General features: G+C 35.7%; 248 protein-coding genes, 4 pseudogenes, 4 riboswitches and 2 other annotated features (2 of these 258 only partly in view). Of the genes and pseudogenes, 71 read left to right on the plus strand and 181 right to left on the minus strand.

Annotation, left to right across the window (positions count from 1 at the left end; genetic code table 11):
* Window positions 1-121 carry the 3' end of a YbeF family protein gene (locus tag G9F74_RS01155; RefSeq protein WP_016109029.1) on the plus strand. Its footprint begins 134 nt before the window's first position, so the window shows 121 of its 255 coding nt (coding positions 135-255); the start codon falls outside the window, past its left edge; it ends in the stop codon at window positions 119-121.
* Between the two features lie 90 nt (window positions 122-211).
* Here the strand turns inward: G9F74_RS01155 and pyrE are convergent, their stop codons facing one another.
* The 39 genes from pyrE to panE all read right to left on the minus strand — a co-directional run bounded on the left by pyrE (window position 212) and on the right by panE (window position 43,910).
* The gene (pyrE, locus tag G9F74_RS01160) at window positions 212-844 is read right to left on the minus strand and encodes an orotate phosphoribosyltransferase (protein WP_000711460.1); all 633 of its coding nucleotides are present in this window, start codon (window positions 842-844) and stop codon (window positions 212-214) included.
* Window positions 841-1,557, minus strand: coding sequence for an orotidine-5'-phosphate decarboxylase (gene pyrF / locus G9F74_RS01165; RefSeq protein WP_000083496.1), 717 nt, complete (start codon window positions 1,555-1,557; stop codon window positions 841-843). Before pyrF ends, pyrE begins: the two co-directional genes overlap by 4 nt.
* Window positions 1,542-2,471 (minus strand): dihydroorotate oxidase B catalytic subunit, encoded by a 930-nt coding sequence (gene pyrD / locus G9F74_RS01170; protein WP_001081058.1) that lies wholly within the window; start codon window positions 2,469-2,471, stop codon window positions 1,542-1,544. Before pyrD ends, pyrF begins: the two co-directional genes overlap by 16 nt.
* Window positions 2,468-3,247, minus strand: coding sequence for a dihydroorotate oxidase B electron transfer subunit (pyrK, locus tag G9F74_RS01175; protein WP_000983363.1), 780 nt, complete (start codon window positions 3,245-3,247; stop codon window positions 2,468-2,470). The genes pyrD and pyrK overlap by 4 nt, the downstream gene beginning before the upstream one ends.
* Window positions 3,244-6,462: a carbamoyl-phosphate synthase large subunit gene (gene carB, locus G9F74_RS01180; RefSeq protein ID WP_001126140.1), complete on the minus strand. Its 3,219-nt coding sequence runs from the start codon at window positions 6,460-6,462 to the stop codon at window positions 3,244-3,246. The genes pyrK and carB overlap by 4 nt, the downstream gene beginning before the upstream one ends.
* Window positions 6,447-7,544, minus strand: a complete 1,098-nt coding sequence (locus G9F74_RS01185) for a carbamoyl phosphate synthase small subunit (RefSeq protein WP_000828672.1) — start codon at window positions 7,542-7,544, stop codon at window positions 6,447-6,449. Before G9F74_RS01185 ends, carB begins: the two co-directional genes overlap by 16 nt.
* On the minus strand, window positions 7,541-8,827 hold the full coding sequence (gene pyrC, locus G9F74_RS01190) for a dihydroorotase (RefSeq protein WP_016109030.1): 1,287 nt from the start codon (window positions 8,825-8,827) through the stop codon (window positions 7,541-7,543). The genes G9F74_RS01185 and pyrC overlap by 4 nt, the downstream gene beginning before the upstream one ends.
* On the minus strand, window positions 8,811-9,725 hold the full coding sequence (gene pyrB / locus G9F74_RS01195; protein ID WP_000018838.1) for an aspartate carbamoyltransferase: 915 nt from the start codon (window positions 9,723-9,725) through the stop codon (window positions 8,811-8,813). The genes pyrC and pyrB overlap by 17 nt, the downstream gene beginning before the upstream one ends.
* Before the next feature lie 148 nt (window positions 9,726-9,873).
* Window positions 9,874-11,157, minus strand: a complete 1,284-nt coding sequence (gene uraA, locus G9F74_RS01200) for a uracil permease (RefSeq protein ID WP_000435916.1) — start codon at window positions 11,155-11,157, stop codon at window positions 9,874-9,876.
* A 146-nt stretch (window positions 11,158-11,303) separates the two neighbouring features.
* Complete coding sequence (gene pyrR, locus G9F74_RS01205) at window positions 11,304-11,846, minus strand: bifunctional pyrimidine operon transcriptional regulator/uracil phosphoribosyltransferase (RefSeq protein ID WP_001156491.1); 543 nt, start codon at window positions 11,844-11,846, stop codon at window positions 11,304-11,306.
* A 204-nt stretch (window positions 11,847-12,050) separates the two neighbouring features.
* On the minus strand, window positions 12,051-12,959 hold the full coding sequence (locus G9F74_RS01210) for an RluA family pseudouridine synthase (RefSeq protein ID WP_000005848.1): 909 nt from the start codon (window positions 12,957-12,959) through the stop codon (window positions 12,051-12,053).
* A 4-nt stretch (window positions 12,960-12,963) separates the two neighbouring features.
* Complete coding sequence (gene lspA / locus G9F74_RS01215; protein WP_000642175.1) at window positions 12,964-13,422, minus strand: lipoprotein signal peptidase LspA; 459 nt, start codon at window positions 13,420-13,422, stop codon at window positions 12,964-12,966.
* 124 nt (window positions 13,423-13,546) lie between these two features.
* The gene (locus G9F74_RS01220; protein ID WP_001002952.1) at window positions 13,547-13,876 is read right to left on the minus strand and encodes a TraR/DksA C4-type zinc finger protein; all 330 of its coding nucleotides are present in this window, start codon (window positions 13,874-13,876) and stop codon (window positions 13,547-13,549) included.
* Between the two features lie 156 nt (window positions 13,877-14,032).
* Window positions 14,033-16,798, minus strand: a complete 2,766-nt coding sequence (gene ileS2 / locus G9F74_RS01225; protein WP_016109031.1) for an isoleucine--tRNA ligase — start codon at window positions 16,796-16,798, stop codon at window positions 14,033-14,035.
* A gap of 71 nt (window positions 16,799-16,869) precedes the next feature.
* Window positions 16,870-17,094 (minus strand) — a binding site (T-box leader).
* Window positions 17,095-17,145: 51 nt separating this feature from the next.
* Window positions 17,146-17,652, minus strand: a complete 507-nt coding sequence (gene divIVA, locus G9F74_RS01230; RefSeq protein WP_001131611.1) for a septum site-determining protein DivIVA — start codon at window positions 17,650-17,652, stop codon at window positions 17,146-17,148.
* Between the two features lie 89 nt (window positions 17,653-17,741).
* On the minus strand, window positions 17,742-18,509 hold the full coding sequence (locus G9F74_RS01235) for a YlmH family RNA-binding protein (RefSeq protein WP_000029703.1): 768 nt from the start codon (window positions 18,507-18,509) through the stop codon (window positions 17,742-17,744).
* 15 nt (window positions 18,510-18,524) lie between these two features.
* Entirely contained in the window at window positions 18,525-18,788 is a 264-nt protein-coding gene (locus G9F74_RS01240; protein ID WP_000214326.1) for a YggT family protein, read from the minus strand.
* A gap of 6 nt (window positions 18,789-18,794) precedes the next feature.
* A complete protein-coding gene (locus tag G9F74_RS01245; RefSeq protein WP_000119137.1) occupies window positions 18,795-19,265 on the minus strand; it encodes a cell division protein SepF in 471 nt (156 codons plus the stop codon).
* Window positions 19,266-19,284: 19 nt separating this feature from the next.
* A complete protein-coding gene (locus G9F74_RS01250; RefSeq protein ID WP_000218001.1) occupies window positions 19,285-19,959 on the minus strand; it encodes a YggS family pyridoxal phosphate-dependent enzyme in 675 nt (224 codons plus the stop codon).
* On the minus strand, window positions 19,956-20,774 hold the full coding sequence (pgeF, locus tag G9F74_RS01255) for a peptidoglycan editing factor PgeF (protein ID WP_001209014.1): 819 nt from the start codon (window positions 20,772-20,774) through the stop codon (window positions 19,956-19,958). The genes G9F74_RS01250 and pgeF overlap by 4 nt, the downstream gene beginning before the upstream one ends.
* Window positions 20,775-20,892: 118 nt before the next feature.
* Complete coding sequence (locus G9F74_RS01260) at window positions 20,893-21,177, minus strand: YlmC/YmxH family sporulation protein (RefSeq protein WP_033657297.1); 285 nt, start codon at window positions 21,175-21,177, stop codon at window positions 20,893-20,895.
* A 171-nt stretch (window positions 21,178-21,348) separates the two neighbouring features.
* Window positions 21,349-22,128 (minus strand): RNA polymerase sporulation sigma factor SigG, encoded by a 780-nt coding sequence (sigG, locus tag G9F74_RS01265; RefSeq protein WP_000197755.1) that lies wholly within the window; start codon window positions 22,126-22,128, stop codon window positions 21,349-21,351.
* A 157-nt stretch (window positions 22,129-22,285) separates the two neighbouring features.
* On the minus strand, window positions 22,286-23,005 hold the full coding sequence (sigE, locus tag G9F74_RS01270) for an RNA polymerase sporulation sigma factor SigE (protein ID WP_000976947.1): 720 nt from the start codon (window positions 23,003-23,005) through the stop codon (window positions 22,286-22,288).
* A 19-nt stretch (window positions 23,006-23,024) separates the two neighbouring features.
* On the minus strand, window positions 23,025-23,942 hold the full coding sequence (gene spoIIGA, locus G9F74_RS01275) for a sigma-E processing peptidase SpoIIGA (RefSeq protein WP_000261990.1): 918 nt from the start codon (window positions 23,940-23,942) through the stop codon (window positions 23,025-23,027).
* 385 nt (window positions 23,943-24,327) lie between these two features.
* Window positions 24,328-25,482, minus strand: a complete 1,155-nt coding sequence (ftsZ, locus tag G9F74_RS01280) for a cell division protein FtsZ (protein WP_000888976.1) — start codon at window positions 25,480-25,482, stop codon at window positions 24,328-24,330.
* Between the two features lie 39 nt (window positions 25,483-25,521).
* Window positions 25,522-26,829: a cell division protein FtsA gene (gene ftsA, locus G9F74_RS01285; RefSeq protein ID WP_001087556.1), complete on the minus strand. Its 1,308-nt coding sequence runs from the start codon at window positions 26,827-26,829 to the stop codon at window positions 25,522-25,524.
* Window positions 26,830-27,230: 401 nt separating this feature from the next.
* Window positions 27,231-28,001, minus strand: a complete 771-nt coding sequence (gene divIB, locus G9F74_RS01290) for a cell division protein DivIB (RefSeq protein WP_000798216.1) — start codon at window positions 27,999-28,001, stop codon at window positions 27,231-27,233.
* Between the two features lie 98 nt (window positions 28,002-28,099).
* Window positions 28,100-29,005: a UDP-N-acetylmuramate dehydrogenase gene (gene murB, locus G9F74_RS01295; protein ID WP_000437054.1), complete on the minus strand. Its 906-nt coding sequence runs from the start codon at window positions 29,003-29,005 to the stop codon at window positions 28,100-28,102.
* Window positions 29,006-29,067: 62 nt separating this feature from the next.
* Window positions 29,068-30,162, minus strand: coding sequence for an undecaprenyldiphospho-muramoylpentapeptide beta-N-acetylglucosaminyltransferase (murG, locus tag G9F74_RS01300; RefSeq protein ID WP_001265419.1), 1,095 nt, complete (start codon window positions 30,160-30,162; stop codon window positions 29,068-29,070).
* Window positions 30,163-30,263: 101 nt separating this feature from the next.
* Window positions 30,264-31,355: a stage V sporulation protein E gene (spoVE, locus tag G9F74_RS01305; RefSeq protein WP_000753526.1), complete on the minus strand. Its 1,092-nt coding sequence runs from the start codon at window positions 31,353-31,355 to the stop codon at window positions 30,264-30,266.
* 90 nt (window positions 31,356-31,445) lie between these two features.
* Complete coding sequence (gene murD / locus G9F74_RS01310) at window positions 31,446-32,798, minus strand: UDP-N-acetylmuramoyl-L-alanine--D-glutamate ligase (protein ID WP_000860109.1); 1,353 nt, start codon at window positions 32,796-32,798, stop codon at window positions 31,446-31,448.
* Entirely contained in the window at window positions 32,799-33,773 is a 975-nt protein-coding gene (gene mraY / locus G9F74_RS01315) for a phospho-N-acetylmuramoyl-pentapeptide-transferase (protein ID WP_000893065.1), read from the minus strand.
* A 22-nt stretch (window positions 33,774-33,795) separates the two neighbouring features.
* Window positions 33,796-35,271 (minus strand): UDP-N-acetylmuramoyl-L-alanyl-D-glutamate--2,6-diaminopimelate ligase, encoded by a 1,476-nt coding sequence (locus G9F74_RS01320; protein WP_000766323.1) that lies wholly within the window; start codon window positions 35,269-35,271, stop codon window positions 33,796-33,798.
* Window positions 35,272-35,479: 208 nt separating this feature from the next.
* Window positions 35,480-37,396: a stage V sporulation protein D gene (locus G9F74_RS01325; RefSeq protein WP_001266240.1), complete on the minus strand. Its 1,917-nt coding sequence runs from the start codon at window positions 37,394-37,396 to the stop codon at window positions 35,480-35,482.
* A gap of 81 nt (window positions 37,397-37,477) precedes the next feature.
* A complete protein-coding gene (locus G9F74_RS01330) occupies window positions 37,478-39,628 on the minus strand; it encodes a penicillin-binding protein (protein WP_080119737.1) in 2,151 nt (716 codons plus the stop codon).
* A gap of 21 nt (window positions 39,629-39,649) precedes the next feature.
* A complete protein-coding gene (gene ftsL, locus G9F74_RS01335; protein WP_000182809.1) occupies window positions 39,650-40,012 on the minus strand; it encodes a cell division protein FtsL in 363 nt (120 codons plus the stop codon).
* A 15-nt stretch (window positions 40,013-40,027) separates the two neighbouring features.
* Window positions 40,028-40,960 (minus strand): 16S rRNA (cytosine(1402)-N(4))-methyltransferase RsmH, encoded by a 933-nt coding sequence (gene rsmH / locus G9F74_RS01340; RefSeq protein WP_000472506.1) that lies wholly within the window; start codon window positions 40,958-40,960, stop codon window positions 40,028-40,030.
* Between the two features lie 369 nt (window positions 40,961-41,329).
* The gene (gene bshC, locus G9F74_RS01345) at window positions 41,330-42,946 is read right to left on the minus strand and encodes a bacillithiol biosynthesis cysteine-adding enzyme BshC (protein ID WP_016109033.1); all 1,617 of its coding nucleotides are present in this window, start codon (window positions 42,944-42,946) and stop codon (window positions 41,330-41,332) included.
* Between the two features lie 79 nt (window positions 42,947-43,025).
* Window positions 43,026-43,910: a 2-dehydropantoate 2-reductase gene (gene panE / locus G9F74_RS01350; protein WP_016109034.1), complete on the minus strand. Its 885-nt coding sequence runs from the start codon at window positions 43,908-43,910 to the stop codon at window positions 43,026-43,028.
* Between the two features lie 294 nt (window positions 43,911-44,204).
* Here panE and G9F74_RS01355 point away from each other — a divergent pair, with 294 nt between their 5' ends.
* Window positions 44,205-44,678, plus strand: coding sequence for an N-acetyltransferase (locus tag G9F74_RS01355; protein ID WP_000506686.1), 474 nt, complete (start codon window positions 44,205-44,207; stop codon window positions 44,676-44,678).
* Window positions 44,679-44,710: 32 nt separating this feature from the next.
* On the opposite strand, the gene G9F74_RS01360 is transcribed toward G9F74_RS01355, so the two are convergent.
* The 3 genes from G9F74_RS01360 to G9F74_RS01370 form a co-directional block, all read right to left on the minus strand.
* Window positions 44,711-45,217 (minus strand): RsfA family transcriptional regulator, encoded by a 507-nt coding sequence (locus G9F74_RS01360; protein WP_000246458.1) that lies wholly within the window; start codon window positions 45,215-45,217, stop codon window positions 44,711-44,713.
* Between the two features lie 129 nt (window positions 45,218-45,346).
* Window positions 45,347-45,520, minus strand: coding sequence for a 50S ribosomal protein L32 (rpmF, locus tag G9F74_RS01365; protein WP_001984764.1), 174 nt, complete (start codon window positions 45,518-45,520; stop codon window positions 45,347-45,349).
* Window positions 45,521-45,581: 61 nt separating this feature from the next.
* Window positions 45,582-46,082 (minus strand): YceD family protein, encoded by a 501-nt coding sequence (locus G9F74_RS01370; protein ID WP_000872142.1) that lies wholly within the window; start codon window positions 46,080-46,082, stop codon window positions 45,582-45,584.
* Between the two features lie 153 nt (window positions 46,083-46,235).
* Between G9F74_RS01370 and G9F74_RS01375 the strand changes: the two genes are divergently transcribed.
* Entirely contained in the window at window positions 46,236-47,477 is a 1,242-nt protein-coding gene (locus tag G9F74_RS01375; protein WP_165406209.1) for a nucleotidyltransferase, read from the plus strand.
* Window positions 47,478-47,493: 16 nt separating this feature from the next.
* On the opposite strand, the gene G9F74_RS01380 is transcribed toward G9F74_RS01375, so the two are convergent.
* Both G9F74_RS01380 and G9F74_RS01385 read right to left on the minus strand, forming a co-directional pair.
* Window positions 47,494-48,528, minus strand: a complete 1,035-nt coding sequence (locus G9F74_RS01380) for a SepM family pheromone-processing serine protease (RefSeq protein ID WP_000476316.1) — start codon at window positions 48,526-48,528, stop codon at window positions 47,494-47,496.
* A complete protein-coding gene (locus G9F74_RS01385; RefSeq protein ID WP_000662585.1) occupies window positions 48,521-49,312 on the minus strand; it encodes a patatin-like phospholipase family protein in 792 nt (263 codons plus the stop codon). Before G9F74_RS01385 ends, G9F74_RS01380 begins: the two co-directional genes overlap by 8 nt.
* Before the next feature lie 113 nt (window positions 49,313-49,425).
* Here G9F74_RS01385 and ylbJ point away from each other — a divergent pair, with 113 nt between their 5' ends.
* Window positions 49,426-50,655: a sporulation integral membrane protein YlbJ gene (ylbJ, locus tag G9F74_RS01390; protein WP_016109036.1), complete on the plus strand. Its 1,230-nt coding sequence runs from the start codon at window positions 49,426-49,428 to the stop codon at window positions 50,653-50,655.
* On the opposite strand, the gene coaD is transcribed toward ylbJ, so the two are convergent.
* A complete protein-coding gene (gene coaD, locus G9F74_RS01395; protein WP_000200597.1) occupies window positions 50,647-51,138 on the minus strand; it encodes a pantetheine-phosphate adenylyltransferase in 492 nt (163 codons plus the stop codon). The two genes, ylbJ and coaD, sit on opposite strands and share 9 nt — an antisense overlap.
* On the minus strand, window positions 51,135-51,701 hold the full coding sequence (gene rsmD / locus G9F74_RS01400) for a 16S rRNA (guanine(966)-N(2))-methyltransferase RsmD (RefSeq protein ID WP_001266984.1): 567 nt from the start codon (window positions 51,699-51,701) through the stop codon (window positions 51,135-51,137). The genes coaD and rsmD overlap by 4 nt, the downstream gene beginning before the upstream one ends.
* A 651-nt stretch (window positions 51,702-52,352) precedes the next feature.
* On the opposite strand from rsmD, the gene G9F74_RS01405 reads away from it, so the two are divergent.
* The gene (locus G9F74_RS01405) at window positions 52,353-52,742 is read left to right on the plus strand and encodes a DUF7147 family protein (protein WP_000616007.1); all 390 of its coding nucleotides are present in this window, start codon (window positions 52,353-52,355) and stop codon (window positions 52,740-52,742) included.
* A 56-nt stretch (window positions 52,743-52,798) separates the two neighbouring features.
* Here the strand turns inward: G9F74_RS01405 and G9F74_RS01410 are convergent, their stop codons facing one another.
* The 6 genes from G9F74_RS01410 to G9F74_RS01435 form a co-directional block, all read right to left on the minus strand.
* A complete protein-coding gene (locus G9F74_RS01410) occupies window positions 52,799-53,065 on the minus strand; it encodes a YlbG family protein (RefSeq protein ID WP_002093356.1) in 267 nt (88 codons plus the stop codon).
* Between the two features lie 126 nt (window positions 53,066-53,191).
* Window positions 53,192-53,644, minus strand: coding sequence for a YlbF/YmcA family competence regulator (locus tag G9F74_RS01415; RefSeq protein ID WP_000634357.1), 453 nt, complete (start codon window positions 53,642-53,644; stop codon window positions 53,192-53,194).
* A 114-nt stretch (window positions 53,645-53,758) separates the two neighbouring features.
* A complete protein-coding gene (locus tag G9F74_RS01420; RefSeq protein WP_000134951.1) occupies window positions 53,759-54,331 on the minus strand; it encodes a histidine phosphatase family protein in 573 nt (190 codons plus the stop codon).
* 77 nt (window positions 54,332-54,408) lie between these two features.
* The gene (locus tag G9F74_RS01425; RefSeq protein ID WP_001206442.1) at window positions 54,409-54,654 is read right to left on the minus strand and encodes a YlbE-like family protein; all 246 of its coding nucleotides are present in this window, start codon (window positions 54,652-54,654) and stop codon (window positions 54,409-54,411) included.
* 11 nt (window positions 54,655-54,665) lie between these two features.
* Window positions 54,666-55,112, minus strand: a complete 447-nt coding sequence (gene ylbD, locus G9F74_RS01430) for a YlbD family protein (protein ID WP_001143329.1) — start codon at window positions 55,110-55,112, stop codon at window positions 54,666-54,668.
* Window positions 55,113-55,224: 112 nt separating this feature from the next.
* On the minus strand, window positions 55,225-56,259 hold the full coding sequence (locus tag G9F74_RS01435) for a CAP domain-containing protein (RefSeq protein ID WP_000735382.1): 1,035 nt from the start codon (window positions 56,257-56,259) through the stop codon (window positions 55,225-55,227).
* A 206-nt stretch (window positions 56,260-56,465) separates the two neighbouring features.
* Between G9F74_RS01435 and G9F74_RS01440 the strand changes: the two genes are divergently transcribed.
* The gene (locus G9F74_RS01440; RefSeq protein WP_001160935.1) at window positions 56,466-56,831 is read left to right on the plus strand and encodes a YugN family protein; all 366 of its coding nucleotides are present in this window, start codon (window positions 56,466-56,468) and stop codon (window positions 56,829-56,831) included.
* Between the two features lie 46 nt (window positions 56,832-56,877).
* Here the strand turns inward: G9F74_RS01440 and G9F74_RS01445 are convergent, their stop codons facing one another.
* From G9F74_RS01445 to ctaB, 7 genes are all read right to left on the minus strand, one after another.
* The gene (locus tag G9F74_RS01445; protein ID WP_000535796.1) at window positions 56,878-57,876 is read right to left on the minus strand and encodes a formamidase; all 999 of its coding nucleotides are present in this window, start codon (window positions 57,874-57,876) and stop codon (window positions 56,878-56,880) included.
* A 248-nt stretch (window positions 57,877-58,124) separates the two neighbouring features.
* The gene (gene ctaG / locus G9F74_RS01450) at window positions 58,125-59,030 is read right to left on the minus strand and encodes a cytochrome c oxidase assembly factor CtaG (protein WP_000069007.1); all 906 of its coding nucleotides are present in this window, start codon (window positions 59,028-59,030) and stop codon (window positions 58,125-58,127) included.
* 86 nt (window positions 59,031-59,116) lie between these two features.
* Window positions 59,117-59,449, minus strand: a complete 333-nt coding sequence (ctaF, locus tag G9F74_RS01455) for a cytochrome c oxidase subunit IVB (protein ID WP_001007827.1) — start codon at window positions 59,447-59,449, stop codon at window positions 59,117-59,119.
* Between the two features lie 3 nt (window positions 59,450-59,452).
* Window positions 59,453-60,076 (minus strand): cytochrome c oxidase subunit III, encoded by a 624-nt coding sequence (gene ctaE / locus G9F74_RS01460; protein ID WP_000557861.1) that lies wholly within the window; start codon window positions 60,074-60,076, stop codon window positions 59,453-59,455.
* Complete coding sequence (gene ctaD, locus G9F74_RS01465) at window positions 60,076-61,911, minus strand: cytochrome c oxidase subunit I (RefSeq protein ID WP_170957719.1); 1,836 nt, start codon at window positions 61,909-61,911, stop codon at window positions 60,076-60,078. Before ctaD ends, ctaE begins: the two co-directional genes overlap by 1 nt.
* A 60-nt stretch (window positions 61,912-61,971) precedes the next feature.
* Window positions 61,972-63,021, minus strand: coding sequence for a cytochrome c oxidase subunit II (coxB, locus tag G9F74_RS01470; RefSeq protein WP_000745270.1), 1,050 nt, complete (start codon window positions 63,019-63,021; stop codon window positions 61,972-61,974).
* 93 nt (window positions 63,022-63,114) lie between these two features.
* Window positions 63,115-64,038: a protoheme IX farnesyltransferase gene (gene ctaB / locus G9F74_RS01475; RefSeq protein WP_001015063.1), complete on the minus strand. Its 924-nt coding sequence runs from the start codon at window positions 64,036-64,038 to the stop codon at window positions 63,115-63,117.
* A gap of 498 nt (window positions 64,039-64,536) precedes the next feature.
* On the opposite strand from ctaB, the gene ctaA reads away from it, so the two are divergent.
* Window positions 64,537-65,472, plus strand: a complete 936-nt coding sequence (ctaA, locus tag G9F74_RS01480; protein ID WP_001188753.1) for a heme A synthase — start codon at window positions 64,537-64,539, stop codon at window positions 65,470-65,472.
* A gap of 84 nt (window positions 65,473-65,556) precedes the next feature.
* On the opposite strand, the gene pyc is transcribed toward ctaA, so the two are convergent.
* From pyc to G9F74_RS01495, 3 genes are all read right to left on the minus strand, one after another.
* Window positions 65,557-69,003: a pyruvate carboxylase gene (gene pyc, locus G9F74_RS01485; protein ID WP_000164046.1), complete on the minus strand. Its 3,447-nt coding sequence runs from the start codon at window positions 69,001-69,003 to the stop codon at window positions 65,557-65,559.
* 332 nt (window positions 69,004-69,335) lie between these two features.
* Window positions 69,336-70,514 (minus strand): FtsW/RodA/SpoVE family cell cycle protein, encoded by a 1,179-nt coding sequence (locus tag G9F74_RS01490; RefSeq protein WP_000822961.1) that lies wholly within the window; start codon window positions 70,512-70,514, stop codon window positions 69,336-69,338.
* A 125-nt stretch (window positions 70,515-70,639) separates the two neighbouring features.
* Window positions 70,640-70,927, minus strand: a complete 288-nt coding sequence (locus tag G9F74_RS01495; protein WP_000135695.1) for an Fpa/YlaN family protein — start codon at window positions 70,925-70,927, stop codon at window positions 70,640-70,642.
* A gap of 150 nt (window positions 70,928-71,077) precedes the next feature.
* Between G9F74_RS01495 and G9F74_RS01500 the strand changes: the two genes are divergently transcribed.
* The gene (locus G9F74_RS01500; protein WP_001289791.1) at window positions 71,078-71,575 is read left to right on the plus strand and encodes a hypothetical protein; all 498 of its coding nucleotides are present in this window, start codon (window positions 71,078-71,080) and stop codon (window positions 71,573-71,575) included.
* A 42-nt stretch (window positions 71,576-71,617) separates the two neighbouring features.
* On the opposite strand, the gene G9F74_RS01505 is transcribed toward G9F74_RS01500, so the two are convergent.
* Window positions 71,618-72,946 (minus strand): PhoH family protein, encoded by a 1,329-nt coding sequence (locus G9F74_RS01505; RefSeq protein ID WP_000358079.1) that lies wholly within the window; start codon window positions 72,944-72,946, stop codon window positions 71,618-71,620.
* A gap of 246 nt (window positions 72,947-73,192) precedes the next feature.
* Window positions 73,193-73,648 (minus strand): pyridoxamine 5'-phosphate oxidase family protein, encoded by a 456-nt coding sequence (locus tag G9F74_RS01510; protein WP_000024575.1) that lies wholly within the window; start codon window positions 73,646-73,648, stop codon window positions 73,193-73,195.
* A gap of 145 nt (window positions 73,649-73,793) precedes the next feature.
* Here G9F74_RS01510 and G9F74_RS01515 point away from each other — a divergent pair, with 145 nt between their 5' ends.
* Window positions 73,794-73,994, plus strand: coding sequence for a YlaI family protein (locus G9F74_RS01515; protein ID WP_002093346.1), 201 nt, complete (start codon window positions 73,794-73,796; stop codon window positions 73,992-73,994).
* 35 nt (window positions 73,995-74,029) lie between these two features.
* On the opposite strand, the gene G9F74_RS01520 is transcribed toward G9F74_RS01515, so the two are convergent.
* From G9F74_RS01520 to typA, 3 genes are all read right to left on the minus strand, one after another.
* Window positions 74,030-74,305: a hypothetical protein gene (locus tag G9F74_RS01520; protein ID WP_016109037.1), complete on the minus strand. Its 276-nt coding sequence runs from the start codon at window positions 74,303-74,305 to the stop codon at window positions 74,030-74,032.
* Window positions 74,306-74,320: 15 nt separating this feature from the next.
* Entirely contained in the window at window positions 74,321-74,623 is a 303-nt protein-coding gene (locus G9F74_RS01525) for a YlaH-like family protein (protein WP_000893661.1), read from the minus strand.
* A gap of 158 nt (window positions 74,624-74,781) precedes the next feature.
* On the minus strand, window positions 74,782-76,626 hold the full coding sequence (gene typA, locus G9F74_RS01530) for a translational GTPase TypA (RefSeq protein ID WP_000914753.1): 1,845 nt from the start codon (window positions 76,624-76,626) through the stop codon (window positions 74,782-74,784).
* Window positions 76,627-76,766: 140 nt separating this feature from the next.
* On the opposite strand from typA, the gene G9F74_RS01535 reads away from it, so the two are divergent.
* A complete protein-coding gene (locus G9F74_RS01535) occupies window positions 76,767-76,946 on the plus strand; it encodes a DUF5325 family protein (protein ID WP_000400129.1) in 180 nt (59 codons plus the stop codon).
* A gap of 44 nt (window positions 76,947-76,990) precedes the next feature.
* Here G9F74_RS01535 and G9F74_RS01540 read toward each other — a convergent pair whose 3' ends face one another.
* Window positions 76,991-77,782, minus strand: coding sequence for an inositol monophosphatase family protein (locus G9F74_RS01540; protein WP_001158712.1), 792 nt, complete (start codon window positions 77,780-77,782; stop codon window positions 76,991-76,993).
* An 88-nt stretch (window positions 77,783-77,870) separates the two neighbouring features.
* Window positions 77,871-78,059 (minus strand): hypothetical protein, encoded by a 189-nt coding sequence (locus G9F74_RS01545; protein ID WP_001250164.1) that lies wholly within the window; start codon window positions 78,057-78,059, stop codon window positions 77,871-77,873.
* A 206-nt stretch (window positions 78,060-78,265) separates the two neighbouring features.
* On the opposite strand from G9F74_RS01545, the gene G9F74_RS01550 reads away from it, so the two are divergent.
* On the plus strand, window positions 78,266-78,892 hold the full coding sequence (locus tag G9F74_RS01550; protein ID WP_000175079.1) for a YktB family protein: 627 nt from the start codon (window positions 78,266-78,268) through the stop codon (window positions 78,890-78,892).
* A gap of 81 nt (window positions 78,893-78,973) precedes the next feature.
* On the opposite strand, the gene G9F74_RS01555 is transcribed toward G9F74_RS01550, so the two are convergent.
* On the minus strand, window positions 78,974-79,243 hold the full coding sequence (locus G9F74_RS01555; RefSeq protein ID WP_000456544.1) for a UPF0223 family protein: 270 nt from the start codon (window positions 79,241-79,243) through the stop codon (window positions 78,974-78,976).
* A gap of 378 nt (window positions 79,244-79,621) precedes the next feature.
* Here G9F74_RS01555 and speA point away from each other — a divergent pair, with 378 nt between their 5' ends.
* Both speA and G9F74_RS01565 read left to right on the plus strand, forming a co-directional pair.
* Complete coding sequence (speA, locus tag G9F74_RS01560; RefSeq protein WP_000084886.1) at window positions 79,622-81,094, plus strand: arginine decarboxylase; 1,473 nt, start codon at window positions 79,622-79,624, stop codon at window positions 81,092-81,094.
* A 75-nt stretch (window positions 81,095-81,169) separates the two neighbouring features.
* Window positions 81,170-82,000 carry a protein-glutamine gamma-glutamyltransferase gene (locus G9F74_RS01565; protein ID WP_000635336.1) on the plus strand — a complete coding sequence of 277 codons (831 nt, stop codon included), beginning with the start codon at window positions 81,170-81,172 and terminating at the stop codon, window positions 81,998-82,000.
* 37 nt (window positions 82,001-82,037) lie between these two features.
* On the opposite strand, the gene G9F74_RS01570 is transcribed toward G9F74_RS01565, so the two are convergent.
* The 4 genes from G9F74_RS01570 to G9F74_RS01585 form a co-directional block, all read right to left on the minus strand.
* A complete protein-coding gene (locus G9F74_RS01570; RefSeq protein ID WP_000536785.1) occupies window positions 82,038-82,166 on the minus strand; it encodes a GapA-binding peptide SR1P in 129 nt (42 codons plus the stop codon).
* A gap of 45 nt (window positions 82,167-82,211) precedes the next feature.
* A complete protein-coding gene (locus G9F74_RS01575; RefSeq protein ID WP_000536788.1) occupies window positions 82,212-82,340 on the minus strand; it encodes a GapA-binding peptide SR1P in 129 nt (42 codons plus the stop codon).
* A gap of 59 nt (window positions 82,341-82,399) precedes the next feature.
* Window positions 82,400-82,528, minus strand: a complete 129-nt coding sequence (locus tag G9F74_RS01580; RefSeq protein ID WP_000536778.1) for a GapA-binding peptide SR1P — start codon at window positions 82,526-82,528, stop codon at window positions 82,400-82,402.
* Between the two features lie 194 nt (window positions 82,529-82,722).
* Window positions 82,723-83,019, minus strand: a complete 297-nt coding sequence (locus tag G9F74_RS01585) for a DUF3055 domain-containing protein (protein WP_000462039.1) — start codon at window positions 83,017-83,019, stop codon at window positions 82,723-82,725.
* A 126-nt stretch (window positions 83,020-83,145) separates the two neighbouring features.
* On the opposite strand from G9F74_RS01585, the gene G9F74_RS01590 reads away from it, so the two are divergent.
* Entirely contained in the window at window positions 83,146-83,538 is a 393-nt protein-coding gene (locus G9F74_RS01590) for a DUF1885 family protein (protein WP_001163290.1), read from the plus strand.
* Between the two features lies 1 nt (window position 83,539).
* Here G9F74_RS01590 and G9F74_RS01595 read toward each other — a convergent pair whose 3' ends face one another.
* Entirely contained in the window at window positions 83,540-83,767 is a 228-nt protein-coding gene (locus G9F74_RS01595) for a hypothetical protein (RefSeq protein ID WP_000705227.1), read from the minus strand.
* 268 nt (window positions 83,768-84,035) lie between these two features.
* Between G9F74_RS01595 and G9F74_RS01600 the strand changes: the two are divergent.
* Both G9F74_RS01600 and G9F74_RS01605 read left to right on the plus strand, forming a co-directional pair.
* A pseudogene (locus G9F74_RS01600) lies at window positions 84,036-85,429 on the plus strand (MBOAT family O-acyltransferase).
* 13 nt (window positions 85,430-85,442) lie between these two features.
* Window positions 85,443-86,659: pseudogene (locus G9F74_RS01605) on the plus strand (DHHW family protein).
* Window positions 86,660-86,757: 98 nt separating this feature from the next.
* On the opposite strand, the gene lpdA reads toward G9F74_RS01605, so the two are convergent.
* The 4 genes from lpdA to pdhA all read right to left on the minus strand — a co-directional run bounded on the left by lpdA (window position 86,758) and on the right by pdhA (window position 91,655).
* A complete protein-coding gene (gene lpdA, locus G9F74_RS01610; RefSeq protein ID WP_000260104.1) occupies window positions 86,758-88,170 on the minus strand; it encodes a dihydrolipoyl dehydrogenase in 1,413 nt (470 codons plus the stop codon).
* 5 nt (window positions 88,171-88,175) lie between these two features.
* The gene (gene pdhC, locus G9F74_RS01615) at window positions 88,176-89,465 is read right to left on the minus strand and encodes a pyruvate dehydrogenase complex dihydrolipoyllysine-residue acetyltransferase (protein WP_000863414.1); all 1,290 of its coding nucleotides are present in this window, start codon (window positions 89,463-89,465) and stop codon (window positions 88,176-88,178) included.
* Window positions 89,466-89,558: 93 nt separating this feature from the next.
* Window positions 89,559-90,536, minus strand: coding sequence for a pyruvate dehydrogenase complex E1 component subunit beta (gene pdhB, locus G9F74_RS01620; protein WP_000068166.1), 978 nt, complete (start codon window positions 90,534-90,536; stop codon window positions 89,559-89,561).
* A 3-nt stretch (window positions 90,537-90,539) separates the two neighbouring features.
* Window positions 90,540-91,655: a pyruvate dehydrogenase E1 component subunit alpha gene (gene pdhA, locus G9F74_RS01625; protein ID WP_016109040.1), complete on the minus strand. Its 1,116-nt coding sequence runs from the start codon at window positions 91,653-91,655 to the stop codon at window positions 90,540-90,542.
* 514 nt (window positions 91,656-92,169) lie between these two features.
* Between pdhA and G9F74_RS01630 the strand changes: the two genes are divergently transcribed.
* On the plus strand, window positions 92,170-92,316 hold the full coding sequence (locus tag G9F74_RS01630) for a YjcZ family sporulation protein (RefSeq protein ID WP_000274562.1): 147 nt from the start codon (window positions 92,170-92,172) through the stop codon (window positions 92,314-92,316).
* A 166-nt stretch (window positions 92,317-92,482) separates the two neighbouring features.
* Complete coding sequence (gene def / locus G9F74_RS01635; protein ID WP_000957068.1) at window positions 92,483-93,037, plus strand: peptide deformylase; 555 nt, start codon at window positions 92,483-92,485, stop codon at window positions 93,035-93,037.
* Between the two features lie 62 nt (window positions 93,038-93,099).
* On the opposite strand, the gene G9F74_RS01640 is transcribed toward def, so the two are convergent.
* Window positions 93,100-93,873 carry a Cof-type HAD-IIB family hydrolase gene (locus tag G9F74_RS01640; RefSeq protein WP_016109041.1) on the minus strand — a complete coding sequence of 258 codons (774 nt, stop codon included), beginning with the start codon at window positions 93,871-93,873 and terminating at the stop codon, window positions 93,100-93,102.
* Window positions 93,874-94,419: 546 nt separating this feature from the next.
* Here G9F74_RS01640 and G9F74_RS01645 point away from each other — a divergent pair.
* On the plus strand, window positions 94,420-94,632 hold the full coding sequence (locus G9F74_RS01645; RefSeq protein WP_000576438.1) for a DNA-dependent RNA polymerase subunit epsilon: 213 nt from the start codon (window positions 94,420-94,422) through the stop codon (window positions 94,630-94,632).
* Window positions 94,633-94,636: 4 nt separating this feature from the next.
* Window positions 94,637-96,304: a ribonuclease J1 gene (gene rnjA, locus G9F74_RS01650; protein ID WP_000670378.1), complete on the plus strand. Its 1,668-nt coding sequence runs from the start codon at window positions 94,637-94,639 to the stop codon at window positions 96,302-96,304.
* Window positions 96,305-96,342: 38 nt separating this feature from the next.
* Here the strand turns inward: rnjA and G9F74_RS01655 are convergent, their stop codons facing one another.
* From G9F74_RS01655 to G9F74_RS01700, 10 genes are all read right to left on the minus strand, one after another.
* Window positions 96,343-97,008 (minus strand): potassium channel family protein, encoded by a 666-nt coding sequence (locus tag G9F74_RS01655; protein WP_001290442.1) that lies wholly within the window; start codon window positions 97,006-97,008, stop codon window positions 96,343-96,345.
* An 83-nt stretch (window positions 97,009-97,091) separates the two neighbouring features.
* Window positions 97,092-97,958: a hypothetical protein gene (locus tag G9F74_RS01660; RefSeq protein WP_001167326.1), complete on the minus strand. Its 867-nt coding sequence runs from the start codon at window positions 97,956-97,958 to the stop codon at window positions 97,092-97,094.
* Window positions 97,959-98,205: 247 nt separating this feature from the next.
* Window positions 98,206-99,336 carry an N-acetyldiaminopimelate deacetylase gene (locus G9F74_RS01665; protein WP_016109042.1) on the minus strand — a complete coding sequence of 377 codons (1,131 nt, stop codon included), beginning with the start codon at window positions 99,334-99,336 and terminating at the stop codon, window positions 98,206-98,208.
* A gap of 61 nt (window positions 99,337-99,397) precedes the next feature.
* Window positions 99,398-100,120: a 2,3,4,5-tetrahydropyridine-2,6-dicarboxylate N-acetyltransferase gene (gene dapD / locus G9F74_RS01670; RefSeq protein WP_000783253.1), complete on the minus strand. Its 723-nt coding sequence runs from the start codon at window positions 100,118-100,120 to the stop codon at window positions 99,398-99,400.
* A gap of 71 nt (window positions 100,121-100,191) precedes the next feature.
* Window positions 100,192-101,076 carry a transcriptional regulator CcpC gene (locus tag G9F74_RS01675; RefSeq protein ID WP_002039481.1) on the minus strand — a complete coding sequence of 295 codons (885 nt, stop codon included), beginning with the start codon at window positions 101,074-101,076 and terminating at the stop codon, window positions 100,192-100,194.
* Between the two features lie 182 nt (window positions 101,077-101,258).
* Window positions 101,259-101,702: a cyclic-di-AMP-binding protein CbpB gene (gene cbpB / locus G9F74_RS01680; RefSeq protein ID WP_000623575.1), complete on the minus strand. Its 444-nt coding sequence runs from the start codon at window positions 101,700-101,702 to the stop codon at window positions 101,259-101,261.
* Between the two features lie 169 nt (window positions 101,703-101,871).
* Entirely contained in the window at window positions 101,872-102,063 is a 192-nt protein-coding gene (gene abbA / locus G9F74_RS01685; protein ID WP_001188532.1) for an antirepressor AbbA, read from the minus strand.
* A 117-nt stretch (window positions 102,064-102,180) separates the two neighbouring features.
* Complete coding sequence (locus G9F74_RS01690; RefSeq protein WP_000348650.1) at window positions 102,181-102,699, minus strand: ribonuclease H-like YkuK family protein; 519 nt, start codon at window positions 102,697-102,699, stop codon at window positions 102,181-102,183.
* Between the two features lie 74 nt (window positions 102,700-102,773).
* A complete protein-coding gene (locus G9F74_RS01695) occupies window positions 102,774-102,923 on the minus strand; it encodes a hypothetical protein (protein WP_000440536.1) in 150 nt (49 codons plus the stop codon).
* Between the two features lie 215 nt (window positions 102,924-103,138).
* Window positions 103,139-103,375: a YkuJ family protein gene (locus G9F74_RS01700; RefSeq protein WP_000055152.1), complete on the minus strand. Its 237-nt coding sequence runs from the start codon at window positions 103,373-103,375 to the stop codon at window positions 103,139-103,141.
* A 233-nt stretch (window positions 103,376-103,608) separates the two neighbouring features.
* Here G9F74_RS01700 and G9F74_RS01705 point away from each other — a divergent pair, with 233 nt between their 5' ends.
* Window positions 103,609-103,845: a glutaredoxin family protein gene (locus tag G9F74_RS01705; RefSeq protein WP_000717871.1), complete on the plus strand. Its 237-nt coding sequence runs from the start codon at window positions 103,609-103,611 to the stop codon at window positions 103,843-103,845.
* 116 nt (window positions 103,846-103,961) lie between these two features.
* Here G9F74_RS01705 and G9F74_RS01710 read toward each other — a convergent pair whose 3' ends face one another.
* The 4 genes from G9F74_RS01710 to fadH form a co-directional block, all read right to left on the minus strand.
* The gene (locus tag G9F74_RS01710) at window positions 103,962-104,450 is read right to left on the minus strand and encodes a DUF3993 domain-containing protein (protein WP_001233803.1); all 489 of its coding nucleotides are present in this window, start codon (window positions 104,448-104,450) and stop codon (window positions 103,962-103,964) included.
* 55 nt (window positions 104,451-104,505) lie between these two features.
* Window positions 104,506-104,634, minus strand: a complete 129-nt coding sequence (locus tag G9F74_RS01715) for a hypothetical protein (RefSeq protein ID WP_000544074.1) — start codon at window positions 104,632-104,634, stop codon at window positions 104,506-104,508.
* Window positions 104,634-105,851 (minus strand): EAL domain-containing protein, encoded by a 1,218-nt coding sequence (locus G9F74_RS01720; RefSeq protein ID WP_000564311.1) that lies wholly within the window; start codon window positions 105,849-105,851, stop codon window positions 104,634-104,636. The genes G9F74_RS01715 and G9F74_RS01720 overlap by 1 nt, the downstream gene beginning before the upstream one ends.
* A gap of 255 nt (window positions 105,852-106,106) precedes the next feature.
* Window positions 106,107-106,871 carry a 2,4-dienoyl-CoA reductase gene (gene fadH, locus G9F74_RS01725; protein ID WP_000660910.1) on the minus strand — a complete coding sequence of 255 codons (765 nt, stop codon included), beginning with the start codon at window positions 106,869-106,871 and terminating at the stop codon, window positions 106,107-106,109.
* A 241-nt stretch (window positions 106,872-107,112) separates the two neighbouring features.
* Here fadH and G9F74_RS01730 point away from each other — a divergent pair, with 241 nt between their 5' ends.
* Both G9F74_RS01730 and G9F74_RS01735 read left to right on the plus strand, forming a co-directional pair.
* Complete coding sequence (locus G9F74_RS01730) at window positions 107,113-107,970, plus strand: metallophosphoesterase (protein ID WP_033668555.1); 858 nt, start codon at window positions 107,113-107,115, stop codon at window positions 107,968-107,970.
* Window positions 107,971-108,067: 97 nt separating this feature from the next.
* Complete coding sequence (locus tag G9F74_RS01735; RefSeq protein ID WP_000283739.1) at window positions 108,068-108,304, plus strand: hypothetical protein; 237 nt, start codon at window positions 108,068-108,070, stop codon at window positions 108,302-108,304.
* 168 nt (window positions 108,305-108,472) lie between these two features.
* Here G9F74_RS01735 and G9F74_RS01740 read toward each other — a convergent pair whose 3' ends face one another.
* Together G9F74_RS01740 and G9F74_RS01745 are read right to left on the minus strand one after the other, a co-directional pair.
* Window positions 108,473-110,581 (minus strand): polyphosphate kinase, encoded by a 2,109-nt coding sequence (locus G9F74_RS01740; protein WP_016109045.1) that lies wholly within the window; start codon window positions 110,579-110,581, stop codon window positions 108,473-108,475.
* 117 nt (window positions 110,582-110,698) lie between these two features.
* Window positions 110,699-112,228 carry a Ppx/GppA family phosphatase gene (locus tag G9F74_RS01745; RefSeq protein WP_000661381.1) on the minus strand — a complete coding sequence of 510 codons (1,530 nt, stop codon included), beginning with the start codon at window positions 112,226-112,228 and terminating at the stop codon, window positions 110,699-110,701.
* A gap of 176 nt (window positions 112,229-112,404) precedes the next feature.
* On the opposite strand from G9F74_RS01745, the gene G9F74_RS01750 reads away from it, so the two are divergent.
* A complete protein-coding gene (locus tag G9F74_RS01750; protein ID WP_000804859.1) occupies window positions 112,405-112,863 on the plus strand; it encodes a YkyB family protein in 459 nt (152 codons plus the stop codon).
* A 31-nt stretch (window positions 112,864-112,894) separates the two neighbouring features.
* Here the strand turns inward: G9F74_RS01750 and G9F74_RS01755 are convergent, their stop codons facing one another.
* Both G9F74_RS01755 and G9F74_RS01760 read right to left on the minus strand, forming a co-directional pair.
* Window positions 112,895-113,557: a YkyA family protein gene (locus G9F74_RS01755; protein ID WP_000922477.1), complete on the minus strand. Its 663-nt coding sequence runs from the start codon at window positions 113,555-113,557 to the stop codon at window positions 112,895-112,897.
* A gap of 645 nt (window positions 113,558-114,202) precedes the next feature.
* Window positions 114,203-114,856: a diguanylate cyclase domain-containing protein gene (locus G9F74_RS01760; RefSeq protein WP_000680808.1), complete on the minus strand. Its 654-nt coding sequence runs from the start codon at window positions 114,854-114,856 to the stop codon at window positions 114,203-114,205.
* Window positions 114,857-115,020: 164 nt separating this feature from the next.
* On the opposite strand from G9F74_RS01760, the gene G9F74_RS01765 reads away from it, so the two are divergent.
* Window positions 115,021-115,254 carry an SPP1 phage holin family protein gene (locus G9F74_RS01765; protein WP_000939445.1) on the plus strand — a complete coding sequence of 78 codons (234 nt, stop codon included), beginning with the start codon at window positions 115,021-115,023 and terminating at the stop codon, window positions 115,252-115,254.
* 31 nt (window positions 115,255-115,285) lie between these two features.
* On the opposite strand, the gene G9F74_RS01770 is transcribed toward G9F74_RS01765, so the two are convergent.
* On the minus strand, window positions 115,286-115,786 hold the full coding sequence (locus G9F74_RS01770) for a hypothetical protein (protein ID WP_000708174.1): 501 nt from the start codon (window positions 115,784-115,786) through the stop codon (window positions 115,286-115,288).
* 434 nt (window positions 115,787-116,220) lie between these two features.
* Between G9F74_RS01770 and G9F74_RS01775 the strand changes: the two genes are divergently transcribed.
* The 3 genes from G9F74_RS01775 to metE all read left to right on the plus strand — a co-directional run bounded on the left by G9F74_RS01775 (window position 116,221) and on the right by metE (window position 121,248).
* Window positions 116,221-117,762 (plus strand): MDR family MFS transporter, encoded by a 1,542-nt coding sequence (locus G9F74_RS01775; protein WP_000449889.1) that lies wholly within the window; start codon window positions 116,221-116,223, stop codon window positions 117,760-117,762.
* Between the two features lie 116 nt (window positions 117,763-117,878).
* The gene (locus G9F74_RS01780; RefSeq protein ID WP_016109046.1) at window positions 117,879-118,436 is read left to right on the plus strand and encodes a PadR family transcriptional regulator; all 558 of its coding nucleotides are present in this window, start codon (window positions 117,879-117,881) and stop codon (window positions 118,434-118,436) included.
* A 206-nt stretch (window positions 118,437-118,642) separates the two neighbouring features.
* Window positions 118,643-118,831: riboswitch (cobalamin riboswitch) on the plus strand.
* Between the two features lie 128 nt (window positions 118,832-118,959).
* Window positions 118,960-121,248 carry a 5-methyltetrahydropteroyltriglutamate--homocysteine S-methyltransferase gene (gene metE / locus G9F74_RS01785; RefSeq protein WP_001007623.1) on the plus strand — a complete coding sequence of 763 codons (2,289 nt, stop codon included), beginning with the start codon at window positions 118,960-118,962 and terminating at the stop codon, window positions 121,246-121,248.
* A 37-nt stretch (window positions 121,249-121,285) separates the two neighbouring features.
* Here the strand turns inward: metE and G9F74_RS01790 are convergent, their stop codons facing one another.
* A complete protein-coding gene (locus G9F74_RS01790) occupies window positions 121,286-121,675 on the minus strand; it encodes a competence protein ComJ (RefSeq protein ID WP_000424018.1) in 390 nt (129 codons plus the stop codon).
* 35 nt (window positions 121,676-121,710) lie between these two features.
* The gene (gene nucA, locus G9F74_RS01795) at window positions 121,711-122,145 is read right to left on the minus strand and encodes a DNA-entry nuclease (protein ID WP_000811503.1); all 435 of its coding nucleotides are present in this window, start codon (window positions 122,143-122,145) and stop codon (window positions 121,711-121,713) included.
* Between the two features lie 238 nt (window positions 122,146-122,383).
* Between nucA and G9F74_RS01800 the strand changes: the two genes are divergently transcribed.
* Window positions 122,384-123,133 carry a DUF3967 domain-containing protein gene (locus G9F74_RS01800; RefSeq protein WP_000387496.1) on the plus strand — a complete coding sequence of 250 codons (750 nt, stop codon included), beginning with the start codon at window positions 122,384-122,386 and terminating at the stop codon, window positions 123,131-123,133.
* Between the two features lie 38 nt (window positions 123,134-123,171).
* Here G9F74_RS01800 and G9F74_RS01805 read toward each other — a convergent pair whose 3' ends face one another.
* Window positions 123,172-124,446, minus strand: a complete 1,275-nt coding sequence (locus G9F74_RS01805) for a sensor histidine kinase (protein WP_000420365.1) — start codon at window positions 124,444-124,446, stop codon at window positions 123,172-123,174.
* 311 nt (window positions 124,447-124,757) lie between these two features.
* On the opposite strand from G9F74_RS01805, the gene G9F74_RS01810 reads away from it, so the two are divergent.
* Both G9F74_RS01810 and G9F74_RS01815 read left to right on the plus strand, forming a co-directional pair.
* The gene (locus tag G9F74_RS01810; protein ID WP_000929282.1) at window positions 124,758-124,958 is read left to right on the plus strand and encodes a hypothetical protein; all 201 of its coding nucleotides are present in this window, start codon (window positions 124,758-124,760) and stop codon (window positions 124,956-124,958) included.
* A 118-nt stretch (window positions 124,959-125,076) separates the two neighbouring features.
* On the plus strand, window positions 125,077-126,240 hold the full coding sequence (locus G9F74_RS01815) for an aminotransferase A (RefSeq protein ID WP_000434560.1): 1,164 nt from the start codon (window positions 125,077-125,079) through the stop codon (window positions 126,238-126,240).
* 14 nt (window positions 126,241-126,254) lie between these two features.
* Here the strand turns inward: G9F74_RS01815 and malR are convergent, their stop codons facing one another.
* The 4 genes from malR to G9F74_RS01835 form a co-directional block, all read right to left on the minus strand.
* Window positions 126,255-127,277 carry a maltose operon transcriptional repressor MalR gene (gene malR / locus G9F74_RS01820; RefSeq protein ID WP_000219032.1) on the minus strand — a complete coding sequence of 341 codons (1,023 nt, stop codon included), beginning with the start codon at window positions 127,275-127,277 and terminating at the stop codon, window positions 126,255-126,257.
* A gap of 289 nt (window positions 127,278-127,566) precedes the next feature.
* Window positions 127,567-128,409, minus strand: coding sequence for a maltosaccharide ABC transporter permease MalD (gene malD / locus G9F74_RS01825; RefSeq protein WP_001022595.1), 843 nt, complete (start codon window positions 128,407-128,409; stop codon window positions 127,567-127,569).
* Window positions 128,410-129,711, minus strand: a complete 1,302-nt coding sequence (gene malC / locus G9F74_RS01830; protein ID WP_001195001.1) for a maltosaccharide ABC transporter permease MalC — start codon at window positions 129,709-129,711, stop codon at window positions 128,410-128,412. It lies immediately after the preceding gene.
* A 76-nt stretch (window positions 129,712-129,787) separates the two neighbouring features.
* Window positions 129,788-131,047 carry an extracellular solute-binding protein gene (locus tag G9F74_RS01835; protein WP_000709915.1) on the minus strand — a complete coding sequence of 420 codons (1,260 nt, stop codon included), beginning with the start codon at window positions 131,045-131,047 and terminating at the stop codon, window positions 129,788-129,790.
* 326 nt (window positions 131,048-131,373) lie between these two features.
* Between G9F74_RS01835 and G9F74_RS01840 the strand changes: the two genes are divergently transcribed.
* Window positions 131,374-133,134: an alpha-glycosidase gene (locus G9F74_RS01840; RefSeq protein ID WP_000910469.1), complete on the plus strand. Its 1,761-nt coding sequence runs from the start codon at window positions 131,374-131,376 to the stop codon at window positions 133,132-133,134.
* A 39-nt stretch (window positions 133,135-133,173) separates the two neighbouring features.
* On the opposite strand, the gene malL is transcribed toward G9F74_RS01840, so the two are convergent.
* Complete coding sequence (malL, locus tag G9F74_RS01845; protein ID WP_000415210.1) at window positions 133,174-134,850, minus strand: oligo-1,6-glucosidase; 1,677 nt, start codon at window positions 134,848-134,850, stop codon at window positions 133,174-133,176.
* A 265-nt stretch (window positions 134,851-135,115) separates the two neighbouring features.
* Between malL and G9F74_RS01850 the strand changes: the two genes are divergently transcribed.
* A complete protein-coding gene (locus tag G9F74_RS01850; RefSeq protein WP_000818938.1) occupies window positions 135,116-136,216 on the plus strand; it encodes an ABC transporter ATP-binding protein in 1,101 nt (366 codons plus the stop codon).
* A 64-nt stretch (window positions 136,217-136,280) separates the two neighbouring features.
* Here G9F74_RS01850 and G9F74_RS01855 read toward each other — a convergent pair whose 3' ends face one another.
* The 3 genes from G9F74_RS01855 to G9F74_RS01865 all read right to left on the minus strand — a co-directional run bounded on the left by G9F74_RS01855 (window position 136,281) and on the right by G9F74_RS01865 (window position 137,561).
* On the minus strand, window positions 136,281-136,790 hold the full coding sequence (locus tag G9F74_RS01855; protein ID WP_000218407.1) for an SDR family NAD(P)-dependent oxidoreductase: 510 nt from the start codon (window positions 136,788-136,790) through the stop codon (window positions 136,281-136,283).
* A gap of 64 nt (window positions 136,791-136,854) precedes the next feature.
* Window positions 136,855-136,953: a hypothetical protein gene (locus G9F74_RS01860; protein ID WP_000145635.1), complete on the minus strand. Its 99-nt coding sequence runs from the start codon at window positions 136,951-136,953 to the stop codon at window positions 136,855-136,857.
* Window positions 136,954-137,105: 152 nt separating this feature from the next.
* Window positions 137,106-137,561, minus strand: a complete 456-nt coding sequence (locus G9F74_RS01865) for an RDD family protein (RefSeq protein WP_000769093.1) — start codon at window positions 137,559-137,561, stop codon at window positions 137,106-137,108.
* A gap of 131 nt (window positions 137,562-137,692) precedes the next feature.
* Here G9F74_RS01865 and G9F74_RS01870 point away from each other — a divergent pair, with 131 nt between their 5' ends.
* Window positions 137,693-138,124: a DUF3997 domain-containing protein gene (locus G9F74_RS01870; RefSeq protein WP_000758796.1), complete on the plus strand. Its 432-nt coding sequence runs from the start codon at window positions 137,693-137,695 to the stop codon at window positions 138,122-138,124.
* Between the two features lie 46 nt (window positions 138,125-138,170).
* On the opposite strand, the gene G9F74_RS01875 is transcribed toward G9F74_RS01870, so the two are convergent.
* Both G9F74_RS01875 and G9F74_RS01880 read right to left on the minus strand, forming a co-directional pair.
* Window positions 138,171-138,935 (minus strand): hypothetical protein, encoded by a 765-nt coding sequence (locus G9F74_RS01875; RefSeq protein ID WP_000973887.1) that lies wholly within the window; start codon window positions 138,933-138,935, stop codon window positions 138,171-138,173.
* Between the two features lie 36 nt (window positions 138,936-138,971).
* Entirely contained in the window at window positions 138,972-139,700 is a 729-nt protein-coding gene (locus G9F74_RS01880) for a DUF4184 family protein (protein WP_001116887.1), read from the minus strand.
* 116 nt (window positions 139,701-139,816) lie between these two features.
* Between G9F74_RS01880 and G9F74_RS30370 the strand changes: the two are divergent.
* Together G9F74_RS30370 and G9F74_RS01890 are read left to right on the plus strand one after the other, a co-directional pair.
* Window positions 139,817-140,061, plus strand: a pseudogene (locus G9F74_RS30370) (hypothetical protein).
* 10 nt (window positions 140,062-140,071) lie between these two features.
* Entirely contained in the window at window positions 140,072-140,824 is a 753-nt protein-coding gene (locus tag G9F74_RS01890) for an AAA family ATPase (RefSeq protein WP_000567990.1), read from the plus strand.
* A 28-nt stretch (window positions 140,825-140,852) separates the two neighbouring features.
* Here G9F74_RS01890 and G9F74_RS01895 read toward each other — a convergent pair whose 3' ends face one another.
* From G9F74_RS01895 to G9F74_RS01905, 3 genes are all read right to left on the minus strand, one after another.
* Window positions 140,853-142,028 (minus strand): acetyl-CoA C-acetyltransferase, encoded by a 1,176-nt coding sequence (locus tag G9F74_RS01895; RefSeq protein WP_000552062.1) that lies wholly within the window; start codon window positions 142,026-142,028, stop codon window positions 140,853-140,855.
* Between the two features lie 139 nt (window positions 142,029-142,167).
* On the minus strand, window positions 142,168-142,617 hold the full coding sequence (locus G9F74_RS01900; protein ID WP_000540531.1) for an NUDIX hydrolase: 450 nt from the start codon (window positions 142,615-142,617) through the stop codon (window positions 142,168-142,170).
* Between the two features lie 107 nt (window positions 142,618-142,724).
* A complete protein-coding gene (locus G9F74_RS01905) occupies window positions 142,725-143,018 on the minus strand; it encodes a DUF3928 family protein (protein ID WP_000288323.1) in 294 nt (97 codons plus the stop codon).
* 177 nt (window positions 143,019-143,195) lie between these two features.
* Here G9F74_RS01905 and G9F74_RS01910 point away from each other — a divergent pair, with 177 nt between their 5' ends.
* The gene (locus G9F74_RS01910; RefSeq protein WP_000371630.1) at window positions 143,196-143,813 is read left to right on the plus strand and encodes an ImmA/IrrE family metallo-endopeptidase; all 618 of its coding nucleotides are present in this window, start codon (window positions 143,196-143,198) and stop codon (window positions 143,811-143,813) included.
* Between the two features lie 29 nt (window positions 143,814-143,842).
* Here G9F74_RS01910 and G9F74_RS01915 read toward each other — a convergent pair.
* The 4 genes and pseudogenes from G9F74_RS01915 to G9F74_RS01930 all read right to left on the minus strand — a co-directional run bounded on the left by G9F74_RS01915 (window position 143,843) and on the right by G9F74_RS01930 (window position 146,051).
* A pseudogene (locus G9F74_RS01915) lies at window positions 143,843-144,128 on the minus strand (DNA-binding protein).
* Between the two features lie 51 nt (window positions 144,129-144,179).
* A complete protein-coding gene (locus G9F74_RS01920) occupies window positions 144,180-144,941 on the minus strand; it encodes a DUF1129 domain-containing protein (RefSeq protein ID WP_016109048.1) in 762 nt (253 codons plus the stop codon).
* Between the two features lie 13 nt (window positions 144,942-144,954).
* Complete coding sequence (locus G9F74_RS01925) at window positions 144,955-145,722, minus strand: DUF1129 domain-containing protein (protein WP_016109049.1); 768 nt, start codon at window positions 145,720-145,722, stop codon at window positions 144,955-144,957.
* The gene (locus tag G9F74_RS01930; RefSeq protein WP_000107973.1) at window positions 145,722-146,051 is read right to left on the minus strand and encodes a PadR family transcriptional regulator; all 330 of its coding nucleotides are present in this window, start codon (window positions 146,049-146,051) and stop codon (window positions 145,722-145,724) included. The genes G9F74_RS01925 and G9F74_RS01930 overlap by 1 nt, the downstream gene beginning before the upstream one ends.
* 196 nt (window positions 146,052-146,247) lie before the next feature.
* Here G9F74_RS01930 and G9F74_RS01935 point away from each other — a divergent pair, with 196 nt between their 5' ends.
* On the plus strand, window positions 146,248-147,024 hold the full coding sequence (locus G9F74_RS01935; RefSeq protein ID WP_016109050.1) for a 3-hydroxybutyrate dehydrogenase: 777 nt from the start codon (window positions 146,248-146,250) through the stop codon (window positions 147,022-147,024).
* 118 nt (window positions 147,025-147,142) lie between these two features.
* On the opposite strand, the gene G9F74_RS01940 is transcribed toward G9F74_RS01935, so the two are convergent.
* From G9F74_RS01940 to G9F74_RS01955, 4 genes are all read right to left on the minus strand, one after another.
* On the minus strand, window positions 147,143-147,304 hold the full coding sequence (locus G9F74_RS01940; protein ID WP_000393323.1) for a YvrJ family protein: 162 nt from the start codon (window positions 147,302-147,304) through the stop codon (window positions 147,143-147,145).
* A gap of 66 nt (window positions 147,305-147,370) precedes the next feature.
* Window positions 147,371-148,432: an S-methyl-5-thioribose-1-phosphate isomerase gene (gene mtnA, locus G9F74_RS01945; protein ID WP_000103030.1), complete on the minus strand. Its 1,062-nt coding sequence runs from the start codon at window positions 148,430-148,432 to the stop codon at window positions 147,371-147,373.
* Window positions 148,429-149,610, minus strand: coding sequence for an S-methyl-5-thioribose kinase (gene mtnK, locus G9F74_RS01950; RefSeq protein WP_016109051.1), 1,182 nt, complete (start codon window positions 149,608-149,610; stop codon window positions 148,429-148,431). The genes mtnA and mtnK overlap by 4 nt, the downstream gene beginning before the upstream one ends.
* Before the next feature lie 90 nt (window positions 149,611-149,700).
* Window positions 149,701-149,841, minus strand: a riboswitch (SAM riboswitch).
* A gap of 72 nt (window positions 149,842-149,913) precedes the next feature.
* Entirely contained in the window at window positions 149,914-150,777 is an 864-nt protein-coding gene (locus G9F74_RS01955; protein WP_016109052.1) for a carbon-nitrogen family hydrolase, read from the minus strand.
* Between the two features lie 14 nt (window positions 150,778-150,791).
* Between G9F74_RS01955 and G9F74_RS01960 the strand changes: the two genes are divergently transcribed.
* From G9F74_RS01960 to G9F74_RS01985, 6 genes are all read left to right on the plus strand, one after another.
* Window positions 150,792-151,982, plus strand: coding sequence for a pyridoxal phosphate-dependent aminotransferase (locus G9F74_RS01960; RefSeq protein ID WP_016109053.1), 1,191 nt, complete (start codon window positions 150,792-150,794; stop codon window positions 151,980-151,982).
* A 52-nt stretch (window positions 151,983-152,034) separates the two neighbouring features.
* Window positions 152,035-152,140: riboswitch (SAM riboswitch) on the plus strand.
* 64 nt (window positions 152,141-152,204) lie between these two features.
* Window positions 152,205-153,449: a 2,3-diketo-5-methylthiopentyl-1-phosphate enolase gene (gene mtnW / locus G9F74_RS01965; protein WP_000014210.1), complete on the plus strand. Its 1,245-nt coding sequence runs from the start codon at window positions 152,205-152,207 to the stop codon at window positions 153,447-153,449.
* On the plus strand, window positions 153,446-154,105 hold the full coding sequence (locus G9F74_RS01970; protein ID WP_000027454.1) for a 2-hydroxy-3-keto-5-methylthiopentenyl-1-phosphate phosphatase: 660 nt from the start codon (window positions 153,446-153,448) through the stop codon (window positions 154,103-154,105). Before mtnW ends, G9F74_RS01970 begins: the two co-directional genes overlap by 4 nt.
* On the plus strand, window positions 154,102-154,740 hold the full coding sequence (locus G9F74_RS01975; protein WP_000811318.1) for a methylthioribulose 1-phosphate dehydratase: 639 nt from the start codon (window positions 154,102-154,104) through the stop codon (window positions 154,738-154,740). The genes G9F74_RS01970 and G9F74_RS01975 overlap by 4 nt, the downstream gene beginning before the upstream one ends.
* Window positions 154,718-155,230 carry a 1,2-dihydroxy-3-keto-5-methylthiopentene dioxygenase gene (locus G9F74_RS01980; protein WP_000057312.1) on the plus strand — a complete coding sequence of 171 codons (513 nt, stop codon included), beginning with the start codon at window positions 154,718-154,720 and terminating at the stop codon, window positions 155,228-155,230. The genes G9F74_RS01975 and G9F74_RS01980 overlap by 23 nt, the downstream gene beginning before the upstream one ends.
* Window positions 155,231-155,526: 296 nt before the next feature.
* Window positions 155,527-155,802, plus strand: coding sequence for a hypothetical protein (locus tag G9F74_RS01985; protein ID WP_000054649.1), 276 nt, complete (start codon window positions 155,527-155,529; stop codon window positions 155,800-155,802).
* A 55-nt stretch (window positions 155,803-155,857) separates the two neighbouring features.
* On the opposite strand, the gene G9F74_RS01990 is transcribed toward G9F74_RS01985, so the two are convergent.
* From G9F74_RS01990 to G9F74_RS02005, 4 genes are all read right to left on the minus strand, one after another.
* A complete protein-coding gene (locus tag G9F74_RS01990) occupies window positions 155,858-156,190 on the minus strand; it encodes a DUF3909 family protein (protein WP_000365606.1) in 333 nt (110 codons plus the stop codon).
* Window positions 156,191-156,195: 5 nt separating this feature from the next.
* Window positions 156,196-157,074 (minus strand): NAD(P)-dependent oxidoreductase, encoded by an 879-nt coding sequence (locus G9F74_RS01995; protein ID WP_000428222.1) that lies wholly within the window; start codon window positions 157,072-157,074, stop codon window positions 156,196-156,198.
* 4 nt (window positions 157,075-157,078) lie between these two features.
* Complete coding sequence (locus tag G9F74_RS02000) at window positions 157,079-158,215, minus strand: serine hydrolase domain-containing protein (RefSeq protein WP_000591854.1); 1,137 nt, start codon at window positions 158,213-158,215, stop codon at window positions 157,079-157,081.
* Window positions 158,216-158,305: 90 nt separating this feature from the next.
* Window positions 158,306-159,598 carry a GGDEF domain-containing protein gene (locus G9F74_RS02005; RefSeq protein ID WP_001023176.1) on the minus strand — a complete coding sequence of 431 codons (1,293 nt, stop codon included), beginning with the start codon at window positions 159,596-159,598 and terminating at the stop codon, window positions 158,306-158,308.
* A gap of 330 nt (window positions 159,599-159,928) precedes the next feature.
* On the opposite strand from G9F74_RS02005, the gene G9F74_RS02010 reads away from it, so the two are divergent.
* From G9F74_RS02010 to G9F74_RS02020, 3 genes are all read left to right on the plus strand, one after another.
* The gene (locus G9F74_RS02010; protein WP_000180374.1) at window positions 159,929-160,546 is read left to right on the plus strand and encodes a nitroreductase family protein; all 618 of its coding nucleotides are present in this window, start codon (window positions 159,929-159,931) and stop codon (window positions 160,544-160,546) included.
* 234 nt (window positions 160,547-160,780) lie between these two features.
* Entirely contained in the window at window positions 160,781-160,999 is a 219-nt protein-coding gene (locus tag G9F74_RS02015; protein WP_000100489.1) for a hypothetical protein, read from the plus strand.
* Window positions 161,000-161,195: 196 nt separating this feature from the next.
* Window positions 161,196-161,561 (plus strand): DUF3915 domain-containing protein, encoded by a 366-nt coding sequence (locus tag G9F74_RS02020; protein ID WP_000468033.1) that lies wholly within the window; start codon window positions 161,196-161,198, stop codon window positions 161,559-161,561.
* Between the two features lie 97 nt (window positions 161,562-161,658).
* On the opposite strand, the gene ptsP is transcribed toward G9F74_RS02020, so the two are convergent.
* The 4 genes from ptsP to glcT all read right to left on the minus strand — a co-directional run bounded on the left by ptsP (window position 161,659) and on the right by glcT (window position 167,021).
* On the minus strand, window positions 161,659-163,371 hold the full coding sequence (ptsP, locus tag G9F74_RS02025) for a phosphoenolpyruvate--protein phosphotransferase (RefSeq protein ID WP_000174209.1): 1,713 nt from the start codon (window positions 163,369-163,371) through the stop codon (window positions 161,659-161,661).
* A complete protein-coding gene (gene ptsH, locus G9F74_RS02030) occupies window positions 163,371-163,634 on the minus strand; it encodes a phosphocarrier protein HPr (RefSeq protein WP_000411080.1) in 264 nt (87 codons plus the stop codon). Before ptsH ends, ptsP begins: the two co-directional genes overlap by 1 nt.
* A 135-nt stretch (window positions 163,635-163,769) precedes the next feature.
* A complete protein-coding gene (gene ptsG, locus G9F74_RS02035; protein WP_000473188.1) occupies window positions 163,770-165,833 on the minus strand; it encodes a PTS glucose transporter subunit IIABC in 2,064 nt (687 codons plus the stop codon).
* A gap of 339 nt (window positions 165,834-166,172) precedes the next feature.
* Window positions 166,173-167,021, minus strand: coding sequence for a glucose PTS transporter transcription antiterminator GlcT (gene glcT, locus G9F74_RS02040; protein WP_000073870.1), 849 nt, complete (start codon window positions 167,019-167,021; stop codon window positions 166,173-166,175).
* A 165-nt stretch (window positions 167,022-167,186) separates the two neighbouring features.
* Between glcT and G9F74_RS02045 the strand changes: the two genes are divergently transcribed.
* A complete protein-coding gene (locus G9F74_RS02045) occupies window positions 167,187-167,993 on the plus strand; it encodes a Cof-type HAD-IIB family hydrolase (protein WP_016109054.1) in 807 nt (268 codons plus the stop codon).
* Window positions 167,994-168,066: 73 nt separating this feature from the next.
* Here G9F74_RS02045 and phnF read toward each other — a convergent pair whose 3' ends face one another.
* The 6 genes from phnF to scpA all read right to left on the minus strand — a co-directional run bounded on the left by phnF (window position 168,067) and on the right by scpA (window position 173,336).
* Window positions 168,067-168,798, minus strand: a complete 732-nt coding sequence (gene phnF, locus G9F74_RS02050) for a phosphonate metabolism transcriptional regulator PhnF (RefSeq protein ID WP_073990542.1) — start codon at window positions 168,796-168,798, stop codon at window positions 168,067-168,069.
* Window positions 168,728-169,516, minus strand: a complete 789-nt coding sequence (gene nagB, locus G9F74_RS02055) for a glucosamine-6-phosphate deaminase (RefSeq protein ID WP_001024199.1) — start codon at window positions 169,514-169,516, stop codon at window positions 168,728-168,730. Before nagB ends, phnF begins: the two co-directional genes overlap by 71 nt.
* Window positions 169,517-169,520: 4 nt before the next feature.
* A complete protein-coding gene (gene nagA / locus G9F74_RS02060) occupies window positions 169,521-170,663 on the minus strand; it encodes an N-acetylglucosamine-6-phosphate deacetylase (RefSeq protein WP_000856952.1) in 1,143 nt (380 codons plus the stop codon).
* Between the two features lie 214 nt (window positions 170,664-170,877).
* Window positions 170,878-171,780: a ComEC/Rec2 family competence protein gene (locus G9F74_RS02065; protein ID WP_000676376.1), complete on the minus strand. Its 903-nt coding sequence runs from the start codon at window positions 171,778-171,780 to the stop codon at window positions 170,878-170,880.
* Between the two features lie 79 nt (window positions 171,781-171,859).
* A complete protein-coding gene (gene scpB / locus G9F74_RS02070; RefSeq protein WP_016109055.1) occupies window positions 171,860-172,432 on the minus strand; it encodes a segregation/condensation protein ScpB in 573 nt (190 codons plus the stop codon).
* A gap of 160 nt (window positions 172,433-172,592) precedes the next feature.
* Window positions 172,593-173,336, minus strand: coding sequence for a segregation/condensation protein A (scpA, locus tag G9F74_RS02075; protein ID WP_016109056.1), 744 nt, complete (start codon window positions 173,334-173,336; stop codon window positions 172,593-172,595).
* Window positions 173,337-173,505: 169 nt separating this feature from the next.
* Here scpA and G9F74_RS02080 point away from each other — a divergent pair, with 169 nt between their 5' ends.
* Together G9F74_RS02080 and G9F74_RS02085 are read left to right on the plus strand one after the other, a co-directional pair.
* A complete protein-coding gene (locus G9F74_RS02080; protein WP_000510194.1) occupies window positions 173,506-173,601 on the plus strand; it encodes a YjcZ family sporulation protein in 96 nt (31 codons plus the stop codon).
* Window positions 173,602-173,699: 98 nt separating this feature from the next.
* On the plus strand, window positions 173,700-174,218 hold the full coding sequence (locus G9F74_RS02085) for a DUF309 domain-containing protein (RefSeq protein ID WP_016109057.1): 519 nt from the start codon (window positions 173,700-173,702) through the stop codon (window positions 174,216-174,218).
* 20 nt (window positions 174,219-174,238) lie between these two features.
* Here G9F74_RS02085 and ribT read toward each other — a convergent pair whose 3' ends face one another.
* A complete protein-coding gene (gene ribT / locus G9F74_RS02090; protein ID WP_000908405.1) occupies window positions 174,239-174,607 on the minus strand; it encodes a GNAT family N-acetyltransferase RibT in 369 nt (122 codons plus the stop codon).
* A 471-nt stretch (window positions 174,608-175,078) separates the two neighbouring features.
* The gene (locus tag G9F74_RS02095) at window positions 175,079-175,516 is read right to left on the minus strand and encodes a peptidylprolyl isomerase (protein ID WP_000853789.1); all 438 of its coding nucleotides are present in this window, start codon (window positions 175,514-175,516) and stop codon (window positions 175,079-175,081) included.
* Window positions 175,517-175,704: 188 nt separating this feature from the next.
* Between G9F74_RS02095 and G9F74_RS02100 the strand changes: the two genes are divergently transcribed.
* Window positions 175,705-176,571 carry a DUF1002 domain-containing protein gene (locus G9F74_RS02100; protein ID WP_000850510.1) on the plus strand — a complete coding sequence of 289 codons (867 nt, stop codon included), beginning with the start codon at window positions 175,705-175,707 and terminating at the stop codon, window positions 176,569-176,571.
* Between the two features lie 30 nt (window positions 176,572-176,601).
* Here the strand turns inward: G9F74_RS02100 and G9F74_RS02105 are convergent, their stop codons facing one another.
* The 14 genes from G9F74_RS02105 to dacF form a co-directional block, all read right to left on the minus strand.
* Window positions 176,602-177,405, minus strand: coding sequence for a Cof-type HAD-IIB family hydrolase (locus G9F74_RS02105; protein ID WP_016109058.1), 804 nt, complete (start codon window positions 177,403-177,405; stop codon window positions 176,602-176,604).
* A 97-nt stretch (window positions 177,406-177,502) separates the two neighbouring features.
* Window positions 177,503-178,975 (minus strand): spore germination protein SpoVAF, encoded by a 1,473-nt coding sequence (gene spoVAF / locus G9F74_RS02110; RefSeq protein ID WP_000165603.1) that lies wholly within the window; start codon window positions 178,973-178,975, stop codon window positions 177,503-177,505.
* Window positions 178,962-179,531, minus strand: a complete 570-nt coding sequence (gene spoVAEA / locus G9F74_RS02115) for a stage V sporulation protein SpoVABEA (RefSeq protein ID WP_001254416.1) — start codon at window positions 179,529-179,531, stop codon at window positions 178,962-178,964. Before spoVAEA ends, spoVAF begins: the two co-directional genes overlap by 14 nt.
* Before the next feature lie 5 nt (window positions 179,532-179,536).
* On the minus strand, window positions 179,537-179,887 hold the full coding sequence (gene spoVAE, locus G9F74_RS02120) for a stage V sporulation protein AE (protein WP_000348322.1): 351 nt from the start codon (window positions 179,885-179,887) through the stop codon (window positions 179,537-179,539).
* A 3-nt stretch (window positions 179,888-179,890) separates the two neighbouring features.
* Window positions 179,891-180,907: a stage V sporulation protein AD gene (gene spoVAD, locus G9F74_RS02125; protein WP_001241169.1), complete on the minus strand. Its 1,017-nt coding sequence runs from the start codon at window positions 180,905-180,907 to the stop codon at window positions 179,891-179,893.
* Between the two features lie 13 nt (window positions 180,908-180,920).
* Window positions 180,921-181,379, minus strand: a complete 459-nt coding sequence (gene spoVAC / locus G9F74_RS02130; RefSeq protein WP_000184907.1) for a stage V sporulation protein AC — start codon at window positions 181,377-181,379, stop codon at window positions 180,921-180,923.
* Window positions 181,380-181,393: 14 nt separating this feature from the next.
* Window positions 181,394-181,810 carry a stage V sporulation protein SpoVAB gene (gene spoVAB, locus G9F74_RS02135; RefSeq protein ID WP_000568664.1) on the minus strand — a complete coding sequence of 139 codons (417 nt, stop codon included), beginning with the start codon at window positions 181,808-181,810 and terminating at the stop codon, window positions 181,394-181,396.
* Window positions 181,803-182,423: a stage V sporulation protein AA gene (locus G9F74_RS02140; RefSeq protein ID WP_000399262.1), complete on the minus strand. Its 621-nt coding sequence runs from the start codon at window positions 182,421-182,423 to the stop codon at window positions 181,803-181,805. Before G9F74_RS02140 ends, spoVAB begins: the two co-directional genes overlap by 8 nt.
* Window positions 182,424-182,538: 115 nt before the next feature.
* The gene (locus G9F74_RS02145; protein ID WP_002093318.1) at window positions 182,539-182,640 is read right to left on the minus strand and encodes a methionine/alanine import family NSS transporter small subunit; all 102 of its coding nucleotides are present in this window, start codon (window positions 182,638-182,640) and stop codon (window positions 182,539-182,541) included.
* Complete coding sequence (locus G9F74_RS02150) at window positions 182,637-184,163, minus strand: sodium-dependent transporter (protein WP_000450075.1); 1,527 nt, start codon at window positions 184,161-184,163, stop codon at window positions 182,637-182,639. The genes G9F74_RS02145 and G9F74_RS02150 overlap by 4 nt, the downstream gene beginning before the upstream one ends.
* Window positions 184,164-184,298: 135 nt before the next feature.
* Entirely contained in the window at window positions 184,299-185,057 is a 759-nt protein-coding gene (sigF, locus tag G9F74_RS02155) for an RNA polymerase sporulation sigma factor SigF (RefSeq protein ID WP_000350732.1), read from the minus strand.
* Between the two features lie 12 nt (window positions 185,058-185,069).
* Window positions 185,070-185,510 carry an anti-sigma F factor gene (gene spoIIAB / locus G9F74_RS02160; protein WP_001243394.1) on the minus strand — a complete coding sequence of 147 codons (441 nt, stop codon included), beginning with the start codon at window positions 185,508-185,510 and terminating at the stop codon, window positions 185,070-185,072.
* On the minus strand, window positions 185,511-185,861 hold the full coding sequence (gene spoIIAA, locus G9F74_RS02165; RefSeq protein ID WP_000059133.1) for an anti-sigma F factor antagonist: 351 nt from the start codon (window positions 185,859-185,861) through the stop codon (window positions 185,511-185,513). It abuts the gene before it with no gap.
* Window positions 185,862-186,031: 170 nt separating this feature from the next.
* Window positions 186,032-187,222 (minus strand): serine-type D-Ala-D-Ala carboxypeptidase DacF, encoded by a 1,191-nt coding sequence (gene dacF / locus G9F74_RS02170; RefSeq protein ID WP_000831987.1) that lies wholly within the window; start codon window positions 187,220-187,222, stop codon window positions 186,032-186,034.
* Window positions 187,223-187,388: 166 nt separating this feature from the next.
* Here dacF and G9F74_RS02175 point away from each other — a divergent pair, with 166 nt between their 5' ends.
* From G9F74_RS02175 to G9F74_RS02190, 4 genes are read left to right on the plus strand one after another with little or no spacing between them, the layout of a single operon-like run.
* Window positions 187,389-187,808 (plus strand): GntR family transcriptional regulator, encoded by a 420-nt coding sequence (locus G9F74_RS02175; protein ID WP_000548026.1) that lies wholly within the window; start codon window positions 187,389-187,391, stop codon window positions 187,806-187,808.
* Window positions 187,774-188,655, plus strand: coding sequence for an ABC transporter ATP-binding protein (locus G9F74_RS02180; protein ID WP_016109059.1), 882 nt, complete (start codon window positions 187,774-187,776; stop codon window positions 188,653-188,655). Before G9F74_RS02175 ends, G9F74_RS02180 begins: the two co-directional genes overlap by 35 nt.
* On the plus strand, window positions 188,645-189,706 hold the full coding sequence (locus G9F74_RS02185) for an ABC-2 transporter permease (protein ID WP_000468555.1): 1,062 nt from the start codon (window positions 188,645-188,647) through the stop codon (window positions 189,704-189,706). The genes G9F74_RS02180 and G9F74_RS02185 overlap by 11 nt, the downstream gene beginning before the upstream one ends.
* Before the next feature lie 12 nt (window positions 189,707-189,718).
* A complete protein-coding gene (locus G9F74_RS02190; RefSeq protein ID WP_016109060.1) occupies window positions 189,719-190,783 on the plus strand; it encodes an ABC transporter permease subunit in 1,065 nt (354 codons plus the stop codon).
* Between the two features lie 24 nt (window positions 190,784-190,807).
* Here G9F74_RS02190 and G9F74_RS02195 read toward each other — a convergent pair whose 3' ends face one another.
* Both G9F74_RS02195 and G9F74_RS02200 read right to left on the minus strand, forming a co-directional pair.
* Window positions 190,808-191,353, minus strand: a complete 546-nt coding sequence (locus tag G9F74_RS02195) for a hypothetical protein (RefSeq protein ID WP_000821091.1) — start codon at window positions 191,351-191,353, stop codon at window positions 190,808-190,810.
* A gap of 102 nt (window positions 191,354-191,455) precedes the next feature.
* Window positions 191,456-191,875 carry a MarR family winged helix-turn-helix transcriptional regulator gene (locus tag G9F74_RS02200; RefSeq protein WP_001003306.1) on the minus strand — a complete coding sequence of 140 codons (420 nt, stop codon included), beginning with the start codon at window positions 191,873-191,875 and terminating at the stop codon, window positions 191,456-191,458.
* Between the two features lie 159 nt (window positions 191,876-192,034).
* Here G9F74_RS02200 and G9F74_RS02205 point away from each other — a divergent pair, with 159 nt between their 5' ends.
* Together G9F74_RS02205 and G9F74_RS02210 are read left to right on the plus strand one after the other, a co-directional pair.
* Window positions 192,035-192,706 carry an SIMPL domain-containing protein gene (locus G9F74_RS02205; RefSeq protein WP_016109061.1) on the plus strand — a complete coding sequence of 224 codons (672 nt, stop codon included), beginning with the start codon at window positions 192,035-192,037 and terminating at the stop codon, window positions 192,704-192,706.
* A 134-nt stretch (window positions 192,707-192,840) separates the two neighbouring features.
* On the plus strand, window positions 192,841-194,130 hold the full coding sequence (locus tag G9F74_RS02210; RefSeq protein WP_000676245.1) for an NCS2 family permease: 1,290 nt from the start codon (window positions 192,841-192,843) through the stop codon (window positions 194,128-194,130).
* Window positions 194,131-194,165: 35 nt separating this feature from the next.
* On the opposite strand, the gene corA is transcribed toward G9F74_RS02210, so the two are convergent.
* The 9 genes from corA to spoIIM all read right to left on the minus strand — a co-directional run bounded on the left by corA (window position 194,166) and on the right by spoIIM (window position 202,345).
* Window positions 194,166-195,128: a magnesium/cobalt transporter CorA gene (corA, locus tag G9F74_RS02215; RefSeq protein ID WP_002039517.1), complete on the minus strand. Its 963-nt coding sequence runs from the start codon at window positions 195,126-195,128 to the stop codon at window positions 194,166-194,168.
* Window positions 195,129-195,337: 209 nt separating this feature from the next.
* Complete coding sequence (locus G9F74_RS02220) at window positions 195,338-196,642, minus strand: pyrimidine-nucleoside phosphorylase (protein WP_001243091.1); 1,305 nt, start codon at window positions 196,640-196,642, stop codon at window positions 195,338-195,340.
* 7 nt (window positions 196,643-196,649) lie between these two features.
* The gene (locus G9F74_RS02225) at window positions 196,650-197,471 is read right to left on the minus strand and encodes a purine-nucleoside phosphorylase (RefSeq protein ID WP_001078444.1); all 822 of its coding nucleotides are present in this window, start codon (window positions 197,469-197,471) and stop codon (window positions 196,650-196,652) included.
* Between the two features lie 12 nt (window positions 197,472-197,483).
* A complete protein-coding gene (deoB, locus tag G9F74_RS02230) occupies window positions 197,484-198,668 on the minus strand; it encodes a phosphopentomutase (protein WP_001046072.1) in 1,185 nt (394 codons plus the stop codon).
* A 364-nt stretch (window positions 198,669-199,032) separates the two neighbouring features.
* Complete coding sequence (locus tag G9F74_RS02235; RefSeq protein ID WP_016109062.1) at window positions 199,033-199,761, minus strand: FixH family protein; 729 nt, start codon at window positions 199,759-199,761, stop codon at window positions 199,033-199,035.
* A 143-nt stretch (window positions 199,762-199,904) separates the two neighbouring features.
* Window positions 199,905-200,795 (minus strand): site-specific tyrosine recombinase XerD, encoded by an 891-nt coding sequence (gene xerD / locus G9F74_RS02240; protein ID WP_000390076.1) that lies wholly within the window; start codon window positions 200,793-200,795, stop codon window positions 199,905-199,907.
* 6 nt (window positions 200,796-200,801) lie between these two features.
* Entirely contained in the window at window positions 200,802-201,032 is a 231-nt protein-coding gene (locus G9F74_RS02245) for a YqzK family protein (protein ID WP_001250432.1), read from the minus strand.
* A 103-nt stretch (window positions 201,033-201,135) separates the two neighbouring features.
* The gene (fur, locus tag G9F74_RS02250; protein WP_000392657.1) at window positions 201,136-201,591 is read right to left on the minus strand and encodes a ferric iron uptake transcriptional regulator; all 456 of its coding nucleotides are present in this window, start codon (window positions 201,589-201,591) and stop codon (window positions 201,136-201,138) included.
* A 106-nt stretch (window positions 201,592-201,697) separates the two neighbouring features.
* The gene (gene spoIIM, locus G9F74_RS02255) at window positions 201,698-202,345 is read right to left on the minus strand and encodes a stage II sporulation protein M (RefSeq protein WP_000269108.1); all 648 of its coding nucleotides are present in this window, start codon (window positions 202,343-202,345) and stop codon (window positions 201,698-201,700) included.
* A 126-nt stretch (window positions 202,346-202,471) separates the two neighbouring features.
* On the opposite strand from spoIIM, the gene G9F74_RS02260 reads away from it, so the two are divergent.
* A complete protein-coding gene (locus G9F74_RS02260) occupies window positions 202,472-203,023 on the plus strand; it encodes a GNAT family N-acetyltransferase (protein ID WP_000803486.1) in 552 nt (183 codons plus the stop codon).
* A gap of 25 nt (window positions 203,024-203,048) precedes the next feature.
* Here G9F74_RS02260 and G9F74_RS02265 read toward each other — a convergent pair whose 3' ends face one another.
* Window positions 203,049-203,588, minus strand: a complete 540-nt coding sequence (locus tag G9F74_RS02265; RefSeq protein WP_000067046.1) for an NUDIX domain-containing protein — start codon at window positions 203,586-203,588, stop codon at window positions 203,049-203,051.
* A 74-nt stretch (window positions 203,589-203,662) separates the two neighbouring features.
* On the opposite strand from G9F74_RS02265, the gene mciZ reads away from it, so the two are divergent.
* Window positions 203,663-203,791, plus strand: a complete 129-nt coding sequence (gene mciZ, locus G9F74_RS02270; RefSeq protein WP_000870289.1) for a Z-ring formation inhibitor MciZ — start codon at window positions 203,663-203,665, stop codon at window positions 203,789-203,791.
* A gap of 53 nt (window positions 203,792-203,844) precedes the next feature.
* Entirely contained in the window at window positions 203,845-204,759 is a 915-nt protein-coding gene (locus G9F74_RS02275; RefSeq protein WP_000747220.1) for an aldo/keto reductase, read from the plus strand.
* Between the two features lie 65 nt (window positions 204,760-204,824).
* On the opposite strand, the gene G9F74_RS02280 is transcribed toward G9F74_RS02275, so the two are convergent.
* From G9F74_RS02280 to G9F74_RS02290, 3 genes are all read right to left on the minus strand, one after another.
* The gene (locus tag G9F74_RS02280) at window positions 204,825-205,652 is read right to left on the minus strand and encodes an aldo/keto reductase (RefSeq protein WP_000547983.1); all 828 of its coding nucleotides are present in this window, start codon (window positions 205,650-205,652) and stop codon (window positions 204,825-204,827) included.
* Between the two features lie 121 nt (window positions 205,653-205,773).
* On the minus strand, window positions 205,774-206,298 hold the full coding sequence (locus G9F74_RS02285; RefSeq protein WP_016109063.1) for a GrpB family protein: 525 nt from the start codon (window positions 206,296-206,298) through the stop codon (window positions 205,774-205,776).
* A 68-nt stretch (window positions 206,299-206,366) separates the two neighbouring features.
* Window positions 206,367-206,630 (minus strand): YqkE family protein, encoded by a 264-nt coding sequence (locus G9F74_RS02290; RefSeq protein ID WP_000727568.1) that lies wholly within the window; start codon window positions 206,628-206,630, stop codon window positions 206,367-206,369.
* Between the two features lie 201 nt (window positions 206,631-206,831).
* Here G9F74_RS02290 and G9F74_RS02295 point away from each other — a divergent pair, with 201 nt between their 5' ends.
* A complete protein-coding gene (locus G9F74_RS02295; RefSeq protein WP_016109064.1) occupies window positions 206,832-208,421 on the plus strand; it encodes a bifunctional metallophosphatase/5'-nucleotidase in 1,590 nt (529 codons plus the stop codon).
* Window positions 208,422-208,550: 129 nt separating this feature from the next.
* Here the strand turns inward: G9F74_RS02295 and G9F74_RS02300 are convergent, their stop codons facing one another.
* Window positions 208,551-209,027, minus strand: coding sequence for a ribbon-helix-helix domain-containing protein (locus G9F74_RS02300; RefSeq protein WP_000151924.1), 477 nt, complete (start codon window positions 209,025-209,027; stop codon window positions 208,551-208,553).
* 122 nt (window positions 209,028-209,149) lie between these two features.
* Here G9F74_RS02300 and G9F74_RS02305 point away from each other — a divergent pair, with 122 nt between their 5' ends.
* Together G9F74_RS02305 and G9F74_RS02310 are read left to right on the plus strand one after the other, a co-directional pair.
* Window positions 209,150-210,148, plus strand: a complete 999-nt coding sequence (locus tag G9F74_RS02305) for an alpha/beta fold hydrolase (protein WP_016109065.1) — start codon at window positions 209,150-209,152, stop codon at window positions 210,146-210,148.
* 133 nt (window positions 210,149-210,281) lie between these two features.
* Window positions 210,282-211,601: a Na+/H+ antiporter family protein gene (locus G9F74_RS02310; RefSeq protein WP_000994821.1), complete on the plus strand. Its 1,320-nt coding sequence runs from the start codon at window positions 210,282-210,284 to the stop codon at window positions 211,599-211,601.
* A 23-nt stretch (window positions 211,602-211,624) separates the two neighbouring features.
* Here the strand turns inward: G9F74_RS02310 and G9F74_RS02315 are convergent, their stop codons facing one another.
* Both G9F74_RS02315 and G9F74_RS02320 read right to left on the minus strand, forming a co-directional pair.
* A complete protein-coding gene (locus G9F74_RS02315; protein ID WP_000201332.1) occupies window positions 211,625-212,488 on the minus strand; it encodes a LacI family DNA-binding transcriptional regulator in 864 nt (287 codons plus the stop codon).
* Window positions 212,489-212,587: 99 nt separating this feature from the next.
* Window positions 212,588-213,070 (minus strand): GNAT family N-acetyltransferase, encoded by a 483-nt coding sequence (locus G9F74_RS02320; protein WP_000233394.1) that lies wholly within the window; start codon window positions 213,068-213,070, stop codon window positions 212,588-212,590.
* A gap of 81 nt (window positions 213,071-213,151) precedes the next feature.
* On the opposite strand from G9F74_RS02320, the gene G9F74_RS02325 reads away from it, so the two are divergent.
* The gene (locus G9F74_RS02325) at window positions 213,152-214,075 is read left to right on the plus strand and encodes an alpha/beta hydrolase (protein WP_000819220.1); all 924 of its coding nucleotides are present in this window, start codon (window positions 213,152-213,154) and stop codon (window positions 214,073-214,075) included.
* An 11-nt stretch (window positions 214,076-214,086) separates the two neighbouring features.
* Here G9F74_RS02325 and G9F74_RS02330 read toward each other — a convergent pair whose 3' ends face one another.
* A complete protein-coding gene (locus G9F74_RS02330; RefSeq protein WP_000360799.1) occupies window positions 214,087-214,332 on the minus strand; it encodes a DUF2552 family protein in 246 nt (81 codons plus the stop codon).
* A gap of 252 nt (window positions 214,333-214,584) precedes the next feature.
* Between G9F74_RS02330 and G9F74_RS02335 the strand changes: the two genes are divergently transcribed.
* The 5 genes from G9F74_RS02335 to ribH all read left to right on the plus strand — a co-directional run bounded on the left by G9F74_RS02335 (window position 214,585) and on the right by ribH (window position 218,892).
* Window positions 214,585-214,827 carry a CDGSH iron-sulfur domain-containing protein gene (locus G9F74_RS02335; RefSeq protein ID WP_002039507.1) on the plus strand — a complete coding sequence of 81 codons (243 nt, stop codon included), beginning with the start codon at window positions 214,585-214,587 and terminating at the stop codon, window positions 214,825-214,827.
* Window positions 214,828-215,016: 189 nt separating this feature from the next.
* Window positions 215,017-215,160: riboswitch (FMN riboswitch) on the plus strand.
* Window positions 215,161-215,467: 307 nt separating this feature from the next.
* Window positions 215,468-216,580 carry a bifunctional diaminohydroxyphosphoribosylaminopyrimidine deaminase/5-amino-6-(5-phosphoribosylamino)uracil reductase RibD gene (gene ribD / locus G9F74_RS02340; protein ID WP_016109066.1) on the plus strand — a complete coding sequence of 371 codons (1,113 nt, stop codon included), beginning with the start codon at window positions 215,468-215,470 and terminating at the stop codon, window positions 216,578-216,580.
* On the plus strand, window positions 216,562-217,206 hold the full coding sequence (gene ribE, locus G9F74_RS02345; protein WP_000493931.1) for a riboflavin synthase subunit alpha: 645 nt from the start codon (window positions 216,562-216,564) through the stop codon (window positions 217,204-217,206). The genes ribD and ribE overlap by 19 nt, the downstream gene beginning before the upstream one ends.
* A gap of 12 nt (window positions 217,207-217,218) precedes the next feature.
* The gene (gene ribBA, locus G9F74_RS02350; RefSeq protein ID WP_000469004.1) at window positions 217,219-218,412 is read left to right on the plus strand and encodes a bifunctional 3,4-dihydroxy-2-butanone 4-phosphate synthase/GTP cyclohydrolase II; all 1,194 of its coding nucleotides are present in this window, start codon (window positions 217,219-217,221) and stop codon (window positions 218,410-218,412) included.
* Between the two features lie 18 nt (window positions 218,413-218,430).
* Window positions 218,431-218,892 carry a 6,7-dimethyl-8-ribityllumazine synthase gene (gene ribH, locus G9F74_RS02355; RefSeq protein WP_000230897.1) on the plus strand — a complete coding sequence of 154 codons (462 nt, stop codon included), beginning with the start codon at window positions 218,431-218,433 and terminating at the stop codon, window positions 218,890-218,892.
* Window positions 218,893-218,914: 22 nt separating this feature from the next.
* On the opposite strand, the gene G9F74_RS02360 is transcribed toward ribH, so the two are convergent.
* The 8 genes from G9F74_RS02360 to G9F74_RS02395 form a co-directional block, all read right to left on the minus strand.
* A complete protein-coding gene (locus G9F74_RS02360) occupies window positions 218,915-219,235 on the minus strand; it encodes a hypothetical protein (protein ID WP_016109067.1) in 321 nt (106 codons plus the stop codon).
* A 182-nt stretch (window positions 219,236-219,417) separates the two neighbouring features.
* A complete protein-coding gene (gene bioB, locus G9F74_RS02365) occupies window positions 219,418-220,416 on the minus strand; it encodes a biotin synthase (protein ID WP_000815851.1) in 999 nt (332 codons plus the stop codon).
* Window position 220,417: 1 nt separating this feature from the next.
* Window positions 220,418-221,227, minus strand: coding sequence for a malonyl-ACP O-methyltransferase BioC (bioC, locus tag G9F74_RS02370; protein ID WP_016109068.1), 810 nt, complete (start codon window positions 221,225-221,227; stop codon window positions 220,418-220,420).
* A complete protein-coding gene (locus G9F74_RS02375) occupies window positions 221,193-221,933 on the minus strand; it encodes an alpha/beta fold hydrolase (protein ID WP_000661287.1) in 741 nt (246 codons plus the stop codon). The genes bioC and G9F74_RS02375 overlap by 35 nt, the downstream gene beginning before the upstream one ends.
* A complete protein-coding gene (gene bioF / locus G9F74_RS02380) occupies window positions 221,930-223,117 on the minus strand; it encodes an 8-amino-7-oxononanoate synthase (protein WP_001077303.1) in 1,188 nt (395 codons plus the stop codon). The genes G9F74_RS02375 and bioF overlap by 4 nt, the downstream gene beginning before the upstream one ends.
* Entirely contained in the window at window positions 223,083-223,811 is a 729-nt protein-coding gene (gene bioD, locus G9F74_RS02385; RefSeq protein WP_000012507.1) for a dethiobiotin synthase, read from the minus strand. Before bioD ends, bioF begins: the two co-directional genes overlap by 35 nt.
* Window positions 223,808-225,199, minus strand: a complete 1,392-nt coding sequence (gene bioA / locus G9F74_RS02390) for an adenosylmethionine--8-amino-7-oxononanoate transaminase (protein WP_016109069.1) — start codon at window positions 225,197-225,199, stop codon at window positions 223,808-223,810. The genes bioD and bioA overlap by 4 nt, the downstream gene beginning before the upstream one ends.
* A gap of 121 nt (window positions 225,200-225,320) precedes the next feature.
* Window positions 225,321-225,677 carry a hypothetical protein gene (locus G9F74_RS02395; RefSeq protein WP_000727842.1) on the minus strand — a complete coding sequence of 119 codons (357 nt, stop codon included), beginning with the start codon at window positions 225,675-225,677 and terminating at the stop codon, window positions 225,321-225,323.
* 140 nt (window positions 225,678-225,817) lie between these two features.
* Window positions 225,818-226,038, plus strand: a binding site (T-box leader).
* A gap of 278 nt (window positions 226,039-226,316) precedes the next feature.
* Between G9F74_RS02395 and nhaC the strand changes: the two genes are divergently transcribed.
* Complete coding sequence (gene nhaC / locus G9F74_RS02400) at window positions 226,317-227,690, plus strand: Na+/H+ antiporter NhaC (RefSeq protein WP_000253727.1); 1,374 nt, start codon at window positions 226,317-226,319, stop codon at window positions 227,688-227,690.
* Between the two features lie 57 nt (window positions 227,691-227,747).
* On the opposite strand, the gene cpdB is transcribed toward nhaC, so the two are convergent.
* Window positions 227,748-230,099 (minus strand): bifunctional 2',3'-cyclic-nucleotide 2'-phosphodiesterase/3'-nucleotidase, encoded by a 2,352-nt coding sequence (gene cpdB, locus G9F74_RS02405; protein ID WP_016109070.1) that lies wholly within the window; start codon window positions 230,097-230,099, stop codon window positions 227,748-227,750.
* 365 nt (window positions 230,100-230,464) lie between these two features.
* On the opposite strand from cpdB, the gene G9F74_RS02410 reads away from it, so the two are divergent.
* On the plus strand, window positions 230,465-230,686 hold the 5' end (the start) of the coding sequence (locus G9F74_RS02410; RefSeq protein WP_000755809.1) for a GDSL-type esterase/lipase family protein. 558 nt of this gene lie beyond the right edge of the window; only the first 222 of its 780 coding nucleotides appear in the window; its start codon is at window positions 230,465-230,467; the stop codon falls past the right edge of the window.

Consider the following 230,686-nt stretch of genomic DNA (forward strand, 5'->3'; position numbering starts at 1 on the left):
CATCGCTTTTACTCCAAAATTTTTCTTTTGGATTGGCATGTATAGCATTTTCTCATTTATTGTTTCTTATATGACTCTCTTGTTTGTGAAAGGATATGAATTTGTAGAAAGCACTAAGTAGTTAGTAGTAAGGGGCTTTGATATTGATGGGAATTTGCTTGAATTTATATAAAAAGACGACCGCGTTCCCCCACAGTCGTCTTTTTTCATATTACGCTGTGATCCAAGCTTCGTTAGCTGGATTTTTACGCCACTCTTGTAATTTTTTCGTTTCAGCTTGTCCGATCATACCTTTTTCTGCTGCTACTTCAGTTAATGCACTGTAGTCGCTTAAAGAGTATGATGCTACGTTAGCTGCTTCTAGTTTTTCTTTTCCTGCTTCTAACTCGTATGTGAAGATTGATACGATTCCTAATACTTCACAGCCTGCTTCGCGAAGTGCTTCTACACATGTAATTGCACTACCACCAGTTGAAATTAAGTCTTCTACTACTACAACTTTTTGACCTTTTTCAGCTTTTCCTTCAATTTGATTCCCTTTACCGTGGCCTTTTGCTTTACTACGTACGTAGCACATTGGTAAATTCATACGATCGCTTACCCATGCAGCGTGCGCAATACCAGCAGTTGCTGTTCCTGCAATAACTTCTACAGTTGGGAAGTGCTCTTTAATTAACTCTTCTAATCCAGCTGCAATCGCTTGACGTACTTTTGGATAAGATAAAGTTAAACGGTTATCACAATAAATTGGTGATTTCATACCTGAAGACCAAGTGAATGGATCATTCGGTTGTAAAAATACTGCTCCAATTTCTAATAAATGCGATGCGATTTCTTTTTTCATACTGTTACACCTTCCCACTGTTGTTTTACTGTTTTATACGCTTCAAGCGGATTTTCTGCTTTTGTAATACTACGTCCAACTACGATGTAGCTTGAGCCAAGTTCCCTCGCACGTTTCGGTGTTGCTACGCGCACCTGATCATTCACATCATCGCTTGCAAGACGGATCCCCGGTGTTACTGTTACAAATTCATTCCCGCATACTTCACGTAATTTTGGAACTTCAAGCGTTGAGCAAACAACGCCATCAAGTCCACTTTCTTTCGTTAATTTTGCATAATGAGCAACCGCTTCTTCTAACGTTTTCTCAATGCCGATCTCTTTTTTCATCATAGCTTCCGAAGTGCTTGTTAGTTGTGTAACTGCAATACAAATCGGTCTCTCTTTTCCTTCTTGCTTACCTTCCTCTAATCCCTCAATCGCAGCTTTCATCATACTGCTTCCCCCAGCAGCATGAACATTTACCATATCAACATCTAGACTAGCTAGGCTACGCATAGCGCTTTTTACTGTATTCGGAATATCATGAAGTTTTAAATCTAGAAAGATTTTATGTCCTTTTTCTTTTAAGTACGTAATAATCGCAGGGCCTTCTTTGTAAAATAACTCCATACCAACTTTGACAAATAACTCTTCCCCTTCAAAGTGGCGCAAGAATTGTTCTACATCTTGTTTCCCCGGAAAATCTAGTGCAACGATTAACGACTGTGACATGTTTGCTTCCAGCTCCTTCCTTGACATTCCGAAATGTGATCAAATCCTAATTCATCTAGTAATGCTGGTAACTCTTCAATAATTGTCGGACATACGAACGGATCTATGAAGTTTGCTGTACCTACTGCAACTGCGCTTGCACCAGCGTAGAAGAACTCAATTACATCTTCTGCTGACTCAATACCACCCATTCCGATAATTGGAATGTTAACCGCTTGGCTTACTTCATGTACCATACGAATTGCTACTGGCTTAATCGCAGGACCTGATAGTCCGCCCGTACGGTTTGCTAAAATTGGTTGAGCTGTTTTTAAATCTAGACGCATACCAAGCAATGTATTAATCATCGTTAAACCATCTGCACCTGCATTTTCAATCGCTTTTGCAATTTCCACAATGTTTGCCACGTTCGGTGACAATTTCACGTATACAGGTACTTCAGAAACCTCTTTTACTCGCTTCGTTAAATCAGCAGCAATTTCAGGATTTGTACCAAAAGCGATACCACCTGTTTTTACGTTCGGACAAGAAATATTTAATTCTAGTGCATGGACATTAGGCGCTTTAGAAATTTCCTTTGCAACTGCTACGTAATCCTCAGCTTGTGAGCCCGCAACATTCGCAATGATTGGAAGATCAAATTGTTCTAACCATGGTAATTCAGAATTCATTACTTTTTCTAAACCTGGGTTTTGAAGTCCGATTGCATTTAACATGCCGCCTGGTGTTTCAGCAACACGAGGCGTCGGATTTCCATAACGTGGTTGTTCTGTCGTCGCTTTAATCATGATTGATCCTAGTACACTTAAATCGTAAAACTGTGCATATTCACGACCAAATCCAAAGCATCCAGATGCCGGTATAATTGGATTTTTTAATGACAATCCTGGTAATTCAACTTGCAATCTGTTCATAGTACAACCTCCCCAATTGGAAATACCGGTCCGTCGCTACACACCTTCTTGTAAGAATGTCCACTTGGATCTTCTTGTAAGTGGCATACACATGCGAAACAAGCTCCAATACCACAACCCATACGTTCTTCTAATGAAATATAGGCTTTTTTCTCTTTGTAACGTCCCTCTAATGCACGAAGCATCGCTAACGGGCCACATGAATAAAGAATGTCAAAGTCGATTCCGTAATTATCAATTACATCTGTAACAAATCCCTTTGTACCGTGTGTGCCGTCTACTGTTGCAACGTACGTATCACCAAGTTCTGCAAATTTTTCTTCATAGAAAACAACATCTTTCGTTTGAAAACCTAAGATGTGAATCACACGTACCCCTTTTGCAACGAGGCGCTGTGATAATTCATAAAGTGGTGGTACCCCAATTCCCCCGCCTACTAATAAAGCCGTTTGTCCTGTTTCTGCTTCTTCTACAGGAAAACCGTGTCCTAGTGGTCCTAGTACATCTACCATTTCACCTTGTTTTCTAGTTGCTAATGTTTTTGTCCCTTGTCCTTCCGCACGATATAGCATTGTAAACTCGTTCTTCTCTTGATCTACATTACAAATACTAATCGGGCGGCGCAGAAGGGGCGCAATGCCCTCTGCTACCTTAATGTGTACAAACTGCCCTGGTTCGTTCATTTGCTGTACTAATGTTCCTTGAAGCACTAATTCGTAAATGTTTTTTGCGATTTCTTTTTGGTTAACGACGATCATATTTTGCTTTTGCATCATGCATGTACCACCTCGTGACGCTTTGTTTGCGTAATTTCTTTCATTGAATGAGCTGAGAATGTCATAGATTCTAATACTCGTAAGATTGCTCTCGTTGTATCAAGTGATGTTAAGCAAGCCACACCGTTTTCTACTGATTCACGGCGAATGCGGAAACCATCACGCGCTGGTTGTTTTCCTTTTGTTAATGTATTGATTACAAACTGTGCTTTTCCTTGGCGGATAATATCTAGTAAGTTGTAGTCTTCAGAATCAATTTTGTTTACAACTTGTACTGGGATATTTTGCTCTGCTAATGTTTGTGCCGTTCCAGCTGTTGCTAATAAGTTATAGCCGATTTCATGGAAACGTTTTGCAATTTCCATCGCCTCTTCTTTATCTTTATCCGCTACAGTGATGATTACGGATCCGTGCGTTGGGATGTTAATTCCTGAGGCAACTAACCCTTTGTATAATGCTTTTTCAAGCGTTAAGTCTTTCCCCATTACTTCCCCTGTTGATTTCATTTCAGGTCCTAATGTTGTATCAACTGAGCGTAGTTTCGCAAATGAGAATACTGGTGCTTTTACATACACTTCTTTCTCTTCTGGGTGATAGCCCGTTCCGTATCCTTGCTCTATTAGGTTTTGACCTAAAATAACTTTCGTTGCAACATTCGCCATCGGTACGCCTGTAATTTTACTTAAGAATGGTACTGTACGGCTCGCACGTGGGTTTACTTCAATTACATACACTTGATCTTTGAATACTACAAACTGGATATTTAGTAACCCAACAATGTTTAATCCTTTTCCAAGTGCAATTGTATGTTCAATAATTTGTTCTTTTAGTTCGTCAGATAAGCTTTGTGGTGGATATACTCCAATTGAATCCCCAGAGTGAACTCCAGCGCGTTCAATATGTTCCATAATACCTGGAATGAACACATTCTCACCGTCTGAAATTGCATCTACTTCAATTTCTTTACCAACCATGTAACGGTCGATTAATACCGGATGCTCTGCATGAACTTTAACTGCATTTTTCATGTAGTGCAGTAGTTCTTCTTGACGATATACGATTTCCATCGCACGTCCACCTAGTACGTAAGATGGTCTTACTAATACTGGGTAACCAATTTCTTCAGCGATTGCTACCGCTTGTTCTACAGTTGTTGCTGTTTTACCAACTGGTTGCGGGATTCCTAATTTTGTTAATGCAGCTTCGAATTTATCTCGATCTTCTGCGCGGTCTAAATCTTCAAGTGATGTTCCTAAAATTTTCACACCGTGTTCTTCTAATTTCGCCGCTAAGTTAATTGCCGTTTGTCCACCGAATTGTACGATAACACCTTCTGGCTTTTCTAAATCGATAATGTGCATTACATCTTCAATTGTTAATGGTTCAAAGTATAATTTGTCAGAAATACTGAAGTCTGTTGAAACTGTTTCTGGGTTGTTATTTACAATGATTGCCTCATATCCAGCTTCTTTAATTGCCCATACAGAGTGAACTGTTGCGTAGTCAAACTCAACACCTTGACCGATACGGATTGGACCAGACCCTAGTACAACCACACTCTTACGATCTGTTATAACCGATTCATTCTCGTCACCGTATGTGCTGTAGTAGTAAGGTGTTGCAGATTCAAACTCTGCCGCACAAGTATCTACCATTTTATAAACAGGAGTCATATTACTTTCTTTACGCATATCGTAAATTTCACGCTCTGTTTTGTTCCAAGCATTGGCGATGTAATGATCACTGAATCCCATTTCTTTTGCAGATTGTAACACTTCCATATTTCCTGCATTTTCTTTTACTTCGTGTTCCATGTTTACGATGTTTTCAATTTTTTGTAAGAAGAAGAAGTCCATTTCACACCATGAATTAATTTCTTCTTTCGTTACACCTTGACGGATTGCTTCTGCTACAACGAACAGACGCTCATCGTCAGCTTTTATAATACGTTTTTTCATTGTTTCTTTATCAAGTTCTTTTAAATGGTCTAATTCTAAGTGATAAATCCCTAGCTCTAAAGAACGAACCGCTTTTAATAATGATTGCTCTAAGTTACGTCCAATTGACATAACTTCACCAGTTGCCTTCATTTGTGTACCAAGCGTTCTGTTTGCTGATTCGAACTTATCAAATGGCCAACGTGGAATTTTTGAAACGACATAGTCTAATGCTGGCTCGAAGCAAGCGTATGTTTTTTGTGTTACTGGATTTACAATTTCATCTAATGTTAAACCGACTGCAATTTTCGCTGCTAACTTCGCAATTGGATATCCAGTTGCTTTAGATGCTAGTGCAGATGAACGACTCACACGCGGATTTACTTCGATTACATAGTATTGGAAGCTATGCGGATCTAGTGCAAGCTGTACGTTACAGCCACCTTCGATTCCTAATGCACGAATAATTCGTAATGAAGTGTTTCGTAACATTTGATACTCACGGTCACTTAATGTTTGACTCGGTGCTACAACGATTGAATCACCTGTGTGAACCCCAACTGGATCGATATTTTCCATGTTACATACTACAATCGCGTTATCATTCGAATCACGCATTACTTCATATTCAATTTCCTTACAACCAGCAATGCTCTTTTCTAATAAACATTGTGTTACTGGACTATGTTTTAATCCACCTGATACGATTTCAATTAGTTCTTCTTCATTACTACAGATTCCGCCACCTGTTCCCCCCATTGTAAATGCTGGGCGAACAATAACTGGATAACCAATTTCTTTTACAAATTCATGTGCTTCTTCTAGCGTATGAATAATGGTACTAGATGGAATTGGTTCATTTAATTCCTGCATTAATGTACGGAATAAATCACGATCTTCCGCTTGCTCAATTGCTGATAATTTTGTTCCTAAAATTTCAACTCCGCATTCTTCAAGTATGCCTGATTTCGCAAGTTCAACAGCCATATTTAGGCCTGTTTGACCACCTAATGTTGGTAGGATTGCATCTGGACGTTCTTTACGAATGATACGGCTTACGAATTCTAATGTTAATGGTTCTATATATACTTTATCTGCTGTTGCAGTATCTGTCATAATTGTTGCTGGGTTAGAGTTAACAAGGATTACTTTGTAACCTTCTTCTCTAAGAGATTGACAAGCTTGTGTACCAGAGTAATCAAACTCTGCTGCTTGCCCAATTACAATTGGTCCTGATCCGATTACTAAAATTGTGTTAATGTCTAGGCGTTTTGGCATAACTCTTCCCCTTCTTTCTTGAAGTTTTCAATCATTTCTAAGAAATCTTCGAATAAATCATTTGCATCTTCTGGTCCCGCTGAAGCTTCTGGATGGTATTGTACTGTAAATGCTGGAAACTTCGTATGACGAAGACCTTCTACTGTTCCATCATTTAAAGCAACATGTGTAATTTCAAGATTTGTATTTTCAACTGACTCTTCTTCTACTGCGTATCCATGGTTTTGAGAAGTAATTGCTACTTTTCCAGTTGCAAGATTTTTTACTGGATGATTTAAACCACGATGACCGAACTTCAACTTACTTGTATTTGCACCAGATGCTAATGCGAATAACTGATGTCCTAAGCAAATCCCGAATAAAGGAACTTTACCGATAATGTCTTTTAACATTTCAATTGCTTCTGGTACATCTTTTGGATCCCCAGGTCCATTACTTAACATAATTCCATCTGGGCTAAGGCGTAAAATCTCTTCTGCTGTTGTATTGTAAGGTACTACAATTACATCACAGTCACGCTTATTTAATTCTCTTAAAATACCATGTTTCATTCCGAAGTCTACAAGTACAACTCGATGACCACGGCCTGGGCTTGGGTATGGGTCTTTCGTTGATACGCGTTTTACATGATCTGTAAATACTGTCGCTTTTAATTGGCTCACAATGTACTCTACATCTGCATCCATGTTACAAAGTCGTCCGCGTAATGTACCGTATTGACGAATTTTTCTCGTTAATTTTCTCGTATCAATTCCTGCTAATCCTGGAATGTTTCTTTCTTTTAAGTAATCATTTAACGAAATTTCATTACGGAAGTTTGATGGATGATCACAAATTTCATTTACGATTAAACCATTTACAGATGGGTGAATGGATTCAAAATCGTCACGGTTAATGCCGTAGTTTCCGATTAATGGGTACGTAAATGTTACGATTTGACCGCAATATGATGGATCAGATAATGTTTCTTGATATCCAGTCATTCCTGTTGTAAATACAACCTCACCTGACTTTTCGATTTCGCCTCCGAAACCTTTTCCAATTAATACTGTTCCATCTTCTAAGATAAGTTGTCTTTTCATACTAATGCACTCTCCTTTTGCCATGCGATCTTACCGCCAACGATTGTCATTACCGGCCATCCTTGGCATTTCCAACCTGCGAATGGTGTATTTTTTCCTTTTGATAAGAATGTTGTTGGATCAATCTCTTCTTCTTGTTCTAAATCAATGATTGTAATATCAGCTACTCTACCTTCTTTCAGGCGACCTGCTTCTAAACCGAATGTATCAGCTGGTTTTTCTGTTAAGAATTGAATTAACTGTTCTAATGTAATAATTTCTTTTTTCACAAGGTTTGTGTATAGAAGTGGGAATGCTGTTTCAAAACCAGTAATTCCGAATGGTGCTCTTTCAATTCCTTGTGCTTTCTCTTCCGCTGTATGCGGTGCATGGTCAGTTGCGATCATATCGATCGTTCCATCTAATAGCCCTTCAATTAACGCTGCGTGGTCTTCTTTTCCACGAAGCGGTGGGTTCATTTTAAAGTTAGGATCAGCTGATGGGATATCATCTTCACATAACACTAAGTGATGCGGTGTTACTTCTGCTGTTACTTTAATTCCAGCACGTTTTGCATCACGGATTACACGTACAGACCCTTTCGTACTTACGTGACATACGTGATAGTGACAATCTGCCGCTTCAGCAAGCAGTATATCCCTTGCAATATGTACAGATTCACATACTGATGGGATACCGTTTAATCCGTGTTTCTCAGAAAACTTCCCTTCATGTACACAACCTTTATTAATAAGTGTATTTTCTTCACAGTGTGCAACTACTGCCATATTCAACTTCGCTGCACGCTTCATAGCAGCTAGCATCATGCTCGCATCTTGTACGCCTACTCCATCATCAGTGAAAGCGAATGCTCCAAGCTCTTTTAACGTTTCGAAATCTGTCATTTCAGAACCTGCTTGACGTACTGTAATTGCTCCATATGGTAATACATTTACGTGTGCTTTTTCTTTAATACGTTTTTGTAAGTCTTCCATATGTTCCCTGCAATCTGGTACTGGACGTGTATTTGGCATTGCGCAAATTGTAGTGAATCCACCTTTTGCCGCTGCTAGTGTGCCTGTTGCAATTGTTTCTTTATGTTCACCACCTGGCTCACGAAGATGTACATGTACATCTACTAATCCAGGTGCGATTAACTTTCCGTTCACATCGATTACTTCAGCATTATCTGCCGTAATATTTTCTGCTACTTTCGCAATTTTACCGTCTTGTACGAGAAGATCTGTTGCTACGATTATTCCTTCTTCATTCATATAACGACCATTTTTAAACAAATAATTCATGTTTCATTCCTCCTAATACATTTGGTAAGGCGCGTTTTAGTACAGCCATTCTTACGTAAACTCCATTTTCCATTTGTTTAAATATGCGTGAACGCTCACACTCAACAAGTTCACTTGCAATTTCCACATCCCGGTTGAAAGGAGCTGGATGCATAATAATGCTTCCTTCTTTCATACGTTTTTCTCTTTCAAGCGTTAATCCGTGTTTTTCATGATACTCTTTCATAATGTCTGTTTCATAATGATCATGACGCTCATGCTGTACACGAAGTAACATCATTACATCAACTTCTGGAACTAGCTCATCTAAGTTTTTGTACGTTCCAAATGTGTTTTTTTCATCTTTCCACTCTTCTGGGCTTGCAAAATAAATCGTTGCCCCAAGCTTCGTTAATGTTTCAGCATTGGATCGTGCTACTCGGCTATGGCGAATATCTCCAACAATTGCAATCTTTAAACCTTCAAAACTTCCAAACTCTTGTTTAATTGTCAGAAGGTCGAGCAGACATTGCGTTGGATGATTTCCGCATCCATCTCCAGCATTTAAGATTGGAATGTTTACTTGATCTTTTAGCTCATCGAAGTAACGATCTTGCTCGTGGCGGATGACTACCGCTTTTGTTCCGATTGATTCCAGTGTTTTTATCGTGTCGTATAACGTTTCTCCTTTTTGTACGCTAGATGAATCTGCTGAAAAGTTTAATACGTCAAGTCCTAATCTCTTCTCAGCAACTTCGAAGCTAAATCTCGTTCTCGTACTATTCTCAAAGAACAAGTTCGCAACAAAAGTTTGCTCTGTTGTTTTGCTCTCTTTCCCATTCGCGAAATCTTCTGCGTCTTTTAGGATTTCTGAAATTTCTAGTTCCGATAATTCACTCATCGTTAACAAATGGCTCATCGTCATCCCTCATCTTTCTGATTTTTATGATAGCACTTATGGATATTTATAACAACATTTGTATAAAAATACCCTAGTCATGTGAGACTAGGGTGCAAGGAAGAAGCCACCCTTTTCTGTCTCACAGGACTGAATTAAAAGGTTGTTTTTATGAAGCAATCTGCTTAGATTGTTTTATTTGTTTCGTTTCTGGTAGTAGTAGATTTAACAGTACACCTACAATTGCTGCTAGTGCCATTCCTTCTACTTGGAACGATTCTCCTACGTGAAGTACCGCTCCGCCAATACCAATTACTAGTATAACTGATGCAATCATTAAGTTTCGTTTGTCACTTAAATCTGTTCTATCATCTACCATCATGCGTAAACCACTTGATGCGATTACACCGAATAGTAAGATTGATACACCACCCATAACTGGTGTTGGAATCGAGTGGATCAGTGCTGAAATCTTCCCGATAAATCCAAACATGATTGCGAATACTGCTGAACCGATGAATAAGTATACACTGTACGCTCTCGTAATTGCTAGCACACCGATGTTTTCACCGTATGTTGTATTCGGTGGTCCACCGATTAGTGATGCGATTAATGTTGCTACCCCATCCCCAAAGATTGAACGGTGTAAACCTGGTTTTTCAATTAAATCTCTTTTAATAACATTTCCAAGTACAATTTGATGTCCGATATGTTCTGAAATTGTTACTAGTGCTACCGGCACCATTAAGAGTACAATCTTCCACGAAAACTCTGGTGTGTATGTTACAAACGGTACTGTGAAATCAGGTACGACAAACCATTTCGCCTCAGCTACCGGTTTTAAATCTACTAGCCCTTGGAAGTAAGCGAAGATATATCCGCCGATGATTCCAAGTAACACCGGTATGATGCTGAAAAATCCTCTTCCAAATATGGAGCAAATGATTGTAATTGCTAATGTTACTAGTGCTACTGAAAAGTGTGTAATGCTATACTTACCATCCGCACCGTTCATCGCCATGTTCACTGCTGTATGTGCTAAAGCTAAACCGATTACCATTACTACCGGACCAACTACGATTGGCGGAAGTAATTTCATAATCCACGCTGATCCAGATTTCTTAATTCCGATTGAAATTAAGATGTACACCAGTCCTGCAAGTAAACCACCAAGCATCGCTGCTCCGGGGCCACCTGCTGTTTTTGCTGCAATAATCGGTGCGATAAAGGCGAATGATGATCCTAAATACGCAGGTACTTGACCTTTCGTTATAAGAAGAAACGCTAGCGTTCCTAATCCACTTGATATTAACGCTACTGACGGATTCAAGCCTGTTAAAAATGGAACAAGCACTGTTGATCCAAACATCGCGAACAAATGTTGTATACTTAAAAATAACCATTTTCCCGGTTTCGGTACTTCATTAACGTCTAACACTGGCTTTTGTTCCATTGTTACATCCTCCTTCAGTTTAAATCTTTGCAATAAAAAAACTCTTTGTGCCTGTGCACAAAGAGTCCTATACTTTCGTATGCCAAATTCGACATATGAAAGCCAAGACCCTTTGGCAGCCTCACAGGACTACATTTAAAAGGGCTTTACTTATCGTATATACTTACTCGATCTTGTTGATCTGTCTCTTGCAAATCAACTTCGATACGCTCTTCACTTGATGTTGGAATGTTCTTTCCTACATAATCAGCGCGAATTGGTAATTCACGATGTCCTCTATCTACAAGAACAGCTAATTGAATTTGTGATGGTCTTCCTAAATCCATAAGAGCATCCATCGCAGCTCGAACTGTTCTTCCTGTATACAATACATCATCTACAAGGATTACTTTTTTCTTCGTAATATCTACTGGAATATCTGAACCTTTTACTAGTGGTTCTTTATTCTTTGATTGAAGTGTTAAGTCATCACGATATAAAGTTATATCTAACTCTCCTACTTCCATCTCTTTTCCTTCAATTTGACCAATTCGTTCTGCCAAACGTTGTGCAATAAAAATTCCACGTGTTTTAATTCCGACAAGAACACAATTATCCACACCTTTATTTCGTTCCACGATTTCATGACTAATTCGTGTTAAAGCGCGGCGAATCATTTGGTCATCTAAAACGACAGCTTTTTCCTGCATGCTCTACACCTCCAAGCTATTTTTCTTGCGTGAGAGTAATGGTATAAAAAAAGTCCTCTCAGCGTGTGCGAGAGGATTTTTGAAAAAAGGGTACAACATACCCTAAGTATTTCAAACCGTTACCTTCTCAACCTCACGGGGCTGTGTTAAAGGATCATTATTTAACTGTTGTCAGTATCTCAGTTTTCTCATGATTTGTCAATACTATTTCCGTAAAATATTTAAAGTCTCTTCAAACACTTCTGGAATCGGTGCCTCAAACTGAATATATTCACCAGTACGAGGGTGGTCAAATCCTAAAATACCTGCATGAAGTGCCTGTCCATTCATGTCTAATGTTTTCTTTGGTCCATACTTTGGATCTCCTGCAAGTGGATAGCCAATATATTTCATATGAACACGAATTTGGTGTGTACGTCCTGTTTCTAAGCGACATTCTACAAGTGTGAAATCTTTGAAACGCTCTAACACTTGGAAATGCGTAACAGCATGCTTACCATTTTCATCAACTGTCATACTTTGACGTTCTTTCTTATCACGAGCAATCGGAGCATCAATCGTTCCCTTATCATGCGGAATAACACCGTGTACAATCGCTTTGTAACGTCTTGTTACTGTTTTTGCTACAAGTTGATTTACAAGTGATTCGTGTGCCATATCATTTTTAGCAACCATTAATAGGCCAGATGTATCTTTATCAATACGATGCACGATACCAGGACGCATTACACCGTTAATGCCTGATAAATCTGTACAATGATGCATAAGACCATTCACAAGTGTGCCACTTGTATGGCCTGGTGCTGGATGTACAACCATACCACGTGGCTTATTTACAACAAGTACATCTGCATCTTCATAATAAATTTCTAAGTTCATATCTTCCGCTTGAATATCTAACTCTTCCGGATCAGGAATCGTTACTGTAATTTCATCATTTTCTTTAACTTTATAATTTACTTTTACCGATTTCCCATTCACTGTTACAACATCATCTTTAATCCATTGCTGTACTTGTGAACGTGACCATTCACTGTTAATTTCTGCAACGAATTTATCGATTCGCTCACTTTTTTGTTCTTCTGCAACTGTTACCTGTACTACTTCACTCATTCAATTACTCCTTCGTTTTCTTGCCTTCTAATAATGTTTGAATAATAATTAATACAACACCAATACATAACGCTGAATCAGCTACATTGAATACTGGATAGTTGTACGAGAAAATATACACGTGAATAAAATCCACTACTTCTTGTCTAAATACACGATCAATAAAGTTACCAATTGCTCCACCTAAAATTAGACCTAATGAAATTCCTAGAAGCTTGTCTGTTTTTGCATATTTTTTCATATACATTACGATAAATACTACAAAGACAACCGTAATAATGTAGAAAAACCACATTTTATTTTCTAAAATCCCCCAGGCAGCTCCTCTATTTCGATGTGATGTTATGTATAATACATTATCGATTATCGGAATGCTCATACCCAATTCCATGTTCTTTACAATTAGCCACTTCGATATTTGATCGATGGCAATGACAAATAACGCTATTACATAATATATCATTTTCATTTCCCCCACAAAGACAGTGTACCTCAAAATTTTAGCATAGCTGCTACCTTTTCACAATGAACCTTTATAGAAGAATAAAATAAATTAAAAAAAGGTAATATAATATCGTTGTGCGTATTCATACATTTACCTTTTCATAGAAAAATTCATGAATCGTACGGGCAGTCGGCATTGTTTTCATTTGCTTTGTCGAAATTACTCTCCCCGTCTCTTCACAAATACCGTACATATCTATTTCCATTTTAAATAATGCGCGTTCTACATCCTTTAAGTCCTCTTTTATATCATGTAATAGCAATTTTTTCTTTATCTCTTCCTTAATTTCATATCCAAGCTCTTGGCTGAACTCAGCATCATATTTGTGCATTACTTCTTTAGCTAGTCTCTCTTGCAACTCTTTTCTCATCAATTGCAATTCTTCTTTTATTTCCATGTAAATTTCATTCACGTGTACATTCCTCCTAGCTGTAATGTACAGTTAGTGTGTCCGAAATTTATTTGCTTACCTCACACACATTTTTCCTTCACAGGAAAGAGCCTGAAAGTTATTTCGATATACCATCAATAAAAAAACTGACTGCATCAATAGCAGTCAGTTTTTTTATTATTTTACATAGTTTTCTTTAACAACTGATGCACAACGCTCACATAATGTTTCATGTTCAGCATCTTTACCAATTGTTTCTGAAACTACCCAACAACGTTCGCATGTTTCACCAGTTGCTTGAGAAACGACAACCGCTGTATGCTCATACTTAGGCGCATCTGCTGGAGCTTCTTCCATCATACCACCAAGTTTATATTCAGAAACGATGAATAATTGCTTCAAGTCTTCGCTAATAGACTCTAACATTACTTTCATTTCTGCAGTTGGATAAAGGGTAATGCTCGCATTTAATGACTTACCAATTACTTTCTCATTACGAGCTACTTCTAACGCTTTTAATACGTCATCACGTAATGTCATAAATGCATCCCATTTCGCTTTTAACGCTTCCGAACCCTCTACTTCTGTAGCTTCCGGCATGTTAGTTAACTGTACGCTTTCTTCTGTTACACCTGGAACATATGGCCATACTTCATCAGCTGTATGAGGTAAGATTGGTGTTACAAGTTTCGTTAATGCAACAAGAACGTCATATAATACAGTTTGAATTGCACGACGATCCGCGTGATTTGCACCTTCAATGTATAAAATGTCTTTTGCAAAGTCTAAGTAGAATGAACTTAGATCAATTGTACAGAAGTTGTGAATAGCATGATATACAGCAGCAAAGTCATATGTTTCATATGCTTCTTTTACTTTTGTAATTAAGTCATTTAACTTCACTAACATGTAACGATCTACTTCACGAAGTTCAGCTACCGCTACTGTGTTTTCACTTGGCTTAAAGTCATCTAAGTTGCCTAATAAGAAACGGAATGTGTTACGGATTTTACGATACACTTCTGCTACTTGTTTTAAAATATCATCTGAAATACGTACGTCAGATTGATAGTCAACAGATGATACCCATAAACGTAAAATATCTCCGCCTAATTGATCCATAATTTTCTTCGGTACGACGATGTTTCCAATCGACTTACTCATTTTACGTCCTTCACCATCTAGTACGAAACCATGGCTTAGTACGCCTTTATATGGAGCTTTACCTGTTACAGCAACCGCTGTTGATAATGAAGAGTTAAACCAACCACGATATTGGTCAGATCCTTCTAAATATAAATCAGCTGGACGTTGTAAGTCATCGCGCTCTTCTAATACCGCTTGGTGAGATGAACCTGAGTCGAACCATACATCCATGATATCTGTTTCTTTACGGAATTCACCATTTGGGCTACCTGGATGTGTAAATCCTTCTGGTAATAAATCTTTCGCTTCACGCTCAAACCATACGTTAGAACCGTGTTCACGGAATAAATCTGCTACATGGTTAATTGTTTCATCTGTAATAATTGGATCACCATTCTCAGCATAGAATACAGGAATTGGCACACCCCATGCACGCTGACGAGAAATACACCAGTCACCACGGTCACGAACCATGTTATGAAGACGAGTTTCGCCCCATGCTGGTACCCATTTCGTTTCCGCAACAGCTTCTAATAACTCTTTACGGAATGCTTCAATAGATGCAAACCACTGTGCTGTCGCACGGAAAATAATTGGTTTTTTCGTTCTCCAATCATGTGGGTATGAATGCGTAATGAATGTTAGTTTCAGTAACGCGCCTACTTCTTCTAATTTTTCTGTAATTGGCTTGTTAGCTTTATCATAGAATAAGCCTTCAAATCCAGGTGCTTCATTTGTTAATACACCTTTATCATCAACTGGGCAAAGTACTTCTAATCCATACTTTTTACCAACAACGAAGTCATCTTCCCCATGTCCTGGTGCTGTATGAACACAACCTGTACCTGCATCTGTTGTTACGTGATCTCCTAGCATAACTAATGAATCACGCTCGTAGAATGGGTGTTTTGCAACTGTATACTCAAGTTCGCTACCTTTTACCGTTTTCACAACTTCAGCATTTTCCCACTCTAACGTTTTTGCAACTGTCTCAAATAATTCAGAAGCGATAATATATTTCTCATCATTTACTTTTACAATGCTATATTCAAGCTCTGGATGAACAGAAATACCTAAGTTCGCAGGTAATGTCCAAGGAGTTGTTGTCCAAATGATAAATTTCTCATCACCTTCTAATACGTTCTTTCCGTCTTTTACAGGGAACGCTACATAAATAGATGCTGATTTTTTATCTTGGTATTCAATTTCAGCTTCTGCTAAAGCAGACTCACTTGTTGGAGACCAGTAAACTGGTTTTTGCCCTTTATAGATGTAACCTTTTTTCGCCATATCACCAAACACTTTAATTTGTTGTGCTTCATAAGCTGGCTCTAAAGTAATATATGGATTATCCCAATCTGCACGTACACCTAGGCGCTTAAATTGTTCACGTTGACGTTCTACTTGTTCATATGCATACTCTGCACATAACTTACGGAACTCAGCAACTGTCATTTCTTTACGTTTTACACCTTTATTCGTTAACGCTTGTTCGATTGGTAAACCGTGCGTATCCCAACCTGGAACATATGGTGCACTGAAACCAGTCATTGACTTATAGCGAACAATAAAGTCTTTTAACACTTTATTTAATGCATGTCCCATATGAATGTCACCATTCGCATATGGAGGTCCATCATGCAACACAAATAAAGGACGGCCTTTTGTATGTTCTTGTACTTTTTCATAAATATTCATTTCAGCCCATTTTTCTTGCATTGCAGGCTCACGTTTTGGTAAATTCCCACGCATTGGGAACTCTGTTTTTGGCATCAGTAATGTATTTTTGTACTCCATGCTCAATTCCTCCTTACATGTATAAAAGAAATACTTAAAAAACGGAATAAAAAAGAGACCTTCTCATCCCAAAAAGGGACGAGAAAGTCTCCCGCGGTACCACCCTAGTAGATTCTATACATATGTATAAAACCCTCTTTATATTCTTAACGCGAATACACGCCTACGCTTACTCTATTTGTTCAGCGCGGAACTCCAGGGTGATATTCCCACTAATCTCCTTATCCTGAGCTTACACCGTCCTCAGTTCGCTATATAAGGTTTGAAAAGGTACTTATCCCTATCTTCGTTTTTCTTAATAAATATGCTGTTTAAAATTATATGTAATAATGAGAAAAACGTCAAGCTTACACTGTTTCTTCTTTTTTCAACAGCTCATCTACTTCGTCTTCTAACTCAATTAGTTTATCCCAATCATCGTTGTTTAGCATTTCAAGCTGTGTCTCTAATAACATACGGAAACGAGTTCGGAATACTTTCGCTTGTTTCTTTAGCTCTTCAATATCAAAAGCAACTTTTCTTGATTTTACTAAAGCTTCGTTAATGATACGATCTGCATTTTTTTCAGCTTCACGTACGATTAATTTCGCTTCTTTTTGTGCATTACGTTTTACTTCTTCCGCTGCTTCTTGTGCAACAACGATAGATTTGTTTAACGTATCTTCAATGTTAGAAAAATGATCTAACTTTCCTTCTAATTGCGCAACTTTTTCTTCTAAAGCTTTTTTCTCACGAATGACTAATTCATAATCTTTGATAATTTGATCAAGAAACTCATTTACTTGATCTTCATCATAGCCACGGAATCCGCGACCAAATTCTTTGTTATGAATATCTAATGGTGTTAACGGCACAACGCCACCTCCAAGTAGTTATCTAAATTTCCTCTTTCAATTATATCTTTTCTTCGACAAAATAGGAGGATTTCCTTCTAAAAAACCAATCATTTTAGTATACCATACAAAATTCTCCATTTGTCGCGTTTTGTTCTACCTTCTACAGAAAACAATTTACTTCGCCCATATCCTCTCACCGAAAACACATCTCCTGGATAACATTCATAAGAAGTTTGCTCTACTGTTTTCCAATTGACTTTTACTAAACCATTTTTTATGAAAGGTTGCACTTTCTGTCTGGATATATGTAACATTTCAGCCAACATAACATCTAAGCGAAGTGAAGAAACCGTTCCAGATTTCTCTCCCCACGTTTCATGAGTCTGTAGAATTTGTTCTCCTTGTACTGCTGATAAGGAGACTTTTACTTTCCCTATTGCTTGTAAGTTCATCTCAATGTAAGATACGATTTCTTTCGCAACTACAATTTGGGCACGATTTTCTTGAAGCAAAATATCACCACATTTTTCTCTCGTTAAACCAAGTGACATAAATGTACCTAATATTTGCCTATGTTCTAGCGTATAAAACTTGGAAGGATAGTCAATTTCTAATACTTCTACTTGAAATTCTTCTTCATTTAATTCTAGATAGTCTGGATAAATAAGTGCTCTTCTACGCTCTGCGTAAGGCGTTGCACCATCAAATTGCACAGCAACATCTCCTTGTCCAATTACCATAGAAACAATTTGTTGCTGTCTTGGATCAAGGAAATCTGTTAGTTTCACTTGATGGTACTCTGCTGCTCGCTTCCACTCTAGCACTTTATCTACAAAGACCTCTTCATCAGGTCTGAAATGTTCGTAAATGCTCATGTATTTAGCCTCTTATTACAAGAAATAGCTGAACAAACTGAACAAACCACTTTTAGCAAGTTTTAACGCAAAAATCGCAACGAGTGGAGAGATATCAATCATACCAAACGGCGGAATAAATCTGCGAAATGGTTCTAAATACGGTTCACAAATACGTGCAAGAAAATCTCCAAAAGTTGATTCCTTTGCACCAGGAAACCATGATAGGAGGATGTAAATGATAAGTGCCCACGAGTAAATCTCGATAGCAGTAAGTAAAACATTTAAAACGGTTGTCATGGCGTATTACCACCTCTTTATATTTGTTTCTTCTTCTTCGCCGAATAATTCTGAAATTGCACCAACAATATCTACATTTTCAGGTGTACACATAAATGTTTTCGGACCTATTTTTTGAATGTCCCCGCCTATAGCGTATACAGTACCACTTAAAAAGTCAACGATACGTACTGCTTGATCAGTAGACATTCTTTGCAAATTAATTACAACAGCTCGTCTACCTTTCAAATGGTCCGCAATACCTTGCGCTTCCGAATACGTGCGTGGTTCTAATAAAACAACTTTTGAAGATTGCTTTGCCGTTTCAATGCTCACAACATTTTGTTTCGGTTGTGCTTTCGGAAACGTAACATCTTGTTGTTCCGGCGGATCTTGCTGCTTCTTCATATCCGTTTGCTCCTTTTCATAGCTATATTGAGCTGCTTCTTTTTCTTCTGGTGTATCAAAAAAGAAGTATTTTACTTTTGACCAACTCATAATAAGATTCTCCTTCCTTTTACGCTTTTCCTACTAAAATCGTTCCCAAACGAATATATGTAGCACCTTCTTCAATTGCAATCGTGTAATCATTGGACATTCCCATTGATAATTCTTTACATGGCGCATGTAATAGATTTAGCTCCTGCACCTCTATTTGTAGCTTGCGCAAGTCCTTAAAGCAGCGACGAACTTCTTCCTCTTCTTCTGTAAATGGCGCCATCGTCATTAGTCCAACCACTTCAATCTTATCCAATTCTTGCAAACTTTGAATAAAAGAAACTGTTTCTTCTATTGCCAATCCTTGCTTTGATTCTTCAGATGAGGTTTTCACTTGAATAAAGCATTTCACTTTCTTATCAGCACGTTTCTGAATTTCTTTGGCCAGAGAAAGACGATCTAACGAATGTAAATAATCAATTTCATTAATGATTTCTTTTACTTTTCTCGTTTGTAATGAGCCAATAAAGTGCCAATTAACTTTTGAGCCAAAATGCTCGTATTTCTGTAAGAAACCTTCATTTCTATTTTCACCTAAATCGATAATTCCAGCTTCCATTACTTCGTTTGTTTTTTCAATCCCTACAGTTTTTGTAACTGCAACAAGTTTAATATCTTGCAACGAACGTCCAGCTCGTGTGCAAGATTCTTTAATAGCTTCGTTTACAATTATTAAATTTTCTTGTACTGTCACTTGTTTTCTTCCTCCTTAAAACCTATGAAACTCAACATTCTCCCTGTCTTCCCTTGATCACGACGATGAGAGAAAAATAGTTGTTCTTCACAGCTTGTACAAAGAGATGACATTACAATATGCTCTTCTTTTATGCCTGCTTGTACACATAATATACGATTAATTTCTTTTAAATTAATTGCGTACTGTCCATCAGAAATTTTTTTATATGGGACAGAACCGTTTACTACTTGCTGTGCCGCTGTTAACACTCTATCATCAACAACATAACAACAAGATCCGATTGCCGGTCCAATTGCAACATGAATTTCATCACTTGAAATCCCTTCTGCACTCCATTTTTGAATCATTTCATTTGCAATCTCTTTTACAGTCCCTTTCCACCCAGCATGCGCAAGTCCTATCATACCATGTGATGGTGCATAAAAATAGAGTGGGACACAATCCGCGTAACAAGACGTTAAAAGAACATCGTTATTAGTCGTATAAATGCCATCTGTTTTTGAAATGCCATCCTCATATGAATAGACGCCACTTCCTTTTTCTTGTTGTCCTACTTTTTCAACCTGGTGATCATGAACTTGTTCAGAGCAAATCCAGTTTTCCAATGGTTTTTGTAACTTATTTGCTAAAATGCGTCTGTTTTCATGAACGTTCTCCACGATATCATTCACATGTAATCCTAAATTCATCGCATGAAAGGAGCCCGTACTTATCCCACCATCTTTTGTCGTAAATCCAGCAGTAATGTTTCCAAGTTCTTTCCACGCTTGTAAATACAGTATACCGTCCACATATTTAAATGGTTCTCTCATAAAGCGGCTCCTTTTTAATTAAAATAACAGAAAAAAGCATGGTACTTCCTGTCTATTTTACCATACTTTTATTTTTTCATAATACCAACAGAAAAAAAAGAGGAATTTGTAATATTCTTTATGAAATTGTCGTTGTTTGTATTGATTCTGTTACAGAATTAACAGGATTTACTCTTACAAGTATGACATCTTCCCCGATTTTCATAACTTCCTCCCAAGGAACTATAATTTCTACGTCTTTCCCAAAAATCCCAAGCATACGTGCCTGTTTGGAAATAATAATAGAGCAAATCTTCCCTGTATCGATATCAATCTCAATATCTCCAATATTTCCAAGCCTTTTCCCATCTGAAATATTTATAACATCCTTCATCTGTAACTCTGAAATCCGTATCACTCTCATCCTCTCCCTTATATGGCGAATTGGAAGTACACAGACTACTGTATTTCATATTAACAGGAAGTAACCGCTACTAAGGTTCATATTATTTTCATTATATGAACACGACCTCATTGCTATGAACGCAAACTATAATAGTACATATAAAAAGGCCTCACCATAAATGGTGAGACCTTATCCTTGAATCGTTTTATTCATTTGTTTAATAGCCGATTTCTCTAAGCGTGATACTTGAGCTTGAGAAATCCCGATTTCTTCTGCAACTTCCATTTGTGTTTTTCCTTGAAAGAACCGTTTTCGAATAATCATCTTTTCACGATCATTTAAACGCTTCATGCCTTCTTTCAGCGCTAACTCTTCAACCCACTGCTCGTCCTTTTGTTTTTCATCACTTAATTGATCCATAACAAAGATAGGATCTCCCCCATCGTTATAAATCGGCTCAAATAATGACACTGGATCTTGAATCGCATCTAAAGCAAATACAATCTCTTCGTGAGTCACTTCTAGCACTTTTGCAATATCCATTGCTGTTGGTTCTTTTGAATTTTCTGCGATCAATTTTTCTCTTACTTGCAACGCTTTATACGCAATATCTCGTAACGAGCGAGATACGCGAATCGGATTGTTGTCACGCAAATATCTGCGTATTTCTCCAATAATCATCGGCACAGCATACGTTGAAAATTTTACATTTTGGCCTAAATCAAAGTTATCAATGGATTTCATAAGTCCGATGCAACCAACTTGAAATAAATCGTCAACATATTCTCCTCTGTTATTAAATCTTTGGATGACGCTCAATACAAGACGTAAGTTTCCATTCACTAATTTCTCTCTTGCGCTTATCTCTCCACTTTGCATTTCACGAAATAATTTACGCATTTCTTCATTTTTTAGTACTGGAAGTTTTGCTGTATCAACACCGCAAATTTCTACTTTGTTTCTCGTCAAAGTGTTCCCTCCTATCGGGAGTTGCTGTACAGTGTAAAGTATTTCCTTTGAAGGGGATTTTATGCATGTGGTTTTCTCTTCATTTTTCATTTTAATTCCCCCTTCTTCTACAACTAAACAGAATAAGACCAGCCTACATAAAGGCTGGTCTTATTCTTTACACCATTTTATTAAATTCTTTTCGTAACCTTTTTATGATTCTTTTTTCTAAACGTGAAATGTATGACTGTGAAATCCCAAGCATATCCGCCACATCTTTTTGCGTCTTTTCCTCTTCTCCAGCAAGCCCAAATCGAAGCTCCATAATTTGTTTTTCCCGATCATTTAATTGGTGCAATGCTTTCATTAGAAGATGACGATCTACAGTAGCCTCTAAATCTTTTGTAATAATATCATCATCTGTACCTAATACATCTGATAACAACAGTTCATTCCCATCCCAATCAATGTTAAGCGGTTCATCAAAAGACACTTCCGAACGATTTTTATTATTTCGGCGCAAATGCATTAAAATCTCATTTTCTATACAACGAGATGCATATGTTGCTAATTTTATTTTCTTTTCTGGATTAAATGTATTTACCGCTTTAATAAGGCCAATTGTTCCTATACTGATTAAATCTTCAATATTTATCCCTGTATTTTCAAATTTCCTTGCTATATATACAACTAGCCGTAAGTTGCGTTCAATAAGTAATGACCTTGCCGCTTGATCGCCTTTTGGCAATTTATTCAAAAGAACTTCTTCTTCTTCTTTCGTTAACGGCGGTGGCAACGCTTCACTTCCACCAATATAATAAATTTCATCGGTCTTAATTCCTAGTTTCAGCAATACTTTATACCAAAGGTATACTAAATAAAATTTTAATTTCATCATATTATCCCGCCTCTCATAATTAAGCAATTACCATTTTTTGCGAAATCAACATTTTTGGATGTACAATGCATTGATACTCTCCGTTGGTAGACAGTTGTTGTGTATTTAACCCAATCAATACTTTGTTTACAACGATTGAACTACCTTCATGATCAACTTGCACACTATCAGGCTTAATTGCCCACAAAAATTGACTCTCTACTCCTACTGCTCGGAAAGGAATTAAGCGTAATTTTGTCGCCCATCCAGAATCTTTTTCTGGTATTTGAGGAATTTCTGTTTTGGAATAAATTTGTTCTGTTAACCAAGATGGCAAACAATGTTCTAATGATGAAATATGCATAATCATTACGGGTGTTTTTGTTAACGGGTCGTAAAGTTGATTCCCACTGTCAATTAAACCTGCTAGTTCCAATTCTTCTTCAGCTAATTGAATTTTCACTTTCACGATTTGGTCATAGTGTATTTTCGTGATTTCTACGCTTTCAATACGCTTTTTAGAAAAATAATAAATTACTGGAAAACCTAAAATAACAAACAACCAACTAATTGGATCACCGTAAGAAATCGATTGAGATTGAACCAATCCATTTACCATCTCATTCGTTTGCAAAAAGAAATGAGTTCCCATTAATCCTCCACCAACCATAAAAGTGACAAAGTAAAAAGTAAAAACAGTTTGTGTATAATTTCTAAACGTTGTAAACCCAAAGGCTGTATACACAATAAGTAACGAGTACAGTAGTTTCATAATCGGATGTGTCATCATAGAAGCAAAAGGAGTAAAGGCAAAAATAACAATGGTGGAACCTATAAATGCCCCTAACACAAGCCTCCATCTTTTGATCTTCTTTTTTAACACGGTAGCTGTTAATAAAAGTAAAAGAAAATCAATGCAGGCGTTTAACAACCAAACAACGTCGGCGTAAACAACCAAACAATTCACCTCTTTTTTTAAGTTGAGACTAGTATAATGCATATCCAATGGGAAAGTGTGTCAATTTGCGGAGGTGTTTTTTTGTTATTTTGTGATTTCTAGACATAATCTGTCGGTAAAAAATAAAAGTATAGTTTCATAGAATGATATGTTTTTATTTTTTACCGACAGATGGGCTGAACTATATGTAACGAAAATTAAAAATCCTGTACTACAACTTTAACGCGCAATTTTAATCAGTAGAATCGGTTCCTTTTAACCCACATAAACCGAGCTTTTACGGGCCGTTAATGCGAGATAAATTTAAATATACAAAATAAAAAAAGACCTGCTTAGCAGGTCTTTTCCATTCAGAAACAAAAAAGGAGCATGAATGCCCCTTTTTTTATCGTCTACGACGGTTACGTAAAAATGCTGGAATATCGATATCATCTGAATCTGAATGACGCTCATGTACAACCGGCTCTTCACGCTTCATTTCACGTTTTACTTCACGTTGTTTTGAAGGCTGAGCTACTGGTTGTTGCTGTTGTTGCGCGTGATTCGCATTCGGACGAATCATTGGTTTTGGTGGTTGAGTTGCAATACTATCATCAAAACCAGTTGCAATTACAGTTACAATGATATCATCTTTTAATCCTTCATTAATAACAGAACCGAAGATCATATTTACTTCTGGATCCGAAGCTGAAGCTACAATGTCTGCTGCTTCTTGTACTTCGTATAAGCTTAAGTTAGCTCCACCCGTAATATTCATAATAACACCTTGAGCTCCATCAATAGATGTTTCTAGTAATGGACTAGAAATCGCTTTTTTCGCAGCTTCAGCAGCACGATTTTCCCCATTACCAGAACCGATACCCATTAAAGCAGAACCTCTATTAGACATAATTGTTTTTACGTCTGCGAAGTCTAAGTTAATTAGACCTGGTGTAGCAATTAAATCAGAAATACCTTGTACACCTTGACGTAATACGTTATCTGCTTCACGGAACGCTTCTAACATTGGCGTATTTTTATCAACAATCTCTAATAAGCGATCGTTTGGAATTACAATAAGTGTATCTACATTTTCTTTAAATGCCGCAATACCAGACGCAGCTTGTGTTGCACGCTTACGTCCTTCAAACGTAAATGGACGTGTTACAACACCAACTGTTAATGCACCTAGTTCTTTTGCAACTTGAGCAACAACTGGAGCTGCACCAGTTCCAGTTCCGCCGCCCATACCAGCAGTTACGAATACCATATCTGCACCACGAAGTGCTTCTTGGATCTGTTCTTTACTTTCTTCTGCCGCTTTTTTCCCTACTTCAGGGTTTGCGCCTGCACCAAGTCCACGCGTTAATTTTCCACCAATTTGCATTTTTGTTTCAGCTTTTGATAGATTTAACGCTTGTGCATCAGTATTCACAGCGATAAAGTCAACACCTTGTACACCGTGCTCAATCATACGGTTTACAGCATTGTTTCCGCCACCGCCGACACCGATAACTTTTATATTCGCTAATTGATCTTGAGTAGTATCAAACTCTAACATGTCGAAATCCCCCTAGAACCTCATTTTTCGTGTCCAATTTTAATCCCATAAATAACGGAATACACGTTTTACTTTTGACATCATACGGTCATCATTTTGATTATTATTGTTTTGATTACGGGTTTTTTGTTTCGCAGGTTGTTGTTGTACCGGCATTGGTGCTGGTGCTGGTACTGGTTCAAAATGTTCTTGCTTTTCCTGCACATTTTTCCCACGTAATTTAGCTTTTTGATATGAATGTTTAATTAATCCAACTCCACTTGTATATTGGGGCTCACGCACACCAATATAGTCAGGAGTTGCTACACGAACATTTTCATGTAAAATATCATATGCAAGATCAAGAACACCTGGCATAGAAGCTATTCCACCAGTTAGTACATACCCAGAAGCTACTTGCTTTACTCCTAACTTACGTACTTCATCTTGAACAAACATTAAAATTTCCTCTACACGAGCCTCGATAATATCCGATAACTCCAACTGAGAATATTGTTCTGTTTGATCGCTTCCCATAATAGGAACCGTAAACATTTCTTCTTCCGATGCTGTATCATAAAAAGCATGTCCATATTTCAACTTAATTTGATCTGCATTTTCTGTTGAAGTTTTCAACCCAATCGCAATATCCTTCGTTATATGGTCTCCACCTAATGGTAATACGCTTGTCGCTTGTAACTCTCCATCTTTAAAAATAGATAAAGTCGTAGATCCTCCCCCCATATCAACAAGGGCTACTCCTCTATTTTTTTCATCCGAAGATATAGCAACTGTTGCAGCCGCTAAAGGTTGAAGACAAATATCAACAATTTCAAGACCTGCTTTTTCTACACAACGAAGTAAGTTATGTAGTAAGGTTCTCGATCCTGTAATAAGTGTACCTTCCATTTCTAATCTTACACCGATCATTCCACGTGGATCGTTAATCTCGTCAAGACCGTCTACGATGAACTGTCGAGGTACCACATCAATAAACTCACGTTCTGGAGCAATTGACACAACTTGTGCTGCATCTAGAACGCGTAAGACATCTTCATTCCCGATTTCACGATCTTCATTTGAAACAGCGACTACTCCATGACAAGGAAGTAGCTGTACCTGGTTTGCATTGACACCTACTACAACTTGCTCAATGTGGATTCCCACCATGCGCTCAGCTTGTTCAATTGCTTTTTTAATTGATCGAACAGTCTCATCTATATCGACTATCGATCCCTTCTTTAAACCATTCGATTTTACATTTCCAACACCAATAATGTTTAAGCTGTCATTAACCATTTCACCAATGATGACTTTAACATTGGATGTACCGATGTCAAGACTAACATATATTTCATTGCTGTTCATTCTTTGGCACCTCCTTCTTTATTTATACCATACAACTCAATATATGGAACAACAATCGCAACTTTACTATTTATAAGAAAAATATTCAACGTCTTTATACGTTTCCCTTTTTTAACCCTATATTTTTCTTATTTTTATTTAACATTCATTTAAGAATATCGCAGTAACCTGTGAAGAACTGCTTATCTTGAAATAATTTTATTTCAAGTGTAAAAATTACCGCCAAGTATAAGTCTACACTAAGATGTACTCATAGAAAAGTGAAACTTGTACCAATCCTAGTATGAATCTAAGAATTTTTACATATTTTTCATCAAATGAACCATTCTAGTAAATTCGTATGCATATGATAGAACATTCGTTTCTCTTTTTTCTATATTAATGCAGTGAATACTACCGTTCTATTCTTTTTTTTCTTCTACACCTAACTCTTTCGTATATGCACCTACTTCTAAGTCAATTAACACCTTCTTACCTGGCTCAATTGTTTTTAAAATAAGTGGATAAGTTTCCATACGCTTTGCGAAATTTTGAATCGTAGTGCTCACTTCATATCCTTCATTCATATATAAAGTAAGATGGTCTTCATTCGCATTCGTCGGTGAATAACGAATTTCAGAAATAGACCTTAAAATAGTCGGAGTTAACTTTTCTAGTTCAGCAATTAGTCCCTTCATTTTCTCCTCTTTAAAAGGTTCAAAAATTGGTGCTGCAACAGGAAGTTTTCCATTCGGGAGTACATCAAGTGTTTTCCCATTTTCTAATAACGGTTGTAATTTTCCATCTTTGTTTATATAACCAATCGTTACATATTCTTTAATATGAACATCAATTTTGTTTGGAAAACGTTTTTTTACATTTACTGCTTTAATTTCTTTTCGTTTCGTTAAATTTTCTTCCGCTTTATGTGCTGTCACTCGGAAATAACTTGTATCATATGTCACACCTGATTCCTTCATTACTTGGTCATCTGTCATATAATGATTTCCATACACACTTATCTTTTTTATATTACTAAGCGGAGACCGAAAATAAATTAAAAAGAGTACTAATAAAAATAAAATTGATATGTATAAAATCAACCGATGATTAACATTTTTTTTGTTTTTTTTCTTTTGATTTTTTAATTTTGGTACACGATCTTGTAGTTTAATCACTTTACTATTTTTCATGTACGATCCCCCTATGTAACATAAAGAACGGCATGTTCCTCATGCCGTTCTTATCTTCTTATTATAACATAAATGATAATGAGCGGAATGAATAACCGTTATCTTCCAATGATTTCTACTTCTGTGTGCATTTCTACACCAAATTTATCCTTAATTGTATGCTTTATTAATGAAATCAAATCTAATACATCTTGCGCTGAGGCTCCCCCAGTATTAATAATAAAATTCCCATGCATTTCAGAAATTTGAGCTCCACCTATTTGATAGCCACGAAGCCCAGCTTTCTCTACTAAATCTCCTGCAAAATACGGGATTGGATTCCGAAACACACTTCCAGCACAAGGATGATTCCACGGTTGTGTTTCACGGCGGTAATCTTTATTCTTTTGCATGTTTCTTACGATTTTCTCACGCTCTCCTACCTGTAATTGAAACTCCGCCTCCAAAACAATACCAGGACGTTTCGTTTGCAATACAGATGTACGATATGAAAACTCCATTCCTCTATTCGTTAACCATTCAATTGTTCCGTTTTCAAATAGAATTAGAGCCTTTGACAATATGTTTGATATGTCTGATTTATGTGCTCCAGCATTCATATACACTGCACCACCGACACTCCCTGGAATACCACTTGCAAATTCCAATCCAGCCAACCCTTGGCGACTAAGTAATGTTGACAATTTAATAAGGGGATATCCGCCACCAACTCTTACCCTATGTTTTTCGACCTCTAAGTGGTCTAATCCTTCTCCTAAACGAATAACAACGCCTTCTATCCCTTTATCAGATACAAGAAGGTTTGAACCTCGACCAATTACAGTCCACTTTATTTTATATTTCTTTACTAACTGCAATATTTTCTCAATACCGGCAACATGCTTTGGCACAATTAAAATATCAGCTGGTCCACCTATCTTCATAGTTGTATAACGTGCTAACGGCTCGTTAACTAACACGCGACCAACATTTGCTTCTATAAGCTCATTTACTAATTGTTCCATAGACGCTCTCCCCCAATATTAAGTTTCCTTATTACAGTAATATGCAGGGCGTTCACCTAACGTTATTTTTTCACAAGCTTATTCATTACTCCATACAACTTATTTGCTGCATCAGGAATACCTAGTTGCTTAGCAGCTAGCTTCATATTTTGTAATGTTTGTGTATCTAATAAAATCTCATCAATATCACGAATAAGCGTTTCAGCTGTTAATTCTTTTTCAAGTAACATTTTCGCCGCTCCTTTATCAACAACTGAAAGTGCATTCTTCTCCTGATGGTTATTTGTTACGTACGGACTCGGAATTAACACACTCGGCTTACCTAATGCTGTTAATTCTGCAAGTGTTGTTGCTCCGGCTCTTGAAACAACAAGATCAACGCCAGTTAGTACCTCTGGCATATTATGAATGAAAGGTTTAATAATAACATTATTCGGATTGCCTTTTTCCTTCACAGCATCCATCACTTTGTCATAATGCACTTCACCTGTTACGTACAATACTTCGTAACTTTTATTTCCAAACTGTTCAATTGCTTCTACGAAAGCATCGTTAATCGGTCTAGCTCCGCGACTTCCCCCAAAAATAAGTACGGACTTTTTAGGAAGAGATAGACCAACTGAACGTTTCCCTTTCATTCCGTTTTGATCCATTACCTCTGATGCTCGCGGATTACCTGTCATTACCACTTTTGACTGTGGAAAATGTTCTGTAGCTGCTTCAAAACAAACCGCAACTTTATCAACGTAACGACTTAAAAATTTATTCGTTACACCTGGTACACTATTTTGTTCATGTACAATAGTTGGAATACCTAGTTTTGCTGCCGCATATACAACAGGTCCACATACGTATCCACCCGTTCCAATCACTATATCCGGATTAAAACGACGAATATATCGTTTACTATCTTGTACACCCTTTAGAAAACGCATAACCGTTTTCACATTATCTAACGATATTTTTCGTTTAAATCCACTTATAACAATAGATTGGAACGGAATACCAGCTTTTGGAACGATGGTACTCTCTAATCCATTTTCTGTACCAATGTATAAAAATCTTGCTTCCGGATTTAATTTTTTTATTTCTCTAATTAAAGCAAGAGCTGGATAAATATGGCCTCCAGTACCCCCACCACTTACTAATACTCGCACTACTAATTCCTCCACTTCCCTGTTCTTATTCAATTGTATTTATTTCCATATACATATTGTATTTTCCACACATACGAAAAACCCTGTCTTTTAAACAGGGTTTAATAGCGAGAATGGCGACTTATATTCAATAATACACCTACTGCCATTAACATTAAGGTCAAACTTGATCCACCATAACTTAAAAATGGCAAAGTAATACCCGTAACAGGCATTAGTCCCGTTACAACACCAACATTAATCATTACTTGAATCGCAATCATCGCCACAATACCTACTGCTAAAAACGTACCATATAAATCTGGCGCTCCTAATGCTATACGAATCCCGCGCCATAGTAATAGACTAAATAATAATAACACAAATGAACCGCCAATAAAACCTAATTCCTCGGATAAAATTGCAAATATAAAGTCTGTTTGTGGTTCAGGTAAATAAAGAAATTTTTGTCTACTTTGCCCAAGTCCAAGCCCAAATAAACCACCAGGTCCAATTGCGAGTAACGATTGAATAATTTGAAATCCACTTCCGAGCGGATCTGACCACGGATCTAAATATGATGTGATGCGTTTCATTCGATATGGTGCTGATGCAATTAACCCTACAAATCCTGCTACACCAAGCAAACCAAACATTGCAAAATGAAAGACCCTTGCTCCCGAGATAAATATCATAATAATACATGTCCCAACCATTACCGTTCCCGTACCAAGATCTGGCTGTAACATAATCATCCCAAAAGCAAGAAATACAAAACTAAGAGCAGGTAGTAATCCACGTTTAAACGATGTAATTAACTTTTGTCGTTCCGCTAAAAATTTCGCTAAAAAAATAATCATCGCGAATTTCATAAACTCTGACGGTTGAATGGAAAATGCACCGATTCCAATCCAACTTCGTGCTCCCCCACGGACAAGACCTACTCCTGGAATTAGAACGAGAATGAGAAGAACGAAACAAACTAGCAAAATTACTTTTGAATATGTCCGCCACACCCAATAATCAATTTTCATGATAAAAAACATAGCCACTACACCAATACTCGCAAACAACAATTGTCTTTTTGCAAAAAAGAATGAATCACCCATTTTATAAGAGGCCCAAACCGCACTCGCACTATAAACCATAATCATTCCGATTGTTAACAACGCAAGTGTAACGATAATAAGAATATAATCAGGCGTCTTCTTCATTAGCCATGAACACCACCTCTTTAGGCAGAATCTTTTGCCCTATGTAACAAAACATCAGCAGGTGTTAGCCTACTGATGTTTTGATTTACTTTATATAAGTTTATGCACAGCTTGTATAAAAATGTCTCCTCTTTCTTCAAATGTTTTAAATTGATCCCAGCTTGCACATGCTGGGGAAAGAAGAATTACATCGCCCTCCGTAGAATGAGCGTAAGCTTTCACTACTGCTTCATCTAAAGTGTCGACACTTTCAATTATATCTAATCCCACTTTTTCTGCTGCTCTTACTAATTTTGGTGCTGTTTGTCCAAATGTTACAAGCGCTTTTACATTTTTGAAATATGGAATTAAATCATCGAATTCATTTCCACGATCAAGCCCACCTGCTAATAACACAATTGGTTGTGTAAACGCAGATAAAGCTTTCTCAGTCGCTAACATATTCGTCGCTTTTGAGTCATTATAAAACTTACGGTTGTTAATAGTTGTTACATATTCTAATCGATGTTTTACACCTGTAAAACGTTTTAACACAACCGTAATAGCTTCATTAGAAACACCTAATAGTTTCGCAATACTCATCGCAGCTAAAATATTCTCTAAATTATGCTGACCAGGTAAAACAATATCGCTTACTTCAACAACTTTTTCACCTTTGAAATAAAGAGCGTTATCCTTTATACACGCACCATCTTCATTTTCTTTCGCTGTCGAGAATAGTATTTTTTGACCTTTACTATAAGCAGATAAAGCCATCACATCTGCATCATCTGCATTTATTACACTATAATCGTTTTCTGTTTGGTTTTTAAAAATATTAGCTTTTGCTAAACCATATTCTTTTTTCGTCCCATGATAATCTAAGTGGGCCTCAAATAAGTTTAAAAACACAGCGATTTTAGGCTGGAAAGATTCTACTCCCATCAGTTGGAACGATGAAAGTTCTGTAACTACAACTTCATTCTCTTTTGCATCCTGTGCTACTTCACAAGCTACAGTGCCTATGTTCCCTGCAATAATAGGATGCTTTCGTCCTTCTTTTAGCATTTCAAACGTAAGCATTGTCGTCGTCGTTTTACCGTTAGACCCCGTAATGCCAACAAATGGCGCTTCTGAAATACGGTATGCTAATTCAACTTCCGTAACGATTGGAATCTGCTTTTCTTTCGCAGCAACTAATATTGGGTTAGAATACGGAATCCCTGGATTTTTTACTACAAGAGAAATATTTCTCTCTAATAATTCCAAAGGATGCCCCCCGCATACAACGTCCATTCCTTTTGCTTGTAATTCTGCAGCAAGCGTATTTTCTGCTAAAGGCTTTCCGTCATTTACAATAACATTTGCCCCTAATTTTTGTAACAAGGTAGCTGCTGCATAACCACTTTTTGCAATGCCTAATACAAGAATATTTTTATTTTGAAATTCAGTTACAGTTTTCAATTACATCCACACCCCGATATAAATTCCTAACATAGCTAATAAAAATCCTACAGACCAAAACGTCACAACGACGCGCCATTCTGACCAACCACATAATTCATAATGATGGTGTAATGGACTCATTTTAAAGACACGCTTTCCGGTTGTTTTAAACGAAATGACTTGAATAATAACAGATAAAGTTTCCATTACGAATACTCCACCAATAATTACAAGTAACAATTCTTGTTTTAGTAAAATTGCTACAGCTGCGATCGCTCCACCTAAAGCTAAGGAACCCGTATCTCCCATAAATACTTTCGCTGGATTCGCATTGAATACTAAAAATCCAAGTACAGCTCCTACAACTGCCATACAGAATATTGCTACTCCGAATTGCTCTTGTGCCACAGCAATAATACTAAACGCTCCAAATGCAATAGCGGCTGTTCCCGATAATAAACCATCTAAACCATCAGTTAAGTTAACTGCATTCGACCCACCAATAAGCATAAATAATACAAGAACAAAATACGCCCAGCTTAGTTCAAACTTAACATCCGTCCCTGGAATCATAATGTATGTGTGAAATGCTTGCCCTTTTCCAATTAAAAAGAACGCAATTGCAATAATAAGCTGTCCTAGTAATTTTTGTTTCGATGTTAAACCAAGATTTCTTTTCTTAACTACCTTTATGTAGTCATCTAAAAAACCAATTAATCCATAACCAAATGTCACCAATAATAGTAACGAAACCTCTGCACCTAAATGATTAAACTTAATTGCCATAATTAAGGTCGTTACCATCATAGATACATATATGACAATACCGCCCATCGTTGGTGTCCCTGATTTTTTTTGATGTGACTTCGGTCCCTCATCACGAATACTCTGTCCGAACTTTAATTTTCTTAAAAATGGAATAAACAGTGGCGAAAGGGCAACAGAAATTAAGAATGCTACCCCTGCCGTTACTAATAAACCTTGCTCAAGCACATGTAGTCCTCCTCTCACGTTGTTACTCTTCGTTGTTTAGACGCCCTGTAATTGCTTCTTTAGCAACTTCACGATCGTCAAAATGATGAACTTCTTTACCAATAATTTGATACGTTTCATGCCCTTTACCAGCAATAATAATAATATCTTCTGCTTTGGCTTTCGAAATAGCATAACGTATCGCTTCTTTTCGATCAACAATTACTTCATAATTATTCCCTTTTGCATCTTTTATCATATCATCTAGAATAGCCACTGGATCTTCGCTTCTTGGATTGTCTGATGTATAAATCGCTTGAGTTGCATATTCTACCGCGACACTTGCCATCACTGGCCTTTTCGTGCGATCTCTATCACCACCACAACCAACGATACAATACACATCACCGTTCGCAAACTGTTTCGCTGTTTTTAGAACGTTCTCTAAGCTATCAGGTGTATGTGCATAATCCACAATAACTGTGTAATTTTGTCCTCCATCAACAACTTCAAAACGTCCAGGCACACCAGCAAGCTCTTTAATTACATCAATAATTGTTTGTAAGCTTACGCCCGAAACAAGCCCTGCTGCTGTAGCAGCCAACACATTGTATACATTAAACTTACCAATTAATTTCATCGTAACATCTACACTTTCATACGGTGTTACAAGTGTAAATGTCGTACCACCGCTCGTCATAACGATATCTTTAGCCATAATGTCACTTGAAACATCTATACCGTAAGTTACAACAGTTGCCGCTGTGCTTCTCATATACTCTTCCGTAACTGGATCATCGCTGTTCAATACAGCGTATTTTTTACGATTATGATTATAACTATTGCCAAGCTGTGCAAAAAGCAAGCCCTTCGCATGTTTATATTCTTCCATCGTTTTATGATAGTCTAAATGATCTTGTGTTAAATTCGTAAATACTGCAACATCATAATCGCATCCGTGTACACGCCCAAGATCTAAAGCATGAGACGAAACTTCCATTACTGTGCTATCTACACCTTGTTCAACCATTTTTGAAAACGTCTGTTGAAGTGTTAGTGCATCTGGTGTTGTATTTTTCACCTCAAATGTTTCATCACCGATTTTCATATTAATCGTTCCAATTAGCCCTGTTTTGTGACCATGTGCGCGCATAATTTCATCCATAATATGCGATGTTGTTGTCTTTCCATTTGTACCTGTAATACCGATTAAATGTAACTTGTGTGTTGGTTGACCATAAAAATAATCAGCTAAAACCGCTAACGAACGAAAAGTATTTTTCACAAGTACAACTGGAACGTCAACATCAATTGGTCTTTCCGCAACAATAGCAGCCGCTCCTTGTGCCGCTGCTTGCTTAGCAAAATTATGGCTATCAACCGTATACCCTTTCATACATACAAATAAGCTTCCTTCTTTCACTTTACGTGAATCAGCTTCAATAGATGTGATTTCTGGATTTTCTTTTGGAACAACTGGAAAATCATGCAAACATGATACAAGTGTATGCAACTTCATTTCACTAAACCCTCTCTACATTGTTTATTTATCTCTTTTTTAGTAAGCAACACATTACCTCCTAGTTAATTTAAATAGGAGGTACGTGCTACTATCGTCTAATACATAGACCTATTTATTAATGAGACACTTCCTGTCTCAAATTAAGTAACTCTTCTATAAAGAACTCACTTCCACCAATTGTACCATAAAACACATTATGTTACCTTTAATTCCCGAAGTAAATTCTAATTTTTGAGCCTTCTTTTACCTTGGCCCCAGCTTCTGGTGATTGTTTAATTACTTTCTCTCCATCTCCGCTTATATCTAGCTTCAAATCAACAAGTTGAGTTTGTAAATCTTTCTTTTTCATGCCAATTAAATTCGGAACTTCAACAGTTGGTGTGTCGCCCCATTTATATTCTTTCTCAACTTGTTCTTTTCTAGGTTTCACTCCCATAACAGGAAGTGCATCCCGAAGAATATTCCCAACAATTGGAGCCGCTACTACTCCACCAAATTGAGTGACTCCTTTTGGATTATCGACAGCTACATAAACAACAATTTGCGGATCATCCGCTGGAGCAAAACCAATAAAAGATACGATATAGTTATTCTCTAAATATTTACCATCTTTCACCTTTTGAGCAGTACCTGTTTTTCCACCTACACGATATCCGTCAATAAACGCACCTTTACCAGATCCCTTCGCTACAACATTCTCTAATGCATAACGAACTTTTTCTGAAGTTTCCTCGGAAATAACTTTCCTTTTATCAACAGGTGTTTTTTTACTAACAACTTGATTATTTTTTGGATCAATAAATTCCTTAGCTATATATGGTTGGTATAACGTTCCACCATTTACAGCCGCTGCTACAGCTGCTACTTGTTGAATTGGTGTAACAGAAACACCCTGCCCAAATGAAGTTGTTGCTTGCTCAACTGGACCAACTTTATCTAAATTAAATAAAATCCCACTACCTTCACCTTGCAAGTCGATTCCAGTCTTCTGTCCAAAGCCGAAGTTGCGAATGTATTTAAACAATCTGTCTTTACCAAGACGATCACCAAGTTCAATAAACCCTGGGTTACACGAGTTTTGAACGACTTCTAAAAACGTCTGGCTACCATGACCTCCAGCTTTCCAACATTTTAATCTGGCCCCACCAACTTCAGCTGCTCCATCATCATAAAACGTATCTTTCTCTAAGTCTACTAAATTTTCATTCAAAGCGGCCGCTAACGTAATGATCTTAAATGTTGAACCAGGCTCATACGTACTCCATACAGGTAAATTTCTATTATACACTTCTGGAGAAACACTTTGAAAATCTGCTGGATCAAAACTCGGTCGACTCGACATGCCTAAAATCTCACCATTTTTTGGATTCATTGCAATTGCAATCATACCGTCGGGATTATATGTTGACTCTGCGATATTCATTTCTCTTTCCATAATTCTCGTAATACGCGCATCAATTGTTAAGCCTAAGTTCAATCCAGCTTCTGGTTTTTTGAAATCATCACCAATATTAGGCATTCTTTGTCCTTTCGCATCTGCAAAAAAACGGACATGACCTTTATCACCATTCAGCTCTTTATCATAATATTTTTCTAACCCCATAAGACCTTGATTATCACTACCTGCAAACCCTAATACGTGTGATAAAAAATTCCCAAATGGATAGTACCGGATAGAATCCTCTGCAATATAAACTCCCTTTAAACTTAATCCTCGTACCTCTTTCGCTTTGTCATGCGATATTTTCCTGCCACCCTTATCTAATCTTACAATTGATTCCTTTTTTGTAACCCTCTTATAAATCTCGTCTTTTTCCACACCTAATACTGCAGCTAACTTCTCTGCAGTCTCTGCTGGTTTTTCAATTTGCCTCGGTACTACAAATACCGTTGGGGCACTTTTATTTGTGGCAAGTTCCACACCGTTTCGGTCTAAAATTTTCCCTCTTTCAGGCTCAAAAGTAATATTACGACTCCACGAATCTTTCGCGCGATCCGTTAACATATTCCCAAGAAAAAACTGTACATATCCAAGACGAATATCGATGATAGTGAAAATAAGTATACCTGATATAAGTATAAAAATAAGTCTTTTTCTAACCGTTACATTTGATACACGCATATTGGAACAAGCCTCCCTTACGCCTAGCTTGTTCCAATATATGCTTGTACTTATTTAATTAGAACTCCTTGCTTCTTACCATTATGGTTTTTCTGCTTCTTGTTGCGGTTCAAGTGGTGGCACTAGTGTTACACCTAATTCTGTACCCGGTTGCAGTAACGTTCCTTCTGCTACACTTTGTTCAGTTACGTATCCGGTACCAGAAGGTTTTAAGTTAAGCTGTAATGTTTTCGCCAAATTCATAACATCACGCAGTGCCCACCCTTGTATATTTGGCATTGTTGGCTTATCTCCCACTAAGAAGACTCGATCGCCTTTTAATGTTTGTTCAGTTGCTTTCGGTACTTGTTGCTGCACTTTTCCTTCACCTAGTATGATTGGACGGAGTTTTGCTTTTTCAATCGCTTTCCCCGCTTCAGCCATCGTTTTACCAGTTACATCCGGAACAGCAGTTTGTTGCTCTTTTAAATGTTTCTTCGGATCTTTCACTTCATTTGGCTTTATCTTTAAATACTCTAAACTATTTTTTGTTACATATTTAAAAATATCAGCTAACGGCTGTGCACCGTTCTCATCATCTTTCAATTTCGGCTGTTTAACAGCTACATACACAACAAGTTGCGGATCGTCCATCGGCGCCATCCCTAAGAATGAGAATATATAATTCTCTCTCCCTGTCATATAGCCACCTTTTCCATCCGGAATTTGCGCTGTCCCTGTTTTACCACCGACTGAATATCCATCGACTTTATAAGCAGTTCCTGTTCCTTTCGGAGATGTAACAACACGTTCTAACAACTGTCTTACTTGCGCTGCTGTTTCTTTTGTAACAGGCTTTCCTACTTCTTCTGGTTTATGCTCTAATTTTACTTCCCCTGTTATCGGATCTACAATTTTGTCAATCGCATATGGTTTCATCATTTTCCCATCATTTGCAATTGACGTTGCAGCTTGTACAAGCTGAATTGGCGTTACAGTAGAACCTTGTCCAAAAGTCGTTGTTACTTGCTGTATTTGCTGATCAAATAAAATTGTATTAGAACCTTCACCAGGTAAATCAATATTTGTTTTCTCATCTAGCCCAAAAGCATTAATATATTTACGGAAACGTTCTGGACCAAGTTTTTGATCACCTAAAATAGCAAACGCTACGTTTGAAGATCGCTCTACCCCTTCATCGAAGGTAATAGAGCCCCAGCCAGCACCGCCATTATGATCTTTTATTTTCCGGTTTCCAACTTGATATGTACCAGACTGATAATAATCTTGTCCTTTGTACACACCTTCATTAATAGCTGCCGCTAATGTGAAAATTTTCATTGTTGACCCCGGTTCAAATGCATTTGAAATCGCATCATTGAAGAAATATTTAATTTGACGATCATTAGGATCATAACTAGGTTTAGTAGACATCGCTAATATTTTTCCAGTTTTCGGATCCGCAACAATCCCTATTAAACTTTCTGGATCATATTGTTTACTCGCCGCTTTCATCGCATCTTCTAAATAACTTTGAACCCGTTGATCCATTGTTAAATACACGTTATCTCCATTTTTTGGTGCCTCTACGTTCACTTTGCCACCATCAAGAGATACACCTTTACGATCGCCTGTATATGCTACCTTTCCGTTAGAAGCGCTTAAATATTTATCCAAACTTTTTTCTAAGCCAAATTGTCCTACCGAAGTTCCCTTTTCATTTGGTTTCGCATGACCTATGACGTAAGACGCAAAATCACCGTTTGGATACACTCTTGCATTTTCTGTAATAAAAGATATTCCCGGCAAATTCAATGCCTCTATTTGTTTCTTCTGTTCTCTCGTCAAATCCTTGCCTAGTGTTCCAAATTCGACTTGACTTCTGCCTTCCTTATTTAATGCAGCTAAAATATCCTCTTCGCCTTTTCCTAGTACTCCCGCAATTTTCTTTGCAGTATCCTCTTTATTCTCAACAGGTTTCGCACCTTTTAATTCAGCTACAAGTTTATAAGAGTTTGCATCTTGCGCTAACACATGACCATTTTGGTCATAAATCGTTCCTCGATTCGCTTCGAGAACTCCTGTTTTACTATGTTTTTGCCTAGCAAGTTCATCCAAATCCTGATTATGCACTGTTCCTGTCGCTTGTATGTAAAAAAATCGGGCTAATAACAGCAAAAAGAGCAGGAGGAAAAATATCATAAAATAACCTGCTCCTTTATTGGTATGAAATTTAGTCATATTTTTCTTCATCTTTCCTTCACACCTATTGCCTTACTTGAGGCCTTTCACATTATTCGCATTAATTTCTAGCCCATGTTTTTTTGCAACTTCAGCGATTCGTTCATAGCGACTTAGCTTCTCTACTTCAGCCTGCAATTCTTGATTTTCTTTTTGCTGCTGTACAATTTTTTCTTCGATCGTCGCTGCTTCTACATTAACTTGATAAAGCCCTGCTTTATTCCCAATAAACGCTACACAGGCATACAATAAAAAGCCAATAAACGCTACATACATCAGTTTTTCGACCCTTGTAATCTTTGCTTTAACCTTTGGCTTAACCATCTGCTGTGGGGGCGTTTGAATTTGTACCTCTTCTTGCGCTTGTTGTTTGTACTTTACAGCTAAATTAGTCATACCTCTCTCTCCTTTTTATCGTTTTTCAGCGATTCTCAACTTCGCAGAACGCGCTCGATTATTTTCTTCCAGCTCTATATCAGAAGGTAAAATCGGTTTTCTTGTAATAAGCTTTAATTTCGGTTTAAATTCATCTGGGATAATTGGTAACCCTGGCGGCAATTGCGGCGTTGTACTATTTCGCTTAAATGTTGTTTTACAAATACGGTCTTCTAATGAATGGAATGTTATAACACTAACTCTTCCACCAGGCTTGACCATCTCAATAGCAGATTCCAACGCTTCTTCAAATACTTTCAATTCATCATTTACAGCAATACGGATTGCCTGGAAAACTCGCTTCGCAGGATGTCCACCAGTTCTACGCGCAGGAGCCGGAATACCTTCTTTTATTAATTCCACTAATTCTCCTGTCGTTTCAATAGCTTTGTTTTCACGATACGCTTCAATTTTTCTTGCTATTTGCTTTGAAAATTTCTCTTCACCATACTGGAAGAAAATTCTTACGAGTTGTTCATATGACCAGCTATTTATAACATCATATGCTGTTAATGGGGCATCTTGATCCATCCGCATATCTAACGGTGCATCATGATGATAACTAAAGCCTCGCTCTGGTGTATCTAATTGTGGGGATGAAACACCTAAATCGAATAAAATACCGTCTACCTCTGTTATGCCTAATTCCTGTAGTTTTTCAGATAAGTAACGGAAATTGCTCTTTACCGTTATAAACTGCTCACCGTATGAAGAAAATTTTTCTTTTGCATTTTGAATCGCTATCTCATCTTGATCAAAAGCAATTAATTTTCCCCCATCAGTCAATTGGGATAATAAATAAGAACTATGTCCTCCTCCCCCCAGTGTACAATCTACATATGTACCATCTGGCTTTATATCTAAGCCGTCTACTGTTTCTTTCAAAAGTACTGTTACGTGTTTAAACATTGTTGCACCTACTCTTTTTCCAATTAATTTATGTTAAATGTATTTCTTCCTCTAAACGTATTTCTCACGATCAGAGAACGAAATACTACTAAAGAACGACTCAGTTAACTTACCAACAAAGGCAGCATACTATACAAATCGCTATTTTCTTTTATTATATACTAAATTTTATCATTTTTTGCGGGAATTTAAATAAAAAACTGTCGAAAAAGAGAATAATACGTTTACATTTTGTGTGATTTTGTCATATATTTAAGTATCCTACATATATACAATCTCTACCAGTTATAAAACGATAATTCAGAAAAATTTCACTTCACAGTAAATTCAACAGAATAAAAATAAAATCCTGCTCCAAAGAGCAAGATTCTATAGTTTTATAACATGATGTTTTCCATCCCAAGAAAATGAATTCTCCATCACTCGATCAACGAAATCCAAACCGAACTGATTTAAATAATAACATACATTCCACACGCGCTCTTGCGGAGCTCCTAATGGACGAATTGCACATTGTATACGGCGGAATTTATTTAGTTGAACTTCATGTTTTTTCTCAACATTTCTTTTCAACATTCTTTCTAACAGTTCAATTTGTTCATTAATTTTCAACTCATTCTTCCCTGCGAACTCACTTAATCCTGGATCTATTTTTTTCACAAACTGTTGTAATGATGTATGAATATCAATAATTTCTTTTTTCGCCTCTACAAATCGATCATCGATTGGTTCCTCTATTTGATCAGACAACCAGTTTTCACGTAATTTATCTACATCATGTAAAAACGGATCATTTTCTTGCAACTGTAAATCATTTAAATCTGTCGCTATATCTCTCTCTATATAAGTCATTGTAAGACGAGGAACGACAGGCGGCATTTGGAAACCAACAGTATGGAATACTTGTTGCAGTTCACTCCAATAAGCTATCTCCCCTGGACCTCCAATAAACGCTAGCGTAGGAAATACATACTCTTGCATAAGAGGACGTGTTACAACATTATTACTAAAACGCTCTGGACTTCTCTCCAACTCTTCAATCAATTCTTCATATGAAAAAGAATGTGTCCCATCTTTTCCGACAAACTTTCCTTGATTGTCTTCAAGCAGCACTCGCTCATTATCGATTTCCATGAATATATGCACTGCATTAGACTTTGTTTCAATAATTGGTTTATACCCTAATTCTTTAATTACTTCCTGCTGATTGTGAAGCCCCTCTTGCACTTCTTTATACTTGCTTATAATACGTTTGAAGAATGGAACCTCTAACTTCCTTAATTCAGGATGATGCGAATCAACAAGAATTAAACCAGAATTAGCAAACATTTTTGTAATAAGGTAAGCAAAGAAATCTACATACGTATTCGATTTATTCAAAGCATCATCTACAAATCGTAATACATCCTTTGTAAAATTCGTTTCTGGGTATGTTTTAAAAATCTCTTCCATCCATTTTCTACAATCTTCAACAGACAGTTCAGACTCAGAAGCACTCGCCTTTTTCGGATTACGGTCATGAAAAATAGTCTTTTTTATTTTTTTATTTTTCGTTACAAAAGTATGATTAATCTCATCCATATCATGATCTTCACCAGCAATCCAGAATACAGGAACGACTTTAACGCCTAAACTTTCTTCCTTTTCCTTTGCAAGCTGTAAAATTGAAATAACTTTATGAATTGTATAAAGCGGTCCAGTTAATAACCCCGCTTGTTGTCCAGCTATAACAACATATGTATTTTCATCTCCAAGCGCTTTTACATTTTGAATTGTAGATTCTCCCGCTTGCAATTTTGTATTATATTCTAATAAATGCGCTACTAACTCTTGGCGGAAAAACTTCCTTTCACGCAAATCATGTAAACGTTGTTTAAAAGCAACTTCTGTTAACATATAATCAAAACACGACTGTATCTCTTTTTTACCGTTCATATAGTCCGCTACAATACCTTGTTGCGGAACAGAGATTTCGTTTATCTCCATATAATTCTTCCTTTCGTATCCAGTTCTCTCACCAATCCACATTGTAGTCAATGTTTCACGTAAAAGCAAAGAATAACACTTATTCTTTTACTTCTAATCCTTTTATTGCATCGAACAAAAATTGAAGTGTCGGAACTGGTCGTTGCTGTTTCTTAGCTTCCTCTAACACATATCCAACAATCGCATCGATTTCCGTTTGTCTATTCGCCCTTACATCTGCTAGCATAGATGATGTATTATGAGACGTTCTTTCACATATACCTCGTACCATTTCCCATACCATTTCTTGTTCTTCACTAACAAGAAATGCAACTTCCCTAAATACTTGCTCCATCATTTGATAAAAAAAAGGATTCGTAATTAACTCACCGTTCTGAACCCGCAATAACGCTGTCAATGGATTAATACATACATTTACTACTAATTTTTTGTACATAATACCTTTCCAATCAGCCTCTATTTGAATTGGAAAATGAGCAAAAGGAAAATAATTGAATACTTTTTCAAAATATAAAGATGGACCGCGCACTACCCCAAACTTCGTTATACCTATTCCAGTATGATGGACCGTATACCTTTCTTCTTTTTTCGCACCGTGTTCTACAATACCAACAGCTATATTCTCATTCCTTATTTTCTGTATAGCATGAAGATGCGACATTCCGTTTTGCAAAAAGATTAATGATGATTCTCCTTGCACAAACGGTAATATGTCATTTATATGGTATTGCTTCACAGCAATAAATGTATAATCTAACTTCTGATCTAACATATATTCTATCGGTAAAATGGATGGAAATACCGTTTCACGTTTCCCATCTCTAATACAAGTTACACCTGTTTTATTCAATTCTTCAGCCTGCTTAGCCGTCCTTGTAAACAACGTGACATCTTGATTACTTTTTTGTAAATAAAATGTATATAATAGACCAATAGCACCTGATCCTACAATTCCAATTTTCATTTTCACCCAAGGAATTCATATTAAATTTCCTTGCCTTCCCTCCCTTTGTATCTTTCTAATTCACATGCACACATCCTACGCTTGCACTGACTCCTAACAGATAAATGCAACCTCTTCTTTCACTATGTATATACTACTTATTAACGTGCTTCTATTCTTAGTTTAGCAAATCCTCAAAAAAATAATAAAAGAAATATACTATCTTCTTCATAAAAATAAAAAAATAAGTTATAATATTATTATAAATATTTTTACTTTTCTGGATTCAACAAGATAAGAAAAGGATGTGATGTAATGGGATTCCCAAAAGTTGAGCGCTTGCTCATCAATTATAAAACATTAGATGAATTTAAAAAATTTAAAGGTTGCGGAGCTCTAGAACTATCTATGTTGGAAGAGTTACAAGCAAACATTATTGAAAACAATAGCGAATCACCATTTTATGGTATTTATTATGGCGGATCACTAATCGCACGTATGAGTCTATATATGAAAAGGGATGGTGGCGAACCATTTGAAATTACTGGCCCTTACCTAGAACTTTATAAACTTGAAGTGTTACCAACTTTTCAAAAACAAGGATTTGGACAAATGCTTGTGAATTATGCAAAACAACTACAGTTCCCAGTTAAAACGATAGCACGTATCCATTCGGCTGGTTTTTGGGATAAATTAAATTTCCAACCTGTATCAGTAACTAATGGTGATTTTTATATTTGGCATCCAGAAACAAATATGAATGCGATTACAAACGAGGAATCTGCATAAGAAATAAAAAAACAGCTGCGTAACAGCTGTTTTTATTTCTTTAACTTCTCTAACTTTCCATTCGAACGAACACTATTTCTTTCCGCTACCATTACACTTCTTTTTTGATCGATATAATCAAGTAATGTTCTATACTCTTCCTCATATACTGATAATCGCTCTAGAAGTCGTTCTCTCTCTGTTTGTAGCGATTCAACTTGTTTTTGCAACACCATTAAAGAGTTTTCATCTTTATAATTTTGCAAGAAATCAATAACATCATTCAGTGTAATTGACGTAGGCTCTAATACCTCCGTCTCTTTCACTTCATAATTTTCTACTTTACGAAGTTGTTTCGCTTCTTCAATACGTTCTTTATATTGCTTTCTCACGTAAGAATTCCATCTAAATCCACATGCTGCTGGTGTACGAGACAAATGTCTTCCCACTTCTTTAAAGGCAGAAAGTTGCGTTCCACCTTCTTGAATATGCCGGAGTACTACTTCTGCCAGAAGCAAATCTTCATCATCAGTCCAAGCATCTTGTCTTGTTGTCGCCATCTCTCTAGTCCTCCCTATGCATTTTTTATTAAGCATATGCAGTTACTAGAAAAGATAGAATACAACAACTAAAGAATAAAACAAAAAAAATAAACGCAGAAGATATCTTCTACGTTTATTTTCCCGCAATTACTTGCTGATTACTTCTTTACCTTTGTAAGTACCGCATGCTTTACATACACGGTGAGCTAATTTCGCTTCACCACAGCTTGGGCACTCTACCATACCAGGTACTGATAATTTGAAATGCGTACGACGCTTTCTTTTTACTGTTTTAGAAGTTCTTCTAAAAGGTACAGCCATTCTTCCCACCTCCTTAAAAGAAATAATTATTTTCATATGAAGGCCTAAACCAGTCTTCCGATTATTTGTCAAAAAACTTTGCAAGTCCTGCCAATCTTGGATCAACAGCCTTTTCTTTGTTTTCTTCCGAAATCACTTGCCAGTCTTGACCTTGCATCGGTGCTCCACCAGAAACATCATCACTGAAAATTTGCATTGGAATCTCCAAAAGTATATTTTCCTTGATTACGGGCAGTAAGTCAAGTACTTCTCCTTCTAAACAATGAATTTCAGCTTCTGTTTCAAACTCTTCTTCTGAAGTTTGGAACACCTCAGTTGTTTTAATGTCAAATGGTAATGTCACATCTACTAAAGAGCGAGAACATGGTAAAACCATGCTTCCAGTTATATGTAGATGGAACGTAAACTTCCCGGAGCCAAAATCAACTCTTCCTGTTACATGAACAGGATTAATTTCACGAATATCTTTCTCGACCTCTTTTAGCTCACTTACATCTACCATCTCATCCAATGTCAATCCTTTATTTCTCAATTTATTCAATTGATGGATGGACCATTTCATATCATATCACCTCAAGGCAACAAACAAAATTATAGCTAGCCATTTTATATTTGTCAATGTTTTTTCTTTACACTATAATGAAGTCATCATAGTAAATAATATATAGAGTATCATGTTTTCCAAAAAGATGCTACATCGAAAGGAGAGATTATCATAAAAGCCAGTGGTATTGTCGTTGAATATAACCCTTTTCATAACGGTCATGATTATCATGTGCAACAAACAAAAAAGTTAACACACTCTGATATTATAATTGCCGTTATGAGTGGCCCTTTTTTGCAGCGTGGTGAGCCCGCACTCATTTCCAAATGGTATCGCACTAAAATGGCCTTAGCAAGCGGTGTAGACCTTATTGTAGAGCTTCCATACGCATTTGCAACACAAAAAGCTGAAACTTTTGCAAATGGTGCTATTTCCATCTTAAATGCCTTACGCGTTTCTGAAATTTGTTTTGGCAGTGAAGATGGACAAATCGAAAATTTTTATAATACCATCTCTGTACAAAAAAACGAAGAAGCGACTTTTAATCGTCTCGTAAAGCAATTTATGAGCGCAGGTAATAGTTACGCCAAAGCTACATCTGAAGCCTTTCTACACATTTTACCATCCAAAAAAAACATCGATATGTCACAACCAAATAACATTTTAGGCTTTCAATACATAAAAGCAATTCTGGCGCAAAATAGTTCTATACAAGCACAAACTATAAAAAGATACGCATCTCATTATCACGATGAAACATTTAGCAACCAACATATCGCAAGTGCAACGAGTATTCGTAAACAACTCTTTAGCGAAAATGGTTCATTTACAGAAATTGAGCCTTTTATCCCGAAAGCAACCGCTTCTCTTTTAGCAACTTATAAACAAAACTTCGGGATATTACATAATTGGGAACAATACTTTTCATTTTTTAAATACAAACTTATGACGATGTCTCCAGGGGACTTACGACATATATATGAAATCGAAGAAGGTTTAGAGCATCGTATTTTATCAAAAATACAAAACAGCTCTTCCTTCCACTCATTCATGGAAGCATTAAAAACAAAACGTTATACATGGACTAGATTACAAAGAGCCTGTACACATATTTTAACAAACACGACAAAAGAAGAGATGCATACGGCAAATATAGAACAACATGCACCGTATATTCGTCTACTCGGCATGTCACAAAAAGGACAAACTTATATTTCAAAAAACAAGAAAAAAATAGAACTTCCAATCCTTACTCATACAAAAAGTTTTGACCATCCTACTTTACATATAGAGCGAAAAGCCAATTCTGTATATTTCTCTATCATGCAAGAACCATTACGGACACAACTACTAAAACAAGACGTAACACACCGTCCAATTCGTTACGATGAAACAACTACAACGTTTCTATAAGAAAAACCTCTCTATTTCAGAGAGGTTTATTTTTCTCACCCATTTTTTCCAAATACTTCAACGCATCATCCAGCGTATCCACTGGTACAACCTTCATTTTTGTTTTAATATCTTTCGCAGCCTCAAGTGCATCTTTATAGTTGGATTTCTCCGCACCTTTTTCATTTGGCGCAAAAAACACCTCAGCACCCGCATCACTAGCAGCTACCACTTTTTGCTGTATACCACCAATTGGGCCAATTTCTCCCTTTTCATTAATTGTACCTGTTCCAGCAATTTCATGTCCTTTTGTTAAATCTTCTTCCACAAGTTGATTATATATTTCTAATGTAAACATTAAGCCTGCTGATGGCCCACCTATTTCATGGGAATCAATTTTCACTTTCGGATCTACTACTAACTCTCTTTCCGTCACGATAGAGACACCTATACCTACGCGGCCATTTCCATTAGGAATTGTCTTTACATTTAAATTTTCTTTTAACTGTTTTCCGCCTCGCATGTACTCAATATTTACTGTATCTCCTTCTTTTTTCCCTGTCATATACTCAATAAATTGATCCGTCTTTTCGAATGTTTTTCCGTCGACAGCTATGATGATATCTCCAAGCTTAAGCTTCCCCTCTGACGGCATACCCTTCGCTACACCAGCAACTAATACACCTTTATTTTCAAAAGAAACAGTACGATTCGCTTGTTTATACGCATTATAAATTGCTGCATTTTGCGAGTCTTTCATTGCATAATTTTGGCGGAATTGATATTCTTCATCACTCTCGCCCCTTTGCAATATTTCTTCCGCTTTCGAAACATGTGTATATTTATTAAATTGTGCCGCTATTAAATTCACCACATTTGCCGGCCCCATCGAAACCGTTACAAGCATAAAATCACCAGATTCTTTTGTTCCACCCTCAACTTGGACATACGGCTCTAATTTCGCAGCCATTCCTGGTTTTGTTACATAGTACGGTAAACGCACATAAACAAGTAACATCGCCAATATCACACCTATTAAGATTGCATATATAAACCGAAAACGCTTAAACATTATGTTTCTCCTTCCACTGCTCAATTAATAAATAAATATTTGAAACATGTTTTTCTGCTTCTACTTCTCCGACTCGAATAATGTCTTCAATGTTTGTAAAAGCACGTGAACTAAATTGTTCCACAGCTGGTCGCATCATTAAATCTGATGCAATTTGCCGATTCATTACAAGCTCATGCTGCATAATTTCAATACTTTGCATAATTACATCATAAATAGATGTAACCTCACCATTCACCTTAATCGGAGATACATCAACAGCAATAACAATATCGGCACCTAACTCTTTTACAACCGAAACTGGGATGCGATCAATCACTCCACCATCTACTAATAATCGTCCATTTACCTTTTCTGGCACAAACACTCCAGGGACAGATATACTAGCCCTCACCGCATCTGCAACAGGACCACTTGTAAAAACCACTTTCTCCCCCTTCAATATGTCAGTAGCCACAACAGCTGTCGGGATATCTAACTCTTCTAAATTTTTATTATATGTAAACATTTTAATCATATCTTTGACACGTTTACCAGCAATAAACCCCATTTTTGGTACCGTGAAATCTAAATAGTATTTCCTCTTAAAAACAGTCGCCAATTTATACAATCGTTCAACGTTACAGCCAGCTGCATAAAATGTACCTATTAAGGCCCCCATACTACTCCCTGCAATCATATGAATCGGGATACCCGCTTCCCTTAAAACTTTTATAACGCCAATATGAGCAAATCCTTTCGCTCCCCCAGATCCAAGCGCTAAACCAATCTTCGGTTCTTTCATTTTTCTCACCCTTTAATTTTTTTCATCCCTTTTTCATACTTATGGTCTAAATTCACCACGTATCCACGTATACTGAAATGAACGTTTTTTGGGACAAAGGGGGATTTACTTACATGTATGAAAAATGGAAAACCGCTTTCCTTACCATATCAACACTATTTTTAACCTTTTCTCTTGTACTCCACCCCCAAGCTGCTTTGCAAGCTTCCATTCGAGGGTTAAATATATGGTGGGAAGTTGTATTCCCTTCACTATTACCGTTTTTCATCATTGCGGAACTTCTAATTAGTATCGGTGTTGTAAAATTTATAGGCGTTATATTAGAACCACTCATGCGACCACTTTTTCGCGTTCCAGGAATAGGTGGATTTGTTTGGGCAATGGGCATGGCCTCAGGGTTCCCTGCTGGCGCCAAATTAAGCGCTAGACTGCGAAAAAGCGATCAAATAACACAAATTGAAGCCGAGCGCCTCGTATCTTTCACAAACTCTTCTAATCCACTTTTTATTTTTGGAGCTGTTTCTATCGGTTTTTTCAATAATCCGAAATTAGGAATCGTACTAGCTGCTGCACATTATTTAAGCAACTTTGCCGTCGGATTAATAATGCGTTTTTACGGGCATAACACATCTTACACAAATGATAAACAAACTACTAAAAAACGTCCTTTTCAAAACCCTTTTTCAATCCTTCACCAAACACGCTTGCAAGAAAAAAGACCAATAGGAAAATTACTTGGGGACGCTATCGTTTCTTCCATTCAAACATTACTTATGATTGGCGGATTTATTATTTTATTTTCTGTGTTAAACAAAATGATTACTGTATTCCATATTACAGCAACTCTTTCTTTTATTATGCAACATATTTTATCATTCTTCCAACTAAGTACTGATTTTAGTATTCCGATATTATCAGGTATTTTTGAAATGACACTCGGAAGCCAAATGATTAGTCAAATAAATGAAACACCCCTTCTGCAACAAGCGATGGTAACAAGCTTCATTTTAGCATTTAGCGGCCTTTCAATTCAGGCACAAGTTGCTAGCATACTAGCTGAAACGGATATCCGATTTAAGCCATATTTTTTCGCACGAATTATCCAAAGTATTCTTGCTCCTATTTTTACGTTTATATTTTGGAAACCTTTTTATGAGAAAGTAAGTTCTTTCTCACCTATGGAAAAAGATATTCCCGTATTTTTATCCAATCATTCTTCTACACTACTTGAAATTTGGACATCTTTTGTACACTACGGACCGATTTTCACATTATTTTGTTTATACTTATATGTTATCTTATTGTTTTTACGCATGAATAAAGAAAAACCCCGTTCACTTTAACGGGGTTTGAAACTTTTCTTTTAAAGCACGCTCTACAATAGGAGGCACAAGATCTACTACACTTCCTCCATACCTCGCAACTTCTTTCACAATACTCGAACTTAAAAATGAATATTGGTTGTTTGTCATTATAAAAAAGGTTTCAATATTTTCATCTAATTTTCGATTCATAGAAGTAATTTGCATCTCATATTCAAAGTCAGAAACCGCTCGTAAACCACGTAAAATTGCATTTGCATTACGCATTTTTGCATACTCCACTAATAGCCCACTATGCGAATCCACTTTTACATTTGGGATATCCTTTGTTGCTTCTCGAATTAAATCTAGACGTTCTTCAACTGAAAAGAATGGTTTTTTTGATGAATTGTTTAAAACAACTACGTACACTTCATCAAACACTTTTGCTCCCCTTTTAATAATATCAAGATGCCCAAGGGTAATTGGATCAAAACTCCCTGAAGAAATAGCTATACTTGTCATTCCGTCTCCTCACCTTCATACTTATAAATCGATATTGCTGTAATCCCATAATTTTCAGCTCTTACTTTTACAAGATTCCCTATAGAATCAGGTAAAACAACATCATTACCATGCTCTGACATAATTAATCCATCTCTATGTAGCAATCCATGTTGATCCATCACACTAATCAAAGATACAATTTTTTGATCTTTATATGGAGGATCTATTAGTATAAGATCGAATGACATTTCACGCTTTATGAGCGCTTTCACCGCACGCTCTGCATCATTTCGATACACTTCAGCTTGTTCATGTATTCTACAACTTTCTAAATTTTGATGAATGACTTTTATTGCTTTACTATCTCGATCAACAAAAATCGCTTTTTCAATCCCTCTACTTATAGCCTCAATTCCAAGGCCACCACTACCGCCAAATAAGTCAAGAGCGGTACCACCATCAAAATAAGGGCCTATCATATTAAAAATAGATTCTTTTACTTTATCCGTCGTTGGACGTGTTGTATTGCCGGGAACCGCTTTAAGTGGGTGCCCTTTACATTTTCCTGAAACTACTCTCATCTGTTGTCACTACCTTTATTTCAATCTATCGAGCGCTTATAAAATAATTTCCCACTTCAGTAACCGCTGCAAAACTATATGTAACTTTCACCTATCCATAAGAAACTTTCTCTAAAAATAACCGCTCGTCATTTTTTATGTATTTATCTCGCCATTCGCTAACACAAACCCATTATGTACATTAATTCCACTTTCCCCCGCATTAACGGGCAGTAAAACTCCCAACTCAAAATTCGGTTAGAACAAAAAGTGAGGTGGGAAATTAACTGCCCGTAAACGCCCGATTGGTGAAGGCTAATAATCAGCGGGGATGCCCCCCACTGATTAAAGTTTCACTTTATCTTTTTTTATCCTATCATAAAATAAAAAAAAGAAAAATAAAAAGCCAAACATAAAATTTAAATTCATTATGTATATCTTCATTTAGATTGGACATAAATAATTATAACAACATCACCTTCGATGTTGTTGCCAACCGCGGAGAAGACTTACGTTTCCCCATAAGTTCTTCCTCCGGTTTCTCCTCTCCCTTTGCCTTCTTACTAGTACATACTAGTATAAGAAGGGCCCTGCTTTGCAGGGTTTTTTTTCTTTGTCTACTTTTCATTTAAAAAGTGAGATGGTACAGTAAAAGAAAGAGGAGGAAAAGATATGATTCAACGCTTTATAGAACTTGGAGAAGGCTACTCTGATTTATATGAATTACTTGAAATTGCCAAAGCAAACCAAGAACGTATAACACATATGTTACAATTTGAAACAATTAAAAACGAAAAGAAAGTATGCTCGCTTGTTGTAATATTAAAACCGACCACTACTGGTGATTTCCAGCCATTATACATATGTCGTGAAGGTATTCCTATGCCTGAAAATAAAAAAAGTAAACGTGTCATTTTATTTGAAGAAATGGCAGAAAAACTAGGAAAAAAAGTGACCACATTTACTGTAAAACCGTCCACAACTTTCCCAGAAAAAGAACTATTTTTCAATCATCTAATTGGTATTTTACGAATGAATAATTTCATTCCTCCAATGAAATAACACTTTATTTAAAGTAAAAAAATCCCACGCTAAACGTAGCAGGGGATTTTTTTACTTTAACTATAATCGTATTCTTTTGCCCGATCAGGACGGGAATTTTCAAATTCCGTTTTTAAAAACGGACGGTACGACTGTTCTATCTTTTTCACAAAAGGAAGTTTATTCAACTTATGCATCATATGCTCAATTTGTTCCATATCACAATATACAACGGCATATTTTAATCGTTTTGATATGTAATGTATGTTACCATATTTTCTTAAAATCTTGGCATGTTTCAATGAATGTAAATAAACAATCATACTTTGTCGTTGCCCGAACATAATCTTCTCCATCTTCTCCTTTTAAAAACTTATATTTTATATTTTTTGAAAACTAACCAGAAATTTATGACATAATGAAACAAACTCTGTATACGTTTTCTTACATCTTCTAAAAAACGGGGTATATCACCCCGTTTTTTTACAACCGCAACCTCCGCCAGTACCGCAACCTCCGCCACAGCCACCAGCATCGAAAAATGGATTTCCTGTTGGAACTTTAATAGAAGAGGATACCTCAGAACCAATTGCTACACTAACTTCATCTAATAACTTTTGTAAAGCAGTTTCTGCTCGTTTAAAGGTTGCAATCTTATCATGCAAGTCTACAGAACGCTTTAATTCCCTCATTTTTGTTGACACGATAGTATAGTCAGGATGGTATTTCCCAAAACGCTGCACTTCCTCATATCGTTCCTTCATCGCTGTAAATTGCTGAATTAATGTCTGAACTTCCACATCCTCATGCAATTCTTTATAACACTTACGATAATCTTCTGCTATATCTGAACAGATGATCGCTTTTGCAAGCTGCTCTGCCTTATCTAATATTAATACGCTTTCTAGCGTCGCTACAATCATGAGAGACACCTCCGAGTATTCATCATACCACATTTAGAATAGAACTACTAATTGAAGTGACTCACTTAAAAGAAAGATATGACTCTAACTATTTTCAAACAATCTCAGATACGCTTATACATTAATATGTCCCGCAATATTATATTTAAGAACATCCCATTCTCCGCCGTTTTCTTTCACATAACTAATACATGCATTTTTTAACGGGGTCTTAAACGTAATTTCATCTGGTGCAATTGCATGTAAAATAGCTTTTATCGCATGTGAATGAGCAACAATAATAATACGTTTACCAGAATGAGTTACTGCAACATCTTCTAAAGCAGCAAAGCAACGAGCTACAATTTCTTTATCTAACTCCATACCTTCTACTTTACCCTCCGCAATTAACTCTCTAACAGTCGCAACCGGCTTCCCTGAAGCTTCTCCAAAATTCCGTTCAACAAATCGTTCATCTAATAAAATGGATTGTAATCCAGCTGCCTCTGCGATTGCCTTAGCCGTTTCTTGTGCTCTAATTAACGGACTACTTATAATAATATCCCACGATTCTACTTGCAAAGCAGCCGCACTTTGACTCGCTTGCTTTTTCCCAACTTCATTAAGTGGAATATCTTCACGCCCCTGAATAATCTCTTGAAAATTCCAATCAGTTTGTCCATGTCGTACTAAACAAATTTCTGTCATGCTGCAACTCCTTTTTTAAATAATCCGCTTCTATTGTAACAAAAGTTCTGCATGACGGACATAGTTTTCCCTTCCAATTATGTCGTATTTTGCTGCTTCATATACTGAAACATATCAATCATGATCGAAGCAACCGCCAATTGATTTTGAAATTTTTCTACTTTATCTGGTATCGTTTTTTTGAAATGTTGCATAGCAGCCAGCTCAAAAGCTTCTTTTTCTTCAGGATTTCGGGTTAACTTCCTATACCAGTATGGCTGCTCCCTAATATAACGCGATAAGTCCTCATCAGCCTTTATAAACTCCATAAGTTCTTCTCTCATCATCTTTCCCCCTAATCCTTTTGAAAGAAAAATGGATTATTTTCTTTGGAAGTACTTTGTTCTTGTTGCGTGCGACTTCCTTGAAACTGTTGAATAACTTGTTGCACACTCCCGATAGCACTCGTCACATTAGCTAAATGATGCTGCATTTGTTCCACATCTAGCTTTTTAAAAAAAGAAAGCATTTGTCCCATCACATCAGCAGTTTTTTCCTCTTCAGTTCGATTGTCTTTTTCCTTCTCTTTTTTATTTTCTTTTACTGAAGAAAAGGCAGGCGCTCCATCAGGTCTATAAGTTGCCCATATTGGATCTTCCTCACCAAGTAAGTACCATTCTTCATAAAATTGCTGCCAAGTTTTTTGACCACTTCTAACGTCATGAACCATTTTAGGGTGATGGTTTACAAATTCTTTAAACTGTTGAACCGATGGATGTAACGGTCCTTTTGTTGTTGGCATAATCCTCACCTCTTCATGTATATCTACTTATATTGTAAGAAAAAAAAGGCGCATGGTTCGCCTATTTTTAGACGATTCATGCACCTTTTTTTACACTACTTAAAGTTTCACTTTATTTTCGAATAAAGTTTTGCGTATAAAATTTATCATATACCCCAACACCTAATCCGGTAAATTGTTCATTAAATAAATTTTTTCTATGCCCCTCACTATTTAACCAACCTTGTACCGCCGCAATTCCATCACTATGTTGTGCCGCTATATTCTCACCAGCAAGCTGAAACCCTACTCGTCCTCGTTGTAAACGATCTCCTAACGTACCTAATGTAGGTGAATCATGTGAAAAGTAATTATTGTCTTTCATATCTTTGCTATGTCCAATAGCAACATCTGCTGTTTGTTGATCCCACGTTAACAATGGTAGTTCATGACGACTTCGAATAATATTTGTTAAATCAAAAATTTGTTGCATATTCCCATTCTCTACTTGTTTCATCTTTTCTGGTGTTAATGGTTGTTCTGCTATTAATTCACCTGAATAAACAAGCTGATACGGTCTTTGGCGCAATAACGTTTCATCATCCATATAACGAACACCAACGAGTTCATGTGTGAAATGATCAAAATATAATTGTGCCCATCCATCTTCTACAGGTACTAACGGCTGTTCCATTACTTCTGTATCAGATAACTCAAATTGATAACTATTCTTCCCTCTTTTTAATGAAATCTCATGCGAGAGCGGATTCTTTTTGTATACATCTTCATATTTTTCATTTATATAATAAGGCGGTACCTTAACTTGTTCACCAGCAACATACGCTGTTACAATTTTACGTTCAGCAACTCCAAATTGAACGTACTGATTTAAATCTTGATTGTACACCCACCATTCATAACCGTAAGCAGATGGCTCTATTCGAGCTGGTTCTCCCCACTTTGCCAATAGATTTTCAGAATCTCCACCAATCATATTTAAAACAGTGTCTGAGGAGTCCTCATCGACTTGTTTTTTCTTTTTCACAATTTTATTTTCTTGTTTTGATTGAGATGGGGTTAATATATATTGTGAAACGAGTAATTTCCCGTATAAATCAACAGCTAAAATTAAAAATGTAATCATTACGATACGCAATAATTTCTTCAAACGATATACCTCCTGCACAAAACATAAAATTGAGATATACACAAATCCTTTTATTTCCTTTTTTGTGTGTACCGTACTCTTTTCACTATATCATATTTTCACAAAAAAAGTCTGGATTATCCCTTTTCTCTCAATATGAATTGCACTTTCTTATTATTCATACTATTATAAAAATAATGATGTAACATTAAAAAAGGAGGTATTATATGCAATTTACAAATACGAAATTTAATGGGGCCGTCGTTGATTTATCCCTTTTAACTGAGATTATGGAAAAGAACCATTTTGTACTAGCTGGACAGTGGGATTACGAAAGAGTTACATACGATTATAAATTTGAAATATTAAAGGATATTTATTACTTACGAGTGCGCGGAGTTGCTGTTGAAGGCGACATTGGCAGCAGACACGCTGAAGTAAAACTACTCCCTCCCTTATTAGGAAAACATTATTATCCTCACGGTGTTGAATATGGTGATGATGAGACTTTCCCAACAAATGTACTCCAAAAAAGCGAACAACTCCTACAAAATGTCGAAAAAGAGTTAAAAGAATTTCAAATTATTGAGTAAACCGAACAAGCGCATCAATATGATGCGCTTGTTCTATTTATCTTCCTTAAGAATGAATCGTCTTTTTAACTGGATACCCATAAATGGATCCATCTTTCACTTTAATCTCATCTTCCCAGGGAACCTTATACTTACCTTCAGCTAAATCTTTTACAAACGTATACGGGTTCTCTTTCACTCCACCAGGAGTCGCTACATATCCCCTTGAGCCTAAATTATATATATTATTTTCGAGCCCCCATCCTAATCTAGCCTGATCTGCTAGCTCTGGATATACTTCGGCAGTAACAATCTCCCAAGGGTTTCGGTGCCCCTGCACTAAAGTAGTCCCATCAAAATTACATACTTGTCCTTCACCAAAGTAATAAAATACACCATCATAACCCGCTAAGTTCACTGACAATGTATACATTAAATTTTGCCATGCATTTGAACGATTGGTTAACATCCATTGTTCACTAACTTGTGTGCTATATCCGGAAATACGGATCAAGACATTCGCACCTTTATAGGCTGCTTCACGGGCTACTTCAGGGAACATGCCATCATGACAAATACAAACAGCTAATTTACTCCCTCCAGGTCCATCACAAACAGGTAAGCCTAAATCTCCAGCTTTCCAAGGCTCGACCGGCACCCAAGGATTTAACTTACGATACTTCAAAATCATTTCACCCTGTGGATCAATAATAATCGCTGTATTATAAGGTTCTCCACCATCAGGATTTCTTTCCATTATAGAAAAAACACCATACACTTCAGATTCTTTACATGCCTCAGCAAATAAGTCTGTTTCTGGCCCAGGCACTGTACATAAAAACTCTTCTGTAGTCCATTTTTTTGTATTGAGCCCTTGTGTACTATATTCGGGAAATACTATTAATTCTAATCCAGGATAACCTGATTTAGTTGAATGAATTGTTTTTATGATTTGTTTAATTTGTTTATCAATGTCTGCACGTGACTCTACTACCGGTACTGGATATTGAATTAACGCTGTTAAAAAACCACTAATCGGCTTTACCATACTTCCGCTACTACCCATTTAAATTCCCCCTTAAAATAGTTCGTGTTTATTAAAGATAACAATATAAATTTGTAACTCTCTAAAAAACTTGCACTACATATGGAATTATTACACATGAAAGCTAGTAGTAAATTTTATATCCACTTTTAGTACAAGCCAACACTAACTTAACACTAAAAGATTGAAAATTCAATCTTTTATAAATACCTAAAGCTAAAACTAAAAAAAAAGAAAAAGAAAAAGCGTATGGAATCCCATACACTTTTTTACTTAGTCTGTAAATATGGCGGCAATTGTTGCAACTGTTCCTTATCCTTTTCGCGTTCTCTACGCGCCCATTTAAAGAATACATAACCAATAATCGTACCGTACACTATTTCCTGGACAATTTTCATAATGATACCGCCCGTTTGTTGGTCTTGTACTACTGGCATCCAGTGCAAAAATTCTGGTCCAGTTATATTTAATTCTGATAAAGTTCCCGCAGGTACGCATAGTTCCATCGCTTTCATCCAAGCAGCTGAATCCGTATACGTTGCAAATAACGGTGCAGTTGCAAAAATTATTAATGCACAAGCTGGCGTTAATAATATACCGTTAGCAAACATATAACCAAGTTTCTTTATATCACTTAACGTTTGATATTCTGGTAACGGATTTAACATCGGCCACCACATCATGATTGCCGAAAAAAATAATATAGCGAGGCAAATCGGATGGGCAATTTGGCTTTGTTTTACTGCATCAAAAACAACTGGCAAATGATAAAAAGAAAACAGTCCATTAAATACAAACAATGCAATAAGCGGTTTAGCAAAAATTTTCAACACAATTTGAACTAGCTTAAAAGAAGTAATATAACGATATAACCAAACTGGTATACCAAGTAATAATAAAGGCGGAACTGCAATATACATGACTGCCATTTCAAACATATGTGCACTAAATATAATATGGCCAATTAAATCAATAGGTCCACCCTTTACAAAATACAAAAGAACAATTCCAGACGTAAAATAAAAAATTTGCTTTTTACTTACCTTCGTCGCATTTTCAAATCGAGTTCTATATGGTCCAATAATTAAGAAGTATCCAATAAGAATCGAAAGCATAAATAATAAAAAGAATGGACTCCATAAAGCTTGAAAGCCAAATATCCATAAGTTACTCATTGTCACCCCCACCTTCCTAATGGTTATCCTTCCACATAATGTGAAGAGGGGGCTGTGACAACACAAGCCCCCTTATTCTTCACTTTTCAAATCCACACGATTGTCATAAAAGCTAAAATTGTAATTAATCCTATTAACAGGCCAGAATACAGAAAGAAACTTGCAGCCTCATGCCCTTTATGGCTCATATGCATAAAATAATACAATTGAAAAATTACTTGCACCACTGCTAATAGTAAAATAAACGGAACAGAGAAGGTTGGACTAAAAGTTTTTGGATATGCTACCGCTACAAATGCAACTAATGTCAGGAAAATCATTAGCGCAAACGTAATAACTTGGTGCTTCATCTCCTCTGCACTTTTTCTCTTCCGATAAACAAGATCCACCTTAGGATTATTTGTTTGTCTTATCGCCATTGTTTATCCCACCATTCCCATTAAATATACTACAGTGAAAATAAACACCCAAACTACGTCAATAAAGTGCCAATAAATTGATGCAACATAAAACTTTGGTGCGTTGTATAAATTTAAACCACGCTTCGCATTTCTAAAGATTAATGTTAAAATCCAACACAATCCAAACAATACGTGAAGTCCATGTGTACCAACAAGAGCATAAAATGCAGAGCCAAATGCACTACTTCTCATAGTATGCTTAAATTCATGTGTATAATGATAAAACTCATATATTTCAAATCCCAAAAACCCTAAGCCAAGCAACACTGTTACAAGTAGCCAAAGTTGCATTTTCTTAAAATTAAAGTTTTTCATATGGTACATCGCATATACACTCGTTAAACTACTCGTTAATAAAAGCATCGTCATAATGAAAACGAGCGGCATTTGAAACATCTCTTGAGATGTTGGTCCACCATTTGTAGAGTTTTTTAATGCCAAATATGTGCCAAACAAGGAAGCGAACAATACTGTTTCGCCTCCAAGAAATAACCAAAAACCGACAAACTTATTTTTCCCCTCAAGGGTTGCTTTTTCAGGCTCTGCTGGAAATGTTTCATTCGTTAATTTTTCATCTACATGCATTATGCCTTGCCCCCCTTATCCTCTAAATCTTCCTTATGAATATGATATCCATGATCATCGACTACTGAACGAAGGAACATTGCGCCAAATGTAATGATTAAACCAATAATTGCTACTAATAACCAGAACTTATCTTTTCCACCTTGCATATACATTGCACCGAATGCCGCTATGAATAAGCCTAGAGAAATGATAAATGGTGAAAATGAAGCATTTGGCATATGAATATCACCAACTGGTTCCGCCGCCGTCATCTCTTTATTACCTTCACGTTTTTCAATCCAAAACGGATCTAACCCGCGAACAAATGGTAATTGTTTGAAATTATATTCCGGTGTAGGTGCTGGCATTGTCCATTCTAGTGTACGTCCATCCCATGGATCACGACCAGCCTTCTCTTTTGATACAGTTGTTTTTATTACATTGAATAGAAGAACAATCGTTCCAAGAGCCATAAACACAGCTCCAATAGAACTAATCATATTCCCCATTTCCAATCCTTGCCCCTCAAGATATGTGTAGTAACGACGTGGCATACCAATCAATCCAAGGAAATGCTGAATAAAGAATGTTAAATGGAAACCGATAAAGAATAACCAAAATGTTATCTTACCTAATGTTTCATTTAATATTTTATTAAACATCAGTGGCCAATAATAATGAGCCCCTGCAAGTAAACCAAATACAACACCACCGACGATTACATAATGAAAGTGCGCTACTACGAAATAGTTATCATGAAATTGATAATCAGCTGGTGCAGATGCAAGCATAACGCCTGTAACTCCACCCATTACGAATGATGGAATAAAAGCTACCGCCCACATCATCGGTGTTGTAAAACGAATACTTCCGCCCCACATTGTAAAGAGCCAGTTAAATATTTTAATACCTGTCGGAACCGCAATTGCCATTGTCGCAACTGAGAAAATAGCATTTGCAACTGGACCAAGGCCAACAGTAAACATGTGATGCGCCCATACCATGAATCCTAAAAATCCAATTAATACTGTCGCAAACACCATCGATGAATAACCAAATAATCGTTTTTTCGAAAATGTCGCGAAGATTTCTGAGAATATTCCGAAAGCTGGGAGTATAAGAATGTATACTTCCGGATGACCGAAAATCCAGAATAAATGCTCCCATATAATTGTGTTCCCACCTAATGCTGGATTAAAGAAACTTGTTCCAAATAAACGATCTAACATTAAAAGTCCTAATCCTACAGTTAACGGCGGAAAAGCAAATAATATAAGTGAAGATGTTACAAACGTTGTCCATGTAAACATCGGCATACGCATATACGTCATTCCTGGCGCACGCATATTAATGATTGTAACAAGGAAGTTAATACCTCCAATTAATGTACCAATACCTGAAATTTGCAAGCCGAGTACATAAAAATCAACACCATGGCCTTTAGAAGCTAAAGCTAATGATGCATAAGATGTCCATCCTGCATCAGGTGCTCCACCTAAAAACCAACTTAAATTTAAAAATACTCCACCAAAGAAAAATAACCAAAATCCGAGTGAATTCAAAAACGGGAACGCTACATCACGCGCACCAATTTGAAGTGGCACGGCGGCGTTCATAAATGCAAACACGAGTGGCATAGCTGCGAGGAAAATCATTGTTGTACCGTGCATCGTTAATACTTGATTATAAGCATCCCCAACAAGAAAAGCGTTGTTAGGAATCGCTAATTGAAGGCGAATAAATAGTGCTTCTATTCCGCCTATTATAAAAAACAATCCACCTGCAATTAAATAGAGAATGGCAATCTTTTTATGGTCTACTGTCGTTAAATAATCCCATATGACAGCACCCATCCCCTGTTTTTTTGCTACAGAGCTCACGTTTTCAACCTCCCCTTCGCGAATAATCCCTCTTTACTTTTCAATCTTTAACGTTTGTAAGTATGCATTTAATGCATCAATTTGATCATCCGTTAAGTTGCCATATTTACCAGTCATTTTATTTCCTGGCTTCATATTTTCAGGATCTTTCAGCCATTTTTTTAAGTTTTCTTCATTATTTTCGGCAATACCAGCAACCGTATCACGATCAGCAAAGTTCGCTAAGTTTGGTGCGATACGAGCGGAAGGTGGTCTACTATCATTAGATCCAACTGCATGACAACCAATACAGCTTTTATTAAATATTTCTTGGCCCTCTTGCGCCTTTGTTGAAGCTACTTCTTTTTTCCCATCAATCTTCTTCATATCAGCAAGCCATTTTTTGTACTCGCTTTCATCTAAAGCTTTCACTTTAAATTGCATTAAAGAATGTGACGGGCCGCAAAACTCTGTACAAAAACCATTATAAGTGCCCGATTTATCTGCCTTTAACCACATTTTGTTTACATTGTCTGTATTTGTATCCATTTTACCAGCTAAAGATGGAACCCAGAATGAATGTTTAATATCGGCACCCTTCAAATTCAAATACACTTTCTTACCTGTGGGGATAACTAAATCTTGAGAAGTTACTATTTTTTCTGATTTATAAGAAAATTCCCACCAATAAAGATTCGCTGTTACATCAACAACGATCGTATCTTTATCAATATTCTTTTTCTCCATCGCACTTACATCAGCAAGTTTGAATGTATATGTAACCGTCGGAACAGCTAAGATTAGTAAAAGAATAATCGGAATAACTGTCCATATAATTTCTAGTTTGTGATTCCCTTCAACTTGTTCTGGAATATAATCTTCCTGACCTTTCTTTTGTCGGAAACGCACAATTACATACAAGAAAATAATAGTAACTACTAGTACTACTCCTACCATGATCGCACTCGCTAGTAAGAGCAGATCATATTGCATTTTTGCTACTTCTCCTTGCGGAATTAAAGTAGATTGAAAGGCTTTACCGCATCCCCCTAACAGTAAAGCCAGCAGTGAAACGAACGAAAGCAGTCGCCACTGTTTCTTCATACAAACAACCCCCACTTTCCTTGTGAATTAGATTGTACTTTATAGTTAAGTAAAGTAAATCTCAACGTAAAGAAATCCAATTATGTCGTTGTCTTAGAAGAATGTAACTACAATCATTGATACAAATAAGATTGTTAAATAATTTAGGGAATAAACAAACATTTGTACGGACCATTTGATGTCATCCTTCTTACGGAAGCCATAAAATCCTAAAACGATCCATCCGATGTTAAGCAATGTTGCAAGTACCATAAATGTTATCCCAAGTCCACTCATATAAAATGGTAGTGGTAATAAACATACTGTCCAAATCATAATTTGGCGTTTCGTAATTTCAAATCCATGAACTACAGGAAGCATTGGAATTCCTGCATTTCGATATTCATCAACACGTTTCATCGCTAACGCAAGGAAATGTGGGATTTGCCAAATAAACATAATTAAAAATAACATCCAAGCAATTGGATGGCCTAAAGATGGATCAATTGCTGCCCATCCAATTAAAGGTGGAACTGCTCCAGAAATACTACCTACAACAGTATTTAGCGTATACTTTCTCTTTGTCCATAAAGTATATAAGACAACATATGTGAAGGCACCAATAAATCCCATTAATACTGCCATCGGTGTTGTTAATAATAAGAATACAAATCCAAGTAGTAATATAACTAGTCCAAATGTAAGTGCAAAACCTGGTTTATACTTTCCTGTAACCGTTGGACGGGTTTTTGTTCTTTCCATTAACGGATCGATGTCTCGATCAATGTAGTTATTTAAACAACATACCCCTGCCATAATTAATCCGGAACCAACGATTGTAAAAAATAGCTTATCCAGATTGTCCATCACACTTAATCCATTAAAGTGTAACGCCAACCAAAATCCTGTAAATACAGTAAGTGTATTTGAGTTTACAATCCCCATTTTAACGAGCGCTGATAAATCTTGTAACCGAGTTGTTTCGGGTACACTTGTTACAGCTGACTCATCATGCAGCTCACTTGTTGCATGGTTCATCACTTTAACCCCCTCTTAAAACTTTCATCTTTCTTTTTGCGCCTATTTCGAATGAAATAATTCGCTTCTATATAGCAATATTATTACAGTAGAAATATTGTTAACCCATTCTACTACTAATCTACGCCCATACTCCAATATATTAAATCATATTTCCCGAACATTTTGTGAAGAAAACATGAACTTTTTGTGTCGAATATAAAAAAGCTTACTTCTTACTTATCCTTATCATAACATGATGTTACTTTCTATAATAAACTATTTTGTCATATTTAACACGTATTCTCCCCATTTCTTTTCAAAATAGCCTATTTTCCTCCTAAAAATCCCCTTATAAATTCTATTTTCACACCCTTTTTCTCCCCTTTGTCTTCCCCCTCCATTTCTTTGCTATTTTATTATTTTTTATATATCATAGGAACTAGCGCGTTTTATTCTATACATAATGGAATGAAAATATTTCGCAATAACTTCATAGCAGAAAGATGGTGAAAGAGATTGCAACGCTTTATTAAATGGTTAGCAGTCATTACAAGTCTTGATTTATTAGTAGTATTATTAGGAGGCGCTTTAGTTACAAAAACAGGTTCTGGCCAAGGCTGCGGTAAATCATGGCCGCTTTGTAATGGTGAGTTAGTTCCATCTAATTTATCGATGGAAACTATTATTGAACTAAGTCACCGCCTTACATCAGGATCAGCAGGAATACTTGTCACTCTCCTTTGTATTTTATCCTGGAAGTATTATAAACATGTGCGCGAAACAAAAACGTTAGCAATTTTATCCTTCGTATTTTTAGTTGCACAAGCATTAATGGGAGCGGCAGCCGTTGTTTGGGGTCAAATGCCAGCTGTACTTGCTATCCATTTTGGTATTTCCTTAATTTCATTCGCTTCTGTTATTTTGTTAACGTGTCTTATTTTTGAAATTGATCAGAAATTTGATGCACGTTCACTTATTATGGATAAAAAAATGAAATTTCACATTTATGGTGTAACAATTTACAGTTATATCGTCGTCTACACAGGGGCTTTAGTACGTCACGAACGAGCTAGCTTAGCCTGTCCAGACTTTCCTTTATGTAGTAAAAATAGACCATGGCCGACTCAATTACATGAGTGGGTTCAAATGGGGCATAGAGCTGCAGCGATATTAATATTCCTTTGGATACTATACGCAATGATTATTGCTATTCGTCAATATAAGCAACAAAGCGTAGTATACTGGGGATGGATTATTTCCTTTATTCTTGTAACACTTCAAGCTATTGTTGGGATTTTAGTTGTATATACAAATGCTAGTTTAGCAATGGCATTATTACATTCCCTATTCATTTCTTGCTTGTTTGCTGTATTATGCTATTTAGTTATGTTAGGAACAAGAAGTAAAGTGAACGCAAAAGAATCCGAATCAACTTCTAAACAAACAAAATAATTTAAAACTGAAATCCCTTGCCGAATCGGCAAGGGATTTTTTGCAATAAGAAAAGAGCTGTATTTACACAGCTCTTTTCTTATTTTAGTGATCTAATTCAATAAGTAAATCACCCGTTTGAATTGCATCACCATCGTTAACATATACTTTCTTCACTTTACCATTGAACGGCGCTTGAACTGTCGTTTCCATTTTCATCGCTTCTGTAATTGCCATAGAATCGCCTTTTTTCACTTCATCGCCTTCTTTTACAACTACTTTAATAACCGTTCCTGGCATCGTTGCGCTAATATGGTTTGGATTTTCACGGTTTCCTTTCACACGTTGTGCAACTGTTGCTTTCACACTTTCGTCTTTCACAACAATCTCACGTGGTTGTCCGTTAAATTCTAAGTAAAGAATACGATTTCCATCCGGCTGAGGTTCTCCAATTGATACTAGTTTAACCATCAATGTTTTACCTTGCTCAATTTCCACATCAATTTCTTCACCAAGTCTCATACCATAGAAGAATGTCGGTGTATCAAGCACAGATACATTACCATACATCTCAGCAACTTTTTCGTAGTCCATAAATACTTTCGGATATAACGCGTACGCAACTACATCGAAAATCGTTACTTCGCGTCCAAGTTTATGGAATAACTCTTCTTTTAAAGCATCAAAATCTACTGGCTCTAACAATTCACCCGGTCTTACTGTTAACGGCTCTTTCCCTTTTAAAATAATCTTTTGTAATTCTTTCGGAAAACCACCGTACGGTTGACCTAAATCACCAGAGAACATTTCAACAACAGATCCTGGGAAATCCAAAGCATGTCCACGCTCTAAAATATCTTGTTCTGTCAAATGGTTTTGAACCATAAATAATGCCATATCACCAACAACTTTTGAAGATGGCGTTACTTTTACAATGTCTCCAAACATGTCATTCACACGACGGTACATTACTTTCACTTCATCGAAGCGATCTCCTAACCCAACCGCCTTTGCTTGTTGCTGAAGATTACTATACTGCCCACCCGGCATTTCGTGCATATATACCTCTGTGTGAGGTGCATTCATACCACTTTCAAACGGTGCATAGTATTTGCGTACATCTTCCCAGTAATGAGATAGTTTTTCTAATGAATCTATATTAACATCTGGTTGTCTTTCATTTCCGCCTAATGCGTAGTATAGTGTGTTCGCACTTGGTTGTGACGTTTGACCTGCCATTGAACTCACCGCTACATCGACAATATCAACACCCGCTTCAATTGCCTTCGTATACGTTAATATACCGTTTCCGCTCGTATCATGTGTGTGCAAGTGAATCGGAATCGATACTGTCTCTTTTAATGCAGAAACTAAATCGTATGCAGCATTAGGTTTTAATAAACCTGCCATATCTTTAATACCTAATATATGAGCACCTGATGCTTCTAATTCTTTCGCCAAGTTTTTATAATAATTCAAATCATATTTACTACGTAACGGATCATGAATATCTCCTGTATAACACATTGTCGCTTCTGCAATTTTGCCAGTATCTCGTACAGCATCAATCGCAACTCTCATACCTTCTACCCAGTTTAAGCTATCAAAAATTCGGAATACATCAATGCCAGCTTGAGCAGAACATTCCACAAATTTTTGAATTAAATTATCTGGATAGTTTTTGTAACCAACTGCGTTTGAAGAGCGAAGTAACATTTGGAATAAAACATTCGGCATTTTTTCACGAAGATCTAGTAATCGTTCCCATGGATCTTCTTTTAAGAAACGATACGCAACATCGAACGTTGCACCGCCCCACATTTCCGCTGAGAATAAGTTCGGTAACATTCTCGCTGTCGGCTCTGCAATTTGATGTAAATCTTTTGTACGAATACGAGTTGCAAGTAGTGACTGATGCGCATCACGGAATGTTGTATCAGTTAAAAGTACACGTTTTTGATCTTGAACCCACTTTACTAATCCATCCGCTCCACGCTCATCCAAAATTTGTTTTGTTCCATTTTGTATCGGCTCTGAGTGTACTACATTTGGTATACGAGCATCTGGGAAAATTGGTTTCTCTTTTTTCCCTACTCCCGGGAAACCATTTACTGTTACTGAACCAATGTAATTTAACATTTTCGTTCCGCGGTCTTTACGTTTCGGGAATAAGAACAGTTCAGGTGACGCGTCAATAAACGACGTATCATATTCTCCTGATAAGAAGTTTTTATGTTTTACTACATTCTCTAGGAATGGAATATTTGTTTTAATACCACGAATACGGAATTCTTTTAAGTTACGTTCCATTTTTGCAGCAGCTTGTTCAAAAGTAAGAGCCCAAGTCGTAACTTTTACAAGTAAAGAATCGTAGTACGGTGTAATAACTGCACCTTGGAAACTATTACCTGTATCAAGACGAACACCAAAGCCACCGCCTGATCGGTACGCCATAATTTTTCCTGTATCCGGCATAAAATTATTTAGTGGGTCTTCAGTCGTTACACGAGATTGGATTGCAAATCCGTGCACAACCACTTCTTCTTGCTTCGGAACACCTACCATTTTACTATGTAATGCATGTCCATCAGCTATTAAAATTTGCGATTGAACGATATCCACTCCTGTAATCATCTCTGTAATCGTATGTTCAACTTGAACACGTGGGTTTACTTCTATGAAGTAAAACTCATCACCTTTTACAAGAAATTCTACCGTTCCTGCGTTTAAATAGTTTACATTTTTCGTTAACTTCACAGCAGCTTCACAAATACGTTGACGCAAATCATCTGAAAGCGAAACGCTTGGTGCGATTTCGACAACTTTTTGATGGCGACGTTGCACAGAACAGTCACGCTCGAATAAGTGAACAACATTGCCTTCTTCATCTGCTAAAATTTGTACTTCTATATGTTTAGGTTTTTCAACGAATTTTTCAACGTATACTTCATCATTACCAAAGGCTGCTTTTGCTTCTGATTTCGCGCGATTATACGATTCTCTTAACTCTTCACTAGCTCGTACTATACGCATACCTCGACCGCCACCACCAAGGGACGCTTTAATAATAATCGGGTAATCATACTTTTCAGCAAACTCTTCGACTTCTTCTATTGAATCTATTGGACCATCACTACCAGGAATAACCGGAATTTGTGCTAGCTGCGCTTGTGTTCTTGCTTTCACTTTATCTCCAAACATATCTAAATGCTCACTTTTCGGACCAATAAAGATAATTCCTTCTTCTTCACAACGTTTTGCGAATTGGATATTTTCTGACAAGAAACCATATCCAGGGTGGATTGCATCTACATGATTGCTTTTCGCAATCTCAATAATGCCCTCAATATCTAGATAAGCATCAATTGGCTTTTTCCCTTCCCCAACTAAATAGGACTCATCGGCTTTATAGCGATGATAAGAACCGCTATCCTCTTTAGAATAGATTGCAACTGTTTTTAATCCAAGTTCCGAACAAGCTCGAAACACACGAATTGCAATCTCTCCACGGTTAGCTACCAATACTTTTTGAATACGTTGCAGCTTTGTCATGATTTTCCCCCTCTACTTTCCTACCACTCTAGAGATAAAATATATACACACCATAAAAAGCGTGAAGTTCTTCACTTTCCACATTATATTATACTTAGAAAGTTTCACTTTATTTTTATCCATCATACCTTATTTTTTAACAAATGATAAGTTTTCTGTGCAATTTGTTTCACAAAAATAGTATAGCATACCTCTTCCTTTTCGAACAACCTAATTGTATATCACATTTGTTTTAATGTGATATATCTTTTGGATATAAAAACAATTAATATATCACATTTGAAATTACTTTAAATAAAAAAACACATTGTGCTCTACAGCGCAATGTGTTTTTATTTTACAACTACAAGATGCGGTCCACCCTGTTCTCTTTCTTTAACTAACTCATTTTGTTGTTTTTCTTGTCTTTTCACATGACTAGCAATATTCAATAATATCCCCATCGCAAGTAGATTAGCTAACAAGGAACTTCCGCCGTAACTAACAAAAGGTAACGGTACCCCAGTAAGCGGTATTAATCCAGACATACCACCGACATTGATAAACGTTTGAACTCCAAACAAACTTGCAATTCCGATGGCTATTAAACTTCCAAATGGATCTGTACACTTTTGCGCCACTCTAAATGAGCGAATGATAATTAACAATAAACAGATTAAAATGATAGCTACACCTATAAAGCCTAGTTCTTCAGATATAATCGCCATAATAAAATCCGTTTGGGGCTCTGGTAAGTATCCATACTTTTGCACACTATTCCCTAACCCTCTACCATTTAACCCACCTGAAGCAATTCCAATAAATGAATTTACCAATTGGAATCCATCATTTTGAGGATCGTTAAACGGATCCAGAAAAACTGAAAATCGCGCTTTTTGGTATGAACTTAATTTATAATTCCCAATAAAATACAACATTGGGACCCATACTACAGACGTTAATAAGAATCTTTTTATCCATAAATTAACACTAACTCCTGAACAAAGAAACATGATTCCTACCGTTCCCGCAATTAACATATCGGTACCTAAGTCATTTTGCTTTAAAATTAAAAACATGATTAAACCAATACCTAAAAGTACCGGTCCCGATCCTTTGAAAACAGACGTATTTGTTTCTTGCCTTTTCGCAAAAAAATGAGCCAATACGAGAATAACTGTTATCTTTACAAATTCCGCAGGCTGTATTCCAAATATCCATCCATTTGCACCATTTACTTTCTTAGTGAAAAAGGCTGCTGCCGCTAATAAGGCAACACTAGCACCGTAACTTCCCAATAAGAAAATTCGTTTTCTCCACACTTTATATGGGATAATAGCCATAATTATTAATACCATTGTCCCAGCAGCTAAAGTAAGTAATTGTCTTTTAAAAAAGAAATTTGCTGGTTTATCAAACCGCGAAATCGCAACAATGGAACTAGAACTATATACCATTATGACTCCCAGCACACATAAAATAACAAGAGGAAGTAATAATGAATAATCCATTGATTTCCATATTCTTTTCATTTCATTTCCTCTCTCTGTTTCAAATTAATTATTGTTGTATTCCATATGTATATACGTTCTTCCTGCTTTATTATACAAATAAAAAGCTCAAACTGTTTTAGTTTGAGCCCCCTTATTTGAACCCGTTATTGTTGTTTGTTTGTAAATGCTTCATGAAGTGCAGATAACTCACGTTCGAGCTCTCCTAACATTGCTTTCCCTTGCTCTTCTGCAATAAGACCAAGGCGAACCGCAAAATCGACCTCGCGGGATAGTCCAAACATTTGTGTGTCTAAAACTTCTTCATATAATGGACATTGCGGCATTGTAAGATGGTCCATTTGCACCTTAATAAGTCTTAAAATCTTCTCTGCATCCGCTTGTAGAAGGGCTAGTGCCTTTTCCTGATGATTTGATACTGTCTCAGACGCCAAATTGATTCCCTCCGTTTCCGTCCTACTCTCTCATATCTATTAATATTAGCGATAGTTTTAATAAATTGCAATAGAAACATTTTTTGTGACAACAGTGTCTAATACTATTATACTGAAAAGTGGGAGTATAACACAAATGGGGGAACAACAATGAGCGAAATTTTATTTATTAATGGAAAAGTACGTTTTCCAATCACTATTGATCCAACTGTTTGGATTTTTGACGATCGAAAAGTAGATTTGACAACTTACTTTGATGAAACTAGAGAAAACACGTCTGAACTAGAAGCTTACTTAAAGAACACTTCAGAACATTGGGATCGTGAAATCCGTGATGGTGCTGCCTTCCCGCCAATACAACAAAGTGTAAAGAAATATAAAAAAGAACAGCTGATTACTGGGACATTTGGTATACCATTTCATCCATTTCTTGCTAACGCCGAAATTTTAGAGGACGCTATGCAAGTTGAAATTGAAACAGTAGATACTACCATTACACTACCATTAGAAACGGTCAACAAGGCCATTCTTGGTTTTTCAAAAGAAGGAAAACCATTAAAAGAGGACGGACCTGTACATCTATATTTCAATGATGGATCTAATAGACAAAATCCAATCCGTAACATCCGTAAATTCACAATTATTTAACGAGTATACTAAAAAAAGGAGTGAGCTGAAGCTCACTCCTTTTTATAATAAATCCGCTGCTAGTTGAGCTAAATTCGAGCGCTCCCCTTTAACAAACTTTACATGACCACTAATACGTTGCTCTTTAAATTTCTCGACAACGTATGTTAAACCGTTATTATATTCATCTAAATATGGATGATCGATTTGCTGAGGATCTCCCATTAATACAATCTTACTTTTCTCTCCTACTCTCGTTAATATCGTCTTCACTTCATGCTTCGTTAAATTTTGTGCCTCATCAATAATAATGAATTGGTCTGGAATACTTCTGCCACGTATATAAGTAAGAGCCTCTACTTCAATCGAACCCATTCCAGCTAAAATAGCATCTAATTCCCCTGGCTTTTTCGTATTAAATAAATACTCTAGATTATCAAAAATCGGCTGCATCCATGGTCTTAACTTTTCTTCTTTTTCTCCTGGTAAATAACCGATATCTTTTCCGACTGGAACAATTGGTCTTGCAACAAGTAATTTTTTATATAACCCTAAATCTTCCGTTTGCATTAATCCCGAAGCTAACGCAAGTAACGTTTTTCCTGTACCAGCTTTCCCCGTTAACGTTACAAGCGGAATATCTTCGCGAAGCAACAATTCTAATCCCATTATTTGCTGCACGTTTCGTGGTCGTATCCCCCACACTTGCTCATTGTGAAAAATAAGTTTCTTCACCTTCTTACCTAAGTGATCTACAATGCCAAGTGCAGAACTAGAACCCCCAAGTGCATCCTTCATTACCACAAACTGATTTGGATAAAAAGGATGATTTGCAATTTCAGATAAAGGTAATTCACCTTTTTCATAAAAATAATCCAATTGTTCTTTTGATATATACCCTTCTAAAAAACCTGAATATATATTATCTACTTCAATTACGCGATCACTTAAATAATCTTCAGCCTTCAATCCAATTGCATCAGCTTTTACCCTTACGAGCACGTCTTTACTTACTAAAATAACAGACTTCCCGTCCTCTTTTTCTTGTTCTTCTAAAGATAGATTTTTTGCTACTGCTAAAATTCGATTATCATTTGTTTTTTCTACAAAAATATCTTGTAGTTGAACAAATGAACGATGATTTAATTCAATACGAAATGTACCGCCGTTTTCTAGCGGAATACTTTCATGCAGCTTTCCTATTTCACGAAATTTATCTATTAACTTAGATACATAACGAGCATTTCGTCCTACTTCGTCCATATAACGTTTCTTCGAATCAACCTCTTCTAATACAACTGCCGGAATCACTACTTCATTGGTTTCAAATGAAAAAATAGATAAAGGATCCTGCAAAAGTACATTCGTATCTAACACATAAATTTTATCCAACCTGTTACCCCCTGACTCCACTTTTAAATTTGTAGAACAAGGGTTTCATCCATAAAATATGGACGAACCATTGTTATAATTATATGTACCGTATAAACGAGGTAGAATCGAAAATTATAGCAATTAAACCTTTTCTTTATTTTTTATTCATTTCTATTCAATATATTACTTTTAATTTTAATTATTAACGTTAAACCACAATAACTGATTCCAAAAGTTAATGAACAATTTTCTTATTCATCTCACTTATAATTCTTTTATCCCTACCAACACTTGGTTATCCAGTTTTTTTGCTGCCCGAAGATCGTATGTTTTTTCATATTTTGGTTCAATTGCAAGTTTTGCTCCATAAAACATAACATCACGTACTTCTTGCACACTTACTTCTATTACAGCTAATTTTAGAGGAATGCCTTCCATTCTATCTGTCAAAATTTCACCTGCACCACTTATGGAAAATACGGATCCATTCGCCATTATAGTCAATACCACTCCCGGATTGCGCCTTATATTTTCCACAATACGTGAACGTTGATCTACCGCAAATCGAATACTAGTTTCACTCACTGCATACACCCAAGAAATAGCACTTACGTTAGGAACTTGTTTTTCGAAATCTGTTGTTGCTACCATAACAATACATTCTTTACGGAACGTTTGTACTAAATCATCTGTTAATGTAGGCTCTACTACATTCGCCATATTTCCACCTCCAAATATACTTAATATATCCTTATCATAACTTATTTTTCGAATTGCGAAAATATTATTTTTTCCTCCTATTATTCAAAAACATCATACTTCCATGATATACTTATACCGATAGAATTCGTATTGAGGTGACGAAATGAGAGTCAAATGTATGATCTGTGATAAAAAAGATATGTTAGATGACGAAAATCCTACGGCAAAAAAACTGCGTAATCGCCCTATTCATACATATATGTGCATGGAATGTTCGGAACGAATTGCAGAGCGTACGATGGAACGTCATGCAAGTGGTAATTTCCGATTATACCGTGATAAAAAAGTTGAAGACGATTGGTAAAATATAAATAAGTCCTTAATCATATCGATAAGGACTTATTTATATTTTTCAGGTTCACGATTCATCTGATCCAAAAAACAATCAATAGCTTCTAATGGAAATCTCACAGATTTTCTTTCCCCATCAATTTCATATGTAATCAAATACATTTCCTCATTCTTTTTAACTTCCACATCCCTTAATTTATGTTCTTCATATATCATATTTTGAAATAACAAATACGTTTCTTTCGCAGCACTATCATCGGGGCGTGCTTCCGCAACTGTTTTAATCGTTAACCAATTATATAGTGCATCTTGTACTGAATGCATGTCATTAATTCCCCCTCATCCTACTTTTTCTTGTTTTGCTTGACGTAAGCGCAATCTATAAATTCCTAGTACAATTGCTGCTACAACAAGCCCCTCCCCAACAGGTAAAAATACAGCAAAAAAGGTTAACACTGTACATCCAATTGCTAAAGAAATATATATCACGATATTTTTTAGTACAGATAATTTTCTAGCAAATCCTAAATTATAAACGAGAGCACTTAATATAATAATCGTTCCATAAAGTAACCACATTCCTAACTCTGGATTTTCATCCACCTTACATAATTTAGCAAAAAAAGACATCCTTTCTAACACACTCTTCCCCCCTAGCTATAAAAACAAGTTTTCTTTATACACTTAATACAAGAGTAACTCGCAAAAAAAATACTGTCCACAAAAAAGAATAAATATTCTAAAAATAAATAAAAACAAAAAAACAACTACCTTTTGGAAAGGTAGTTGTTTTTTTGTTTTTACGCTTCTACAGATTTCTTTTTCTTAGCAGCTCTTTCGCGCTCGCTCTTATCAAGAATCTTTTTACGTAGACGGATTGATTCCGGAGTCACTTCACAGAACTCGTCATCGTTTAAGTACTCTAATGACTCTTCTAAAGTCATTAAGCGTGGTTTTTTCATTGTTGAAGTTTGGTCTTTCGTTGCAGAACGAATGTTAGTTTGTTGTTTCATTTTTACAACGTTAACTGTTAAATCATTTTCACGTGTATGTTCTCCAACAATCATACCAGCATATACTTCTGTACCTGGTTCAACGAAGATTACACCGCGATCTTCAACTTGCATAATACCGTATTGTGATGCTTTTCCTGTTTCAAGTGAAACTAGAACACCTTGACGACGTCCACCTACTTGTCCAGCGTGTACTGGTTGGTAGCAATCGAATGTATGGTTTAAAATACCGTAACCACGAGTTAATGTTAAGAATTCTGTTGTGTAACCAATTAAACCACGTGCTGGAACCATGAAAGTAAGGCGAACTTGACCGTTTCCGTTATTCACCATATCTAACATTTCACCTTTACGTGCACCCATTGATTCCATAATAGAACCAGTGTATTCTTCAGGCACATCGATTTGTACGCGCTCTACAGGCTCACATCTTACGCCATCAACATCTTTAATAATTACTTCAGGTTTAGATACTTGTAGTTCATAACCTTCACGACGCATGTTTTCAATTAGGATAGATAAATGTAACTCACCACGTCCAGATACGATCCACGCATCAGGAGAATCTGTATTATCTACACGTAAACTTACATCTGTTTCTAATTGTGAACGAAGACGCTCTTCAATTTTACGAGATGTAATGTATTTACCTTCACGACCTGCAAATGGGCTGTTATTTACAAGGAATGTCATTTGTAGTGTTGGCTCATCAATACGTAATAATGGTAAAGCCTCTTCATGCTCAACTGGGCATACTGTTTCACCAACGTTAATGTCTTCCATACCTGAAACAGCTACTAAATCTCCAGCTTTTGCTTCTTCAATTTCTTGACGTTTTAATCCAATGTAACCAAATAATTTCGTTACACGGAATTGTTTTACACTTCCGTCAACCTTCATTAATGCAACTTGTTGTCCTACTTTCATAGTACCGCGGAATACGCGTCCAACTCCGATACGACCAACGTAGTCATTGTAATCAAGAAGTGCTACTTGGAATTGAAGTGGCTCTTCACTGTTATCCACTGGTGCTGGAATATGTTCAATAATTGTGTCAAACAATGATTTCATATTCTCTTCTTGATTTGCTGGATTTGAATCTAAGCTTGCTGTTCCGTTCATTGCTGATGCAAATACAACTGGGAACTCTAATTGATCTTCGTTTGCACCAAGCTCGATGAATAAGTCAACAACTTCATCAACTACTTCGTCAGGGCGAGCAAAGTCACGGTCAATTTTGTTTACAACTACGATTGGTGTTAAGTTTTGCTCAAGAGCTTTCTTTAAAACAAATCGTGTTTGTGGCATACAACCTTCATATGCATCAACAACAAGTAGAACACCATCAACCATTTTCATGATACGTTCTACTTCTCCACCGAAGTCCGCATGACCAGGTGTATCTAAAATGTTAATTCTTTTATCTTCATAGTGAATCGCAGTATTTTTCGCTAAAATTGTAATACCGCGTTCTCTTTCTAGATCATTTGAGTCCATTGCGCGTTCTTCAATATGTTCATTCGCACGGAACGTCCCCGCTTGACGTAATAACTGGTCAACAAGTGTTGTTTTACCATGGTCAACGTGGGCAATAATTGCTATATTTCGTAAATCTTGTCGTTTTTTCAACATGTCCAACTCCTAATGTCTTTTTAATCCTTCTCTATTATAAGAGCGAAGGGGATACAATGGCAATCAAAATAAAATCAAGAATGAAAATATAGTTGTATTCTTACTTTTGTGAAAGTAAAATGAGATTGGAGGGTGAAGAAATGGAACACATTCAATATCGCTTTTTATTAACTGCAATTATCGGTGTTATTTTCTTAATCGGTATCGGCATTATGGTTGCTGAAAATAGTCCCATTGGTATTATTATTTGCATTATCGGCACATTTGTTACAGTTGGATATGGTTTTGTAACAAAAAGAAAAATGCGTAAATCGCAATAATGTTAAAAAGTAAGAAGCTTGTATATAGCCTCTTACTTTTTTTGTTACTGCGATATAAATGATAATACTTCCTCATATACTCCCGGTTTTGCAACTAATACACTGCTTTTCTCTATAATAGACAGCGGAGCTCCGGAGAATGTTGTCACCTTTCCTCCAACTTCCTCAACTATGATCTGCCCCCCACCAAAATCCCATGGTGATAATCTCGGCGTTACATATGCATCTATTCTTCCCGTTGCAACGTATACCATTTCTAATGCTGCACAGCCATATGATCTCGTACCCCTTGCTTTCTTAACAAGTGCCATCATACTTTCCATATTAAGCAATGGATTGTCGGTAAGCCATATCGCATTTAAAGCTATAATACCATTCTCTACTGTTCCTTTTTCCAATAGAGGAATTGGCGTATCATTACAAAACGCTCCAACTCCCTTTACCGCATGATATAATTCATCATGAACAGGATCATAAATAAGACCAATTTTTCCGATACCGTTCTCATAAATTCCAATTGAAATTGCGAAATTTCTTTTTTGATGTACAAAATTCATTGTACCATCAATTGGATCAATTAACCAAACAACCCCGTCAGAAGAAGTTATCTCATCTCCATAGCCTTCTTCTCCTAAAATATTATGGGTTGGGAATGTTTCTTTAATTTTCCCAATTAAATACTGTTCTATTTCCCGGTCCATGTTTGTTACTAAATCAGCTGCATTTGATTTCGTTTCTATAATAAGTGCTTGTTTCAGTGATGCCATTAAACGCTCTCCTGCATCTCGAATCCACCGTTTGGCGTGTGCATCGATATCTTTCCATACCTCTTGCATGTTTAAACACTCCGATCTATACTGTTCACAGAAAAAACGAACCCTTTATAAGGTTCGCACCAACTAATTTTTTATACATATACTATTATTACGCTTCTAAACGAATCATTTCAAGTCTCAACACTTCTAATTTTTGTACGCACTCTTCTTTTTTCTGTTTGTCATCCTCCATCATTGCATCATATAAAGTTGCTAATTCATAATCTAACTCCAAACGTAGCACCGGTATTCTCTTTTCAGCATCTGTTCTCTTTAACGCATTAATCACCTGTCTCATATTATTTGCCTCCTCCCAATATTCGTCTGCCCTCGGACTAGAATTAATTCAATTTTCTGATTTTTTGTTTTATACTATACTATGTTGGATAAATCATCTATGCAACAAAATTATATTTTTTTATTTAAATTTTTTTGTGCTGTTTTTTTTATGAATAGTACAAGCTATGCTAAAATAAAAACAAAATAGGAGTTGGAGGAACAATCATGACACTACAAACATTCAAATCAACTGATTTTGATGTCTTTACAGTTGATGGTCTCGAAGAACGAATGAGTGCAATTAAAACGAACATTCATCCTAAGCTAGAAGCTTTAGGGGAACAGTTTGCAGAGTATTTATCCAAACAAACTGATGAGAACTTTTTTTATCATGTTGCAAAACATGCACGCCGCAAAGTCAATCCACCAAACGATACTTGGGTTGCTTTTTCAACAAATAAACGAGGATATAAAATGCTACCACATTTTCAAATTGGTTTATGGGGTACTCATGCCTTCATATACTTTGGTTTAATCTATGAGTGTCCACAAAAAGTGGAGACGGCTCACGCCTTCTTAGAACATTTAAATGATTTAAAAACAAATATTCCAAATGACTTCGTTTGGTCCATTGACCATACTAAACCAAGTGTAAAATTGCATAAAACGCTTGAAACAGAAGACTTACAAAAGATGATTGAACGTTTAGCTACTGTGAAAAAAGCAGAACTATTAGTTGGTATTCATATATCACCAGAGGAGTTTTCAGCAATGACCAACGAACAATTCCTTGCTAAGATTGAATCTACGATGCAATCACTCCTTCCTTTATATGCACTTTGTAATCGATAGTAGAAAACGGACAATTTATATTGTCCGTTTTTAGTTGTTATCACATTATATCACTTCAGTTTTTATTTTTCAAAATATTTTTTACATTTTCACAAGCTTTTGTTCTTCGACTTCTTTCGCCCTTTGAATAGTACGATATATAGAATATCCACTTACTTCTTGAAACTCTTTATCAATTTTCTTTTCTTCTGCTTTTGATGGAACAATCTCTTTAAAACGACGATATAATCCCATTAATTCTTCTCTTCTAATTCCTTTTTCATATGCCTTCTCAATTGCTTCATAAAACTTCACAATGGCAACCATTTCTTCATTTGACCAATCGTAATCTAACGGATATTGATATTCCATTTTGCACCTCATTTATCATTTCTACGTGTTTCATTATGCTATCTTAAAGAGAATTTTTTATTCTTCATTATAGCCACTCTGCATTATACACTATTTATTCATTTTAATGGAATTGTCTTCCTCTATGAGTTGACTTGGAAATAACTATTACACATACTCACCATAAAAATATTTTTTTATATACATCTATAATTATTGGTGATATAATGCTTTTGTTTTATAGAAAATAAAGTGTGACTACCATCCAAAAGGATTTTGTGAATGGCAGGAAAACAAGTCTCGTTTTAAAAGTTAATTACCTTACTTTCCTTTTAGAATGAGATGAAATCATATAAAACAAATTCTAATAAATATTACAAAAAAGAAGGGGTGTATAGATTGTCCCAATACGAAACACCATTGTTTACCGCTTTAGTTGAGCACAGTAAGCGAAATCCAATCCAATTCCATATTCCTGGTCATAAAAAAGGACAGGGCATGGATCCTGAATTTCGCGAATTTATTGGGCATAACGCATTAGCAATTGATTTAATTAATATTGCGCCACTCGATGATTTACATCATCCAAAGGGTATGATTAAAGAAGCACAGGATTTAGCTGCTGCTGCATTTGGTGCAGATCATACTTTCTTTTCTATTCAAGGTACAAGTGGCGCTATTATGACAATGGTGATGAGCGTTTGCGGTCCTGGTGACAAAATCCTAGTACCACGAAACGTGCATAAATCAGTAATGTCAGCTATTATTTTCTCAGGTGCAAAACCTATTTTCATGCATCCTGAAATCGATCCAAAACTTGGTATTTCTCATGGAATTACAATTCAATCTGTCAAAAAAGCACTTGAAGAACACTCAGATGCCAAAGGCTTACTTGTTATTAATCCAACCTACTTTGGCTTTGCTGCAGACTTAGAACAGATTGTACAATTAGCACATTCGTACGATATCCCTGTACTAGTCGATGAGGCTCATGGTGTTCATATTCATTTTCACGATGAATTACCGATGTCAGCGATGCAAGCTGGTGCAGATATGGCAGCAACAAGTGTTCACAAATTAGGAGGCTCTTTAACTCAAAGTTCTATTCTTAATGTGAAAGAAGGTCTTGTGAACGTAAAACATGTTCAATCTATTATTAGCATGCTTACGACTACATCAACTTCTTACATCTTATTAGCATCTCTTGATGTAGCAAGAAAACGTCTTGCTACAGAAGGAACAGCGCTCATAGAACAAACAATACAATTAGCTGAACATGTTCGTGATGCTATAAATGCTATTGAGCACCTTTACTGTCCTGGAAAAGAAATGTTAGGTACAGACGCTACTTTTAACTATGATCCTACAAAGATAATTGTGTCTGTGAAAGATTTAGGTATTACCGGCCATCAGGCTGAAGTATGGCTTAGAGAGCAATATAACATTGAAGTAGAACTCTCCGATTTATACAACATACTATGTCTTATCACTTTTGGAGATACAGAAAGCGATACAAATACGCTTATTGCAGCATTACAAGATTTAGCGGAAACATTTAGAAATAGGGCAGATAAAGGTGTTCAAGTACAAGTAGAAATTCCAGAAATACCGGTGCTAGCACTTTCTCCACGAGATGCTTTTTATTCAGAAACAGAAGTCATTCCATTTGAAAATGCGGCAGGTCGTATTATAGCTGATTTTGTTATGGTTTATCCACCAGGGATTCCAATCTTTACTCCGGGGGAAATTATTACACAAGATAACTTAGAGTATATTCGTAAAAATTTAGAAGCAGGTTTACCTGTACAAGGTCCTGAAGATATGACATTACAAACATTACGTGTTATTAAAGAGTACAAGCCTATCAGTTGATAGGCTTTTCTTTCACCTTTTTTCCCTTTCTTCATACGCTACTAAAGAATGTAACGTATAGGTGGGGATACCATTATGATTGTAATAGGTCGTTCTATTGTACACCCTTATATCACAAATGAATATGAGCCATTTGCAGCTGAGAAGCAACAAATTTTATCCATAATGGCAGGAAATCAAGAAGTTTATTCCTTCCGAACTGCTGACGAACTCAGCTTTGATTTAAATTTGCGAGTTAATATTATTATTTCTGCATTAGAACTTTTTCAAAGTGGATTTCAGTTTCGTACGTTTCAACAATCCTTTTGCAACCCCCAGTTTTGGAAAAGAACATCTTTAGGGGGATTCCAACTACTTCCAAATATACCACCTTCTATTGCCATACAAGATATTTTCAAAAACGGGAAACTATATGGGACTGAATGCGCAACCGCTATGATAATTATTTTTTACAAAGCTTTACTATCATTGTATGAGGAAGAAACCTTCAATCGCCTCTTTGCAAATCTTTTACTTTATACTTGGGACTACGATCAAGATTTAAAACTCATAACAAAAACAGGTGGCGACCTTGTTCCTGGCGATCTCGTTTACTTTAAAAACCCACAAGTGAATCCAGCTACGATTGAGTGGCAAGGAGAAAACACAATCTATCTAGGAAATTTCTTTTTTTACGGACATGGCGTAGGTGTAAAAACAAAAGAAGAAATTATCTACTCATTAAATGAACGACGCGTCCCTTACGCTTTTATTTCAGCTTTTTTGACCGATACTATTACTCGTATTGATAGCCGTATAATGAGTCAATACGCCTCTCCAAACACACCACAAACAGCCATAGGGTTTATTCCGATTAGAGATGATGCAATCGTTGCTACAGTTGGCCATACAACTACAATTTATTAAAAAAAGCGCCTACACATGTAGGCGCTTTTTTTAATAATTAAGCTTTTGTATGTTCTTTATGGTCACATTCGCAATGAGATCCACATTTCCCATATAATACTGTTGATTTTTCATCTTCAAAATGTGCGATTGTTCCTTCACATACTTGGCATACGATTGTTCCCATTTTTCATTTCCCCCTGATTTTTAATAGTAATCTACTTATTTATCATTAAGCTTTCGCATTATCTCTATTAGCACAATCACAATTTGTACCACATTTCCCGTAAAGTACTGTCGTTTTCTCATCTTCAAAATGTGCGATTGTTCCTTCGCATACTTGACATACGATTGTTCCCATTTTTCATTTCCCCCTAAGTTTATGGTCCTAAAAACTTTCAGTTGTCCATGTCCTATCAATTATTGGGCTTTTGTATGCTCTGTGTGATCACATCCGCAAGATCCACATTTCCCGTAAAGTACCGTTACTTTCTCATCCTCGAAGTGTGCAATTGTACCTTCACAATCTTGACATACGATTGTTCCCATTTTTCATTTCCCCCTAAGTTTATAATCCCAAAAACTTTTGTAACCGCTTAACTTTCTGTCTTTATTTTAATATGTTATACTTTTTACGTCAATAGGTTTTTAGTATAACACATTAAATATTTTAATTTTAAATTAGTATGCGATATTAACACAAAAAAACAGCCATATTTATACGTACGACTGTTTCAAATTAATTATTCTTCATATTCTGCATGCAATGAAGTAGATGGAACGAGAAATTTAAAAAACTGAGCTAACTCCGCTGCTTCCTCTTGAGATCCTAACTTGAAAATTTCCTGCAAATATTGAACATTCTCCACATCATCTCGTCCAAGTAAAGTAGACCTCCCTGTTTGCATGCAAACAATGAGTGGCTTTCCAAAAAACATATTTGTATAAATAACACCAAAATCATACCGAGTATCGTGTGTCATAAACCCCAAAAATCGTACCTTCACACTTTCATGTTCATCATACAATTTTTCAAACATCGGTTTCCACCTTTCTACATCACTTTCATTAGTATATTAAACAAAAAAAGGAATACTCCTTTCAATTGTCAAAAAATTCAGTAGGATGTAATATGATAGTATTCTACTAAGTTAGGGGGAACTTATATGCAGCATGCCTTTATTACGCTTGTACCTAAATCCAATCAACACTCTGTTTCAACAGATGATATAAAACAACTTTTTCAGTACTATAAAACAGTTACTTCCCAAACCGGAGTTCAAATTAATTACGCTTATACAAATACCGCTTTTCCTTATGAAATTTTAGATACATCAGCAACAACATTAAAGCTTCAATCCAGTCATGATCGATATGACTCAATTTATGTCGGTGTTGGAATAGAAAATGAACAATCTTTCATTCAAATTTCTTTACCCTCTAATGCAACATTTGGTGATAAAGGGAAAGCAAATGAATTTTGCCGTTTTCTAGCGAAGAAATTAGAAGGAGAATTACAATTATTTAATGGAAGGATAATGTATTTCTATAAACGTTAGTTTAAAAACAAAAATAAACGATTAGAAAAATCATACTATTCGTGCAAGTGAGAAGCATTGCTTTTCTCCTTGCACTTAGTATGACATACGCTATCACATACGCTAAATAAAAGAATATGAGAAAAAGAAAAATTTTATAATGAAGTTTATCACGACTTGACAATAATAACACTGCTGAAAATCCACTCCATAAAACTAGATGTAAAAATGAAACTAGCGTAATTTTCATAGCGTTACCTCCTATTTCTTCTATTATATTGTGCAGCCCATCCCTCTCCTTATTTTAAAAACAAACTTCTACGTGTATAAAATATTTGAAGCTTCTACTTACTCTATGATTTATCTTCTACCATTTATGTAAGCTCTTAACTATTTTATATGCCAAAACTTCCTCGTTTTTTACGTTACATTCTCTTTCTTTCCTTACAATATAGATTATTCCATTAGTAGCGTGGTATAATTCCTTTGGATTAACTATAGAAAGGAATCAATGATACATGGTATTTAGTAACCTATTTTTTTATGTCTTTTTTTACCTGCAATTCTTCTAGTGTACTATTCAGTACGTAAAGAATAACAAAACATCGTTCTTTTGTTATTTAGTTTATTATTTTATGCCTGGGGAGAGCCTATATATGTCTTCCTTATGCTTTTTTCTATTTTCATTAACTATTGGTTCGGGTTATGGCTTAATACAGGACAAATATCTAATACAAATAGAAAACTCATTCTTACTATAGCAATCGTCGTCAATATTGCTATAGTAGGATATTTTAAATATGCTAATTTCTTAGTAGATAATATAAACGGGATTTTTCATACAAACATTGTACTCGAAAAAATCCCATTACCAATCGGGATTTCATTTTTCACTTTCCATGCAATGAGTTATATTATTGATATTTACAAAAGAAAAGTAGAGGCTCAGCGAAATCTGTTTGATTTGGCGCTATACTTTACTATTTTCCCTCAATTAGTTGCGGGACCAATTGTTCGGTATAACACAATAGCTCATCAATTACATGTTAGAACCGTTAATGCTGATATGTTTTCAGAAGGCATTCGTCGTTTTATCCTTGGATTAGGAAAAAAAGTTTTGATTGCAAATCAATTGGGAGCTATTGCCGATGAAATATTTGCAATGGACCCAGCAACAATGAGCGTATCTACTGCTTGGATTGGTGCGATCGCTTATACATTACAAATTTATTTCGATTTTTCAGGCTACAGTGATATGGCCATTGGATTAGGAAAAATGTTCGGGTTTGATTTCTTAGAAAACTTCAATTATCCGTATATATCAAAATCGATTTCTGAATTTTGGCGTCGCTGGCATATTTCCCTTGGTTCATGGTTCCGTGATTATGTCTATATCCCACTAGGTGGCAATCGAGTATCTAGCTGGAAAATCTATCGTAATCTCTTTATAGTATGGGCGCTAACAGGTTTTTGGCATGGGGCTAGTTGGACATTTATGATTTGGGGTATCTATTACGGATGTTTAATTGCTTTGGAAAAATCCGGTTTTGAGAAAATCTTGCAAAAATTATGGTGGCCAATTCAACATGTATACGTGCTGTTTTTAGTGATTATCGGTTGGGTTTTCTTCAGAGCTGACAACTTTAGCTACTGTTCTAAATTTTTACAAGCAATGTTCGGATTAAATGGATCGTTGACTGACATTACTAGTTATTTCTATGTGATGAATTATTGGGGAATCTTTATACTTGCAATAGTGACATCAGCTCCAATTTTCTCTTGGATCAAGACTCTATTTGTAAATAAAAAGATAGTACTTTTATCTCCACTTTACTATTTGAGTGTTTTAATCATTACTATGATGTACTTAACGAATGCAACTTACAATCCATTTATTTACTTCCGCTTCTAAAGGAGGGCTAACTATGAAAAATTTAACTAATCGTATATTAATCACTGGATTTCTCGCTATTATTTTCGGGATGTGTATATGGACAGCCAAAATAATATATTGGGATAAAAAAAGTTTTTCTGATTTTGAAAACAGAGAATTAGCTTTAGATCCAGTCCTAACTATGGATACTATAAAATCCGGAAAATATTTCAAAGATACTGAATTACACTTTACAGATCATATTGCCGCACGAGATAAATTTATTGAAACTTACACAAAGTTGCAATTAAAATTCAATCGCACTTTTGTAAATAATAATTTCGTCACAGATGACGGTTTCATTTTGTCTGCACCTACAAATATTGATATGCGTGATCAAATAAAACAATCTGTAAGTGAACTAGACAACTTAAGAAATCAATTTACAAAAACAGAATTTTATTTCCTGTTAGCTCCAAGTAAACTAACGACATTTTCGTATAAGTACCCACCATATGTAGATCGTGGGTATGATCAAAAACATCGTGATTATTTTGTACAAGAATTACATCAATAAATTTTCCATTTATTGATGTTCTACCTGCTATTCAAAAAGAATTTACTCACGAACAATTAGAAGAACTATACTTTAAAACGGATCACCATTGGAATATGAAAGGTGCGTTTTATGCATACGAACAAACAATGAATTACATTGCTAATCACTCTAAAGTATTTACAGGAAATGTTGTTAATCGAGATGATTATAAAACCACTATAGAAGAACCTAATGGGCAATTTATCGGTAGTTGGAATAGACAATTATACAAATTAATAAAAACACCTGAAACAATTCCATATGTACAATTAAAAGAAAACCCAAATGTGTGGGATAATTATACTGTCTATCTCGGTCCAAAATCAGAAGAAACAAGTAAAATACCGATGAAAGAATTCTTTGCAGTGAACAAAAAGAAGCTTTCACCAGACTATGCATCGGTTTATCAAACAGACTATTCACAGATTAACATCTTAAATCCAAATGCAAAAAGTAAATTGCATGCTGTCATTATTAAAGATTCTTATGCAGATGCAACTTATCCTTTATTCGCACAAGAATTCGAACAAACAACTTTTATTGATCCACGATTTGGGGCAAGTAAAAATATTAAACAAGATCTTGAAAAACTAAATGCTGATATCGTCTTATTTCTTTATAATGACACTAGTACAAGTAAACAAATGTATCAATTTGAAAATAAAGAATAAAAAACAAGAGGTGAATCATTCCGATTCACCTCTTGTTTTTCTATTCATATAACACATACATAAAAAAACGTCTTCTAAATTTAGAAGACGTTTTTTTATTATTTTACAATGTGAATTGGCATTCCAAGAGCAACTTCAGCTGCTTCCATTGTGATTTCACCTAATGTTGGGTGAGCGTGGATTGTTTGAGCGATATCTTCAGCTGTCATTCCAGCTTCGATAGCTAAACCAATCTCAGAGATAATATCAGAAGCACCTGCGCCTGCAACTTGAGCACCTACAAGAAGACCATCTTCTTTACGTGTTACAAGTTGTAGGAAACCGTCAGTGCTGTTTAATGATAACGCACGACCGTTTGCAGCGAATGGGAACTTAGATACAGTTACAGTCATTCCTGCTTCTTCAGCTTGTTTCTTAGTGTAACCAACAGATGCTAATTCTGGATCAGTGAAGCATACTGCAGGAATTCCGATGTAATCGATAGCTGATGCATGGCCACTAATTGCTTCAACAGCTACTTTACCTTCGTAAGAAGCTTTGTGAGCTAATGGTGGTCCAGGAACGATATCACCGATTGCATAGATGTTTGGTACGTTTGTACGGCATTGCTCATCGATTTCGATGATACCGCGGTCAGTCATTTTAACTCCAACTTGCTCAAGACCGATTTCTTGAGTGTTTGGACGACGACCTACAGTTACTAATACGTAATCTGCTTCTACAGTTTGGATTTCACCTTTAACTTCGAAGCTAACTTTTACGCCAGTTTCTGTTTCTTCAACGCCTTTAGCCATAGCTTTTGTATGGATATTTACGTTACCTTTCTTTTGAAGAGCACGTTTAACAACAGAGCTCATTGCTTTTTCAAAACCAGCTAAGATTTCGTCGCCAGCTTCTACTACAGTAACTTCTGTACCGAAGTTAGCATATGCAGTACCTAATTCCATACCGATGTAACCGCCGCCGATTACAACAAGTTTTTTAGGAATTTCAGGTAAGCTTAAAGCACCTGTAGAGTTGATAACACGTTTAGAGTATTTGAATCCAGGAATTTCGATTGGTGTAGAACCAGTTGCAAGAACAGCATTTTTAAACGTATACGTTTGAGCTGCATCTTCAGTCATTACGCGTAATGTGTTAGCATCTACGAAGTAAGCTTCACCGCGAATGATTTCAACTTTATTACCTTTAAGAAGGCCTTCAACACCGCCAGTTAATTTCTTAACTACGCCGTTTTTCCATTCTTGAACTTTTGTAAAGTCAACTTTTACGTTCTCTGCAGTGATACCCATGTCATCAGAATGCATTGCATTCTCATAACGATGACCTGCATTGATTAACGCTTTTGAAGGAATACATCCAACGTTTAAGCATACGCCACCAAGGTTAGCTTTTTCAATGATTGCTACCTTTTGACCTAATTGTGCTGCACGAATTGCCGCAACGTATCCACCAGGACCTGCACCAACAACGACTGTATCTAATTCAATTGGGAAATCTCCTACTACCATTGTTATTACGCCTCCATTACTAATAATTGTGGGTCATTCAATAGACGTTTAATTTGGTTTAATGCTTTTTGAGCAGTTGCGCCGTCAATTAAACGATGGTCAAAGCTTAGAGATAATGCTAATACTGGAGCTGCAACGATCTCACCATTTTTCACAACTGGCTTCTCAGCGATACGGCCGATACCAAGGATTGCTACTTCTGGGTGATTGATAACTGGAGTGAACCATTGTCCACCTGCAGAACCAATGTTTGTAATTGTGCAAGAAGCACCTTTCATTTCAGTTGGAGCTAAACGACCTTCACGTGCTTTACCAGCAAGATCATTGATCTCGTTAGAAATAGTGAAGATAGACTTGCGATCTGTATCTTTAACAACTGGTACTAATAGACCTTTGTCTGTATCAGCTGCGATACCGATGTTGAAGTAATGTTTGTGAACTACTTCTTGAGATGCATCGTCTAAAGAAGTGTTTAACATTGGGTATTCACGTAATGCAGATGTTAAAGCTTTAACAACGTACGGAAGGTAAGTTAATTTAATACCTTTGTCAGCTGCAACAGCTTTGAACTTCTTACGGTGAGCAACAAGCTCAGTTACATCAACTTCATCCATTAATGTTACGTGAGGAGCTGTATGCTTAGAGTTAACCATTGCTTTCGCAATCGCTTTACGGATACCACTCATTTTCTCACGAGTTTCTGGATATTCACCAGCTGGGATTGGTTGTGCTTTTGGTGCTTCTTCTTTCGCTGCTGCTGGAGTAGCTTCTACTGCTGCTGGAGCCTCAGTTGCTGCTACAGTTTGTCCACCATTTGCAAATGCATCGATGTCAGCTTTCACAACGCGACCGTTCTTACCAGATCCAGCTACTTTATGAATATCTACACCTTTTTCACGAGCATATTTACGAACAGATGGCATAGCGATAACGCGCTCATTTACTACTTCTGCAGTTGCTGCTGGAGTAGCTTCCGCTGCTGGAGCTTCTACTGCTGCTTCTTCAGCTTTTGGAGCTTCATCATGATCGTCACCTTTAAATTTAAGGTTTTCGTATCCAGGAGCATCAAATTTAATTAATGTATCTCCTACAATTGCAACTGTTCCTTCTTCTACAAGTACTTCAAGTACTTTACCTTTAACAGGAGAAGGGATTTCTACTACTGCTTTATCATTTTGTACTTCAAGAAGTACATCGTCTTCATTTACTTCATCGCCTGGTTTAATAAACCATTTTACGATTTCACCTTCGTGGATACCTTCACCGATATCTGGTAGTTTAAATTCAAATGCCACGGAATTCAGCCCCCTGATTCATTTCATTATTATGGAATATGTACAAAAGAAACCAGCATGTGCTGATTTCTTTTGCACATGAAAAACTAAAAATTAGAAGTTCATTACTTTGTTAACAGCTTCAACAATATCTTTATGGTTTGGTAACCATACGCTCTCAGCTTGAGAGAATGGGAATACTGTATCAGCAGCTGCAACACGTACAACTGGAGCTTCTAAGTTTAAGATTGCACGGTCGTTAATTTCCGCTACAACGTTAGCTGCAATACCAGCTTGTTTTTGAGCTTCTTGAACTACAACTACGCGGCCTGTTTTTTCAACAGAAGCGATGATTGTTTCGATATCTAATGGTTGAACTGTACGTAAGTCAACAACCTCTAAAGAGATACCTTCTTTTTCAAGTTCTTCAGCAGCTTTTAATGCAGCATGAACCATAGCACCATAAGCGATAACAGATACATCTGTACCTTCACGTTTGATATCAGCTTTACCTAAATCAATTGTGTATTCACCTTCTGGTACATCTTGACGGAATGAACGGTACAATTTCATATGCTCTAAGTAGATAACTGGATCGTTGTCACGAATCGCAGAGATTAAAAGACCTTTTGCATCGTATGGAGTAGATGGAATAACAACTTTTAGACCAGGTTGTTGAGCCACTAATCCTTCTAAGCTATCAGCATGTAGTTCAGGAGTATGAACACCGCCACCGAATGGAGAACGAACTGTTACTGGAGCAGTCCAACGTCCGCCAGAACGGTAACGCATACGAGCTAATTGACCAGAAATTGAATCCATTACTTCATAAACGAAACCGAAGAATTGGATTTCTGGAACTGGACGGAATCCTTCAAGTGCAAGTCCAACTGCAAGTCCACCAATACCAGACTCTGCAAGTGGAGTATCCATTACACGATCTTCACCGAATTCAGCTTGTAAACCTTCAGTAGCACGGAATACACCGCCGTTTACACCAACGTCTTCACCAAACACAAGTACGTTAGGGTCATTTTTCATTTCAACGCGTAAAGCATCAGTGATTGCTTGAATCATTGTCATTTGAGCCATGGCTTACTTCGACTCCTTTTCTTTGTAAATTTCATATTGTTCAGCTAAGTTGTAAGGCATTTTTTCGTACATGATTTCCATTAAATCAGTAACTTTTTGTTTTGGAGCTTGGTCAGCCTTAGCAATTGCTTGTTTGATATCTTCTTTTGCTTCTTCAATTACTTTCTCTTCAACTTCTTGAGACCATAGGCCTTTAGCTTCTAAGAACTTACGGAAGCGTACGATTGGATCTTTTTGTTCCCATTCGTTTTCGATATCTTTTGTACGGTAACGAGTTGGATCATCACCAGCCATTGTATGTGGACCATAACGGAATGTTAAAGTCTCGATTAAAGTAGGGCCTTCACCATTTACTGCGCGCTCACGAGCGAAAGCAGTTGCTGCGTATACAGCTAATGGATCCATACCGTCTACTTGAATTCCGTAAATACCTGCTGCTACTGCTTTTTGTGCTACAGTTTTAGCTGCAGATTGCTTTTCTACTGGAGTAGAGATTGCATAACGGTTGTTTTGAACAACGAAGATTGCTGGAGCTTTGAATGCACCTGCAAAGTTCATACCTTCGTAGAAGTCACCTTGTGAAGCACCACCGTCACCAGTGTAAGTAATTGCAACAGATTTTTTACCACGTAGTTTCATACCTAACGCAACACCAGCAGTTTGGATGATTTGCGCACCGATAATGATTTGTGGAGCTAGTGCATTTACATTCTCAGGCATTTGGTTACCCATGAAGTGTCCACGAGAGAATAAGAATGCTTGATATAATGGTAATCCGTGCCATACTAATTGTGGTACATCACGGTATCCTGGTAAGATAAAGTCTTCTGCTTCAAGTGCGAAATGACTTGCTAATTGAGAAGCTTCTTGTCCAGCTGTAGGTGCGTAGAAACCTAAACGTCCTTGACGGTTTAAAGAAATAGAACGTTGATCTAGTACGCGAGTATACACCATACGACGCATTAATTCTTTTAATTGATCATCAGATAATTCAGGCATAGCTGCTTCATTCACAACTTCGCCATTTTCATTTAAAATTTGTAATGTTTCAAATTGAGCTGCGATAGCTTTCATTTGCTCATCAACATTAAATAGGGTCTTTTTTGTTTTAGTACCCATTCCGTTCACCTCTTCCTCTCTTGAACCATATTCTGAAACGCTTTCACTGGCTATTTTCCAGTTTAAAAAGCGCAACGATGTAAACCAACATGTTTGTCTGTCGGTTGAGAATAATTTTGTGTACCTAACAATCTGTACTAATGTTTTTTCAGAAACATATTAATACAATCTTGATCACGTTTTTTAGTTTACAACTATTCTAATTACGATGTCAATTACTTTGAATACGTTTTTTTATAAATAATATGCAGGTTTCTATTACACAAACGTGTTTTTATTTTTCACATCTGTATTAGTAAGCATTGACCCACTGTTATATTATTCCCTTTTTCACTTATTTTTTCTCTTAGAATAATATGTAAACGATTTAATTCTCTTTAGTTTTTCTCTCTTCGTAACAAAAATATACAAACTCTTCTTCCTTTTTTAGGTAAATACCTATACATCACCACACTCTCTTCCATACATTATAGTAACCGCAGTATTAGCGGGAAATGAAAAAGGAGGTCATCTCATGTACGGATACTCATATTGCTATCCAACTTGTTCATATCCTTCCTACGGTTATGGCGGTTCTTGTGGCGGATCTGGACGCGGCTTTGCCTTAATCGTTGTGTTGTTTATCCTTTTAATTATCGTTGGTGCTGCTTGCATTCGCTAATGTAAAATGAAACAACTATGGAAAGAAACAGACGGCTTTGCCGTCTTTTCTTTTTATCTCATACATAACTCCTCTATAGAAGAACGATTTGCAAATAGTTACCCTTACTTGCCGATGACTTTTCTCATCTCCTTTGGTAGACTAAAGAGGAAAGGAGAGATTACATATGCTTACAATGAACGATGTAATTCGCGAAGGAGATCCTATTTTGCGAGATGTTGCAGAAGAGGTGTCGTTACCAGCGAGTGAAGAAGATACAAATACCCTTAAAGAAATGATTGATTTTGTAATAAATAGCCAGGATCCTGAACTGGCTGAAAAATACAGTTTACGCCCTGGAATCGGATTAGCAGCTCCACAAATCGGTATTTCAAAGAAAATGATTGCGGTTCATGTAACTGATACGAACGGTACGTTATATAGCCATGCATTATTCAATCCAAAAATCATTAGTCATTCTGTTGAACGTACATATTTACAAAGCGGTGAAGGGTGTCTATCTGTAGACCGCGAAGTACCTGGCTATGTCCCTCGTTACACAAGAATTACAGTGAAAGCAACATCTATTAATGGAGAAGAAGTAAAATTACGCTTAAAAGGCTTACCGGCAATTGTATTCCAACATGAGATTGATCATTTAAATGGTGTTATGTTCTATGACCATATTAATAAAGAAAATCCATTTACCGCTCCTGATGATTCAAAACCTTTAGAGCGCTAATAATAAAAAGGCGGGAATTAATCTCCCGCCTTTTTATTTTATGAAATGGGTTCCATATTTACTTATAACAGGCCAGCCCATTTTAATCCATGATATATACCGTCTTCACTTACATCCTTTGTCACATGATTTGCAAGTTTTTTCAAATCTTCATGACCATTCCCCATCACAATGCCCGTCCCAACTGCTTCAATCATTTCTAAATCGTTTAAACCATCCCCAAATGCATACACTTGTTCACGGCTAAATCCTAATTTTCCAATGAACTTCTCAATCCCTTTTGCCTTAGAACCACCATTAGGAATGATATCCATTGAATACGCATGCCAACGAATAAAATGAAAATCTGGATATTGATTAATAAACTTTTCCTCTTCATTTACTTCACAAAAAAGAAGCGTTTGATAAATATCGCGTTTTTCGTAAAAATCAGGTTCATATGCCGGATGCTCGAACTGCAAGCTTCCAAAACCTTCTTTCACATAATCATGATATTCCACTGTCGCTCTCATTTCTTGATGGTCAAGATATACAAGTGGATATCCTTCTTGTTTTGCAAACTGAGTAAACTTATGCAAGGCAGCTGGGTGTAACGGATTATTAAATACTACTTCATCTTCAAAGACAACATACTGTCCATTAAAACTAACATAATTATGTATATTGAGTTCCTTACGAATATCTTCAAACATAAACGGTGCGCGTCCTGTCGCAATTGCTACATGCACCCCTTTTTCCTGCAAATGTCTTACTGCATCTCGTGTAGATTGCGGAATTTTTTTATCGTGATCTAATAATGTTCCATCAATATCAAAAAAGACAATTTTATCATTCATTTGTCAAAACCCTTTCTGGCACTCTTTACTCCTATTTTGATAATCGCTTTTCAAATTCTAAAAAAAAGTATAACATATTAAACATCTGTGAAGAAAGCGTTCACTTTCTGACCTTATTTATGAAACATGCATATATATATTAGTAAAAAGGGTGAATACTTGTTCTAATGAATTTTCTTGTCCATTCTTCCTCATACTATATCTATAACTAACGGCTACTAATCGTTACTATAGAATAACTTTCACTGTATGAGAAAGGACAAGGTTTTCCATTCACTTTCCCCTCTTTCTTATGTCAGAGATAGAGTTTTCACTAGTAATATGCATGTTTAGAATAAGGAAAGGAAGGAGTAATCATGCTGAAGAAGCTGAAGAAAAAGCTTAAGCGTTATTTAAACGATTTAGTCCGGAAGAAGACAATCGCTTAAATTATGCCCATTTCGGGCTTTTTCTTCATTCTCATTCGAAAAAACATGAAAATCGTGACTGTTTGCTTTATAATAAGTAACAGATAATGCAAAACATAGACAAGGAGAGGTTTTCCAAATGATTTTTAAAGTATTTTATCAAGAAAAATTAACTGAGGTCCCAGTACGTGAAAATACAAAAGTTGTATATTTAGAGGCTACGTCTGAAAAGGATGTTCGTAAAAAATTAAATAAGTTCGCATATAATATCGAGTTTGTTCAGTCTGTTACTGGCGCTCATCTTGAATATGAAAAACAAAACGCTGATTTAGTATTAGCGGAGATTGTATAGCCATATGAAATTTCTAAAAAATGATCAAGTTGCCGTTTTTGCTCTCGGTGGTCTTGGTGAAATCGGTAAAAATACATATGCTGTTCAATTTCAAGATGAAATTATTATAATTGACGCTGGAATTAAATTTCCAGAAGACGAACTCCTCGGGATCGATTATGTAATACCTGATTACACTTATTTTGTGCGAAACGAAGATAAAATTAAAGGCTTATTCATTACACATGGTCACGAAGATCATATCGGTGGAATCCCTTATCTATTACGTCAAGTAAACATTCCAATTTACGGTGGAAAATTAGCAATTGCACTAATAAAAAACAAATTAGAAGAGCACGGATTACTTCGTAAAGCGAAGCTTTATGAAATTCAAGAAGATGATGTTATTAAATTTAAAAAGACATCTGTTTCCTTCTTCCGTACAACTCACAGTATTCCGGATTCATACGGAGTTGTTGTGAAAACACCTCAAGGACAAGTCGTTCATACAGGTGATTTCAAATTCGATTTCACACCAGTCGGTGAGCCAGCAGATTTAACAAAAATGGCTGAAATCGGAAAAGACGGTGTACTTTGTCTCTTATCTGACAGTACAAACAGTGAAGTTCCAAACTTTACGATGTCTGAGCGCCGTGTTGGCGATAGTATTCAAGATATATTCCGCAAAGTAGAAGGTCGTATTATCTTCGCAACCTTTGCATCGAATATCCATCGCTTACAACAAGTTGTTGAGGCTGCTGTTGAAAATAATCGTAAAGTAGCTGTATTTGGTCGAAGTATGGAAGCAGCTATCGAGATTGGACAAAACCTTGGGTATATCCGATGTCCAAAAGATACATTCATAGACACATCTCAACTAAACCGCCTACCAGCTAATAAAGTGGTTATTTTATGTACTGGTAGTCAAGGTGAACCAATGGCAGCACTTTCCCGTATTGCGAATGGTACTCATCGTCAAATTCAAATTATTCCTGGCGACACAGTTGTTTTCTCGTCTTCACCAATCCCTGGTAACACAATTAGTGTAAGCCGTACAATTAATATGTTGTATCGTGCTGGTGCTAATGTAGTCCATGGCAAGCTGTCAAACATTCATACGAGTGGACATGGCGGACAAGAAGAGCAAAAACTAATGCTACGTCTAATTAAACCAAAGTATTTCATGCCAATTCATGGTGAATATCGTATGCAACGTATGCATATGAAATTAGCGAATGATTGCGGTATTCCAGAAGAGAACTGTTTCATCATGGATAACGGAGATGTTCTTGCCTTGCGTTCAGATGAAGCAAGTGTAGCTGGAAAAATTCCATCTGGTTCTGTCTATATTGATGGAAATGGTATTGGAGATATCGGTAATATCGTATTACGCGATCGTCGCATCCTTTCTGAAGAAGGGCTTGTAATTGTAGTTGTAAGCATTGATATGAAAGAATTTAAAGTTGCAGCAGGACCTGATATCATCTCGCGTGGTTTCGTTTATATGCGTGAAAGCAGCGATTTAATTAACGATGCTCAAACATTGATTACAACACATTTAGAAAAAGTAATGGAACGTAAAACAACACAATGGTCTGAAATTAAAAATGAGATTACAGACACATTAGCACCATTCCTATACGAAAAAACGAAACGTCGCCCAATGATTTTACCAATCATTATGGAAATATAAGAAAAAGGACAATGCCTTCATGGCATTGTCCTTTTCTCTTATCTTAAAAAGTGTTTAAAACGATCTACTTCGTCATCATGACCAATTACAATTAATATATCCCCCGCTTGAATATTTTCCGTAGCTCGAGGAGAGACGATAACTTCTTTACCACGTTTAATTGCTACAATATTCAATCCAAACTTCGCACGAATATCTAATTCAATTAAAGAGTGCCCATCAATTTTTTTATTTGCAATAATCTCTACAATACTATGCTCATCTGAAAGCTCAAGATAGTCTAATACATTACTTGATGCAATATTATTAGCAATCCGTTTTCCCATATCACGCTCTGGATGTACAATGTGATCTGCACCTATCTTACTTAATACTTTTTCATGATAGTCATTTTGAGCTTTTACAGTAATATTTTTTACACCTAACTCTTTCAAAATTAACGTTGTTAAAATACTTGAATTTAAATTATCTCCAATAGCAACGACTACATGATCAAAATTACGAATGCCGAGACTTTTCAATACCATCTCATCTGTTGAATCTGCAATTACAGCATGTGAAGCTATATTTGCAAACTCATTAATTTTATCCTCATCTGAATCAATTGCCATTACTTCCATACCTAATTGAGCTAGTTCTCGGCAAATACTTCCACCGAAACGCCCAAGCCCGATGACAGCAAATTCTTTTTCTTTCTCACTCACAGGAATTCCTCCAATAACTTCAAGTACTATGTATTTTCATTGTAACATACTTTATATACGTCACAAAAACGTGTAAATCATACTTATTTTTGTTTCTGTATATAAAAATATTGTTGTAAATAAAAGGCGATACCAACAAGTAACATACCAAATACAAATATATTTCCAAACGAACTAAATGTTTCAAAAACGAACAATAACGTTTCTTGGCCGAAAAAAGCAAATAGAAGCTGCGTAAAAGCAAATACAAGCGCCCATATGTAATGATGTTGATGGAATAAATAATGCGTTGCGCCTAAAAAAGCAATAAATGAAACGATGAAAATCCACCAATTTTCTAACAACAGTTGCCAATTAGAAAATTGGTATCCATTCACTAATATCGCAATAATCCCGATAACCGCCATTGTTGGCACACTCCAGAATAGTGCTCGCCCTCTAAAGAAGCGGGTACCTTGAACATCTCCTTTTTCATATGCAATGTATGTTAGTACTACTGTACTTATATACAAAACAGAAAGAATCGTTAAAACGATAATAAGCCAAAAGTGTAATTGATAATATTCATGCTCTATATTTGTCACGATTGCAGCTAGCATACACGGGATTAACATTCCCGTCCAACCATCTACTTTTCTTTCATTCCAAAAGACCGTATTACCAATTCGTATACCTAGCAGCATAAAAATAATGATACCTAGTACAAATAATGTAGTTTTATTCCCTACTAAACTCGTTGAGAAAGCAATTAATCCAATAAATAAAAAGAGCACAAACCCATTCATAATTTCTAGTACAGGTGATAAATACCTCTTCACCCATTTGTATGTTTCGTCATATTCATTATTATCTACTAGACGATAGGCATAAAAACTTATTCCAAAATAAACCGCCGCAATAATAACATACGCATATAAGACAAAACATAAAATCGCACTGCTAATTTGCACGTAATTCCCCACCCTTTTTTCTATGTTTCACATTGATTTTACACACTTTTCATACTAAAAGTAAACATATATAAGTTAGTCAAATAATTAATAATGAGCAGTGGCTAAAACCCCCTGCTCATTATTAAAACAGTACAATTAACTTTAATTCTTTCATTTGTATGTAAATGTCTAAAATCAATCTATACGAGCGTTACTTACACCTCAGAACAAAAAGTTTTTTGGAACCTTCAAGAAAGCGGAAGTTTTATTTTCTATTTCCTTTCCACTTTACATATTGGCTTAAAAATGTAATTGCCTTTTCAATCACTTCTTCGTCTGGTTTTAATTTCGCATGATGTAAACCATATTCTGAATTTACTCCAAGCCAAAACATAAATCCAGGGATTTCTCGAAGCATATAACCAAAATCTTCACCTGTCATTGCCTCAGTACATGTAATAACATTCATATCAGTTTGTTTATGTACAAATTGCATAAACTCTCTCGTTAACTCTTCGTGGTTATATACTTGATGATACATTGCTCCGTAATCTATAATCGCCTCACACTGGAAAGAAGCTTCGATACCTGCAACAATTGCCTCAATTCTGCTTTTCACACGCTTCATTGATTCCACTGATAATGTTCGAATCGTTCCTTCTAAACGAGATTTTTCTGCGATAATATTTTGAACTGTACCACCTGTTATTTTTCCAATTGTAATTACCGCACTGTCAAGAGGATTCACATTACGACTAATAACGGATTGAAGTTGTGTAACAAGGTGACTGGCTGCAACAATCATATCATTCGCAGTATGTGGATAAGCCGCATGTCCACCTTTTCCTTTTAAATCAACATATAATTCTGATGTATTCGCAAATAACAGACCTTCTTTTGTCGCAATTGTTCCTACAGCGTATTCTGGTGCAATATGAAGACCAAGAATTATATTAGGCTTCCATCCTTTTAGCTCTTCACTTTCTAACATAGGAAGAGCGCCACCTGGACCTTCTTCTGCCGGCTGGAATAGAAACACAAGGTCATCATCTATTCTTTCACTCACAGCTGCTGTTAGGAGGCCTAGACCAATTGTTGTATGCAAATCATGTCCACATGCATGCATCATTCCTTTATGTACAGAAGCAAATTCGTATCCAGTTTCCTCTGTTATTGGCAAACCATCTATATCTGCACGATAACCTATTGTTTTCTCTGGGCTTTTCCCATTTACTTTAACAATTACACCTGTTTTCCATGTTCTCACTTCCAAATATTCGTTAGGAAGTGTTTCTATATACTCTAAAATGTACTGTTGTGTTTTCCACTCTTTAAATCCAATTTCCGGGATTTTGTGTAAATCTCTACGAACTTGGACAAATTTACTTACTGTCATTTTTGCACCTCTATCTATAAAAAGCGCAAGAGCCTATTTATGCTCTTACGCTTTTTGTTTTTTATTTCTCTGGGTTTAATTGACGAAGCTCTTGTTTGATTTCAGTTTTCGCTTTTGTCTTCTCATCAATTTCTTTAATTACACGTGCTGGAGTTCCCGCAACAACTGTATATGGAGGCACATCTTCTGTTACAACAGCTCCTGCTGCTACAACTGCACCTTTACCTACTGTAACGCCCTCTAAAACAACTACATTTGCACCAATTACAACATCGTCTTCAACGATAACTGGTTTTGCAGAAGGTGGCTCAATAACACCCGCAAGTACAGCACCTGCACCTACGTGACAGTTTTTCCCAACCGTTGCACGTCCACCAAGCACTGCGTTCATGTCGATCATAGTACCTTCGCCAATTACAGCACCGATGTTAATTGTTGCATTCATCATGATAACAGCGTTGTCACCAATTTCAACGTGGTCACGAATAATTGCGCCTGGCTCAATACGAGCTTTAATACCTTTTAAATCAAGCATTGGGATTGCAGAATTACGACGATCGTTCTCAACTACATAGTCAACAATGTGCTTGCTATTTTCATCAAGAATTGTCTTAATTTCAGACCATTCTCCGAATACTACACCAGATTTTTTATTTACAAATGCTTGTACTGTTTCAGGGAACGTTACTTCTTTTAAATCCCCTTTTATGTATACCTTTACAGGAGTTTTCTTTTCACTTTTTTGAATAAACGAAATAATTTCGTTAGCGTCCATCATTTTCATTCTTGTTGCCTCCTAAATCCATTTATATTGTTACTCTACCAAACGATAGAGCGAGTAGCAAGACAATAATCTTATTTTTCCCTTTGAATTTCTTCTATAATTTCTAAAAACGCTTGTACTTGCTTCAATTGTCTTGCTGATTCACTCGTTAACAACCATGTTTCTCTCGTTAATTGAACAGGTGTTTTATACATATTTTCCTGCACTTCTTTTAATACTGTAGAAGGCAATAATGCATAACCTATACCATTTAGAACAAGTTGTTTGCACGTCTCAATTTGATCAACTACAATTGTTCGCTTAGGTGGGTTAGAGAATAACCCATACCACCAATTTTGTATTTGACCATAATAAGTCGAATCACTTTTAAATTGAATAAATGGTCTATTTGTTTCTTTTAACATCGAAATATCTTTTATTTCTTTATCGACTAAATATAATTCATCTTCAAATAATTGTTGCTTTTGTCCTTTATATTCCTGTGATCCCCTTAATATAGCTACATGAACATCGCCCTCATAAAATTGCTTTTGCACTTCACTACTCCAGCCAGTAAACAGCGATATCTTCACAGAAGGATACTTTTGTACAAACTTTTTCAACACAGGAGGGAGCCAATATTGACCAATAACCGATGCAACAGCTATTTTTAACGTTCCATATGTTTCCGTTCTAAAAACTGCCAGTTCGCTCTTAATATTCTCTTCTCTTTGTAACATTTCTTTTGCATAATTTGCGACTTTTTCCCCTTCAGGTGTAATTGTCAATCCTTTTTGTGAACGAATAAAAAATTTCATTCCCCATTGTTTCTCCATAGATTGTAATCGTTGACTAAGCGCAGGTTGGGAAACAAATAAACGTTCCGCCGCTTTTCTCATATTTGATTCCTGGGCTAACACAACCATCATTTGAAAATCATCAATTTGCAACTTTCTCCCTCTTTCCTTAGCTTCCATACACCTTATTTCAATAAGCTTTTCATCCTGAATTTAACTGAATACTTTTATACAAAAAATACAATTTTTCAGTTCGAACTTTCCTTATGTTTTATGTCTTTTTAAATATAATACATACACAACTGATATGCACGAAAAAAAGTGACTTCTCCGTTTCTATGAAGTCACTTTCCTCCTATTGTCTATCGATTATGCTGCCGTACTTTTTTATTCAATAATTTTAAAATAGCTCTACGTGTTAAAATCCCCTCGAAATACCCTTCTTCATTTACAGCACAAATAAAAGGATGATCAATTGTCATTTCTAAAGCTTTTGCAAATGAATCTTCTAACTTAAGAACCGGAATATCTTCCTTCATCACTTGTTCTACTTTCATATCATCAAGTCTTTCAAACTCAATGCGCTCTAACCCTAACATACCATCTAAAATCATAGCAGTACTAATCAACCCATGTAATTTATACATTGGGTCTAAAACAGGTATTGCCGAATATCCAGATTTCACAAGAACGAGTAAAGCATGCTCTAATCCATTCCCAATTTGGACATGTGCTACTTTTTCTGATGAAATCATTAAATCTTTCACAAGAATTTGCTGAAACTCGTCTTTTGGAATACTAATCATGTTACATCCCCCATTTTCCCTTTTTCCTGCTTATATTCACCGATTCTATCCTTATTTTATGACAGCGTTTTCATATTATTATTTTGTCCTAACTTTATTTCAATAAAAATACAATTACACAGCTATTTTAGCATACAACACAAAAAAAAGACTACCATTACGGTAGCACTTAATACCCTTTATTTTTTAATCTGTAAAATAACCTTGTGATTTTTTTATATTGCGTCACATCTGTCTGTTTCAAACCATTCTCAATATCTGTAAGTTCTACAGCTAAAATTTCACTCGCATAATTTTGTTGAAATAAAATATCTAGTAACAAACTTTCTTCTTCTTTCGTTAAAACAAATTCCCTTTGCATATACCCCTCTCCTTATAATCCCATCGTTACTCTCATTATATAAAATTTCCAACTTATTTAGTAGATGTAATATTCAGTTTTTAATAAAAACATGTAACAATTGTAACCTTATAAAAATTATTTCGTATATCGATTTGCATAGCTAAATGCCGCATAAGCATCCGGCTTAATTTTTGCAGTTAATCCCATCGCTTGAATTTTCGCTGTCATATCTAAAATAAATTCTTTTGTTAAACCATCATTCCCTATGTCCAAATGAATTTCCATTATGAACCCAGCCCCATCTTGAGCATATGGATGCAATAAATCCCATATGGTTTGTATATGGTTAGGAGTAAATAGGCAAGCGATTTCTTGACTAAACTGTGTTTCTAAATATATTTTCTCCCGTAATGTTGCCGGCTTATCTTTTACTGACCTATGGTGTAAACATCCCCAAGCCCCTTTTCCAACACGGTGAATATGGATTGCCGTAATAAATCTCGTATCTTTTTGATGTGCTTGTGAGTCTGTCCCAATAGATAATCGATATAAATTTCGTGGATCCTTTTCAATGAAACTACAAATGCGGTTAAAGACCGTATCAAAATTCAAATGTCTCTCTGAAACATTATAGAATTTATGCCCACCGTCCACATAGTCACGTCCTTTCCATTAGACAGACTTTTCGTATTCTCATTGTATGGGACAAAAACAAAAATTATAACTTACTATCCTTTATTCGTCTCAATATTTCGCATTACAAAATGACAAACTTGGCAAGTATAAATTACATTTTGATTCGATTGAGCCGTTAATACATGAATAATCTCTGCAGAATTGTGGCAATTAGGACAGATCACAACTGGTAAACGTTCCACATAACACACCTCCTATTTATTTTTATCACGCTATTTTCGAGCAGTAAAACTCCTGATTGATGTAGTCCAATCATCAGTCGATAATAAGCACTTCCACTGATTAAAGTCTCACTTTATTACCATTGTAGGAAAAACGAAAAATTCCTATACATATATACTGGAAAGTAAAAGAACTAAAAAAGGTACTGCCATAGGCAGTACCTTTTTTATATGTATCAAGAAATGATATCGTAAATCTCAATTGCAACCATATCGATATTATCGAATTGATACACTTGAGGTTTTTCACCTTGTTGATACACTTCTAATTCATACATTTCACTTTTATCGAAAAATTTCACGCTACATTTGCGCTCACCGTTCACTTCAAAATAGCGTTGTGCTACTTCACCGCTTACAGCTTGTTCTTGTAGACTAACAAGTCGTGTTAAAATTCCTTGGAGTAGAGACATGAAATCTCTCCTTTCTCTAATCTTCCTACCAATAGGTTTTACAGCTATACTCATTCTATCCGTCATAACAGAAAAAATGTTCCACAGTCTAGGATAAAGGTTATTGGCCAGAAACTCAACTAAAAATTTGTCGAAATGCGAAGGAAAACACAGAAAGAACATCTTTTTCCTTCTTTATTGCGATTTTCATACTGGAATAATATAATAAAAAACAGAAAAAAGGAGGAATTACAATGAAAAAAATTGAGGTTTACACACAACCTGATTGTCCGCCATGTGTCATTGTGAAAGAATTTTTAAAGCATAATAACGTTGCATATGAAGAATTTGACGTAAAAAAAGACGCTGCTGCTCGCGATCGTCTTTTATACGACTATGATTCCTATTCAACTCCAACAGTTGTAATCGACGGTGAAGTGGTTGCAGGTTTTCAAATCGAAAAATTACAACAGCTACTCAATATAGAATAGGAATAGGTAAATACCTATTCCTATTTTTATCCCGCTATTTATGGGCAGTAAAACTCCCGATTGATGAAAGCTAATAATCAGTGGGATATAAAGCCCCCACTGATTAAAGTTGCACTTTATAATTGTTGTAACCTTTTTATTTCAGTTAAAAGTTCTTGGCTTTCATGATACCCTGCTAATTTCCATTTATCTTGATCCCTTTTCAATGTTACAATTTGATATTGTCCACTTTTCGCCCGCTCATATACATATAAATTTTTATGCTCTTCATCATACGCCATTTTCGTTTCCGAATTAAAAGAAAACGGTGCTTCTTTTGCTGGAAGTAAATATTCACCACTTTGTTTATCACTTCTACTATTTTCATCTGTAAATACTTGAAGGAAATTATCTGTAAAATACGGTGATAACGTCTCTATCATCTTATTCATCGGCAAATGCTTCCCGCGAATTGAAAATTGGGTTTCATAGCCTTTTTGTATCGTTGTAAACACGTCTTTCCGATCGACTTTCAATTCCTCTTTTCCTAAAACAGTTGTAACACTATAACCAACTAGAAAGGCAACACATACAAATAGAACAAGCCATATTCCATATTTCCTCATTTTTTCACCTTCCTTTTAAAAGAACTTGTCTTTGTAGTATTCATTGTAACAATGATTATGCAAAGAAAGGGATGGTTTCGTTCGTAAAATCTTTACAACGATAGACAGCATTTTCATCACCATTTTCACTATTACCAATTTCTGATAAAAACAAACAAAAAAATGCACGAATCTCTTCGTGCATTAAAATAAAACATCTTCTTCATATAAATATTCATAAGATAAATCTATAAATAAAAAGTTTTCATCATCAATCGGGAAAGAAAATGTTCGTACCATTTCACCAGTTTCAATATCGGCATATAAATCTGAAAGTCTCGCCTTATTTTCAAAACGCATTTTCATAATATTCTCAAGAAAATACGGACGCCAACTCCAGTTCTTCATATAATACTCCGGCATAACAATCCATTCCCCATCTTTTTTCATAACATTACCTGATTGTTGAAAACCATCTTCATTGCAAATAAATATGCGAAAACTACATTGTGATATACTTTGGCTAAATTGTAATAACCAATCATTTATATCTTCATTCTTTTTTTGTTTTGACAGAACATCACCAATTCGATCACGTAACATCTCTGTTAAATGATAAATTTTTTGCAACTTCTTTTTCTCATGCTGAATAAATTGATGACATTCATTACCAAGTCTCTCTTTTAAAACATTCGTTTCAATAAAATCAGGTAAACATTCTTTTAAATAATTACCTTGATAGTATCTACCACCGTTTTTCCAAGCATATTGTAGTTGATAAAAAGCATCAATTTCTTCATATAACAACGTTGCACCAATTCTTCTTGCAAGTAAAGATAAGGAATATAAAATATCTTGATAAGATTGTATAAGTGCAGTTTGCCTTAAGTTTGTTAAATCTACTTTTAAAATATCAGGTGCTAACACGCTAATACGTTCTAAATTACTTGTACCCGTTCCAACTTTATTAATCGAAATCTGAATACCATATGTACGATAATACATAAGCAAATGATTAAATTGCTCAATATCTTCTTTACATTCATGCTCTGTTATCTCTAAAACAATGTGGTTCAAATTTAAACCTTGTTTTTCATACATCAATAAAAGTTGAAGTAAACTTTCATCTTCGTCATTCATTAATACGTTAGCATTTCGATGTATAAATAATAACAATTTTTGATTGCTTTCTAAATAACGGTTTAAAGCTTTTTCTACTATAATATTATCCGCTTCCAGTTGAAACTCACTTGGAATAGAATCATCATGAAAGAACGAAGCTAAACTTTGTATGCCCTCTTCTGTTTGAATACGTCCTACTACTTCATATCCAATTACTGTATGTTCATCAGCACTAAAAATAGCTTGATAATAAGGAAGGACTTTATCCAAGTTACTCATTACATCTAATGCATCTATCAACGTGCTTCCCTCCCTTTACTTTTCAAAAATTATAACACGATATTTACGGAAAAATAATAAAAAATCCCTTCAGTTTTCCTGAAGGGATTAGAGGGGTAAAATGCTAAGGGGAATTAGCAATTCTACTATGAAGAAAAAAGAGGTCTTAAATATACCGTATATATGACCTCTTGTAAATACCTTTCTTTCACATGTCACAATTCCGTCACATTTTACCACAAAAAAATGAATCAAACATTCATTTGGTCATCCCTCTTAAAATGGATATTGATGCAAGTGTTGTCCTCCATCCATTGTCATGCATGTTCCATTTATGTATGCAGCTTCATCTGAACATATATAATAAGCTAGACCCGCAATTTCTTCTGGCGTACCTAGTCTTCCAAGTGGTACACTTTGTAGTGTACGCTTAGCCATTTCTTCTGAAATCCATAATTTATCGGCACCGCCCGTACGTTCAATCGGCCCTGGTGCGATAGCGTTAACTCGTATTCCATATTTACGTCCCCACTCAACAGCAAGCGTTTTAGTCATTGCTAATACGCCAGCTTTTGCTGCAGCCGAATGAATAACTCCTGGACCTGCATCCCATGCATATGTCGCTACCATATTAATGATATTTCCTTTTATACCTTTCTCAATCCAATACTTCCCGACAGCTTGACTGCAATAAAATGTACCATTTAACACAATATTAATGACCGAATTCCAGCCATTCACAGATAAATCTTCTGCTGGACAAATAAAGTTGCCAGCTGCATTATTTATTAAAATATCAATTCGTCCGAACTTTTCATCAATATGTTCAATCATTTTCTGAATATCTTCAGTATTTCGTACATCCATTTGTACAGGCAATATTTGCCCTGGAAACTGTTCAATCTCTAACTTTGTTTCCTCCAGTTTTTCTTTTGTACGCCCTGTAATAACAACTCGTGCCCCTTCTTTTGCAAAACGAGTTGCCATTCCTTTTCCCATTCCACTCGATCCACCTGTTATAATTACTACCTTCTCTTTCATATATATCCCTCCCAAAAATGAATACACATTCATTTTATCATTTTATTTGATAGAAATCTTTATATTTTTAAACTTTTCTGATATTTTAACTTAAAGAGACTTCTTTTCATTCATTTTTCCGTAAGCTATACTACTTCTTTATTATTTTAAATATATTAAAAAAAACTGAAAGGAGATTTGAGTAGCCTGTATATGGAACGAAAACACATGATATAAATCAAATAGGTATACTCATACTTTTATGAAGCAAATTACACGAAGAAATTTTTTGAAAAATGGAATACGCACTTGTCTATATTCATTTATAACCACTAGTATCGGTTACTATTACGCTAAATACATAGAGCCGCATATGATCTCTTTTACAGAGCACACACTAAAATCACAGCTCATACCAAAAAGTTTTCATGGTATGAAGATTCTTCAATTTAGCGATTTACATCTCGGATACTATTTCTCACTCCAACATTTATCTCAAATCATTTCTAAGATTAATGCTGCAAACCCAGATATTGTCCTTTTTACTGGTGATCTCATTGATAATTACCAAACATATACTGATACTCCTTTCGTTGCATCCATTTTAAAGAATATACAAGCACCCTTCGGTAAATTTGCTATTTATGGTAACCATGATCACGGCGGATATGGAACTGAATACTATGATCACATCATGCGTGAATCTGGATTTGAACTATTACTAAATAGCGAAAAACGAATTCGTCTACTGGATAATAGTGAAATTTCTATTTTCGGACTCGATGATATACTACTTGGCAAACCAAAAATAGCGGAAACACTACAACAAGCGCGGCAAAATACTTATAACATTGTTCTTGTTCACGAGCCAGATATTGCGCCACAAATTGCTACATATCCAATCAACTTGCAACTTTCTGGTCATAGCCACGGCGGACAAGTAAAAATCCCTTTTTTAGGTGCTATCGTTACCCCATCACTTGCCAAACACTACATTGAAGGCTTCTATTCCATTCAAGACTTATCTCTCTATGTCAATCGCGGACTTGGAAGAACACGTGTCCCATTCCGGTTTATGTCAAAACCTGAAATTACACTCTTCACCCTACAACATTCGTAATAATTCGCCTATTTTCTTACATATCCTTTCTTGTACGCGCTCATCCACGTTTCGTTTACCATATGATAAAAGTGAGTCCAATAAAGGAGGTTTGTTCATGTATCCATATTATCAACCAATCCCAGTTCGTTCAGCACCTATTGGCCCAGTAGGCGACTCACGATTCTTTCCGTTTTTTGGCGTTCCATTTCTAGCTGGAATTGCTGGTGGATTGCTCGGCGGAGCATTAGCTTTCGGCCCTAGACCATTTTATCCACCTTATCCACCACCTTACCCGCCACCAGCACCTTATCCTTGTTATGGTGGACCTTGTCAACAACCATACTATTATTAATGTATGCCAACAATTCTACCAACGCTATTCTCTCTATTAGACAATCGATTAATATGCTTACAATAAAAACTATTCTCTCTACACATTCTTCTATTTTGAGAACGTATAATAAGTAGAGAACAAAGTAAAAAACCTCTTATCAATAAGAGGTTTTTTACTTTGTTCTTGCTATTCAGCATCTGTATTTTGATACGCCATCTTAAACAACTTCACTTGGCTATCAATCTCCTCTGCACCACTATTAATAACATAATAGTAGTCACCGTCTTTATTTTGTTCGCGTGTTTTCACATTATCTGCTAAAGTAAGCTGTAAAATCGCCTTTATTCTTGCTTTCATTTCAATATCTAGAATTGGGAAGGATATTTCTACTCGTTTCTCCATATTTCGCGTCATCCAATCAGCTGAAGATAAATATATTTTCTCCTCTCCATTATGATGGAAATAATAAATACGGCTATGTTCTAGATACCTTCCTACAACACTAACTACACGAATATTTTCACTTACATTTGGAATACCAGGTCTTAAACAACATGTTCCTCGAACGATGAGCTCTACCTTTACTCCCGCTTGTGATGCTTCATACATTTTTTTTATTAATGGTTTATCCGTTAGTGAATTCATCTTAGCGATAATATAGCCATTTCCATATTGCCTATGATAACGAATTTCTTCATCTATTAAATCCATAAATTGCTTTCTTATATCAAATGGTGCAACTGATAAATGGTGAAAATGCGGTTTCGTTGTATAACCACTTAAATAATTAAAGAAATTTGTTGCATCGACCCCAAAGTCTTTTCGTGATGTAATATAGCCAAAATCGGTATATAGCTTTGCTGTTGCATCATTATAATTTCCGGTTCCAAGATGTACGAACCTTTCGATTTTTCCGTTTTTTCTTCTTACAACTAGCGTAATTTTACTATGCGTTTTCAAGTGACTTACACCGTAAATAACGTGACACCCAGCCTGTTCTAATTCTTTAGCCCAATGAACATTATTCTCTTCATCAAACCTTGCTTTTAACTCCACCAACACTGTGACTTGTTTTCCTTTTTCAGCTGCTACTTTTAGTGCCTGAATAATCGGAGAATCACCACTTACTCGATATAATGTTTGTTTAATCGCAAGTACATTCGGATCGTCTGCCGCATCACGGACAAAATCAACTACTGGCTGAAACGATTCAAAAGGATGATGTAATAAAATATCATGCTCAATCGCCTTTTCAAATACATCTTCCTCATCACCTAAGTCTTGAGGTGGTTGCGGAATAAGGGCTGGATAAATGAGATGTTCATATAATGGTGCTAATTTTTTATATAAAGAGAATAAACATGTTAAATCTAACGGTCCATCCATTATATATACATCTTCATCTTTTACTTCCAACACCTCGTATAATAATGTTAATACTCTTTCATCAATGTGTTCTTTGCCAACTTCTAAACGTACAGCAGCTCCCCACTTACGCTTTTTCAACTCTTTTTCAATTACCTTTAATAAATCCCTCGCACCCTCTTCATGAATTGTTAAATCCGCATTACGTGTAATACGGAAACGAGTAACAGATGATACTTTATATCCTGTGAATAATTTATGAGTAAAACTACTAATTACGTCTTCTAATAAAATAAATTTATGCTTTTGCCCTTCACTCGGTAAAAATATGAAGCGTTCAAGTAATGAAGGAACTTGCACAATTCCTAACTTCGTACGGTTTTCTTCCTCCACTTGCTTCTCATCATATAAAAGAGTAGCTAAGTTCAAACTTTTATTTAATAACATCGGAAATGGACGGTATGCATCGATAGCTACAGGCGTTAAAACCGGAAAAATTTGCTCATCAAAATAATCTTCTATAAATTCTCTCTGTTCTTTCGTCAAATCATGGAATGTTAAACGCTCAATCCCCTCTAATTCAAGCGCTGGCAATACATAATTTTTAAAAGTATCATATTGTACGGTCATTAATTCATGGGCTTTTATCGCAATTTTATTTAATTGTTTTTTTGGTGTTAAGCCAGCTTTATTTTCTGGTTGATTAAACCCAGCACTCACTTGATCTTTCAAACCCGCTACACGTACCATAAAGAATTCATCTAAATTCGAGCTAAAAATACTAATAAACTTTAATCTTTCCAAGAGTGGATTATTTTCATCTTGCGCTTCTTGTAGTACACGTTCATTAAATGCTAACCAACTTAGCTCTCGGTTATTATAATATGCTGTATCATTTAAATTTACGATGTTCCCCTTCAACAATTCCATTCTCTTCACACTTCCCCTTGAAACTTTTTTACTATAATTTAGTTACTTTTATTTTAGCAAATTACAATATTATAAAGTGTAAATTTTTTGTAAAGACATCCGTACAACCTAACATTTTCATTCAAATGACAAGTTAATATTCGTTTTTAACACTCTTTCTAGCTGCTTTTTTTGTTTTTCAGCTTGTACTTTTTCTGCTAATGCCGATTGCTCACATAAAATTCTAAACGTTAATCCTTCTTTATTTTCTGTTATGGATATCGTATCGACAAGCGATCTTTGTCTTACATTTAAAGCAGCTGAAAATTGTAAAACAGCCCCTAATAGGCGGATTTTTTTTTGTTCGCTTTTATCAAACCAACCTTCAAATGGAGATAAATGTTGTTTAAATAGCATTTTTGATTTATAAGATGCAATAAGCGCTAACCTCACTCGATCTTTATGCATCATGCCATCAATTGTTTTATTCGCCAATAAATAAAACGTGTGTAAACGACTCGCTTCTTCGTCTATATATTTTCCAATGTTAAATACTTTCGCTGCTTGATGGAATGCTTCCCAGTCTTTTATCGAAACAGAAATCAGTCCCATTTCTTCGAGTTGTTTACAAATCAATCTTCCATGTTTAATAAGTTGAATGACAAATTCCATATCCATTTCATATTCGTGTGATAACAAATGTAAGCTTTCTTCAACTACATTCGGATAATATGAAATCCCTAAATCTTTCGTCAACTCTTCATAGAAAACACCTTCTCTTAATCCTTTTTTGCTTAATACAAATGCCGTTGCTTCTATAATATTTACAAGTTTATGAAATACTTCAACCGCTGGAATAATTGTATCAGCTCGATCTTTTGCCAATCCTTCCATTTTCTGAAGTTCGATAAACGATTGTTTTTCTAATGTACCTTTTACATTTTCAATATCTTCTTCTTTCATTTTGTATAAATGTACTCCCGCTATAGGATAGTTTATTAAATTTTGGTGGATTTTTGCTAAGTTTCTCGCACTACCACCAATTGCAATAAGAGGCAATTTCTTATCAATTAACCATGGTAACGTTCGAAATTGACACTCTAAATACTCTCGAATTTCCTCTAATTCATCTTTAGTAGGAATATCACCTTTAATAAATAGATGTTTTAAAGAAAGCGCACCAAAAGGAAAACTATGGTACTCTAAAATCTCTCTATTTTTAATATATGTAACTTCCGTACTTCCGCCACCAATATCTACTGTTATTCCTTCCGAAAACGAAGTAGAATTCATAACTGCTAAATAGCCGTAACGTGCTTCCTCATATTCTGATAACACTCTAAGAGTAAAGTCTGTTTGTCCTTCAACAAGTTTTTTAATCTCCTCTTGATTCTCAGCCTGTCTAATTGTTGCCGTTGCAACACAAAGTACATGATGCAGCTGATGGAATTTTGTACTTTCTTGAAATTGAAATAATGTTTGTAACAATACTTCCTTACCTTCTTCATTCAAAACACCATCGATTAAATAATTTCTTAACCGAGCAACCACTTTCGTATTTTCAATTTCTTTATAAAAACCTCCATTTTGCTTTTCATAAATAACTAAACGCATTGTATTAGATCCAATATCTATAATGGCATATTGTTGTTTTAATAGTTCTTTCAAACTTCTCACTCTTTCATTATCAAATTTCAAAACACATTCTATTACTATTATACAAAATAGTTGTTTTTTGTAACAATATTGCTTTAATATTGAAAATGTATACAATCACTTTTTGCATATAATAAAAACCTCTTTTATTTATGTTATAATAATGAAAAATTGAAAGGAGATTCAATATGAAACCTTCACAACCACAATCTCAATTACAAAACCAACATCCTATTAATCGACTAGCTCAATCTATTTTCGTTGTGAATCGTCATGCCAAAGCTGCAACTAACCCTAAATATTTATACTGGTTAAAAAAGACAGCTTTAGAGCGTTTAATCGCCGAAAAAAAAGCAATTAAAGAAGGATTACATTTCTCTAGAAATCCACGTTTTAGCCAACAACAATCTGATGTTCTTATACGGTTAGGCGATTATTATTTCCACATCCCTCCTACGAAAGAAGATTTTCGAAACCTACCACATCTTGGTCATCTTGAATCCTCCTACCGAAACCCGAAAACAACCTTGTCTTTAACAGTTTCCAAAAAAACACTTCAAGATTATATTGGTCCTGAAGCACTGAAACAAGAAAAAAAATTAAGTGAACCTGTTCCATGGTATAGCCGCACTTATACAAAAAAATAAAACAGTTTGGCCTATGTTAGGCCAAACTGTTTTATTTTTTCTCTTCTTTAATTTTAATATTGGCTTGCTTGTAAAATGCAACTTTTTCTGTATTATAAGATTTCGTGAATTCATTAAACTTATCTTTTTCTGATTCAATATCCTTATACGATTGATTTACTACTTTAACTTTCTCACTAATATCTTTTAATTTTGTACCTTTATCTTGTAACATTGTATATAATTCTTTTTCTTGTTTTAACGATTTATTATAGCTGTCATACATTTTGTTAAATGAATCATGTCGTTTCTCATATGTGCTTTTCACTTTATCCGCTTGCTCTTTCAATTTCTTATCTTCAATTTTCTTCACATATTTATCTGCTGATTTCACTTCTTCTTGCGCCTTATTTAAAGATTCTTTTTCTTTTTTAAGCACTTTTTCTCGTTCATCTGTATTTTTCACTGCTTGGTTCAGTTTTTCCTTAACAGTTTGATTATTATCTTTTCCTTCTTGAACAATCTGGTTATATAATTCTTGTCCCTCTTTTTCTAAAGTTTCAAGTTTCTTTGCATCTTCAAACATTGTTTTTTCTTGCTTGGCAGCATTTTCAAATGCTACATATAATTCCTCTTCTGGTTTTGGCCCGAAACAACCCGCTAATAAAACCATTGATAATGTGGCTACAATTGCTAATTTACTATATTTCAACATCTTTTCCTCCTACTTATAAACGATCCTTGTGTAAAAAAGCTATAAAAATCATATAATCCTTCTATACACTTCACACTCGCATCTTTTTTACGAAGATCATCAGTATTGTTTATCATGCTTGTACACATTTATTACTTGAAATTATTTTTCACGTTATTCTCTTTGAATTATGTAGCAGTTTCATGTCCATCTACTAAGTATATTTCACTTTGCACTTTTCATTCTCTACTCACACTATGTATTACCTTAAAATACAATGGAATTCACCAGAGCCATAATAATTAGAAGAACAACTATAATAATTCACCTGATAAAAGATGATTGTCGATCTCTCACATCTATCATTCCCTTTCCGCTTTCTATCAAATAATCTCTTTGTTCATTTTACACAGTACAAATACTACCTCGCAACAACTTACAAATATTCTTTTCCTTTCCTAAAAAGGAAAAGTGTAGAGCATGTTTTCCTCTACACTTTTAAAATGAAACACATTGTGCAAATGCATTGACACATCCATCATAATTATATGCCTATTTCATATATTTTTAAAGACTTTTATTACAATAAAAGTTGTTTTTGTAATAAAAGTCAAAAAAATGTTACAATCCGAATTTCTTCATATCATATTTCTTCAACTCAAAGTTTTACTCATTGTCTTTCAAATTTCTATACTGGTACAATTGATTCTGTGCCTTTCTTAACAATTCTTCAAAAGTTTTCCCTTCTACTGGATAACTAGCAGCCCCAAATAATAGCGTCACACTTAATAAACCACTTTCTATTTCACTTTCAATATTTTTCATTAATCGTCGTGTTATTGTTGATTTTTCATGACCATTATCAATCGCTACAATAACATATTTATTTTCATCCCATTTTGTAACGACATCACCTTTTCGAATCGTCTTTACAATAGTAGACTCCACTCTCTGTACTAACGCTTCCAACTTTTTTTCTTGCACTGTTTCCTTTAATCCCTCCCATTCTTTAACGGAAAGAATGTACACTGTAATATTGCGAGAATCTCGTTCAGATAAAGCAGCTACTTTTTCAAAAAAATCAACAACAAAATCATTACTTGCCATTCCCCCTACTTCCATATTCATACGTCCGTTTTCTCTTTTATCGTACCAATGGCCAAAGTAACAACTTAGCAACAGTTGCAAAATATAAATAATAAAGACAGTATAAAATGATCGCGAATCTAATTTTGCAATTACATCCTGAAGCGCAATCCATTCCGTAACAGCAACAGTATTCCCTAGTAATAATCCACTAATCTTCCCTTTATGTTTCATACTTCCTCTCCTTTCTATACCAATATATGTTTCTATAACAATAATGTTTTTCTACCAAATAAAAAATGTACATATTCTATGTACATTTCCGCTAGAGCTTGTATTCCTTTTTTATTCTATTTCATATATATACTATATATCGTTTATAGAAAGGAGTGACCTATATGCTACAAAAAGAAAATCTATCAGATGCTATACGTTTACTAGCTGGTTTTTTGTTATCATTAAAGCTACTATTTACCTCTTTCGGAATAAACTTTATTACGAACGATCAAATCGACGCTATTGTAAATGTTATTTCATTTCTATTCATTCTATATTTTGGTTATAAAAATAACTATGTAGGAAAAAAAGGAATCGAACAAAAGAAAATACTCAAGAAGCACAACCTCCATTAAAAAAGGAACCTTTCGCACAGGTTCCTTTTTATCATTGCCGCACCACAACTTCATTTGTTTGCAATGGGCCATATGAGACTGCTTTATGTTGAAATGTGTATGTAGCCTTAAACAATGCAGTTTTAACCGCTTTATCTTTATTTGCTTTTAATTTACAACTTAGTTCCACCTTCTCGTTCGGCAATAAATTATCGATTCTCCACCTTACAAGCTGGAATAAAAACTCGCTCATCCCCTTATTAACCTGCAGAGAATTCGGAATATACGAAAAGTAATCTCTAATCATATGACTTACAACGACTCGTGAAATCACTTCAATTCCTTTATTTTCAACTTCAATTCGCATAATAAGTATGTCGTTTACATCATAGATTAGTTCATATGAAAATTTTTCTTCATACATACTACGGATTTGTAATGTAACTGCTACATTAGGAAGTTCGCCTTCCTTTTTTGAGCCATCAATCCACAATACCGGCTGTAACGGTATTGTATCCCTTCCTTGATCCGAAATTCGCTTCCATATTTTCATAATATATATTCACCTCATTTCAGATGTACCATCCATACAATTCTATTCTTTCGCTTTACACAATAAACTACAAAAATGATGAACGCTTGTTACAAACGATATTTAATAGTTCCCTTCCTTTTATCCTATTCGACAATATAAAGAAAAAACCATTTTTCAACTGTTAACAGGAAGTATTCTTACTGAAATATTTTTTACAATTTACTTCATTGACTTTATAACAATATTCAGTATTGCTCACTCTTTTTCTTTCCATACAAAAGGATATTTTGGTGAAAGAAAAAGTTTGCCTTTTAGTCAAATTTGACTATAATATTCTTTATGGCATGTCAGTGCACTTATGTAAGAGAATTTAAGAGGAACTATGCTTTAGATTTTTATGCGTTGCATTTAAAACTTAATATAGTTTACTTATTATTAAAGGAGGGGCATATTTGGAAACTCAACTATCAAAAAAAGACTCCAACAATACAAAGTTTGTTGTTGCTGGTTTACTACTTGGTATTTTAATGGCAGCAATGGATAATACAATTGTTGCAACCGCAATGGCGACGATTGTCGGAGACTTAGGAGGATTTGACAAGTTTGTTTGGGTCACATCGGCATATATGGTAGCAACAATGGCAGGGATGCCTATTTTCGGAAAACTTTCTGATATGTACGGACGGAAACGTTTTTATATTGGTGGACTCATTCTTTTCTTATTCGGTTCTGCACTTTGCGGGACAGCATCTAGTATTGAACAATTAAGTATTTATAGAGCAATTCAAGGTATTGGTGGTGGCGCCCTTATGCCTATCGCCTTCACAATTATGTATGACATATTCCCGCCAGAAAAACGTGGGAAAATGACAGGGCTATTCGGTGCAGTTTTCGGGACATCAAGTGTATTTGGACCTTTATTAGGTGCCTATATTACGGACTATATAAGCTGGCATTGGGTCTTCTATATTAATATTCCATTAGGGCTTATCTCCTTCTTCTTCATTACTAAATACTACAGTGAATCTCTAGAATTCAGAAAACAAAAAATTGATTGGGCTGGTGCTATTACACTTGTCATTAGTATTATTTGCTTAATGTTCGCACTAGAACTTGGTGGTAAAACGTATGCATGGGACTCTAATGTAATTATCGGTTTATTTGCAACTGTTGTTATTATGCTTATTATTTTCTTCTTCGTAGAACGAAAAGCAACTGAGCCTATCATTTCTTTCCATCTATTTAAAAAACCTTTATTTGCAGCTAGCCAAGGCGTTGCCTTTTTCTATGGTGCTGCTTTTATCATCTGTACAGTTTATATCCCAATCTTCGTTCAAGGTGTTCTCGGAGGTTCAGCCTCAAATGCTGGATTAATTTTAACACCAATGATGGTCGGCTCTGTAATCGGAAGTCAAACAGGTGGACAGTTAGCTTCACGAACAAGCTATCGTAACATTATGATGGTATCTGGCGTTTTCTTCGTTCTTGGTATTTATTTACTAAGCACCTTAACAATGGACACACCTCGTATGCTCGTAACGCTATTTATGGTTCTCGCTGGACTTGGGGTTGGTTTCTCATTCTCAGTTTTAAGTATGTCTTCTATCCATAAATTAGAAATGAGAGACCGTGGTTCTGCTACATCAACAAACTCATTCTTCCGTTCACTCGGTATGACTCTTGGTGTAACGATTTTCGGTACAATTCAAAATCATATTTTTATTAATAAATTAAACACTGTGTTCCCTCCTGAACTTGCAAAATTAGCTCCAAAAGGTGGAGACACAAGTTTCTTATTATCACCAGGTGCTACCGAGAAGATTCCAGCAGAAATATTAACTGGTATTAAAGAAGCTCTCGCTACATCTATTGCCAACACATTCTTCTGGGCACTGATCCCAGCTGTACTAAGTATTATTTGTATTTTACTTATGGGAAATGAACGCCTATTTACAGGACCGAAAGCGAAACAAAAGCAAAAACAAGTAAGTTAGTATAAAAAAAGGAACGGCATATCCCTTTATGAAAAAGGATATGCCGTTTATAATATGTATAAAATCAAACTTTAATTAGTAGGGATACAGTTTTTATGTACAGGAGTTGAGACAGAATGAGCATGAAATTAGTCATTCTCGGCTTGCTACTCGAAGGAGATAAACATCCATATGAAGTGCAGCACATAATGAAAGACAGACAGATGGATTATTATATTAAATATGCAAAAGGATCACTTTATTACGCCTTCGAGCAATTAGAAAAGCAAGGTGCAATTCGCATTACAACTATTGTTCGTGATACGAATAGACCAGATAAAACAATCTTTCATATAACAGAGGAAGGTAAACAACTATTTCACACGTTACTCTTAAAACAGTTCGAAGCAAAAAACCAAATATATAAACCAATTTATTCAGCACTTTCTTTCACTCATTTTGGTGATGATCAAGAATTGGTTCCAATTTTAGAAAAAAAGAAACATGATACCGTTCAATATTTACATAAAATGCAAACTATATATGATTACAGTAAAGGAAAAATTCCACGTGCACAACTATATATTTTACAAAGTGTTATTGAGCATATTACCGTTGAATTACAATGGTTAAGCACCCTCCTTAACGATGCCATAGCAGGACGACTTTCAAAATTTGATGTAGATGAAAATTGAGCGAGTAAAGAAGACGTTCCCTCTTCTTTACTCGCTCAATTTTTCTATATTTTCACATTCCATTATATATCATTAATCTGAAAAACACCTAAATTATTCAGAATATTAAGAAATAAAACCTTTAGAATTTTCTTATTTTAAAACAGTAGACAAAATTCCAAAAATTGTGTTAGAATTTGTTTCAATATCATATCGCTTGTTAAATTCCTTTCAAAAGGAAAATAGGTACACGAAAATTTCGTTTCGTGTTTAAAAGGGAAGCTTGGTGAAACTCCAACACGGTCCCGCCACTGTAAATGCTGAGATTTCTTTGTTAGTGCCACTGTGAGAACGGGAAGGTGAAAGAAATTATATGAAGCATAAGTCAGGAGACCTGCCTGTTTTAACAACACTGATAGATTCACGGATGATGATGAGGTGTTAAAACAAAAAGGAAGGCTTATTTTCTATGTCTTTGTACTTTTTGTTATAAGTATTTCCTAGTAAACGGAAATGCTTACTTTCAATTAGGGAGGAATTTAAAATGGCAATTCAAACAAGTAACTTAGGTTATCCACGTATCGGACTACAACGAGAATGGAAAAAAACATTGGAAGCTTTTTGGTCCAATAAAATTGATGAAGAACAATTTTTAACAACGATGAAAGAAATTCGCCTTCAACACGTAAAAGTACAGCAAGAAAAAGGAATTGAACTCATTCCAGTCGGCGATTTTACATATTATGATCACGTTCTGGATACTGCTTATATGTTAGGTTTTATCCCGTCACGTTTTTCTGAGTTTACATCTTACCTTGATGTATATTTTGCAATGGCGCGTGGCTCTAAAGATCACGTAGCTTCCGAAATGACTAAATGGTTTAACACAAACTATCATTATATTGTTCCTGAATATGAAGAGGGATTACAAATCTCTTTAAAAGATAATCGTCCACTTCGCTTATACGAAGAGGCAAAACAAGAATTAGGCGTAGATGGAAAGCCTGTTATTTTAGGACCATATACTTTCTTAAAATTAGCAAAAGGCTATAAACAAGATCAATTTGCTACTATTTTAAAACAGTTAGTTACACCTTACGTACAACTACTTTCAGAACTACATGCGGCTGGTGCACAAATCATTCAAGTTGATGAACCGATTTTCGCTTCTTTAACTAAAGAAGAAATTCAGCATGCGAAAGAAATTTATGAAACTATTCGTAAAGAAGTTCCAAACGCGAATCTTCTTTTACAAACATATTTTGATAGTGTAGAAGAAAACTATGAAGAAATTATTACATTCCCTGTATCTAGTGTTGGTTTAGATTTCGTCCACGGTAAAGAAGGTAATTTAAATGCTATTGCGAAATACGGATTCCCAGCTGACAAAACTTTAGCAGTCGGTTGTATAGATGGCCGTAACATTTGGAGAGCGGACCTTGATGAAATTCTTACGTTATTTACAACGTTACAAAAACAAGTCCAAACAAAAGATTTCATCGTTCAGCCTTCTTGTAGTTTAATGCATTCACCAATTGATAAAACCGAAGAAACTCACTTATCGACTGAACTATTTGATGCGCTAGCATTTGCAAACCAAAAATTAGAAGAACTAGTTCTTATTCATTCTGCTTTGACTCAAGGTACAGAAAGCATTAGTAACGAACTTGAAACATATCGCAATGCGCACCATACAATACGTTCATCTGCTGCACGTAACCGAGAAGATGTCAAAGCAGCACGAACAGCACTAAAAGAAGAAGATTTTTCACGCCCTCTTCCATTTGAAAAACGATACGAATTACAACAAGTTGCTCTGCAGTTACCGTTGTTACCAACAACAACTATCGGTAGCTTCCCGCAAACAACTGAAGTTCGTCAAACGCGAAAAGAATGGCGTAACGGCGTTATCTCAAATGAACAATATGAGCAATTTATTGAAAAAGAAACAGAAAAATGGATTCGTTACCAAGAAGAAATCGGTCTTGATGTTCTTGTTCATGGTGAATTTGAAAGAACTGACATGGTCGAATACTTCGGTGAACGTCTTGCTGGTTTCTCCTTCACTAAAAACGGTTGGGTACAATCGTATGGTTCCCGTTGCGTGAAACCACCTGTTATTTATGGTGATGTTGCCTTTATAAATGGAATGACTATTAAAGAAACTGTATATGCACAAAGCTTAACAGAAAAAGTAGTAAAAGGTATGCTAACTGGACCTGTCACTATTTTAAATTGGTCATTCGTTCGAAATGATATTTCAAGAAAAGAAGTTTCCTATCAAATTGCATTAGCACTTCGTCATGAAATTGAATTACTTGAATCGTCTGGAATTAGAGTAATCCAAGTCGATGAGCCAGCGCTTCGTGAAGGAATGCCACTAAAAGAAAAAGATTGGGATGCATATATTACATGGGCAGTTCAATCCTTCCTTTTAGCAACATCTTCTGTAGCCAATGAAACGCAAATTCATACGCACATGTGTTACAGTAACTTCGAAGATATTGTAGATGCTATTCGTGCATTAGATGCGGATGTCATTTCTATCGAAACATCACGTAGTCACGGAGAATTTATTGATACATTAAAACATACAACATATGAAAAAGGGATCGGTCTAGGGGTATACGATATTCATAGCCCACGTGTACCGAGTAAAGATGAAATGTTTGAAATCGTAGAACAATCTTTACAAGTATGTGATCCTAAATATTTCTGGATTAATCCTGACTGTGGTTTAAAAACAAGAAAAACGGAAGAAGTTATTCCAGCTTTAGAACACATGGTGCAAGCAGCAAAAGATGCTCGTTCCCTTTTAAAAACAAATGCATAACAAAAATGGGTTATCCTTCCTTAGGATAACCCATTTTTTATTCTTTACTTTCAAAAAAGAATTCGTATTGTAGTTTATATAACTCATCATCCGTTGGTTCTTCAAGAGGAATTACCTGCAATACAACTGTATACTCACCATTTGGAATAGGAATTTGAAATTTATTTGAAAGAATACTCGTTACAACGATACATTCATTTTTAATTGTAAAAGGAACCGTAACTGTTCTAATTACTTCTTCTTTCTCAATATGTTTTCCACAAGTCACTTTTATTTCACAAGTATAATCAGAAAGTGCTTCAAAAATAACAGTTCCATCCGCCTTAGCATAACCTCTATCAAAATCTTCATCCGTCCAGTCTACGTAAGGCTGTTCACCGTCATAGTTCATCAACATTAATTGTGAATAAGAAATTGTTAACTCCATCGTTCCCCTTCTCCTTCATTATAAAATATGTAACACTACTTCACTTCAAATTTCACACGCGTACCATCTGGATATTTATCTAACTTATTTCCTACCCAAGAACCTGCTCCGCGATTATCCGCTGGACTTATATATTCAATATGCGCCCCTTTTCCGCCTTCTTTACACATCGCCATTGGCCATTCATCACGATCATAGCCTTTTTTTGATGGATATGGAGCTAACGATAATTTCCTTCTATCTCCAGCACCACCACGATCAATTGTACAAACTTCTGAATGTCCTTCTTTTATAGCATCCGTAATATGTTTCCCTGTCTCTGGATATCGCTCTTTCGGAAATTCTAGAACTTGATCATACGCATTCGTTTTTTTGATACTTGTTTCCTCTGGAACAAGTACTTCATACACCGCTACTACAATAGAAAGAATTGCAATAATTGAAATGATAATACCTTTTAATTGCTTCATGTATACCTCCATGATTCTACCAGTTTCTTTTCCTCCGTTATTATAACAAACTTCTCCTGTATATGTTTTCAGACATTATTTTAGCTCTTCTTCGCCATTCCGCCAAAAATCTCTCATTTTTCTTCATCTTTTCACTAATGCTGTAGAAAACTAATAACCTTCCGACATTCTTTTTCAAAGGAAGTCCTCATAAAAAGATTGAAATGATATATACGATACTTTTTGGGGAGGAAATAACATGGAAGCTATCTATAAAACAAAAGATGTCACGAATAAAACAGGCATCCCAAAACATATAGTCCGTAAATATAGTCAACTGTTAGAGGAACATGGGTATATCATTTCAAAAACAGCTGATGCTCGTATTTATAAACTGGATGATTTAAAACTATTGAAATCTATACATGAAAGAGCTGCTAAACTGCAAGAAGATATTTCAGAAACGATACCTATTATTTTAAAAGAAAAAGAGGCCCCGCCTGTACCCGCTATACAAGATAAGCAAGAAATACAAACGAAAGAAAAAGAAGATGGGCGTAACTTTGAGGAGTTCATGTTAAAACTCGAAATGCTCGCTCAATTAAATGAAGCAATTATTCATCAAAATTCTACTCTAATTACACAAAATCGTTTGAAAGATGAAAAATTAGATGAATTGATGCAACAAGTTTATGTAAAAGAAGGCTCTCAAGAAAAAATGCTACAAGAGTTAGTTGATCACGCCGCTCAAACAGATGCCTTGCAAAAAGAAAAGATGGACTTATTAATGAATCATATGTATAAACGAGAATCCAAGCAAGAAGAAAAAATGAATAAACTCGTTAATCAAATTTACAATAAAGACAGTAACCGTGATACACAACTTATGCAAGTTATTCGCGAAATTCAAGAAACAAAAAGAATGGTCGCCGCCTCAAAAGAACAAGGTTTCTTCCATTCATTTAAAAGTTTATTTAGCCGAACAAAACAAGAAAGAACAAACGAATAAACAATATACAATAAAAAGTTACCTTCCATCGGTAACTTTTATTCCTTATTTCTTACAGCTGGTAATATAATAATCGCTTCAGTACCTTTTCCGCTTTCGCTTTTATATTCCAGTGTACCATTATGCGCTTGTAAAATACTAAATGTCACCATAAGTCCTAATCCTGTCCCTTTTTCTTTTAAAGAATAATACGGTTGTCCAAGCCTTGCTAACTGTTCTTTTGTCATACCAACGCCACTATCTTTAACTCTTATTACGATTGTTTCGTCTTTTTGAACAGCCGTTACTTTTAAATATCCTTTATTTCCTTGAATTGCTTCAATACCATTTTTAACAACATTCATAATAGCTTGCTTCAATTTCGTCTTATCACCAATCGTATAAAGGCTCTCAGAAATCTCAACTTGCAAATATACACCTTGCATCGCTGCAAATGATGACATTAAAGTAGTCATTTCTATAAGTTGCGCGGATAAACAAATGTGTTCTTTTTTCTCAATTTGCGGTCTTGCTAAATTTAAATAATCTGAAATAATTTGTTCCGCCCGATCTAATTCAGCTAATACGAGACGCATATAGTCCTTATTCTTCATTTCTTCCGTACTTTCTAGCAATTGGATAAATCCACGAACAACAGTGAGCGGATTTCGAACCTCATGTGCAACACTTGCTGCTAATTCACTTACGATATTAAGTTTTTCTGATTTTTGCATCTCAGTACGTAGTAATGCGTTTTCATTTAAATATTCCGTTAAATACACCTGAAATACCATAGTCATAACCATAATAAGCGAGGCAAATATAAATCCGCTATATATTTGCGAAATATACGGTGTAAAACCTGTTTCTAACAGCACATTAATTATACCAAATACTAGAAAAACCAACACATAAAATGACGAAATCATAAATGCTAAAATTAGCTTCTTACCCCTTGAAAAAAGAGACCATTTCTTTGATAAGAACAATGGAACTATCAATAGAAATATTACTTCTACAACTGGAAGAATGCTCATTCCTTTTAGTGCCCATTCATATGTAACAAAAATAACTGCTGGGATTAAACCGACAATCCCACCATATAAAAAACCACTGACAATTGGGATTGGGTGAAAGTTATACCCGCAAACATTGTCAAAACAAATAGAATATGTCATGGAGAGAACGAGCGTAACGCTAGATAAAAACATAATAAAGTAACGATTCGGCTTCGGAGGCATTTCTTGATAGCGATTTAAACGAATCGCTTCATATAAAAATAATGGCAAAATAATGATGGCAATTTGGATCAATAAATCACGGATAAGCTCCATAGCCTCTCATCCCCTATATGTATTTTGATATGATTATATCATTTTATTAGTGTATTTGTTTTAAAATTTTGATTTTTCTTAACATATTTGTTAATTCTTTGTTAACAACACATATTAATTGTTACAGATTTTCGAAATGATTGTAAACCCTGTACCAAATTTCCTTCATGCAGTATACAATGAATACGGATTACAAAGAAAATATAAAAAATACTTCACTAGACGGACAACTATAGTAAAATACAGCATATAATCCATACTATCTATGTTTACAAATAAGTGATCATTACTTTAGTAGGAGGAAGATAAATATGGCAGGTACTACGCTTGTTTTAAAAGAAGAAAATTTGGTAGTTCTAGAAAATGTTGAAAAATCAGTGTATGAGGAATTACAGCATAAAACAGGAGAAGCAGATTGCACATGTGCTGTGAACGAATCAGTTGTTCACCTTGGCAAAGTATCCTCTGTACTTTGGAATGAAGATGAAATAGATTGGGAATACGGATACTAAAAAGTCGCTTATAGCGGCTTTTTTTCTGTTCTCTCTTTCTAAATTTCATATACAAAGCGCAATCATAGAAAGTATGATAAAATGAACTTAATTTTCAAACGGAAGAAAGGGAGATACAATGGAACAATTCATTAATCCTAGAGTAAAGGACATCCAAATTTCTGGAATCCGCCAATTCTCTAATATGATTCAAAACTATGATAATCTTATCTCTTTAACAATTGGGCAACCCGATTTCCCTACACCTTCTCTCGTAAAAGAAGCGGCAAAACGGGCCATTACAGAAAATTATACAAGCTACACACATAACGCTGGTTTACTAGAATTACGAAAGGCCGCTTGTAACTTTGTAAAAGATAACTACGATTTACATTATTCAGCTGAAAACGAAACCATCGTTACAATCGGTGCTAGTGAAGCAATTGACGTTGCATTCCGAACGATTTTAGAGCCCGGGACAGAAGTAATTTTGCCTGCTCCTATTTATCCAGGTTACGAGCCTATTATTCGACTATGCGGCGCAACGCCAATTTTTGTAGATGTTCGTGAAACTGGATTTCGTTTAACTGCTGCAGCACTAGAAAATGCTATTACAGAAAAAACGAGATGCGTCGTACTGCCATATCCTTCTAATCCAACTGGTGTAACTTTATCAAAAGAAGAATTAAAAGATATTGTATCAGTCTTAAAAGATAAAAATATTTTTGTTCTTTCAGATGAAATTTACAGCGAACTTGTATACGAAGAAAAACACACATCTATCGCCCATTTCCCAGAAATGCGTGAAAAGACGATCGTCATTAACGGTTTATCTAAATCACATTCTATGACTGGCTGGCGTGTTGGACTTTTATTCGCACCAAACTATTTAGCAGGACATATTTTAAAAGTTCATCAATACAATGTAACATGTGCTACTTCAATCGCCCAATATGCCGCAATCGAAGCATTAACTGCCGCTAAAGACGCACCGAAGATGATGCGCCACCAATACAAAAAACGCCGTGATTACGTATATAATAGACTCACTCAAATGGGGCTAACAGTTGAAAAACCAACAGGTGCATTTTACTTATTCCCATATGTTGGCCATTTAACATCTTCATCATTTGATTTTGCACTTGATCTAGTAAAAGAAGCTGGACTAGCCATCGTTCCTGGAACAGCATTTTCTGAGTATGGTGAAGGTTATCTTCGCCTTTCCTATGCATATAGTATCGAAACTTTAAAAGAAGGCTGTGATCGTTTAGAAGCCTTTCTACAAAAAAAAGCTAAGAGTTAAACTCCTAGCTTTTTTTATGCATAATGATCACATGTTTGACGCTTCAATAATTTATGCGGAATAATGATACACTTGGCAGTAGATTCAGCATTCTCCACTTTATCAACTAAAGCTTTTGCTGCTTCGTATCCTAACTGATATATATTCACATCAACTGTTGAAAGCGGCGGACTCGCAATTTCTGATAATAAAGCATTATTAAAGCTTACAATTGAAACGTCTTTCGGTACAACGAATCCTTTTTTAGAAAGCGCACTTAACACACCAAGTCCAATTAAATCATCCGTAGCTATAATTGCTGTCGGTGGTTGTTTTAGTCCCATTAACTCTTCAACAGCTTGTTGACCACTTTCCCTTGAAAAATCAAAATGTAAAATATACTCTTTCGGTAATACAATGTCTGCTAATTTTAAAGCATCACTCATACCTGCTAAACGATCTCTTGTTACAAGTAAATCTGAGCCACCACCAATGAACGCGACCTGTTTATGTCCTAGTGAAATTAAATATTCTGCCACTTCTCTTGCAGCTGTATAATTGTCATTATCTACATATGTGATTTCATCTTTTCGATCATATGGTTTTCCAATTAAAACAAACGGGAAGTTTTGGTCATGCAAGTATTGAATAATCCGATCGTTCTCTCTTGAATATAAAAGAATAATACCACCAATTTGACGCCCTTGTACCATTTTTACAACACCATTAAAAATTTCATCTTCCGTTTCACCTGTCGACATATAAAGTGCATACCCTTCCACATGTGCAAATGAACTAATTCCTCTTATAACTTCCGGGAAAAACGGATTTTGAAAAGCTTTACTTGCAGAGCTTGGCATAACAAGACCAAGTGTCTTCGTCGTTTGGTTCGCAAGGTTTCTTGCATTTAAATTTGGATGATATCCTAATTCACTCATTACTTTTCGAACACGGCGCTTTGTCTTTTCACTTATACTTGGATTATCAGCAATTACACGAGAAACAGTTGATGGTGCTACGTTCGCCTTCTTCGCCACATCTTTAATTGTAACTGTCATAAAAAATCCCCTCCTCTCACTTCTCTGCCATTTTTCATATATTTTATCTTGCACTCGTTGCAAGTCATAGGAGAAGTCATAAACTTTCATTCATTTATTTATTTTATCTTGCAAAACTTATCATATTCTCCCTCTCCATGTATTGTAAGGGATATAGCTCTTTTTTCCTATACTATAATATACTATTTATTTCACTTATTTTCACATGTGATGTCAAATCTCTTTTCATCTCCCTATAAAGCTTTTTATAGGGAGATGAAAAGAAAAATGGGACGTAATGTCCCATTTTTCATCCTTTCGTACCTCCAGCTGTTAAACCAGAGATAAAGTATTTTTGTAGTGATAGGAATAAAATTGAAATTGGGATTGCAATTAATACTGAACCCGCTGCAAACGTCGTAAATTCATTACCAAATTTCTTCGCTACCATTTCATATAATCCAACTGCTAAAGTATAATTTTCTGGTGTGCGCAAAATGATACTCGCTAAAATGAAATCTGTAAATGGACCGATGAAAGTGAATAACGCTACAACCGCTACGATTGGCTTTGCAAGCGGCATAATGATTTGCCAAAAAATACGAAAATGCCCTGCTCCATCCATACGAGCTGACTCATCCAATTCTTTCGGAATCGTATCAAAATACCCTTTCATAAGCCATGTATTCATAGGGATTGCCCCGCCTACATAAATTAAAATTAATGCAAGGTGTGTATCAATTAATCCTGTTAACTGCGCTAATACGTATAGAGCGATTAACGCTGCAAAGTTCGGAATCATTTGCAGAATTAAAAATGTTAGTAAGCCATTTTTTCTTCCAACAAAACGGTATCTCGAAAATGCATAAGCAGTAAAACTAATTGCTAACACTGAGAAAATCATCGTTAAAACACTTACTTTTAATGTGTTTTTATACCATAGTAAGTAATTACTATTCTCTAGATCTAATAACTTACGATAATGATCTAACGTTGCATTTTGCGGAATAATACTTGATCCAGATAAACTATCACCCGGATTAAACGATGAGCCAATAATCCATAATAATGGATAGAAAATTATGGCACACATTACAAAAATAACGAAATAGCTTAATGAGAGACGTAACATCTTCTGTCTTTTAATATTCATTTACATCATATCCTCTTCTTGGAATGATTTTGTTCTCTTAAATTGCCATAACGCAACTGTAATAACGATTAACGATAAAATCATTGTAAGAGCTGCTGCTTTCCCGTACTGCGCTGAAGTCATCGTCAACTTATAAATCCATGAAATTAAAATATCTGTTCCACCTGCATCTTGTCCAGCTACAGCAGGACCTCCGCCGTTAAATAGATAGATAATACTAAAGTTATTAAAGTTAAACGTATATTGCGTAATTAATATTGGTGCTGTTGCATATAAAACAAGTGGCAATGTAATTTTACGAAACTGTTGCCAAGCTGTCGCTCCATCTACTGTAGCCGCTTCATATAATTCTCCTGGAATCGATTGCAAAATACCTGTTGTCATTGCAAAGACGAATGGGAACCCAAGCCACGTTTGAATCATAATTAAAGCTATCTTCGCCCAAAATGGATCTGTCATCCAAGCTATCTTTTCAATTCCGAATAACGCCAATACTTGATTGTTAATTGCTCCAAATGTTTCATTAAACATACCAGAGAAAACAAGAATAGATACGAATGCTGGAACAGCCCACGGTAAAATGAAGATTGTTCGAATAATTGCCTTCCCTTTAATACCAGGCTGATTTACGATAATCGCTAAAAAAATACCGAGTGCAACTTGTAATGTCGTTGCAACGAATGTCCAAATGACCGTCCAAGAGAATACACTTAAAAATGTCTCTCTCCACATCGGTAGTGTGAAAATATCAATAAAGTTTTTAAAGCCCACCCAATCTACTAATTTAGCTGGAGGAGAATGATATAAATCATAGTTCGTAAATCCAATTAAAATTACGAAAATGATTGGAAATACAACAACAAAGATAAGTAGTAGAAAACCTGGCGAAACCATTAAATACGGAAAGCCTTGATCTAATAAATTACGGTATTGCTCTTTTACAGAGTTTAAAGGTGTTCCGATATCACGTTTCTTTCCATTTTGATACGCATCATATAAATTAAATGCATATATTCCGAGTCCAAACCCGATAACGATAAGTGCTAAGATCCCTTCCACTAATAGAAAGACAGAATGATCACGTGGAACTTCTGTACCAAGCGTTACAATCCCCCATAATCCCATATTTAATAAATCAGCAAAGGCTACAATAAATGAACCTGTTAATACTAGAAAAATAAGACCTTTTACAAATTGTTTATTATACATTTGGCCCACGCCCGGAATGATTGATAACATGGTTGCCATTTTCCTATGTTTTGAACCGTTCATATCTTTCATTGGTTCCATAGATGTTTGCATATTCCTTCCCCCTTTTTTCTTCCTACTTGGAAGGGAGAGAATTCGTGCCCCTCATATTAGAGGCACGAACTTCACCTTATTTTTTCTTGTTATGATTTGCCTCAATATTACCTTTAATTTGCTTCACTGCACTATCAAGAGCTGCTTTTGGCGCCTCTTTATCTGTAACAACTAATTGAAGGGCATCTCCAGCTGGTTTCCATACTTCTTGCATTTCTGGAATGTTTGGCATTGGAATTCCATTTTCTGATTGCGTTGCAACCGCTTTTGCAGCTTCGTTATCTTTAATAATCGGATCTTCCATTACTGATTTTACTGGCGGAATTTCTTTCGTTTTCTCAAATCTAATTTTCGCGTTTTCTTCATTCGTTACCCATTCAGTGAATTTAGTAGCTAAATCATTTTGTTTAGAGAAGCTTGTTACATGCCATCCTTTTACCCCAACGAACGTTTTCATCGGTTGACCATTTGGTAATTTTGGCATTGGAGCAACACCATAATCAATTCCGTTCTTTTCCATCGCTTGGAACGCCCATGGTCCGTTCATGATAGAAGCTGCTTTTCCTTCATTAAATAATCCATCAGCAGCAGGTCCACCAGATTCACCGATAATACCTTTCGGGAATAGTTTTTCTTTGTACCATTTCTGAAGATATTCAGCACCTTGTACAGCACCACTATTATTTAACCCAACATCACTTGCATTTGGTTTTCCATCTTTTTCACCAAACACATAACCACCCATACCTGCCATGAATGCATTAGCAAAGTAGAAATTATCTCCTAATGTTAAAAATCCGTACTTGCCATCCTTTGTAAAATCTTTTGAGAAGTTAAACAATTCGTCCATTGTTTCTGGTGCTTTTTGCATAAACTTTTTATTGTAAATAAAGACTGGTGTTTCAATCGCTTTTGGTAAGCCATATAGCTTCCCGTTATATGTCTGTGCTTCTATTGATAAATCAGTAAACTTACTCTTAACAGCATCATCTGCTTTCACTTCAGAAAGTAAGCCCTCTGTTACTGCATTTCCGATTTGATCGTGTGGCAATGTTACAACATCCGGTCCAGTCCCCGCTGGTCCATCAAGACGTAACTTCTTCACTTGATCTGTCATTTGCATTTCAACAACTTTTACTTTTACTTTATATTTTTCCTCAAAGCTTTTCACTGCTGGTTCTAAACCAACGCCTTTTTTATCATCTTCCCAAACGAGAAGGTCATAGTCTTTCTTCGCTTTACTTTCCTCTTTTTTCCCTGAATCTTTCGGCCCACATGCAGATAACATACCAATTGATAATGCCGAAACCGTTAATAATGATAATGCTTTCTTCATCCCAAAAAACCTCCCTAAATTGTCTATGTACCTTACTAATTGAAAACGTTTGCATTTGAAAGTTTAATAGAAGCGCAAACCTTATCTCAAATCTATGAAAACGTTTGCGCTATTTGTCTATCATTATACATTCTTTTATTCATTTTGCAAATATTAATTTTAAAAATAATGTCATTATGCTCTTTATACATTGACTTTATATGAAATGAATACTACTCTTATAAGCAATATTAAAGCTAATAGAAAGGCAATCGTTTGCAATACAGGCTTTATTATTACATTTAAGGGAATAATATGTATAGAGATATTAAAGGGGGATTTTCTATATGCTTAAAGAAGCCGTTTACCATAGGCCGAAAGATAATTATGCATACGCTTACGATGAAAAAACAATTCACATCCGAATACGTACTAAGAGAAACGATGTTCAAATCGCCACTCTTATTTATGGTGACCCTTACGAATGGACAGATGGAAAATGGATTACGTCAAATACGCCGATGAACAAAACCGGTTCTACTGCATTATTTGATTATTGGTCCATTTCAATCGAACCAAAATTTAAGCGCTTACGTTATGGATTCGAATTAAAAACTGAGACAGAAACTCTTATTTATGCAGAACGAGGCTTTTTCTCAAACATTCCAGATGACGATGTCGGTAACTTTTTCTGCTTTCCATTCATTCATACAAAAGACGTTTTCATGGCACCACCTTGGATTAAGGACACAGTATGGTATCAAATCTTCCCAGAACGATTCGCTAACGGGGACAGCACATTAAATCCAGCAAACACCCTCCCTTGGGGAAGTACCGAACCAACTCCAACTAATTTTTTCGGAGGAGATTTTGCTGGTATTATTCAAAACCTTGATTACCTTGTTAAACTTGGGATTTCCGGAATATACTTCACACCTATTTTTAAAGCTCATTCAAACCATAAATATGACACTATTGACTACATGGAAATCGATCCGCAATTCGGGACGAAAGAAACTTTCAAAGAACTTGTTGGGGCATGTCATAAACACGGTATAAAAGTAATGCTCGATGCTGTGTTTAATCATAGTGGCTACTTTTTCGATAAATTCCAGGACGTACTAGAACATGGTGAAAAGTCAGCATATAAAGAGTGGTTCCACATTCATGAATTCCCAATTATAACCGAGCCACTTCCTAATTATGATACTTTCGCATTTACACCGTATATGCCTAAATTAAATACTGCACACCCAGATGTAAAAGAATATTTACTTGAAGTAGGGCGTTATTGGGTAAGAGAATTCAATATAGACGGTTGGCGCCTTGATGTAGCAAATGAAGTTGACCACTGCTTTTGGAGAGAATTCCGAAGTGAGATAAAGGCGTTAAATCCTGAAGTATATATTTTAGGAGAAATTTGGCACGACGCCCTCCCATGGCTACACGGAGATCAATTTGATGCTGTCATGAGCTATCCTGTTACAAATGCTCTACTTTCTTACTTTGCTAACAATTCCATTAAAGCAAGTGAATTCATGAAACAAATTACAGAATCCCTACATTCCTACTCTATGAATATAAATGAAGCCGCATTTCATTTATTAGACAGCCATGATACACCAAGAATATTAACAACATGTAACGGAGATAAAAATAAGTTAAAGTTACTCTATGTATTCCATCTTTCTTACATCGGCTCTCCTTGTATTTATTATGGAGACGAAATCGGTATGGATGGCGGCATGGACCCGGATTGCCGCAAATGTATGATTTGGGATACAAAAGAACAAGACCATGTATTATTTACACATATACAAACATTACTTTCATTACGAAAACAATATAAAGCATTTGGAGGACATGGTACATTCCAATTCATCGAAGCAAATGATGAACATAATTACATTTCTTATACGAAAACATATGGAGATGAAACTATCTTTTTCGTTTTAAATCCTACTAACGATGAAATTACAGCTTCACTCCCTATCCATATTACAAGGAAGAAAATAGTCAATATATATACAAACGAAGAATTTTCAGCAGAAGCAAGTGTATTACAAGTTACACTTCCACCGCACGGATTCTCAATATTAAAATGGTAATAGAAAAAGCCTTATGCCGCTCGGACATAAGGCTTTTTCTTATTTCAATTTATACACCATTGCTTCATATGGACGCAATGTAACGTTTTCCATTAATCCATTTTCCGAGTCATAATTGTGTATTAACAGTTCTGATTCACTATAAACAATGTTCTCAGGCAATTCAAATACACATTGATCCGCAGTGAAGTTTGCAATCACAAGTAGCTTTTCTTCTCCATATGTTCTTACATAAGCAAAAATAGAAGGGCTATTATCTAGTATTAAATCATACGATCCATACACAACTATTTCATTATTTTTGCGTAACTCAATTAATTTCTTATAGTAATAAAAAATTGATCCTTCGTCTTGGATTGCTTGTTTCACATTAATCTCTTTGTAATTAGGGTTTACCGTAATCCAAGGTTCACCCGTTGTAAATCCAGCGTGATACTGATCATCCCACTGCATCGGAGTTCTAGCATTATCACGACCTTTTATATAAATAGATTCCATGACTTTTTCTTTATCTTCACCACGGTCTATCACTTTTTCTTTATACATATTTAGCGTTTCAATATCTCGATATTCATCAATTGATTCGAATCGAACGTTAGTCATTCCGATTTCTTCTCCTTGATAAATATATGGTGTTCCTTTCATCATATGAAGCACCGTCGCTAACATTTTCGCAGATTCAGTACGATACATCCCATCATTACCAAAACGAGATACAACGCGCGGCTGATCATGGTTATTCCAATACAGGCTATTCCATCCTGTATGCTCTAATGCTTTTTGCCACTTTGTTAAATTCTGTTTTAAAGTAAGAAGTGGACATGGTTTTACATCCCATTTTCCGCCTTCTCCTGAATCTAAATCCATATGTTCAAATTGAAATACCATTTGTAGTTCTTTTCTAGCTTCTCCTGTATACAATTTAGCTTCTTCTGTCGTTACACCAGGCATTTCACCAACCGTCATAATATCATAATGAGACAATACTTCTTCATTCATTTCATGCAAATATTTATGAATGTTTGGACCGTTCATAAAATGCTTATGACCTGAAACATACCCCTCTTCTTCTGTTTCAACAGTCGGTAAACCTTCTTCTTTAGAAATAAAATTGATAACATCCATGCGGAATCCATCAATTCCTTTTTCTAACCAAAACTTCATCATTTCATAAACATCTTGTCTTACCTGTTCATTATCCCAATTTAAATCCGGCTGTTTTTTAGAAAACAGATGTAAATAATACTCATCTGTCATTTCATCATATTGCCATGCAGATCCACTAAAAGCTGCTCCCCAGTTATTCGGCTCTTTCCCTTCTTTTCCAGAACGCCATATATAGTAATCTCTATATTTATTATCTGTTGATTTACGTGATTCAATAAACCAATTATGTTCATCAGAAGTATGATTAACAACTAAATCCATCATAAGTTTCATATTACGTTCATGCATTTCATGTAATAGCTCATCCCAATCTTCCATTGTTCCGAACTCGTTCATAATTTTACAATAATCACTTATATCATAACCATTATCATCATTTGGAGATTCATAGACTGGCGATAACCAAATTACATCAATCCCTAATTCTTTTAAGTAATCTAGCTTTGAAATAATACCACGAAGATCCCCTATACCATCACCATTACTATCCATAAAGCTACGAGGATAAATTTGATATACTACACTTTCTTTCCACCATTGTTTTTCCATTATGCTACCCCATTTCATTAGTAATTCATTCTTCTCTTTCTCCCAAGGCGCAAACGTTTTCACTAATGAATGATAACAGATTCTATCTTAATTTAAAATAGCGCTTACAATTTTTATCCTTCTTTTTCTAGGAAAACATATGAAAACTACTACATATCACTCGAATAAATGAAAACGTTTTATTTTTTTATTTATTTTTTGAATCTATTCGTTTATAATAAATTCAAAGAAAACGTTTGCATAATTTTTTCTAGGGGGAAATACCATGGCAGAACTGAAATTAGAAAACATTTATAAAATATATGATAATAACGTAACCGCTGTAACAGATTTTAATTTACACATTCAAGATAAAGAGTTTATCGTATTTGTTGGTCCTTCTGGATGCGGAAAATCTACAACATTACGAATGGTAGCTGGACTTGAAGATATTTCAAAAGGAGAATTTTCAATTGATGGTAAGCTAATGAATGATGTTCCTCCAAAAGATCGTGATATCGCAATGGTTTTCCAAAACTATGCTCTTTATCCACATATGAGTGTATATGATAATATGGCATTTGGATTAAAGCTTCGAAAAATACCAAAAGATGAAATCGATCGTCGTGTGAAAGATGCCGCACGAATTTTAGGGCTTGAACAATATTTAGATAGAAAACCAAAAGCGTTATCAGGTGGACAACGCCAACGTGTTGCGTTAGGTAGAGCAATCGTTCGAGACGCGAAAGTTTTCTTAATGGATGAACCATTATCAAACTTAGATGCAAAACTCCGTGTTGCAATGCGCTCAGAAATTTCTAAGTTACACCATCGCCTTGGAACAACGACAATTTATGTAACACATGATCAAACAGAAGCAATGACAATGGCTTCCCGTCTTGTTGTTATGAAGGACGGAAAGATTCAACAAATTGGAACTCCAAAAGAAGTATATGAAACACCTGAAAACATTTTTGTTGGCGGATTTATTGGCTCTCCAGCTATGAATTTCTTCCGTGGTACATTAACTGAAACTGATTTCGTTATAGATAATTCATTGAAAATCAAAGTATCTGAAGGAAAAATGAAATTATTACGTGAACAAGGTTATGTAAATAAGGAAATCGTTTTAGGAATTCGTCCTGAAGATATTCATGATGAACTACTATTTTTAGAGGCTTCACAATCTACTACTTTCACATCAAAAATTGAAGTTGCTGAGTTGTTAGGTGCTGAATCCATTTTATATATGAAACTTGGAAATCAAGATTTTGCAGCACGTGTTGATGCAAGACATATATTCTCACCTGGAGACCAAATTAAATTAGCATTTGATTTAAATAAAGCGCATTTCTTTGATAGCCAAACCGAACAACGTATTCGCTAAAAAAATTTTCTTGTATATAACATACAAAAAAACCGTCCACATACATTGAGGGCGGTTTTCATTATTATACTAGGGCTTCTACTGTATGAAATGATTGTCCTTTCGTGCTAATAATACCGAAAATCGGTAAGTCACTAAGCACCACTTCTTCTTGCTGTTTCATAAAAGATGACGTTAATTGTTTTATCTCTATCCAAACGTCATTAATACAAAGTACATTGGAATCGTTCTCTTGTTGGCGAGAAAAAATAGAATCTATTTTATATAAACCAGCATTTTGAAAAAGCATATCAATGCGACTGAATGCATTCAAAGTAATACTGATAACACGTTGCCAATCTCCTTGTTTTTCCATATCATAGGATACAAAAAGGGCTTCTCCGCCTAGATTCGTAATTTCCTCCACTGTTGCTTGTCCACTATCTTGATCAATGTCCGTCACAATTACTTTTGCGCCTTGTTTAGCCAACAAAAGAGCTGTATTACGTCCAATACCGATGCCACCGCCAGTTACGATAGCAACTTTTCCTGCAAGCTTCATTTTCATTACCCCTTCTATAAGTCTTACCGTCATTCAGTATACTCCTTTATAAGATTAGTCTGCAAGCAAGAAAAGTTACTCTTTTATTTGTAAGCGATTACTTTTTTACTCCTTCTTTTTTCTTACTATTACACTGATCGAAAACGAGACCAATGAAAATTAAAATCCCCCAAAAGATTATGCTACCTCCCGTCATTACAGCTTCCCCCTTCATTATATAAAGATATTATTTTCATTTATTATACCATTTTCTTAATTTTCAATCTATTGAAAAAGGACTTTCTACTTCGAAAAATATCCTTCCATAATAAAAAACCTTTTTATGTACAAGCATAAAAAGGTTTTTTATTATACTAGATTCATCACTTTTGTCTTTGTAATTAAATCATGAAAACCGCAATTATCTTTGCGGAACAACATCATATATACGTTGCATATTAACGGAATTCCAAGTAACAACATGTTCGGTAATAACAATACAAAAAATCGTAAAGTTAATGTTTGCAACGTTAATTTTTCACTCGTCAATGAAATCAATTTTGTTCTCGTTATTTTTTTCCCAAGTGTAACACCGTTCCAAATAAAAGGTAACAAAATAAAATATAGAACCATTAATATGAAAACTACTGCGAGATCATATCTATAGTCACCGAAACTTATATTAAACCGATTAAAAATAGCACTATAGTTTCCGGTCATAACAGCTACTACTGCACCATACATAACCGAGATTAAAAACATGTCAATTAGGGAAGCACCTATGCGATTCATTACAAGCGCTGGACGATGCATCTTCAACTTCATTTTATGTCGACTCCTTCGTATCCTTCTTTACCCGTTACATCGTACCACTTCTAAAAAACATTGTAAACTGGCGTTTCTCTTACTTTTCTTGTACAATGTGTTACAACAGCATTGTAAAGGAGGTTCCCATATTGAAAAAATGGATAATCCTATTCGTCGCCGTCCTATTAACTGCTTGTACAGGAAATACAAACCATGTATCTTATACGATTAACGATGAATACGAACTCATACGTACTTCTGGAAATGCATTTGAACTGTTCCCTACGCAAGATGCTGTATATGCCACACAATACATCCCTGCCAAAATTACAGACATCGCTTGGGATGATAAATACATTATTGTAAAACAAACAGAGGAAAAGTCAGATCCAAATAACCCTGACGCAGCAATTGCAAATAAAAAAAGTGAACATTATTGGATTATTGACGTAAAGCACAATAAACGTTTCGGTCCCTATAATGAAAAACAATTTAATGAACAAAAAGATGCGTTTAAAATTAAAGTGCCTTTTCAAAATGTAGATTCATACATAAAAGAAATAAAAAAACAGTCAGCATAATATATAGAATGCTGACTGTTTTTCCTTATATCATTTTAAAAACATATTACTCAGAAAGTGAAATGTTAAAACTTTGTGATTCTTTAACAGTTTCTTGTGTTTCTGTGTCTCCTGCCATTAAATCATCCGTTGTAAATTTAATATCCTTTACCTTTTCTTTTCCATCATCAAGTATTAAACCGATAATTCCATCTCTTGTTTCACCAGGCTTATAATCTTCTCTTGATACATTTTTCGTACCAACGAGCGTATCTTCATCATATAAAAAGTTTTGAGTCGCTACTTTAAAATGTTGCTTATCATTAATCGTAACATCATTCATAGAGAAAAATTGCATGTTTTTATTCCCGCTATTTTCCACCTTATATGTAATTTCAACGTAACGAATCGTATCACTAATCTCTGTTCCACTTAGCGATGCATATAATTCAGCATCTTCTTGACTTACCTTATCGCCCAATCTACGCTTTACTTCGTCAGGAGTTAATGCCGTATATGCTTTTAATGTATTTTTTGCGTCTTCACTCATTTGTGATAAAGAGATTACTTTCACATCTTGTACATGAATTTTCATTGGTGCTACTTCAAATGTTTGATTCACAGAATGTATCTGCTCTAACTTGAAAGTACCCCATCCTGTTTCTTTCACTTTTTGCCCAATTTTTTTTAGCTCACGCCCACCATATTCTTTTGTTTCAGGAATAGATTCTTTCTTCTTCGGTTCAGCTTTCTTTTCTTCTTGATGGAAGCAACCACTTAACATAAGAAGAAAACTACATAAAACAAAAATACTTTTCCATGCTTTCATCATTTAATTTCTCCTAACACTATCATTCATTAAAATAAATTAGTCCCTAGTCTTGTAAACTATAGAAACAATAAGAAGTCCACAAAACGAACTTGTCAGTCCAGATACTATTATACCCCCTATTTGGAAAATATGAAAATAGGGATTTACGAACGCGTGAACGATAAATATAATAGTTGCCACAATGATTGCCGAAACCCAATACTTCCTTTTTTCTGAAGCTATAATAATATCTTTCCCTGTTTCATCTTTATACTTCCATAGTACGTGTAATAGTAATAATAAACCAACACATGTACTCCCATGTTGCATATATTTATACACCGGAATACTATGTAATTCTCTTTGTAACAATGGTATTTCCATAACGAAGTAGCCTGTATTATGAGTAAACGCATCCCAAACAACATGCGTGAGCATACCAAATAAAGCAGAATAGCAAAATACAAAGAAATCCTTCCATGTATGAAGTCCCCACCTCTCATCTACTGCATATGTATAGTAGCCAGCAAATGGTTTAGGTAAATGTGTTATAAACGGCTTTTTTAAAATGTAATGATATATGTATGCTAATAGAAAGACAAGAGGTAAATTTAAATATAAGAACCCAAGCCACGTATGTCCAATCACGCCATATGGTCTAAAGTGTAAAAAATATTCAAAGTCAGGTGCCATACTACCTAATATAAGAGCCGTTACTGAAATATAATTAACCTGCTTTTTAGAAAAAGGGAGAACAGCTGCTGGATGCGCAAATGTAAACGGCATATTTTAACTCCTTTTCATATTTCCAATAGAATATCATCTATCATAACGAGAGAATTGACCTTCATGCAATGTTTATTTTCACATTGGAATATGATAGTTTCCATGTTATAATCCTCATGAAATATTCAGAAAATAAAATGGGAGTTCTCATGTCATTAACACTTTTCTTTTTTCTATGGAAGAACTTAAAAATTATAAAATATACGCCTGCTCTCGTTGGCTTTATAAGCGTTCTTTTCATTTTTATATTGCAGAGAATGACGTTCGGCTGGGAAAATCTCGGTTTTGGCGCACTTTATTAGCAAGTCGTCTTACACTTGTATTTTTTGCTTTTTTTAAATCAAAATCCGTTATGAATTGAGGTTTATATATTGATTGACGTACCCTTTTTAAAAAGTGTCACATTAAAAAAAGAAGATATCCCTAGCTTTTCCGCATATCCTTACTGTTTACCCGCTATTCGAACATTACAATCGCTCCTTTTCCATCCAAATGTAACATTCATTATTGGAGAAAACGGAACAGGTAAATCAACACTACTTGAAGCAATTGCAATTGCTTTAGGTTTTAATGCTGAAGGTGGAACGAAGAATTTCCGTTTTAGCACAAATAATTCACATTCATCTTTACATGAATATCTTCGAATTTCCAAAAGTTTCAATACACCAAGCGATGGTTTCTTTCTTCGCGCTGAATCATTTTATAACGTCGCTTCTTATATCGATGAAATGGATGCTGATCCAGAAGCACGCGGAAATCCAGTTATTGACTCATATGGTGGTATCTCACTACACAAACAATCACATGGCGAATCATTTTTCTCCTTATTTATGAACCGTTTTTCAGGACAAGGTTTATACATTTTAGATGAGCCTGAGGCAGCTTTATCCCCGATGAGACAACTTTCCATGCTCATTCGAATGCACGAACTAGCTGAACAAGGTTCACAATTTGTTATTGCCACGCATTCCCCTATATTAATGGCTTATCCTGAATCTACTATATATTCTTTAACACAAGAGGGGATTCACGAATCATCTTTAGAAGAAACGGAGCATTATCAAACGACGAAACTTTTCTTTGAAAATCGCGATCGATTATTCCATCATCTATTTGAGTCGTAAAAAAGAAGCAGCAAACGCTGCTTCTTTTTTATAATGCTTCTATAAATAAGGCAACCCCGATACCGCCACCGACGCATAAAGAGGCAATTCCTTTTTCTAATCCACGTCTTTTTAATTCATGAATTAAACTTACAGTGATACGAGCTCCTGTACAACCGATTGGGTGTCCAAGTCCTACACCACTACCGTTTACATTCACTTTTTCACGGTCTAAACCTAATTCTTTCTCTACAGCTAGGTATTGCGCAGCGAAAGCTTCATTAATTTCAAGTAAATCTGCATCTTCTAATGACCAATCTACTTTTTCTAATCCTTTACGAATTGCTGGTGCTGGTCCAATTCCCATAATTTTAGGATCTACTCCAGCTACTGAATAGCCAACAATTCTAGCTAACGGTTGTAAGCCTTTTTCTTTCGCTTTTTCTTCACTCATTAATACTAGAACTGCACTTCCGTCATTAAGACCAGATGCATTCCCTGCCGTTACAGATCCATCTTTACGGAAAGCTGGTTTTAATCCAGCTAATTTTTCCGCTGTAATATCTGCACGCGGATGTTCATCCTTAGAAAATACAATTTCTTTTCTACGCTCTTTTATTGTAATAGGAACAATTTGATCGTCAAAGTATCCAGACTCGATTGCTTGTAGTGCCAATGTATGACTGCGAAGCGCAACTTCATCTTGTTCCTCTCTTGTAATTTCATATTGTTCAACTAAATTTTCCGCTGTTTCACCCATCATAATATGATGAATCGGATCTTCTAGCACTTCCCACACCGTATCACGAATTTCTCCGTGCTGTAGACGTTGTCCCCAGCGGTGCTGTTTCAATGCATAAGGGCTCGAACTCATCGCTTCTACTCCACCTGCAATAACAACATCACTCACACCTAATTGAATTTGCATTGCAGCTGACATAATTGCTTGCATACCTGAAGAACATTGGCGTTGGATTGTATAGCCCGTAACTGTGTCAGGAAATCCTGCCGCTAATGCAGCCGTTCTCGCCGTATTTGCTTCATCAGTTCTTTGAATACAATGACCTAAAATTACTTCATCAACTTCATGTGGTTCTACCCCGCCTCGTTTTACAGCTTCCTGAAGTACAGGAACAGCTAATTCTACTGGTGTTATATTTTTTAGTGCTCCTCCGAAAGTTCCAATTGGTGAACGAACTGCAGCTGTAATGACAACATTATGCATTTTGTACTTGCCCCTCTCTTATGTACCCTAGTCAGTTTTTAGGTGAAATTCCATAAGATGTATATCTAAAACTATCATACTATAAACATACTAAAAAATCAAAATATTTAATATAATAAAAATAGAAGGAATTAACCTTCTATTCTGTTAATGCGTATAGGAATTTTTGTAAAATCTTCTCTGTTGTTTTATTCAAATTCGGTAACTTATCTACCGGAAAATATTGAAGCTGTAATCCTTCATGATCAAGCTTAACTTCCCCACTCACATGATGCCCCTGATACAGATGAATGACATTAAAAATTTCATCTCCATTTGGATATTGGAAGTACACTTCTTTTCCCGAAAGAACCCCGATAAATTGCATAATTTTCGCGTTTAGTCCCGTCTCTTCAAATAGTTCTCTGCGAGCAGTTTCTTCTGTCGTTTCTCCTAGCTCCATCGCTCCGCCAGGTACACCCCAATCATATGTGTCTGAACGATATTGAAGCAATACTTCTTGCCTATCATTTAATATAATAATTGCTGATCCTACTAAAATAAGTGGCCTTGTACCAACGACTTTACGTAACTCTTCAATATACCCCAATATGTAAACTCTCCTTTCCTCACCCTCCCTTATCATAACAAAATTTTTCTCATTTTGTTGATGTAAATTTCAAGAAAAAAAGGAAGCTTTCGCTCCCTTTTTTCACTTTATTTCTTAAAACTTTCATATTTTACAGCTTCAAAAGCTTCTTCAATTTCATCATTACGATAATGAACGTATGTAAAACGCCCCAATTCTACTAATCTTGCTATTTCTTGTAACGCTTTATGTTGATCATATGTTTCCCCCAGCTTAATATGTACGTAAAACTTCATTAATGGATGTTCATATACAGGTTCTCCCACCTCTACATATACATCTTCAACCCCTTGCACAACTTTTACATAACTCGCAAATTGATAAAGAGCTTCTCTGTCTGAAACGATTTTTAATGTATACATATATTCTCCCCCTTTCCTTTACTATATCAAAAAGATGACCATACTACGTTATAGAACTATGAAATTTTTTCGACTTGTAGTCTATATATTCATGTAATAAACAAGGCGTTTATCCATACATAGCACCTTTTTCTCACATATATTATAGGAAGAATTTTTTCATTTGAGGTGTTCCCTATGGATCCATACGTCAATATATGTATTTGCATTACGCCAGGCGCCAACATTTCTGAAGACCGTATCGCAAAAGATTTAGCAGTCGCAGAATCAATTTGGCACCCCATTACATTTCAAATTCAAGAAGTAATTGTATTAAATGAGCTTTTTCGTTTTTCAGACCGTGAAATTAGTTATAAAAATTCTATTCAAAGTCAGGAAAAATTAGCATCCTTTTTCCAAACGTGTGTAAATGAAGCTCCAGAATGTGATCTTTATATTTGTTATATTGGCAGTGATTATTTTAAAGAAACAGCAGTAATTGCCTGTGCTTACTCTTTAGCCAAACAACAACAACTTACTGGTTATATCGTTTTAACAAATTCAGCCGCTCCTATGAAAAATATATATACGCTCGCTCACGAAATTGGCCATATTTTATTCACAAGGCGCGTTCACGGAAAACTTACACATGCAGATCCTCATTCTCCAACTGGCTCGGAACACCACCCTTCTCCATCAAATCTGATGTACCCTATAGTCCCCCGCCCAGAAAACGTCCATATTCATTCCTTATTAACAAACGAACAAAAAGAACTCTCTTTACAAAGCTCTTTATTACAAAGAAAAAAACAGTAACAATCTTATTACTGTTTAAAACAACTTATTTAATCAACAAACCAAGTCCCGGCTGCTAGAAATAAAAATAGACAACTAAACGTAAATGTAATCCCTCTAAAAATCCCTATATAATATTTCTTTGGAAATAATTTTTTGCATATCCAGAGCAGCCTTTTTCCTATTAACCCGAAGAACAAAATATATCCTGATGTGTCATCTAATAAAGTATCAAAATAGTTATCATGTACCTTTTTTCGAAAAGGTAGTATATAGCCCGAAAATTGTTAAACCTAGAAATATAATAGATAATATACCTAGAAATATACTTTGCATATTTGTTCCCCTCTCAATACAATATTCCGTTCGCTCAATATCAGTAAAACACTAGTTTACAGTTTTTTGCTCTTCATTTTTTAAAGACCATCGCATTAATACATATAAACTTCCATACAGAAGTAAAGGCTCTAGTATTCCCCAATATGGGTTTTGCTTTCCTAATTCTTTAAATACAAACATAATTAATAGCGGTATAATAACAACTAGCATTCCAATCCATCCAAGTATGTACGCTTCCCCAATTAACAATACTAATAAGACAATTCCAGCTAGTATGTAACTTTGTATAGTAGTTAATTGCAATACAGGTGTCCCATACCATTTATTCATAAACATTAATAATACTAGTAATAAAATTGGTAGCAAAGCTGCTACATAAATAATGCTAAATTCTTTTATTTTGCTTTTAAATGATGACATCTTAAAAGCAAAAATAATATCCACAATAGTAATCATTAAAACAATTGGGTATCCAATCAATTGTACATTCTTTAATGTAAATTCATGATTCGGACTTTCAAATAAAATATTTGTAAGTAACCAGTATCCACCAATACCAATAATCATTCCTAAAATACTTTTTATACTCCCGCTTTTATCCTTCTCCATCTCTTTCACCAATTCTTCTGCATACTCTTTTGGTGAATCACCAAATATATCACTTACCGTCTTCCCCTTTTTTTCACCTTCTATTAAATGAAGTTCTGCATCTTCTAGAAAAGCGTCCACATCTTCTTCTTTAATCCCTTTTGTTATTAAATATACTTTCGTATCGATTAAAAACTCTTCTCCTTCTTTAGAAACCTTCATTATAACCCCTCCCTTAATTAACCGTTTCTCTTCTATTCGTCTTCATCATAATTTCAACGAAAATTAAAATAAATAAACTTCCGTATAAACATATAATCTGAAATAACATTGGCATGAGATCTTCTGATGTAAATGCTTGAAATACTAACATAATAGAAAGAGGAATAATTAAATATAAGTTTTTAAACCATCCTTCAAAATACATGTTTATAGCTACTGTCATGATAAAGATCCCACCAGTTAACATATAACTTTGCATTTGGGTGAATGTAACCATCTTTGTAGGATATATTACATCTAATATCGTAACAACTCCTAATAAAAACATTGGAGCGATCATGACTAAAGACCACATAGAAAACCACGTTTTTGTAAAGCTTGTTACAAAGGTCATTTTACGAAGCAAAAAATTAGGGCCTAACACAGCTAACATTAATGTGAAACTATAACCAATGCACTGAATAAGTGAAATTTGTAACTTTCCGTTATTCACTATTAAAATAGAAGCAATAATCCAAAATGCTACGATATTCATTACTGTAAAACCAATTTGCTTCCACGTTTCCTGTCTATCTCTTTCCATCACTTTTACAAGTTCATTAGCATATTCTTTCGGCGAACTTCCAAAAATTTCTTCTACACTTTTCCCGTCACTCTCACCTTCTATTAAATGCAACTCTGCATCTTCTAAAAAGCTTTCCATATCGCTTTCTTTCACACTCTTTGCGGTCAAAAACAATCTCATATCTAACAAAAACTTTTGTGCTTCACTTGATAGCATTATTTTCTTCCCTTCCCTTCAAGTAGACGTTCTACACTACTTTGCATCGCTTCCCAGCGACCCATAAATTCATCCAGTTCATCTTCTCCCTTTTCTGTTAACGTATAATACTTCCTTTTTGGACCAGATGGAGATTCCTTCATTACACTTGATATTAGCCCCTCTTTTTGCATCCGTATTAACAACGGATAAATACTTCCCTCACTCGCCATTGTAAAACCATACTTCGCTAGCTTTTCACTCATTTCATAACCGTATATTTCACCTTCAGAAATAATAGCAAGTAAGCATCCTTCTAAAATCCCTTTCAGCATTTGACTTGTCGACATAATTGAAATCCTCCCACTATCTTGTTTTACAAGATAGATAAGCGTAAGTATCTTGCTTTACAAAATAGTATAGCAGGGACTATTTTGTAAAACAAGATAGCTAACGGATTTTTTCCAAATGTTTGCAGGAATTTCGTAGTTCCCCCTCTAAATAGAGCAATGAGGGAACTTTTATTATGAAGGAGTGTTTTTCATCATGGTTACAAATCGAGTTGTCTTTTTAACAGGTGCTGCGAGTGGTATTGGTTATGAAATGGGGAATGCTTTTGCAAAAGAAGGCGCAAAAGTTGTTATTACTGATCGCCTTGAAGATCGTGCGAAAGAAGCTGCTGAGCAATTACAAAAAGAAGGCTTTCAAGCTATCGGTTTACAATGTGACGTTACATCTGAAGAAGAAATTACAGTAGCGCTTTCTCAAACAGTTAGTCATTTCGGTTCATTAGACGTATTAATTAACAATGCAGGAATGCAACATGTTTCACCGATTGAAGATTTTCCAACTGAGAAATTCGAGCTTCTTATTAAAATTATGCAAATCGCTCCATTTATCGCCATCAAACACGCTTTTCCTATTATGAAAAAACAAAAATACGGCCGGATTATTAACGTCGCTTCTATTAATGGCCTTGTCGGATTCGCCGGAAAAGCTGCCTACAATAGCGCAAAACATGGCGTAATTGGACTGACAAAAGTTGCCGCATTAGAAGGTGCTACCCATGGAATTACTGTTAATGCACTTTGCCCTGGTTATGTCGATACCCCTCTTGTACGTAATCAACTACAAGACTTAGCTACTACACGAAATGTACCGCTTGAAAATGTTTTAGAAGATGTCATTTATCCACTTGTACCACAAAAACGTTTATTACAAGTACAAGAAATTGCTGATTATGCTATGTTTTTAGCGAGTGAAAAAGCAAAAGGCATAACTGGTCAAGCTGTCGTTATCGATGGTGGTTATATTGCTCAATAAAGTGAAACTTTAATCAGTGGGGCTTCATCCCCCACTGATTCGTAGCCCTCACCAATCGGGCTTTTACGGGCAGTTAATGCGTGATAAAAAAATAAAGTTTGCTCACGAAGAGCAAACTTTATTTTTTATCACGAGGATCATCGTACTTTAGTAATTGCTGTGGCAGTTTCTCTATCGCAACAGTTATCCCATCTAATTTACTTTCAATCCGATGGAGTAAATATAATGTTACAACAATTGGAAAGCCTACATTACCTATCATCCCGATCCACTCTTCCATCCTTCTCTCCTCCTTTCATTATATAAATAAGGGGAAAAGGCACATTTAGGCATAAAAAACAAGCTATTATGTATTAGCTTGTTTTTCAAATAATGATGCAATTTCTCGCTCATAATCTCCACGTATGATACCTTTCTCAGTAATAATACCTGTAATTAATTCATGCGGTGTTACGTCAAATGCAGGATTATAAACATCTGTACCAATCGGTGCCACTTGTTTGCCAAAAATTTTCGTAACTTCTGTTTCATCTCTTTCTTCAATAACAATTTCGGTACCTGTTTGTTTCGTAATATCAAACGTAGATAACGGAGCTGCAACGTAAAATGGAATTTCGAAATACTTTGCTAATATAGCTAAATTCATTGTTCCGATTTTATTTGCCGTATCTCCATTTGCGACAATTCGATCTGCCCCTACGATAATTGCATCAATTTCTTTCGTACGAATTGCATGAGCTGCCGTATTATCTGTAATAAGCGTCACATCAATACCCGCTTGCTTTAACTCCCATGTCGTTAAACGGCCACCTTGTAAAACCGGTCTCGTTTCACATGCATACGCATGTAAGTGTACACCTTTTTCTTTCCCGATATAAAACGGCGCTAATGCAGTACCATACCTTGCAGTTGCAATACTTCCAGCATTACAAATTGTTAAAATGTTATCACCGTCTGTAAAGCATGTTAACGCATGTTCCCCAATACTCCGGCATACCTCTTCATCTTCCTGCTGAATGCGAAGCGCTTCTTCTTCTAATGTTTTTTGCGCTTCTTTTATTGTAATAATCTCTCGAATAGATTCTCTCATACGATCAATTGCCCAAAACAAATTCACTGCCGTCGGTCGTGATGTCCCTAAATAGTTACAATCTCTATTAAATATCTTCTGAAATTCTTCAATATGTATCGTGTTATATTTTTTTGATGCAAGCGCCAAACCAAATGCTGCTACAATTCCAATTGCGGGTGCTCCGCGTACTTCTAGCATTACAATACTTTTCCATACCTCTTCAATAGTCGTCAACGTTTTATATTCTGTACTATACGGCAACTTTGTTTGATTTAATACCGCAATTGCATCACCTTTCCAACTTACAGACCTCGGAACAGTTACAAATGTACTCATGCTTTTATGCCTCCTGAAACTGTCTGTTGAAATAATGTTCGAAACAGTTGAATATCAGCACACTTAGATTCATATTTTATTAGTTCTTTTCCTAAGTACAGCGCTTGCTTCTTAGCTTGAATTCTTCTTTCTTTATTTGCTATTTCATCTAAATCCGCTACATGAGCTAAACCAATTGTTCTACGAATCAGTTCACATCCGGCAAATCCGACGGCATCAGTAAAGATATTTTGCAAAATAATTGGTAACCATTGTTTTTCTTTCGTATATGCTTCTACCCCTTCTCCAATCCATAACTTCGTAAAAGTTTCTACAAAATAACTCCATGTCTTTTCTATATGGAAAAATAGTACACTTCTCTTTTCTTCTTCTCTCGATAAAGCATTTAATAATAGATTTGCAATAAATTGACCGATATCAAAGCCAAATGGACCGTACGTTGCAAATTCTGGATCAATCACTTTCGTTTCAGAAGGTGATGAAAAAATACTACCAGTATGTAAATCACCATGAATAAGCGCTTCTTTTCTCGTTAAAAACTTATATTTATATTGTGCTACTTTTAGTTTTAAAATTTTGTCACTCCAAAGTTCATCAATCACTGACTGTAAATCTGACTCATAATCATTCGTATCGTAATGTCCAAACGGATCCGTAAAAACTAAATCTTCTGTAATTTTACTAAGGTCTGGATTTACAAATGTACCTTCTAGCACCCTTTTCTCTTCTGACTGTAAACCGAAATCTGAAGTATAAAATAAAACATGTGCTAGAAAACGACCGATATGCTGGGATAAAAGTGGATATCCTTCTCCATCTATTAATCCTTTTCTTGTAATTGTTAGTCTTGATAAGTCTTCTATTACTGTAACTGCTAACTCTTCATCATGACTGTACACTACCGGAACATAATCTGGTACATACTTCGCGAAAATTTGTAATGCCTTGCTTTCAATCGTCGCTCTTTTTATAGACAACGGCCAGCTCTCACCAACTACTTTCGCATATGGAAGTGCTTGTTTTATTATAATTGATCTCTCTCCATCAACTAATTTGAACACGTAATTTAAATTTCCATCTCCTATTTCATGACAAACTACATTCGCCTTCTTGTCAAAATATCCATGTTCTTTCGCATATTGTACAGCTGTTACTTCTGTTAATGAATAATATCCCATCGTCTTTTCCTCCTTTTTAAATTCAGAGGTTTTTCTAACGCAGAAAAACCTCTTTCCACTAAGAAAGAGGTTTGAAGTTTATCTTCTCCCCTCTTATCTGCCAGAAATTTTACTTTCTGCTGGAATTAGCACCGTGCCTTTTGGCGTCATAAACGCCCCATTTCACAATGGTATTACGGTCGGTTGCTGGGCTTCATCGGGCCAAATCCCTCCACCTGCTCTTGATAAGAGTTATATAATTTTTTAGAATTTTTAACTTTATGTTGAAGACTATACCAAGAATAAAAATCACTTGTCAATATTTTATTTGTATAGTTCTGGACGGCGATCTGCAAAAACTGGAATTCCTTTACGTACCTCTTTAATCTTCTCGAATGTAAGTTCTCCAAATAAAATGGATTCCTCTTTATTTGCCTCTACCACGACTTCACCCCAAGGATCCACAATTAGAGAATGACCTGCAAACTCATTATTCGGATCCTTTCCTGACCTATTGCATGCAACAACATAACATTGATTTTCAACTGCTCTTGCTTGCAATAGCAAACGCCAATGTGCTAAACGAACTAATGGCCATTCTGCTACAACGAAGAAAACTTTTGCCCCTTTAGCAGTATGAACGCGCATCCATTCTGGAAAACGAATATCATAGCAAATTGTGCCAGCGCACTCGATATCATCTAGTTTAAATTCACCTGTTTCATTACCCGCTATTAAATATTTGTGTTCATCCATAAGCTGAAATAAATGTACTTTACTATATTCATTGACTAGATCTCCTTCGTTGTTTACGACATACATTGTATTGGTAACCCCTTGCTCTGTTTGCTTTGCTATAGAACCACCAACAATATGTACACCATATTGCTTCGACCATTCTTTCAACCTTTCTTTCGTTTCTAATCCATCTCTATCTGCAATTTCAGAAAGCCTCGTTAAATCATATCCTGTTGTCCATAGTTCTGGTAAGACGATAACATCTGGTCTTTCCTTCATCGCTTCGCTTATTTTGTTTTTAGCGTTCTCCATATTTTTTTCTACATCTCCAAATACAATATCCATTTGAATACATGCGACTTTCATTTTTTCAGCCCCATTCTTAATTTTCTCTTTACAAAATACTGGAAAGATTATATCATTTGTCACTAGAATTGTAACAACTTTCAAAAGAGGTGGAAAGTATGAAATTATTTCAACCTTCTGAGATAGTAACATCATTGCCAACACAATTTTTCGCTTCACTTGTTGCAAAAGTTAACAAAGTCGTTGCGGCTGGTCACGATGTTATTAATCTAGGTCAAGGTAATCCAGATCAACCAACACCGCAGCATATCGTAAAAGCTTTACAACATGCTGCAGAAAAGACCATTCATCATAAATATCCGCCATTTCGCGGACACGAAAGCTTAAAAGAAGCCGTGGCAACATTCTATCAACGTGAATATGATGTAGTAGTAAATCCAAAAACTGAAGTTGCTATTTTGTTTGGTGGAAAAGCTGGATTAGTAGAATTACCAATGTGTTTTACCAATCCTGGTGATACGATTCTCGTTCCCGATCCAGGCTATCCAGATTATTTATCCGGAGTTGCTTTAGCAAAAGCACAATTTGAAACAATGCCGCTTATTGCCAAAAATAAATTTTTACCAGATTATACAAAAATTGATGACGCTATTGCGAAACAAGCAAAGTTAATGTTTTTAAACTATCCAAACAATCCTACTGGTGCTACTGCATCAAAAGATTTCTTTGATGAAACCATTCATTTTGCTAATAAACATAATATATTAGTCGTTCACGATTTTGCTTACGGTGCGATCGGATTTGATGGTCAAAAACCGGTTAGTTTCTTGCAAGCAGACGGTGCAAAAGATATAGGAATTGAAATTTACACATTATCCAAAACTTTCAATATGGCTGGATGGCGTATTGCTTTTGCCATAGGGAATGAAAGTGTCATCGAAACAATTAACCTATTGCAAGATCATATGTATGTTAGTATTTTTGGTGCAGTTCAAGACGCTGCCCGCGAAGCGCTATTAAGTTCACAATCTTGCGTCGTAGATCTTGTAAATAGTTACGAATCTCGAAGAAATGCTCTTATTTCAGCTTGTCACTCTATCGGTTGGAATGTAGACATCCCAACCGGATCCTTCTTTGCATGGCTTCCTGTACCAGAAGGCTATACATCTGAGCAATTTTCTGATATTTTGCTAGAAAAAGCACACGTTGCAGTTGCTCCTGGTGTTGGATTTGGTGAACACGGTGAAGGATACGTCCGCGTTGGTCTCTTGCACACAGAAGAACGATTACGAGAAGCAATTAATCGAATTGATAAATTAAATTTTTTCAAAAAGTCGTTGACAACATGAAAAATATCTGACAAAATTCAGTTATCTTAAAAATTTAAACATTTCTAAATACTTCTTATCAAGAGCAGGTGGAGGGACGAGCCCGACGAAACCCGGCAACCGATCTACAATTGTAGACACGGTGCTAATTCTCGCAGCATTACGCTGACAGATAAGGAGCTGGTTGTAAAAAAACCTCTCCTTAGCTGAGAGGTTTTTTTATTTAACTAGGAGGTTATAACAATGAGCGGAATTATAGCGACGTATTTAATCCATGACGATTCACTTAACTTAGACAAAAAGGCTGAACAAATTGCACTCGGTTTAACAATTGGCTCTTGGACTCATTTGCCACATTTATTACAAGAACAATTAAAACAACATAAAGGCAACGTCATTCATATTGAGGAATTAGATGAACAAGAACATATCAATTCGTATCTACGCAAAAAAGTAAAACGTGGGATTATTAAAATCGAATACCCATTATTAAATTTCAGTCCAGATTTACCAGCGATTTTAACAACTACATTCGGAAAGTTATCACTTGATGGCGAAGTGAAATTAATTGACTTAACGTTTTCAGACGAATTAAAAAAGCACTTCCCTGGTCCAAAATTCGGTATAGACGGTATTCGAAATCGTGTACAAGTGTATAACCGTCCCCTTTTAATGAGCATTTTCAAAGGAATGATTGGACGAAATATTGGATACTTAAAAACTCAATTACGCGATCAAGCAATTGGTGGTGTGGATATCGTAAAAGATGATGAAATTTTATTCGAGAACTCCTTAACACCACTTGCGAAGCGAATTGTATCTGGAAAAGAAGTTTTACAATCCGTATATGAAACATACGGCCATAAAACATTATATGCCGTAAATTTAACAGGGCGAACTTTCGACTTAAAAGAAAATGCGAAACGCGCAGTGCAGGCTGGTGCTGATATTCTATTATTTAATGTATTTGCTTACGGACTAGATGTACTACAATCACTGGCAGAAGATGATGAAATCCCAGTTCCTATTATGGCACACCCTGCTGTAAGTGGTGCTTATTCAGCATCCAAGCTATATGGGGTCTCATCTCCATTATTACTTGGAAAGCTACTACGTTATGCTGGTGCTGATTTTTCTTTATTCCCGTCTCCATACGGAAGTGTTGCGTTAGAAAAGGAAGATGCTTTCAACATTTCAAACTATCTAACTGAAGACGATGCGTTTTTCAAGAAAAGTTTCTCTGTCCCATCTGCTGGCATTCATCCTGGTTTCGTTCCCTTTATTCTACGAGACTTCGGTAAAGATGTTGTTATTAATGCGGGCGGCGGCATACATGGGCATCCGTATGGGGCGCAAGGTGGTGGAAAGGCTTTCCGCACTGCAATTGATGCTACTTTGCAAGGTAATCTACTCCATGAAGTAGATGACATAAATTTGCATAGCGCACTACAAATATGGGGAAATCCCTCTTATGAGGTGAAATTATGAGTATTCAAGTATTTTGTGATTTCGATGGTACGATTACAAATAACGATAACATTATGTCGATTATGGAAAAATTCGCACCACCAGAAGCAGAAGAAATAAAGCAAAGAATTTTATCACAAGAGCTTTCTATTCAAGAAGGTGTTTCTCAATTATTTCAATTGCTACCTACTAATTTGCATGATGATATAATTCAATTTTTAAAAGAAACTGCCGAAATTCGTAGTGGCTTTCGTGAATTTATACAATTTGTAAATGAAAATAATATTTCTTTTTACGTTGTATCAGGTGGAATGGATTTCTTCGTCTATCCACTCTTACAAGGAATCATTCCAAAAGAGCAAATTTACTGTAATGAAACAGACTTTTCAAATGAATACATTACAGTTAAGTGGCCTAACCCTTGTGATCATTACTGTCAAAATCATTGTGGATTATGTAAATCATCTTTAATCCGCAAATTAAGTGATACAAATAATTTCCATATTGTAATCGGAGATTCTATTACTGATTTACAAGCTGCGAAACAAGCAGATAAAGTATTCGCTCGCGATTTCCTTATTACAAAGTGTAAAGAAAATCATATTGTTTATACACCGTTTGAAACATTTCACGATGTTCAAGCTGAATTAAAACATTTGTTGGAGGTGAAATCATGAAACAACTGTTTCGTCAATGGTATGACTTAAGCGAGATTAAAAAAGAATTAACAACTCGAAATTGGTTTCCAGCAACAAGTGGCAATATTTCTATAAAAGTTAGTCATGAGCCGCTTACTTTCCTTATTACAGCAAGCGGTAAAGATAAAACAAAAACCACTCCAGATGATTTTCTATTAGTAGATCATGCAGGAGTTCCTGTTTTAGAGACTGAATTACGCCCTTCAGCAGAAACAATATTGCATACACATATTTATAACAATACGAATGCCGGGTGCGTACTTCATGTTCATACAACGGATAACAATGTCATCACAAATTTGTATAGCGATACAGTCACCCTTCAAAATCAAGAAATCATTAAAGCTCTTGATATTTGGGAGGAAGGTGCAACAATTCACATTCCTATTATCGAAAACCATGCTCATATCCCAACACTTGGGGAGAACTTCCGAAAACATATACAAGGAGATTCGGGAGCAGTATTAATTCGAAATCACGGCATCACTGTATGGGGCCGTGATAGCTTTGATGCAAAGAAAAGATTAGAAGCTTATGAGTTTTTATTCCAATTTCATATAAAACTATTATCAATTCAAGGAGGCGTTTCTAATGGCGCAAATTCGTATTCATGAAGTAAATACTCGCATTGAGAATGAAGTGGAAGTATCAAAATTTCTACAAGAGGAAGGCGTTTTATATGAGAAATGGAATATTTCTAAACTTCCTACTCATTTAAATGAAAATTATTCGTTAACAGATGATAACAAAGCTGAAATATTAACTGTTTTTTCAAAAGAAATCGCTGATGTTTCAGCACGCCGAGGTTATAAAGCGCATGATGTAATTTCACTTTCAAGTAGCACACCTAACCTTGACGAATTATTAATTAATTTCCAAAAAGAACACCATCATACTGATGATGAAGTTCGCTTTATTGTCAGTGGCCATGGCATCTTTGCTATTGAAGGCAAAGATGGAAAATTCTTTGACGTTGAACTTGAGCCAGGCGACCTAATCTCTGTTCCTGAAAATGCAAGACATTATTTTACTTTGCAGGATGATCGTCAAGTTGTAGCTATTCGTATTTTTGTTACAACTGAAGGCTGGGTTCCAATCTATTAAGGTAGCCAGTTGAATAAAAGGACTTGGACCCCCTTTTCCAACCTTTTATTCACTCTACATATATACATCCTCCTATGGAACAGGCTTATTTCAAAAAATGAAATAGGCCTGATTTTTTATTTATTCAAAGCATCTTTCCTCTTCTTCCAAGAAACAATCTATCCACTCGATTTTTCAAGTGTATTTCTCAACCCTTTTTGAACTTTTTTTGAATTTTTTCTGAAAATTCTGTTTTATATATGATATACTACAACTAATAAGAAGGAAAATAATATTGCAAACAGAGGGGGATAATCATGAGTTTACTTATCGCACTTATACTAGGAGTTTTATGCGGAGCTATTCCTGTTATTTTAGGAGCTATTATGGAAGAGTTAGAAGTTGGTGTTTTAGGTTTTGTCGCCTCTTGTGTAAGCGCTTTATTTTTTGGTTTATACGGCGCTATTCCTGTTGCTATTCTGTGCGCATTTTATATATTACGCCACGCTCGCTCAAAACAATTTGGCGCTAACCACATGGCGCAAGTTATCCCGTTCCCGGTTGAACGGTGCCGTCGAGCTTCTAGCTTATAATTATAAAAATGAAATATATTTACCTAAATAAATAAAAGTCCTCAAATGAGGACTTTTATTTATTTTCTTCTAGAAATTGAAACAATTCTTGTAGATGTAACGCATCTTCACTATAGCTAACAGACACATGACATATATCGTCAATCTCAGCTTGCATATAAAGATCCACTCCATCACGATCATATTTTAATGCCAAGTAAAACTCCATTTCTTCTAACATCTTTTTTGAAGTTCGAATGACATAATGCCCTTTCTCATCTCTTCCATATTCAAAGTTTGGTTCAAAATCATATTTTTGTTTAAAGGCTTCCTTTTGTTTTTCATTGATTTGTATACAAGTTGCTCGCTGCACAGCATCAATCATCTCATCAAACTTTTGGAGATCCATCTCATTTACCCCCTTATATACTTTTTATATAACACTTGTGTTCCGCTATTTTCTTCTCCATCCATAATTAACTCTTCATACAATTCTTTCGCCAAGCTTAAACCTGGTACTGGTAATTGTAATTTTTCAGCCTCATCTAAAGCGATTTTCATATCTTTCATAAAATGCTTTACGTAAAACCCTGGCTCAAAGTCTCCTTTTAACATTCGAGGAGCTAAATTATTTAATGACCAACTACCTGCTGCACCTGTTGAAATACTCTCTAATACTTTATCTGGATTTAGTCCAGCCTTTTTCGCGTAAGCAACAGCTTCACATACTCCAATCATGTTGGATGCAATTGCAATTTGATTGCACATTTTCGTATGTTGTCCACTCCCAGCTGGTCCTTGTAACTGAATATTTGTTCCTAGTTTTTCAAATAACGGTAAACATCTATCATATATGTCTTTCTCTCCACCGACCATAATTGCAAGTCTTGCTTCTTTAGCACCAACATCTCCTCCAGATACTGGGGCATCTAACGTAAATACATTCTTTCTTTTACCAACTTCATTTATACGTTTTGCCAATGTTGGTGTAGATGTCGTAAAATCAATGGCTATCGTGCCTTCATTTGCATTCTCTATAATCCCTTCACTTCCAAAGTACACTTCTTCAACATCATGTGGATATCCAACCATAGTCATTACAACATCTACTTGCTTCACTAACTCTTTCGGTGTATCACACCAATTTGCACCATCTTGTACTAAAGAATCTGTCTTCGCTTTCGTTCTATTATATACATATACTTTATGACCTTCTTGCATTAAATGACGAACCATACTTTTTCCCATTACACCAATACCGATGAAACCTATTGATAAAATTTTGTTTTCCATATTCTCATCCCCTTTGTTCTAATAAATCATTTACCATCTTTCGAAACTCATTATTAAAATCATCATCCATACTATTTTTCACATTTGAAAATAAAATAACAAAAGTCCCTTTTTCTTTATTAAAATTATTGAAAGTGTTCCAACCAGATAGTACACCATGATTATGAAAATAATCTGGGTATATATAAAAACTAAATGCATATTTCCGTTCTTCTGAAGGTGAAAACATCGCTTGCATACTTTGTTCAGAAAGAAGTTTCCCATTTATAATTGCTTCGTCTAATTTCTTCATATCTCCAACTGTCGTATACATCTCGCCGCAACCGTATAACCAATCCATTGACAATTTTTGTGCAGGTTCAAGTACATTATCTTTCTTAACGTACCCTTTAGTAAAATGCTGATCTCCCGGAGCCATATTTCCCATACCAGATTCGTGCATTTCTGCTTTAATAAATATATTTTCTTTTATGTAATCTCCTAACGTTTTTTTTGATATGCTTTCTATAATATAAGCAAGCACCATATAATTATAATCTGTATATCTCCAACCTGCTCCTGGTGGAAACTCTACTTTTTGACTCCCAATCCAATTTACTAAGTTTATACGAGAAGCCGCATTCACTTTTCCTTTGCCGCTTTCCGGTAAACCCGATGTATGCGTTAATAAATGATATAAAGTGATATTTTTATCTGCTGGAAATGAAGGAATATATGTATTTACATTTTCCTGAATGTTTAATTTCCCTTGTTCTTGTAGCTGTAAAATAGATGTAGCAACTACTGTTTTCGTAATAGAACCGATACGATATTTTGTTTGAGGTGTATTTTCTATTTTATTTTGAACATCAGCATATCCATATCCTTTATTCAATATAACACGCTCTTTATCAGTCACCAAAACTGTCCCATTAAATTGCTTTCCTACTAAATATTGATCTAATTTTTGAGATATACTAGCATAATCAATTTGTCTCTCTTCTTTTTCTTCTATATTATCTTGCACTTCTGACCCAATAGCCGGGGCCACATTAGTAGTTAACACTGTTTGTTCCATTACACTGGGAGCATAGAAAGCATAGTATACTCCGCCGCAAACAACAGTACATAGTGAAGCAACTACTATTATTTTTTTTATCATATTGTTCCTCCATAATTACTTCATTACATATGGTCTCCCTACTACTATTATCAGGCAATAAAAAAAATCGCAACAATTAGTTGCGAAAAATCACATTTTTTCTTTTCTATATATACATACCTGATTTTTCCCATTTTTTTTCGCTTCATATAATGCAATGTCCGCTCGCTGCATTAATTCTTCTCTTGTAATTCCTTTCTCATATAACGCTACTCCAAAACTCGCTGTTAATTTCGAAATTCCAGAGAATTGTTTTGTTTCAATAAAAAAGCGCAATGATTCTGCAACTTGAAATGCTTCTTTTTCTACTGTATTTGTCACTAATATAATAAATTCTTCTCCTCCCCATCTTGCAAATACATGTTGTTGCTCTACTTTAGACTTCATAAGTTCTGCAAGTTGTATTAATGCTAAGTCTCCAAAATCATGACCATATGTGTCATTTACTGTTTTAAAATTATCTATATCAAATAATATAATTGCCATTTTTTCATCGTTACGTATTACATTATCCCACTCTACCTCTAATATTTGTTGGAACTTCAAACGATTATAAATCTCTGTCAATGAATCTATCATGGCAAGTCTTTCTTGTTCTTGATAGATTTCATCTAATTCTGTAATCTCTGTACACTTTACAATAAATCTCGATAAATCTTCTGGTAACGGCGTCGCACGTAATAAAAAAGTTGATACAATTCCTTCATAATTAGACATCTTAATTCTTCTATCATATGATAATGTATCATCTAACCATGTTATATCATGAGTCGTCGAATAATATCCATTTTCTCTAATAAAATGTTCGGCAAACACTAAATGTTGCTCACGATAATCAAACAAATTTTCATATCCAAAAAACTCTAAAAAATTCGTATTACAATCAACAATCTCATCATCTTCTACTATAAATAATAGATCATTGTGAAAATCAAACATCATCTGCAGTAGTTCTTGTTGCAAACTTACTTGCCGCACTAAAGAAAGTTGATACAAACTTTTATTTACTTCTTCTAAAACTACTTGTGGAGTTACTGGTGCTATCACAATATTACGTATTCCTAACGTAAGCACCTCTGTAAACTCATTTGTTATTTGTTGATCCCAAATGACAATGAATGTACTATGTGGATTATACATATTCTTTATATATTTTATTTGAGAAAAATCTGTTACATACATAATTACAATATGCGGTTTAGTCTTATGAAACAATAGTTCTCCTTCTTCAAAACTATTTGCTATAAACATGCATTTGGGATGAATATTTTCAATCGTTTGTTGATGTGTGCATCCATTTTCTATATAAAGGACATTTAACTTAAGATCTTGTAATACATTTTGGAAAACCGTATTCTCTAATAAAAAATGTAGTATGTTCATCACTAGTCTTCACTCACTTCATATATCTTGTTCTACAGAATTCCTCACAAACGTTTTATAAATAGCTATTCCCAAAAACTTTAATGCGTGAGGGATACATAGTAACAAGCTAATTGAGAATGTAATCTTCGCTTTTTCACTCTATAAATTCCTTTTTTAGTGTATGATTATAGGAATTGTATCGTTTGTATGAATGCCCTAGCTTACTCTTTAAAACTTGACAATTAAAATAAAGATATTATATTCTTAAACTCGACAACTTACAAAATGTAAGTAGAAGATATTACATTTATTTTTAAATAATTTGATATGTAATTTGGAGGATATATAATGACAAACGATAACTTTTTTAACGTTCTATATGAACGCACGTCTACACGTGCATTCAACCCAGACAAAGAAATTTCATCGACAGAATTACATGAAATTTTAAAAGCAGCTGCACAAGCACCTTCTGCTTGGAACCTGCAACACTGGAAATTCCTTGTTTTCCAAGGAGAAGATGTACAAAAACGATTACATCCAATTGCTTATAACCAACAACAAATTCTCGATGCTTCTGCAGTAGTCGCTGTTTTAGGTGATTTAGAAGCTTATAAAAATGTTGAACCCGTTTATGGTCCAATTGTTGAACAAGGCTTTATGAAAGAAGAAGCAAAAGAGCGCTTAGCTAAAAACATTGAATCTGCATATACTCGTGAACAATTCCCAAGAGATGCTGCTTTTTCAAATGCATCTTTAGCAGCAATGCAACTTATGCTTGCAGCTAAAGCAACTGGCTGGGACACTTGCGCTATCGGTGGTTTCAATCCACAAGCACTTACAGAAGAATTCAATGTTTCATCTCGATACGTACCAATTATGCTTATTACAATTGGTGAATCAACTTTAAAAGGCCACCCTGCACCACGAATGAGCGTAGAGCAAGTGAGTGAATGGGCAAAATAGTAAAAACGAAGGTAATTTCATTACCTTCGTTTTTTTATACTCTGTCACACATCCGTAATATTACAATGTGTTATTCGATATCTACAGATAGATAAACAGTACAGTTTATGTTAATTCCATAAACAAATATGACGTTTTGTGTCGAAATTTGTTAAAACATCGAAATATAACCGTGTATTTTTGTTACAATTATGATACAATGATAACAAATAGATAACAAGAGAGGGATTTTCATTGAGTTCATACGGAAGCTTTATCGCACTTTTAAGTTACATAGTAACTGTACTACTTCTATATTTTATTGGCGATGCTGCAAACATATCAGTGTTACAATTCCCAAAAGAAGAAGCGTTCCAATTAGACGCAGAAAAACATACTGCGCGATCCATTGCACCATTACTCTTAGCTCTCCCAGTATATATCATTGTTTTATATAAAAGTAAAAAAGTGTAAAGCCTACCTATTTCATTCATTTTGGTGGTCTTTACACTTTTTTGTGATATTTCCCCTATTTTAAACATCATTCCGTACTAAACACCCAGCTAGTCTTTTAAAATGAGAAAATACCCTAGAAAAAATTCCACGCTCTGTCCAGTCACTAACTACCGAACTTACATAGATTATAAGTGTGAAGGGGGTGATGAGGATTATGTTTGGATCATTTGGATGCTGTGATAACTTTAGAGACTGTCATCATCGTGAAAGAGAGTGTGACCATCGCGACCATCGTGAGAAAGAGAGAGAGGTAAAACCACAACAACCAGCTGTATGTAACGTACTTGCTAGCATTTCAGTTGGAACAGAGCTTTCTCTTTTAAGCATTAGAGGTAATGGTACTTTCAACAATGTAATTTTTGAAGGTTTCGCTAACGGTGTTGCTCTTTTCTCTGCTTTAGCTCGTAATAACAAAGACGACAAAGATAACAATAAAGACGATAAGAACAATCAAAATCGAAATACTTTTACTGGTATTTTACGTGTATGCCCAACTGATATCGTTGCAATCGCTATCTAATTCTGTCTCTTATCCTCGATAGTAAGCAAATAAGATTTACTTTTCTCATAGAAAAAACCTGAGACCGATTTCAAATCGACTCAGGTTTTTTTATTGATTATATGCTTTTAACTAATTCAACAACTTCTTCAGCAGTTGACATTGTTAATGCTTTTTCTGCTAATGTTTCCATTTCTGCTTTTGACAACTTGCTTAGTTGTGTTCTTGCAGGAAGGATAGATGTTGCACTCATACTGAACTCATCTAAGCCTAATCCTAATAATAATGGGATAGCAAGTGAATCTCCCGCCATCTCACCACACATACCAGCCCATTTGCCCTCTTTATGAGCAGCATCGATAACCATTTTTACAAGACGTAAAATAGATGGGTTATATGGTTGATATAAGTAAGCTACACGTTCGTTCATACGGTCTGCAGCCATTGTGTATTGGATTAAGTCATTTGTTCCGATAGAGAAGAAATCAACTTCTTTTGCGAATTGATCTGCTAATACTGCTGAAGCTGGAATTTCAACCATCATACCCACTTCAATAGAATCAGAAACAGTTGTACCCGCTTCTACAAGCTTTGCTTTCTCTTCTAATAAAATCGCTTTCGCTTGACGGAACTCATCAAGAGTTGCAATCATTGGGAACATAATTTTTAAGTTACCGTATACGCTAGCACGAAGTAATGCACGAAGTTGTGTACGGAACACATCTTGCTCATCAAGACATAAGCGAATTGCACGGTATCCTAAGAATGGGTTCATTTCTTTTGGTAAATGTAAGTATGGAAGCTCTTTATCTCCACCGATGTCAAGTGTACGAACAACAACAGGTTGACCTTCTTTTACACCTTCAAGAACTGCTTTATACGCCTCGAACTGCTCTTCTTCTGTTGGAAGATTGTCACGGCCCATGTATAAGAATTCTGTACGGTATAAACCAACGCCTTCTCCGCCATTATCGATAATACCTTGTACATCATTTGGTGTTCCGATATTAGCAACAAGCTCAACGTGATGTCCATCGCTCGTTACAGTAGCTTGGTCTTTTAATTTTGCCCATATTGCTTTTTGCTCTTCAAATTTCGCTTTCTTTTCTTCAAAAGAACGAAGAGTTTCTTCCGATGGGTTTACAATTACTTCTCCATCTAAACCGTCAATGATTACGATATCGCCATTTTGGATTTTCTCCATAACAACTTTCGTACCAACAACTGCAGGAATTTCCATAGAACGAGCCATAATTGCAGAGTGAGATGTACGTCCACCGATATCAGTCGTGAAACCTTTTGCATACTTACGGTTTAACTGAGCTGTATCAGATGGTGTTAAATCTTCAGCAATAATGATTACTTCTTCAGAAATTGTACCAGGGTTTGAGAAGTTAATTCCTAGTAAATGTGCAAGAACGCGTTTTGTTACGTCACGAATGTCCGCAGCACGTTCTTTCATATATTCGTTATCCATGTTTTCAAACATAGAAATAAACATTGATGCAACTTCATCCATTGCAAATTCAGCATTTACTTTTTCGCTATTTACTTTATCTTTTACCGGGTTTACTAGTTCTGGATCATTTAATACTAATAAATGTGCTTCAAAGATCGCAGCTTTATCAGCACCCAGCTCAGCAAAAGCGTGGTCCTTAATTGCTTCTAATTCAGTTTTTGCTTTCTCAAGCGCAGCGTCTAAGCGTGCAATTTCAGCAGCTTCGTTTGTAATTGATTTCTTTTCAATGTTAAATTCAGGATTCTCAAGTCTGAAAGCCTTTGCAATAGCAATCCCACTTGATGCAGCGATCCCTTGAATATTAAGAGTCATTATTCTCCTAATCCTTCGTTTTTCATAGTTTCTTCGATAGCTGCTAGTGCTTGAGCTGCATCATCACCATTTGCAGTGATTTTAATTTCTGCGTTTTGTTGAATGCCTAAAGACATAACGCCCATGATTGATTTTAAGTTAACGTTTTTTCCGTTATACTCTAAGTTAATGTCAGAACCAAATTTGCTTGCAGTGTTTACAAGTAGTGTTGCTGGACGTGCATGAATTCCTGAGTCGCTTGTTACTTTAAAGATTTTTTCCATGATAATTTATCTCCTTTAAATTACAGTTTTTTTTAGTTGTATAGACGTGAGTACTACATCATCTATTGTATATAATAGGCGATGTTCGGTCAACCACATCGCCTATTATAATTATAAACATTTTGCGTCAAATTCCTACTGAATGTCAATAATAGCGTTTTCGCCCTTCTTAACATTTCCATCTTTTTTCAATTCGACTTGTTGCCCTTGTTGTAAATTTGTAAATACAATTGGCGTAATAATAGATGGTGCATTTTCTTTTATGAATGTAAGATCTACTTTTAATAATGGTTGTCCTTGTTTCACTTTGTCGCCTTGCGCTACAAGTGCCTCAAATCCTTCACCATTTAATTTTACAGTATCAATACCAAAGTGAATTAATATCTCTTTTCCACCCTCAGATTGAATACCAATCGCATGCTTTGTAGGGAATACATTGACGATCTCACCATTAACTGGAGAAACTACTGTTCCTTCTGTTGGCTCGATTGCAAATCCGTCTCCCATCATTTTTCCTGAGAATACTTGATCAGGTACTTCTGTAATCGGTAAGATTTTCCCTTCAATTGGTGATACGATTGTTTCATTTTCATCAACTTTTTGAGGAGTTTCTTCTACCTTTACAGGCTCTTCTTTTTCAACATGAGGTGTACGACCTGACATAATATCATGAATTTGTGATTTTAATGTGTCAGATTTTGGTCCGAAAATAGCTTGAATGTTATTTCCAACTTCAAGTACACCAGCCGCTCCAAGTTCTTTTAAGCGGTCTTTGTTTACATTCTTTTGTTCGTTAACTTGAACACGTAAACGAGTAATACAAGCATCTAAAGAAGCAATGTTTTCTTTACCACCAAGTGCTACTAATACTTCTCGAGGAAGTTCACCTGCTTCTGTTTTTCCTGCGCCGTCATTCGCATTTGCTACTTCACGACCAGGTGTTTTTAAATTCCATTTACGGATTGCAAAGCGGAATCCGAAGTAGTAAATAACTGCTAGTACAAGACCAACAATAATTACCCACCACCATGCTGTACGGCCTGGTAATACACCGAATAACATAAAGTCGATTAAACCACCAGAGAATGTCATACCAATTTTAACACCTAAAATTTGCATTGTCATAAATGATAGACCAGCAAATACAGCGTGAATTCCGAATAATACTGGTGCTACGAATAAGAATGAAAATTCAAGTGGTTCTGTAATACCTGTTAAGAAAGATGTTAATGCAGCAGAACCTAAAATACCAGCTGCTAATTTTTTATTTTCTGGACGTGCTTCATGGTACATTGCTAAAGCTGCTGCTGGAAGACCGAACATCATGAACGGATACTTACCAGTTGTAAATGTACCTGCTGTTAATTCTACACCATCTTTTAACTGTGCCATAAAGATTTTTTGGTCACCGCGGATTAATTCGCCAGCCGCATTTGTGTACTGACCAAATTCGAACCAGAACGGTGAATAGAAAATGTGATGTAATCCAAATGGAATTAATGAACGTTCAATTAAACCAAAAATAAATGCTGCTAACGTTCTATTCGCATCAATCATTTGATGTGAGAACGTATTTAAGCCACCTTGAATGTATGGCCAAATGAAGCACATGATAATACCTACTACTAAAGAGAATGTTGCAGTTGCGATCGGTACGAAACGCTTACCTGCAAAGAAACCTAGGTATGAAGGTAATTCAATATTGAAGTATTTATTATAGCAATATGCCGCTACTATACCGACGATAATACCACCAAATACTCCTGTTTGTAGCGTTGGAATTCCTAATACATTCGCATATGCTGGATCTGCAAATCCAATTTTCACTGGGTCTGCTCCAGAACTTGTTACTTTTACTAACTTATCTACTTCTAAGAACACACTCATCGTTTTGTTCATAATTAGGTAGCCAACGAATGCTGCTAAACCAGCTACTCCGTCTCCACCTGCTAAACCAATTGCTACCCCAACTGCGAATAATAATGCAAGGTTAGCGAAAATAATATCACCAGATTGTTCCATAATTTTTGCAACCATTACGAACCAATCTGCTTTTAAAGCAGGAATAACATTTGTTAACTGTGGATTTTGAAATGCATTACCAAATCCAAGTAAAATACCTGCTGCCGGTAAAATCGCTACTGGAAGCATTAACGCTTTCCCGACTTTTTGAAGAACACCAAAGATCTTCTTAAACATGGAAACCCTTCCTCTCTTATCTATATTGATACCTTCCGACAAACGCCAAAAAGGCATGAGGAAAAAAAGATAGAACGATAGCTATACAAAGGGTAGTATATCCCTTTCTCTAGCTTACATTCCTGGCTTTTCTCCACTCATGCCTGATCGAATCAGTAACACGTGTCAAAAATAGGTTTACGTATAAGTTCACTATAATTAAGGCAAACGTTTTCGTTACTTACCTTAATGTGTTTGTCGAAATTTGTATAACTTTGCAATAGTTATTATACATAACTATTGTAAGCGATTCAATGATTTTTTTTAACGTTTTCATTTTAGACAAAAATATATGTCTTTTTACACATGCTCCGCTTTCACTAATCGTTGCAAGTGCATTGTTAAATAAATACTTTCAGCTTCATATACAGGCAATTGCAATTCTTTTTGCATGACCTTAACCAGCTTCCAGGCTAAATTATAACAGACGGGATATTCTGCCTTTAATAAATCAGCAAAGCTTTGTGATTCCTCAACTTTTTCTCCCTTTTTCACCCGTTCAATAGCATATTGTAAATGACGAATAAGGCGCAAATAGTGAATACTTTCTTGGTCTAATGTAATTTGTAAGCTTGTTTCAATTAAAGATACAAGTTGTGCAATGAGACGGGAGTTTTGATTAACTGAAGATAAATCTGAATTTGTAAGTGAACTGTAAATATGGAGTGCAATAAAACCAATTTCTCCTTCTGGCAATGTAATTTGCAAACGAGAATTTAAAAGGTCTACAACACCTTCAGCAATTTCGTATTCTTCTGGATACAGCATTTTCGTTTCAACCAGAAAAGGATTATCTATTGTAAGTCCTTGTTTTAACCGCTTAACTGCAAAAGAAATATGATCTGTTAAAGCGATGTGAATATGTTCATTTAATGGCGATTTTGCCTTTTCTTGAATGTAGAACATAATGTCATTCATTAATTCAATTAATTTTTCACTCACATGCGGCACTAACAGTTTGTATTGTTCTCGATCACGTTCATTTTTTAAAACAAACATTTTTTCAATTTGTACTTGCTCCAATACATCTTTCGCTTTTTTTCCAAATCCAATTCCTTTACCAATCACTACTACTTCCTCGTGTTCAGGATGGCTAGCAATGATGACATTATTATTTAAAACTTTTTTAATTTCTAGATAATTACTCATATAACACCACCCTCGTACTTAAATAGCCTGCTTTTATGTTACAGAATATTCTTCTTTGTCGTCAATGTAAAACATCTACCATTTAATAAAAATTCATTTTTTAGACATGTTTGTATATGATGCGTATAATGTAAGGGCAACTGTACATAGAAAGGAGATTGCAACATGATTAAAATGTTTGTAAGTGATATTGATGGAACAATGATGCAACACGGAGGTTTTATCGACGAACAAGATATTATCGCTTTGCGCAGCTTAGCTGAACAAAATGTAATTCTTTGTTTCGCTTCTGGAAGACTTGATAATGAAATTGCAGACTTAATGAGAGCGGTTAATACAAATTTCCATCGCATTAGTGTAAATGGTGTTTTTGTATATACACATGAAAATAAGAAGCTATTATCTGCAACTTTCGATTCCAGCATTCTTCCAGATTTGTTAGCTATGACAAATGAAGACCCTTATTTCCGTTATGTAAGTGATGAACATAGCTACTACATTGAAGAAAAAACACCGTTTATTCATGAACTTGAACAACAAGTAACGATGACTTCTGTTGAAGAACCTAATCTATTACAGAAAATTGATGATACAATTTTTCCAAATAAAATTTCTGTCGGTGGAACGAAGGAAAGCTTACAACTCCTTCAGAAAAAAATTGATGAAAAATTTCATGGGAAAGTTAGCACCTTCATTTCAGCAGAACAATGTTTAGATGTAATGCCACCTAATATTAGTAAAGGTTTTGCTATTTCTATTTTATTAAAAGAATTTCAAATACAACCAGAGGAAATTGCTTGCATAGGGGATTCTTATAATGATATTCCAATGTTCTCTTTAACTCCTCACAGTTTTGCTATGTCTCAAGCAGATGACGCAGTAAAAGAGCACGCTCACTATGTAGTAAATACGGTTAAAGATGCTGTTAACCACGTAATTACTCATAATAAAAATACGACTCACTCCTTATAAGGATGAGTCGTATTTTTATTTCTTTACATGTTAAACACTTTAAAATTTACTGTACTTTACAAACTGAAATATATTATTTGTTACGTGCGATGTTTGTAATAAATTTATAACGATCCCCACGATAAATACATTTCACATACTCTAACGGTATCTCACCTTCTGAATATGACCATTGGCGCATTACAAGCACAGGCGCCTTTTTAGGAATATGCAGATGTTCAGCTTCATTATCCGTTGCAATGGAAGCTTCAATTGATTGAGTAGCGCTAACAAGCTTAAAGCCCAGTTTTTTCTCTAAATGTTCATATAAAGATTGTTGCAATATTTCTTCGTTAATATCTTTTACAAGAGCTGGCGACAAATATGTCGTCTCAAAAGCAATCGGTTCATCATCAGCTAAGCGAATACGCCTCACTTCATAAACCGACTCCCCCTCCTGTATTCTCAACCGGTCTGCTATTTTCGCAGTAGCTGGAACTAGGCGGAAACTAAGTAATTGACTACTTGGGTTCATCCCGCGAGAAATCATATCTTCTGTGAATCCCGTCATTCCTTGCAATTTTTGTTCCACTTTCGGAAGTTGGACAAACGTTCCAATTCCACGTTTCCGATATAAATAGCCTTGTTCCACTAAATTATTAATCGCCTGTCTGATTGTCATACGACTCACTTCGAACTTATCACAAAGTTCATTCTCAGATGGGATTTTGTCTCCCGGCTTCCATTCGCCGTCCTCAATTAGCTGTTTCACCCACTCTTGAATCTGATAATAGATCGGAAATGGTGAATACTTGTCGATGTTCATCAGCAATCGCCTCACTGCATAAAGATAGAGCTTCTTGATCAGCGATTACGGTTACATTCGGATGACGTTGTAAAACTGTAGCAGGACACGCTTCACTATATTCACCTTGCAATAACTCTTTAAGTGCTTCTGCCTTTTTAGGCCCCATAGCAACAAGTAGAATTTGTTTTGCTTTCATAATGCTTCCAATTCCCATTGTAATCGCATGAGTTGGCACATCTTCTTCTTTTTCGAAGAAACGAAGGTTTGCTTGGCGTGTAGATTCTGTTAATTCAACAATGTTAGTTGGAGAATTAAATGCTGTTCCTGGCTCGTTAAATCCGATGTGACCGTTTTCACCGATTCCAAGAATCTGTAGGTCAACTGGGTTAGCAGCTAGAATGCTCTCGTAACGTGTGCACTCTTCCTCTAAATCACTTGCCATCCCGTTTGGTACATAAGTTTGTTTAAATGGAAGATAATCAAACAACTGTTCTTGCATGAAATAGTGATAGCTGTTTTTATCTTCGTGTGGTAAATTTACGTACTCATCTAAGTTTACAGTGGTTGCATGACTTGTATCAAGTTTATTTTTTCGCATTTCTGCATAAATACCTAATGGAGAGCTTCCTGTAGCCATTCCTAATGTTGGATTTTCTTTTGATTTTACAACTTCTTCAATTAATTTATAACCCGCTTCTGCTAATTCTTCTGGAGTTTTTACAACAAGAATATTCATTTAATTACTTCCCTTCCTTCATATGAATTCCTAAACGAACGGTATCATATACATGTAAATTTTCAGTCATCACAACAAAGTCTGCATCTTTCCCTACCGCTAACGCACCTTTATTATTTAATCCAAACTCTTCTGCCTGGTTAACTGATGTCATACGTACTGCGTCTTCGATTGAACATCCTGTAAATTCAATTACATTTCGGAAAGCTTGATCCATTTTTAGAATACTACCAGCTAACGTTCCATCTTCTAATCGAGCACTACCATCTTTTACATGTACTGGCTGTCCGCCAAGTTCATATAATCCATCTTCAAGACCTTTTGCTCGCATTGCGTCAGTAATGACACTTACTTTTTTCGGTCCTTTTAATTTATATGCTAATTTCACCATATCAGGGTGAATATGAATGCCATCTGTAATTACTTCAACCATTACATCTGGATTTAATAACACATGACCAACAACTCCTGGTTCACGGTGATGTAATCCACGCATTTGATTGTACAAATGTGTTGCATGTGTAATGTTTCTATTTTTTAGTTGCGCATCAATTGCATCTGTATGCCCCATTGTGCCAACAACACCAGTTTCAGCAAGATACTGTTCAAACTCTAATGCTCCTTCTTCCTCTGGTGCATATGTTACTAACTTAATTAAATTACCGCTTGCTTCCTGCCATTGTTTAAACTGTTCAATATTCGCAGGAACGATATGTTCTAGTGGTTGTGCACCTGCACGTTTTTTTGAAACATACGGTCCTTCTAAATGAATATATTCGAAATGTGCTCCTTTTTCTTTCGCTTCCTTTGCAGCACTTAGTGCCGCTTCTATCGCTTCTGGAGCTTGTGTCATTGTTGTCGGGAAGTAAGTTGTAACCCCTTCTTTTAACATTTCTTTACCTAGAGTTACTAATCCATCGCTATTTGCATCCATCGCATCAATATCGTATCCACCATGAATATGAACATCAATCATACCTGGAATTACAATCTTCCCTGTAGCATCAATAACAGTTTCATCTTCTTGTGGTACATATTGAGCCATCAAACCAATTTCTTTAATTGTTTCTGCGTAACGAATAAATCCGTTTTCCACTACTTCTTGACCTGTGTAAATTTTGGCATTGATGACAATTTGCGTTTTCATTTTCATCGACCCTTTCCCATGAACTTTCCTACTTGTTCTTATTACCTTATTCGCCTAATTCCATCTTAATATACGCACGAGTAGTTGTCTATACATTCTAATGAAATTTCCATTTTGTTTAACGAAACATATATTATAATTACGTCTCTCGTAATTATAATATATGTTATTCATTTTTTCCAAAAAGGGACGGTCTCCATCTCTAATGTATGAATTACTTCAATAATGGCATGAATCCACTAGACCCTATCATAATATGTTCCCCATCTGTATTCACTTCTACAGTGCGTTTATTTGTTCCATATATCATTATACCGTGCCGTTTCAATCTCCTTACTACACTTTGGTGAGGATGGCCATACGGATTGCTACTCCCATACGAAAGAATAGCGAACTGTGGTTCTACTTTTTTTATAAACGTTTCACTTGTTGAAGTATATGAGCCATGATGCCCAACTTTTAATATATCTGCATGTACATCAAATTGCTTTAATATCTCATGTTCCGTCCGTACATCAGCATCGCCCATCAATAAAAAGTCAGCCTTTCCATATCGAACCTTTAAAACAATTGAGGATTCATTATTTTCATCTTTCGATTTCCCATTGTTTAATACCTGTATAGAAACATGTGGATCTAGCGGTATATATTGTCCTTCCTTTACCGAAACAAAAGGTATTCCCCTTTTCTTAATATTATTTCGATACGTATGATATGTAAAAGAGCTATATGTTTTTCCACTATCTAGTATAAGTGAGACCGGCATTTGCTCTACAATCGGAATTAGTCCACCAATATGATCCATATCAGGATGCGTACTGACAATAACATCTAAATGGTTTATCCCTTTTTCGATTAGTTTTTGAATAATAACCTCTCCTGCTTCATAAGGTCCTCCATCAATTAACATTGTTTGTCCATTTGGCAATACAATAAGTGTTGCATCACCTTGTCCAACTTTTAAAAAGTTCACTTGCATTTTACTAAGATGTTGCCGCTGCATATGTAAAGGAGACGTAGCATGAATAGACATCATATATCTTTTAGCCGAGGTACTATTTAAAGAAAAACATAATAAAACAGAAATTAACAACAAAATACTTCGTATACCCTTCATAACTCGTCTCCTTTTTTTCACTTAGTATGGCACGGGATATAATTGATATACAAAAAAAGCTTAGCAAAATGCTAAGCTTTTATTTTGATATTTCTTGTAAAGAACCGAAGAATAAATCTGCTTCATTCATTTGTTCACTCTCTTCAGAAAGTAGCGGTAAATCATCTAATGTTTTCAATCCAAATGTGTCCAAAAATTCTTTTGTCGTTCCATATAAAATAGGACGCCCTGGACCTTCTGCTCGGCCAGTTTCTTTTATAAGTAAGTGTGAAACTAACGTTTGTAGTGCCTTGTCCGTTTTTACCCCTCGAATCTCTTCCATTTCTGTCCTTGTAATCGGTTGACGATATGCAACGATCGCTAACGTTTCAAGAGCAGCTTGAGAGAGTGAGGCAGCTGTTGGCATATCTATTAATTTCTGATAGTACGAAGCATGTTCTTTCTTTGTAGCAAAGCGATATACTTTTGCATATTGTACAATTTGCAAACCGCGATGTGCACCTTCATATTCTTTTTGCATTTCTTCTAAAATATCTATTACTTCATTCACTTCAATTTCAAGAACTTTCGCTATTTGTTCTGGATAAATCCCTTCATCACCAGAAACAAACAAAAGCCCTTCAATGATTGATTTTTGTTCTTTTCTATCCATTGTCCGAGCTCCTTCCTCCTATTTTCTCATTAAAAATACACATCAAAAAACCGAATCACAATCAATGCGTTCGGTTCAATATTTCTTTTCTTGTTCCAAACGATTCATTAAAACGTAACATGAGATAAACTGTTTCTCTATCCCATTTCCCATACAAGCTCTATGCGGATTTATTAGAACTCGATACAAAAATTTCATCAAAATTATGTTCTTGTTCTATGCTAATTTGTTGTTTTTTCATAAGCTCAAGAACCGCTAAAAATGTTACAACCATTATTTCACGTTCTTCATCAGCAAACAAATCATAAAAACTTTGACGGCCACCTTTTATTTCTAACTGTTTTAGAATATCAGCCATTCGTTGTTCAATTGGTATTTCTTGACGAGTAACTCGTGCTGTTACAGGTTTCTTTGCTTTTTTACGGCGCATTAATTTTTGAAATGCCGCTAGCATATCATATAACGTAACATCAAGAGGTAAGCTTGTCTCCTCTTCTTGTTGCAACGATGCAAAATCAATTGGCGGACGTGTATATAGCTGTGCTCTTTCTTGTTCTCTTTCTTTTAACTCAGTAGCAACTTGCTTATATTTCTTATATTCAATTAACCTCTCCATCAATTCTTGACGAGGGTCATCAATAAAGTCATCACCATTATCAAGTACATCTTCTTCATGTTTCGGCAACAACATTTTACTTTTAATTTGCAATAACGTTGCAGCCATTACTAAATACTCACTTGCAACATCTAATTGTAGTTCTTTCATCGTATGGACATAAGACAAATATTGTTCTGTAATATCCGCTACAGGAATATTATATATATCAATTTCATAACGATGTATTAAATGTAACAATAGATCTAAAGGCCCTTCAAAAGCCTCTACTTTAAAATTATACTGCACAAAGCATCCCACCACATTTTTTCTATAACAACATAAGTATAGAGCATACTCATGTTCTATCCAACCTTTTTAAGAAATTTAATTAAAAATAGACCTATGCCTATGTCATCATGCCCACAGCTTCATATGATAACAGTGTAGTAAGAACAATGTAGGAGGTCAAAAAACTATGGGTCACGTTGATTGCGGTTTTAGCGGTGGGTTCGCATTACTTGTTGTACTGTTTATTTTACTAATTATTGTAGGGGCAGCTTGCTTCTGCTAACATGAACAATAAACGACTAGGGAAAATCCCCTAGTCGTTTATTGTTCATATTTCTATGATACACTTGTATTTATAACCGTTAGATAGGGGCGAAAAATATGTATCCTACCGAATACATACAATTTTTAATTCATTTTCACGGAGACTATGACTATTTTGAATGTCACGAAATATTGGAAGAGTATTGGAAAACCAAACCGAGAGGAAATCGTGATGATTACTTAGTCGGTCTCATTCAAGTGGCAGTTTCTTTATACCACCAAAGACGCACTAACTGGAATGGCGCCACAAAGATGATGAAAAGTGCAATCACAATTTTAGAAAAAAACAGTGCACTTTTACAACGTTTAGGAATCAATCAAGCGCAACTTCTACCCTTACTCACTGAAAGAGTGCAATCTATACAAAAAAAAGAAAGTTTTGTACCGTTATTTTTACCATTATCGGACACATCATTGGAAAAGAAATGTATGCAGTTATGTCAGAAACAAAACCTTCCGTGGAAAGATATGAACGCTACTCCTAGTGAATATATCCTACACAAGCACACATTACGTGATCGAACAGAAGTCATCACTGAACGCAAAGAACAATTACAAAAAAGAAAGCAGAGATAATAAACTACTTATCCCTGCTTTCATGAATGTATATTTTGTTCAAGCCCTTTACACTTTTCGCAAAAACTTGCTGTTTGCTCATTTCCGCAAATTGTAAACTCAAGAAATTTGCTCTTTAACTCTTGAACCATCATCGTCCCAATTCCCATATGACGATGAGACGGGTTCACACTCAAATGCTGAATTTCTAATACTTGATTCTCTTTTTTTACAATCCCCATTATTCCAACAAAATCTTCATTTTGCTTCCACAAATACAATTGCCAATCCTCTTTCGCTTCATACTCTTTCATTGTCAATTGTAATGTTTTCACATCTTTTTCAGTTGGCATAAACGAAAGAAGCCCCATTGCAATTTTTTCATAACTTTTTTTAAAACGAATTAACATAACCCTTATCCCTTCTTACAAAAGTTACAAACTATGAATCCCCTCAATCACTCTTTTCATATCACATTCATTTTACAATATTTTCAACAGAGTGAGAAGAGCCTAAAACAACTTGATAATCATACAAAGCGAAAAGAAGAAAGTCAAATATATGTTTCAGTACTATTTCTTTCTAAGTAGATTTAAAAAAAAGACAATGCTATATGATAGTTAAAAGTAACATCCGCTACTCATTACCGCTTCATTATTAGTCACCATAGAGCAACTTAATTCTAGCAAAATTAATATAATAAAAAATGTTTATTGAAACATATAATCTAGTGTATTCTATGTAATTTGTTAAAAGTTTGTTCTCATAAGTCATATATTTTAGCAACAATTACAGTACAGTTTGTATCATGTACTGTAAAGAAAATACTCATTCCTATTTAAAAAATAAAAAAGAGAGCAAAAGCTCCCCTTTTCCATAACTTACTCTTCCCAAACTTTAACTTCTTTCATTACATCGCCTTGACGCATGTTTAATACTGTTTCAATACCGCTTGTCGCTTTACCAAATACAGTATGTACGCCATCTAAATGCGGTTGTGGCTCATGAACAACAAAGAATTGGCTACCACCTGTGTTACGGCCAGCATGTGCCATAGAAAGTGATCCTACAAGGTGTCTATGAGGATTTCCATCAGTCTCACATGGGATAGAGTAACCTGGGCCACCTGCACCTGTTCCTGTTGGGTCTCCACCTTGGCTTACGAAGCCAGGAATAACGCGGTGGAATGTCACACCATCATAAAATCCTTGCTCTGCTAATTTTTTAAAGTTTTCTACTGTTTTCGGTGCTTCTTCTGGGAAAAATTCCAATTCGATTTTTTCACCATTTTCCATTAATATGTATCCTAAAGTTTTCATATGTATATGTCTCCTTTCAAGTATCTCAGCACTATATTACCACATTCATGACTAGAAACAAAAAAGAATCCGACAATCTACATACTTCTTTTTCGAAATGTGGACAAAGCTAGGTGACAAATAAGAAATATATACTATAATAACTGTGTTGCCCGAAAATTTTAGAAAGAGAAAGGGAGCGATTTTTCGTGAAAACGAAATTACTAGCTCTGCTATTAGCTGTAACGGTATTTATGATGCCAACAGCTTCATTTGCAGACATCATTGAGGGAGAATCAATTGTTACACTAGGAGAAAACTTATCTGAACAACAAAAACAAGATCTGTTAAAAGAAATGAAAGCACCGAAAGATGCTACAATTATTACTGTGTCTAATGCGGAAGAACATAAATTTCTAGAAGGAATTGTTCCAAAAGCACAAATTGGTACGCGAGCAATTTCCTCTTCTATGATTACATACACAAAGCCAGGATCTGGTCTCATTGTACGTTCAAAAAACATTAATTCAATAACAGATGCAATGTACACAAACGCACTTATTACAGCAGGTGTGAAAGATGCAGAGATTCAAATTACTGCACCATTTAAAGTTTCAGGAACTGCTGCTTTAACAGGTTTAATGAAGGCCTATGAAACAACATCGAACAAAGCAATTCCTGAGGAAGTAAAAAAAGTAGCCAATGAAGAAATGGTGCAAACGGCCCAGCTCGGTGATAAAATTGGTGAAGAAAAAGCAGTTCAACTTGTTGCAAAAATTAAAGAAGAGATTGCAAAAGAGCAGCCAAAAACAACGGAAGATTTACGTTCATTAATTAAAAAAATTGCTGATCAACTCGGCATTACATTAACGGATGAACAGTTGGATAACTTAGTAGCGTTATTTGATAAAATGAAAAATCTTAATATCGATTGGAATCAAGTTGGCAGTCAGTTAAATAAAGCAAAAGAACACGTTTCTGCCTTTTTAGGGTCTGAAGAAGGGCAAAGTTTCCTAGATAAAGTTAAAGATTTCTTCTCAAGCATCATTGATTTTGTTAAATCTTTATTCAAGTAAAAAGAAGCTCGTCAGTGACGAGCTTCTTTTTTATACAAGTAACGGTAATTTCATAACAGCTTCTTCAACCGAACGAACAACATGATTTGCTTTCTTCTTCACATATAGATGAGCATGATGAAGAGTAAATGAATGCGGGGTTACTTCAAACATTGAAATGTCATTAAAAGAATCTCCAATGCAGGCAACTTCATTTGCTTCAATTTTTAAATGTTCCATTAGTCGCCTTAAAGCACTCCCCTTACTTACACCCCTTGGCATAATATCAACATAACGTTTACCTGATATAAAAACTTCCGCTTCACTGTGAAACGTATTTCGTAACTCTTGATCTAATGCTACAATTTTCTCTTCTTCTCCAAATACAAATAATTTCGCTGGATGTACAGTCTTACCAAATTCTTCTTCTAACGCTTCTATTTCAGCAATATGTACCCCCATATACTCTTCAAAAGTATGATGATTTTTATTTTTTCTTTTTGTATATCGCTGCTCATTTGCACAAACAATATCTGCTAGTCCTTTGTTATGTATATATCGATATATTTCCTGGGCAACACTATCTTCAAAACTTGATTCATGAAATATTTTACCGTCCGGCAGTAACATTGTCGCCCCATTTAAACCTGTTGTGTAATACGGGAATGAAAACTTTTTTACGACTTCATCAATTCGGTGAGTAAAGCGGCCAGAGGCAAAACAAATATTTGTCCCTTTTTCAGCTAGCCAACAAAGTGCACGTTCATCTTCTTTTTGCATATCATTCACATTGTAAACGAGCGTGTCATCTAAATCACTTACAAATAATTTAATCATGTCCTCTTCCCCTTTCATACACAATATCTACTCTAAGTGTACACAAAAAATGTTTGGTTTTTGTTAAAAAAAAAATAAATTTTCAATAAAAAAATAAACGGGAGCATAATCCCGTTTATTTTTGTCTTCTTACATTTTGAGGTCGCACAATACTAGGACGCACTTTTAAACTAGACATAGTTGGTCGGAGTAAAATTTTCGTTAACGCGCCCCAATCAAATGGTAGAAACGGCCATAAATACGGTGTTTGTAAACTTTTTATAGACGTTAAAAATAAAATCAATATCGTCATTCCAATTACAAACCCTATCTCATGGAAGAGACCTGTTAAAATAATTACAAACAATTTCCCAACCTTATTTCCTAGTCCTAATTCATAGCTCGGTGTTGCATATGCCCCAATCATCGAAACAGCTACATATAAAATAACTTCTGGTACAAACAACCCTACATCAATGGCAATTTGACCAATTAATATAGCAGAAATTAACCCCGCCGCAGACGATAACGACGTCGGAGTGTGAATGGCAGCCATTCTTAAAAACTCAAGTCCGACCTCTGCCATTAACACTTGTAATAAAATTGGTAAATGCGTCATCTTAGTCGGTCCAATAAAAGCAAGATTCGGTGGCAAAAGAGTTGGATCAAATACAAATACTAACCAAAATGGTAATAAAAATAACGAGAAAATAACACCTAAAAAACGTACCCAACGTAAAAATGTACCTACAGCTGGATTTTGTCTAAATTCTTCTGCATGCTGTAAATGGTGGAAATATGTTGTTGGAGTGATCATAGCACTTGGTGATGTATCAACAAGTACTAACACATGTCCTTCTAACAAATGGTTCGCTGCTACATCTGGCCTTTCTGTGTAGCGAATAAGCGGGAATGGATTATAACCTTGTTTGACTACAAATTCTTCCACCGTTTTATCCGCCATCGTAATCCCATCTACTTCAATATTATTTAATTCTTGTTTTATAATCTTCACTAAATCTGGATTTGCAACATCTTGTACATATGTAATACAAATATCGGTTTGTGATCTATCCCCTACTCGAACCATTTCATTTCGAAGACGTGGGTCGCGGATCCTTCTACGGATTAACGCTGTATTTACAACAATATTTTCAACAAAACCATCCCTTGCACCACGTACTACCTTTTCTGTATCTGGTTCTGTCGGTGTCCGCCCCGGATAACTACGAACATCAATTGCAAAAGCTTCCGTTTCACCTTCCACAAATATAACAATAAGCCCTGATAATACTTGGAGCATTACTTCATCCATCGTTTTTACTTTACTTACTTGTTGATGAATTAAACGATTCTCTAAAAGCTTTACTGTATCTTCTTCTACATCCCTTATTTCATTTGTATCCACCGCTTCTTCTAAAATAGGGATAATATAATTCGTATCACAAAGTCCATTTACAAATAACACACCAATTTCTTTGTTTAAAATTTGAAATTTACGAATACCAACATCATATGTGACACCCAATCCAACAGTTTGCTTTAAGTAATTTTCATTATCACTTAAAAAAGACGAAATCGGGATATTCACTTTTTTAGGCTTCGTCATAAAACCCACTCCTTTCCAAAATTAATTGAATTGCTTTTCTAGTAATAGGTGATCCTCGCTCCCATTCATCATTTCCACACATCTTGCCAATATCACCGACCCCCACAATGACTGGAACATTCAAATCATCTAAACAATAAATCGTATCCCCACTAATCCTGCCAATTTCACCATCTGGAAGTCCAAATTTATCAACACCGTATTCTGTTAAATTCCCATTCCGATCTACGCTTACATCTACACGCGCCCATTCCCAATGATGTGTATTAGATGCTACCGCTAAAATACCAAGTACATCAATTTGTTTATGTGTGGCTACATATTTTAAAGCCTTTTCACCAGATCCTTCTCCAATAAATCCACTGTCATCAAACATGACAAATACAGGGTCATATGGCGTTTGCATAATAAGCTCAACAACTTTCTTCCCTGTCAATTTGGTTGGATTACTTTGCGATGCTGAAATACACCTGCCCCCAAATTCCTTTGTTAACAGCTCAATTGTCCGCTTTGCATATTCATCTCCATCTGTTACCAAAACAACCCTTCGTCTCATTTGATTTATCCTTTCGGTTTACATATAAGTGCTACAAAAAATGAAAATAATATAGCTGCGGAAATGCCCGCAGACGTTAAACTAAACATGCCGATACCAATTCCTAAATACCCATGTTTTTCCGCCGCATGCATTGCTCCGTGTAATAGTGAATGTCCAAAACTTGTAATAGGGACTGTTGCTCCAGCACCTGCAAATTTTATAAGCTTATCATACAAGCCGAATCCGTCTAAAATGGCTCCGACAACTACAAAACTTGCCATTAAATGGGCCGGTGTTAACTTTGCAAAATCTAACAATACTTGTCCAATTACACAAATCGCTCCTCCTACAAGAAATGCATATACAAAATCCACAATTCACTCTCCTTTAACTCTTTCAAACACAACACCATGCGCAATTGTTGGAATCGTTTCCTTTTGTTGCATCATCATTGGGCTCAATAAAGCCCCCGTTGCAACGACAAAAATGCGTTGTAAATTCCCTTTTTGCATTTCACGTAATAAGTGGCCGTATGTGACAACAGCGGAACAAGCACAACCACTGCCACCTGCAAACACTTCTTCTTGATTTGAATCATAAATCATTAATCCACAATCATTGTATATATGCCCAAGGTCATAACCTTCCTCAAGTAAAAGTTGTTTTGCAATTGGTGTCCCAACAGCCGATAAATCACCAGTAACAATCAAATCATAATCAGCTGCGCTTCTTCCTAAATCTTCAAAATGCTGTTGGATTGTATGAGCAGCAGCTGGTGCCATTGCCGATCCCATATCTAGAGGGTTCATAATTCCTAAATCTTGCACTTTTCCAATCGTAGCTGCCGTAATTTTAATTGCACTTTTTTCTTTGCTAATTAATATGGACCCTGCACCTGTAACAGTTGAATTTGCGGTTTCTGGCTTTTGTCCCCCATACTCTGTTGGATAACGAAATTGCCTTTCAGCCGTTGCATTATGACTACTCACCGTAGCTAAGACACGATTCGCAAATCCACCGTCTATAAATGCTGATCCAACTGCTAAAGTTTCCATTGACGTCGCACAAGCGCTAAACATTCCTAAAAAAGGAATCCCCCACTGACGCGCAACATAATTCGCTGTCACTGTTTGATTTAATAAATCGCCCGCTAAAAAGAAATCAATTTGTGATGTTTTTATATTCCCTTTTTGCACTGCTTGTTGCATTGAGTCTGACATTAATTTTCGTTCAGCAAGTTCCCAGTTTTCCTCTCCACAATGCAAGTCATTATATGAAATATCAAAATATTTTCCAAGAGGGCCTTCAGCTTCTTTCGGACCGACAGCAGTACCCGTTGCATTTACGTAAATATCATTTTGAAATACCCACGTTTGTTTTCCTGTCAACCTCATACTCGCCCCTCCTTTAAGACATAAAAATTTTAAAAGTATATCTTATTAATCCGATAATGTATGCTCCAACAACGCCAAACACGATAACACTTCCTGCAAGCTTAAACATGTTTGTAGCAATCCCTAGAACAATCCCCTCACTCTTATGTTCTAGCGCAGCGCTCGCCATAGAATTTGCAAATCCTGTAACTGGTACTGCCGATCCTGCTCCAGCAAATTGACCGATTTTATCATATACACCACATCCTGTTAAAATCGCCGACAATAAAACAAGAGTTGCAACTGTCGGATTTCCTGCCTCTTGTTCACTAAAGTGAAAATAATGTATATAAAATTTCATCAATATTTCTCCGACTGTACAAATGAGCCCACCTACAAGAAATGCCTTCACACAATTTAGTAAATAGTTTGGCTTTGGATGGTACTCCTTCACTTTATTTATGTAATCATCTTTCAGTTTTCGGTTTGTCATTTATATATTGCCTCCTACTTTACGAAATAAATCCAGTGAAACAATGAGCCTATTACTTTGCCAAGTACAAGAGCAACGAGTAAAACAACAATTTTCCCCTCTACCCCGACTCGTTTCGCTAAAATAGGTAAAACATTTAATACTTCCGTTAATGCCGCAGCAAGCATTCCAATGAATGTACCACAAAATAAACCTAATATTACAAGCCAATATTGCGATGTTTGAAATGTAATGTTTTTCAAACTACACCAAGCCCCAGTTAAAGTTCCCGCAATGACAGCCCACTCAAAATATTGAATATGCTTTCCACTTCTCGTTAATTGAGCTAAACGAGGGATTATACCAAGTACAGCCAAAAAGGCAACATATCCGCTACCTACTGCAATCCCGCCAGCTAAACCAATTAATATAACAAACCCACATTCAATCATCGGCAAGCTGTTTCGTGTTATCCTTGTTTTCATTAACAATTACATATTGATCAAGCGACTGTTGATATTGAAACATCTCAACTTCTAACGGACTCGGCTCTTCATTAATTCGCTTTTGAAATACATGATTAAAAAATAAAACCATACCTAATCCAAGACCTACTGAATAGGGAACTTGAAATAATAGTGGTTGCTCCTTAAACTCTCCAGTAATCATGTAATATAACCGCTGATGTACTTGTTGCATACTTACATCCTCATGGAAATAAATGATCGCAAGGGCCGCCCCAATGAACAACAACAACCATACAAGCCCAAAGAAAATTGGGGGCACTTTCTTTTTTTCATATATAATTTCAACAAGAGTTTGTCCAGAACCTAGTAAATTAATTTGTACATGAGATGCTTTTTGTTGAATAATTTCAATTACTTTCATAACATCAATTACAACATGCGTCTTATCATGTGCTGTTACGTTGTAAACTATTTCATTTTGTAAAGACTCAACTACAAAAGAATCTCCTGCAAGTTGAGCGACATCACTCAGCTTTATTTCATACGCAGGAGAAATTTTTAAACGATTGCGCATTTTAATATAAATCGTTCCTTCCAATTTTCATTCACCCCTTCACTCTTCCTCGTAGTTGTAGTATGGTTATTGAATTTTTTTCTAATACAATTTTTTCATAAAAAAACATCTGTACCGTTTCGGTACAGATGTTTTTAGCTTATGCCTTTTTCTTAAATAAATTTGCGATACTTAATGCAAGTCCTCCCCAAATGACTACGATACCAATAACCATCATCATAATCGCTGATCCACTCATCATGAAACACCTCGATCTTTCCATTCTTTTTCAAGCTGGGCAGAATCTGAATGTATTTGTGCATTCCATTTTTTCAAACCAATGACTAGTGCGACTAGAAGGAATGCTGCCGCTATCGACCAACCATATGTTACAACAAATTCCGTCGGATAATCTCCGTAGTTCTTTTTAATATTTTGGATTACACCATCAATTAACATATACCCTAACATGAGTGGAGTAATAACGAGTAAACTAACTCTCCAAAACGTTCCTAATTTTATATCAGATACAAAGTTAGCATGATTTTGGTAAATAGGTAGACGGCGCAAGATAAGACCTATCGTAACCACTTCAGCTAGTGCAATTGTAATTAATCCAAAATTATTAGCGAAATAATCAACAACATCTAGAAACATAAGCCCACCACGTGTTGCAAAAACAAGAGAAACTAACACGAGAAGTGTTCCCATAATTCCAATCGTCTTTTGACGACTCAAACTAAATTTTTCAGATACAGCCGCAAAGCATACTTCCGCAAGTGAAATGAGTGATGTAATTCCAGCAACAGTTAACGATAAGAAAAATAATACTCCAAATAACGGTGACATCGGTAATTCATTAATAATTTGTGGGAATACTACAAACGCAAGCCCTACGCCAGCACTCGCAACTTTATCAACTGGTACCCCCATGTTATTTGCCATAAATCCAAGAGCAGCAAAGACTCCAATTCCGGCTAATAATTCAAATCCTGAATTTGCAAACCCTGTAATAAAAGCATTATTTGTTGTATCTGAGTTTTTCGGTAAATAACTAGAATACGTAATCATAATTCCGAATGCTAGAGATAAACTAAAGAAAATTTGTCCATAAGCAGCAAGCCATACTTTCCCATCAAAAATACGACTCCAGTCTGGTTTAAAGAATGCATCTAACCCTTGCATCGCACCTTCCATCGTCACTGCACGAACAACGATAATTAAAAACATAACAACTAATAAAGGAATAAAAATGCGGTTAACAACTTCGATTCCTTTTTTAACGCCTTTGAATGCAACGCCAAGCACAATAATCCAAACGAGAGCTAACGGAATTAATACTTCTGGCACAAGCCCCCCAAATTGCCCTGGTTTATCTGCAACATGTAAATATTCTTTAAATAAAAATGATTGCGTGTCTTTCCCCCACGCTCCAGTAATTGCAAAATACGTATACGAAATAGACCAAGCGATAATTACTGCATAATATGTTGAAACGATAAACGTTACACACATTTGCCACCATCCAATAAATTCAGCACGTGGATGAATACGGAAGAATGTAAGTGGTGCAGAACCACGATGACGATGCCCAAGAGCGAATTCGAATGCTAGCAATGAAATACCAGTCGTTAATAATGCAAATAAGTACGGTAAAAAGAATGCACCTCCTCCATTTTCATACGCTGTATAAGGAAAACGCCATATGTTTCCTAATCCAACGGCTGAGCCGACCGCTGCGAAAATAAATCCAGCCCTCGTTCCCCATTGTTGCCTCGTTTCCATGTTTCCTTCCCCCTTTATGACAAGTTCATACTTGGATTATATTTTAAATTAACTAAATTACCAATAAATTCTGTTAATTTTTGCGAAAATTAACAACTCCCTCCTATTAAAGTCATAAAAAAATCGAATAGACAGTTATTCATCTATTCGATCTTTCATCTGTTTTAATATTTTCTTTTCAAGTCTTGAAACTTGTACTTGCGAAATACCTATGCGCTCTGCTACTTCTGATTGGGTTTGATCTTTATAATAGCGCAAATATACAATAAGACGTTCTCGTTCATCTAATTCTCTAATTGCTTCTTTTAAAGCTATTTTATCAAACCATTTCGTTTCAGATTGATCTGCAATTTGATCTAAAATAGTAATAGGGTCTCCATCATTTTCATACACGGTTTCATGTATCGATGAAGGAGGACGACTCGCTTCTTGCGCCAGAACAACTTCTTCAGGCGTTAGTTCTAGCGCCTCTGCTACTTCATTAATCGTTGGAGCCCTTCCGAATTCTTTCGAAAGCTCGTCTCTCATCTTTCGAATTTTGTTGCCTGTTTCTTTTAAAGATCTACTTACTTTCACTGATCCATCGTCACGTAAAAATCGTTGAATTTCTCCAATAATCATTGGAACTGCATATGTTGAAAATTTCACGTCGAAAGATAAATCAAATTTATCTACCGATTTTAAGAGCCCAATACATCCAATTTGAAATAGATCGTCTGGTTCGTATCCTCGATTCAAAAAACGCTGTACAACCGACCATACTAGACGCATATTACTTTGAACAATCGTATCTCTTGCTTGTTGATCTCCACCTTGACTTTTTTGAATTAACGCTTTTAGCTCGTGGTCCTTTAACTGAGGTTTCTTCTTCTCATTTTTGACCTCTATGTCCATAGGCTATTCTCCTTAATTGCATAGAGCGTTACTATTTGATAAGTATTTTGTCAAATGGATTGTTGTCCCGAAAGATTCGTTTGAAATAACTTCTACTTCATCCATAAAATTTTCCATGATAGTAAATCCCATTCCGGAACGCTCTAATTCAGGTTTAGTTGTAAAAAGGGGTTGTCTTGCCTCATCTAAATTAAAAATGCCAATCCCTTCATCTCGAATCGTGAGTTTCACCATTGCCTCTTCCAAAATTACAGAAATATAAACAGTACCTTCTGCATTTCCTTCGTATCCATGAATAATTGCATTTGTAACCGCTTCTGACACAACAGTTTTAATCTCCGTTAGCTCATCCATCGTTGGATCTAGTTGCGCAATGAATGCTGCCACTGTAACGCGAGCGAATGATTCATTTTGACTTAATGCTGAAAATTGAAGGTTCATTTCATTTCTCATTTATGCCACCCCCAACGTCGCGAGCGCGTGCGCTTCACTTTCTTCTAAGCGAACAATTTTGAATAAGCCCGACATTTCAAATAAACGCTTAACAGGCGGTGAAATTGCACAAACAACCATTTCTCCACCTAATCCCTTTACATGCTTATATCGGCCTAATATCACACCTAAACCAGAACTATCCATAAATGATAAGTTCTCTAGGCTCAAAACAATGTGATGAACACCATGTGTCTCAATCATATCTGTCACTTTCGTTCGCAACTCTTCAGCAGTATGATGATCTAATTCACCCGCTAGTCTCACACATAGGACGTCACGTTTTACTTCTAATTGCATGGAAAGACTCACACGATTTCCTCCTTATGCTCAAACTTTACTCATTTACATACATAAAGATTTTCGTGATACAACATAAGAATCCTTCCTACTGACAAAAGAAGAACTATTTCGCCATAAAGTGAAACCATTCAACAATTATTTACTTACATACGAATAGAAAAGCGGCAAAATGTTTGCCGCTATTTTGATGTTGAAAACATCCCAAAACTTCTTTTAAATAACTCCCACCAGCTTGCTGCAGCAACATCTTCTTTTGCTACGATTGTTTGTTTTAATAAAACCTCTTTATCTTTTTTAATAACAAGCGTGCCAAGTGCATCACCTTTTTTAATCGGTGCTTTCACTTTCTTTTCAGCAATTACTTCTTGCTTTACTTTGTCCATATTTTCGCCCTTCTTCATAAGAAGAGACACATTATCTGATGCAACTAAATCTACTTTTTCTTTTTTACCTTTTCCTACTTGTACAGTCTTAATTTTTTCACCGCGCGTATACATTTTCTTCGTCATATATTGACCAAATGCATAATCAAGAAGCTTCGTCACTTGATTGTTCCGTTCTTTAGATGTAGGTGCTCCCATAACAACTGAAATAACACGCATGCCATTTTTTTCAGCCGATGCTGTTAAGCAATATTTTGCTTCTGTTGTAAAGCCCGTTTTTACACCATCTACTCCAGGATAAAAACGCACTAACTTATTCGTATTGACGAGCCAAAACTTCTTATCCGTATCTTCTCGTAAATAATCTTCGTATTTACCTGTGTATTTGCGAATAAGTGGATACTTCATCAATTCTCTCGCCATTATAGCCATATCATTTGCTGTAGAATAATGATCTTTAGCCGGGAGACCTGTCGGGTTTTGAAAATGTGTATTTTTCAACCCTAAATCTTTCGCTTTTTTGTTCATCATATTTACAAATCCTTCTTCTGAACCAGCGATATGCTCTGCTACTGCAACAGATGCATCATTTCCAGATGCAATGGCAATACCTTTTAGCATTTCATTTACGGTCATCTCTTCCCCAGGTTCTAAAAAGATTTGTGATCCACCCATTGAAGCTGCATGTTCACTTGCTCTAACTTTATCGTTTAGTTTTAGTTTTCCTTTTTCAACTTGTTCCATAATTAATAGCATTGTCATAATCTTTGTCATACTAGCAGGTGGTAACTTTTCATTCGGATTTTTATCAAATAAAACTTTACCTGTATCTTGCTCAATTACGATTGCTGACGATGCTTGCTCCGCTAACTTCGGCGCGGTTTCTTCTGTTTTCTCCTGCTTCGTTTTCTCAGATTGTGCAAAACTAACTGAAGTACCAGAAAGCAATAACATGAAACAAACAAGTATTCCAAAAACTCGCTTCATGACTAACCCTCCATTCTATATCAGACCTATTTTTTCCAATTTATTATTTTTTAATACCATATTCTTCTATTTTTTTCAGTTGACAAACACATTCATACCCTATATTGTATTAAGTGTATTACGCATAGTGGTACACTTAATACATATAAGGAAGGAGACATTGCTCTTGCATATTCAACTTGATCCAAGAAGCAACACTCCGATATGGGAACAAATTGTTCAAAATATAAAAGAACTCGTATTAAAAAACATGTTAGCTCCAAGTGATAAACTTCCTTCTGTACGTGAGCTCGCTTCATTACTTGTTATAAATCCAAATACAGTGAGTAAAGCGTATCAAGAATTAGAGCGACAAGGGATTATTGAAACGTTACGAGGAAAAGGAACATTTGTATCTCAATCGATTACCCCAACATTAGACGAAAGGAAAATCGCTATGGTTGAAAAGCAATTTCATCAATTATTACTAGAAGCCTCTTATCTTGGGATTACGAAAGATAAAATTCATGATTGGATAGATTCATACTATAAAGAGATTGGAGGAAATATGGATGCTGAAAGTGACAAGTTTGAAGAAAACAATTGATAATCAAACGATTTTAGACGATGTTTCTTTCACATTACAAAAAGGTAGTATCGTCGGATTACTCGGAAGAAACGGTGCGGGGAAAACAACTTTATTACGAACGATGATCGGCATTTTAGACCCAGATGAAGGCACGGTTACATATGAAGATACAGATATTCATATGCAGCCTGAAATGAAACAAAAGGTCGTATATGTCCCAGATTCTACTAACATACTGAACGGATATACAGTAAAAGAAATCGTGAAATTTTATAAAGCAGTTTATACAGCATTTGATGAATCATATTTCTACGAACTGCTTGAACGTTTTAACTTACCAAACAAGCGGATTCGTAGTTACTCAAAAGGAATGAAAGCGCTGCTTGCGATCATTTTAGCCGTTGCTACAAAAGCAGAGTATATCATTTTAGATGAACCGACAAATGGGCTCGATCCTATCGTTAAAAGACAGATTTTGCAGTTTCTCGTTGGAGAAGTTGCAGAAAAAGAGATTACCATTTTCATCTCAACTCATCATTTAGATGAAGTGGAACAAATTGCAGATACAATCATTATGTTAAAAGGCCATACCGTGGCATCTATTACTTCACTTGATGATGCAAAATCACGATTTGCAAAAATACAAGTAGCTTATGAACGGTCATTACCTCAAAAACTAGAAAACTTAAGCAATATTAAAATATTAAATCAAACAGGAAAAGTATTTACGATTTTAATCGAAGGAAATGTTGCTACAACGCTTGAAAAGTTTTATAAAGAGCAACCAATACTTATTGAAGAGTTAACAATGTCACTTGAAGATGTCTTCGTTACGATACTTGAGGAGGATGGGTATGTTTCATAAGGCACTATGGATGTGGAATTGGAAACGCGGGAAATATGCTGTATTACTCTTTTTCTTGAGTACACTTTATCTTTTATCTTTCGGATACTATAAAGCAGCTCAGCAACAACTTGCTAATTATTATGAACTCTCAGAAAAGGGGACTTTCTATTACTATTATGCTTTTTTGTCAAATACAGGTAATAGTTTTTGGCTAACTATTCTTATTATTTGTTTAGCTTGTCTATTAATAGGTTGGGAACGTAGCAACCAATCTAATACCCTACTTATGGAAATGCCATTTACAAGAAAAGATATTTTCTTCTCTAAATGGGCTTTCGGTTCACTATGGATTATAGGGTCTCTCCTTGTAAACTGGATCCTTATGTACATTATTTATAGAACAACCATTCATTTTGAGTATCAAACATTCAGTCCATTTCATCGATACTTTCTTTATGCAATTGTTTCTTATGTTGCAGTCTATACAGCTGCATTATGTATCGGTACTTTTACTGGGAGCATTGTTTCACAAATCGCTTTTTGTATTCCATGGCTACTAATGGGACTTACATTTACTCCATTATTGTACAATTTTACAATAAACCATTTACAGGCTACAGATACTACAAATACCAACTTGTATCACCAGCTTGATGAAATCAATCGAAAAACAAATATAGTTGCACCAATATATAATTTCGCGATCTATTACCAATATAATCCTGAATCGCGCAAAAAAGAAAATGACCCAACTACTTTAAGAGATCCAGCATCTTATACGTATTATTCGGCTAAATCAGTGTTAGTCCCTATTTTGTATACAATATTTTACTTACTACTTGGCTCATTTTTATATACACGATCGCCTAATGAAAACACTCAAAAGATATTTATTTTCCAAAAACATTTACGAATATGGATATGGGGAACAACCATTTATTTTGCATTACTAGGTGGCTATAAAATAAATCAATTTAGTTTCTTATTTAACTACTATATCGGTTTGTTTCTCGCTGGAATCATTACTTATATTGTATTATCACGCCTAACAAATTATAAAGTTTTTTAAAGGAGAGATCCTATGTTTCAAAAAGCACTATGGCTAAGAACGTATCAACAAAGTAAATATGTTTTATGGCTCTTTTGGTTCGTTAGCTTATACAATTTGTCATACAAATACTATTTGGCATCGATTGAACAACAATACCTTCTAAAAATGCAAAAAGAAGGGGAATATGTATATCATTACAATTTCGGTTTATTACTTATGGACCCTGTCATCTTTCAAGGTGGTGCACTTATCATTCTAGCCTGTACGTTAATAGGTTGGGAAAGGCAAAATAACTCCATCGATTTTCTTTGGTCTATGCCTTTTAAACGTTCACACCTTTTTATGACAAAATGGTTGTTTGGTATTTGTAACATTGTAGCAGCTGTTAGTATAAACTGGGGACTATTTGCTATTATGAAAAAGTTAACTTTTCATAATAAATATCAAGTATTTTCCCCATTTCATTCTTATTTTATATACATGTTAATTGTATTAATTGCTATTTATACACTTGCCTTATGTATAGGGACAATAACTGGGAATCTTATCTCGCAAGGACTTCTCACTGCAGCTATATTCATATTCCCATTATTACTTCCAACACTTATCTCAGGAGTCATCGCTGTCCACTCAAATATTGACTTTCATGAGAACAATGGCAATATGCATCGGGTTATGGAAAACATGCGGATTTCTGGTCCGGCAGAAAATTTTACTATTCGCTTTGATTACGATCCACAAAGTTCTTATATTGATGATGATGGAGTGCGTCATAACGAACCAAACTTTACAAAAATCCCTTCAGCAAAATTATTGATTGCACCTATTATATATATCATTATTTTGTTACCACTCAGTTTATATTTATATGTTCGTTCAGTCAATGAGCGAAATGGAAGTTTCTTACTATATCCGAAGTTTCAAAAAATAGTTATGAGCCTTGCTATTTTCTTTATAGGAATAGTTGGTGGTTTAGTCTTGGGGAGAGACAAATCATTACTGAATTTTTACATTGGATTTTTCGTGACGAGCATAATTACCTACTTCCTTCTACCTAAAATATTAAAATGGAAAGTCTCTTGGAATTTCAAATAAAATAACCTCCTCTTCTTGAGGAGGTTATTTCACATTCTCTCTTCTTTTCCCATACTCTTTTTCTTGCTTCGTTCCAAATCCGTCACCATTTGCTACGATTTGATCTGTTGGAGCAACTATACTTTCAGCAATTCTCCATTCTCCCCCTTGTTGAATAAACACTTGCATAAAATAATTCATTCCATTTAACTGATACGGATTTTCTTTTTTCACTTCATAACGAGCTGCAACATAATACACTTGAACATTTTCAGCCTCAAACTTAGCAATATATTGTGATAATCTCGGGATGTACTGTGATGCTTTCTGAAGTGGAAGTTGTTTTACTTTTACAAGAGAAGACTTTGTCACATTGCTTATCGTATCTTCATGCCGCATGTTATCACTATGATGAAATAAAATGGCATTCTGCATAGAACGAATCCATAGTTTTGAATATAAAACAGGTTGCTTATTTGAAATATGTTGTAATTCTTTTTGAACGACATGAATTGGCGTTGCGGCATCCACGAACTTATTAAAGCAGAACATACTTCCAATCATAATGAAAAGCGTAAAAATACGTTTCATAATTTTTCACTCCGATTCTTTTTAATTAAAGTATTGGAGTTTCAAAATATTTTTATTCAAAAGAAAAAGGATAGGAAAGCTTTCGCTTCCTATCCTCATTTATTATAATACGCGGCCAAATAATTCTAATACCATTTCTATTTCTTGGTCGCTCCAACCTTTAAATCTCTCTTTATAGTATTCCTTACGCACAGCTTCAAGTTTTTCAGTTACTTCTCTTCCGTGTTCTGTAATTTCTAAGTACACGATACGACGGTCTGAATTTGAACGCTTTCTTTCTACAAACCCTTTTCGTACGAGACGATCTGTAACAGCTGTAATATGACTGGAGGTTACGTTTACTTCACTCGCAATTTGCGAAGCCATCTGTGGACTGTTTAAAAATAACGCACGTAATACAGAAAATTCATTATATGGCATATGTTCTGCAAAGCGTGTATTAATATCATTTTGTAATAAACGTATCATCTTTCGAAATGATGCGGATAAATCTAAAATCAGTGTTTCTCTTTTTTCGTTCACTAGCCTCGTCCCTTTTTTATCATATTTACACATATTATAATCTATAAATACCTATGTTGTATATGCTTTCTTTCCTCAACATTCTCATTTATGTAACTTTTTTCATATAAATTTCTTTTTTGTTCACACATATACATATAAAAAGGATGGTGATGGAAAATGCAGGGTGGAATGAATCCTTATTTACAAAACGTACGCACAGCTAATACTGGTAAAGAAGCGACTATTACTGTACAAGGTGAAGGTGTTGTCAAAGCGAAACCAAATGTTGTTCTATTAACACTTGGCATTCGAACTGATAGTAAAAATGTGAAACAAGCGCAAGAAGAAAATGCAGTACAATCAAAACAATTGCTGGATGCACTTAAACAGCTTGGTATTGCTGATAAAGATATAGAAACGATTTCTTATACGATCACTCCTCAATACGAGTATGTAAATGATAAAGCGTTACTACAAGGATATCGTGTGGAACATTTGTATGAAATTACCGTTTTAAATGTACAAAAAGCAGGGGAAGTATATGATATAGCCGTTTCAAATGGAGCAAATTTAGCAAAAGGTTTACGTTTTCGAATATCTCATCCAAATAAATATTATGAGCAAGCTCTTATTCAGGCTCTGCATCAAGCGGTAGAAAAAGCTCGTGCTATTGCGAGTACATACAATTTAAATATTAATCCTGTCCCCCTCTCACTCGTTGAAGAATCTGCTCAATTACCTCGGGAGATTGCTTCCTATGCTACTTTGCATGCGCAAACAGCTCCACCTATTCAATCGGGAGAATTAGAAATCATTTCAACTATACGGGCTATTTTTACGTATTTATAAATAATTTCGTTTATAAGTAAACGTTATCATTTTCGTTGTTGTAAAAACATGATGTTCTGATATAATAAAGGACGGTGAGCTCTTACAAAAGAGATATCACGGGTGGGAGAGGGATATGAAAAAGAAGGTTTAACATGAAAGGAATACTTGAAAGAACATTTAAATTAGGCTTACACGAAACATCACCAAAACAAGAAGTTTTAGCTGGAGTTACGTCATTTTTCACAATCGTATATATAATGATTGTAAATGCGTCAATCTTATCAGATGCCGGCATTCCACTTGAGGCTGGAATTTTAGCAACTGTTTTCAGTTCATTTGTCGGATGTCTGCTCATGGCATTTTGGGCAAATGCACCTGCTATTCTTGTCCCAGGTATGGGTGTAAATGCATTCTTCACGTACACAGCTGTGCATACGCTCGGTTTAACTTGGCAAGAAGCATTAGCAGCTGTCTTTATCTCTGGTATTATTTTTGCAATTGCTGCGTTTACACCAATTGCTCGCGTGCTTTCAGTATCGATTCCAAAGTCATTAAAGGAAGCTATTACTGTCGGTATCGGATTGTTTTTAGCATTTATCGGATTGCAAAAAGGTGGTTTAGTCGTTTCGAATCCAAATACTGCTGTTGCAATGGGGAAATTAAGTAATCCTGTCGTTCTTGCGACATTGCTTACTCTTATCGTTGCACTTGTATTATTTATTCGTAACGTACGTGGAAACTTTTTATGGACGATTGCAATAGGAACTGGTATTGCATGGCTATTTGGTCTTGTTGATACGAGTCAAATGGGAAATAGTTCATTCTCATTCGCTAATTACGGCGATGTGTTTGGAGCTATGTCATTTGGGAAACTTTCTTCCTTACCGTTTTGGATTGCAACATTCTCCTTAAGCATGGTGCTTATTTTTGAGAACATGGGACTTCTGCACGGTTTATTAGAAGATGACCGCAAATTCCCACGTGCTTACCAAGCCAATGCGATTTCAGCAATGACATGTGGTCTATTTGGCACAAGTCCTACCGTTTCAACAGTAGAGAGTGCCGCAGGTATTACTGCAGGCGGAAAAACAGGTCTGACGTCTATCGTTACTGGGATGTTATTCTTTGCATCACTGTTCGCTCTTCCGTTTGTCAAATTAATTCCTGATAGTGCCATTGCACCAATCTTAATTATTATTGGCGGTCTGATGATTACAAGCATTCAACAAATTCCTCTGAACGACTTTTCAGAAGGATTTCCAGCGTTTTTAATTATCGTTATGATCCCGCTCACATATAGTATCGCTGATGGCATTGCGTTCGGATTTATTGCTTACCCTATCTTAAAAGTTGCACTTGGAAAGCGTAAAGAAGTCGCACCATCTATGTATATCGTTACATGCTTATTCTTAGCCATGTTTGTATTACATGCTATTGGTTAAATAAAAAAACACCGAGGTGAATACCTCGGTGTTTTTTACTTAAACCATCCTTTTTTATAAAACCAGGCCATCATTCCGCCACCAATTAACGCCATTAACAATAAACAAATAAAATAACTATACTTCCCACCAAGCTCTGGCATATGTGAAAAGTTCATTCCATATACTCCTGCAATAAATGTTAGTGGCATGAAAATAGTAGAGAAAACAGTTAGTGTTTTCATAATGTTATTCATATGATGTGAGTTTAATGAAAAGTAGCTATCCCGAATATCTGCCGTCAACTCTCGGCTCGCTTCAATCATTTCAGTTAATTTAAGCAAATGGTCATGTATATCTTTAAAGTAAATCTCATGATCACTTATGCCGTAAAAACGAGTTGAATTTAAAATACGATACAATAAATCACGCATCGGAATAATTGTCCGCCTTAGCTTAGATAAATCCGCACGTATATCAAATACCTCTTCTAGCACGCTTCCTGCTGTCTCACCCGTTAAATTATCATCAATCGCATTTAAATGGTCTTCAATGTAATAAACAGGTGCGAAATAGTCATCTACAATTTGGTCAATAATTGTATGTGCCACATGCAAAGGACCTTTCTTAATACGTTTTTTTTCGCCAAGTGTTTTCCATACTCTTTCGATTGCATTGTTATGAGAAAAATGGAAAGAAACAATATAACGATCACTAATAAATAAATCGATTTCATGCGGTTCTAATCCATCCTCACCAAATCCATGGAGAACTAAAAAATTATATCCATCATAAAAATCAACCTTTGGCCTCTGTACATATTCTATACAGTCTTCAATTGCAAGGGGATGGAACTTAAAATGGTCTTGCAAAATATATGTATACTCTTCTTTCGTTGGCTTATATAAATCTAGCCAATACCATACAATATGGTCTTTCGTTGTTTCTTCTAGCGAAACGTCATATAATACTTCATCTGTTTTTGTTACTGCACATATTCTAATCATAATTTCACCCATTATTATTATAAACAAAAAATAGTAAAAAAAGCCAAGGAGAAATCTCCTCAGCCTTTTTTTATCCCATATTAACGTACAGTAAGACCCCTACCTCAACATTCAGCGAAAGCAAAGAAGTTAGGTCTGGGATCAACTGCTCATAAACGCCCGGTTAGTGAAGGGTAATAATTAGTGGGGATAAAGCCCACGCTGATTAAAGTTTCACTTTATTACTTCGTTACAATTCCGTGTACTAAAGTTGGTGCATCTACGTGTTCTTTAGAGATTTTCATGTTCTCATAAATTTTCGCTTTTACATCTTCAACATTTTCACGGTTTGCGTAAATCGTAACAAGGGAGTCACCTTTTTTCACGCTATCCCCTACTTTTTTACGAAGCATTAAGCCAACTGCTAAATCAATTTCAGATTCTTTCGTTGCACGTCCTGCTCCTAAAAGCATTGCTGCTGTTCCGATTTCATCTGCAACGATTTCCGATACATAACCGTCTTCTTTCGCTTCTACTTCAATTTTAAATTGTGCTTGTGGCAATTTAGAAGGATCATCAACAACAGATGCATCTCCGCCTTGTGCTGATAAAAACGTTTTAAAAGATTCTAACGCTTTACCGTTGTTCATCACTTCAATTAACTTTTCACGCGCATCTTCTAAAGATGAAGCTTGCCCAGCAAGGTATACCATTTGACTTCCAAGTGTTAAACATAACTCTTCTAAATCTTTCGGTCCCTTACCTTGTAATGTATCAATTGCTTCTTGTACTTCTAATGCGTTACCAATAGCCTCACCAAGTGGTTGACTCATATCAGAAATAACAGCCATCGTATTACGGCCAACGTTATTACCGATACGTACCATTGCTTCTGCTAAACGTTTTGCATCTTCATCTGTTTTCATAAATGCACCTGCTCCAGTTTTCACATCAAGAACAATTGCATCTGCACCAGCAGCAATTTTTTTACTCATAATCGAGCTTGCAATAAGCGGAATTGAGTTTACTGTTGCTGTTACATCACGAAGTGCATACAATTTTTTATCAGCAGGTGTTAAGTTTCCACTTTGACCGATAACAGCAATTTTATTTTCATTTACAAGACGCATGAATTCATCATTTTCAATTTCCACATGGAATCCTGGAACTGCTTCTAATTTATCAATTGTGCCACCAGTATGTCCTAAACCACGCCCAGACATTTTCGCAACTGGTACACCTAAAGCAGCTACTAATGGACCTAATACAAGTGTCGTTGTATCACCAACTCCACCTGTTGAATGCTTATCTACTTTTACCCCTTCAATGGCTGATAAGTCAATTGTATCACCGCTATTTACCATTGCCATCGTTAAATCTGCACGTTCTTGATCATTCATATCTTGGAAGAAAATTGCCATTGCAAGTGAACTTACTTGATAATCAGGAATATCACCATTTGTATATCCTTCAACAATAAAGTTAATTTCTTCTGTCGTTAATGCTTGTCCATCACGTTTTTTTGCAATTAGGTCCACCATTCTCATTGTGAGGTCACCCCTTCATTTGTTTTACGATAGCTTTTACTAATGCTAAGAAGTTTGCTTTGACACGTTCTGTCGTTTCAATTACTTCATCATGGTGAAGTGGCTGATCTAAAATACCAGCTGCCATGTTTGAAATACAAGAAATACCTAGTACTTTCATACCAGCATGACGAGCTACAATTACTTCAGGTACTGTTGACATACCAACTGCATCTCCACCAAGTGTACGAAGCATACGAATTTCAGCAGGTGTTTCATATACAGGACCTGTCATTCCAACGTATACACCTTCTTGTACTTTAATGTTTAAGTCTGCTGCAACTTGTTTCGCCATTTCGCGAAGTTCTGTCGTATATGATGTAGACATATCAGGGAAACGTACACCCATTTCAGAATCATTTGGTCCGATTAATGGATTCGTACCCATGAAGTTAATGTGATCTGAAATTAACATAAGGTCACCTGGCTCGAACGATGTATTTACACCACCAGCCGCGTTCGTTACAACAACAGTTTCTACACCTAACTCTTTCATAACACGAACTGGGAATGTTACTTTTTGCATGTCATATCCTTCGTAGAAATGGAAACGTCCTTGCATTGCTACTACTGTTACACCTTGAAGTGTACCGAATACTAATTGACCTGCATGTCCTTCTACAGTTGATACTGGGAATTCAGGAATTTCGCTGTAAGGCACTGTTACCGCATTTTCGATTTCATCTGCTAATACGCCTAGTCCAGATCCAAGGATTAGTCCTACTTGTGGTGTTTCTTGAAATTTCTCTTTTAAGTATGAAGCTGATTTTGTAATAAGTTCACGATTCATTTGTTTATCCCCCTATTTCTTTAGCTCGTTTAAGAAGCTTGTTCCGTATTCTGGCATTTTCACACCGAAGTTTTCTGCTACAGTTGCACCAATATCAGCAAATGTTTGACGAAGTGGTAATTCTTGTCCGCCTTCTTTCATGCTTGGGCTATATGCTAATAACGGTACATATTCACGTGTATGATCAGTACCAGGATGTACTGGATCATTACCATGGTCTGCTGTAATTAATAATAAATCATCTTCTTTTAGTTTTTCGAATACTTCTGGAAGACGTGCATCATATTCTTGCAGTGCTTCTCCATATCCTTGTGGATCACGGCGGTGACCAAATAATGCATCAAAGTCAACTAAGTTTAAGAAGCTAAGACCTGTAAAGTCCATGTTTAATGTATCTACAAGCTTATCCATTCCATCCATATTAGACTTCGTACGAAGTGATTCCGTTACCCCTTCACCATCATAAATATCAGAGATTTTACCGATAGCAATAACATCATAATCGCTATCTTTTAATTCATTCATTACTGTGCGACCAAATGGCTTTAATGCATAGTCATGACGATTTGGTGTACGTGTGAATTTCCCTGGTTCTCCAACGAATGGACGAGCGATAACACGACCTACCATGTACTTCTCATCTAGTGTTAATTCACGTGCAATTTTGCAAATTTCATATAACTCATCAAGTGGTACTACTTCTTCGTGTGCTGCAATTTGTAGTACGCTATCTGCAGAAGTGTAAACAATTAAAGAGCCTGTTTCCATTTGCTCTTGACCAAGTTCATCAAGAATCTCAGTTCCAGAAGCTGGCTTATTACCGATAATTTTACGGCCTGTTTTTTCTTCTAATTCATCAAGTAATTCTTTCGGGAATCCTTCAGGGAACACTTGGAATGGTGTATCAATGTAAAGGCCCATGATTTCCCAGTGTCCTGTCATTGTATCTTTACCAGTAGATTTTTCTTGCATCTTTGTGTAATATCCAAGTGGTTTCTCTACTTTAGAAATACCTTTCATTTCACGAATGTTACCAAGACCTAATTTCACCATGTTTGGCATTTGTAATCCATTCATATGTTCAGCAATGTGACCAATTGTGTCAGAACCTAGATCACCAAATTGTTCAGCATCTGGTGCTTCACCGATTCCTACAGAGTCCATTACGACTAGGAATATACGTTTATATTTATTCATAACTGCGACCTCCTATAAGTTCAGTTCTACTTCTTGTAGTATGTTCAAAACGCTATAAAGTGAAACTGTTATTCATAAGAATTCTCTTTCCTTCTCATTGTCAAACAGTACTTCTTTAAATCATTCTCTAACCTATTTCGTTTTACTTGAAACGACTCAAAAACATTTCTAGTTTTTTCTAAGTCAGATGTCAGACATCTGATATTGATATCATAACATGTTTACGCTTTCTTTTTAATACATTTTCGTAGAATTTCTTATTTTATTCACACTTCTATTGTAATCCATTCGGCGAAGAAGTGCTAATTATTTTATGATTTATTTCTTCATATAAAAATAAAAAGTAGCTCTAAAGAGCTACTTTTTATTTTACTTCTACTGTTTCTTCTTTATGTTCATGCAGTTCGCCTTTTCTTACATGTACTTTCACTTTGTAAGCACCGTTTTCTTTGAAAGTATGTTTACTTTCATACTCTCCTTTATTCCCTTCTTTTGCTGGAATAAATTCGTGCTTTTCAACGCCATCTTTCCAAATCTCAAGTTGCACTTCAGCACCAGTTAACGCTTCTTCTTTTTGCTTTAAATGAACTTTCATCGTTGATTCAGCATTTGCTTTTATGTCACCAGCCATAAGATGAATCATTGTGTCACTTTTATGATCACCATGTGCCTCTTCTTTTTTCGCATCTTCTACTTTTGCGTTTCCTACAGCGACTTTTACTTCTGGCATTACATGCATTTCACGTGCATTTGTATGAGCGATAATATGATATACGCCATCCGTTTCGAATGTTTTCTCTACTGCATAAACACCTTTTCCTTTATGCTTACCATTTAACATCTCGTGTTTTTCGTCACCAGTTTTCCAAATTTCAAACTTTACGTCATCAGCATCTGTTACTTTTTCTTTTCCTTGTGTAACAAGTGCTTGTACTTCTGTTTTTTCACCTGGTTTAATTTCTTTCGGATTTGTTTGGACTGCTACTTTTACAGCTTCAAGTTTCTGTTCTTTTTTCGGTTCTTCTTTGTTTGTATTACAGCCAGCCAACGCTAGCATCGCGATAAATAAAGTTATAATCAGTTTTTTCATCATCATTTCCTCCTTTATACTTTATTTAGTATAGAGGAAATACATTGTAATATTCCAGTCTTCTGCTGAAAACAATATACGAAATGTTTGTGAAGTTTCTGTGAAACGGCTTACTCTTCTTAATCTATGAAAAAAGAGCATAGTAACTATGCTCTCGGATGAAACTGTTTATATACATCTTTTAATCTAGCTTTTGAAACGTGCGTATAAATTTGCGTCGTTGAAATATCTGCATGTCCAAGCATTTCTTGTACAGCACGTAAATCTGCCCCATTTTCTAATAAATGCGTAGCAAAAGAATGACGTAACGTATGAGGTGTAAGTTCTTTTTCAATATTCGCTTCTTTCGCTAATCGTTTTAATATTTTCCAAAAACCTTGCCTTGATAATCGATTACCGTGATGGTTTAAAAATAGTGCATCTACTACTTTTTTACCCATCAATTCTCTTCTTCCTTTTTCAATGTACTTTTGAATCGCTTCTGTCGCTAAACTTCCTAATGGAATAATTCTTTCTTTATTCCCTTTCCCAATGCAGCGAACAAATCCCATCGTTAAATGTACATCTTCTAAATTTAAAGCAATTAATTCTGAAACACGAAGTCCTGTTGCATACAATAACTCTAGCATTGCCTTATCACGAATCCCAAAAGCACTTGTCATTTTTGGTGTCTGCAGTAACGCCTCTACTTCATCGATTGATAATACTTTTGGTAACTTTCGTTCTCCTTGCGGCGTTTCGATATGTACTGATGGGTCGTGCTCTACCGCTCTTTCACGAAGTAAAAATTGGTGAAATGAACGAATTGATGCAATATGACGTGCTAATGTTTTCGAAGATTTTCCGTTTTCTTTTAAATACTGCAAAAAGTTAACAATATGCAAACGTGTCACTTCATGAAAGGTTTTCATCTGTTCTACATTTTGCAAATACTTTACATAGCTTTTTAAATCACGTTCATAAGATACTACTGTATTTTTCGCTAATCCCTTTTCGACAATCATATAATGAATAAAATCTTTTAATTGATCTTCCAATCTACACTACTCCCCATTTTCATAGAAAAACATCATTCTATTTACGAAAGCATCCTTTGCCGGTTCTTCATTCCCTGATACTTTTTCTACAGTCTCTTCTTTTGGCTTTTCATAACGATGATAGCTTTCGTATTCTTCATTTATCCATAGTATAGCGAAATAAAACAAAATCGTACAACTTGTAAATAATAAAAATACTTTTATTCCATCAAAAGTTAATTTTAAAGCTCGGCGCATTGTAAATTCCTCCAAAATATAAGTTATTACAACATATGCCAAGCTTTCACCAATTTATACCTTATTCAAATAAAAAACCTCTTCCTAGATAAATAGGAAAAGGTTATTTTTCATCCGTTTCATTTTCTTGACAGTTTTTACAAATCCCATGGAATGTTAAACGATGATCTTTCACCTTAAAGCTCCAATCTCGTTCTACTTTCCTTTCCACTTCACCAAGTAAATCTTCTTGTATTTCTTGTACAGCACCACATTGTGTACAAATCAAATGATGGTGGAAACGCTGCGCACCTTCTTGGCGTAAGTCATAGCGTGAAACACCGTCTCCGAAGTTAATCTTATCGACAACTTTTAACTCAGATAATAACTCTAAAGTTCGATAGACGGTTGCTAATCCGATCTCTGGCGACTTTTCTTTTACAAGGAGGTAAACATCTTCTGCGCTTAAATGATCTTCTTCATTTTCTAGCAGCACACGAACTGTTGCTTCACGTTGCGGTGTTAATTTATAGCTCGCTGCATGTAATTGCTTCTTAATTCGTTCAATTCTTTCTTCCATTCGGTACTACTCCCTCCTCGCCACTCTTACACCATTATATCAGAAGAAGGGCTTCTGTCAAAAGAAAAACAATAAAAACAAATTGATAATTATTCTCAAAAAATATTTATTTTTTGTTAATAGCCTCAACAACTTCTTTCATTAAAACTGGTGATGCATATGCTTCAACGCTAGAAGCAAGAGCTAACACCACTCCGATCACTAGAAAGAAGCATGTATAACGAATTAATAATGGTAATAGTGGCTCGGTTATTTTCCTAATAAACTGATGCCTAATCATACGTAAGGAAAAGCTTGCAGCAATTGTTGTCATAACGAGAAAGACTGGAATGATAATTAAATTTTGCGGCAATACAGATACAAATGCTAATAATAATCCATTCCATCCGTGCTGGCTTACTAAAAAACCTACTGTAAATCCAACAACTACTCCTTTTACAAATAATAAAATAAAAATGAGGGGCAACCCAATAATTGAAATCCCTAAAATCCAAATAAAGCCGATATATTTTAATTGCGAAAAGTAACTTTCTCGAAACATTTCGCCTGCAATAGCAAATTCTCCTTTAGAAACTTGTCCAAAAAAACGTTGTAAATAAAATGATAAATCTTGCTTTTGATTCATTTGTAAACTATTCACAAGAATAGCTCCAAATATTACTCCCATCAATAATAAAACAGCATTAAATATATATAATGAAGAGTTTTCCTGTATGTGAGACATTACGCGGTTTTGCCAAGTTTTTCGCCACATTTTTCTTCCCTCCGTTCACACTCTTACTAAAAATGTATGAAAGAAAGAAAAAAAGTATGACGAATTAACATTGAAATTCCGCTCTACTTTGCTAAACTAAAAAGTAGAGAATAGGAGGGATTTCTCTTGAAACCATTATTATTAGATTTTCCAACATTATTTCAAACTGAACGCTTACAAGTTCGCAAGCCGTTTCCAGGTGATGGTGCAGAAGTATATGAAGCAATCCAAGCTTCTCTAGAAGACTTAGTACCATGGATGCCAATTGACGCTGAAACAGAAGAGAGTGCTGAAGAAATCGTTCGTAACGCTCACGGGCAGTTTTTACTTCGTGAAACACTTGATTTTCACTTATACGATAAAGTATCCGGTACATTCATCGGAGCTATTACGCTCAAGCCTGAAAACTGGGATATTCCAAAGTTTTCACTTCATTTTTGGCTCCATAGTGCTTATACAAAACAAGGCTATATGACTGAAGCTGTTAAAGGTGCCATTCAATTTGCCTTTGATAAGCTAGGTGCTAGAAGGATTGAAATTCGTACTGATGCAACAAATGCCAATGCATGTAACTTAGCAGAACGTTTAGAATTTATTCTAGAAGGTACAATGGAAAATGATTTCCTTGCGCCAGATGGTAGCTTACGTGATGCACGTGTATATGCAAAAATCAATTAAAAAACACTCGCCTTTGGCGAGTGTTTTATTTTTGTAATTGTAAATATTGCACAGCGAACATCGTCTTCGCATCATGGATACGAAGGTCTTTCATAAGATCAATCGCTTCTTCTAATGATACTTCCATTAATTCCACAAACTCATCTTCATCTAAAGCTGCTTTATTTTCTTTTTTTGTCAAACCTGTCGCTTTATATACATATAAAATTTCATCTGCAAATCCTGGAGATGTATAGAAAGAAGTAATGAGCTCCATATTTTCACATACATATCCTGTTTCTTCTTCTAATTCACGAACTGCTGTCACCTCTGGCTTTTCCCCAGGTTCTAATTTCCCAGCAGGAATTTCAATAATCGCCTTCTCAAGCGCTTTACGGTACTGCTCAACAAGCACAATTTTCCCCTCATCAGTAATAGCAATAATAGCAACTGCACCAGGGTGATTTACGATTTCACGTTTACTCATTTCTCCATTTGGTAATACTACATCATCAACACGAACTTTTATAACTCTACCATCAAAAATCGGCTCAGTTTTTACCGTTCTCTCTGCAAGATTACTCATACTATTTCATCTCCCTGTTCTATTTCCTATTCTTTCTTCATACATTTTACCACATTGAAAGGAGCGTGATAGAAATGAAAGTTTATATTTTACCAAATCGCATCACGTTAGTCGGCAAAGCATGGCAAATTCGCCATAAACTAAAACAATATGGCAAAGAGTATACAACCGTACAAGAGTGGATTACAGCGAATAAAAAGTAAACGTTTGTCAACCTCTTTTCCCTTTCGTACAATAAAGGAAAGGAGGTTGACTTATGAAAAAACGTCAATTAGGAAACTCAGATTTATTTGTGACAGAAATGGGACTTGGCTGTATGTCTCTCGGCACATCTGAAACAGAAGCTATGCGCATTATCGATGAAGCAATCGATTTAGGAATCAATTTTTTTGACACAGCGGATTTATATGATTATGGATTAAACGAAGAATTTGTTGGAAAAGCATTGAAGGGAAAACGAGACCAAATTGTTCTTACAACAAAGGTTGGAAATCGATGGACAGAAGAAAAAAACGGCTGGGCTTGGGACCCTTCTAAAGCCTACATAAAAGCCGAAGTAAAAGAAAGTTTACGTAGACTTCAAACTGATTATATTGACCTTTATCAACTTCATGGCGGAACGCTGGAAGATCCGATAGATGAAACTATTGAAGCTTTTGAAGAATTGAAAAAAGAAGGTATTATTCGCCATTACGGTATTTCTTCTATACGTCCAAATGTCATCCGTGAGTATGCAAAACGCTCAAATATCGTTAGTGTACTAATGGAATATAGCCTTTTAAATCGTCGTCCAGAAGAATGGTTCCCACTTCTTAATGAACACCAAATTAGTGTCATTGCCCGCGGACCACTTGCGAAAGGGATTTTAACTGACAACAATGCAAGAAAGATAGAAAGAGTAAAAGAAAAGGACTATCTCTCTTATTCTTACGATGAATTAAACACTACACTCGGGAGTGTAAAAGAAGTTATCGGAGAAAAATCTTTAACAGGAACAGCTATTCACTATTGCTTACATAACGAAACTGTTGCAGCTGTTATACCTGGTGCAAGCTCTATTCAACAATTACAGATAAATGTACACGCTTGCCAACAGTTACCTGTAACAAAAGAAGAATATATACAACTTCAAAAAATCGTTAAGCATGATTCATATGCCTTGCACCGTTAAAATATCGATTTACTGATAAAAACAGATGACTGCCCCCAACATTAAACATTAGGAGGCAGTCTTTTTTATAACGTATCATATTTGTCCGGATTCGTTCCTACATGTAAATTGCGATTTAACGTATTAATTTGATTCATCTCTTCTTCAGTTAATGAGAAATCAAAGATAGTAAAATTCTCCTGAATACGAGATGGTGTCACAGATTTAGGAATCGTTACTATCCCACTTTGAATATCCCATCGTAATATAACTTGTGCGGGTGTTTTTTCGTATTTGTTAGCAATCCCCTGAATAATTGGGTGCTCGAATACTTCGCCGCCCCTCATTAACGGACTCCACGCTTCCATTTGAATTTGCTCGCCTTCACAGAAATTACGCAATTCAAATTGTGTTAACATGGGGTGAAGTTCCACTTGGTTTACCATAGGCTTCACTTTACAATTTGGTAATAACAGTTCTAAATGATGTTTATGAAAATTAGAAACACCAATCGCGCGTACTTTACCTTCTTCATACAATTTTTCTAAAGCTCGGTACGTTTCAATATACTTCCCTCTAATTGGCCAGTGGATTAAATATAAATCTACATAGTCCATCTGTAATTTCTTTAAGCTGTTTTCAAATGCTTCGAGTGTCTCCTCGTATCCTTGATCGTCGTTCCAAACTTTTGTTGTAATAAATATGTCTTCTCTCGGAATTCCTGATTCACGAACTGCCTCACCGACACCGCTTTCATTTTCATATACAGCTGCTGTATCAATCGAACGGTATCCAACTTCTAACGCTGTTTTTACTGCTTGCTTTACTTCGTCGCCTTCTTTCGCTTTATAGACGCCTAGACCAATCATCGGCATTTTCACGCCATTATGAAGTGTAGTTGTTGGAATATGCACAGTCGTTCTCCCTTTCATTGTTACATTTTATAAACCACTACTTTATTTCAACAAGATTCATCCAAAAAGTCAAAATATACGTATAGTTGACATAATAATTTTATACACTAAAAATACGAACTCAATTATTTACGTTTCCTTTTCTCCATTCTTTTGCTTTTTCATCAATATTACGTACAAACTCGTTTTTCCCTTCCGTATATAACGTGCCATCATATGTATATTTTTCGGCTAGTTCTCTCTTTAAAACTGCATACGCCTTTGCTTCTTCACAATGCGCCATCATATAATCACGAAACGCTAAATGCCTTACTATCTCAGGATTTCCTTTTTCAAACACGTGTAAGTGATACGAGCGTTTTTCCTCCGTTCCATGAATAAAATAACGGCGTCTTGAAATACCATTTTCTCCTTTTACGATGTAACCAAGCTCTTTAAATCTTTCATTCCAACGATCTACACGATCGATACTTTCTACCTCCATAATCATATCGATAATAGGTTTAGCTGCTAGTCCTGGCACTGATGTACTGCCAATATGATGAATCTCCACTGTTTCTGGCAGCACAGACTTCAATCTTTCGGCTTCCATTTGAAATTTTTCAATCAAATGATTTTCATATGGTACGACTACAATTTTTCTCATTTTAACTCCCCTTTTCTTACAAGCTCGTCAAAAAAATGACCAGCGATATACACTGATCATTTTCGTTATTATTTAAAGTCTTTCCAAGTAAGATTACTTTCACTTAACAGTTCTTCAAATGATTTATTCTTTTCACGTTCTTTTTGCTCTTGACGCTTTCTTTCCAGTTCTGCTGCCTCTTTTTTCTCTTCTCTCACTTGTAACTCTTTTTTCTTATTTTTTAATTGTTGCATGAGTGAATCATTTAATTGATCACCTAATGTAAGTGATTCTTTCTTCGGTTGGTTCATTTGAGATTGTCTTTGCACTTGCCTTTGTTTCTTTTTCTTCATACCGCTCACCTTTTACTTTTTTCTCCATTATAGAGGATACATGCTGAAATCGACAATAAAAAAGGTTCATTACTCTATTATTCATTATTTGTAAATTTGTTAATTTTTTAAAAAAACTAAATTTTTATATAGATATAATCCTATGAATCTATTAAAATTATGTCGTATGATGTCAGATTATAAAAAAAGGAGAAATGAATTATGTGGAAAAAAATTATTCCCGCTGTCGCAGTTTTAAGCACCATTACTTTTTCAAGTGTATTCGCCGCTCCCCCATCTCAGACTCCAGCCGAACAAAACCGTTACATAGACGTACAAATGCTTGGCATTAATGATTTCCATGGACAACTAGATACTGTTAAAAAAATTAATAATAAAGAAGCTGGTGGCGCTGATTACTTAGCCACTTATTTAAAAGAACGTAAAAAACAAAACACTAATACACTTCTCGTACATGCTGGCGATATTGTCGGAGCTAGTCCACCAGTTTCAGCATTGTTACAAGACGAACCAACGATTGAATTTTTAAACGACTTAAAATTTGATGTAGGTACAATCGGAAACCATGAATTTGATGAAGGCATCGATGAAATGAAACGACTCATTTACGGTGGTTACCACGAAAAAACAGGGAATTTCAAAGGAGCAAACTTCCCTTATGTCGCTGCAAACTTCTATAACAAATCAACTGGTCGCTTATTCTTACCACCATTTACTGTAAAAATGGTAGATGGTGTTCCTGTAGGATTCATTGGTGTCGTTACAACTGATACACCAAATGTCGTTATGCCTACTATGCTTAAAAATGTACAGATCACTGACGAAGTGGAAGCGATTAATAAATCAACGCAACAATTAAAGCGTCTCGGTGTTAAATCTATCGTCGTCCTTGCACATGTTGGCGGAACGACAGATGAATCTGGTATAACAAATGGCGACCTTAACCGAATTGCAAATGAAGCTGATCCAGAAGTTGATGTTATTTTCGGTGGGCATAGTCATACGTATGTAAATGGTACTGTTAATAATAAACTTATCGTACAAGCGAACTCTTACGGGATGGCTTTCTCAGACGTAGATGTAACAATTGACCGTAAAACAAAAGATATCGTAAAGAAAAAAGCTGAAGTTGTTACAACATACCATGAAGGTGTCGAACCTGATAAACAAGTAAAACAAAAGTTAGATCAATATAAAGAAAAAATCGCACCTCTTGTAAATGAAGTAGTCGGAAAATCTACAGCACCTATTGACCGTAAACAAAACGATGCTGGTGAATCTACACTTGGAAATTTAGTTGCCGATGCACAGCGCCAAACGATGCAAACTCAAATCGCACTTATGAATCCTGGTGGGATTCGTAACGACTTAGACGCTGGTGATATTACATGGGGCGAATTGTACGGCATTCAACCTTTTGGAAATCAGTTGATTAAAGCAGATTTAACAGGTCAAGATATTCGTGATATTTTAAATCAACAATGGCAAAAAGGAACAACGAGAATGCTGCAAATTTCAGGTATTCAATATACTTGGGATGCAAGCAAACCAAACGGTGAAAAGGTTACGAATATACGCTTAACAAATGGAGAAGAATTATCTCCATCTAAAACGTATAGCGTAGTTGCAAATGCTTTCTTAGCTTCTGGTGGTGATGGATTCGTATCATTTAAAAATGGTAAAAATGCAGAGACTGGTCCAAATGACTTTGAAGCACTAGTTGATTATGTAAAACAAGTAAAAGAGCCAATTCAACCAACTATTGATGGTAGAATTCAAAAAATAAATTAAGTACGCTCGAAATACGCACTCTGTACTTTTCATTGCAAAGGATATGCACTTATCCTTTATTCTAGCCGTAATATACATGAAACAAAGAAAAGGATACTCGTTCTTATAATGAACACAGTATCCTTTTCTTCAATTATCAAAATGTGATGTGTTGTTAAAGTCATATTGCTGTAAAAATTGTTGTAATGCCTCTTCTACAAGTTTAGATTTTTGAATCCCTTTTGATTCTGATATGATGTCTAATCTTGCTAATATTTCTTTATTAATAGAGAAGGTACGTTTCTTTTTTTCTGTACTTTTACTCATAATTGGTGCACTTACTTCTTCTCTCTTTCTTAATAATTCATAAATGCTTTGTAATTGCTCATAAATTAATACTTGATAATCTGTTTTCGCATATTGAAGGGCGGTCGCTTCTTGGAGTTGTAAGTGACGTGGTTCTTCTCCATCTCCTACAAAAATACGTTTCTTCCGTTCTCCATCATACTCGTATCCAATCCACCTTAATTTCTTCGATAATGTATACGGACTTATTTCAAGGCGCTTTGCTATAATAGCGATGGATTCACGCCTATTTAAACAATCTATAATTTCTCCAATCGTCACAATTTCCCCTCCTCCCATGTTGAAATGACACTAGCATGGTATGTTACAATGATTTTCTAACAGTATATGCAAAATAAATAGCCTGTGCGATTCATACGATTTCAGAAAAGGAGGTTTTCAATATGCTTTTTCGTAGCTGTACCCCACAGTTCTATAATGAAAATAAACAACTCATTCCTAATAGTATTGCTACGATGGAAAGCGTTATGATTAACAACCGAAAACAATTCCTCCTCATGCGTGGTCAAAACATAGAACAGCCTATTTTATTATGCTGTCACGGCGGACCTGGCATGGCACAAATCGGATTTATTCGCCATTTCCAAAAAGAATTAGAGAAGCACTTTATCGTTATTAATTGGGATCAACGCGGGGCAGGTAAATCCTTTTCAATGAAAGATTTCGGAGCAAATTTCACAATCGAACAATTCGTTTCCGATGCAAAAGAAGTGATTCAATATGTACTTAAAAGGTTCAACAAACAAAAACTATTTCTCGGTGGTCATTCTTGGGGAAGTATTATTGGGCTTAACATAGCACATCAATATCCAAAATATATCGAGGCTTACATCGGTATAGGGCAAATTGTACATATGAAACAAAATGAAGAATTGCTATATCAACATTTAATTCATTCTGCCAAAAAACATGATCATAAAAAAGCATTAGCTTCCCTTTTAAAATTAGGCAAACCACCATTTTTAGATACGAGACGTCTTATTATTCAAAGAAAGTGGCTTGGCACATTTGGAGGCGCAATCCAAAACGGATCTTCCTTTTCTTTCATACGAAAAGGTTTCTTTTCTCCTGAGTATACGCTATTAGATTGGTTCAAGTTTCTCGCAGGAAATTTAAAATCTGGCGTTTTATGGGAAGAAATGCTGACAATCGATTTCTTTTCGTCTATTTCAAGTTTATCTATTCCGGTATATTTTTGTTCTGGTCGCTATGATTATCAAACTCCGTATGCACTCGTTCAAGAATATTGTGATGTTATTGAAGCACCCATAAAGAAAATGATTTGGTTTCCAAATTCAGCACATTCTCCTGATCTAGAAGAACCAGAACTATTTGCTAATTCTTTACAATCCATCAAACAAGAGCTATCTTTTCATCATTAAATACAAAAGGCTCTTTTACATTTCATAGAAAACATTTTATAATAATATGTCGCAAGTATTATGTATAAATATAGCAAACTGCTTCATATTCACTTGCCTTAACAGAATAAAAATTAGGGAGATTATATCTATTATGAACGCTGTACTCGTCGCAGTAGCAGTCATGCTATTGCTTAGTTTGTTACGTGTCCAAGTCATTGTCGCCATTATTATTGGAGCTCTAACAGGCGGACTTATCGGCGGACTCGGTATTTCAGAAACAATTAACACTTTTACAACTGGTCTTGGAAACAGTGCCCCTATCGCATTAAGCTATGCAATGCTTGGCGGTTTCGCTATTTCTCTTTCTAAAACAGGACTTCCAGATGCCATGATTCAAACCGCATTAAAATGGATTGGCAACGAACAAGACACAAAAAAACAAGTTTATTCTAAAATACTGATTTTATTCATCATTTTAACAATGGCTTGTTTCTCACAAAATGTTATCCCTGTTCATATCGCTTTCATCCCAATCTTAATTCCTGCACTTTTAAAAGTATTAAACGAGCTGAAAGTAGATCGTAGACTTGTCACATGTATTATTACATTCGGGTTAATTACACCTTATATGTGGATCCCTGCAGGATTCGGAAAAATTTATCATGACGTATTGCAAACAAATGCTGCCCAAAGCGGCCTTACATTTGATGTCGCGCTTATCCCAAAAGCGATGACTATTCCAGCAATCGGAATGATTATCGGATTATGTGTAGCGGTATTCATTACGTACCGAAAACCTCGTACATATGAAACAGAACAAATTCATACCGCCGAAAGTGAAATCGTTCCCTATACAAAGCGAAGCATCACTTTCGGATTATTATCTATCACAGCTACATTAACTGTTCAATTAGCAACAGAATCAATGATTTTCGGTGCCTTAGCGGGGATTATTGTCTTATCAATTAGTGGTAGTCTCCCCCTTAAAGAAGCAGATGCAATATTAACAAGTGGAATGCGTATGATGTCCTTTATCGGATTTGTTATGATTTCTGCCGCTGGATTTGGCGCTGTTCTTCGAAAAACAGGACATGTTGAATCACTTGTGCAAACGAGTGCACATTTCATCGGAAATAACAAACCGCTTGCTGCATTTCTTATGCTCGTTATCGGACTTCTCGTTACGATGGGAATTGGTTCATCCTTTTCAACCATTCCTATCTTAACAACAATTTTTGTACCCCTTTGCATTCAGCTTGGATTTAGTCCAATGGCTACAATTGCAATTATCGGTACAGCAGGAGCGCTAGGTGATGCAGGATCTCCAGCATCTGATAGTACACTTGGACCAACATCAGGTTTAAACGCTGACGGTCAACACCATCATATATGGGATACATGTGTACCGACTTTTCTGCATTATAATATACCGTTACTTATATTTGGCTTTATTGCCGCAATTACATTGTAAAAGGTGCGTATAAAACGCACCTTTTACTTTTTCATTTTCCCTTTTAATTGTTGAAAAGCTATTTTCGCTTCTTCTTCGACGTAATTTTCAATTGCTGGTAGTGATGGACCTATCCATTCACTCTCGATACTCCCATTCGGTCCAATAATTTTTAATTTTTCTGGTATATGTATATTTAGAAATTTGGCTGCTCGAATTAACTCGGTAGCAACCTTATCACTTGAAGCTACAATTCCATCTATATACGGATGAGTTTGCAATAATGTAATAAACTGTTTATTCGTATACCTTTGTACACATGCTTCTCGATAAGAGATCCCTTCATCCCAAACAGCGTCTAAAAATCCTGATATACGCTCTTCCATTTCTTCACTTTCTTCCCCCTCACCGAAATAAGCAAGAAAGTGACATGCTTTCTCTTTTAATAAAGAAACAGCCCTCTGTCCACTTTCATAATGATTTGTAAGAGGTTGTTTTTCCTCCATCACAACAAATGGGAATTCGATTTTCCCTAGACTTTTAAAAACTGATTTTGTCAAAATAACACCTGCAACGTTATTTTGCTTCAACATATGTATGTATCTATCTTTATTCTCTATATTACAAACGATTATTTGATAGCCTTCTTTATATGCTATTTCCTCAATACAATGTAGCAAAGTGATGTTTAATGGGTTACATAAATTCTCTACAAGTAATGCAATGATTGTTGAATTCTCTTTAAATAATGGCTTTGCTGCACTGTTTGGCCTATAACGTAATTCCTCAATTGCTTCCTTTACTTGTTTTACTGTTTCGTCATGAACGTATCCTTTTTCATTAATAACTCGTGAAACGGTTGCGACTGAAACACCTGCCAATTTTGCAACATCACGTATAGTTGCCACATCGTCACCCCTTAATATGGTAATAGATTACAATTTTAAGGTAACTTAAATTACAGTATTCGTCAAGATTAATAACTTATATTTCTGAAAATTGTTACATCATTTCAATAAACGATACTCCATCTGAATTTCATGTAAAATCGGGATATTATCATATCCAATGCGCGGAATTTCTTGCTTTATTTTTCGCGCCTCTTCTACTGCATTTACATATAAATTTGTCATCATGAAATTACGTTTTTGATAAAAGCGTAACGCGTTCATATTATCATTTGTTGTAATGAGCCAAACTCCTTGGCACTGTGCTTCTTGAGCAACTTGCAATACGCAATCCACAAGCTTCGTCCCGATCCCCTTCCTTTCTTCAAAACTATCTAACGATACAATTTCACACAAATTCCCAGTCACTTCATACGTTATAATTCCGATTATTCTGTCATCTAAAAACGCAACAAATCCTGGTAGCTCTTCTAACTGATGCCCCTTACCACGCGAAACCATCAATGAGCTCCCCCAGTTTTCACACATGAACATTCGGATTTTTTCTTTCATTGTTGATGTAATTTTTTTTATATGCACCATTTCCTATTTCTCTCCTTTTCTATCCTTGTGATACAATGTAAGTGTATCACATGTAACGGTATTTGGAGGATGAGGTAAAGTATGAAACGTTTTTTTGCAGCATTGTTTACTATACTAGGTGCGATAACTGCCCTTGGGATTTTCTTTACAAATAAAGTGATGTACTTGAAGAAAAAAACAGAGGAAGAAGTTCTAGAAAGAGAATCGAAAAAACATTTTCGTATAGAAGATTTTGACGCTCTTCATAAAGAAGAAATTCATATCCCTTCGCAATTCGGATATGATCTTCATGGATATTACATTCCTGCAGGTCATTCCAACAAGTTTATGGTTTTTTGTCACGGCGTAACTGTAAACAAAATGAACTCTGTAAAATATGCAAACTTATTTTTAAGCAGAGGATTTAATGTCCTTATTTATGATCATCGTCGTCATGGTAAAACCGGAGGAAAAACAACAAGCTATGGATACTATGAAAAACATGATTTAAAATCAGTAGTTGACTGGCTAAAAAGTCGTTTTGGCACAAATATAATACTCGGTATTCATGGTGAATCTATGGGCGCTGCAACACTACTTCAATACGCAGGACTTGTAGAAGATGGTGCTGATTTCTATATTGCAGATTGTCCTTTTTCTGATTTCTATGGGCAATTACAGCACCGCTTAAAGGTTGAATTCCATTTACCCAAATGGCCTTTATTACCATTAGCAAATGCTTTTTTAAAAGTTCGTGACGGGTATACAATTCGTGAAGTTTCACCAATCGACTGTATAAAAAACATTAACAATCCCGTTCTCTTTATTCATAGTAAAGATGACGATTATATTTTAGCCGATATGACAAAAGCTCTATATGAAGCAAAAGAAAATAATAAACAACTTTATATTGCAGAACACGGTGCACACGCTTGCTCTTATAACGAAAATAAAGAGGAGTATGAAGCAGCTCTTGATCAATTTTTGAACACATACGTAAAAGAAACAAAAAACAGGCTTGCATAAGCCTGTTTTTTTCATTGCGATAAAACGTCTGTAACTTGTTCCATGTTTTCAGAAATCCATTGCACAGCTTCATCTAGCGTTGGAAATTCTGTCGTTTGAAACGTTACCTCATCTTGAAGTAACCAAACATCCTTCGCTTCTTGTCCTACACCGGCAATCGACCAGTGCAATAAACTATATGGATGATTATCATTCAAAAATGATGCCCACGTGCGCTCATTTGCAATATTTCGTAATGTAAGTAATTGTTTATCCATCTTTCGTCACCTTACTCTAGTCAGTTATAAAAAACATTATAACACTCTCTTCTCTCCCAAAGAAAGTGCTCTTTTTATCCCGCGTTAACGGGCAGTGAGACTCCCATCTCAAAATTCGGCTAAAGCAAAGAAGTTAGGCGGGAGATTAACTGCCCGTAATCGCCCGATTGGTGAAGGCTAATAATCAGTGGAATGAACCCCCTCCACTAATTAAAGTTTCACTTTATATTGTCAAGTGCTTCCCTTGATTATATGATGAAATTAAGCGTTTGGGAAGGAGGGATAGCGTTGGCAAAAGTACAAATTAAAGTAAATGATAATGGCTCTTTTCGCGTTACAGGGGACGTGGAATTAGTCGACTCACAAGGGAATGTATTCCCAGCAAAACCAGCATTTTCTTTATGCCGTTGTGGTTTATCAAAAAATATGCCTTATTGCGATGCTTCGCATAAAGGTAAATTCGAATCTGTTGTTAGAGCACCAGAGGCAAAGTAATTTCGTATGTGACATGCACATTTTTTGTGCATGTTTTTTCTTTTAATCAAAGTCTGGATATTCCTTTTCCTAACAACATTTTTAACACTTTTGTCTCCATTTCAATCTCCATGTATTTTCACACAATTCTTCACATTCAAATATTTTTTGCTAGCCTTTTTTCTTTTTTGTGCTATAATTTGACCAAACAGCATCCTTCGGGGTCGGGTGAAATTCCCAACCGGCGGTGATGAAGTGAAAACTTCTAAGTCCGTGACCCGTTTTCAACTCGAAAACGGTGGATCTAGTGAAACTCTAGGGCCGACAGTATAGTCTGGATGGGAGAAGGATATGTTTCTAGTTTTTTATATAGTGAATACACTTTTATTTCAGTATGCATATTTTTATACATTCATTTTGAATTTATATATATGTTTAGTTTTCTATACTCATTTTTTATACTGAAATAAAAAAGAGACAACTAGCGTTTAAAAAATTCGATATTTTGCTAGGTTTTTTCCTTACGCAAAAATGTCAATCATCGCTAGGTTTCTTTCCTGTACTTTCGTATTCGAACTATAATTCTAGAAATCACGTCTCCCAAACCCCAAGGATATTAAATCCTTGGGGTTTTTTGATTTTTTTAGGAGAGGTGAAGAGAATGACTGATCAAGAATATATGAGGATTGCCTTGCAATTAGCTAAGGGGACATCAGGACAAACGAGTCCGAATCCTATGGTTGGTGCCATTGTGGTAAAAGATGGAAAAATTGTCGGAATGGGCGCTCATTTACGTGCTGGTGAAGAACACGCGGAAGTTCATGCCCTTCATATGGCTGGTGAGAAAGCCATAAACGCTACCGTCTATGTAACACTTGAGCCGTGTAGCCACTTTGGAAAAACACCACCTTGCTGTGAATTACTCATCGAAAAGGGAGTTAAGCGCATTGTCATTGCTACCCTTGATTGCAACCCGCTCGTTTCTGGTAATGGAAAAAAGAAATTAGAAGAGGCAGGAATCGAAGTAACTACGGGTGTTCTTGAAACGGAAGCAGTTTTATTAAATCGCTACTTTTTTCACTACATGAAAACGAAACGCCCATTTGTCACGATAAAGACTGCGATGAGCTTAGACGGCAAAACAGCCACTGTAACTGGTGAAAGTAAGTGGATTACTGGTGCAGAAGCACGCGCTGACGTTCACCAATATCGCCATACACATGATGCAATTCTTGTTGGAGTGAATACAGTTATAGCCGACAATCCACATTTAACAACAAGAATTCCAAATGGCGGGAAACATTCTATTCGCGTTATTTTAGATACCCATTTACGAACGCCACCATCTTCTCATGTCATAACAGATACTTTAGCACCGACATGGATTATTGTAGGTAAGGATGTAAATAAAGAGAAAATAGCTTCTTATGAATCTAAAAATATAGCGATATTCCAAATGAAAACGAAGCAAATTGAAATTCAAGATGTTTTAGATCTACTCGGTGAAAAACAAATCCTGTCTCTCTTCATCGAAGGTGGACAAACTGTTCATGCAAGTTTCTTACAAACAAACAATTTCAATGAAATTGTAACCTATATAAGCCCGAAATTAATTGGCGGGAAAGGTGCTCCTACTCTTTTTGGAGGAAACGGTTTTTCAAAATTACAAGATTCGCTTTCCTTGAAAATTCAAGAGATGAAACAAATTGGCGATGATATCAAAATTGTTGCGACTGCCCGAAATGAGGTGACGAAATGTTTACAGGAATTGTAGAAGAATTAGGAACGATCACAAACATGCAACAAAGCGGAGAAGCGATGAAATTAACGATCCATGCAAATAAAATTTTATCTGATGTCCATTTAGGTGATAGTATCGCGGTTAACGGGATTTGCTTAACTGTAACGAGCTTTACAACTACTTCATTTACAGTTGATGCAATGCCTGAAACGATGAAATCAACATCACTTCGCCTGCTTAAATCACACTCTAAAGTAAATTTAGAGCGGGCCATGGCTGCAAACGGGCGCTTTGGTGGACATTTCGTTTCAGGACATATCGATGGCATCGGGACAATTTTAACTAAAAAACAACATTACAATGCCGTCTATTACAAAATAGCAATTTCCGATGAATTGCTACGCTATTGTTTGCATAAAGGATCCGTTGCTGTTGATGGAACGAGTTTAACGATATTTGATATAGACGAATCTTCCATAACAATTTCACTCATCCCACACACAGTAAGCGAATCTGTCATCGGAGAAAAGAATGCCGGAGATATCGTAAACATTGAGTGTGACATGATTGGTAAATATATCGAACGCTTTATTTCTAAACCTGTAAAACGAACGGGGTCAATGTCCGAAAGCTTTTTACAAGAAAACGGATTTCTATAAGGGGGAAACATAATGTTTCATCGTATTGAAGAAGCTCTAGAAGATTTAAAACAAGGAAAAGTCGTTATCGTATGCGACGATGAAAACCGAGAAAATGAAGGCGATTTTATCGCTTTAGCAGAGTATATTACGCCAGAAACAATTAATTTTATGATTACACATGGTCGCGGCCTCGTTTGCGTACCGATTACGGAAGGGTACGCAGAGCGCCTACAATTAGAACCAATGGTATCTCATAATACAGATTCACATCATACTGCGTTTACAGTGAGCATTGATCATGTTTCTACAACAACAGGGATTAGCGCTCACGAACGTGCAACTACGATACAAGAATTGTTAAACCCTGCATCTAAAGGTGCTGATTTCAATCGACCTGGACATATCTTTCCATTAATCGCAAAAGAAGGCGGTGTCCTTCGCCGTTCAGGTCATACAGAAGCTGCTGTCGATTTAGCAAAACTTTGCGGAGCAGAACCTGCTGGTGTCATTTGCGAGATTATTAATGAGGACGGTACGATGGCACGTGTACCTGATTTACTACAGTGCGCAAAACAATTTGATATAAAAATGATTACGATAGAAGATTTAATTGTTTATCGCCGCCATCATGAAACACTTGTGACGAGAGAAGTGGAAATTACCTTACCTACAGATTTCGGTACTTTCCAAGCAATTGGCTATTCTAACTCATTAGATACGAAAGAACATATTGCGCTCATAAAAGGTGATATTTCAACAGGTGAACCGGTGCTTGTACGTGTTCATTCTGAATGTTTAACAGGAGATGTATTCGGTTCATGTCGCTGTGATTGCGGACCACAACTCCATGCAGCACTTGCTCAAATTGAGCGTGAAGGAAAAGGTGTTCTTCTTTATATGAGACAAGAAGGACGAGGCATCGGGCTTCTTAATAAGCTTCGCGCTTATAAATTGCAGGAAGAAGGATTCGATACTGTAGAAGCAAATGAAAAACTCGGCTTCCCTGCTGACCTTCGTGATTATGGTATCGGCGCTCAAATATTAAAAGATTTAGGCTTACAAAGTTTACGATTATTAACGAATAATCCAAGAAAAATTGCTGGCTTACAAGGTTACGATTTAGAAGTAGTCGAGCGTGTACCGTTGCAAATGCCAACAAAAGAAGAGAATAAAACATATTTACAAACGAAAGTAAACAAATTAGGACATTTATTAAACTTATAATCAAAGGAGAGATTTATTATGGTATTCGAAGGTCATTTAGTTGGTACAGGATTAAAAGTTGGGGTTGTTGTTGGACGTTTTAATGAATTTATTACAAGTAAATTACTTGGCGGCGCTTTAGACGGATTAAAACGTCACGGCGTAGAAGAAAATGATATTGATGTCGCTTGGGTTCCTGGTGCATTTGAAATTCCTTTAATCGCTAAAAAGATGGCCAGTAGCGGAAAGTATGATGCTGTTATTACTTTAGGTACTGTAATCCGTGGAGCTACTACACATTACGATTACGTTTGTAATGAAGTAGCAAAAGGTGTTGCGTCTTTATCACTACAAACTGACATCCCTGTTATTTTCGGTGTATTAACGACAGAAACAATTGAACAAGCGATTGAACGTGCAGGTACGAAAGCTGGTAATAAAGGATATGAATCAGCCGTTGCTGCCATTGAAATGGCTCACTTATCAAAACAATGGGCATAAAAAAAGAGGCTGCGGCCTCTTTTTATTTTTTCGCTTTTTTTCGTACATCTTTTATTAATTCATTCATCGTTTTTCCTGCTGTCTTTATACGAAGTGCTTGCGCTGTTCTCCATACATTCTCTCTTTTTTTCGCTTCTTCTATAATAGTAATTTCTTTTCGTACTTCCTTTAAATCTTTCCCTTCCGTTTTCAATCCAAAATGTTCAGCTTTCGTTCGAAAATGTTGTTCAATTCTTTGTTGCATCTCTTTTTGTTCAGGATTTTCAGCGGCCTTAACTGGATCAGTACTTATTGCTTTTATTAAAATTAGACAGGTCATAATCGCTAATATGTATTTGTGCATGTAAAATCCTCCAACCCAATATAAAATACATATTTACTATGTACAACTAGGGCTTGGAAAATTCGTCTGCAAAAATTCTTTTTCTCACTCAAAACCCATTCGTATCAAGTGATAATAGCCTTTTATTACATTTTATTTACAAAAAAAGCAAACTCTTTTACAAGTTTGCTTTTTCCTCTATCTTATAGTGCACATTCCTCAATCTCAAATCCTAAATCTTCAATCATACCCCAGTCTGCAGTTGGCTCTTGTCCAGCTGTCGTTAAGTAATCCCCGACAAAAATAGAGTTTGCTGCAAATAAGCCGAGTGGCTGTACAGAACGTAAATTAATTTCGCGACCTCCTGAAATACGAATTTCTTTTGTTGGGTTTACGAAACGCATCATCGCCAATACTTTTAAACATTCTACAGGTGTTAACTCTTTTTGTCCTTCAAGCGGTGTGCCCTTTACAGCAACGAGGAAATTACACGGAATAGAATCTGCATCTATACGTTGTAATTCAAATGCTATTTCAGCACGTTCTTCAATTGTTTCTCCCATTCCAAAAATCGCCCCAGAGCATGGTGAAATACCAGCTTGTTTCGCTTTTTGAACCGTATCAACACGATCGTCATACGTATGAGTTGAGCAAATGCTTTCATAATTGTTTTCATGTGTATTTAAGTTGTGGTTATAACGATGAACACCAGCTTCTGCTAAGCGTCCTGCTTGATCTTCGTTTAAGAAACCTAAACAGCAACAAATCTTCAAATCTGTCGTTTCACGAATTTCCTTCACAGCCCCAATTACGTGATTTACTTCTTTATCTGTCGGGCGACGGCCAGATGCTACAATACAATATGTACCCGCTTTACGGCGAATTGCTTCATGTGCTCCTTCTACAATCTTCTCCTGCGTTAACCATGCATATTTATCAATTGGTGCTTCTGAAATAATAGACTGTGAACAATACCCACAATCTTCAGGACATAAGCCAGATTTCGTATTAATAATCATATTCAATTTTATTTTCTTACCAAAATGATGATGACGAATGATGTAGGCTGCATTCATAATTTCTAAAACTTCTGTATCATCAGCTTCTAATATTGCTATTGCATCTTCTTTCGTAATCATTTTCTCTTCTACTACGTCGTATGCAAGTTTTTTCCAATCCCTTTTTGTTTGTACTTGTTTCATTTCATCTCTTCCCCTCTTTTGTTATATACGTAAATAAAGCATGATACGTTGCCATTATCCCTTCATTTCCCGTGAAGTCTCTTTCGTATATACGAAGCATCGCACGAAAGAGTGAGGGACTTTGGCAATATGATTCTTCATTACTATTGGTCGCTCCTACTTTTCGAATAGAATGCAGAAACTCTCTAACTTCTGCAAAACTCTCTATGTAACATGTTTCAGAAACATGTACATTCCCTGTTTCTATCTTGCATATATGGCGTAACTGATCTTTCGAATAAAAACGTTGACCTATCACTATTTCATTTCGTATATTTTTTTCTTCTTTCGCCCTCCGAAACGAATTGTGAAGCTCTTGAAAAGTTTCTTGTCCAAACGTTGAAAAGAGTAGTATCCCATCTGTAGACAAATGATGAAATAGATTTCTAATCACTTGTTTTAAATCATTTAGCCATTGAAATGTAGCATTTGAAATAATGACATCATATGATTCTTCTAATCGTAATCGTTCGATATCTTCACAGTGAAACGTTACATTTTTTACATTTTGTCTAGTTTTCGCAACCGCAATCATACTTTCAGCAAAATCAATAGCTGTAATATGCGCTTTTGGAAATAAGTTTGATAATTTCTCTGTGACATAACCTGTCCCGCATCCAAGTTCTAAAATACGTATCGATGAATTTGCACTATATCGTCGATTCAATGTAGAAAGTAATGAATGTGCCATCTTTTTTTGTACATTTGCATATTGATCGTAAGATACAGCTGCCACGTTAAACCGTTTTTGCAGTAACGTTTTGTTGATCATGTCGTATCCCCTCTACAAATTGAATTACCTCATTTGCACAATATTCAAAATTCGTTATACATAATGCGTGTCCTGCCTCACTTACTACCTTGAGTGTTACATTTGTATTGTCCGCCATACTATGAGCAGCAGACAATGGACATATTACATCCTGCTCTCCATGAATAAATAGTATAGGTGCTTGAATTTCTTTCAGCTCTCCTCTCATATCTGTTTCTATTAAATAATCCAAACCTAATTGTAAAGACTGAATAGAATCCCCTTTAAAATGTTTTACAATATCTTCAAAACATTTATTCTCTTTCAACTCATCTTTCGTAAACATATTTTCATAGAACCGCTTGAGCGTATCTTCTTTCTTCCCCACCAAATTCTTTTTCAGCCGTTCTACATGCAAAGAATTCCATCCACTTGTATAGTCACTCGTATTTGTAAATTTAGCAGTACCACCAATTAATACGATACCTTTTGCCTTAATCTTTTTATAGGCTTGAATTGCCGCTAAAGCTCCTAATGACCATCCAACTAAAATTACATTTTCATCATGCGCTACATCTATTATTCGTTCCGCAAACTCGCCTATCTCTTTCACGTTACGCCAATCTATGCATTGAACAGGATATTCTTTGAAATACGGAAGTACTAAATCCCAAACATTTTCTTCCATTCCCCATCCAGGGATAAAAATAATCTTTAGCTCTTTCATACGAAAAGCTCCTCTTCTTTCGCAATGTGAATAATTTGGTCAATGGCCCATTTTAAATCAGCTATTGTATGTTGTGACGTAACAGCAAAACGGACCCGGGAACTATTAATTGGAACCGTCGGTGGACGAATTGCAATTGCTGCGATGTCTACCTCTTGTAATCTTTTACTAAACCGTAAAGCATTTTCATTTGAACCGACTACAATCGGTACAATATGAGTTGAGCTATTCCCAATATCAAAACCAGCTTCTCGTAAATGGGTTCTGAAATATGCACCATTCGCTATAAGACTCTCTCTTCTTTCGTTATCTTCTTTCACAATTTCAATTGCTTTTCGTATCGCCCCTAATATTCCTGGTGGTAAGGCTGTAGTAAAAATAAAGCTTCTCATCATATTTCGTAAATACTCTATATAAATTGCATCGCCTGTCAAATACGCACCATAGCACCCTAAAGCTTTACTAAACGTCCCCATATGTATATCAATTTTTTGAGCAATGTCTTTTTCTATATGAGATAACCCAGCTCCATCGATTCCATATATTCCACTCGCATGCGCTTCATCAACTATAATGATTGCCCCGTATTTCTCCTTAAGCTGCACTAATTCTCTCAAGTATGCAGTATCACCATCCATACTAAAAACAGTATCAGTTACGATTAATTTCCTCTTTTCAGGTGACGCTATTTTCAATAACTTCTCTAAATGATCCAAATCATTATGACGATACCTTTTATGTTCTGCGCCGCTTAATATAATTCCATCAACAATACTTGCGTGATTTAATTTATCACTAAACACAATATCGTGACGACAGGCTAAAGCAGATATAGCACCTACATTTGCTGTATATCCACTATTTACAATTAGTGCTCTTTCAGTACCTTTCCAGTTGCATACACTTCTCTCAACCTCTTCATACAATGGATAATTTCCTACAACGAGGCGAGAGGCAGTCGCACCAGTTCCATATTTTTTTGTACACGCAATAGCAGCTTCTTTTAATCTTTCATCCCCAGCTAATCCTAAATAATTATTTGATGCTAAATTTAACAACCTTTTTTTATCTCGAATAAGCCACGTCTCTTCTGCTTGCTCTGTTACATGCAAATTACGATACTGTCCTTGCTCATGTAATTGTTGTAATTTAGATTGAAGATGTGTGCGCCACGTTTGATTCATTTTGAATGAACTCCTCTAATTTTGAAATCATAATATGTTCTTTTGCTGATTCCAATAATTTTTCCCTAGTAAATTCACCTTCAAGAAATGGTAATAAACCTAAAACTGGTACTCCACTTAACTCCTCAATCATTTCTTTATTTTCTTGCACTCTTTCTTTGTCACATTCTTTACAACTAGACAAAATTACACCTGCTACTGTTAAACCGTGTGCCTGTGCATAAGAAATTGTTAAGACAGTATGATTTACTGTCCCTAGCGTAGGGCGAGCTACTATAATAAGAGGCAACTGTAATTGTTTTGCGAAATCAATTACTAAACTATCTTCAGTATATGGGACTGCAAGCCCGCCTGCCCCTTCGACAAATACGCTATTAAACTCTTTTAATAGTTCTTCATAGTGCCTCATAATGTCTTTTAACTTTACGACTCTTCCAGCTCTTTTCATCGCAAGTCTCGGAGCAAGCGGTTCTTCAATGGAATAAGGACAAATTTCATCTTCTTTTGTCGGTACACCCGATAATGCTTTTAATCTTGCTGCATCTCCCTCAGGGTTTGATGCAACATGTCCACTTTGCAACGGTTTATATACCCCTACGTTATATCCCAACTCTCTATATACACCTGCTAACGCACCTGCAACCACAGTTTTTCCAACTTCAGTATCTGTTGCTGTTATGAAAAAACCGCTCATTCTTCTCCCTCCGTAACATCTGAGATTGCTTTATATAAAATGCGTAACATATCATCAATCTCATCAATTGTAGAAGCAAGAGGAGGCATAAATACAATCGTGTTACCGAGCGGTCGTAAAATCATGCCAAGATCTCTTGAGCGTTTACATACTTGCACACCGACTCTTTCTGTCCATTCAAACGATTCTTTCGTTTCCTTATTCTTCACTAGTTCAATACCAACCATTAACCCACACTGACGAATATCACCTACATGTTTATATGCAAAGAGCGCTTCTAATTGCTTTGCTACATATTCTGTTTTACGTGCAACATCTTCTATTAAATTTGTTTTTTCATATAATTCTAGATTCGCAATTGCTACTGCACACCCTAACGGATTACCTGTGTAACTATGACCATGGAAAAATGATTTTTGTTCCTCATATTCTCCTAAGAAGGCATTATATATTTCGTCTGTCGTTACCGTAACTGCAACCGGTAAATAACCACCTGTTAAACCTTTCCCAGCGGTTAAAATGTCTGGCGTCACATTTGCATGTTCACATGCAAACATTTTTCCAGTGCGCCCAAATCCCGTTGCTACTTCATCCGTAATAAATAAAACATTATATGTTGTACATAAATCCCTTAGCCCTTTTAAATATCCTTTCGGCATTGTAATCATACCGCCAGCACCTTGCATTAAAGGTTCTACAATAATAGCTGCAATTTCTTCATGTTTTTCTTTCAGCATTTCTTCCATTTCTTCTAAATGTTTTTTTACAATTTGTTCCTTATTATCTCCATAAGGAGAACGATATGTATATGGATACGGCATTTTAATTGCTTCAAATAAGAGTGAACTATACACTTGGTGAAACAAGTCTATTGCTCCTACTGAAACAGCACCAATCGTATCACCGTGATATGCTTCTTTTAATGTAACAAATCTTTGTTTTCTCGGTTTCCCTTTATGTTGCCAATATTGGAAAGCCATCTTAATTGCAATTTCAACAGCTGTAGAACCAGAGTCTGAATAGAACACCTTCTTCAATCCTTCTGGTACAACCTCAATAATTTTTTCTGCTAATAAAATTGATGGAACGTTAGCAAGTCCTAACATAGTAGAATGAGCAATTTTATTTAATTGCTCACGAATTGCTTCATCTAATTCTGGCACTTGATGTCCGTGAACATTTAGCCAAATAGATGAAACCCCATCCCAATATTCATTTCCATTTACATCGTATAGCTTTCTTCCCTCTCCACGTTCAATAATGACAGGATCTTCTTCTAAATAATCTTTCATTTGTGTAAATGGGTGCCATACGTAAGCTTTATTTTTCTCTGATAATTCTTCATATGTATAAGATGATTTTTCAGTCGTATTACTATTTACAGTCACAATTGTCACCCCTAATGTTAACTAGTTTATAGATATAGTTAACATTAAATCCAAAAGACTGTCAATTATTTTTAAATTAAAAAGTTCTTAAAAAGAACAACTTATCATACGATAAGTTGTTCTACTTTCCATGCTGTATCTTTCCGATTTCTAAAATAATCTCTTCATCTTTTTTTCCTTCTGTATCAATTCCCAGTTGTTTTGCGTGCTCAATTAATAAATCATGACGCTTCTCAAATCTAGCTGTGTTTACTTCTTTCGTAATTTCCTCTTTTGTTTTCTCATCAGTAGAAACTCCTAGTTTCGCAGCTGCTTTTTCCATCGACTTCTTCTCTTCCGTTTCTTTCACTTTCTTCACTTCTGATTGCTGGATTTGCTTTTGCTTCACCTGCTCTGATTCAGCTGCAAAAGCTGTGTAAATTCCAGCACTTCCGCCAATGACTAGTAAGGTGGTAAAAAGAATTAGTTTTTTCTTCACTCTTTTCTCCCCTTTCGAATTCATTATAACGCACATTTTTCAATGTTAAAACCTATCTCCTTTATTTCCCTAAAAAAATATTACACATTTTTATTGACATGTATGATGAATATATGATAAAAATTTAATTAACATCATATGAATCGGCGTTGATAGGATTTAGTAGTATTTCGATTTCTGATTTCAGAGAGCTGGTGGTCGGTGCGAACCAGTACAGAGCGAATTATGAATTACCCCCTGGAGCTTCTTTTACGAAACGTAAGGAGTAGTGAAAGACGGTTATAGACCGTTATGTCTAAAGAGTGGTGAAACGACACTGTTTCACAATTTAGGGTGGTACCGCGAATTTTTCGTCCCTGCATATATTGCAGGGGCGTTTTTTATTTTATTAACGCATATCATACGACCCTTTATTTTGTGATACATTCATTTTACAAGCTAGGGTGGTACCGCGATTTCTTCGTCCCTGCATAATTATATGCAGGGACGTTTTTTTATCCAATCATTTCCGTATCATATAGAAGTATTAACAAATTACCGGTAATTTGTCAAAAAATTCTAAAATTTAAAAGGAAATATACAATATTGGCGAATTTTATATAAAAAAGACTATTCTCGATTAATTAGGAGGGGAAAACAATGGTTTCAAAAATTGAATCTGTTCTTTTAACAATTTTTATCTTTTTCTGTATTGGTTTTAGTGTTATTCAATTAGAAGTTTCACCGCATATCCCGATTTTATTCGGTATCGTTATTTTATTAGCGTTTGGGTTTATGAAAAAAATCTCTTGGTCTACTATGGAAAAAGGGATGATCAGTAGTATTTCAGCGGGGATTCCATCTATTTTTATTTTCTTACTTGTAGGCGTATTAATTAGTGTATGGATCGCAGCTGGAACAATTCCAACTTTAATGGTATACGGCTTCCAACTTGTATCTCCGAAAATTTTCGTTCCAACTGTTTTTGTTGTTTGTGCGATTGTTGGAACGAGTATCGGTAGTGCATTTACAACTGCTGCAACTGTAGGACTTGCCTTTATGGGCATGGGTAGTGCTCTTGGATACGATCCAGCGCTTATCGCTGGTGCAATTATTTCTGGTGCATTCTTTGGGGATAAAATGTCTCCTTTATCTGATACAACAAACTTAGCTCCTGCTGTAACCGGTGTAGATTTATTTGAACATATTCGTAATATGCTTTGGACGACAGTTCCAGCTTTCATTATTGCTTTTATTGCATATTTCATTTTAGGCAGTGGATCTGGAGGCAATGTTGATTTCACATCCTTTATTAGCACGTTAGAAAAAAATGCAACAATTTCTATCGTTACACTTATTCCAATTTTATTACTGTTCCTATTCGCATTCAAAAAGGTTCCAGCAGTTCCAACATTACTTGCTGGAATCGTAGTAGGAATCATTATTCTCTTTATTTTCAAACCTAGTACATCTCTAACTGATTTAATGAAAATTATGCAGGACGGTTACGTTTCTAAAACTGGTATAAAAGATATTGATAGCTTATTATCTCGCGGCGGTTTACAAAGTATGATGATGTCCGTTGCCCTTATTTTCCTAGCTCTTTGCATGGGAGGATTACTACAAGGGATGGGTATTATCGCGCAGCTGATGAATATCATCTCTAGCTTTGTTAAAAATAGTACACGCTTAATTATTTCTACTGCTTCAACTGCAATTGGTGTAAACTTCTTACTCGGCGAACAATACTTGTCAATCGTTTTAACAGGACAAGCATTCGCTAACAAATACGATGAAGTCGGTTTAGAACGTCGTAATTTATCACGAGTACTAGAAGATGCTGGTACAGTAATTAATCCACTCGTACCATGGGGTGTAAGTGGCGTATTCTTAACAAACGTCCTTAGCGTTCCAACATTCGATTACCTGCCATACGCAATCTTCTGTTTAGCTTGTCCAGTTGTAACCATTATCGTCGGCTTTACTGGATTCGGTCTTTCATGGAAAAAAGAAAAAGCAGTACCAGTTTCATAATATACAAGTAAAAAAAGGATTACCGATTGCGGTAATCCTTTTTTATACAACACTTTACTATCTATTTGCTTTCTTTCTTCTAAATAACATAAGTAATCCCGCTCCAACAAATGCAAGACCCGCTCCAATTGTAGAAGCAACACTTGCACCTGTTTTCGGTAAATCACGTTCATCTTTGTCAGCTTCTTTATTTTCACTTACAGTTGTCGTTGTTTCTTTTGTATTTTGATCATCTGTTGTAGTTTGTCCAGATCCTGCATTGTTTCCACTATTACCTTCATTTGTTGGTGGTGTCGTTGGATTCCCTCCATTATTACCTTCACCTGTTGGTGGTGTCGTTGGATTCCCTCCATTATTGCCTTCACCTGTTGGTGGTGTCGTTGGATTTCCTCCATTATTACCTTCACCTGTTGGTGGTGTTGTTGGTTTTTCTCCACCATCGTTCTTCTTCGTTATATCAATTGCATATTTAGCAAATTCATTTTCAGATGGTCCAACATATGATATTTTCCCATCTTTCTTTATATACTTTTGTGCATTTGGTGAAGAATCAAATGTTGTATTTAATTTATCTGCAACAATCGGCTTAAATGTCCAGTTTTGATCGGCTGCTGGATTAATAACTGGTGTTTCTTGCATATACTTCACAATGATTTGACGTGTTTCATCTTGTGATTGGTATACAACTTCCCCTTTACTTACACCTGGGAACGTTTGGCTACTTCCACGATAGTTATTTGTAGCGACGATAAATTCTTGATTGTCAGCTACTGGCTTACCTTCATACGTCATATTTATAATACGATTCGTATTTGCATTTACAACTTTTCCATCTTTATCGTATTTCGCTGGTTGCGTCACATCAATTTCGTATTTTAAACCATCTAAAATATCAAAGTTATATGTAGGATAGCCTATATTTACTAACGGCTGTTCTTTCGTTTCCTTTGGATCAATTTTATTAAACTGACCTGCAGACATTTCAAGCCATTCTTTCACTTGCGCTCCATTTACTTTTACAGCATATAAAGTATTTGGATATACATATAAATCTGCAACGTTTTTAATTGCTAACGTTCCAGCTGGAATATCCGTATAATATGTAGCACCGTTTCGGCCACCTGCTTTAAATGGTGCCCCTGCAGATAAAACTGGTATTCCTTTATATTTACTATATTGTCCATTTTCAGCAAACAACTTTTCGACATACCATTTTTGGGCATTTGTCACAAGTTGCACAGAAGGATCATCTTGTACTAATGAGAAATAACTATTAATTGGCGCTGTCGTTTTTCCTACAGCTGTATTCACATAATCAATTGTCGCTTGATGATCATCTTTAATTTCATTAACTAAATTTTGGTCAGATTGTACTAATGGGTTTCCTTTACTATCAGCAATCGGACGAAGTTGTGGCTTCGATTGCTCTTTTTGTACTTCCCATTTTCCGTTTACCTTTTTCAATTGCATATCAATAATACCTAAGTTACTTCCAAACACACCAGGCATTACAACTGGAACACCATTAAATACATCCTTCACTTCAGTATGTGAATGTCCCATTAATACTGCATCTACACCAGTAACTTCTGTTAAATAATACGATGCGTTTTCCATGCCAACGTTGTATCCACTCTTATCAACACCAGAATGCGCTAGTGCAACGATAACATCTGCACCTTCCGCTTTCATTTTCGGCACCATTTTCTTCGCTGTTTCAACTATATCTTTCGCTTTAACTTTTCCTTCTAAATTTGCTTTATCCCAGTTCATAACTTGAGGTGGAACAAATCCCATTACCCCAATTTTCACCTTCTGTTTTTGACCTGATTCATCTTCTACTTCTTTTTCAAAAATATGATATGGTTTAAAGTAATTTTGGTCGTTCTCTTCATTATTATCTTTATCATCTTTATAGACGTTCGAGTTAATAACCGGGAACTTTGTTTTACTAATCACTTTGTTTAAATAATCTAAACCATAGTTAAATTCATGATTCCCAAGAGAGATGACGTCATACTTCATTAAATTCATTACACGATATAATGGATGTGTATAACTAGGATCCACAGGATTTTTCGGATCGTTTATTTTATTCGCTACATAATCTCCAAGCGGTGTCCCTTGTAATGCATCCCCATCATCAAATAGGACAGAGTTCTTCGCTTCTTCACGTGCTTTATTAACAAGTGTTGCCGTTTGCACGAGACCTACTTTATTATCTGTTTTCGTTTGATAATAATCGTAATTCATTAAGTTAACGTGAATATCTGATGTTTCTAGAATTCGTAAGTTAACTGTACTCTCCCCAGTATTCTCATCCGCATGAGCTGTTGTTGGCAGTACTTGCGGCGCTATTACACCTATAGCAAGAGTTGCTCCAGCTAGCATTTTTTTTGACTTTTTCACAAAAAATCCCCCTTATACAATTACCAGAAATAATGAAATGAATCCCTATCGGTCCATAATCACATACCTTTTTTCTTCTATTAGAGACACGATTTTCATTTCATCCTGCGCTAACGAGTAGTCCCCTTAAACGCTCGATTGATGAAGACTAACAATTAACGGGAGATAAAGCTCCCACTAAGTAGCATTTCACCTTATCTGACATTATCATATATAAAACTCTTTCGTATCGTCAATATTTTTTGACAAACTTCAACAAATTTTCTGTAAAGTTATTGTAAACTTTTCATAAACATATAATATGCCCTTACATTGCTAATACTGCTGAATATGATACAATTACCAATTACAAGGAGGATGAATTTATGAAAAAAGTCATCTTAATAGTTGTTTGTCTCCTCCTTCTAATCATTTCTTATTCTAATTTTGAAAAGAACGATGAGACAAAACAAAACGAACCTGAAGACAAAACAGAGAAAACATCTGCTCCAAGTTGGATTGATAAGCAAACAAACGACTCCTTTTATCACCTCGTATTAGGTGATTCACTCGCTAAAGGATATGGATCGACACAAGGTGGATTTGCT

The organism is Bacillus sp. EKM202B (genome assembly GCF_011066025.1).
GTDB classification, from domain to species: Bacteria; Bacillota; Bacilli; order Bacillales; family Bacillaceae_G; genus Bacillus_A; species Bacillus_A toyonensis.

Coding starts and splice junctions, on each gene's coding strand:
- G9F74_RS02210 (WP_000676245.1), top strand. CDS start 192,841: ATGAAAGGAATACTTGAAAGAACATTTAAATTAGGCTTACACGAAACA.
- G9F74_RS01630 (WP_000274562.1), top strand. CDS start 92,170: ATGTACGGATACTCATATTGCTATCCAACTTGTTCATATCCTTCCTAC.
- G9F74_RS01975 (WP_000811318.1), top strand. CDS start 154,102: ATGAAACAACTGTTTCGTCAATGGTATGACTTAAGCGAGATTAAAAAA.
- G9F74_RS01760 (WP_000680808.1), bottom strand. CDS start 114,856: ATGAAACATAAAGGGAAGATTAGTGGATTATTACTAGGGAATACTGTT.
- metE (WP_001007623.1), top strand. CDS start 118,960: ATGGCAATTCAAACAAGTAACTTAGGTTATCCACGTATCGGACTACAA.
- rsmH (WP_000472506.1), bottom strand. CDS start 40,960: ATGTTTAAACACGTAACAGTACTTTTGAAAGAAACAGTAGACGGCTTA.
- G9F74_RS01590 (WP_001163290.1), top strand. CDS start 83,146: ATGCAGCATGCCTTTATTACGCTTGTACCTAAATCCAATCAACACTCT.
- G9F74_RS01790 (WP_000424018.1), bottom strand. CDS start 121,675: ATGGAGTTAACAATTTCTTATTCACAATTAATGTTGATGAACTATGAC.
- G9F74_RS02065 (WP_000676376.1), bottom strand. CDS start 171,780: ATGAAGGGTATACGAAGTATTTTGTTGTTAATTTCTGTTTTATTATGT.
- pdhB (WP_000068166.1), bottom strand. CDS start 90,536: ATGGCTCAAATGACAATGATTCAAGCAATCACTGATGCTTTACGCGTT.
- G9F74_RS01645 (WP_000576438.1), top strand. CDS start 94,420: ATGATTTTTAAAGTATTTTATCAAGAAAAATTAACTGAGGTCCCAGTA.
- G9F74_RS02325 (WP_000819220.1), top strand. CDS start 213,152: ATGAAACGTTTTTTTGCAGCATTGTTTACTATACTAGGTGCGATAACT.
- bioB (WP_000815851.1), bottom strand. CDS start 220,416: ATGAAACAAGTACAAACAAAAAGGGATTGGAAAAAACTTGCATACGAC.
- G9F74_RS02145 (WP_002093318.1), bottom strand. CDS start 182,640: ATGATGAGTGGATCAGCGATTATGATGATGGTTATTGGTATCGTAGTC.
- G9F74_RS01380 (WP_000476316.1), bottom strand. CDS start 48,528: ATGTTTAAGCGTTTTCGGTTTATATATGCAATCTTAATAGGTGTGATA.
- lpdA (WP_000260104.1), bottom strand. CDS start 88,170: ATGGTAGTAGGAGATTTCCCAATTGAATTAGATACAGTCGTTGTTGGT.
- mciZ (WP_000870289.1), top strand. CDS start 203,663: ATGAAAGTTTATATTTTACCAAATCGCATCACGTTAGTCGGCAAAGCA.
- G9F74_RS02095 (WP_000853789.1), bottom strand. CDS start 175,516: ATGAAAACTTTAGGATACATATTAATGGAAAATGGTGAAAAAATCGAA.
- G9F74_RS02265 (WP_000067046.1), bottom strand. CDS start 203,588: ATGAGTAATCTTGCAGAGAGAACGGTAAAAACTGAGCCGATTTTTGAT.
- ribBA (WP_000469004.1), top strand. CDS start 217,219: ATGTTTCATCGTATTGAAGAAGCTCTAGAAGATTTAAAACAAGGAAAA.
- G9F74_RS02010 (WP_000180374.1), top strand. CDS start 159,929: ATGACAAACGATAACTTTTTTAACGTTCTATATGAACGCACGTCTACA.
- abbA (WP_001188532.1), bottom strand. CDS start 102,063: ATGCAAAGGGAATTTGTTTTAACGAAAGAAGAAGAAAGTTTGTTACTA.
- G9F74_RS01905 (WP_000288323.1), bottom strand. CDS start 143,018: ATGTATACATTAAAAATCGTTTCAGACAGAGAAGCTCTTTATCAATTT.
- rnjA (WP_000670378.1), top strand. CDS start 94,637: ATGAAATTTCTAAAAAATGATCAAGTTGCCGTTTTTGCTCTCGGTGGT.
- pgeF (WP_001209014.1), bottom strand. CDS start 20,774: ATGAGAGAACCATTTAAATATGTGGACGGTATACTGTATTTACAAGCG.
- G9F74_RS02105 (WP_016109058.1), bottom strand. CDS start 177,405: ATGAAAGGGGAAGAGGACATGATTAAATTATTTGTAAGTGATTTAGAT.
- G9F74_RS02225 (WP_001078444.1), bottom strand. CDS start 197,471: ATGAATCGTGAACTTATTACAAAATCAGCTTCATACTTAAAAGAGAAA.
- G9F74_RS01515 (WP_002093346.1), top strand. CDS start 73,794: ATGAGAGTCAAATGTATGATCTGTGATAAAAAAGATATGTTAGATGAC.
- G9F74_RS01370 (WP_000872142.1), bottom strand. CDS start 46,082: ATGAAATGGTCCATCCATCAATTGAATAAATTGAGAAATAAAGGATTG.
- G9F74_RS01330 (WP_080119737.1), bottom strand. CDS start 39,628: ATGAAGAAAAATATGACTAAATTTCATACCAATAAAGGAGCAGGTTAT.
- mtnA (WP_000103030.1), bottom strand. CDS start 148,432: ATGAGTACATTTGTAACTGTTCCGAGGTCTGTAAGTTGGAAAGGTGAT.
- spoVAB (WP_000568664.1), bottom strand. CDS start 181,810: ATGATTGAATGTGGGTTTGTTATATTAATTGGTTTAGCTGGCGGGATT.
- G9F74_RS01765 (WP_000939445.1), top strand. CDS start 115,021: ATGCTACAAAAAGAAAATCTATCAGATGCTATACGTTTACTAGCTGGT.
- G9F74_RS02085 (WP_016109057.1), top strand. CDS start 173,700: ATGTATCCTACCGAATACATACAATTTTTAATTCATTTTCACGGAGAC.
- G9F74_RS01585 (WP_000462039.1), bottom strand. CDS start 83,019: ATGTTTGAAAAATTGTATGATGAACATGAAAGTGTGAAGGTACGATTT.
- G9F74_RS01640 (WP_016109041.1), bottom strand. CDS start 93,873: ATGAATGATAAAATTGTCTTTTTTGATATTGATGGAACATTATTAGAT.
- G9F74_RS01850 (WP_000818938.1), top strand. CDS start 135,116: ATGGCAGAACTGAAATTAGAAAACATTTATAAAATATATGATAATAAC.
- typA (WP_000914753.1), bottom strand. CDS start 76,626: ATGTTGAAAAAACGACAAGATTTACGAAATATAGCAATTATTGCCCAC.
- G9F74_RS01935 (WP_016109050.1), top strand. CDS start 146,248: ATGGTTACAAATCGAGTTGTCTTTTTAACAGGTGCTGCGAGTGGTATT.
- G9F74_RS01445 (WP_000535796.1), bottom strand. CDS start 57,876: ATGGGTAGTAGCGGAAGTATGGTAAAGCCGATTAGTGGTTTTTTAACA.
- G9F74_RS01540 (WP_001158712.1), bottom strand. CDS start 77,782: ATGCAAGAGGTATGGAAAGATATCGATGCACACGCCAAACGGTGGATT.
- G9F74_RS01715 (WP_000544074.1), bottom strand. CDS start 104,634: ATGCACGAAGAGATTCGTGCATTTTTTTGTTTGTTTTTATCAGAAATT.
- G9F74_RS01735 (WP_000283739.1), top strand. CDS start 108,068: ATGTATCCATATTATCAACCAATCCCAGTTCGTTCAGCACCTATTGGC.
- G9F74_RS02020 (WP_000468033.1), top strand. CDS start 161,196: ATGTTTGGATCATTTGGATGCTGTGATAACTTTAGAGACTGTCATCAT.
- bioD (WP_000012507.1), bottom strand. CDS start 223,811: ATGAGCGGTTTTTTCATAACAGCAACAGATACTGAAGTTGGAAAAACT.
- pyrF (WP_000083496.1), bottom strand. CDS start 1,557: ATGTCACAGTCGTTAATCGTTGCACTAGATTTTCCGGGGAAACAAGAT.
- ftsL (WP_000182809.1), bottom strand. CDS start 40,012: ATGACTAATTTAGCTGTAAAGTACAAACAACAAGCGCAAGAAGAGGTA.
- corA (WP_002039517.1), bottom strand. CDS start 195,128: ATGGGTGAAATTATGATTAGAATATGTGCAGTAACAAAAACAGATGAA.
- G9F74_RS02180 (WP_016109059.1), top strand. CDS start 187,774: ATGCTGAAAGTGACAAGTTTGAAGAAAACAATTGATAATCAAACGATT.
- G9F74_RS02310 (WP_000994821.1), top strand. CDS start 210,282: ATGAACGCTGTACTCGTCGCAGTAGCAGTCATGCTATTGCTTAGTTTG.
- G9F74_RS01260 (WP_033657297.1), bottom strand. CDS start 21,177: ATGAGAGTGATACGGATTTCAGAGTTACAGATGAAGGATGTTATAAAT.
- G9F74_RS01800 (WP_000387496.1), top strand. CDS start 122,384: ATGGAAGCTATCTATAAAACAAAAGATGTCACGAATAAAACAGGCATC.
- spoVAEA (WP_001254416.1), bottom strand. CDS start 179,531: ATGAGACGAAGGGTTGTTTTGGTAACAGATGGAGATGAATATGCAAAG.
- G9F74_RS01920 (WP_016109048.1), bottom strand. CDS start 144,941: ATGAAGGTTTCTAAAGAAGGAGAAGAGTTTTTAATCGATACGAAAGTA.
- sigE (WP_000976947.1), bottom strand. CDS start 23,005: ATGATGAAATTAAAATTTTATTTAGTATACCTTTGGTATAAAGTATTG.
- G9F74_RS01425 (WP_001206442.1), bottom strand. CDS start 54,654: ATGAGAGAAGAACTTATGGAGTTTATAAAGGCTGATGAGGACTTATCG.
- ftsZ (WP_000888976.1), bottom strand. CDS start 25,482: ATGTTAGAGTTTGATACTACTCAAGATCAATTAGCGAATATAAAAGTT.
- spoVAF (WP_000165603.1), bottom strand. CDS start 178,975: ATGACGAAGCCTAAAAAAGTGAATATCCCGATTTCGTCTTTTTTAAGT.
- G9F74_RS01925 (WP_016109049.1), bottom strand. CDS start 145,722: ATGCTATCAAGTGAAGCACAAAAGTTTTTGTTAGATATGAGATTGTTT.
- G9F74_RS02205 (WP_016109061.1), top strand. CDS start 192,035: ATGCAGGGTGGAATGAATCCTTATTTACAAAACGTACGCACAGCTAAT.
- G9F74_RS01740 (WP_016109045.1), bottom strand. CDS start 110,581: ATGGAATTGTTGAAGGGGAACATCGTAAATTTAAATGATACAGCATAT.
- G9F74_RS01510 (WP_000024575.1), bottom strand. CDS start 73,648: ATGGCGAATGTAGTAGAGCCTACATTAACAGATGATTTAGTACAAACG.
- G9F74_RS01440 (WP_001160935.1), top strand. CDS start 56,466: ATGCAATTTACAAATACGAAATTTAATGGGGCCGTCGTTGATTTATCC.
- nagA (WP_000856952.1), bottom strand. CDS start 170,663: ATGAAAACGCAAATTGTCATCAATGCCAAAATTTACACAGGTCAAGAA.
- fadH (WP_000660910.1), bottom strand. CDS start 106,871: ATGAAAGAGAAGGTAGTAATTATAACAGGTGGATCGAGTGGAATGGGA.
- ptsH (WP_000411080.1), bottom strand. CDS start 163,634: ATGGAAAAAATCTTTAAAGTAACAAGCGACTCAGGAATTCATGCACGT.
- phnF (WP_073990542.1), bottom strand. CDS start 168,798: ATGAACATCGACAAGTATTCACCATTTCCGATCTATTATCAGATTCAA.
- G9F74_RS01420 (WP_000134951.1), bottom strand. CDS start 54,331: ATGACAGAAATTTGTTTAGTACGACATGGACAAACTGATTGGAATTTT.
- bioF (WP_001077303.1), bottom strand. CDS start 223,117: ATGAATCAAACGTGGCGCACACATCTTCAATCTAAATTACAACAATTA.
- G9F74_RS01910 (WP_000371630.1), top strand. CDS start 143,196: ATGGATCCATACGTCAATATATGTATTTGCATTACGCCAGGCGCCAAC.
- G9F74_RS01490 (WP_000822961.1), bottom strand. CDS start 70,514: ATGAAAAGAATATGGAAATCAATGGATTATTCATTATTACTTCCTCTT.
- def (WP_000957068.1), top strand. CDS start 92,483: ATGCTTACAATGAACGATGTAATTCGCGAAGGAGATCCTATTTTGCGA.
- cbpB (WP_000623575.1), bottom strand. CDS start 101,702: ATGATTAGTATTCCAAAAGACGAGTTTCAGCAAATTCTTGTGAAAGAT.
- G9F74_RS02190 (WP_016109060.1), top strand. CDS start 189,719: ATGTTTCAAAAAGCACTATGGCTAAGAACGTATCAACAAAGTAAATAT.
- nucA (WP_000811503.1), bottom strand. CDS start 122,145: ATGAAGCAATTAAAAGGTATTATCATTTCAATTATTGCAATTCTTTCT.
- G9F74_RS01865 (WP_000769093.1), bottom strand. CDS start 137,561: ATGAAGTTGAAGATGCATCGTCCAGCGCTTGTAATGAATCGCATAGGT.
- G9F74_RS02220 (WP_001243091.1), bottom strand. CDS start 196,642: ATGAGAATGGTGGACCTAATTGCAAAAAAACGTGATGGACAAGCATTA.
- G9F74_RS01665 (WP_016109042.1), bottom strand. CDS start 99,336: ATGACAGTAAGTAAATTTGTCCAAGTTCGTAGAGATTTACACAAAATC.
- malR (WP_000219032.1), bottom strand. CDS start 127,277: ATGACAGTTACAATTAAAGATGTGGCGAAGAAGGCGAACGTAGCACCA.
- G9F74_RS01995 (WP_000428222.1), bottom strand. CDS start 157,074: ATGGAAAACAAAATTTTATCAATAGGTTTCATCGGTATTGGTGTAATG.
- G9F74_RS01780 (WP_016109046.1), top strand. CDS start 117,879: ATGAGCATGAAATTAGTCATTCTCGGCTTGCTACTCGAAGGAGATAAA.
- G9F74_RS01320 (WP_000766323.1), bottom strand. CDS start 35,271: ATGAAGTTGCATACACTTGTATCATGTTTGCATGATTTTCCAGTTGTT.
- G9F74_RS01245 (WP_000119137.1), bottom strand. CDS start 19,265: ATGAGTTGGTCAAAAGTAAAATACTTCTTTTTTGATACACCAGAAGAA.
- ylbJ (WP_016109036.1), top strand. CDS start 49,426: ATGTATGAAAAATGGAAAACCGCTTTCCTTACCATATCAACACTATTT.
- rpmF (WP_001984764.1), bottom strand. CDS start 45,520: ATGGCTGTACCTTTTAGAAGAACTTCTAAAACAGTAAAAAGAAAGCGT.
- G9F74_RS01700 (WP_000055152.1), bottom strand. CDS start 103,375: ATGTCTCTACTCCAAGGAATTTTAACACGACTTGTTAGTCTACAAGAA.
- G9F74_RS01880 (WP_001116887.1), bottom strand. CDS start 139,700: ATGCCGTTTACATTTGCGCATCCAGCAGCTGTTCTCCCTTTTTCTAAA.
- G9F74_RS01960 (WP_016109053.1), top strand. CDS start 150,792: ATGAAATTATTTCAACCTTCTGAGATAGTAACATCATTGCCAACACAA.
- G9F74_RS02080 (WP_000510194.1), top strand. CDS start 173,506: ATGGGTCACGTTGATTGCGGTTTTAGCGGTGGGTTCGCATTACTTGTT.
- spoVAC (WP_000184907.1), bottom strand. CDS start 181,379: ATGACAAACCGAAAACTGAAAGATGATTACATAAATAAAGTGAAGGAG.
- G9F74_RS02000 (WP_000591854.1), bottom strand. CDS start 158,215: ATGATAAAAAAAATAATAGTAGTTGCTTCACTATGTACTGTTGTTTGC.
- G9F74_RS01360 (WP_000246458.1), bottom strand. CDS start 45,217: ATGGCGACAACAAGACAAGATGCTTGGACTGATGATGAAGATTTGCTT.
- ribD (WP_016109066.1), top strand. CDS start 215,468: ATGACTGATCAAGAATATATGAGGATTGCCTTGCAATTAGCTAAGGGG.
- pyrE (WP_000711460.1), bottom strand. CDS start 844: ATGAAAAAAGAAATCGCATCGCATTTATTAGAAATTGGAGCAGTATTT.
- G9F74_RS01855 (WP_000218407.1), bottom strand. CDS start 136,790: ATGACGGTAAGACTTATAGAAGGGGTAATGAAAATGAAGCTTGCAGGA.
- G9F74_RS01555 (WP_000456544.1), bottom strand. CDS start 79,243: ATGGAATATCAATATCCGTTAGATTACGATTGGTCAAATGAAGAAATG.
- G9F74_RS02235 (WP_016109062.1), bottom strand. CDS start 199,761: ATGATGAAAAAACTGATTATAACTTTATTTATCGCGATGCTAGCGTTG.
- coaD (WP_000200597.1), bottom strand. CDS start 51,138: ATGACAAGTATAGCTATTTCTTCAGGGAGTTTTGATCCAATTACCCTT.
- G9F74_RS01895 (WP_000552062.1), bottom strand. CDS start 142,028: ATGCATAATGTTGTCATTACAGCTGCAGTTCGTTCACCAATTGGAACT.
- G9F74_RS01500 (WP_001289791.1), top strand. CDS start 71,078: ATGAGCGAAATTTTATTTATTAATGGAAAAGTACGTTTTCCAATCACT.
- pyrD (WP_001081058.1), bottom strand. CDS start 2,471: ATGAACAGATTGCAAGTTGAATTACCAGGATTGTCATTAAAAAATCCA.
- pyrC (WP_016109030.1), bottom strand. CDS start 8,827: ATGAATTATTTGTTTAAAAATGGTCGTTATATGAATGAAGAAGGAATA.
- G9F74_RS01570 (WP_000536785.1), bottom strand. CDS start 82,166: ATGGGAACAATCGTATGCCAAGTATGTGAAGGAACAATCGCACATTTT.
- G9F74_RS01580 (WP_000536778.1), bottom strand. CDS start 82,528: ATGGGAACAATCGTATGTCAAGATTGTGAAGGTACAATTGCACACTTC.
- carB (WP_001126140.1), bottom strand. CDS start 6,462: ATGCCAAAACGCCTAGACATTAACACAATTTTAGTAATCGGATCAGGA.
- G9F74_RS01535 (WP_000400129.1), top strand. CDS start 76,767: ATGGAACACATTCAATATCGCTTTTTATTAACTGCAATTATCGGTGTT.
- G9F74_RS01705 (WP_000717871.1), top strand. CDS start 103,609: ATGAAAAAAATTGAGGTTTACACACAACCTGATTGTCCGCCATGTGTC.
- spoIIM (WP_000269108.1), bottom strand. CDS start 202,345: ATGTGGCGAAAAACTTGGCAAAACCGCGTAATGTCTCACATACAGGAA.
- spoIIAB (WP_001243394.1), bottom strand. CDS start 185,510: ATGAGAAATGAAATGAACCTTCAATTTTCAGCATTAAGTCAAAATGAA.
- G9F74_RS02285 (WP_016109063.1), bottom strand. CDS start 206,298: ATGAGAAAAATTGTAGTCGTACCATATGAAAATCATTTGATTGAAAAA.
- ptsP (WP_000174209.1), bottom strand. CDS start 163,371: ATGACTCTTAATATTCAAGGGATCGCTGCATCAAGTGGGATTGCTATT.
- G9F74_RS02320 (WP_000233394.1), bottom strand. CDS start 213,070: ATGGTGCATATAAAAAAAATTACATCAACAATGAAAGAAAAAATCCGA.
- ribH (WP_000230897.1), top strand. CDS start 218,431: ATGGTATTCGAAGGTCATTTAGTTGGTACAGGATTAAAAGTTGGGGTT.
- pyrK (WP_000983363.1), bottom strand. CDS start 3,247: ATGATGCAAAAGCAAAATATGATCGTCGTTAACCAAAAAGAAATCGCA.
- G9F74_RS01415 (WP_000634357.1), bottom strand. CDS start 53,644: ATGATTGTAGCGACGCTAGAAAGCGTATTAATATTAGATAAGGCAGAG.
- G9F74_RS01520 (WP_016109037.1), bottom strand. CDS start 74,305: ATGCATTCAGTACAAGATGCACTATATAATTGGTTAACGATTAAAACA.
- G9F74_RS01875 (WP_000973887.1), bottom strand. CDS start 138,935: ATGATGAAAGCATGGAAAAGTATTTTTGTTTTATGTAGTTTTCTTCTT.
- G9F74_RS01575 (WP_000536788.1), bottom strand. CDS start 82,340: ATGGGAACAATCGTATGTCAAGTATGCGAAGGAACAATCGCACATTTT.
- nagB (WP_001024199.1), bottom strand. CDS start 169,516: ATGAATATTCTTGTTGTAAAAACTCCAGAAGAATTAGCAGAAGCGGGT.
- G9F74_RS02335 (WP_002039507.1), top strand. CDS start 214,585: ATGATGAAATTAAGCGTTTGGGAAGGAGGGATAGCGTTGGCAAAAGTA.
- dacF (WP_000831987.1), bottom strand. CDS start 187,222: ATGAAGCGAGTTTTTGGAATACTTGTTTGTTTCATGTTATTGCTTTCT.
- G9F74_RS01860 (WP_000145635.1), bottom strand. CDS start 136,953: ATGACGGGAGGTAGCATAATCTTTTGGGGGATTTTAATTTTCATTGGT.
- G9F74_RS01565 (WP_000635336.1), top strand. CDS start 81,170: ATGATTGTAATAGGTCGTTCTATTGTACACCCTTATATCACAAATGAA.
- lspA (WP_000642175.1), bottom strand. CDS start 13,422: ATGATATATTATGTAATAGCGTTATTTGTCATTGCCATCGATCAAATA.
- G9F74_RS01810 (WP_000929282.1), top strand. CDS start 124,758: ATGGCAGGTACTACGCTTGTTTTAAAAGAAGAAAATTTGGTAGTTCTA.
- G9F74_RS01550 (WP_000175079.1), top strand. CDS start 78,266: ATGACACTACAAACATTCAAATCAACTGATTTTGATGTCTTTACAGTT.
- G9F74_RS02295 (WP_016109064.1), top strand. CDS start 206,832: ATGTGGAAAAAAATTATTCCCGCTGTCGCAGTTTTAAGCACCATTACT.
- G9F74_RS01750 (WP_000804859.1), top strand. CDS start 112,405: ATGAAACCTTCACAACCACAATCTCAATTACAAAACCAACATCCTATT.
- G9F74_RS01355 (WP_000506686.1), top strand. CDS start 44,205: ATGGGATTCCCAAAAGTTGAGCGCTTGCTCATCAATTATAAAACATTA.
- dapD (WP_000783253.1), bottom strand. CDS start 100,120: ATGAAAATGATGGACGCTAACGAAATTATTTCGTTTATTCAAAAAAGT.
- sigF (WP_000350732.1), bottom strand. CDS start 185,057: ATGGACATAGAGGTCAAAAATGAGAAGAAGAAACCTCAGTTAAAGGAC.
- G9F74_RS01410 (WP_002093356.1), bottom strand. CDS start 53,065: ATGTTCGGGCAACGACAAAGTATGATTGTTTATTTACATTCATTGAAA.
- G9F74_RS01385 (WP_000662585.1), bottom strand. CDS start 49,312: ATGAAAGAACCGAAGATTGGTTTAGCGCTTGGATCTGGGGGAGCGAAA.
- G9F74_RS01940 (WP_000393323.1), bottom strand. CDS start 147,304: ATGGAAGAGTGGATCGGGATGATAGGTAATGTAGGCTTTCCAATTGTT.
- ftsA (WP_001087556.1), bottom strand. CDS start 26,829: ATGAACAGCAATGAAATATATGTTAGTCTTGACATCGGTACATCCAAT.
- pyrB (WP_000018838.1), bottom strand. CDS start 9,725: ATGAGCCATTTGTTAACGATGAGTGAATTATCGGAACTAGAAATTTCA.
- G9F74_RS02185 (WP_000468555.1), top strand. CDS start 188,645: ATGTTTCATAAGGCACTATGGATGTGGAATTGGAAACGCGGGAAATAT.
- G9F74_RS01240 (WP_000214326.1), bottom strand. CDS start 18,788: ATGACAACCGTTTTAAATGTTTTACTTACTGCTATCGAGATTTACTCG.
- bioC (WP_016109068.1), bottom strand. CDS start 221,227: ATGATCAACAAAACGTTACTGCAAAAACGGTTTAACGTGGCAGCTGTA.
- G9F74_RS01970 (WP_000027454.1), top strand. CDS start 153,446: ATGAGTATTCAAGTATTTTGTGATTTCGATGGTACGATTACAAATAAC.
- ptsG (WP_000473188.1), bottom strand. CDS start 165,833: ATGTTTAAGAAGATCTTTGGTGTTCTTCAAAAAGTCGGGAAAGCGTTA.
- G9F74_RS02360 (WP_016109067.1), bottom strand. CDS start 219,235: ATGCACAAATACATATTAGCGATTATGACCTGTCTAATTTTAATAAAA.
- malD (WP_001022595.1), bottom strand. CDS start 128,409: ATGAATATTAAAAGACAGAAGATGTTACGTCTCTCATTAAGCTATTTC.
- G9F74_RS02275 (WP_000747220.1), top strand. CDS start 203,845: ATGAAAAAACGTCAATTAGGAAACTCAGATTTATTTGTGACAGAAATG.
- G9F74_RS02330 (WP_000360799.1), bottom strand. CDS start 214,332: ATGGATAAACAATTACTTACATTACGAAATATTGCAAATGAGCGCACG.
- ileS2 (WP_016109031.1), bottom strand. CDS start 16,798: ATGGAGTACAAAAATACATTACTGATGCCAAAAACAGAGTTCCCAATG.
- G9F74_RS02150 (WP_000450075.1), bottom strand. CDS start 184,163: ATGGAAACGAGGCAACAATGGGGAACGAGGGCTGGATTTATTTTCGCA.
- nhaC (WP_000253727.1), top strand. CDS start 226,317: ATGGTTTCAAAAATTGAATCTGTTCTTTTAACAATTTTTATCTTTTTC.
- G9F74_RS01710 (WP_001233803.1), bottom strand. CDS start 104,450: ATGAGGAAATATGGAATATGGCTTGTTCTATTTGTATGTGTTGCCTTT.
- G9F74_RS01325 (WP_001266240.1), bottom strand. CDS start 37,396: ATGCGTGTATCAAATGTAACGGTTAGAAAAAGACTTATTTTTATACTT.
- rsmD (WP_001266984.1), bottom strand. CDS start 51,701: ATGAGAGTAGTTTCAGGAAAATGTAAAGGGCACCCACTTAAAGCGGTT.
- G9F74_RS02305 (WP_016109065.1), top strand. CDS start 209,150: ATGCTTTTTCGTAGCTGTACCCCACAGTTCTATAATGAAAATAAACAA.
- ribE (WP_000493931.1), top strand. CDS start 216,562: ATGTTTACAGGAATTGTAGAAGAATTAGGAACGATCACAAACATGCAA.
- deoB (WP_001046072.1), bottom strand. CDS start 198,668: ATGAATAAATATAAACGTATATTCCTAGTCGTAATGGACTCTGTAGGA.
- G9F74_RS02045 (WP_016109054.1), top strand. CDS start 167,187: ATGATTAAAATGTTTGTAAGTGATATTGATGGAACAATGATGCAACAC.
- G9F74_RS01595 (WP_000705227.1), bottom strand. CDS start 83,767: ATGAAAATTACGCTAGTTTCATTTTTACATCTAGTTTTATGGAGTGGA.
- ylbD (WP_001143329.1), bottom strand. CDS start 55,112: ATGCCAACAACAAAAGGACCGTTACATCCATCGGTTCAACAGTTTAAA.
- malL (WP_000415210.1), bottom strand. CDS start 134,850: ATGGAAAAACAATGGTGGAAAGAAAGTGTAGTATATCAAATTTATCCT.
- ctaD (WP_170957719.1), bottom strand. CDS start 61,911: ATGGGTGCTGTCATATGGGATTATTTAACGACAGTAGACCATAAAAAG.
- pdhA (WP_016109040.1), bottom strand. CDS start 91,655: ATGGGTACTAAAACAAAAAAGACCCTATTTAATGTTGATGAGCAAATG.
- G9F74_RS01985 (WP_000054649.1), top strand. CDS start 155,527: ATGAGTTTACTTATCGCACTTATACTAGGAGTTTTATGCGGAGCTATT.
- G9F74_RS01990 (WP_000365606.1), bottom strand. CDS start 156,190: ATGGATCTCCAAAAGTTTGATGAGATGATTGATGCTGTGCAGCGAGCA.
- spoVE (WP_000753526.1), bottom strand. CDS start 31,355: ATGAAGAAGACGCCTGATTATATTCTTATTATCGTTACACTTGCGTTG.
- ribT (WP_000908405.1), bottom strand. CDS start 174,607: ATGTTAATTCGTTTTAAAAAAAGTTATGAAAAAATTGCAATGGGGCTT.
- scpB (WP_016109055.1), bottom strand. CDS start 172,432: ATGGATAGAAAAGAACAAAAATCAATCATTGAAGGGCTTTTGTTTGTT.
- ctaF (WP_001007827.1), bottom strand. CDS start 59,449: ATGGCGATAAGACAAACAAATAATCCTAAGGTGGATCTTGTTTATCGG.
- G9F74_RS01815 (WP_000434560.1), top strand. CDS start 125,077: ATGGAACAATTCATTAATCCTAGAGTAAAGGACATCCAAATTTCTGGA.
- ctaE (WP_000557861.1), bottom strand. CDS start 60,076: ATGCATGTAGATGAAAAATTAACGAATGAAACATTTCCAGCAGAGCCT.
- G9F74_RS02290 (WP_000727568.1), bottom strand. CDS start 206,630: ATGAAGAAAAAGAAACAAAGGCAAGTGCAAAGACAATCTCAAATGAAC.
- G9F74_RS01805 (WP_000420365.1), bottom strand. CDS start 124,446: ATGGAGCTTATCCGTGATTTATTGATCCAAATTGCCATCATTATTTTG.
- ctaB (WP_001015063.1), bottom strand. CDS start 64,038: ATGAACCATGCAACAAGTGAGCTGCATGATGAGTCAGCTGTAACAAGT.
- G9F74_RS01675 (WP_002039481.1), bottom strand. CDS start 101,076: ATGGAAGCTAAGGAAAGAGGGAGAAAGTTGCAAATTGATGATTTTCAA.
- malC (WP_001195001.1), bottom strand. CDS start 129,711: ATGCAAACATCTATGGAACCAATGAAAGATATGAACGGTTCAAAACAT.
- mtnK (WP_016109051.1), bottom strand. CDS start 149,610: ATGGGATATTATTCATTAACAGAAGTAACAGCTGTACAATATGCGAAA.
- G9F74_RS01770 (WP_000708174.1), bottom strand. CDS start 115,786: ATGAAAATATGGAAGCGAATTTCGGATCAAGGAAGGGATACAATACCG.
- G9F74_RS01210 (WP_000005848.1), bottom strand. CDS start 12,959: ATGAGTGAAGTAGTACAGGTAACAGTTGCAGAAGAACAAAAAAGTGAG.
- G9F74_RS01755 (WP_000922477.1), bottom strand. CDS start 113,557: ATGTTGAAATATAGTAAATTAGCAATTGTAGCCACATTATCAATGGTT.
- divIB (WP_000798216.1), bottom strand. CDS start 28,001: ATGAAAAATAGTAAAGTGATTAAACTACAAGATCGTGTACCAAAATTA.
- pyc (WP_000164046.1), bottom strand. CDS start 69,003: ATGACAAAGCTGCAACGTATTCAAAAAGTATTGGTAGCTAACCGTGGA.
- ctaG (WP_000069007.1), bottom strand. CDS start 59,030: ATGAGTAACTTATGGATATTTGGCTTTCAAGCTTTATGGAGTCCATTC.
- glcT (WP_000073870.1), bottom strand. CDS start 167,021: ATGAGTAATTATCTAGAAATTAAAAAAGTTTTAAATAATAATGTCATC.
- uraA (WP_000435916.1), bottom strand. CDS start 11,157: ATGGAACAAAAGCCAGTGTTAGACGTTAATGAAGTACCGAAACCGGGA.
- G9F74_RS01730 (WP_033668555.1), top strand. CDS start 107,113: ATGAAGCAAATTACACGAAGAAATTTTTTGAAAAATGGAATACGCACT.
- G9F74_RS01840 (WP_000910469.1), top strand. CDS start 131,374: ATGCTTAAAGAAGCCGTTTACCATAGGCCGAAAGATAATTATGCATAC.
- murB (WP_000437054.1), bottom strand. CDS start 29,005: ATGGAACAATTAGTAAATGAGCTTATAGAAGCAAATGTTGGTCGCGTG.
- G9F74_RS01980 (WP_000057312.1), top strand. CDS start 154,718: ATGGCGCAAATTCGTATTCATGAAGTAAATACTCGCATTGAGAATGAA.
- G9F74_RS02005 (WP_001023176.1), bottom strand. CDS start 159,598: ATGAACATACTACATTTTTTATTAGAGAATACGGTTTTCCAAAATGTA.
- G9F74_RS01405 (WP_000616007.1), top strand. CDS start 52,353: ATGATTCAACGCTTTATAGAACTTGGAGAAGGCTACTCTGATTTATAT.
- panE (WP_016109034.1), bottom strand. CDS start 43,910: ATGAAAATTGGAATTGTAGGATCAGGTGCTATTGGTCTATTATATACA.
- bshC (WP_016109033.1), bottom strand. CDS start 42,946: ATGGAGATAAACGAAATCTCTGTTCCGCAACAAGGTATTGTAGCGGAC.
- G9F74_RS02375 (WP_000661287.1), bottom strand. CDS start 221,933: ATGAAAGAGCTAAAGATTATTTTTATCCCTGGATGGGGAATGGAAGAA.
- G9F74_RS01835 (WP_000709915.1), bottom strand. CDS start 131,047: ATGAAGAAAGCATTATCATTATTAACGGTTTCGGCATTATCAATTGGT.
- G9F74_RS01235 (WP_000029703.1), bottom strand. CDS start 18,509: ATGAGCATTTACGAACATTTCAGACCTGATGAAGAGGTCTTTGTAGAT.
- G9F74_RS01545 (WP_001250164.1), bottom strand. CDS start 78,059: ATGAGACAGGTGATTAATGCGTTAAAGAGAACAGATGCTGAAAAGAGA.
- G9F74_RS01930 (WP_000107973.1), bottom strand. CDS start 146,051: ATGTCGACAAGTCAAATGCTGAAAGGGATTTTAGAAGGATGCTTACTT.
- mtnW (WP_000014210.1), top strand. CDS start 152,205: ATGAGCGGAATTATAGCGACGTATTTAATCCATGACGATTCACTTAAC.
- coxB (WP_000745270.1), bottom strand. CDS start 63,021: ATGAAGAAACAGTGGCGACTGCTTTCGTTCGTTTCACTGCTGGCTTTA.
- G9F74_RS02245 (WP_001250432.1), bottom strand. CDS start 201,032: ATGCGCCGAGCTTTAAAATTAACTTTTGATGGAATAAAAGTATTTTTA.
- spoVAD (WP_001241169.1), bottom strand. CDS start 180,907: ATGAGGTTGACAGGAAAACAAACGTGGGTATTTCAAAATGATATTTAC.
- G9F74_RS02195 (WP_000821091.1), bottom strand. CDS start 191,353: ATGAAACGTATTTTTACGCTTTTCATTATGATTGGAAGTATGTTCTGC.
- G9F74_RS01185 (WP_000828672.1), bottom strand. CDS start 7,544: ATGAAAAGACAACTTATCTTAGAAGATGGAACAGTATTAATTGGAAAA.
- fur (WP_000392657.1), bottom strand. CDS start 201,591: ATGGAAGAAAGAATTGAACGAATTAAGAAGCAATTACATGCAGCGAGC.
- pyrR (WP_001156491.1), bottom strand. CDS start 11,846: ATGCAGGAAAAAGCTGTCGTTTTAGATGACCAAATGATTCGCCGCGCT.